Raw genomic sequence first — 191,943 nt, 5'->3', positions numbered from 1 at the left:
GGGAGAGTAGGACGCCGCCGAACAATCATTGCGAAAAGCCCCGCACCGGGTATCCGGTGCGGGGCTTTTCTGCGTTTACGGGTCTTTTCCGATTCTCGGATGCCGTGGCGATCGCCTCTGTGGTTGGATCCGGGGCATGAAGATCCAACATGTGATACGTCCGGTGCGGGCCGATGAGTGGGAGAAGGTCAAGGAACTGCGGCTTGCCGCGCTGGTCGATCCGGCGGCGCCGGTGGCCTTCCTGGAGACCTCGGCCCAGGCCGAGGCCAGGGCCGACGAGTTCTGGCAGGACCGGGCCCGGGGGGCTTCGCACGGGCGGCAGGCGCGACAGTTCGTGGCCGAGGCGCCCGGCGGGGAGTGGGACGGGTCCGTGACGGTGCTGGTCGAGGAAGGCGGGACCAGCGATTTCTTCGAGCAGGCCATCGAGCAGACCCAGGGGCATGTCGTGGGCGTCTTCGTACGCGCCGAGCAGCGGGGGACCGGGCTGATCGACCGGCTTTTCGCGGCGGCGCTGGATTGGGCCTGGTCGCTGGAGGAGCCGGCGCTGGAGCGCGTACGGCTTTTCGTGCACGAGGACAACGCGCGCGCCGGTGCGGTTTACCGGCGGTTCGGGTTCAAGCCGAGCGGGCAGGTCGTGGCGATGCCGGGGGATCCGGCTGCCAAGGACCTGGAGTACGTCTTTCCGCGGCCCTCTGATGGGACTCGGTGAATCTCCCCACCCGACGCTCGGGGGTGGGACGGACCTGCTCACCTAGATTCCCCACCCCCGGAACCGCTGAGCTCACCCGGCTGGGGGAGGGAGGTCGTTCCGGGGGCCGATGCCACGCCGCCGTGGTCGATGCGACGTTCAGAACATGACTAGTGATGAACGGACGATGAGTGCACTCTGGAGCGCCCGGTGGCAGCGATGGCCGCGCTGGGTGGCCAGGGCCACGGTGCTGTGGGCGGTGCTTTATGCCGGCTTCGGCCTGGCATGCGCGCTGAGCGGGACCACCTTGCTCTACCACGGCACTGACTCAGGGACCTCCAGGCTGGGTTGGGTGGTCATGGCGGTGGGTGTGCTGGCTGCATTGGCCAGTGGAGCGGTGGTGCGGTACGGGCTGCGGCCGGTGCTGCGGGGGCTGCTCTGGGTGGTCTGCGCCCTGGCCGGGGTCACCGCGTTCAGCCTCCTGATGGATGTGATCACGCTGATGCTCGGTCAGGGCGTGGACAGCCGGGCCTCCGCCGCAAACAAGGCCCTCGCGGCGGTCGGGGCGGTCCTGCTCGCGGCCACGGCCCAGTCCGACCGCCGGCCCGCCGGTACTGTCGCACGAGCGCCGTCCGCCGCACCGCGGCTCATCCAACGGGCTGCCTGGGCAGGGACGCTGGCCTTTGTCCCGTACGCGGCGATGAAGCTTGTCTGGGCATTCGGCGGGACGTTCGCGGGGATCACCGGCGAGGAGATGCTCGTGGCCTCGGAGCGCAACGGCGCCTCGGAAATCTTCCTCACCCTGGAGTCCTGGGGCCTGGACCCCACCGCGCTGCTGGCTGTGCTCGGCATCTTCCTGCTCTGGGGCCTGGTCCGCCCGTGGGGACAGGTCTTCCCGCGCTGGACGCTGTTCCCTTCGCGGCCGACGGGTGCCGCGCTGGCTCCCGCTCGCCCCGGCTCTGCTCGGCGCTGCGACACTCGCCCCGTACGGCGTCGTGGGGGTCGGATACCTGGTCTTGGCCACGTCCGGAGCAGTGACGATGCGGCGCGGCGACTTCCACTCCTCGGGCGACGCGGTGCTGGTCGGCTGGATCGGGATGGCCGCCTTCGCCGTTTACGGCATCGCCCTGATCATCGCGGCCCGCTCGTACTGGCTTCGGACGCGTCCCGCTTGCCAGATGGCTGTTGTCACAGAGTGACCGTCCGTGGCCAGTCAGAAACCGCTGACTGGCCACGGAAGATTGCGACTGGCCACTGACACCAGAGAGCAGCCCTGGGGAGATTTCGAGATCCGCATCACCCTCGCGGACCTAAGGGGCCAAGAGGGCCTCCGGCCAGCGGGCGCGTGCTTGTTCGCGGCTGCGGCAGAGGGCGAGGAGGGGGAGCGTCTCCTCGTGGAGGAGCTCGGGGAGTTGGGGGATCGGGGCCACGGCCGCGACGTCCTCAAGGATCAGCGTGAGTGGTGGGTCGAGCCGGCCGTGGGATGACCGTGCGGCCATGCGGCGGCCGTGCTCGACCACGCTGGAGGCGAGTGCGGTCAGCAACGGCATCGCACCCGGGTGGGCACGGGGATCTTCCAGGGGTTCGCCCACCACATAGAGCGTGCCCCCTTCGGTGACGAACGAAGCGAGGGTCAGCGCGTCTGTTCGGTTCGTGTTGCAGGACTCGCGGATGTGGATCGAGCTGAGGCAGGACAGGGCCCGGGCGGTGAGGTGCTGGGCCTGTTCGCGGCGTTCGGGGTGGGCGGTGAGGGCGCTTTCGAGCTCGCCGGCCGCGCCGGGGGCGGCTTGCGGGTGGGTGCGCAGGATGCGGACCGGGTCCTGGGCGCTGTTGCCCTGGGCCCAGCGGTGGAGTTGCTTGAAGGGGCGGTCGTCGAGGGCGGCGGCCTGGAGCCAGCTGCGCAGGAGCGTTTCCGCCGTGTCGGCGATGGCGGCGTCTATACGGGCCTGGGGGCGTACGGGGGCCAGTAGGGCGATCGCGCGGGCTGCGGCGGTGTCGCGGTCGGCGCAGCCGTTGGTGGGGTTCCAGTGCATGCGGGCCGGGGTGTCGCAGAGGTGGGACGGGTCGTAGAGGAGGACCGGGCCGAGTTTGGTGCGGGCGTCCTTGGTTTCGGCCCAGAGGGTGGGGGAGGAGGTGACGATGAGGGCTGCGCCGTCTGCGGATGCGATGTGGTGCGCGGCGGTGCGGTGGCGGGTGGCGGGTGGGGCGTACGCCATGCGGCGTGGGGCCGGGTCCGGGGCCGGAGCCGGGGGGTAGCCGAAGCCGTAGCGGTAGGCCTCGTCCGTGGGTGCGGCGCCGTTGTCGGGGGCGCTGCCCCCGGACCCCCGCGCCTCAAACGCCGGCGAGGCTGGAATTGGGTGCGGCGTTGGGATTGCCTGGGGCGCTGGGATTGGGTGTGGCGTCGGGATTGGCTGCGGCGTTGGGTTTGCGGGGGAGGGTGCGGCGCCGTTGCCGGGGGCGCTGCCCCCGGACCCCCGCGCCTCAAACGCCGGCGAGGCTGGAATTGGGTGCGGCGCTGGGATTGCCTGCGGCGCTGGGATTGCCTGCGGCGCCGGGAATGGCTGCGGCGCCGGGAATGGCTGCGGCGTTTGGGTGGGGGGTTTGGAGCGGGCTTTTGTGCGGGCGATGAGGCCCAGGGTGAAGATGGCCAGGACCACTAGGACGAGTAGCTGGCTGATGAAGAGGCCCCAGAAGAGGCCCCAGCCTGATAGGGACGTCGGGGCCGTGTCGGGCCAGGCGGCTGGGATGTCGTGTGGGTGCGCTATCAGTGCGCGGACCGCCTCCGGGGTGCGGGTGAAGGTGACCGTGTCCGGCCAGGTGCCCTTGGAGAGGAGGGCCGCTAGGCCGGTGGCGGACCAGACCAGGACCGCAAGGCCGAGGAGGAAGGCCAGGAGGCCGACCAGGACACCGTCGGGGACGCCGCCGCCGCGCGCGGGGGTCTGCGTAGGCGTATGTCTTGGGTCGGACATGTCAGGCCACCGTGGTCGCCGAGCCGGGGCCGTGGCCGCCGTTGCGGTGGCGTTCCATGAGTAGGGCTCTCTCTTCCGCTTCGAGTTCGGCGGCCAGCAGGTCGTCGGGGAGCTGGTGCTGGGCCGAGGATTCCGTCATCGCGCGGTCGGTGTAGACGAGTGGGCGTTCGGCCTCGGTGATGAGGTGTTTGACCACCTGGACGTTGCCGTTGACGTCCCAGACGGCGATGCCCGGGGTGAGGGTCGGGATGATTTCCACCGCCCAGCGGGGGAGGCCCAGGACCAGGCCGGTGGCGCGTGCTTCGTCCGCCTTCTGGGCGTAGATCGTACGGGTCGAGGCCATCTTGAGGATGGCCGCGGCCTCGCGCGCGGCCGCGCCGTCGACGACGTCCGAGAGGTGGTGGACGACGGCGACGAAGGACAGGCCGAGGCGGCGGCCGAACTTGAGGAGCCTTTGGAAGAGCTGGGCGACGAAGGGGCTGTTGATGATGTGCCAGGCCTCTTCGACCAGGAAGATGCGCTTCTTGCGGTCCGGGCGGATCCAGGTGTGTTCCAGCCACACGCCGACGATCGCCATGAGGATGGGCATGGCGATGGAGTTGCGGTCGATGTGGGAGAGGTCGAAGACGATCAGCGGGGCGTCGAGGTCGATGCCGACGGTCGTCGGGCCGTCGAACATGCCGCGCAGGTCGCCGTCGACGAGGCGGTCGAGGACGAGCGCGACGTCGAGGCCCCAGGCACGGACATCGTCTATGTCGACGTTCATGGCGAGAGCTGATTCGGGTTCCGGGTGGCGGAGTTGTTCCACGATGTCGGTGAGGACGGGCTGGCGGTCCCGGGTCGTGTCGACGACGTAGGCGTGCGCGACCTTGAGGGCGAAGCCGGCGCGCTCGTCCAGGCCGTGGCCCATGGCGACTTCGATGATGGTGCGGAGGAGGGCTAGCTGTCCGGTCGTCGTGATCGCAGGGTCTAGGGGGTTGAGGCGGATCCCGTCGTCGTTGGCGGCGATGGGATCCAGGCGGATGGGGGTTATCCCCAGCTGCTGGGCGATCAGGTTCCATTCGCCGACGCCGTCCTCGCCCTGGGCGTCGAGGACGACGACCTGGCGGTCGCGGAAGCGGAGCTGGCGTAGGACGTAGGTTTTTTCCAGGGCTGATTTTCCGTTGCCGGATTCGCCGAGGACCAGCCAGTGCGGGGCCGGGAGCTGCTGGCCGTACAGCTGGAAGGGGTCGTAGATGTAGCCCTTGCCGCTGTAGACCTCGCGGCCGATGATCACGCCGGAGTCGCCGAGTCCGGGCGCGGCGGTGGGCAGGTAGACGGCCTGGGCCTGGCCGGTGGAGGTGCGGACGGGCAGTCGGGTGGTCTCGACCTTGCCGAACAGGAAGCTGGTGAAGGCGTCCGTCAGAGCGGACATGGGATCTCGCATGGGCGGCACTTCCCTCCAGCTAGCGTCGGATGCCGGTGGCGAACGGCAAGGTGTTGACGAAGGCGCGGTGGTGCTCGCGGTCGCACCATTCGAGTTTGAGGTAGGACTTGCCGGCGGAGGCGCGGATGGTGCGCTTGTCGCGGGCGAGGGCTTCGGGTGATCGCGAGGACACCGTGATGTACCCGACCAGGTTGACTCCTGCCGCACCGCTGGCGAGATCTTCACCTCTTTGGTCGAGGCGGCCGTGGGCTGCGATGTCACGGGGGTCCACGGTCCGGTTCATCTTGGCGGCGCGGCTGGCGTCGGCCTCGTCGTTGGTCTTCTCCGTGAGCATGCGCTCGATGGCCACCTCGGTGGGCTCCAGATCCATGGTGACGGCGACGGTTCGGATCACGTCCGGGGTGTGGACGAGCAGCGGGGCGAGGAAGTTGACGCCGACGGGGGTCATCGGCCACTCCTTCACCCAGGCGGTGGCGTGGCACCAGGGGGCGCGGGTGGAGGACTCGCGGGTCTTGGCCTGGAGGTAGGTGGGCTCGACCGCGTCGAGTTCGGCCGGCCAGGCGTTGCGCTTGGTCATGGCCTGGATGTGGTCGATGGGGTGGTCCGGGTCGTACATGGAGTGCACGAGGGAGGCGAGGCGGCCCTGGCCGAGGGGCTGGCGGACGCGGATGTCGGCTTCGGCGAGGCGGGCGCAGATGTCGGTGAGCTCGCGGGCCATGACGATGGCGAGGCCGGCGTCGCGGTCGAGTTTGCGTCCCTTGGCGGGGGAGGAGGCGCGGGCGATGGTGTGGGCTTCGGCGGCGAGTTCGCGGCTGTAGTGCATGCAGGCGACGAGGTACGCGCGGTGCTGCTCGGAGGAGGTGGACACCATCGACTGGAGCTGGTCGTACGAGTCGCGCAGCCAGCCGGGGGCGTGGGTGTCGCCGCGCTGGGCGACGTCCTTGGCGTGGGCGTCGGGGTCGGCGGGGAGGGTACGGGCGAGCATCTGGAGGCGGGTGACGAAGCCGTCGCCGTTGGCCACGTGCTTGAGGAGGGTGCCGAAGCGGTCGACGAGGGCTTCTTGGTCCTCGCTGTCGCGCAGGCCGACGCCGGGGCCCTCGATCTCGATGGCGGCGGTGACGGTTCTGCGGTCGGCGTGGAGGAGGACGGCGATCTCGTCGGGGCCGAAGGGGGCGGCGAGCCAGTTGATGCGGCCGATGCCGGGGGGCGGGCCGACCTCGACCTCGCGGCCGTCGATGGCGCGGGTGCCGGCTTCGATGGCTGAGGAGCGGTAGGTGGTGCCGCGGCGCAGGGTGCGCTTGTAGCTGCGGTTGATCTCGTACCACTTGTAGAAGGTGCGGCCGCGGTAGGGGACGTACACGGCGGCGAGCGCGAGCATGGGGAAGCCGGCGAGGCTGACGATGCGCAGCGTGAGGTCGGGGACGAGCAGGCCGCTCATCATGCCGAGGAACGCGCCGGCGATGATCAGGGCGATCTCGCCGGTTTCGCGGTTCTTGCCGACGATCGCGTTCGGCCGGGCCCGGCCGATGAGGTACGTGCGGCGGGGCGCGACCGGGTGTAGCTGGTGGGACTGGGCCGTCAACGCCCGTCACCTCCTGTGTTCCTCGTACTCGAACCAGTGCGGGGCGGGGGTGCGGCGGAGGGGACAGATCCGCCGCCGGACCCGCCGCCGGAGGTGGGGCGGCTGCTGTGCGCGGCCACGCCTCCGGAGATGGGGTTGGCGGGGCGGGAGGCGCTGCTGTTGCCGCCCCCGCCGTCGCCGGCGCGGTGGGCGCCGCGGCTGCTGTGTGTCTTGATGCCCTGGGAGACGAGGGAGGCCGGGGAGCTGATGACGGCGGCTGCCTGGGAGCCGTCGGTGGCCTTGCTGCGGTTGGAGCGGGCGGAGGCGATCTCGTCGCCGAAGCCGGGGACGAAGCGGTAGATCATCGCGGAGGCGAAGATCGCCAGGAGGATGATGGCGAGGCCGGAGACGACGGCGGAGAAGGCGTTCGGGCCCTTGTCTCCGGTCAGGGCTCCTGCGAGGCCGAGGACGATGACGATGACCGGCTTCACGAGGATGACGGCGATCATGATGCCGGCCCAGCGGCGGACGTGGCCCCACATGTTGCGGTCGACGAGGCCGGCGTAGACGACGGTGCCGAGGAGGGCGCCGACGTAGAGGAGGGCGGCGCGGATGACGAGCTCCAGCCAGAGCACTCCGGCGGCGAGGACGGTGACGAGGGCGACGACGATCAGCATGATCGGGCCGCCGCCGATGTCGTCGCCCTTTTTGAGGGCCTCGGCGAAGGAGCCGAAGAAGACGTCGGTATTGCCGCCGGTGGCGGAGGCGATGACCTCGGTGACGCCGTCGGTGGCGGAGACGACGGTGTAGAGGACGAGGGGGGTGAAGGCGGAGGCGAGGACGGTGAGCCAGAGGAAGCCGATGGCTTCGGACATGGCGGTGGTGAGGGGGACGCCGCGGATGGCGCGCTTGGCGACGGCGAGGAGCCAGAGGATGAGCGTGAGGATGGTGCTCGCGGCGAAGATGACGGCGTATTGCTGGAGGAAGGCGGGGTTGGTGAAGTCGACGTTGGCGGTGTTGGTGACGGCCTCGCTGAGTTTGCCGACGATCCAGGCGGCGGCGTCGGCGCAGCCGCGGGCGAGGGAGGCGAGGGGGTTGAGGGCGTCCGTCGGCGAGTTGGAGGGCAGGCCGGTGCTGGGTGAGCCACCGGTGGCCGCGCCGTCTCCGAGTTCGCAGTACTGCTTGGATGCGCCGCTGAGTGCTGCGCAGGGGTCGGTGCTGCCCTGCGGTGAAGGCGTCCCCGACGGTGTCGGCGTGGGTGCCGCGTAGGCAGGGAACGCGAGAGCTACGACGGCCAGGTGGACGGAGGCGACGACGGCCGTCCGAAGCCGGAGGCTAGCGGGCATAGGTGAACCCTCCGAACTCCTTGACTGCCTTGCTGATGTCGTCGGACGAGGAGGCAGCCACGTCGCCGGGGACCGGGGCCGGACCGTCCTGCTGGGTTTCGGAGACGACCTTCCAGTCGCCGTCGGCCCAGGCCAGTTCGAAGGTCCACGTTTCCCAGGAGGTACGGACAGGGTCGGTGGACTTGGCGCCGGACATTCCGATCAGGCCCGTGTACCAGACCGCGATCTTCGCGCTGGTGGGGCTGTAGCTCTCGACCCGTGTTCCGACCGGGATGGCGCGGGTGACGAAGGTGTTGCCCTGAGGAGGGTTGCCGTTGGCGTCCAGGCCCATTCTGGCGAGGAAGGCGCTGGAGTACGCCTCGTCTTGCGCGCCCTTCAGTCGGGCGGCTGCCTCCGGTGTGTAGATGCCGTCCACGAGGGCATGTCGCCTGTCCTTTTTGAACATGCCGTCAGAGCCCAGGGCGACCGCGTAATTGGCGGCAGCCGACTGGGCTCCTTGCTCGTCGTGCGCGAAGCCCTTCGGGATGCCGGCGGAGTTGCCGGTGACCGGGGTGACGCCCGAGGCGGCGGTCGAGGAGGACGTCGGGGGTTTGTCCGACGGGCGGTTCGTCGAGGTGTCCGAGGACTGGTTGGCGAAGGCGATGGCGGCGATGAGGAGGACCACCACGCCGACGACCGTGATCAGGCCGCGGGAGGCGCGGGGGGTGCGGCGGGAGGGGTCGTGGGGGTCGGACGGGGGGTCCGGGAGGCGGGTGCGGGTCTGGCCCGTGCCGCCGACTTCGCCGTAGCCCGCGCCGCCGCCGTACTGGTCGTCGTTGCTCATTGCGTGTCCGCCCCCTCCGCGTCGTCCGACGGTAGCGCTGGTTCCCGCGCAGGCGCGGTGTGGTGAGTCCTCATCAGGTCCGGAAGCCGGTGGGCGGCCCGGCTAGACGGCCATTCCGTAGACGATGGTGAAGAGGGTGCCCAGGGAGCCGATGATGAAGACGCCCGTGAGGCCGGCCACGATGAGGCCCTTGCCCTGTTCCGCGCTGAACGTGTCGCGCAGGGCGGTCGCGCCGATGCGCTGCTTGGCCGCGCCCCAGATGGCGATGCCGAGGCAGAGGAGGATCGCGACGGCCATGACCACCTCGATCATGACCTTCGCTTCGTTGCCGAGACTGCCGAACGGCCCCCAGTTCGGGGCGATTCCGCCGATGATGGTGGTGATGTCGCCCTTTTCGGCTGCCAGGATCATGTAACTCACCGCCCCTGTATGGGTAGTTCCGGTTGCCCGTGCCCGACGGCATGGGGTACGTACTATCTTCGCTGATGAAATCGCCGTCGTATGTCGACTTGACGGCTCTCTTTGGCCGATCTCCCTACCCGCGTCCCGCCCTGTGCTCTGACCTGGGCGGGGGTGGTGTGTATGTGAAAGAAACGTATGGTCACTCTGTGTATCACGGGGGGTGACGCCGGGCAATGAATTGTCGTCCCGGCGTACGAGGGTCCGAGTGAGGGGCCGCCGTTCGGCGCAGTGGGGGCGCGTGCCGCCGGGGTGGTGCGCCGCCCCGTTGGGGGTGGGCGGAGTCGTACGGCTCACCGTATCGGGCTGAGCGCACACCATCGCGGGACCCGGGGGCGGGTGGATGCGCGAGGGGCGCACAGGTGTGCGGCCGGTGGTGGGCTCAGGTCCAGTGGGCGGGGCGGGCGAGGGACGCGGGGATTTTGGTGGTGGGGTCGCCCTGGGCGGCGTTGAGTTGGGGCTGGGTGAGGAAGAGGGCGTCGCGGAGGTCCGCGCCGCGCAGGTTGGCGTCGCGCAGGTCCGCGCCGATCACGTCGGCGGTGCGGAGGTCGGCGCGGCGGAGGTCGGCGGCGATCAGGTAGGCGCCGCGCAGGTTGGCGCCGCGCAGGTCCGCGCCGGAGAGGCGGGCGCCCATCAGGTCGGCGCCGCGGTGGTTCTTCTTGCGGGCCGGGGACGTGGCGCGGACGAGCTCGCTGGTCTTGAGGAGCAGCGTGTTGATCTCCTGGCGGAGGGCGCCGACGTCGAAGGGGGCCAGGGTGTCCGCGTCCGCCCGGGTCGCTTCCGCGGTCTTGGCCAGCGCCGCGCGGAGGTCGGCGTGGAGCGGGGCCGCCGCCGGGCGGGCGAGGGCCTCGGTGATGTAGAAGAGCAGCTCGTGCAGCTGCCGCATGACCGGGAAGACCTCGAACATCTGGCGGGAGGTCTCCGGATCGCCGCGCCAGTCCCGGCCGCCGAAGGTGACCTGGGAGACCTGCTGGCCCGCGCCGAAGCAGTCGAAGACGGTGCAGCCGGGGAAGCCCTTGTCGCGCAGCCGGGTGTGGATGCCGCAGCGGAAGTCTTGCTGGAGGTTCTTGCAGGGGGTTCCGGCGGCCTTGTTCACGGCGAAGTCGTGGGACTTGGCGAAGGGGAGGGCGACGCAGCACAGCGCGAAGCAGTTCGCGCAGTCTGCCTGTAGGGCGGGGGTGGTGGCGGAGGACACCTCCTCATTGTCCCTGGTGCGGGGAGACCAGGCGCATCTGGAGGGCGCTCCACCGGACGCCGTCGACCAGCTCGACGTCCCGGAGGACCTGCTCCGTGCGGAATCCGAGCTTCTCGTAGAGGCGGACGGCCGGGGTGTTGTGGGCGTAGACGCCGAGATCGATCTCGGGCAGGCCCAGCTCGCCGAAGCCGCGCTCGATCGCCAGGGTGAGCAGCTGCTCGCCGAGGCCCTGGCCGCGGGCCTCGGGGGCGATGAGGACCCGGCCGAGGCGGGCGCCCGGGGCGTCGGTGTGGCGGCGCAGGGAGATGTGGCCCACGGGGCGTTCCACGGCGGTCACGGCCGTCACAGCGGTTACGGCCGTGAAGGTGTGCCGGCCGGGTTCGGCGGCGTAGGCGGCGAGCTGGGCGTGGTCGAGCGGCCAGGTGAAGGAGGGCCCCGCCCAGGTGATGAGTTCGGTGGGGCCGGTGATCCAGTCGAGCAGGAGCGCGGCGTCGTCGGCGGGGCGGAAGGGGCGTAGGAGGGTGGGGAGGGGCATGCCGCAAGTATCCGAGTGCCCGGGCGTCCGCGCGTTCGGGTATCTGGTCTCCGGTGTCCGGGCGTCAAGTGCCCGTATTCCGAATGCGCTTGATCGGCGGCGGGGTGAGGGGCGAGCATCCGTGCATGACAGAAGTGATCGCAGTCGCCGTCATCACCCTCCTCGCCGTGATCAGCCCGGGCGCCGATTTCGCCATGGTGGTCCGCAACAGCTACCTGTACGGACGTCCTACGGGCCTGTTCGCGGCGGCGGGGGTCGCCGCCGGCGTGCTGGTGCACGTCTCGTACACGATGCTCGGGGTCGGTCTGCTGATCGCCTCCTCGACCGCGCTGTTCACGGCGATCAAGCTGGCGGGCGCCGCGTACCTGGTGTGGATCGGCATCCGCACGTTCCGGGCGCGGGCCGAACTGACCGTGGATCTGGAGTCGAAGCCGCGGCTGACCCGGCTGGGGGCGCTGCGGTCCGGGTTCCTCACCAACGTGCTCAACCCGAAGACCACGCTGTTCGTGGTGTCCACGTTCACCCAGGTGGTCAACGCCGAGACCCCGGTGTGGCAGCAGGCGGGCTACGGGCTGTTCATGGCGGCGGCGCATCTGGCCTGGTTCGGCGCGGTGGCGCTGTTCTTCTCGAACTCCCGGCTGCGCGACCGGATGCTGAAGGCGCAGAAGGCCCTGAACCGGGCCATCGGCTCGGTGCTGGTGGGGCTGGGGGTCGGGCTGGGCTTCGCCCGTTGAGGTTGCCGGAAGTCCTGGCGGCGCGGGTTACCTGTCGGTAGCGTGCCGGGCATGGGTGCTGCTGCCGCTGCCGGGAATGCCGGCGAGAGTGTTGCCGAGAGTCTTGCCGAGGGTGCCGTCGAGAGTGCCGCCGAGGGGTTCTTCGAGCGGGTCGGAGCGGGCCGGTTCCTGGCCACCGCCTACACCCGCGGGCCGTGGGACCCGGGCTCGCAGCATGCCGGGCCGCCGGCCGCGCTGCTCGGGCGGGCCGTCGAGGACCGGGACGGGGCCCGCGAGGACATGCGGATCGCCCGGATCACGTACGAGATCCTGCGCCCGGTGCCGATCGGGCCGCTGGAGGTCACCACCAGCGTGCTGCGGGCGGGCCGTAGTACGGAGGTGGTCGAGGCGGCCCTGGCGCCGCCCGGGGCCGCGCCGGTGATGCTCGCGCGCGCCCTGCGGATCCGGGTGGCGCCGGAGGCGGTGCCGGCCGCGGCCGCGGGGCCGCTGCTGCCGCCGCCCGGGGAGGTGGAGGTGACGCCGTTCTTCCCGGTGCCGTGGGAGACCGGCTACCACTCGGCCATGGAGACCCGCTTCACCGAGGGTGCGTTCGTGGAACTGGGCCCGGGCACCTGCTGGATGCGGATGAAGGTCCCGCTCATCGCGGGGGAGGACGTCAAGCCCCTGGACCGGGTGCTGATCGCGGCCGATTCGGGCAACGGCATCAGTTCGGTCATGGACTTCGGCCGGTTCGTCTTCATCAACTCGGACCTGACGGTGCATCTGCACCGCCATCCCGTCGGAGAATGGGCGTGCGTGGAGGCCCGTACGAGTGTGGACGCGGCCGGTATCGGCCTCGCCGACGCCCGGCTGCACGACGAGAAGGGCCCGATCGGACGGAGCGCGCAGAGTCTTTTCGTGGCCCGGAGATAGTCCCGGGACAGCGCCCGGATAGCGCCGGGCCGGCGCCGGGGTTGCGCCTGTTCACCCCCCGTGCGCCCGAGGGGGTCTGGACGGCGGTGTTCTCCGGCGCCGAGGATGGCTGCTGCGGGGGTGTGGACGAGGCGTACTGCCGACTGGCGTAGCGAAAGCGACGACACGGACATTTCGCAGCCGAAAGCTGCGGGCATGGGGGAGGGTTGACGGGTGCGCAGATTCTGGATGGCAGGCGGGATCGGAGTCGGGCTGTGCCTGAGCTTCCTCGTACTGCTCGTTGTCGGTACCTACTCGGCTGCGGCGGGACTGGTGGGAGCCAGGGCCGGCGGCCCGGCGGTCGGGCTCGTGAAGGGGGCCGTACCGGGGAAGTACCAGGCGCTGGTGCAGAAGTGGGGCGCCCTGTGCCCGGCGATCAGCCCGCCGCTGCTGGCCGCCCAGCTGTACTCGGAGAGCGGCTGGAACCCGACGGCCGTCAGCCCGGCGGACGCGCGCGGTATCGCGCAGTTCATCCCGGGCACCTGGGCGGGTCACGGCATCGACGGTGACGGCGACGGCGACCGGGACATCTGGGATCCCAACGACGCGATCCCCTCGGCGGCTTCGTACGACTGCGAACTGGCCAAGGACGTGGCCCGGGTGCCGGGCGACGCGACGAAGAACATGCTCGCGGCTTACAACGCGGGGGCGTACGCGGTCATCAAATATGGCGGGGTGCCGCCGTACAAGGAGACCCAGGGGTACGTGAAGACGATCACGACCCTGGCCCAGAGCTTCGCGCGGCCGGTCGGCCGGGTCGCGCCGTCCCAGCAGGCCGCCGGGGCCATCTACTTCGCGCAGAAGCAGCTCGGCACCCCGTACCTGTGGGGCGGCAACGGAACGGCCGACCAGGACGGCCGCTTCGACTGCTCGGGGCTCACGAAGGCCGCGTACGAGACGGTGGGCATCGAGTTGCCGCGCGTCGCCAACGACCAGTACAACGCGGGGGCTCACCCCTCGCGGGCCGAACTGCTCCCCGGTGATCTGGTGTTCTTCTCCTACGATCTGGCGAACTCGCGGGAGATCCATCACGTCGGCCTCTACGTGGGCGGCGGGTACATGATCAACGCCCCGTACACCGGCGCGGTGATCCGCTTCGACAAGATCGACACGCCTGACTACTTCGGTGCGACCCGGGTGACCAAGGACGGGGCGCAGGCCCTGCCGAGCCCGAAGGCGGCGGCCGGAAAGACCTCGTGACTCTCCGTTAGGCAGAGGCCTTGAGCTGCGACGATGAGTCACTCTTCGATAACGTTGCAGTGATCATTCCGTGGAGAGTGGAACCCTTCGTTCAGAACGGGCGTTCCATGGGCGCGGGGGTTGATCAACTGGGGGCGAAGGGGCGCACACCGGGGTGCGCTCGCAGGGGACCTAGGCAAGGGCAAGGGGCCGCAAGCCATGGCTGGACTCACGACCGGTGGGCCGAACGTGGACGTAAGCCTGCTGTACGAGATCAACGGGCTGGCCCGGCATGCCCCGAGCGGGCTCGACCGGGCCGTCGGCCTCATCGGTGAGTACGGGATCCTGCTCGCCCTGGTGCTGCTCGTGCTGTGGTGCTGGCGCGGCGCCCGCCGGCAGGACGAGGCCACGGCCGTCGAAACGTTCGCGGCGCTGGTCTGGGCCCCGCTCGCCGCCGGGATCGCCCTGCTCGTGAACATCCCGCTGCGGGAGCTCGTCGGGCGGCCGCGGCCGTTCCGGCAGCACGCCGGGCTGGAGGTCCTCGAACCCGGCCTCGGCAAGAGCGACTTCTCCTTCGTCAGCGACCACGCCACCCTCGCCATGGCGCTCGGCGTGGGCCTGTTCATCGCGAACCGGAAGCTTGGCTTCATCGGGATCGGGCTGGCGCTGCTGGAGGGCGCCTGCCGCGTGTACATGGGCGTGCACTACCCGACCGACGTCATCGGCGGTCTCGCGCTCGGCACCGCCGTCGTCCTGCTGCTGGCGCCGCTCGCGATGGCGCTGCTGACCCCGGTGGTACGGGCGGTGGCCCGCTCCCCGCGGGTCGGGCGGCTGGTGCGGGCGAAGGACCGCGTACTGGCCCGCCCGGTCGGGCTGGCGCAGACCCCGCCGCCGGGGCTCACGCGGGAGAGCGACCTGGCGGCCTGAGCCCTGAGCGCACGCCGCCGTTACGTGTGCGCGTAGGACTCCCATAGGGAGAGCAGTACGGCCGCCAGCAGGCACAGCCCCGCCGCCCCGAAGCAGAGGCGGATCGCCGCCGGTCGGGGGCGGGGGCTCACGGCTCGCCGCTCTCGGTGCCCGGGCCTCCGTCGGCCTCATCGCGTCTGTAGCGGGAGCGCAGCCACAGCCCGGTGGCGACGGACGCGGCGGTGGTGAGCCCGACGGCCAGGGCCACGTCGGCCGGGCCGTCCGCCGAGCCCACGGGCCGTGCCGTGGCCGCGGCCGCGGGGGTCAAGGCGATGAGCAGGGCCCAGAGGAGGGCGGCGAGGCGGGGCGCGGGTCCTGGCATGACTCAAGGGCATCCGCTCCCGGACGGGCCGGCCAGCCGGGCCGTCCGAACGGGCGACCTGATCGCGGGAGCCCGGGCCCGCGCTGAGCGCGTGGCCGGTTGAGCCCGGGTCCGGTTGCGCGTGCCCCTGCCGGGGAGGTGCTGGGGCCGGGCCAGGGGCGGTGCTGGGGTGCGGGTCTACTCCTGGTTCGGGGTGTGCCGGGTGGCGTCCTTGCGGGCGAGGTCGCGGGAGCGGCGGGCCGGGCCGGTCCAGCCGCAGCTGCAGACGGCCAGGCAGAACGACCCGCGCTCGGTGGTGCTCGTGCTGTGACCGGTGGGCGGCTGCGCCGGCTCCGCGGGGGTGCGCGGGAGGGGCAGCGAGCCAAGCGGAGGGCTGGGCGGCGCCTTCGATTGCGGATCCACGCCACCACGGTACCGGGGACCGGCCGCTCCCGGCGCGGCCGCGGCCCGTGACGGGAAACCCCGGACCTCGTTAACCGGAGCGGGTGGGGGCCTCGGGCAAACAGCGGTCATGCGTTGGGGGTTGGCAGGCGATGGTGGTGCACCAGCACAGGCGGCGGCGAGGGCGTGCGGGTGGGGCGGTGCTCGCGGTCGGCGTGGCCGTGGCCATGGCCGCGATCAGCGGGTGCGGCGGCGGCGCGGCCGCCGGCGCGAGCAGCGACGACCGGCCCCCACCGGACCCGGTGGCGGCGGTCCGCGGAGCCGCCGACACGCTGGAGCGGACCGGCAGCGCGCGGGCCCGTACCGCGATGGAGATGGCCACCGGAGGCACCCGCGTCACGATCCGCGGCGAGGGCGGCGTGGACTTCAAGAACCGGATGGGCCAGCTCCTGGTGATGCTCCCGGCCGACGCGGCGGGCAAGGACGAGCACCGGCCCATCACCGAGCTCCTGGTGCCCGGCGCCCTCTACATGAAGAACCGCGGCGCGGGCGTTCCCGACGACAAGTGGGTCCGCGTCGACACCACGACCCTCGGGGACGGAAACCTGGTGACGGGCGGGGCCACCGACCCCCTCGCCGCGGCCGAGCTGCTGCGCGGCGCGCAGGAGGTGACGTACGTGGGCGAGACCGAGGTGGCGGGTACCAAGGTGCGGCACTACCGGGGCACCACCGACATCGGGCGGGCCGCGCGCAGCGCCTCACCGGACGTCAGGGGGGCACTGGAGGCGGCGGCGAAAGGGTTCAGCAAGGACACCGTGCCGTTCGACGCGTACCTCGACGAGGAGGGCCGGCTGCGGAAGGTCCGGCACCGGTTCACCTACGAGAACAATGGCGTGATCGATGTCTCCTCGACGACGCTGCTCTACGAGTTCGGGGCTCCGGTGACCGTCGTATTGCCCCCAAGCGGGGACATTTACGCCGGGAAGATCGCCGAGTAGTCGCCGCGAAGGGTCTAGACCAGTGCGATCGGGTCATGGCCCGGTATCCGGAAATGGTCCATCCGTGTCATGCGCGCAGCGACCCGCCCTCCCTACGCTGAAGCCGAGCGCGCCGACGACCGAGGGCGGCAGAAAGAGGTGACACGCGTGACTCCCGCAGGCGGTACGACGGTGCAGGACTTCGTGGCCCTCGCCGAGATCGAGCTGTGCGGTGAGCTGATCATCGCGGCCTCCACGGCGGATGAGGAGCGGCTCAGTCAGGACCGCATCGACGAGGTGCTGATGGTTTTGCGGGGTTGAAAGGTGCGGCGCCGCCGCGCGAGCGGCCCCGGGCTGCGCCCGGGCTCCTGGGGCTCCGCCCCGGACCCCGCGCCTCAAACGCCGGCGAGGCTGGATCGCCTCAAGCGCCGGCGGGGCTGGAATCGGGGCTCCGCCCCGGACCCCGCGCCTCAAACGCCGGCGGGGCTGGATTGCCGGCCGGGCTGGGTTGGCTCAGGTGCGTAGCAGGCGGGCGATTGCCTTTGTGGCTTCCTCGACCTTGGCGTCGATCTCTCCGCCGCCCTTGACCGCCGCGTCGGCCACGCAGTGGCGCAGGTGCTCCTCCAGCAGCTGGAGCGCGAAGGACTGGAGCGCCTTCGTGCTCGCCGAGACCTGCGTGAGTATGTCGATGCAGTAGACGTCCTCGTCGACGAGCCGCTGCAGTCCGCGGATCTGGCCCTCGATCCGCCGCAGCCGCTTGAGGTGCTCGTCCTTCTGGTGGTGGTACCCGTGCACCGCCGCCCCCGAAGTCTCGGCTCCGGAGCCCCCCGCCTCGATGGTGGTCATGAGTGAGTCCTCCCGTGGTCCGGAATGAGGGATCTATACCCCTCATGGGTATGAGGATACTGGGCCCCCGTCGAACGGGCAGGGGGCCGTGCCGCCCACTGTGCCTGATGGAGGACACTGGGGAACCGCCGGTTAGCCCTCGCCGGGTGATGCGCCTAGCATCAGCCTGACCGAATCCAATGCACCCCGAGGACCTCACGTGCGATTTCGTCTGACCCCCAGGGAGACGAGCTTCTACGACATGTTCGCCGCATCCGCGGACAACATCGTCACGGGCTCCAAGCTCCTGATGGAACTGCTCGGGGCGGATTCCTCCGCCCGGGCCGAGATCGCGGAGCGGATGCGGGCGGCGGAGCACGCGGGAGACGACGCGACCCACGCGATCTTCCACCAGCTGAACTCCTCCTTCATCACGCCGTTCGACCGCGAGGACATCTACAAGCTCGCCTCGTCGCTCGACGACATCATGGACTTCATGGAGGAGGCGGTCGACCTGGTCGTCCTCTACAACGTGGAGGAGCTCCCCAAGGGCGTCGAGCAGCAGATCGAGGTGCTGGCGCGCGCGGCCGAGCTGACCGCCGAAGCCATGCCGCACCTGCGGACCATGGACAACCTGACCGAGTACTGGATCGAGGTCAACCGCCTTGAGAACCAGGCCGACCAGATCCACCGCAAGCTGCTCGCCCAGCTCTTCAACGGCAAGTACGACGCCATCGAGGTGCTGAAGCTCAAGCAGATCGTCGATGTGCTCGAAGAGGCCGCCGACGCGTTCGAGCACGTCGCGAACACGGTGGAGACCATCGCGGTCAAGGAGTCCTGAACCTCGTGGACACCTTCGCCCTGATCGTGACCATCGGTGTCGCGCTCGGCTTTACGTATACGAATGGTTTTCACGACTCCGCGAACGCGATCGCGACCTCCGTCTCGACGCGGGCGCTGACGCCGCGGGTCGCGCTCGCGATGGCCGCCGTGATGAACCTCGCCGGCGCCTTCCTGGGCAGCGGCGTGGCCAAGACGGTCAGCAAGGGGCTCATCGAGACGCCGTCCGGCGACCGGGGGATGTGGATCCTCTTCTCCGCGCTGGTCGGTGCGATCGTCTGGAACCTGATCACCTGGTACTTCGGTCTGCCCTCGTCCTCCTCGCACGCGCTCTTCGGGGGCATGGTGGGAGCGGCGCTGGCGGGCGGGATCGGCGTCATCTGGTCGGGGGTGCTCGACAAGGTCGTCATCCCGATGTTCGTCTCGCCCCTCGTCGGGCTGTTCGTGGGCTATCTGGTGATGGTCGCGATCATGTGGATCTTCCGCAGGTCCAACCCGCACAAGGCCAAGCGCGGCTTCCGGATGGCCCAGACCGTGTCCGCGGCCGCCATGGCCCTCGGCCACGGCCTCCAGGACGCCCAGAAGACCATGGGCATCGTGGTGATGGCCCTGGTCATCGCCGATGTCCAGAGCTCCGACGCGCCGATCCCGGTATGGGTCAAGATCGCGTGCGCGGTGATGCTCTCGCTGGGTACGTACGCGGGTGGCTGGCGCATCATGCGCACCCTCGGCCGCAAGATCATCGAGCTCGACCCGCCGCAGGGCTTCGCCGCCGAGACGACGGGCGCGTCGATCATGTACACCGCGTCCTACCTGTACCAGGCGCCGATCTCCACCACCCACGTCATCACCTCGGCGATCATGGGTGTGGGCGCGACGAAGCGGGTGAACGCGGTCCGCTGGGGCGTCGCCAAGAACATCATCCTGGGCTGGTTCATCACCATGCCGGCCGCGGCCCTGGTCGCCGCGCTCAGCTTCTGGATCGTGGACCTGGCCCTCGTCTAGTCGGACGTAGTCGGATAGTAGGACGTAGTCGGATGTAGTCGGACGAAGACCACCGGACGCGGGAAACGAAAGCGGGCCGGCTCCCCCCACCCAGGGGGAGCCGGCCCTTTCGCCGTGCGGTGGCACCGCCATGCAGCACCGCAGGACGTCTCAGTACATCCAGGGGTCCGGGTTTAGCCGAAGCGGCCCGAGATGTAGTCCTCGGTCGCCTGGACGGACGGGTTGGCGAAGATCCGCTCCGTGTCGTCGAGCTCGATGAGCTTGCCGGGCTGGCCGACGGCCGAGAGGTTGAAGAAGGCGGTGCGGTCCGAGACGCGGGCCGCCTGCTGCATGTTGTGCGTCACGATGACGATCGTGAAGCGCTCCTTGAGCTCGCCGATCAGGTCCTCGATGGCGAGGGTGGAGATCGGGTCCAGGGCCGAGCAGGGCTCGTCCATGAGCAGCACCTGCGGCTCGACCGCGATGGCGCGGGCGATGCACAGTCGCTGCTGCTGGCCGCCGGAGAGGCCGGAGCCGGGCTTGTTCAGGCGGTCCTTGACCTCGTTCCAGAGGTTGGCGCCCTTGAGGGACTTCTCGACGATGTCCCCGAGCTCGGACTTCTTGAAGTTGCCGTTCAGGCGCAGGCCCGCCGCCACGTTGTCGAAGATCGACATGGTGGGGAAGGGGTTCGGGCGCTGGAAGACCATGCCGACCGTGCGGCGGACCGCGACCGGGTCCACGCCGGGGCCGTACAGGTTCTCGTCGTCCAGCAGGACCTTGCCCTCGACGCGGCCGCCGGGGGTGACCTCGTGCATGCGGTTGAGGGTGCGCAGGAAGGTGGACTTGCCGCAGCCGGACGGGCCGATGAAGGCGGTCACGGAGCGGGGTTCCACGGTCATCGAGATGTCGTCGATGGCCTTGTGGGTGCCGTAGAAGGCCGAGAGTCCGCTGACGTCGATTCGCTTAGCCATGAGGGGTCACTTCGCTTTCATACACGTCGCGTCAGCGACCGGTCTTCGGGGCCTTCCAGCGGGCGATGCCGCGGGCCACCAGGTTGAGGATCATGACGAAGGCGATCAGGACGAGCGCTGCGGCCCATGCCCGGTCCATCGAGGCGTCGGTGCCTACGGAGTACTGCTCGTACACGTAGAGCGGGAGCGACGACTGGGCGCCTTCGAAGGGGTTCGGATTGATCAGCTTCGTACCGAAGACGAGCAGCAGCACCGGGGCGGTCTCACCCGTGATGCGGGCGACGGCGAGCATCACGCCGGTGGTGATGCCGCCGATGGCCGTGGGGATGACCACCTTCAGGATGGTGCGCCACTTCGGGACTCCGAGGGCGAGGGACGCCTCGCGGAGTTCGTTCGGGACGAGCTTGAGCATCTCCTCGGTGGAGCGGACGACGACGGGCATCATCAGGATCGCCAGGGCCATCGCACCCGCGAATCCGGAGGGCCCGAAGCCCAGCATCAGAGTCCAGGTGGCGAGGACGAACAGGCCCGCGACGATCGAGGGGATGCCGGTCATGACGTCGACGAAGAAGGTGACCGCCTTGGCGAGCTTCCCGCGGCCGTACTCGACCAGGTAGACCGCCGTGAACATGCCGATCGGCGCGGCGATCAGTGTCGCTATGCCCACCTGCTCCAGGGTGCCGAGCAGGGCGTGGTAGATACCGCCACCGGCTTCGACGTCGAGCAGGCCGCTCATCGAGTGGGTCAGGAAGTACGGGTCGAGGACCTTGACGCCCTTGCTGATCGTGATCCAGGCCAGCGACGCCAGCGGCACGATGGCCAGGGCGAAGCAGACCCAGACGACGCTGGTGGCGACGCGGTCCTTCGCCTGGCGGCGGCCTTCGACCTTGCTGGTGATCGCGTAGTTGGCGGTCACGAAGAGCAGCGCGGCGATCATGCCCCACTGGATCTTGCTGTGCCAGCCGGCGGCCAGGCCGAGGCCCGTGGCCACGGCGACCGAGCCGACGGCGATGGCGGCCGGTGCCCAGCGGGGCAGCCGGGCGTGGGCCAGGGAGGTCGGGTCGAGGGCGGGGGCGGGCCGCCGCTCCTGTACGAGCTGGCTCATGCGTTGGCCCCCGAGTACTCCTTGCGGCGCGCGATGATGAGGCGGGCGGCGCCGTTGACCAGCAGGGTGATGAGGAAGAGGACGAGGCCGGAGGCGATGAGCGCGTCACGGCCGAATTCGTCCGCCTCGTTGAACTTCGCGGCGATGTTCTGGGCGAACGTTCCGCCGCCCGGGTCCAGCAGGTGGCCGGAGATCAGGAAGCTCGGGGAGAGGACGACGGCGACGGCCATCGTCTCGCCCAGTGCGCGGCCGAGGCCGAGCATGGAGGCGCTGATGATTCCGGAGCGGCCGAAGGGCAGGACCGCGATGCGGATGACTTCCCAGCGCGTGGCGCCGAGGGCCAGAGCGGCCTCTTCGTGCGCCTTGGGCGCCTGGAGGAAGACCTCGCGCGTGACGTTCGTGATGATCGGCAGGACCATGATGGCCAGCAGGATGCCGACGGTGAAGATGTTGCGGGCCACGCCTTCGGAGGTCCGCTCGAAGATGTACGTCCAGCCCAGGAACTGGTCGAGCCACTTGTTCAGGCCGCCCAGGTACGGGACCAGGAAGACCGCGCCCCAGAGGCCGTAGATGATGCTCGGTACGGCGGCCAGCAGGTCCACGACGTAGCCGAGCGGCCCCGCGAGCTTGCGCGGGGCGTAGTGCGAGATGAACAGCGCGATGCCGATGGCGACCGGGACGGCGATGGCCATCGCGATGACCGAGCTGACGATCGTGCCGAAGGCGAGGACGGCGATGCCGAAGACCGGCGGGTTGCCGGCCGGGTTCCACTCGGAGGTGGTGAGGAAGTTCCCCTCGTTCTCGGAGAGCGCGAGCACCGTCCGATAGGTGAGGAAGGCCGCGATGGCGGCCATGATCACGAGCAGGGTGATGCCGGATCCCTTGGACAGGCCAAGGAAGATCCGGTCGCCTGCACGGCCTGTGCCGCGTCGCGCGCCGGAGGCGCGGGGTGTCGACGGTGGCAGGTTCGACTGTGCGGGTTGTGTAGCTATGTCAGCCATGTCCATGGGTTTCTCCGGTCTGCGGAGCTTGCGCTCCAGGCGGCGGTGCACCGGATGGCGGCCGGCCCTGCGGTTGCGGGGCCGGCCGCGGTGGGTCAGGAGAGGGTGGGGACGATCGCGCGGACCTTGGCCGTGATCTCGGCCGGGATGGGCGCGTAGTGGGCGTCGGTGAGGACCTTCTGGCCCGCGTCGCTGATGGCGTAGTTGAGGAAGGCCTTCAGGGTCGGCAGGGTCGCGGCCTTGTTGCCCTTGTCGCAGACGACCTCGTACGTCACCAGGACGAGCGGGTAGGCGCCCTCGGCCTTGGTCTTGTAGTCGAGGCTGAGCGCCAGGTCGTTGCCGGTGCCCTTGATCTTGGCGGCGGCGATCGCCTTGGAGGCGTTCTCGCTGGTGGCCGCGACCGGGGCGGCGGCGCCCGTGTTCAGGCTCACGGCCTTGATGTTGCCGGACTTCGCGTACGAGAGCTCGAAGTAGCCGATGGCGCCTTCGGTGCTCTTGACGTTGGAGGCGACGGAGGAGGAGCCGTTGGCGGCCTGGCCGCCGGCGGCGGGCCAGGACTTCGCCTTCGGGTCGTACGTCCACTCGGCCGGGGCGGCCTCGCTCAGGTACTTGCCCAGGTTCTGGGTGGTGCCGGACTCGTCCGAGCGGTGGAAGGCCTGGATGGCGGTGGCGGGAAGCGTGACGCCCGGGTTCAGCTTCTTGATGGCCTCGTCGTCCCACTTGGTGATCTTCGAGTCGAAGATCTTGGCCAGCGTGGGAGCGTCCAGGACCAGGTTGTCGACGCCGCTCAGGTTGTAGCCGATGGCGACGGGGCCGCCGACCATCGGGAGGTTGATGCCCTGGCCGCCGGTGCAGATCTTCTGCGAGTCGGCGACCTCGTTCTCCTTGAGCGCGGAGTCGGTGCCGGCGAAGGCGACCTGGCCCTGGTTGAACTTGGTGATACCGCCACCGGAGCCGATGGCCTGGTAGTTGATCTCCACGCCCGGGCAGGCGGCCTGGAAGCCCTTGACCCACAGGTCCATCGCGTTCTTCTGCGCCGTCGAGCCGGCGGCCAGCAGCTGGCCCTTGGCGTCGTCGCACTTGACGTCGCCCGCGGCGGGCGCCGAGGCCTTCGCCGTGCCGTTGGCACCGGTCTTGGTGTTGTCGTCCGAGCCGCACGCCGTGAGGACCAGGGCGCTGGACACGACGAGAGCACCGAGGGCGGAGGCGCGGAGCCGGTTCTTGCGCTGAAGCTTCACTGTTCGGGTGTTCCTTCCAGAAGCCGCCGGCCGCTTTCTGTATCGGGGCGGCGTGCGAAGAGGACTACGGGTTGTGGGGTGTGGGTCGCGGTGTTTCGGTCGCGGCTCGCACCGTGCACTGTCGAAATTAGGCCGAGCAGGTGAAGCCGTCGGCGGCGGTTGGTGAACGGACGGTGAACCGTGGCGGACCGCCTGGGGTGCGGCGCTGGCTGCGCTGGCGGCCCCGGGCTGCCCCCGGCTTCCTGGGGCTCCGCCCCAGACCCTCCCCCAGACTCCGTCCGGGGGGACCCCCACGCCTCAAACGCCGGCGAGGCTGGAATTGGGGTGCCAGAGGGTGTGGAAGGTTGTGCGGGAGGCTTCGACCTCGTGGCGTTGGTCGGCGTGCAGGACGCCGAGGGCGTAGGCCGTGGCCGGGGCGATGCGGGGGGTGCGGGCCGCCGTCGCCGAGGCGGCGGCCGCCTCGGCCGCGTCCCGGTGGTGGTCCAGGGCCTCGCCCGCCGCCGCGAGCCGGGTGACGTCCTCGCCCAGCGCCTCCCGGGCGTACCGGTGGACCCGCAGCAGCCGGCGTACCTCGTGCCAGGCCCCGTCCTCGTGCGGGGAGTACGGGGTGGTGCCCGCGGGGAGCGGCAGCGCGGAGACGGCCGCCGACAGGCGGGATTCGGCCACCGCCGCCAAGGGGATCAGTACCTCCCCCACCCGGCCCCGCGCGGCGACCGGGTCCAGCGGGACCTCCGAGGCCAGCACCGCCACCGCGTCCGCCACCGCGTGGAAGCGGGAGGAGCCCAGCGCCTGGAGGGTCGCCGAGTGCGCGCGGGTACGGGCCAGGGTCAGCTGGCGCTCCAGCAGCGCCCCCGCCCGCGCCGAGCCCACCGCCAGAGCCCCCGCCGTGCCGCGCGGAGCCGGTACCTCGGGCGAGCCCGAGAGCCGGTGCAGCGCGTCCATCAGGCGCTGCAGCCGGGCCGCGTACGCGTGCTCGTCGGCGAGCGTGGACGACAGCCACACCAGCTCGGTGCGCAGCGCGTCGGCCCACGCGGATTCGGTGACCACCCGGAAGGTGGCCAGTGAGCCCGAGATACGGCGCGCGGCCCCCCGCAGGCCGCGCGCCGCCTCGTTCTCCCCCGCCGTGTCGGCCCCGTTCGCCGCCCTCTCGTCGTGTAGGCGCATCGCGCGCAGGAACGCGGTGGCCTGGGCCCGCAGGTACGCGCCGAGCGCGTCACCCGCGGTACCGGCGGTACCCGCCATCAGGTCATGGTTTGGCTGAGCCACGCCGGCGCCTCCGGGCGTCTATGAGCATCTCCTGTACGTGCCGCAGCGGCTGGCCGTCGGCGTCCGTGCTGTGCCGGGTCCACTCGCCGTCCGGCCCGAGGTGCCAGGAGGTGGTGGCGTCGGACATGCCCGTCTCCAGCAGTCGGTCCAGTGCCGCGCGGTGGGCCGGGTCGGCGACCCTGACCAGTGCCTCGATGCGGCGGTCGAGGTTGCGGTGCATCATGTCGGCGCTGCCGATCCACACCTCGGGTTCGCCGCCGTTGCCGAAGGCGAAGACCCGGGAGTGCTCCAGGAAGCGGCCGAGGATCGAGCGGACCCTGATGTTCTCCGACAGCCCGGGGACGCCGGGGCGCACGGCACAGATGCCGCGGACCCAGATGTCGACCGGGACTCCCGCCTGGGAGGCGCGGTACAGGGAGTCGATGAGGGCCTCGTCGACGATCGAGTTCATCTTCAGGCGCACGGACGCGGGGCGGCCGGCCCGGTGGTGGTCGGCCTCCTTGTCGATCCGCGCGATCAGCCCGTCGCGCAGCGAGCGGGGTGCCACCATCAGCCGGCGGTAGGTCTCGCGGCGCGAATAGCCGGACAGCCGGTTGAAGAGGTCGGAGAGGTCCGCGCCGACCTGCGGATCGGCGGTGAGCAGGCCGAGGTCCTCGTAGAGCCGGGCGGTCTTGGGGTGGTAGTTGCCGGTGCCCACGTGCGCGTAGCGGCGCAGCTGGTCGCCCTCCTGGCGGACGACGAGCGACAGCTTGCAGTGGGTCTTCAGGCCGACCAGGCCGTAGACGACGTGGCAGCCGGACTCCTCCAGCTTGCGCGCCCACTTGATGTTGGCCTGCTCGTCGAAGCGGGCCTTGATCTCGACGAGTACGAGGACCTGCTTGCCGGACTCGGCGGCGTCGATCAGGGCGTCGACTATCGGGGAGTCGCCGGAGGTCCGGTACAGCGTCTGCTTGATCGCCAGGACGTCCGGGTCGGCGGCGGCCTGCTCCAGGAAGGCCTGCACCGAGGTGGAGAAGGAGTCGTACGGGTGGTGCAGCAGGACGTCGCGCTCGCGCAGGGCGGCGAAGATGTCGGGGGCGTGCGCCGACTCGACCTCGGCGAGGTCCCGGTGCGTGCCGGCGACGAACTTCGGGTACTTCAGCTCGGGCCGGTCCAGCGAGGCGATGCGGAAGAGGGCCGTCAGGTCCAGCGGCCCGGGCAGCGGGTACACCTCGGCGGCGGACACGTTCAGCTCCTGCACCAGCAGGTCCAGGACGCCGGGGTCGATGGACTCCTCGACCTCCAGGCGCACGGGCGGGCCGAAGCGGCGCCGCATGAGCTCCTTCTCCAGGGCCTGGAGCAGGTTCTCGGCGTCGTCCTCCTCGACCTCCAGGTCCTCGTTGCGCGTGACCCGGAACATGTGGTGCGCGAGCACCTCCATGCCGGGGAAGAGCTCCTCCAGGTGCGCGGCGATGACGTCCTCCAGCGGGACGTAGCGCTGCGGCGAGGCCTCCAGGAAGCGCGACAGGAGCGGCGGGACCTTGACCCGGGCGAAGTGGCGGTGGCCGCTCACGGGGTTGCGTACGACGACGGCCAGGTTCAGCGACAGCCCCGAGATGTACGGGAAGGGGTGCGCGGGGTCCACGGCCAGCGGGGTCAGCACCGGGAAGATCTGGTTCCGGAACAGCGTGAAGAGGCGGGCCTGCTCCTTCTCGGTGAGGTCGGGCCACCGGATGAGGTGGATGCCCTCCTCGGCGAGCTGCGGGGCGATGTCCTGCTGGTAGCAGGCGGCGTGCCGGGCCATGAGCTCGCGCGAACGCGTCCAGATCAGGTCCAGTACCTCGCGGGGCTGGAGGCCCGAGGCGGAGCGGGTGGCCACGCCGGTCGCGATGCGCCGCTTGAGGCCGGCCACGCGGACCATGAAGAACTCGTCGAGGTTGCTCGCGAAGATCGCCAGGAAGTTGGCGCGCTCCAGCAGCGGGGTCGCCGGGTCCTCGGCGAGTTCCAGCACCCGCTCGTTGAACGCGAGCCAGCTGCGCTCCCGGTCCAGGAACCGCCCGGGGGGCAGCTCGGCGCCCTCGCCGTCCTCGTAGGCGTCCGGATCGGAGTCGAGGTCGGGGGCGAGCTCGGCGTTGAAGCCGACCTGGGGCCGGTGCGCGGCGAGGGAGCCGATGCGCGCACCTGCGGAGGCCGGCGGCGCGGGCGTCGCGGCCGACGTGTGAGACGGGAGCTGGGCGGGGACCTCGGTGGGACCGGCGCTGGACTTGTGGCTCATGACTCCATTGTTCCGCGCGCGCGGAAGGACGGGCGCGTCGGAAGGGTCGGCTGTGAGCCGGAGCCGGGGGTACATGGACGGAGACTCGCAAGCGCGTCTTAATGCCCGGTTAATGGTGTGTGGCTTCCAGGGTCCGGGTGGTGCACGAAATGAGGGCGTGCGCGGGTTCCACGCTCCCGCATACGCCCGAAAGGGTCCCCCCGCGCCCCCGCCCCGCCCCGCCCCGCGCACGGCGGGTGGGTCAGGCGGGGCGGGGGACCGGGCCGCGATCAGCTCTCGGTGCGGTACATCAGGTCCACCTCGTGGGTGCTGAAGCCGAGCCCCTCGTAGACCGCGAGCGCCGCCGGGTTGTCGGCGTCCACGTACAGCATGGCCGTGGGCAGGCCCGCCGCGGCGAGGTGGCGCAGGCCGATCGCGGTGAGTGCCTTGCCGAGGCCGCCGCCCTGGGCGCCGGGGACCACGCCCAGCACGTAGACCTCGCCGAGCCGCTCCGCGGCGTGGATCTTCGTCCAGTGGAAGCCGACGAGCTTCCCGGCGCGCTCGGCGAGGAAGAAGCCCTTCGGGTCGAACCACGGCTGCGCGAGACGGTCGTCGAGGTCGCGCTGCGTCAGCGTGCCCTGCTCGGGGTGGTGGGCGAAGGCGGCCGCGTTGGCGGCGAGCCAGGCGGCGTCGTCGACGCCGGGCGAGAAGGTACGGACCGTCACCCCGGGCGGGAGCACCGCCTCGGGCAGCGGCGGCGCCTGCGGGCCGAGCGGGCGGCGCAGCTGGCGCAGCTCGCGGAAGAGGGTCAGGCCGAGGACCTGGGCGAGGTGGCGGGCGGCGGACTTGCCGCCGTGCGCCCACACCCGGATCCGCTTGCCGGAGGCATTCAACAGGGCCTGCCCGAGCGCCCGGCCGTGGCCGCGCCCGCGCAGCGCCGGGTGGACGACGAGCTCGGCGGCCGGGGCCTCCACCGGGTCGGTGTCCTCCAGTTGCCCGTATCCGGCGAGCCGGCCGCCGTCGGTGAGCAGGAAGTGCCGGATCCCCTGGCGCGGTCCGCCGCGCAGCTGGAGCCGGCCCTGTTCGGACACGGCGGTGGTGCCGTCCGTACGGGCCGCGTCCTCGATGAGGGCGAGGACGGAGTCGGCCTGTTCCTCCGTCAGTTCGTCGAGGGCCACGATCTGCCGTCCCGGCTCGGGGGGCGCTGCTGCGTCAGTCATGCCACGAGCCTACGACCGTGACGGGCGCGCGGTGGTGTTGTCCCCGGGCCCCGGGCGTTGTCCGGGCCGGTCGGCGCGGCCGGGTGTCCCTTTCGTGGCGTTGCGTCTTCTCCGTGTGACCAGCTCGATACCCGTACCCCCCTGTCGTGCTACGCGCGTTGACCATAGGCTGCGGCGGACCTCCCAACACGTTTTACCGCTGTCACATAAGGGGACCAAATGTCAGCGACGCCACAACGGCACCGCCGAAACCGCCGGTTGACCCTCACCGCCCTCGCCGTCACGGCCGGGGCCGGGGCGTTGGTCGCCGCCGCACTGCCGGCCGGGGCCGCGAGTGGTGGCGGTGCCGCCAAGAGCCGGACCGTCGATGTGCAATTGCTGTCGTTCAACGACTTCCACGGCACCCTGGAGCCCCCGCAGGGCTCCTCGGGCACCGTGACCGAACGGCAGGCGGACGGCACCACCAAGGCCATACCCGCGGGCGGCGTCGAGTACCTCGCGACCGGCCTGCGCGAGGCCCGCAAGGGCCACGAGTACTCCGTCACGGCCGCGGCCGGTGACATGATCGGCGGCAGCCCGATGCTGTCCGGCATCTTCCACGACGAGCCGACCGTCGAGGCGCTCAACAAGCTAAAGCTGGACGTCACCAGCGTCGGCAACCACGAGTTCGACGAGGGCAAGGCCGAGCTGCGCCGCATGGCGTACGGCGGCTGCCACCCGACCGAGGGCTGCTTCGAGGACGGCAAGGAGTTCACCGGCTCCGAGTTCAAGTACCTCGCGGCGAACGTCACGGACGAGAAGACCAAGCGTCCGATGATGAACCCCACCTTCATCTGGAAGAAGGGGGACGTGAAGATCGGCTTCATCGGCGTCACCCTGGAGGGCACTCCGGACGTCGTCACCGCCGAGGGCGTCAAGGGCCTGAAGTTCGGCGACGAGGTCGAGACGATCAACAAGTACGCCGCCGAGCTGAACAAGCAGGGCGTCAAGTCGATCGTCGCGCTGATCCACGAGGGCGGCCTGCCCGCGAACGGCGCCTACAACTACGACTGCGACGCCCCGGGCGCCGGCGCCGGCATCTCGGGCGCGATCGTGGACATCGCCAAGAACGTGGACCCGAAGGTCGACGCGCTGGTCACCGGCCACACGCACCAGGCGTACGCCTGCACCATCCCGGACCCGGCGGGCAACCCGCGCATGGTGACCTCGGCCGCCTCGTACGGCCGTCTGTTCACGGACACCACGCTGACGTACGACCGCAAGACCAAGGACATCGTCCGCACGGCGGCCGCCGCGCCGAAGCCGGTCAACAAGCTCGTCGGCCGGGACCTGCCCAAGGCCCCGGACATGACCGAGCTGATCACCCGCTGGAAGGCGCTGGCCGCCCCGGTCGCCAACCGTCCGATGGGCTACATCTCGGCGGACATCGCGGGCCGCGGCTCCGAGTCGCCCGAGAAGCCGCTCGGCGACCTGATCGCCGACGCACAGCTGGAGGCGACGGCCCCGGCCGACAAGGGCGGCGCGCAGCTGGCCGTCATGAACCCGGGCGGCATCCGCGCCGACCTGGCCTACAAGGCCGCGGCCGACGAGGGCGACGGCGTCGTCACGTACGGCGAGTCCTACACGGTCCAGCCGTTCAACAACCTGATGAACATCGTGGACCTCACCGGCGCGCAGCTGATCACCGCGCTCCAGCAGCAGGTCAGCGGCCCGGTCAACGGCGCCGCCCCGAAGATCTTGCAGGTTTCGAAGGGCTTCACGTACACCCTGGACATGACGAAGACGGGCGCGGACCGCATCGTGGTGGACTCGGTGAAGCTGAACGGCGCGGCGATCGACCCGGCCAAGACCTACCGGGTCGCGATGAACGAGTTCCTCGCGGGCGGCGGTGACGGCTTCACCGTCCTGAAGGACCACAAGAACAAGCTGGTCGGCATCCCCGACCTGGAGGCCTTCAACGCCTACCTGGCGAAGTCCTCGGCGGCGAACCCGATCGCCCCGCCGGCGGCGGACCGGATCACGGTCGTCAAGTAACACCCGCGTACAGCGCGCCCGAAGGGGCGGTGGGCCCTGCGGCCCGCCGCCCCTTCGGCGTTTCCCCGTGTCACAGGCCGGTCAGGAACTCCGCGACGGCCTTGTCGAACCCCTCGGGGTCGGTGAAGGGCACGAAGTGGTCCCCTTCGAGCGCGGTGTACGAGGTCCCGGGCCGCCGGGCCACCATCGCGTCGGCCACCTCCTGGGTGAGGGCCTTGCTCCGGGTGCCGTGGATCAGCAGCGCGGGGCAGTCGCTCGCGAGCCAGGCGTCCCAGTGGTCGCCGCGGCACGCGCTGATGGAGTCGAGCATGTCCTGCGGGTGGAACGGCAGCCGCCATCCCCCGCCGGGCAGCGGGCGCAGCGCCTGGGCGACGAACTGGGCGGCGACCGGGCCGACGTCGGCGATGAGCGCGTCGGGGGTCGCTCCGGTGTACGGGAGGCCGCGCAGGAAGCCGAACGCCGCGTCCGCGGGGGCGACCTCAACGGTGGCGTCCACGTCGATGAGCGCGGAGACCCGGTCGGGGTGGGCGGCGGCCAGGTGCACGGCGTTGAGCCCGCCGAGGGAGTACCCGAGGACGGCGACGGGGGCGACCAGGCCGAGGTGGTCCAGCAGGGCGACGGCGTCGGATACGTAGCCCTCGCGGCCGTAGTCGGCGGCCCGGTCGGAGTCGCCGTGGCCGCGCTGGTCGGGGGCGATGACCCGCCAGGCGTCGCCGAGGCGGGCGGCCAGGCCGGTGAAGGCGCCGCCCTCGGACATGCCGCCGTGCAGGGCGAGCAGCGGGCGGCCGGTGCCGCCGAAATCCAGGTAGGACAGCGTGCGGTCGTCGATCTTCAGCTCGTGGCGCATGGCGTTGCTTCTCCCCTGTGTGCTGGTCGGTTCCGTGCTGCTCGGGTCCGTGCTGCCCGGTTCCGTGCTGCTCGGTGGGCCCGGGCATCAGGCTGCCAGTTGTTGGGCAAGCGCGCAATACGTTTGTCTTGGGCGATCGCCCAAATCGGGGGCGCGGATACGATCCGCGCATGGGAAATCGCGAGGACCTGCTGGCCGGAGCGCGCCGCTGCCTGGAGGAGAAGGGGTACCTGCGCACGACCGTGCGCGATATCGCCTCGGCGTCGAACGTGAGCATGGCGGCGATCGGCTACCACTTCGGATCGCGCGAGGCCCTCCTCAACCAGGCGCTGTTCGCCGCCATGGACGAATGGGCCGCCGGATCCGGCCGGCTCACCGGGCAGGGCGACACCGCCGCGGAGCGGTACGCCGACACCTGGGACCGCAAGATCCGCGACTTCGGCGAGATGCGCTGGCTGTGGATCGCCAACGTCGAGGCCTTCGTCCACGCCCAGTCCTCGCCCGAGCTGCTCGCGATCCTGGCCGAGGGGCAACGCCGCTCCCGGCGCATGGTGGCCGCCCAGCTGCGCGGGGTCCCCGAGGGCGAGGTGGCCGAGGAGGACGTACGGGCCCTCGGGTCGCTGCACATCGCGCTGCTGAGCGGTGTGATGGTGCAGACCCTGACCGACCCGGAGCACGCACCGGACGGGCGCGAGATCCTCCAAGGGCTGCGCTCCATGGTGGAGTTGCTCGAAAGCTGACCGTTGGCAGTGGAGTGTGGGAGTACCCTGTGCCTCCGCTGTGACGGGCGGATGGACGCTGCTGGTTCCGGTGTAACCTCGGCGATCGGCATCGGAGTCGGGTGCTCAGCGTGGCGCTAGGTTAACCAAGTGTAGGGTGGTCGCCCCGCTTGAACCGGAGGGGCGGGCTGCGGCTATCCCCGGTTCCGCGGGGTGGGTCGGTTTGACTCGGTGGTGTTCCCCAAGGACGGCGACGGCTGCCGGTGGGACTCCACCCCGCACGACCCCGTCACCCGTGTCCGCCTGCAAGGTGTCGGGCACGTGAAGGTGCATCAGCACCGGCCGGTGGTCGGCAAGGTCAAGACGGTGTCGGTCAAGCGTGAGGGCAAGCGCTGGTACGTGGTGCTCACCGTTGAGCAGACCGCACGCGAGCCGCTGCCTGTCACCGGCAGCGTGGTGGGAATCGACCTGGGCATATCCAACTTCCTCGCCGACTCCCGAGGCGGGTTCGTCGAGAACCCCCGACATGGCCGCAAGGCGGCCGCGAAGCTGGCGTCCGCACAGCAGGCGCAGTCTCGGTGCAAGCGCGGCTCGAAGCGCCGCCGCAAGGCCGTCGAACGCGTCGCCACCCTGCATCGCAAGGTGCGCTGCCAGCGGCTCGACCACGCCCACAAGACCGCGCTCGGTCTCGTGCGCGGGCACGACCTGATCGCGCACGAAGACCTCAAGATCCGCAACATGAGCAGGGCCCCTGAGGCGAAGCCGGACCCTGACAGGCCGGGCCACTTCCTGCCCAACGGGGCCGCAGCGAAGGCCGGACTGAACAAGTCGATCAACGATGCCGGATGGGGGGTGTTCCTCACGATCCTGCGTGCCAAGGCTGAAAGCGCCGGACGGGAAGTGATCGCCGTGGACCCCCGCAACACCTCCCGCATGTGCCCCGAATGCGGGCACACCGCCAAGGAGAACCGGCCCACACAGGAAGAGTTCCACTGCCAGTCCTGCGGCCACAACGCGCACGCGGACACGGTGGGCGCCCTGAATGTCCTACGGGCCGGGCTGGTCCGTCGCAAAGCCCAACCGGCATAGCGAGGAGCCATTCCCTTTGCGGGATGGAGGAGTCACAATCCCGCCACCATTCGGTCGGCAAAGGGGCGGGCATGGCACTGGATCGGCGGGCGTTTCTGATCGGGGCGGCGGCGGTGGGCGCGGGCGCCGCCGCGGGATTAGGGGCGGCGGCACCGGCCACCGCCGCGACGCGGGGCACGGCACGGAGCGCGGTCGCAGGCACGGCGCGGGTACTCGGCACCCAGGACTGGATGGCCGGACTCGGCGACTCCACCGCCCTCCAGCGGATGACCGTCCCCGGCACCCACGACTCCGGCGCCCGGCAGGGCGGGCTGTACGTCGCCTGCCAGAACACCTCGATCGCCGAACAGCTCGACTCCGGGATCCGCTTCCTCGACGTCCGCTGCCGGGTGACCGGCGGCTCGTTCGCCATCCACCACGGCGCGTACTACCAGAACCTGATGTTCGGGGACGTCCTCGTGGCCTGCTGGAACTTCCTCGCCGCGCACCCCTCCGAGACCGTGCTGATGCGACTCAAACAGGAGTACTCCGGGGAGAGCGACGCCACCTTCCGGGCCGTCTTCGACGACTATCTGAACAACCGGGGCTGGCGGCCCCTGTTCCGGATCGCGGACACGCTGCCCACCCTCGGGCAGGCACGCGGCAAGGTGGTGCTCCTCGCGGACAACGGCGGGCTGCCCGGCCTGCGCTACGGGGACGGCAACGTCTTCGACATCCAGGACGACTGGAACGCCGAGCCCTTCGCCAAACGCGGCAAGATCGAGAACCACTTCCGCCGGGCCGTCCAGCAGCCGGGCAAGCTCTTCGTGAACTACACCAGCACCTCGGCGTACATGCCGCCGCGCTGGAACTCCGACCGCCTCAACCCGCAGGTCCACGCGTTCGTCGACGGCGGCGAGCTGGCCGGCCGGACCGGGCTCGGGATCGTCCCGATGGACTTCCCGGGCACCCGGTCGGGCCTGGTGGCCTCACTGATCCGGCACAACTGACGGCAGCGCGGGCCGGTCAGCCGGCGCGGGCCTCTCGGCCGGCGCGGGCCTCTCGGCCGGCGCGGGCCTCTCGGCCGGCGCGGGCCTCTCGGCCGGCGCGGACCTCTCGGCCGGCGGCGCTGCTGGCGGCGGGGCCGGTGGCGGGGCCGGTGGCGGGGCCGGCGGCGGGGTCGGCGGCGGGGTCGGCGCCCCCGGGATGCGGAGCACCGCCTCCGTACCCGCGCCGCCGTCCCGCGCCGCCCGCAGCTCGACGGTGCCGCCCGCGCGCCGCACCGTACGGTCCACGATCGACAGCCCCAGCCCACTGCCGGGCAGGGCGCGGGCGGAGGAGGAACGCCAGAACCGTTCGAACACGTGGGGCAGGTCCTCGGCCGGGATACCGGGCCCGTGGTCCCGTACGGTCAGCTCGCCGGCCCGCAGCGACACCTCGACCGTGCCGCCCGGCGGGCTGAACTTCACCGCGTTGTCCAGGACGTTGACCACTGCCCGCTCCAGCGCCGCCGCCTCGCCCCGTACGTACCAGGGCGCCACGTCGGAGGTGAAGTCCAGCTCGGGACCGCGCAGCCGGGCACGGGACAGCGCGCTCCGCGCGACCTCGTGCAGCGCGACCACCTGGAGCGGCCCGCTCGCCAGCGCGTCCGGGCGGGACAGCTCCTGGAGGTCCCCGATGAGCGCGGCCAGTTCCGTCATCTGCGCCTTGACCGAGGCCAGCAGCTCCCGGCGGTCCTCGGGCGGGATGGCCCGGCCGGTGCTCTCGCTGCGCGCGAGCAGCTCGATGTTGGTACGCAGGGAGGTCAGCGGGGTGCGCAGCTCGTGGCCGGCGTCGGCGATCAGCTGGGCCTGCCGCTCCTGGGAGGAGGCGAGCGCCGCCGTCATCGCGTTGAAGGAACGGGACAGGCGGGCGATCTCGTCCTCGCCGTCCACGGGGATCCGCACGGTGAGGTCCTCGGTGCGGGCGACGTGCTCGACGGCGTCGGTGAGTTCGTCGACCGGCCGCAGCCCGGTACGGGCCACCCACAGGCCGGCCGCGCCGGCGCCGACGACACCGATGCCGCTCACCAGGAGCAGGATCCAGGCCAGGGTGGACAGCGGCTTGTCGATGTCGGCGAGCGGCTTGGCGATGGAGATCGCGAACAGCTGGCCGTTCGCCTGCGCGGTCTGGGTGTAGACGCGCAGCGCGGTGCCGTCGGTGGTCGTCACGTCGTGCAGGGTGGGCTGGCGCTGCCCGGCGGCGATCTCCCGGTCCGTCTTGGTGACCGGCAGGGTGGACAGCCCGCCCACCCAGCAGTGGCCGCCGTCGGCGAAGACGATCTGGACGGTCGCGTTCAGGTTCCCGGCGATCTCCTGCGTCGGCCGGGCGGGCGTGGTCACGCAGCCGTCCCGCAGCACCCGTACCACCTGCGCGTTCGGGTTGGTCGCCACCAGGGAGCGGTCGAGCTGGTCGCCCAGCTGGGTCCGCACCATCACCCAGGAGACGGCGGCGACCGCCGCGACGGCCACCGCCACCGCGACCGTGACCAGCAGCGCGAGGCGGGAGCGCAGCGGCAGGGCGCGGAATCTCGCGGCGGGATTCAACGCGGAGGATCTCACTCGGGCCCGCTCTCGCCCGCGCGCAGTACGTAGCCCACCCCGCGCACGGTGTGGACGAGGCGGGACTCGCCGCCGGCCTCGGTCTTGCGGCGCAGGTACATCACGTACACGTCCAGGGAGTTGGAACTGGGCTCGAAGTCGAAGCCCCAGACGGTCTTGAGGATCTGCTCGCGGGTCAGGACCTGCCGGGGGTGCGCCAGGAACATCTCCAGCAGCGTGAACTCGGTACGGGTCAGCTCCACCGGGCGCCCGGCCCGGGTGACCTCGCGGGTGGCGAGGTCCATCCGCAGGTCGCCGAAGGCCAGCGTGTCCTCGGCGGTGGCGCCGTCGGCGGCCGCCCGGGCGGCGTACGAGCTGCGTCGCAGCAGGGCGCGGACGCGGGCGAACAGCTCGTCCAGCTCGAAGGGCTTCACGAGGTAGTCGTCGGCGCCCGCGTCGAGGCCGGTGACGCGGTCGCCGACGGTGTCGCGGGCGGTGAGCATCAGGATCGGGGTGACACTGCCGGCGGCGCGCAGCCGGCGGGCCGCCGTCAGACCGTCCATCCGGGGCATCTGGATGTCCAGGACGATCAGGTCCGGGGCGTACGAGGCCGCCTTGTCGAGGGCGTCGAGGCCGTCGACGGCGGTCTGCGCCCCGTACCCCTCGAAGGCGAGGCTGCGGCGCAGGGCCTCACGGACGGCCGGTTCGTCGTCGACGACGAGGATGCGCTGCGGGTCGCCTTCGGCGGTCATCTCGGTCCCCAGGGGTCGGTGGTGTCGGTGCTACCAGGCTCGCATGCGCCCCCTAGTAGGAGGTCCCGAAGCCGTTGCCGCCGTCGCTGCCGTTGCCGTTGCCGTTCCCGGTGCTGTTCCCGGGGCCGCCCTTGCGGAGGGAGTCCAGGTCGGCCTTGATGGTGTTCACCGGGATGGCGAAGCCGAGGCCCACGCTGCCGGCGGTGGAGCTGTCGCCGCCGGGGGAGTAGATCGCGGAGGGCATTCCGACGATCTCGCCGTTCATGTTGACGAGGGCGCCGCCGGAGTTGCCGGGGTTGAGGGAGGCGTCCGTCTGGATGGCCTTGTACGAGGTGGTGTTCGAGCCGGTGTTCCCGTTGAACTGGCGGCCGTCGTAGGAGAAGGGCCAGCCGCCGTCGGCGCCCTGCCGGTTCTGCGGGGAGCGCTGCTCGGACTTCGGTACGTTCACCTCGCGGTTCAGCGCGGAGACGATGCCGCTGGTCACCGTGCCGGTGAGGCGGTCGGGGGAGCCGATGGCCACGACCTGTTCGCCGACCTTGAGGCCGTCGGAGTTGCCGAGCTTGGCGGGCCTCAGGCCAGTGGCGCCCTGGAGCTTGATGAGCGCGAGGTCCTTGTCGGGGTCGGCGCCGACGAGCTTGGCGGCGTACTTCTTGCCGTCGCTCATCGTCACCTGGATCTGGCTCGCGCCGCTGACGACGTGGTTGTTGGTGACGATCTCGCCGTCGGCGGTGACGACGACACCGGAACCGGTGCCCTGGCCGGAGCCGGTGCGGGTGTCGATGCGGACCACGGAGGGGCTGACCTGCTCGGCCACGCCCGAGACGGTGCCGGTGCCGGTGCCGGTGTTGGACTGCGAGACGTTCGTACCGCTGACGCCGTTGCCGCCGGAGGCCTTGTCGCCGAGGAACTGCTCCACGGCGGCGGAGGTGCCGCCGCCGACGAGGGCGGCGGCGAGGGCCACGGCCACGAGCAGGCCGACGGGGCGCTTGGCGCGGGGGGCCGCCGGGGCGGTCTCGCCCTCGATCACCGGCGGCTGGTGTGCTTCGTGCCATCCGGGGGCCGGGGCGTACGCGGGCGGCGCGGGGTACGCGGCGTCCTGCCAGCCCTCGCCGAACGCGCGCTGAGCCGGGGAGTTCTCCTGCGGGTACTCGCCTTCGCGGCGGAAGCTCTCGGTCATGGACACGACTCTGTCCGCGCATCATGAGAGCTTCCTGAGTCTGACCTGAGAAGCCCGACAGAACCGCGTATGCCGGATATAAGGCCGCACGGCAAATCCAGCCCCGCCGGCGTTTGAGGCGTGGGGTCTGGGGCGGAGCCCCAGGAGGCCGGGCCGCGGGAAATGGCCAACGGCAGCCGGCGCAGGGGGCCGCGGGCCCGGATCGCCCGCCGACCGCCGACCGCCGACCAGCCGACCGCCGGAGGCTCACGTGGTTCCTTAGGGATCCGTGGTGATCGTGTGGTGTTCTCGCGGTGGTGTTCGTCCGGTGCGGGGTGCCGGATGTGGGTTCGTGGGTCGAATGGGTGACCTTTCGCGCGAGGTGTCGTTGATCGGATGACAGCACCGGTGGCAGGGGAGGTGGGGGTTGAGTCGGAAGGTGGCGCTCGCCGCGGGCCAGACCGCCCGGACCGCTTGTGCCCGTGGCCTGCTGCGGACGGGTGTGGATGAGCAGACCGGCGAGCTCATGTCCGGCTCCGTGCTGGCGGAGCGGGTCGGCTGGGCGGCCGGTCTGGTGGCCGCCATGGTCACCGAGCTGCTGGCCGACCACTGGAACGCCGCCGACGTGGAGTTGCTGGCCTCCGGGGTGGACGCGGGCGGGCGGAAGCTGCCGTCGAACGCGTGGATGGCTTTGCGGCGTCTGGGCTGGACCGCCGCGCCGCCCGAAGGTGTTCGGGTCAATGACCGGATCGTTCGCATGGCGCAGGAGCAGGCCGGACGTTTGCTGCGCTCGGCGCACTGGCGGGCCGACCTGACCGCCGGACTGCTCGCGGCCTGGCCCGCCGACCCCGGCAAGCGCACGCCGCAGGAGTGGGATGCGGTCCGCGCGGCGGTGTCGGACGGAGAGCATCTGCCGTCCAGCGTCATCACCTCCCGCACCCGGCAGATCGCCGCATTCGCCAAGAAGCACGGGCGGCTGCCGGTCGATGTGTTCGAGGTGGAGGGCGCGCCCAGGACGGCTCGGTTGCTGTTGCTGTCGGCGTGTGACGGGCAGCAGGCGACCAACGAACGTCACGAGACCGAGCCGGGTCGTGCGCTGTTGCGCTTGCAGCTGCCCACCCGCCCGGACCCGCAGTCCTATCGCGACTGGTCGTGGGTGGCCTGCCCGCTCACCCTGCCGCTGACGGTCCCGGCGGGCGCGGTGCTGCACCTGCCCACCTTGCGCCCGCACCAGGGCCGCGTCCGCGCCGACCTCGCCTACACGCACCCGGTGCCGAAGGCGGCCCGCACCGGGCACAGGGTCGCGTTGGGTGTGGACTGGGGCCTGAACACCCTGCTCAGCGCGGGCGCGGCCCGGCTGCACGACGACGGGCGGATCACCGCCCTCGGGGCCGGGGGCATGTTCCGGACGGCCGGAGTCCTCGCCAAGCAGCACCGGCTGCGCCGCCTGTCCGAGTTCTTGCATGCCAAGGCCGGCCACTACCAGCGGCTGACGGCCGGGGACGAACAGCACGCCCTGGCCGCCAAGCACACTGTTCTGAGCGATGAGATCGCGTACGTGTCCGCGCGCCGGTCGAACCTGAATGACGCCCTGGCGTGGGCCGCCGCGAGGTGGGCGCTGGATCAGGCCATCGCGGCCGGGGCGAGCGTCATCTACGTCGAGGACCTTCGCTCCATGGAAGCCCGTGGCATGGGCCGCACCATGAACACCCGTCTCTCCCAGCAGGTACGCGGGCAGATCGTCGAGCACATGCGGCACCTCGCCTCCGAGACCGGCATCGCCGTGGTCGCCGTCCCCGCCAGGAACACCTCCAGGCACTGCCCGGAATGCCTGACCCCGCTGCGGCACCGCAAGGCCCCCGACCGGCCCACCGTCCCCGGCTGGAAATGGGCCACCTGCCCGAATCCCGGCTGCGGCTGGCAGGGCGACCGCGACCAGGGTGCCTGGCAGCGCATCGCAGCGCGCGGACTCGCCCACCAGACCAAGACCGCCTGCGACCGCACCACCGGCGCGATGGCCATCCGCACCGTCGTGGACCGACTCGAAGCGGGCGCGGTCATCACACCCACCCCGCCGAAGATCAGCCGCGCCGACCGGTCCAAGACCGGTACGACGCGGCGGCAGACAGCACGCCCCGCGCCCAGGCGACGCAGGGCACCCTCCCCAGCACGGCCTTGCGGCCCTGCTGGCAAGCGTCCGGAGGGACACGCTCACACGGACCGGAAGCGGCTGCCCCGCGCAGCCCACCGGCACCAGGACGTGCCGACGATCAGCACACCCACCACCCGGCATCAGCCGCGAGGGGCGGCAGTGGGCGCGGGATTCCACCACCACGCCCACGCCACCCCACCACGGTGGGAACACGTCCCCGAACCAGACGCTCTGTCTGGCACAGGATCACTAAGCTGATCAGAGACGCTAACGGCAACCGCAGGAGCGGCGGATCACCAGGGCCGACGGGAACTGCTTCAGACGTTCCCGGCGGGAGCCGGCCACCCGCAGGCCGTCGTCCAGCACCAGATCCACCGCGGCCCGCGCCATCGCCGGGCGGTCCGAGGCGATGGTGGTCAGCGGCGGGTCCGTCAGCGCCGCCTCCTTGACGTCGTCGAAGCCCGCGACGGCCAGTTCCCCCGGCACGTCGATCCGCAGCTCCCGCGCCGCCCGCAGGACGCCGATGGCCTGGTCGTCCGTGGCGCAGAAGATCGCCGGGGGACGGTTCGGTCCGGACAGGACGTCCAGGGCCACCTGGTACGCGTCGTAGCGGTTGTACGGGGCCTCGAAGAGCCGGCCCTCCACCGAGCGGCCGGACTCCCGCATGGCCCGGCGCCAGCCCTCGACGTGGTCGGCCACCGGGTCGCCGACCGACGGGGTGTTCTCGACGCCGCCGATGCAGGCGACGTACTCGTGACCGTGTTCGAGCAGGTGCCGGGTCGCCAGCTGGGCGCCGCCGATGTCGTCCGTGATGACCGCGACGTCGTCGATGGCCTCCGGGCGCTCGTGCAGCAGCACCACCCGTGCGTCCCACGCCTCGATCTCGGACGCGGCGCGCTCGCTCATGCCCTGGCTGACCAGGATCAGCCCCGAGACCCGCATCCCCAGGAACGCCCGCAGGTAGTGGACCTCGCGCTCGTCCCGGTAGTCGGAGTTCCCGACCAGGACCATCTTTCCGCGCTCGGCGGCGGCCTGCTCGACCGCGTGCGCCATCTCCGCGAAGAACGGCTGGCGGGCGTCCGGGACGATCATGCCTATGAGGTCGGTGCGCCGCGACGCCATCGCCTGCGCGACCCGGTCCGGGCGGTAGCCCAGCTCCTTGATCGCGGCGAGGACACGCTCGCGCGTGGCCGGGGCAACCGGCCGGGGTCCGTTGTTGATGACGTAGCTCACGACGGCGGTAGAGGTACCCGCAAGTCGCGCCACGTCGTCCCGCGTCACCTTGGCCACGCGCGGAAGTCTACGCGGGGTGACCTACCTCTGGGCAGGGCGTCCTGCCGACTGGACGATCACGGGTGATTCGTCCGTCCGGGTGACGGCCGCCGCGGCCTGCGCGGCGACCTGCTGCTCTGCCTGCTGGGCCGCCTGCTGTGCCGCTTTCTGCGCCGCCTGGGCAGCCGCCTCCGCCGCGGCCCGCTCCACCTTCTCCGGCGTGACGAAGCGGTAGCCGACGTTACGGACCGTGCCGATCAGCGACTCGTGCTCGGGACCGAGCTTCGCCCGCAGCCGCCGTACGTGGACGTCCACGGTCCGGGTGCCGCCGAAGTAGTCGTAGCCCCAGACCTCCTGGAGCAGCTGGGCGCGGGTGAAGACCCGGCCGGGGTGCTGCGCGAGGTACTTGAGCAGCTCGAACTCCTTGAAGGTGAGGTCGAGGACCCGGCCCTTCAGCTTCGCCGAGTAGGTCGCCTCGTCGACCGACAGATCGCCGTTGCGGATCTCCATCGGGGAGTCGTCGGAGCCCAGCTGCTGGCGGCCGGTGGCCAGCCGCAGCCGCGCTTCGACCTCGGCCGGGCCGGCGGTGTCGAGGAGGACGTCGTCGATGCCCCAGTCGGCGGTGACGGCCGCCAGGCCGCCCTCGGTGACCACGAGGATCAGCGGACAGCCGGGCCCGGTGGAGCGCAGCAGCTGGCACAGCGACCGCACCTGCGGGAGGTCGCGGCGGCCGTCGACGAGGATCACGTCGGCGCCCGGGGTGTCCACCAGGGCCGGACCCTCGGCCGGGGCCACGCGTACGTTGTGCAGCAGCAGGCCGAGGGCGGGCAGCACCTCGGTCGACGGCTGCAGGGCGTTGGTCAGCAGCAGGAGAGAGCTCATGCCGGACCACCTGCCCCGGTGGAGAGGTTCTGCACGTCTCGCTGGTCCATCACGTCGGTTCCTCCTCGGTCCCGTCGAGGACTTTCGCGGCACTGCTTCGTACACGGCGCCCATCCGGCCCCGCGCCCTGAGGCCCGGATCGGCACCACTGTTCTCGTTTGTTCTCGTTCCGTTCAACGTGCTGAAAGCACAAAAGGACCCGGGGGCTACGTTGCCCGGATCCTCTACGCCGCCAGAATAGCCCACCGTCCCTTTCCGGGCCGAGGCTTCTCCCAATCTGTCTTCTGTGGTTCGCGACACCCTTAACCCCAACCCCAGGCTATGCCCCGTTTTCACCGGATCGGCGGCTTCGACGATGCTCCGGCCGGGGAGCCGGGGCGCATACGGGGCGCGTGGAGGCACACCGGGGTCGGTGGTCCGAGGGTTCATGATGGAGGCCGACGGTAGAGAGCCGACGATAGGAGCTGCAGTGGCAACCGGAACCATCCGCTACTGGGCGGCGGCCAAGGCCGCGGCCAAGACGGCGGAGGAGCCGTACTCGGCGCGGACACTGGCCGAGGCACTCGACGGCGTGCGGGAACGCCACCCCGGGGAGCTGACCCGGGTCCTGCTGCGCTGCTCCTTCCTCGTGAACGACGAGCCCGTGGGCAAGCGCCCGCACGATGCCGTCCTGCTGACCGAGGGGGGCACCGTCGAGGTGCTCCCGCCGTTCGCGGGCGGGTGAGCGGAACCCGATGAGTACTCCCGAAGAGCAGAACCAGCAGCAGCAGAACCATCAGCAGCACCCGCAGGACCCGTACGGGACCCAGACCTGGCAGTCGGAGACCTGGGACACCAGCTACCAGCCGGTGCACCCGCCGCTGGGCGGCGTGCCGGGGCAGCCGGTGGCCCCGGAGGGGTGGTTCCGCGACGAGGCCCCCCCGGTTCCGCAGCAGCCCGCACAGCCCGAGTGGCCCGAGGCCGCGCCGTGGCCGCAGGGCGCCGGTGCCGCTGCCGGTGCCGCTGAGCAGACGGCGTACCTGCCGCCGGTCCAGCAGCCGCAGCCGCAGCAGCAGCCGCAGCAGTCGGTGGCGCCGGACAGCTGGTTCCGCGAGGAGGCCCCGCAGGCTCCGCAGCAGCCGGTCGCGCCGTCGGAGTGGTCCCAGGCCGGGGCGTGGCCGCAGGGCGAGGCCGTCGCCGAGACGGCGTACCTCCCGCCGGTCCAGCAGCAGCCGCAGCAGCAGCCGCAGGCGGTGGCGCCGGACAGCTGGTTCCGCGAGGAGGCCGCGCAGCAGCCGGTCGCGCCGTCGGAGTGGTCGCAGGCCGGGGCGTGGCCGCAGGGCGAGGCCGTCGCCGAGACGGCGTACCTGCCCCCCGTGCGCGAGGCCGCCGCCGAGCAGACGGCGTACCTCCCGCCCCAGGCCGCCGCCCCGGTCGAGCCGGTGGCCCCGGCGGAGCCCCTGGCGCCCGGCGCCGAGCCCGAGTACTCCCCGCCCACCCTGGCGGGCAACACCCTGCGCGCCGTCGATCCCGCCCAGGCCCGCGCCGAGGGCAGGTCGCCGATCATCGACCCCGGTCCGCAGTCGGCCCTGCTGACCGCCGCGCTCGGGATCCTGCTTGCCGTGGCCGCCGCCCTGGGGCAGTACGCCCTGCTCCTGCCGCTGATCGCCCTGCAAGGCCTCACCGCGGCCGGCTGGTTCCGCCTCAACGGCATGTGGCCGGCCCGCCAGGGCATCGCCCTCGCCTTCCTCGGAGCCCTGGTCGCCGACGCGGCCGTGCTCGCGGTGGACCGTACGTACGGCCCCGGCGCGATCATCGGCACCCTCGGCGCCTGGGTGCTGCTCACGCTGGTGCTCCAGCTCCGCAGCCACGCGGACCCCGACGAGCGGATGTACGGGCTGATGGCCTCGGTGGCCGCCGCCGCCCTCGCCATCGTCTGCGCGGGCTACCTGGCCGCCGGGTCCGACGCCGTCACCATCGGCGGTGTCGCCGTCGCCGCTGCCGTCTTCGCTCGGGCGCTGCCGCTGCCCACCGCGCCCTCCGTCGGCGTCTCGCTGGCCTCGGCCGCGGGTGCGGGCATCGCCGTCGGCGGGCTGACCGTCGGGGCGGGCGGCGGTGCGCTGCTCGGCCTGGTCGCCGGGGTGTGCGCGCTGATCGGGCTGCGCGTGGCCGCGTACGACTATCCGTCCAAGTTCGTGCACATGACGGCCGGGGTCGCGCTGCCGCTGGCCGTCGCCGCTCCCGCCGTGTACCTGATCGGCCGGGTGGTGGGCTGACCGACCGACCGGCTGACCTTGACCGGTCGGCCGACCGGCCGGCGGGGCGCTCGGGCCGGGCCGCCGGGCGCCTCCTGTCCACCCCCAAGGTCACGGCATGGTCACGGCGTGGTCCACTAGAACGCACGTACCGATCTACAGGGGGAGGGACACGTGCGCGCTCTGCGTGTCGTTGTGATCATCGGAGTGATCCTGGGGGCGCTCCTCGCGGGCGCCGACCGCTGGGCGGTCGGCTACGCCGAGGACCGGCTGGCCGACCGCATCCAGGCCCGGCAGGGGCAGGTGGGAGGCGCGGAGGTGGAGATCCACGGGTTTCCCTTCCTCACCCAGGCGCTCAGCCGCGACCTCGACCAGGTCGATCTGAAGCTCAAGGACGTCGAGGCGACCGCCGACGGCCGCAAGACGCGGCTCTCGCGGCTCGACGCCAGCTTCCGCGGGGTGAAGCTCGACGGGAACTACAGCGGCGGCACCGCCGAGCGCGCGGAGGGGACCGCGCTCATCACGTACCCGGACCTGACCGAGGCCGAGGCCGCGCAGAGCGGTGTGACGCTGACCTACGGCGGCGCCCCGGGCAAGGTGAAGGTGACCGCGAAGGTGGACGTCCTCGGCAAGACGCTCACGCGCAGCGTGGTGTCGACCGTCACCCTCGTCGACGCCAAGGACGCGCGGGGCGGCAAGATCGTCCGGGTTCGCGCCGACCAGGTCCCGGGTGAGGGCATGCCCGGCATCGAGAACATGATCCGCAAGAAGACCGACTTCGACCGGCGGCTCGACGGCGGCCTCCCGGCCGGGCTCCAGCTGTCCGCGCTGACCTCGGACGAGAGCGGCGTCCACCTCACGCTGAGCGGTACGGACGTGGCGCTGGCCGGATCGTGAGACGGCGCGGTCCGATCCGCAGAAAGGCGGGCCGCACGGAGGGTCCCGGAGGCGTCGCGGCGGCCTCTCCGGCGCTCTCGTTCCCAGTATTCGGACGATCCTGTCTCGGAATATGACACACCGGTGACAGGGCGGCTGATTCGTCCCTACGATCCATGGCTATGAAGCATCAGCAGGCGGACCTCACGAAGCGACGGGCAGTAGACCTGTGTCGCGTCGCCGCCATGCTCTGTCGATCCATGTGACATGTGAGCGCGTCGCATTCGACATCCGACGCACTTCGCTCCATCAGCCGGACGACGGCCTTCCAGGCCCTTCCCCGCGTGACCACTCCCGCCTTCCGCCTCCCGCCCCCTGACGCCTCCCCGCGCAGGGTCTGAGAGCGACATCCGGAACGGCACGCACCAGCACCAGCACCGCCCCGCAGCAGCACCAGCACCGCCCCGCCGCACACTGCCCCGGAGGAGAACACCATGAGCCGCAGCGACGTCCTCGTAGACGCCGACTGGGTCGAGGCCCACCTGAACGACGCCGACGTCGTCATCGTCGAGGTGGACGAGGACACGTCCGCGTACGACAAGAACCACATCACCAACGCCGTCCGGATCGACTGGAAGCAGGACCTCCAGGACCCGGTCCGCCGCGACTTCGTGGACCAGGAGGGCTTCGAGAAGCTCCTCTCGGCCAAGGGCATCTCCAACGACGACACCGTCGTCCTCTACGGCGGCAACAACAACTGGTTCGCGTCCTACGCGTACTGGTACTTCAAGCTCTACGGCCACCAGGACGTCCGCCTGCTCGACGGCGGCCGCAAGAAGTGGGAGCTCGACTCCCGCGACCTGGTCGACGGCAAGGACGTCCCGAACCGCCCGGCCACCCAGTACAAGGCCAAGCCGCAGGACGCCTCGATCCGCGCCTTCCGCGACGACGTCGTGGCCGCGATCGGCTCCCTGAACCTGGTCGACGTCCGTTCGCCCGACGAGTTCTCCGGCAAGCTGCTCGCCCCGGCGCACCTCCCGCAGGAGCAGTCGCAGCGCCCCGGCCACGTGCCGAGCGCCCGCAACATCCCGTGGTCGAAGAACGCCAACGACGACGGCACCTTCAAGTCGGACGAAGAGCTGACCGCGCTCTACGAGGCCGAGCAGGTGGACCTGGCGAAGGACACCATCGCCTACTGCCGCATCGGTGAGCGCTCCGCGCTCACGTGGTTCGTGCTGCACGAGCTCCTGGGCCAGGAGAACGTCAAGAACTACGACGGCTCGTGGACCGAGTACGGCTCGCTCGTCGGCGTGCCGATCGAGCTCGGCGCCAACAAGTAATCCCGGGCACGCGACGCCCTCGTACGAACTCTCTAGGACAGGACAGAGAACATGTGTGGAGCACAGATCGGCGGGCCCGACCTCGCGACGATCAAGCCCGGTGAGACCGCGATCCAGGGCCAGGTGACCAAGAACGGCGAGCCCGTCAGCGGCTACGTCCGCCTGCTGGACTCGACCGGCGAATTCACCGCCGAGGTCCCCACCACGGCGACCGGCCAGTTCCGCTTCTACGCGGCCACCGGCACCTGGACGCTGCGGGCGCTCGTCCCGGGTGCCCAGGCGGACCGCGCCGTCGTGGTCGCCGAGGCCGGCGGAGTGACGGACGTCGCCATCGCGGTCTGATCCGCATGCGCTCGACGTGAACGACCGGCCGAAGGGCCGCACCCCAGGGGTTGGACGCCACTGGAACGGGGTGCGGCCCTTCGTGCCGTTCCGCGCCATTTCCGAGGGCGGCATCCGGTTCTACCCTGAAGGTATGTACGCCCGGCGTCGCCGCGTCTACTTGCTGCTCATGAGCGGATGTCTGTTCCTCTTCGTCTCCGCCTGGTCTTTCGTGCGCTTTCTGTCGGTGGAGGCCGCCGTCGCCCTGTGCGTCGTCGCCATGATCATCCCGCCGGTCGCCGCGGTGATCGCGAACCGGCGCGGCCCGGACGACCGCTGGTGGGACGACCCCTCCGGTGATCCGAAGTCCGACGAATGGTGGGACGAACTGGACGGAAAGCGGCGTCACGAGGACTGAAACCCGGTAGTTCAAATTGTAATAAGAATGCGTACAACTGCTTATCCCCCCAGCCTGTCTTGGGTGTGCGCGGGTAAACGAACCTGCGCCTCCAGTCCTGTGGGGGACATCCTTGGAACACGAACAGACCCTTCCCGAGCCGCTGAAAGCGGGCGAGAAGGGGCCGGACTCGGACATGGCGATGGCGACTGTGCCGCGCCGCCGACGCCGGGGCCGCACGACCCTTCTCATCGCCGCCGCCCTCGTCCTCGGCGGCCTCGCCGGCACGGCCACCGGCTACGCGATCCAGTACGACCGCGAGCCCACCCCGCTGCCCCCGCTGGCGCGGCAGTCGCTGGACACGCCGAAGGCGCTGGCCCCGGACGAGGCCACCACGCGCAAGACGATCAACGCCAACCGCTGGCACAAGACCGACGGCGACCTGTCCAAGCTGCTGGTCGAGGCACCGTCCGACGCGAAGGTCCTCGCGCGCCCCGGTTACGAATCCTTCGACCTCTTCGCGACGACCTTCGAGAGGCCGGACTCGGCCATCCGGTATTGGGCCACGAACGGCTTCCGGCGCGCCGCCACTACCGTGTGGTCGCAGAACGACCGTGTGATCATCGAGATCCGGCTGCTGCAGTTCGACGATTTCTCCAGCGCGGACGAATATCAGCACGAGCAGTCGGTCTACATGCCCGAGAAGAAGTACGCGGGCAATGACGGCGCGGCCATCCCCGGCGTCCCCGCCGACCTCGGCCACGTCTGGGTGGACTCCAAGGCCGAAGAGGAGCCCGGGTACGAACCGTTCCGCAGCGCCCGGGCGATCGTCCGCCGGGGCGACGTCGTCCTGGACATCCACTACGGCGACAACCGGGGCGGCAAGATCACCGAGGCCGATGTCATCGACCTGGCCAAGCGACAGCTGGAGCGACTGTGACCGAGCCGCAGAACGACACGAACCCGGCTCCGGCCGTCACGGACGCCACGGCCGCGACCGCCGTCACGGACGCCACGGCCGCGACCGCCGTCACGGACGCCACGGACGCGACTGCCGCGCCCACGGCCGGACGCGGGAAGGCCGGCCCCCTGGTGGTCGGCGGGCTGAGCCTGGCCGTCCTCGTGGGCACCGGGGTCTGGGCGTCCGGCACGATCGCCGACGCCGACCGCAGCGCGCCCACCGCCTACTGGGCCCCGGCCGGCGCGCAGCCGCCCAAGACGGAGAAGCCCGGGCCCGTGCCGGGCAACCCCCTTTCGGCCAAGCTGCTCCCGCTCCCGCGCACCTACACGCTCGGCCCCGACCTCGGCGCCGACGGCAACGACTTCTTCATCTCGGGCGAGCAGGCCGTCGAAGGCTTCAAGGAGGCCCGGAAGGGCCTGTCCAGCTCGGAGCGCAAGAAGCGCGACGACGTACTGGCCGACCTCGAACTCAAGGGCCAGGCCGGGCGCAGCTACGCCGAACTGGGCGGCGACATGGTCGTGGAGGTCCGCATCCTTCAGGCAGACCCGAAGGCCCTGGACAGCTTCTCCGAGATCTCGAAGAAGCTCCTCGACGTCATCGGCGACGACGACCGGGACGCGCCGAAGGTGGACGGCTTCCCCAACGCCAAGTGCTCGCTGCTCGCGGTCGGCGAGGAGGAGGAGAAGGAGAAGAAGGTCGACTCCCTCTACTGCGTCGCCGTCGAGGGCGACGTGATGGTCAATTTCCGTGCGTACGGGCCCAAGCCCGGCTTCTCGAAGTCCGACGCCGCCGGGTTCCTGAAGAACCAGCTGAGCCACCTGAAGTCCCCCGGGGAGTCCGCGTGACCGAGCAGAACACCGCCGGGGCCGACACCGCCCCGGCGGCGACCGTCCCGGCCGACGCCGCAGCGGCGGCCCCGGCCCCGGCCGAAGTCACGGTGCTGGACACGCCCCCGGCGGACTCCGTTCCGGCGGACGCCATCGCGGCCGACGCCGTCCCGGCCGACGCCGTCCCGGCCGACGCCGTCCCGGCCGACGCCGTTCCGGCCGAAGCCCCCGCGGCGGCCCCGGCACCGGCCGCCCCGCCCAAGGACCGCCGCAAGCTGTTCGCGTTCCTGCGCTGGAGCGCCGCCGTCCTCGTCTTCGGCGCCGCCGGCACCGCGGCCGCGTACGGCGTCGCCCAGCCCGAGCGCACCGACATCCCCGGCCTCTCCACCCGGAACGACGGCCGCTGGATCTACCCCGTCCTGGCCAAGCCCACCCCGCCCCCCGGTGCCCCGCTGCCCTTCGCCAAGGACAACGAGGACGGCATCCACTACGCCGGCCTGACCCAGCTGCTCCTGCCCGCTCCGAAGGGCTCCGCCCCGGACGCCGGGCTGAAGCTGGAGAAGGACTCGGTGGTCACCGTGGACACCTTCCTGGAGGAGTACGAGGGCACCGCCCGCGCGGAGATGAAGCAGGGGTTCACCGACAACGGGCTGCGCCAGATCGTGGGCCGCGGCTGGACCACCCCGGACGGCACCCGCACCCGCGTCTACCTGCTGCGCTTCCACGCGTCGGGGTTCGCGGACACCTTCGAGGGCTGTGGCCCCGACATGAACCTGGCCGGTGTCAACCGGATCGAGACGGACAGCGCCTGGGGCAAGGCCAAGGTGGCGCAGAGCCCCCCGGACACCAGCGGCGTCACGATCCTGGAGGAGTCCGCCCCGGTCGGCGACGAACAGACCAAGGCCGGATGCGTCCAGTCCGGGGACGTCCGGGCCGTGATCCTCCAGACCCGCAAGGGCCAGGTGGCGTCCGTCCCGCTCCACCAGACGGTGATCCTCCAGCACCAGCTGCTGGGCTGACGGCCGCCCCGCCGGCTGCCGTGCGGCCTACCTCACGGAGTGCGCCGGTCCCCGGGCCAGTAGGCTTGGGGCCGGCCCCGTAACGCCAACCCATCCGAGGAGCACCCCGTGCTTGAGGCAGTCTTCACCTCCCTGCTGGTCCTGGTCTGCGTCGGCGTTCTCGCCTTCACCGGTCTGGCCGTGAAGAAGCTGTACCAGGGCCAGCGCTGATCCCCCCGGATCAGCCGCCCGCCACGCCCCGGATCCCGGAACCCCTCCCCACAGATCGCCTGAGCAGCCAACCATGATCCAGATCCCGTCCGACCTGAACCCGGGCCTCGTCCCGCTCGCCTTCCTCCTCGGTGCCTGGGAAGGAGCGGGCGTCTTCGACTTCCCCGGCGAGGAGAAGTGCAACTTCGGCCAGGAAGTGGTCTTCCGCCACGACGGCCGGGACTTCCTGGAGTACACCTCCCGCACCTGGGCGCTCGACGTCGAGGGCAACAAGGTGCGGCCGCTCGAATCCGAGTCCGGGTACTGGCGCATCGACAAGGACCGCCAGGTGGAGATCGTCATGGTCCGCGACCAGGGCGTCGTCGAGGTCTGGTACGGCGAGCTCGCCGACCAGAAGCCGCAGATCGACGTGATCACCGACGCGGTGGCCCGCACCGCCGCCTCCGGCCCGTACAGCGGTGGCAAGCGGCTCTACGGCTACGTCAAGGGCGACCTGATGTGGGTCGGAGAGAAGTCCACCCCGAATGTCGAGCTGCGCCCGTACATGTCGGCCCAGCTGAAGAAGGTCGTCACGCCCGAGGAGGTCGCCGACATGGCGCGCAACCTCCCCGACATGCCGGACGACGGCATCGCCTTCTTCCGCTGAGCCGGGCGACCGGGCGACCGGCCGACCGGGCGACGACGAAGGGGACCGCGGGACGCGACCGCGGTCCCCTTCGCGCGCTCTACACTGGCCGGGTGGGGAGCACCGGATACACCGAAAGTACCGACAGCACCGACAGCACCGACTGGAAGACCGACCTGCGGCAGCGCGGATACCGGCTGACACCGCAGCGGCAGCTTGTCCTGGAAGCGGTCGACCGTCTGGAGCACGCCACCCCCGACGAGATCCTCGCCGAGGTGCGCAAGACCGCCTCCGGCGTCAACGTCTCCACCGTCTACCGCACGCTGGAGCTCCTGGAGGAGCTCAAGCTGGTCTCGCACGCCCACCTCGGGCACGGCGCGCCCACGTACCACCTCGCCGACCGGCACCACCACATCCACCTGGTCTGCCGCGACTGCACCGAGGTCATCGAGGCGGACCTGGACATCGCCGCCGACTTCACCGCGAAACTGCGCACGACGTTCGGGTTCGAGACGGACATGAAGCACTTCGCGATCTTCGGGCTGTGCCGCGAGTGCGCCGCCAAGCACCGCGCCGGACAGGCCGGGCAGGCCGGACAGGCCTAGCCGGACACGCCTGGGGGCGTTTCCCGGCAGGGCCGTACGCTTGGTGCCATGACCAGCAGCCCCTTGCTCCATCTCCCCGGCGCCGTACAGGCCGAAGGCCGTGACGAGGGCGTCGCCGCCCACTACGGCGAGCTGTACGGAGAACAGCGCGCCCTCGCCGACGGCCGCGGCTTCGTGGACCTCTCCCACCGAGGCGTCGTCACCGTCACCGGACCGGAACGGCTGAGCTGGCTGCACCTGCTGCTCACCCAGCACCTCACCGACCTCCCCGCCGGCCAGGCCACCGAGGCGCTGATCCTCTCCGCGCACGGCCACATCGAGCACGCCCTGTACCTCGTCGACGACGGCGAGACGGTCTGGGCGCACGTCGAGCCGGGCACCCAGGAGGCGCTGATCGCCTACCTGGAGTCGATGAAGTTCTTCTACCGCGTCGAAGTCGCCGACCGCACCGCCGAGTTCGCCGTCGTGCACCTGCCGGCCGGCTCCATCGCCGAGGTGGACAAGGAGTACGTCGTACGGGAGACCCCGTACGGCCGCGACGTCTTCCTGCCGCGCGCCGACCTGGAGGCCTTCGCCGCCGGCCACGGCCCGGCCGCCGGGCTCCTCGCCTACGAGGCCCTGCGCGTGGAGGCGCACCGGCCGCGGCTCGGCCTGGAAACCGACCACCGCACCATCCCGCACGAACTCGGCTGGATCGGCACCGCCGTCCACCTCCAGAAGGGCTGCTACCGCGGCCAGGAGACCGTGGCCCGCGTCCACAACCTGGGGAAGCCGCCGCGCCGCCTCGTCTTCCTGCACCTGGACGGCTCCGAGGTGCTGCTCCCGGCGCACGGCACGCCCGTCCGGCTCGCCGCCGACGGGGAGGAGGGCCGCCAGCTGGGCTTCGTGACCACCGCGGTACGCCACCACGAGCTCGGCCCGATCGCGCTCGCGCTGGTCAAGCGGAACGTGCCGGTGGACGCCCCGCTGCTGGTGGGGAAGACGGCCGCCGCGCAGGAGGTCGTCGTAGCGCCGTAGCGCGGTAGCCCCGTACGGCCCGGGGCCGCTCAGACGTCGATGACGATGGTGAACGGGCCGTGGTTGGTCAGCGAGACCCGCATGTCCGCGCCGAACCGGCCCGTCGCCACCGTCGCGCCCAGCGCCCGCAGCTGCGCGACGACCTCGTCCACCAGCGGCTCCGCCACCGGCCCGGGCGCCGCCGCGTTCCAGGTGGGGCGGCGGCCCTTGCGGGCGTCCCCGTAGAGCGTGAACTGGGAGATCACCAGCAGTGGCGCGTCCACGTCGCTACAGGACTTCTCCGCCTCCAGGATCCGTACGGACCACAGCTTGCGCGCCAGCACCGCCGCTTTCTCGGGGGTGTCGTCGTGGGTCACCCCCACCAGCACGCACAGCCCCTCGCCGACGATCTCGCCCACGGTCTCACCGGCCACCACGACGCTCGCGCCGTCCACCCTCTGCACCACTGCTCGCATACCACCTGTGTACCAGGCGTGCACCCGTCCGGGGCCGATCGGGTGGCGTGGGACTGCACCGGCGGCACGGAGAGTGGCACGATGCACGCAGGCGGTGCTTCCCACGGCCCTCAGGGCCCGGGGAGCCCCCATTCACCGGCCGAGGGGACGGACCCGAACGCATGAATACCTCTGGTACCTCCGCACCTGCACCCGCATCACCCGCTGAACCCGCTCCGGCCGGCACTGCCGCGGTACGACCGCCCGCGCAGCGCACCGGCGAGGCGCGCGAGCCGCTGACCCCGGCCGCCGCGCTCGGCCTTCCGGAGCTGCGCGCCCTGCGCCGCGACGCGCAGCGCGACGAGGCCGACCTGAGCTACATCCGCAGACTCCTGCAGGGCCGGATCGACATCCTGCGGGCCGAACTGGCCCGCCGCCGCGACCTTCTCCCGGCGGTGGCCGGGGACGGCCCGGACGCGGCCCCGGCGGACCCCGAGGCGTCGGTGATGGACCGGCTCTCGGAGATCCTCGCGGACGCCCCCTCCCGGCGCAGCGCCTCCGTCCGGCACCTCACGCTCGGCACCCCGCAGAGCGAGGAATTCCGGCTGCTGGCGGCGGAGATGCTGGCGGAGGTGGAGCTCTCCGACCTCGCCGCGCGCACGGACGCCGAACTGCACGACGCGATGGGCCGGCTGGTGCGGTACGAGGAGCAGGTCTCGCGGCGCCGGCAGCAACTCCAGCGCACGGCGGACGACTCCAGCGCCGAGATCACCCGGCGCTACCGCGAAGGCGAGGCACAGGTGGACGACCTGCTGGTCTGACCGCGCCTATCGGGGCTGGCTGGGTCCGGCCGCCGTGAAAATCAAGCGACTTGGGGCGGGGCGGCGGTTAGCGTGGCGGGTTATGAGCGCGGACGTCCGGCAGATCACCACCAGCGAACTCCCCGAGTGGATGCTGGCGCAGAACAGGGGATTCCTGCGCACGGAACCCCTGACGCCGGACGACGTCGCCCAGAGAGCCGCGCACAGCGACCTCGCCCGGACCCAGGGCGCCTTCGCGCGTGACACCGGCCGCTGCGTGGCCACCTTCCGTTCCTTCGCCCAGGAGTTGACCGTGCCGGGCGGCGCGGCCGTCACCTCCAGCGCCGTCACCAACGTCACCGTGCTGCCCACGCACCGCCGCCAGGGCCTGCTGACACGGATGATGGCCGCCGAGCTCGCCGCCGCCAAGGAGCGCGGCGATGTGCTCTCGACGCTGATCGCCGCCGAATACCCGATCTACGGGCGGTACGGATACGGGCCCGCCGCGTCCGTCTCGGAGTGGGAGATCGACGTACCGCGCACCGGACTCGACCCGCGCCGGCCGGCGCCCGCCGACGGCGGGCGCATCGAGCTGGTGGACGCGGCCGAGGCCCGCCGAGTCGGCCCGGCGCTGCACGAGCGGCTGCGGACGACCTCGTCGCGCGGCTGCTGCCCGATCCGCGGGCGGCCAGGATCGTGACCGCCGCGGACTTCCTGTGGGTGCGGGTGCTGGACGTGGTACGGGCGTGGTGCCCGGACGTCTCCTGATCCCGCCTCGTCCCTGTCACACGGGCGGGCCGCCGTCCGTCAGGGAGGTGGAGCGGATGAGCGTACGAGCGGGACCAGCGGGACGAGACGAGGGAACACGATCATGAGCACCGGTGCGAACGGCGCGGCGGACAGCGACTTCCTGGCGGAGCGCTTCGAGGAGAAGCGGGCCCACCTGCGTGCGGTGGCCTATCGGATGCTGGGCTCCCTGACCGAGGCGGAGGACGCCGTCCAGGAGGCCTGGATCCGGCTCGACCGCTCGGACACCAGCGAGGTGGAGAACCTGGGCGGCTGGTTGACCACCGTCGTCGCCCGGGTCTGCCTGGACCAGCTGCGCTCGCGCAAGGCGCGCCGCGAGGAGTCCCTGGAGACGCCGGTGGGCATCCCGGAGCCGCTGCTGAGCCCGCCGGACGGGCTGGACCCCGAGCAGGAGGTGCTGCTCGCGGACTCGGTCGGGCTGGCGCTGCTGGTCGTACTGGAGCAACTGGCGCCCGCCGAGCGGCTGTCGTTCGTCCTGCACGACATGTTCGGGGTGCCCTTCGACGAGATCGCGCCGATCGTGGAGCGCACCCCGGCGGCGACGCGGCAGCTGGCGAGCCGCGCCCGGCGGCGGGTGCGGGGCCAGGCCCCGGCCCCGGACGCGGACCGGGGCCGGCAGAAGGAGATCGTGGGCGCGTTCCTGACGGCCGCGCGGGGCGGCAGCTTCGACGGCCTGATCTCGGTCCTCGACCCCGACTGCGTGCTGCGGGTGGACCTGACCGAGATGGCGCTGGGCGCGGGCGCGGTGGCCCGGCAGGCGCTCACCTTCCAGCGGCTGGCGCCGTACGCGCGGCCCGCCCTGGTCAACGGGGCGCCGGGCGTCGTCACGATCCCGCCGGGCGGCAAGGCGGTCGCGGTCATGGGCTTCACCGTCGTGGGGGACCGTATCGTCGCCATCGACATCCTGGCGGATCCGGCACGGCTGGAGGACCTCGACGTCACGGTCCTGGACGGCTGAACGAGACCGGGCGTTGGGCAGCAAGAACCGAACAAGAACAAGAACGAGAACCGAGGACTGAGCTTTTTGACTTCATTGGTAGAACGCCTGCGCGCGGCCGGCTGCGTCTTCGCCGAGGAGGAGGCGGACCTGCTGGTCGCCGCCGCCGAGGACGACGGGCATCTGGCGGACCTGGCGGCCCGCAGGATCGAGGGCGAGCCGCTGGAAATGGTCGTGGGCTGGGCCGAGTTCTGCGGGCTGCGCATGCGGGTCGGCGAAGGGGTCTTCGTCCCGCGCCGGCGCAGCGAGTTCCTGGCGCACGAGGCGGCCGCGCTCACCCCCCGGGCGGGCGCGGTCGTCGTGGACCTGTGCTGCGGGGTGGGCGCGCTGGGCGCGGCGGTGGCGGCGGCGGTGGGCGCCGGGGTGGAACTCCACGCGGCGGACATCGACCCGTCGCCGCTGGCGTACGCGCGGCTGAACGTGGCGCCGTACGGGGGGCTCGTCCACGAGGGCGATCTCTACGCCGCCCTGCCGGCCGCCCTGCGGGGCCGGGTGGACGTCCTGGTGGTCAACGCCCCGTACGTGCCGACGGAGGAGGTGGGCCTGCTCCCGTCGGAGGCCCGCGACCACGAGCCGCTGGTCTCGCTGGACGGCGGCGCGGACGGCCTGGACATCCACCGCCGGGTGGCCGAGGGCGCCCGCGAGTGGCTGGCCCCGGGCGGCCACCTGCTGATCGAGACGAGCGAGCGCCAGTCCCCCTCCACGGCCGCGGCCTTCACGACGGCGGGCCTCGCCCAGGTCCGCACGACCACGTCGGACGAGCTGTACGCCACGGTGGTGATCGGAACGGCCTGACCATCCGACCCCGGGCCGGCCGGGCAACGCGTCAGCGCGGGGTGAGGACGCAGAACTCGTTGCCCTCCGGGTCGGCCAGGACCGTCCACGCCACGTCGCCCTGGCCGAGGTCGATGTCGGTGGCGCCGAGAGCCCGCAGCCGGGCCGTCTCCGCCGCTTGATCGTCTCCGGGGTACGGGCAGAGGTCGAGATGGATGCGGTTCTTCACGGTCTTCGCGTCGGGTGTGCGGAGGAACTCCAGATAGGGGCCGACACCCTTGGCGGAGCGCAGCACCGCGTGATCGTCGGTCACCTCGTGCAGGGTCCAGTCCATGGCCTCGCCCCAGAACCGGGCCATGGCCCGCGGATCCGCGCAGTCGACCACCACCGCGGCGATCGGCCCGGTGTCCCGGTAGATCGATCGGGGCTCCAGCACGCAGAACTCGTTGCCCTCCGGGTCGGCCAGGACCGTCCACGGCACGTCGCCCTGGCCCACGTCGGCGGGCGTCGCGCCGAGAACCTTCAGGCGCGCGACCAGCTCTGCCTGATGGGCAGCGGAGGTGGTGGCAAGGTCGATGTGCACACGGTTCTTCACCGTCTTGGGTTCCGGGACGCGAAGGACGTCGACGTAGACGGCGACGGGGTCGGGATAGACGAGGCCCACGGGCTCGATGTTGGTCACGCCGGGTCCTTCGCTGGCAAGGCCCCAGCCGAGCACCTCCGCCCAGAACCGGCCGATCGCGGAGTCATCCCGAGCATTCATCGCAATTTGAACAAGCCGTGTCGCCATGCCGCCGACCCTATGCAGACCTGCGCCGACAAACGCATTTCAGGTCAGGTGCGAGATGCTGCAAGCGCCTGCTTGCAATAGTTAGCGGGGTGCGGCAGGATCGGGGTATGGCATCGCTCAACGTCGGGAATCTCGGCGAGTACCTGCGGGAGCAGCGGCGGCAGGCTCAGCTGTCGCTGCGGCAGCTGGCCGAGGTCGCGGGGGTATCGAACCCGTACCTGAGCCAGATCGAGCGCGGGCTGCGCAAGCCGAGCGCGGACATCCTCCAGCAGCTGGCCAAGGCGCTGCGGATCTCCGCGGAGACGCTGTACGTGCAGGCCGGGATCCTGGACGAGCGGGACCCGGACGAGGTCGAGACGCGGGCTGTGATCCTCGCCGACCCGTCGATCAACGAGCGGCAGAAGCAGGTGCTGCTCCAGATCTACGAATCGTTCCGCAAAGAGAACGCGCACGACGAAGAGCGCGGCGAGCCGAGCGGTGAGCCGGGCGACGAGCCGGGCGACGACGCGATGCCCCACACGAACTGAACTTGATCCGGGAGGACCAGCACATGGCCATCGCCGATGACCTGAAGAAGACCCTCACCGACCCGACCCCCTTCTACTTCGCCGCGGGCACCGCCGACCTCGCCGTACAGCAGGCGAAGAAGGTGCCCGCGTTCATCGAGCAGCTGCGCGCCGAGGCTCCCGCGCGGATCGAGGCCGTGAAGAACACCGACCCCAAGGTCGTGCAGGAGAAGGCCAAGGAGGCGCAGGAGGTCGTCACCGCCAAGGTCGCCGAGGTGCTCGGCGCGATCGACGCGAAGAAGATCGGGGAGACCGCCCAGGACCTGGCGCTGCGCGGGGTCGGCGTGGCCGCCGAGTACGCCGTGCGCGCCAAGGAGACCTACGACAAGGTCGCCGAGCACGGTGAGCAGGCCGTGCGCGCCTGGCGCGGCGAGATCTCCGAGGAGATCGTCGACATCGCCGAGGTCGTCGTGCCCGAGCCCGCGTCGGAGCCGGAGGCCGCTCCCGCCGCGAGGAAGCCGACGGCGCGCAAGACCACCGCGAAGAAGGCCGTCGCCGCGCCGGGCGACGAGAGCTGATTTCGCGGCCGGAGATCGGGACGGCGGGCCGGGCACCAGTGGGGTGTCCGGTCCGTTGTTGTTTGCGGGAGCCGCTGTGCCGGTAGCGTGGAGGCAGGCGGCATCAGGTGCGAAGCGAAGCGTGAGAAGGCGGTCGAGCGATGTTGATGAACGGCTTCGACAACGGGGTCCTCCCGCTGCTCGGATTCGCCATGCTGGCGCTCGCCATCGTGGCCTTCGTGATGGCGGTGGTGGCGCGCGAGGACGCGTACCGCGCCGCAGGCAAGCAGACCAAGACCTTCTGGCTGGTCATCCTCGGGATCACGGTGCTCGTGGACTTCTTCCTCGGGATGCTGTTCCTGCAGATCGCCGGTCTCGTCGCGACCATCGTGTTCTTCGTGGACGTGCGCCCTGCCCTCAAGGAGGTCTCGGGCGGCGGCCGGCGCCGTGGCGGCAGCAGCAGTGACGGGCCGTACGGGCCCTACAACGGCGGACGGTAGCCCCTGGCCCCTGGCGGCCCCCTGGCCCCGCGCCGCTGGCTGCGGCCGGAAGGCGGCGGTCAGCCCTCGGCGCGCGAGAGCAGCACCACGGCGACGTCGTCGGTGAGCTCCCCGCCGTTGAGGCGGCGGGCCTCGGTGACGGAGGCTTCCAGCAGGTCCTCGCCGCGCAGCCCGCGGTCCAGGTGGCGGTTGATCATCTCGACCATGCCGTCCTGGCCGAGGCGCTCCTTGCCGGCGCCGATGCGGCCCTCGATGAGGCCGTCGGTGTAGAGCATCACGCTCCAGGTGCCGCCCAGCTCGACCTGGCGGCGCGGCCAGCGGGCCCGGGGCAGCAGGCCGAGTGCCGGGCCGCTGTTCTCGTAGGGGAGCAGCCGGGCGGGGCGGCCGGGCCGGGATATCAGCGGGGCCGGATGGCCGGCCAGGCACAGGCCCGCGCGGCGGCCGTCCGGGGCGATGTCCACGGTGCACAGCGTCGCGAAGATCTCGTCGCAGGGGCGCTCCACCTCCAGGACCTCCTGGAGGGTGGCGAGGAGCTCGTCACCGCACAGACCCGCGAGGGTGAGCGCGCGCCAGGCGATCCGGAGCTCGACGCCGAGGGCCGCCTCGTCGGGGCCGTGGCCGCAGACGTCCCCGATCATCGCGTGGACGGTGCCGTCGGGGGTGCGGACGGTGTCGTAGAAGTCCCCGCCGAGGAGGGCCCGGCTGCGGCCGGGGCGGTAGCGGGCGGCGAAACGGAGGTCGGAGCCTTCGAGGAGCGGGTTGGGGAGCAGACCGCGCTCCAGGCGGGCGTTCTCCTGGGCGCGCAGTTTCGATTCTGCGAGCTTGTACTGGGCGATGTCCGCCCGTTTTCTCTCCACCGCGTAGCGGATGGCGCGGCTGAGGAGCCGGCCGTCCAGCTCGTCGCGGAAGAGGAAGTCCTGGGCGCCGACGCGGACCGCCTCGGCGGCGCGCTCGGCGTCGGCCTCCGCGGTGAGGACGAGGACGGCGTGGCCGGGGGCGATACGGAGGACTTGGCGCAGGGTGGCGAGCTGGTCGACCGCCGTGTCGGTGGCGGCGGAGGAGCCGCGGGGGGTGGCGTCCGGGAGCGACAGGTCGAGCAGGACGCAGTGCACGTCGGGCGTGAGCAGCCGGGCGGCCTCGGTGAGGTTGCGGGCGGTGCGGAGCCGGATGCGGTGGCCGTCGGCGTCGAGGATCTCGGGGACGGTGAGACCGCCCGCGGGGTCGTCCTCGATGACGAGCAGCGTGAGCGCCTGGGGTGCGGCGGGGTCCGACGGCGGCCGGGCGGGGGTGATCGGCAGAACGGCCTGACCGTTCTCCGTGGCCGGGGTGTCCCTCTGCCGCGGTACGGGTACGGACATCGTTTCCGGTTCCTTCCCTCCCCCCGAGGGTGCGCTCGTTCGCCAGACCCTAGCGGTCGGTGTGGGGAGAACGGAATGGCGGCTTTGGAGAGGGCCTCCGTCATATGCCGTTATCGCGGGGGAAAATCGGGCTCATGGGATGAGCAAGGTCACGGTGGTGCGTGCGGGTGCCCGTCTGCCGAGACGTCGGCGGCACCCCCATGGTTGCCTCCGCCCACCCCCTTTCCCCGGCCGGCCCTCCGACCGCCACCGTCCCCGCCGGGTCCGTCTCCGGCCGCCGCGCCGCCCCCACCGGGCCTGCGGTGCCGGTTCCGCTGCCGCAGCCGCACCGAGCTCAGCCGCCGGTCCCGCCGGACCCCGTGCGGCAGCCCCCGCCGGGCTCGGCCGCCGGTCCTGCGGGATCCCGTGCGGCAGCCCCGGCCGGGCTCGGCTGCCGGGTCTCGCCGAACCCCATGCGGCCGCCCCGGCGGGTTCGGCCGTCGGTCCAGCTGAGCGTGTGCCTCGCCGGACCCCGTGCGGCCGCGCCGGCCCCACCGGCCTCTGCGGGTCCGGATCCCGTGCGGCAGCCCCGGCGAGCTCGGACGTCGGTCCCGCTGAGCGTGTGCCTCGCCGGATTCCGTGCGGCAGCCCGACGGGGCTTGGGCGGCTGGCTCTCCGGCCGCCACCCCCCCAGCCGCGCCGGGTCCGTCTCCGGCCGCCGCGCCGGCCCCACCGGCCCCTGCGGGTCCGGATCCGCTGCCGCAGCCCCCGCCGGGCTCGGCCGCCGGTGCCGTCGGACCCCGTGCGGCAGCCCCCGCCGGGTTCGGCCGCCGGTCCTGCCGGATCCCGTGCGGCAGTCCCGCCGGTTTCGGCGCTGGCCGCCGGACCCTGTGCGGCAGCCCCGCCGGGCTCGGTGCTGGCCGCCGGACCCTGTGCGGCAGCCTCGGCGAGCTCGGACGTCGGTCCCGCTGAGCGCGTGCCTCGCCGGATTCCGTGCGGCAGCCCGACGGGGCTTGGGCGGCGGGCGCCGCCGGCCGGTGCCGGGTCGGTGGGGTGTGCGCCCTGGGCCCAGGCGGGCTGACGGGCTCCCGAGGCCGGGGTCCTCGGGGCGCCGCCGGGCGTCGTGTCGGATTCCCCGTGCCACAGCCCCCGGGGCCCGGGGCTTGAGCCGTCGGTCCCGTTGGGCGGTCGGTGCCGCCGTTCCGCGTGGCGGGTGCCTCGAGAGCCGGGCGGGCCGCCGCGCTTCCCAGGGCCCGCGCACGGCGTGGTCTGCCGCGCCGGGTGGGGCCCGCCGGGGCGGCTGACCGCGTTCCGGCCGGGCCGCGCCGGCCGCCCCGGGGCCCGCGCACGGCGTGGTCCGCCGGGGGGCGGCTGACCGGGTTCCGGTCGGGCCGCGCCGGGCCGGGCGGTGGGGGTGGCTGAGGGAGTGGGGCAGGCCCCCGGTAGGGGTCAGGCGTCCGGGCGGACTACTGACTTGATCGGCATGGAGCCCGCGCCCGCGATCGTGACGTTGCGGCCCGGGCGGGGGGCGTGGATCATCGCGCCGTCGCCCACGTACATGCCGACGTGGCTGGCGTCGTCGAAGTAGATGATCAGATCGCCCGGACGCATGTCCTTCACCGCCACCTTCGGAAGCAGCCGCAGCTGCTCCTGCGAGGTGCGCGGGATGCGCCGGCCCGTCGAGAGCCAGGCCTGGGACGTCAGCCCCGAGCAGTCGAACGACCCCGGGCCCTCCGCGCCCCATACGTACGGCTTGCCTATCTGCGCCGTGGCGTACTGGACGGCCCGCTTCCCCGCGTCCGTCGCGGCGCCGTTGACGCCCTTCAGCGCGCCCGACGACAGCCACGCCGTCTGCGCCTTGTACTGGGCCTGCTGCTCCAGCTGGATCAGCCGGGCCTTCTCCTCGGCCTCCAGCTTGCTCTCCAGCTCCTCCGCGGCCTTGATCTTCTCCTCGACCCGCTTCTTCGAGTCCTCCTGCTTGATGCGGTTGGCTTCGAGCTTGCGCCACTGCTCGCTCGCCTCCTTCGCGTACCGCACCAGGTCGTCCTGGGTCCGGTTCAGGTCCGACAGCAGGTCCGTCGTCGCCTTCTCGCCCTGCCGCAGCCGGTCCGCCCCGTCGAGGAACTGGGTCGGGCTGCCGCTCAACGCCAGCTGCGCGCCCGGGGGGAGACCACCCGAGCGGTACTGGGCGCGGGCCGCCGCGCCCGCCCGGTTCTTCATCGAGGAGATCCGCTCCTGGCCGGCCACGATCTGCTTCGCGATCTCGACGATCCGGTCGGACTGCGCCGTGGCCTCGCCCTCCGCGAGGTTGTACGCGTCCGTGGCGGTGCCGGCCTCGCGGTATAGGTCCTCGATGTCCTCGCGGACCTGTTCGAGGGACTTGGCGCCCGGTTCCGGGGTCGGGGCGGCGTACGCCGTGCCCGTGACGAGGCCGGGAGCCGTCAGTATCGCCATCGCGCACAGCAGGGTGAGGGCGGATGCGCCGCCCCTCCACCGCGGACGTGCCTGCGATCGCGATCGCTTCTCGGTCCCCTCGGTCCCCATGGTCCCCCCATGCGCCCGTGTCAGACCCTGCATCAGATCTGACTATTCATCAGTAACTTGCTACTGCCTTCGGGATGGTGCCACGAGTCGGTGAATTCCAACACCCTTGTGGGGCTCTTCCCGATCATGTACGCCCATGCCACGCCCACCCCGACGACTCAACGGGCAGCTCACACCTCTGGTTCCCCGCCGTCATTCGTTCGGCGGTCGGAGGCCCACATTCCAGGCCCGACCACCCCCACCGCTCACTCCGCCGGGGCCACCGCTCACCCCGCCGGGCGCAACGCCTCCCAGCGCACCGTCAGTTCCCCCTGCCGCCAGCGCCCCGGACCGTCCGCCAGCGGCCAGTCGCCGGAGAGGGCCCGCGCCGTCCGGATCCAGCGCTGCCGCGCCCCGTACGAGGCGTACGGGGCCGCCGCCGCCCACGCCCGGTCGAAGTCCCGCAGGAACGCGTGCACCGGCTCACCCGGAACGTTCCGGTGGATCAGCGCCTTCGGCAGCCGCTCCGCCAGGTCCGAGGGGCGCTCCAGCGAGCCCAGCCGGGTGGCGAACGTCACCGTGCGCGCCCCCTCCGGGCCCAGCGCGACCCATACGTGCCGCCGCCCGATCTCGTCGCAGGTGCCCTCCACGAGCAGCCCCTCCGGAGCCAGGCGTGCGCACAGCCGCGCCCAGACCTCCTCGACCTGCCGCTCGTCGTACTGGCGCAGTACGTTCGCCGCGCGGATCAGCGAAGGGCGGACACCGCCGTCCAGCGGGACCTCGAAGCCGCCGTGCCGGAAGGCCAGGCCCTCCCGCTCGTACGGCTTCGCCCCCGCGACCCGCGCCGGCTCGATCTCGATGCCGACCACCCGTGCCCCGGGCGCCGCCTCCCGCAGCCGGGCCAGCAGCTCGACCGCCGTCCAGGGCGCGGCCCCGTACCCGAGGTCCACCGCGACCGGTGCCTGCGCCCGCCGCAGCGCGGCGCCGTGCGTGGCCGCGATCCAGCGGTCCATCCGGCGCAACCGGTTCGGGTTCGTGGTCCCGCGCGTCACCGTGCCCACGGGGCGGCCGGGGCGGCCGTGGCGGCTCGGGGGCGGTGTGGTGCGGGAGGACATGAGCCGAGGGTAAGCGGAGGGGCCGCACCGGATAAAAATCGGCAGTCCGAGCAGGAAATCCCGGTACCTCGGAATGCGGGGCACGGCCGTTCGGGTTGCACTCCTTGATGGGCGCCGAACGCGCTCTTCACCGTCATGCCGTCCGCGCGTCGTCCCAGCGCCACCCACGCGCCGTCCCCGCGCCGTCCGAGCGAGAGGAACTGCTCTCTTGAGCCAGTACGTGGCCCGCCTCGGCGGCAGCCTCAGCGGCAGGATCGCCGCCGCCCGCTCCACCCGCCACGACGCCCCGAGGCTCCGCCTCCCGGCCGTGGGCCACCACCGCAAGCCGCGCCGCGTCGCCATGCTCAGCGTGCACACCTCACCGCTGCACCAGCCCGGCACCGGCGACGCCGGCGGCATGAACGTGTACATCGTGGAGCTCGCCAAACGCCTCGCCGCGATCAACATCGAGGTCGAGATCTTCACTCGGGCCACCGAGGGCGGGCTCCGGCCCGTGGTCGAGCTGGCCCCGGGAGTCCTCGTACGGCACGTGGACGCCGGGCCGTACGAAGGGCTCGCCAAGGAGGAGCTCCCGGCGCAGCTCTGCGCCTTCACCCACGGCGTGATGCAGGCCTGGGCCGGGCACCGCCCCGGCTACTACGACCTCGTCCACTCCCACTACTGGCTCTCCGGCCATGTCGGCTGGCTCGCCGCCGAGCGCTGGGGCGTCCCCCTCGTGCACGCCATGCACACCATGGCCAAGGTCAAGAACGCGGCGCTGGCCGAGGGCGACACGCCCGAGCCCGCGGCCCGCGTCATCGGCGAGACCCAGATCGTGGCCGCCGCGGACCGGCTCATCGCGAACACCGCCGAGGAGGCGGAAGAGCTCGTACGGCACTACGAGGCCGATCCCGCGAAGGTGGCCGTCGTCCACCCCGGCGTCAACCTCGACCGCTTCACCGTCGGCGACGGGCGCGCCGCCGCCCGGGCGCGGCTGGGGCTGCCGCAGGACGCGGTCATTCCGCTGTTCGCGGGGCGGATCCAGCCGCTGAAAGCCCCCGACATCCTGCTGCGTGCGGTCGCCGAGCTGGTGGACCAGGACCCCGCGCTGCGGCAGCGGCTGTTCGTCCCGGTGGTCGGCGGCCCGAGCGGCAGCGGCCTCGCCAAGCCGGAGCAGCTCCAGAAGCTCGCCGCGACGCTGGGCATCGCCGACCTCGTCCACTTCCACCCGCCGGTCGCGCAGGACGGGCTGGCCGACTGGTTCCGGGCGGCGTCCGTGCTGGTCATGCCCTCGTACAGCGAGTCCTTCGGGCTCGTGGCGATCGAGGCGCAGGCGACCGGCACGCCGGTGCTCGCGGCCGAGGTCGGCGGGCTGCCGGTGGCGGTCAACGACGGGGTGACGGGGATCCTCGTACCCGGGCACGACCCGGTGGACTACGCGCGTGAGCTGCGGCGTTTCGTGGACGACCCGGGGCTCACGGACCGCATGGGCGGGGAGGCGGCACGGCACGCGCAGTTCTTCGGGTGGGACACGGCGGCGAGCGGCACGGCGGACGTGTACACCGCTGCGATGCATGATCATCGCCGTCGCGTACGCTCCCACCATGGCTGACGCTGACGCTGATACTGCCGCTACCGCCGCGATCGTCGAGAACACCCTGGCCGAGGCCGGACTCGCGTGGGAGAGCACGGAACCGGGCTCGTACGTGGTCCAGCTCCCCGGAACCCGGAAGCTGAGCACCACCTGCTCGCTGAAGGTCGGCCGGCATTCGCTGTCGGTCAACGCGTTCGTGATCCGGCACCCCGAGGAGAACGAGGCGGGGGTGCACCGCTGGCTGCTGGAGCGGAACCTCAAGCTGTTCGGGCTGAGCTACGCGGTGGACCGCCTCGGCGACGTCTACCTGACGGGGCGGCTGCCGCTGTCGGTAGTGAACGCGGAGGAGCTGGACCGGCTGCTGGGGACGGTGCTGGAGGCGGCGGACGGGGCGTTCAACACGCTGCTGGAGCTGGGGTTCGCGGGGGCGATCAAGCGCGAGTACGAATGGCGGGTCGCGCGGGGCGAGTCCACCCGCAACCTGGACGCCTTCCGCCACCTGACCCAACCGTCCGCCTGACCATTTCCAGCCCCACCGGGCATCCCCCGCCCCACCAGGCATCCCCCGCCCCGCCGGGATCCCCAGCTCCGCCGGGCATCCCCAGGCCCGCCGGGCACCCCCAGCCTCGCCGGCGTTTGAGGCGCGGGGTGTGGGGCGGAGCCCCACGAAGCCCGGGCGCAGCCCGGGACTACGCGTCCGCCGTCGCGGACTTCGGCCGCGGGAGTGCGCCCGCCGGGTCGGGCTCCGCCGCAGAGGCAGAGGGTGTCACCGACCCGACGGGAGCCGGGACGGAAGCCGCGACCGCGCCGGGGTCGGCAGGTTCCGGTTCACCCTCGGAGAGATTCCGCATCAGCAGCCAGTAGCCCAGCGCCGCCACCGTGCCCAAGACCCCCGTCGCGCCCCACAGCCACCCCGCCCCGAGGTGGTCGATCACGAACCCCGCCATCAGCGGGGCCACCAGCGAGGCCACCGCCCACGACAGGGTGTACACGCCCTGGTAGCGCCCGCGCCCGTCCGCCGGGGACAGCCGGACCACCAGGCTCATCTGCGTCGGCGAGTTCACGATCTCCGCCAGCGTCCACACGCACACCGTCAGCGCGTACGCCCACAGCGACCCGGCGAACGCCGTCAGCGCGAACCCGTACCCCGCCAGCAGCGCCGAGATGACCAGCAGCCGCTGCGGGTCGCGGTGCTCGATGAAGCGGCTGACCGGGATCTGCAGCACCACGATCAGCAGGCCGTTCGCCGCGATGACGAGGCCGTAGTCCCCCGGTGAGAACCCGGCCGCGCCCATCGCCACCGGCAGACCCACCGAACCCTGCGTGAACACCAGCGAGATCAGGAACGACAGCCCGACCACGCCCATGAACCGTCCGTCCCTCAGGACGGTCCCGAGCCGGGTCTCCGGTTCGGCGGCCGTGACCGCGGCCGCGCTCACGGCGGCCGCCACCGGCCGGGACTCCGGCAGCTTGAGGAACACCAGCACCGCGCACACCAGCGTGAGCGCCGCCTCGCCCAGGAACCCGGCCAGGTAGCTGTACTCCGCGATGACCCCCGCCGCCGTCGCGCTCACCGCGAAGCCGAGGTTGATGGCCCAGTAGTTCAGCGAGAAGGCCCGTACCCGGTCCTCCGGCCGGACGATGTCCGCCATCATCGCCTGCACCGCCGGGCGCGAGGCGTTCGAGGTCATGCCGACCAGCAGCGCCACCGCCGCGATCGCCGCCGGATGTTCCATGAAGCCGAGCAGCGCCACCGAGAACGCCGTAGAGACCTGCGCCGCCAGCAGCGTGGGCCGCCGTCCCAGCCGGTCGGTCATCACCCCCGCGACCAGCGAGGAGATCACACTGCCCAGCCCGTGCAGCGCCACCACGAGTCCCGCGAACGAGGCCGAATAGCCGCGGTCCAGCGTCAGGTACAAGGTCATGAAGGTGGCGACGAAGGCCCCGAGCCGGTTGATCAGCGTGCTCATCCAGAGCCACCAGAACGCGCGCGGCAGACCCGCCACACTTTCCCGGGCGACCCGTATCAAACCCCCAGCGAACATACGGAATCCCCCGCCTGATGTAAGTGCCTCGTGAGCTCTCCGCACCGTACGAGCGGCCACCCGCGGCCGCCACTCGATTGACGCGGGCCGTCAATCGGGGGCCACGTCGGGCGCCACGTCGGGCGCCGGGCCGGGGGCCCGGTCGGCGTCCGTTCGGGGGCCCCGAACGCCGCGCGCGAGCGCCCCGGCGCGTCCATTAGGCTCGTACGCATGGCCGACGCACCGTACAAGCTGATCCTCCTCCGCCACGGCGAGAGCGAGTGGAACGCGAAGAACCTGTTCACCGGCTGGGTGGACGTCAATCTCAACGAGAAGGGCGAGAAGGAGGCGGTCCGCGGCGGTGAGCTGCTCAAGGACGCCGGCCTGCTCCCCGATGTCGTGCACACCTCGCTCCAGAAGCGCGCGATCCGTACCGCGCAGCTGGCGCTCGAGGCCGCCGACCGCCACTGGATCCCCGTCCACCGCTCCTGGCGCCTGAACGAGCGCCACTACGGCGCCCTCCAGGGCAAGGACAAGGCCCAGACCCTCGCCGAGTTCGGCGAGGAGCAGTTCATGCTGTGGCGCCGCTCGTACGACACCCCGCCGCCGGCCCTCGAAGACGGTACGGAGTTCTCGCAGTCCGAGGACCCGCGCTACGCCTCGATCCCGCCGGAGCTGCGCCCGCGCACCGAGTGCCTCAAGGACGTCGTCGTCCGCATGCTGCCGTACTGGTACGACGCGATCGTCCCGGACCTGCTGGACGGCCACACGGTCCTGGTCGCCGCGCACGGCAACTCCCTGCGCGCGCTGGTCAAGCACCTGGACGGCATCTCCGACGCCGACATCGCGGGCCTCAACATCCCCACCGGCATCCCGCTCGCCTACGAGCTGGACGCCGACTTCAAGCCCCTCAACCCGGGCGGCACCTACCTCGACCCGACCGCCGCCGCGGCCGCCATCGAGGCCGTCAAGAACCAGGGCAAGAAGAAGTAACCCTGACGTACGACGTGGACGATGGCCCCCCTGCTCCCGCGGTTTCCCGCCGGGGTAGGGGGCTTGTCGTTGATCGCTCTGCGCGGGGCCCCGCGGGCTCTTACGGTGGAAGGGTAACCGCCGGCGCGTGAGGTGCTGCCGTGTTCAGCGGGTGGCGCGTGTCGGCTCCGCACGGCACCGGAAGGCGGCCCGGAGATGGACAAGACCTCGGACACTCCCGTTCTCGACACGCTCGCGGCCATGACGGTCGACTCGCTGGAACGCTGCGGCATGGACGCGAACACGCTGATCCTCACGCGCCTCGCCGCGCTCGCGGCCATGGACGCACCCGCGATCTCCTACCTCGCGCACATCGCCCCCGCCATGAAGGCCGAGCTGACGGCCGAACAACTGCAGGACGTCCTCGTCGCCATCGCCCCGGTCGTCGGCACGGCGCGCGTCATGTCCGCCGCGACGCACATCACCGAGGCACTCGGCATCAGCATCGCGGTGGCCGAGGCGGAAGCCCAGGAGATGGCCGAGGCCGAAGCCCGGACCCGCCGCATGTCCTGAGCCCGAGCGGGACCGCGCAGCGCGAAGGGCCCCGTCCGCCAGGAATCAGGAATCAGGAATACAGAATGCGGACGGGACCCTTCGCGTACGGGGTGCCGGGCGGGCGGGTCAGCCGCCGCACTGGCAGGGGGCGCCGGACTGGCAGCCGCAGCCGCAGCCCGAGCCGCAGCCGCAGGCCGCGAGCAGCGGGAGGCGGAGCGGTTCCGGGGTCGTCTGCTGCTGCTCGTGTTCCGGGGTGATGGGGACGGGGGAATCGGGCATGGATCCTCCTCGCGCAGGCGGCGTACGGGACCGCCGTACGACGGACCGCCTTCGCCTCATTCATGCCCAGCCACCCCGGCGCGTCAACGGCGCATTGGGGCTCGGGCTCAGACGCCCTCGACCACCGTCGGCGGCTGGAGCTCGTCCGCGTGCTCGCCCGTCACCAGGTAGACGACGCGCTTTGCCACCGACACCGCGTGGTCCGCGAACCGCTCGTAGTAGCGGCCCAGCAGCGTCACGTCCACGGCCGTCTCGATGCCGTGCTTCCAGCGGTCGTCCATCAGGTGCTGGAACAGCGTGCGGTGCAGCTGGTCCATCTCGTCGTCGTCCTGCTCCAGCTGGAGCGCCAGGTCCACGTCCTTCGTGATGATCACCTCGGCGGCCTTCGCCATCAGGCGCTGCGCCAGCTGACCCATCTCCAGGATGGTGGCGTGCAGGTCGCGCGGCACCGCCGTGTCCGGGAAGCGCAGCCGCGCCAGCTTCGCCACGTGCTGCGCCAGGTCGCCGGAGCGCTCCAGGTCGGCGCTCATCCGCAGCGAGGTCACGACGATGCGCAGGTCCGTGGCGACCGGCTGCTGGCGGGCCAGCAGCGCGATGGCACGCGCCTCCAGGTCGTGCTGGAGGTCGTCCACCTTCTGGTCGGCGGCGATGACGCTCTCGGCGAGCTTCAGGTCGGCGTCGAGCATGGACGTCGTGGCCCGCCCGATCGCCGAACCGACGAGCCGGGCCATCTCGACCAGGCCTTCTCCGATCGAGTCCAGTTCCTCGTGGTACGCGTCACGCATGGGTGTCCCTCTCTTGACCTGGCCTACTGCCTTACTGCCCGGGGGCCGGGCCGGGGCGGCCTCATGCCCCACGTTGACACGTTGAGCCGCGAACGCGTCCGACTCCGGCATCACAAGTGAATCAACCCCGTCGCCAGGGTGAACTCTGGGCGACGAGTGTTCGAGGTGCCACCCGAACGGCTGTGGAAGTGTCGTCGTGCCTGCTTAACCTGGATGCATGGACGTGAACGCGGCGGTCGCCGCAGCTGCAGCGATCGCCGGTCTTTGCACCGGTGTGATCGCCATGCTGGCGTTCCGCTGGAGCGAGCGCGACCAGGCCCGCCCCACCCGGAGCTCCATGCGCCCCGACATCAACGCGGTGCTCCCACCCGGGGTGGACACCGTCCTCTCCGTCCTCCGCTCCTCCGCCGTCGTGCTCGACGAGGGCGACGCGGTCGTCAAGGCCAGCTCGGCGGCGTACGCCCTCGGGCTGGTCCGCGGCGGCAAGCTCGCCGTGGAGCCCATGCTCCACATGGCCCGCGACACCCGCCGCGACGGGGAGATACGCCAGGTCGAGCTCGACCTGCCCCGGCGCGGCACCGGCCGCGGCGAGGCCCTCGCGGTCTCCGCCCGCGTGGCCCCGCTCGGCTCGCGGCTCGTGCTCCTGCTCGTCGAGGACCTCACGGAGGCCCGCCGCATCGAGGCGGTCCGCCGGGACTTCGTCGCGAACGTCTCGCACGAGCTGAAGACCCCCGTCGGAGCGATCTCGCTGCTCTCCGAGGCGGTCATGGACGCCTCCGACGACCCCGAGGCGGTCAGCCGCTTCGCCGGCCGCATGCAGATCGAGGCGACCCGCCTGATCAACCTCGTACAAGAGCTCATCGACCTCTCCCGGGTACAGAACGACGACCCGCTGGAGGACGCCGAGCCCGTACGAGTGGACACGCTCGTGGCGGAGGCCATCGACCGCTGCCGCCACACGGCGACCTCCAAGCAGATCACCATGGCCGCCGGAGGCACCGCCGACCTGCGCGTCTGGGGCAACCGGGGGCAGCTCGCGGCCGCCCTCGGGAACCTCGTGGAGAACGCCGTCAACTACAGTCCGGCCCGCACCCGCGTCGGCATCGCCGCACGCCGGGTCACCGCGCCGGGTGGAGACTTGATCGAGATAGCCGTGACCGACCAGGGCATCGGCATCCCGGAAAAGGACCGCGAGCGCATCTTCGAGCGCTTCTACCGCGTGGACCCGGCCCGCTCCCGCGCCACGGGCGGAACCGGACTCGGCCTCGCGATCGTGAAGCACGTCGCGGCGTCGCACGGCGGGGAGGTGTCGGTATGGAGCTCGGAGGGCCAGGGTTCCACTTTCACCCTGCGACTCCCCGAAGCAGCCGCCCAGACCCCCGCGACGGCCCCCGCACCCGCCCGACCCCAGCTCGACCCAGATCCAGTCATCCCTGCCCCGGAGGTCCTTCCGTGACCCGAGTGCTCGTCGTCGAGGATGAGGAATCCTTCAGCGACGCCCTGTCCTACATGCTCCGCAAGGAAGGCTTCGAGGTCGCGATCGCGGCGACCGGGCCCGACGGGCTGGACGAGTTCGAGCGCAACGGCGCCGACCTCGTCCTCCTCGACCTGATGCTCCCCGGCCTGCCCGGCACGGAGGTCTGCCGGCAGCTGCGCGGCCGCTCCAACGTGCCCGTGATCATGGTGACCGCCAAGGACAGCGAGATCGACAAGGTCGTCGGGCTGGAGATAGGAGCGGACGACTACGTCACCAAGCCCTTCTCCTCGCGGGAGCTGGTCGCCCGCATCCGCGCGGTCCTGCGCCGCCGCGGCGAGCCGGAGGAGGTCACCCCGGCGGCCCTGGAGGCCGGGCCCGTACGGATGGACGTGGACCGCCACGTCGTCACCGTCGGCGGCGGGAAGGTGGACCTGCCGCTGAAGGAGTTCGACCTGCTGGAGATGCTGCTGCGCAACGCGGGACGCGTGCTGACCCGTATGCAGCTCATCGACCGGGTCTGGGGAGCCGACTACGTCGGTGACACGAAGACCCTGGACGTCCACGTGAAGCGCCTGCGCGCCAAAATCGAGCCGGACCCGGGCGCGCCCCGCTACCTGGTCACGGTGCGCGGCCTCGGCTACAAGTTCGAGCCGTAAGCCGTAAGCCGCCTGTCTCAGCCGTAAGCCGCCGGTCTCGGCCTCGGCCTCGGCCTCGGCCGTATACGGGAAGGGCCCATCCGGAACCGGATGGGCCCTTCCCGTACGTCTGGCCGTGTCTCAGTGGCCCGCGCTGCGCGAGGGGGAGCCGGACGGCGAGCCCGAGGCCGCGCCCGCGGGGGCGGAGGCGCTGCTCGACGGCTTGCCGGCGGGGCTGCTCGAGGGGCTGCCCGACGGGGCGCCGGACGGGGAGCCCGACGCGGTGGCGCCGGCGGCGGGCGCGGCGGCGGGGGCATCGGTCGGGCCGTAGTTCGCGTACGGGCCGGTGCCCGGGACGACGAACGCGTCCAGGGCGACGTCGCCCGTCTTGCTCAGCTGGAAGACGAGGTTCTGCACGTTGCCGTCCTGGACGGCCTCGCGGCCGCCCTCGATCACGGCCGCGGGGTTGTCCTTGCCGCCCAGCACGACGGAGCCGCCGGCCGGCACGGTGATCTTGCCGTTGCCCGTCGCGCCCTTCAGTACGACCTTGCCCTTGCCACCCTTGAGGGTGATGGCGTCGAGCGTCTGCGGCGTGTCACCGGCGTTGAAGAGCGTCGCCGAGACGACGGCCGGGCCCTTCTTCTCCTTCGAGCCCTGGGTGATCACCAGCGCGTTCTGGACCTTGATGTCGCCCTTGGTGACGGCGGCGTTGTCCGGCTTGATCTGGAGAGTCTCCGCGTCGTTGCCCGCGCCGCACGCGGCGAGCGAGGCGATGGAGAACACGACGGCGGAAGCGGCGAGGGCGCCGCGTCGAAGGCTGCGGCTCACGGCGGCGGCAACTCCTAGGACGTACGGACGGGAGGGTGGGCTCCCCTGGGGCTGCTGAGGTAAAGCCGCCCTAAGGGTGTGTCAGCGCGCTTAGGTTACCGAGCCGCCGCCCCGCCCCCGCACCCGACCCTCCGCAGGACAGGGCCCGCCCTGGGCCCGTCCCACGATCTTGTATTCCGCCCGTCGTTCATGTGCCGCTCGCATATCGCGCGCCGCGTGTCCGGTGATCGAATTCCCGGATTCCTCCGAACGCCACTCCGTGATCAATTCCGGATTGGGCCGGAACCGTTCCGTACGGGTGGTCGCCAGTCGAACGGAGTAGTTCGGTTTCGCGTCCGTGAAACCGGCAAAACGGGACGTACGTCACACCGGGGGCGGGGTGCGGCAGGTGTAACGTGGCCGTTTCGGCTGGTCCGCGCAGCGCCTCCGACCTGCGAATACCCCCCTCCGGAAGCCCTCCGCAGCACGTTCGTATCGCAGTTGTCAAGCCCTGAGATGGGCCCTGACCTGCGAAAACGCCATTCATAACGGTCAGTTCTCGTGTTACCCTGGATAGCCACGGAAGGGGTACCTGTCACATGACGTTCAAGGTTGGCGACACCGTGGTCTATCCCCATCATGGGGCCGCGCTGATTGAGGCCATTGAGACTCGTCAGATCAAAGGCGTGGACAAGACCTACTTGGTGCTCAAGGTCGCCCAGGGTGACCTGACGGTTCGCGTGCCTGCGGACAATGCGGAGTTCGTCGGTGTTCGCGACGTAGTCGGCCAGGACGGGCTGGACCGGGTCTTCGAGGTGCTCCGCGCACCGTATGCAGAAGAGCCGACGAACTGGTCCCGGCGCTACAAGGCAAATCTGGAGAAGCTCGCTTCTGGCGATGTCATCAAGGTCGCCGAAGTGGTACGTGACCTGTGGCGTCGTGAGCGTGAGCGTGGACTCTCCGCGGGTGAGAAGCGCATGCTGGCGAAGGCGCGCCAGATTCTGGTGAGCGAGCTCGCGCTCGCCGAGAACACCAACGAGGACAAGGCTGAGGCCCTCCTCGACGAGGTTCTCGCGTCCTGACGGCCCAGCCGTACACAGCAGTCGTGCCGCGGTGCCCGATGACAAGGAGACTTGTTGCCGGGCGCTGCGGCATGTCTGCATCCTCACCCCAGGCCGTCTCACCCAAGGCCGTCTCCCTTTTGGCCGGCCATCTCCCGTTGGCCATCGCTTCTCCCGGCGTGCCGGTCTCCTGGCGTGCCGGGTCCGGGCAACCTGCTCGACCGGTCGTCACGGAAGGGGCGAGGGCGTCGCACCCGGCACCTTTGAGGCCATACCCATACCGGCCGAAGCCACAAACCTGGTCGCCGAACCGGAGTCACACTCCCGGAGCTCCTTGATGTCAGACGAATCGCGCCACCACCGCACCGCCGCGGTGATCCCGGCCGCCGGCCGCGGCCTACGCCTCGGCCCCGGTGCCCCCAAGGCCCTGCGGGCCCTCGGCGGCATCCCGATGCTGATCCACGCCGTCCGCGCCATGGCCCGCTCCCGCGCGGTCTCCGTCGTGGTCGTCGTCGCGCCGCCCGACGAGGCCGCCGAGGTGCGCCACCTCCTGGACGAGCACGCGCTGCCCGACCGCACCGAGATCCTGGTCGTCCCCGGCGGGGAGACCCGCCAGGAGTCCGTACGGGCGGGCCTGGACGCGCTCCCGGCGGACATCACCTCCGTACTCATCCACGACGCGGCCCGCCCGCTGGTCCCCGTGGACACGGTGGACTCGGTCATCGAGGCCGTCCGCGACGGAGCCCCCGCCGTGGTGCCGGCCCTGCCGCTGGCCGACACCGTCAAGGAGGTCGAGCCCGGCAGGCCCGGCGAGGCCGAGCCGGTCGTCGCCACGCCCGTACGGGCCCGGCTGCGCGCCGTACAGACCCCCCAGGGCTTCGACCTCGCCACGCTGAAGCGCGCGCACGAGGCCATGGCCGTCAGCGGCGAGGGCGCCACCGACGACGCCGGAATGGTGGAACAGCTGGGCGTCACCGTCGTGGTGATCCCCGGCCACGAAGAGGCCTTCAAGGTCACCCGCCCGCTCGACCTGGTCCTCGCCGAGGCCGTTCTCGCCCGCAGGAGGGCCACCGATGCGTACTAGCTCCGCGGGTTCGGCAGATTCGGCAGGTTCGGCGGCATCGGCGGGCTTCGGCGCGCCCGTGATTCCGCTCGTCGGCATCGGGACCGACGTGCACGCCTTCGAGGCCGGTCGCGAGCTGTGGTGCGCCGGACTGCTGTGGGAGGGCGAGGACGGCCTCGCCGGGCACTCCGACGGCGACGTGGCGGCCCACGCCGCCTGCGACGCCCTGTTCTCCGCCGCCGGCGTCGGCGACCTCGGGGCGCACTTCGGCACCTCCCGCCCCGAGTGGTCCGGCGCCGCCGGGGTCACCCTGCTGGCGGAGGCCGCCCGTATCGTCCGGGCCGAGGGCTTCGAGATCGGCAACATCGCCATCCAGGTGATCGGCGTACGCCCGAAGATCGGCAAGCGGCGCGAAGAGGCGCAGAAGGCGCTCGTCGCCGCCGCGGGCGCCCCCGTCTCCGTCTCCGGCACCACCACCGACGGACTCGGCCTCACCGGCCGCGCCGAAGGGCTCGCCGCCATCGCCACGGCGCTGGTGTACCGCAGGCCCTCCGGCGAAACGGCCTGAGGACCGTACGGGGGACGGGGGTGCGCCGGCACCCCCGCGCCACACCCCCCGTACGACACCGCTTCGGCAACAAAGCACCCCCGCGCCCCGAAAGGTTGCGGGGCACTGCTACAGGCCCACTACCCTGGATGCCGTGACTATTCGCCTGTACGACACCAGCGCCCGGCAGATCCGCGACTTCACCCCGCTCGTTCCGGGCTGCGTCTCGATCTACCTCTGTGGCGCGACCGTGCAGGCCGCCCCGCACATCGGGCACATCCGCTCGTACCTGAACTTCGACATCATGCGCCGCTGGTTCTCCCACCGCGGCTACGACGTGACCTTCATCCGCAACGTCACGGACATCGACGACAAGATCATCAAGAAGGGTGCCGAGCAGGGCCGCCCCTGGTGGTCGATCGGCTACGAGAACGAGCGCGCGTTCAACGACGGCTACGACGCGCTCGGCTGCCTGCCGCCCACGTACGAGCCGCGCGCCACCGGGCACGTGCCCGAGATGATCGAGATGATGCGCGTCCTCATCGAGCGCGGCCACGCGTACGAGGCGGACGGCAGCGTCTACTTCGACGTGCGCTCCTACCCCGGCTACCTGGCGCTGTCCAACCAGGACATCGACGACCTGCGCCAGCCCGCCGAGGAGGGCATCACCGGCAAGCGCGACCCCCGCGACTTCGCCATGTGGAAGGCCTCCAAGCCCGGCGAACCGGACTGGGAGACCCCGTGGGGCCGCGGCCGTCCCGGCTGGCACCTGGAGTGCTCCGCGATGGCGCACAAGTACCTGGGCAGCGCCTTCGACATCCACGGCGGCGGTCTCGACCTGATCTTCCCGCACCACGAGAACGAGATCGTGCAGGCCAAGGCCTTCGGCGACGAGTTCGCGAGGTACTGGGTGCACAACGCCTGGGTCACCATGTCGGGCGAGAAGATGTCCAAGTCGCTCGGCAACTCGGTGCTCGTCTCCGAGATGGTCAAGAACTGGCGCCCGATCGTCCTGCGCTACTACCTCGGCACCCCGCACTACCGGTCGATGATCGAGTACAGCGAGGAGGCCCTGCGCGAGGCCGAGTCCGCCTTCGCGCGCATTGAGGGCTTCTGCCAGCGCGTCGTCGAGAAGGCCGGCGGTCCCGTCGAGCCCGCCGCCGAGGTGCCGCTCGCGTTCGCCGAGGTCATGGACGACGACCTGGGCGTCCCGCAGGCCCTCGCGATCGTCCACACCGCCGTCCGCCAGGGCAACAGCGCCCTCGCCGCCGACGACAAGGACGCGGCCATCGCGCGCCTGTCCGAGGTCCGGGCCATGCTGGGCGTCCTCGGACTCGACCCGCTCGACCCGCACTGGGCCGAGGAGACCGACCGGGGCGAGGACCTGCACGGGGCCGTGGACACGCTCGTACGCCTGGTCCTGGAGCAGCGCGAGGGCGCCCGGGCCCGCAAGGACTGGGCGACCGCCGACGCCATCCGCGACCAGCTCCAGCAGTCCGGCCTGGTCATCGAGGACAGCCCCACGGGACCGCGCTGGACACTCGGCCCGCGCTGATCCGGACCCGCCGGACCAGCCATGTTGTGCCGCCCGGCACTCCGGGCGGCACACTCTTCATACGTACATATCGCAGCATCAACGAAAACAGGTAGAGGTCATGGCCGGGAACAGCCAGCGCAGGAACCGCCGCACGTCCAACAAGAAGGGCGCCACGGTCGGCAGCGGTGGCCAGCGGCGCAAGGGCCTGGAAGGCAAGGGCCCCACGCCCAAGGCCGAGGACCGCAAGAAGCACAAGGCGAACCGCATCGCCAATGCCATGGCCCGCCAGGCCGCCAAGCGCCGCCCGGCCCCCCGCCGCGGCGGCCCCAAGGGCACCAGCGAGATGGTCGTCGGCCGCAACCCGGTCTTCGAGGCGCTGCGCGACGGCGTGCCCGCCACCACCCTCTACGTGCAGCAGTTCATCGACAACGACGAGCGCGTCCGCGAGGCCCTCCAGCTCGCCGGCGCGCGCGGCAACATCAACCTGATGGAAGCCCCGCGCCCCGAGCTCGACCGGATGACCAACGGGCTCAACCACCAGGGCCTGGTCCTCCAGGTCCCGCCCTACGAGTACGCGCACCCGGAGGACCTCACCGCCGCCGCGTACGACAACGGCGAGGACCCGCTGATCGTCGCCCTCGACGGCGTCACCGACCCGCGCAACCTCGGCGCGATCGTCCGCTCCGTCTCCGCCTTCGGCGGCCACGGCGTGGTCATCCCCGAGCGCCGCGCCGCCGGCATGACCGCCGGCGCCTGGAAGAGCTCGGCCGGCACCGCCGCCCGCACCCCGGTCTCCCGCGTCACCAACCTGACGCGCGCGCTCCAGGAGTACAAGAAGGCCGGCATCTCCATCGTCGGCCTCGCCGCCGAGGGCGAGCACTCCGTCAACGACCTGCCCGCGCTCGCCGGCCCGGTCGTCATCGTCGTCGGCTCCGAGGGCAAGGGCCTCGGCCGCCTCGTCGGCGAGAACTGCGACTACCTCGTCCGCATCCCGATGCCGGGCGGCGCCGAGTCGCTCAACGCCGGTGTCGCCGCGGGCGTCGTGCTGTACGAGGCCGCGCGCCGGCGCGCCGAGGCCCCGCGGCTCTGAGGCCCCGCGGCTCTGAGGCCCCGCGGCTCTGAGGCCCCGCGGCTCTGAGGCCCCGCGGCTCTGAGCCCTGCTGGGCTTGTGCCAATTGGCTCAGGAAACGTGACCCGTGAGCGTGTCACCCCGCCCGTTTCGGGCGGGGTGGCTTGATCTTGACGGGTCTCGGACACATCCCTGCTGTCAAGGCAGTGTCCTAAACACCCATCACTCGGTTAGATGAGTGTGGACACCAGAACGTCAGGGTTCGACGACCAGCCCGCGCTGAGCATGGTCAAGGTGCCGTGCGACCCCGCACAGGTCATCGTCAACCACGCCAGCTTCCGCGTGCGGCTCGCACCGAGCCCGAGCGCGCGTTCCAAGCCCGCGAACGCCCCCGGCCGCGCGCCCGTCCTCGGCGGCGCCGTGGTCGCCGCCGCGGGCGCCACCCGCCGCAGAGCGCCCGTCGTCTGGAGCGGCAAGTCCGCCCCCGGTGACGCCGCCGCGGCCGCGGCAACCGGCGGACTCCTCCAGGCCGTACGCGAGGCCGGGCGCGACCGCGACGACTACGACGGCGGCGCCACCCAGGTCATCCCCCGGGTGGACCTGGCCCGCGACCTCGCCGCGGACACCCTCGCGAGGCCGACCGTCATCGGCCAGCGCACCTACGGAGACCTGGACGAGACCCGTCCGCTGGCCGCCGTACGGGACCTGCCGCGCGAGCCGGCGTACGACGCCTCGGACTTCGAGCCCCCGGCGGACCCCCGGCGGCCGGTCGGGGACGCGCGCGGGCAGTCCTCGTACTACCCGGGCCGCCGGATGAACCTCGGCGTCGTGCTGCTCCCGCTGCGCGTCTTCCTCGGCTTCATCTCCATCTACGCCGGCATGGGCAAGCTGTGCGACCCCGTCTACTTCGACGGCGGCGAGCGCGGCTCCATGGTCACCTGGCTCCAGACCCTGCACCCGTGGGCGCTGGCCGAGCCGCTGCGGGACTTCGCCCTGGCCCACCCCGTCGGCGCCGGGCTCAGCGTGGCCTTCCTCCAGGTCATCGTGGGCGTCCTGACCGTGTTCGGGCTGTGGCAGCGGTTCGCCGCCTGCGTCGGGGCGCTGCTGTCCGCGGCGCTGCTGATGACGGTGAGCTGGAAGACCGTCCCGGCGTACGACGCGCCCGACATCATCTACCTCGCCGCCTGGAGCCCGCTGATCATCGCGGGCGCCCCCGTCTACTCCCTGGACGGACGCCTCGCGGGCGAGGCCTGGCGCACCCTCGGGCCGCGCTCCGAGATCTGGCGGCTGCGCCGCCGGGTCCTGCGGCGCGGGGCCGTCATGGCCTCCGTCGTGTGCGGGCTCACCCTGCTGATCGGCTCGCTCCTCGGCGGGGCCGTCCGCTCCACCACCGTGGTCACCGTGCCCGGGCCGGGGCAGGCCCCGAGCAACTACCTGCCGGGCAGCCCGCTGCCGCGGGTGCCGGCCAAGCAGGCGCCCGCCAAGCAGCAGCCCTCGAAGGCCGCCGAGCCCTCAGCGAGCGCCTCCAAGCCCGCCTCCGCCAAGCCTGGCCGTACCACCTCGGGTTCCTCGACCGCCCGGGAGACCGCGGGGACCGGCTCCCAGTCGCCCACCGCGACGCGCGGCAGCACCGGCAGCCAGACCCCGCGCAGCAGCACCCCGCGCCAGTCCGCACCGCCGCCGTCCTCGCCCAGGGTCAGCGGCGGCGGCAGCACCGGCGGAGGAGGCGGGACGGCTCCGGCCAAGCCCGGCCTGGTCGGCGGACTGCTCGGCTGAGACCGGCCGTAGCTGAGACCGGCCGTACGAGAAAACCGGGGCCCGGTGCGCGAGAAGCGCGCCGGGCCCTTCGCCGTGCCTGCCGGCGGCGGGGGTGTGGGCGCGAGGCCTCAGGAGGGGCGCTGCGCGGCCAACTCCCGGGCCGCCTCGGTCAGGTCCTTGGCGGTGTCGATCGCCCGCCAGTAGGCCCCCTGGGGCAGCGGGAAGCCCGCCAGTCGCCGCTCACGGGCCAGCCGGGGGAAGGTGGTGCGCTCGTGGTCGCCCAAGTCCGGGAGCAGCGCGGTGAATTCGGGGCTGAACACATACACCCCGGCGTTGACCGGATAAGGCGACGGGGGAGCCTCGATGAAGTCCAGGATCTGCCCGAACTCGTTGGTCTCCACCACCCCCCACGGAATGCGCGGCCGGGCCAGCGCCAACGTCGCCACCGCCCCGCGCTCGGCATGGAACGCGGCCATCTCGCGCAACGAGAACCGCGTCCAGATGTCCCCGTTGGTCGCGTACCAGGGCCGGTCGCCGTGCGGGAGGTGCTGCGCGGCGTGCTTGAGGCCGCCGCCGCGCCCCAGCGGCTCCTCCTCGACGACGGTGGTCACGCGGAGCGGCAGCCGCGCCCCGGCCAGCCAGTCCTGGAGCACCTCCGCGAGATGCCCGCAGGACACCACGACGTCGGTGACCCCCTCCGAGGCCAGCCAGGCCAGTTGGTGGCCGATGATCGGCGTCCCGGTGCCGGGGATCTCGACCATCGGCTTCGGCCGGTCGTCCGTATACGGCCGCAGCCGCGAACCCTGGCCGCCCGCCAGGACGACCGCCTGGGTGGGGTAGGCCGGGAACGCGGCCGCGGAATCGGTGGATGAGGGGGAGGGGGCTGCGGGGACTGCCGGGGGAACGTCGGTCATGGCGGCCAGAGTAGGGAGGCCGGGGCTCCGGCGGCGGCCAACGCGACGTGCGTCAAGCGGTGTCGGCGGACGTCAGCCCATGGAGGCGACGCCGGACGCGTACGCGGTGTCGCACACGGGCCGGGCGAAGGACTGCGCCTTGGTGGGGCCGTACATGTCCACGGCGGCCCGTCCCAGTGCCCGCGCGATCCCCGCGCAGTGGTCGGCGAGCGACGACGGACGCCGGTCCACCTCCCGCTGGAGGTGCGTGAGGACGTCGCCCGGCGCCTCACCCCGCTGCAGCTCGCCCACCAGCTTGTCGCGCAGTACGTCCTGCGCGGCCGGGGGCTTCGCGGGGACGGAAACCCCCTCGGCGGAGGCGGTCAGGACCTGGGAGGGCGAATTGTCCGCCCAGGGGACCATGGTGACCGCGAGGGTCCCGGACAGGACCAGGACGACGGGCAGGACCAGGGCGAGGGAACGGCCGATACGGCGGGCAGTGTGGGTCACGAGGGCGAGAGTAGCGCTTGGTGAAGATTTGGCGACATTCAGTCACCCGGTCGGGGGATGGTTCGACGTGGCTTTTCGAATTACAGGTTGACGGATGGGGCCGAATGGGCCGGTCTGGCGGGATAACGCCGGTCCGCCGGCCGGGGTTACCGCCGGGGTCGCGGCCGGGCTGCGATCGGGCTGCGGCCGGGCCGGCGCGCGGCCGACGGCGGAACTCGGCACGAAGGGGCGCCCCTTGGCGGAGCGCCCCTTCATGTCACGCCGTGGCCCGGTCAGTCGGAGAGGCGCGCACCGGAGGACGTCGAGAACACGTGGATCTCGTCGGGGCGCGGAACCACGTGGAGGGACGCGCCCTTCTCCGGCACCTGGCGGCCGCCGACGCGCACGACGATGTCCTGCGAGCCCTTCTCCGCCGGGGTGGAGCCGTAGACGTACCCGTCGGCGCCGAGCTCCTCGACGACGTTGACGGTGATGGTCAGGCCGCCCGTGTCGCCGATGTCGAAGTGCTCGGGGCGCACGCCCACGGTGACGGTGCGGTCGCCGGCGTCGGCGGCAGCCGACAGGGCCTCACGCGAGACGGGGACGACGCTCTCGCCGAACTTCACACCGCCGTCGGTGATCGGGACCTCGACCAGGTTCATGGCGGGCGAGCCGATGAAACCGGCGACGAACAGGTTCGCCGGGCGGTCGTACATGTTGCGCGGGGTGTCGACCTGCTGGAGCAGACCGTCCTTGAGGACCGCCACCCGGTCGCCCATCGTCATGGCCTCGACCTGGTCGTGGGTGACGTAGACGGTGGTGATGCCGAGGTCGCGCTGGAGCGCCGCGATCTGGGTGCGGGTGGAGACGCGGAGCTTGGCGTCGAGGTTGGACAGCGGCTCGTCCATGAGGAACACCTGCGGCTTGCGCACGATGGCGCGGCCCATGGCGACGCGCTGGCGCTGGCCGCCGGAGAGCGCCTTCGGCTTGCGGTCGAGGTACTGGGTCAGGTCCAGCATCTTCGCCGCGTCCTCCACCTTCCTGCGGATGGTGGCCTTGTCCTCGCCGGCGATCTTGAGCGCGAAGCCCATGTTGTCGGCGACGGACATGTGCGGGTAGAGCGCGTAGTTCTGGAACACCATCGCGATGTCCCGGTCCTTGGGCGGCAGGTGCGTGACGTCGCGGTCGCCGATGCGGATGGCGCCGCCGTTGACGTCCTCCAGGCCGGCCAGCATGCGCAGCGAGGTGGACTTGCCGCAGCCGGAGGGGCCGACGAGGACGAGGAACTCGCCGTCCTCGATCTCCAGCTCCAGCTGGTCGACGGCGGGCTTGTCGCCGCCGGGGTAGAGCCGGGTCGCCTTGTCGAAGGTGACAGAAGCCATGGTGATGAATCCCTTCTACCGGCAGGAACGTGCCGGACGATCCGAGTGGAAGGAAGAATGGGTCTAGTCCAACAATCGGACTCCGCCCGACGCTACCTGCCAGGACGCCTCCTGTCAGCACCCCGGCTCCGGATTGTCGGTCCGGCCTGCTTCGATGCCCCATGAGCGTGCACGAGATTCTCCCGGCCCTTCCCGGCATCCGGACCCTGCGCGACCGCTGCCGGGCACTGGCCGTACTGATGAGCCCGTGGGCCGACGACGACCCGAAGCCCTGGCCGGGCCTGCTGGACGCGGTGCCCGCCGCCTTCCGCCCGTACGTGACGGAGCCGGCGTTCTGCGACGACGTCGCCGAGGGCCCGGACCGCGCGCGACGGTGGTCTTCTGGCGCGAGACGCCGGACACCCGATGGACCTGGACGCACTCGGCGGCACCCGGCCCGCCGGCAATCCGGCAGCCACCGTCCAGTACAGCCGCATCCCCTCGTCACGGAGGTTCACCGCCGCATTCGTGTCCCGGTCGTGGGTTGCCCCGCACTCCGCGCAGGTCCACTCGCGAATAGAGACGTCGAGCTTCGGCCCCTTCGCGTGGCACGCCGAGCAGCGCCGGGTCGAGGGGAAGAACCGGTCCACGATGACCAGCGTCCGGCCGTACCACGCGCACTTGTAGCGCAGCTGGCGCAGCAGCTCACCCCAACCGGCATCGAGTATCGACCGGTTCAGCGCGGCCTTGCGCCTTCGGTTCTCGCCCGTCGCCGCACCCAGGAGGTTGGCGATCGGCAGGTCTTCCACCACGAGCACTTGGTTCTCGCGCACGAGGTGGGTCGTGAACTGATCCAGCAGATCACGACGGACATCAGCGATCGAGGCATACAGCCGGGCGATCCGTTCCCGTACCTTCCCCCGGTTCTTCGACCCCTTCCGCTTCCTGTGCAGGCTGCGCTGCAAAGAGGCGAGTTGCTTCTCGTACTTCTTCAGCAGCCGTGGATGCGGCAGCTTCTCCCCGTCGTCCAGCGTCACGAGTGCCGCGAGCCCGAGGTCCAGCCCCACCGCCTTCGGCTCCCGCCCGCCCGGTAGGAACGCTTCGGGAAGTGGCGCGATCACTTCCTCCACCAGCACGGAAAGGAAGAAACGGCCCGCCCGGTCCCGCGTCACCGCCAGCTTCACCGGTGACTGCCCCGATGGCAGCGCCCGGGACCAGCGAACGTCCAGCGGGACCGACTGCTTGGCGAGCGTGACCGAGGCCGTGCCCGGGCGCTCCGGGTCCTCGACCCACCGGAATCCCGTGCGTACGTACGTCGCCGAGTCCCGGGACCGGTGTTTCGACTTCCGCTGCGGGTACTTCGACGACCCCTTGAAGAACCGGGAGAACGCCCCGTCGAGGTGCCGCAGCGACTGCTGGAGCACGGTCGACGAAGCCTCCCTGAGCCATGCGGTCGCCGGGACCCGCTTCCAGCCGGTCAGGGCCCGGCAGGTCTCGGCCAAGCCGAGCGATACCCGGTGTTCCTCCCAGGCCTTCACGCGGAGGGCGAGGCCCTCGTTGTAGACCCAGCGGCAGGCGCCGAAGGTCTGTGTGAGCTGGGCCGCCTGGCCGGGGGTCGGATAGAAGCGGAAACGGTAGACGCGCTGCTGTGTGCCTGGCTCTCTGACCAGGCCCTTCAGGGGTGTGGCTGCCCGAGTCCGGTGTTTGGCGCGGTCGCCCACGCCGAGGTGTTCGCGCTTGATGCGCCGGGCTTCCTCGCCCGATATGCGGTCCGCCATCGCCCCTCCCCCTCCCGGTCTGATCTTCGGAACGGCACGCCAGTCCGTTCAGCGAACGTATGCGTGAGTGGTTACGGGGCGGACATAGAACGTGATGGCTTGGGTAATCGGCCGCTGTGTAGAGTGATGGCGGCTCCGCTCGCAGTGTGTTTGCGGGTGGGTTCGTGCCGCCTTAGCTCAGTTGGCAGAGCGGTTGCCTTGTAAGCTCCAGGTCATCGGTTCGATTCCGATAGGCGGCTCCATACCAGGTCAGAGGCTTGTTGGCCAAGGGGATTCGTACAAAAGCGGAAGGCCCCGGGTGATCACCCGGGGCCTTCCGTCGTGTTGTCAGTGGCGGCCCGAGACTCGGTCGGCGAGGCGGGCCAGCGGGGCCGTGGACGGGGTGTGGGTGGCAGCTTCGTGGCGGTCCGCCTCGCGGTAGGCGGCGTACAGGGCCTGGACGCCGAGCCAGCGGAAGGGTTCCGGCTCCCAGCGGCGGACGCGGTGGTTGACCCACGGGAGCGTGGTCAGGTCCGTGGACTCGCCGAGGACCAGGTCGCGCAGGGTGCGGGCGGCGAGGTTGGAGGTGGCGACTCCGGAGCCGACGTAGCCGCCGGCCCAGCCGAGACCGGTGGCGCGGTCCAGGGTGACCGTGGCGCACCAGTCGCGGGGGACACCGAGGACGCCCGACCAGGCGTGGGTGATCTCCGTACCCGTGAGGGCGGGGAAGAAGGAGGTCAGGAGGGCGGTGAGGGACGCGATGGTGCGTTCCTGGGTGGTGCCGTCATGGTCCGTGCGGGAGCCGAAGCGGTACGGGACGCCGCGGCCGCCGATCGCGATGCGGTCGTCGGCGGTGCGCTGGGCGTACATGTAGGCGTGCGCCATGTCGCCCAGGGTGGCCGCGTCCGACCAGTTCAGCCGGTCCCACGTCGCCTCCGGGATCGGGGCCGTCACGATCATCGACGAGTTCATCGGGAGCCAGGCGCGCTTGTGGCCCTTGAGGGCCGCGGTGAAGCCCTCCGTGCAGCGCAGGACGTGGGGAGCGCGGACCGTGCCGTAGGGGGTGAGGGCCTTCCCGGCGGAGATCTCCGTGACCGGGGTGGATTCGTGGATGACGACCCCGAGGCGTTCGCAGGCGGCGGCCAGGCCCTTGACCAGCTTGAGGGGGTGGATGCGGGCGCCGTGCGGGGTCCAGCTGGAGCCGACGGCGTCGGCGACGTTGACGCGCTGGTACGTTTCCGCGGCGCCGAACAGTTCGCGGTCGGTCTCGCCGTAGGAGAGCTCGGTGGCGTGGAAGGCCTTGAGGCGGGTCAGCTGGGCGGGGGTGCGGGCGACTTCGAGGACACCGCCGCGGTGGATGTCGGCGTCGATGCCTTCCTTGGCGGCGACGTCGATGACCTCGGTGACGGTGTCGTTCATGGCGCGCTGGAGGCGGAGGGCGGCCTGGTGGCCGTGGAGCGCGGCGTAGCGGTCGCGGCCGGCGATGCCGTTGTAGAGCCAGCCGCCGTTGCGGCCGGAGGCGCCGTAGCCGCAGAACTTCTGCTCCAGGACGGTGACGCGCAGATCGGGCGCGGACCGCTTGAGGTAGTAGGCGGTCCACAGGCCGCTGTAGCCGCCGCCGACGATGACGACGTCGGCCGTGGCGTCACCGGTGAGGGGCGCGCGGGGTGGCTGGGCGGCGGTGGGGTCCGTCGCGTACCAGAAGGAGATGCCGCCGTTGATCGTCATGGGGGAGTTGCTACAGGGCGTTCCGCGGGGCTGTCCAGGTGCGGTGTGCCGGGTTTTGGGCGCCGATCGCAGGCCTGTTGGCTGATGCGGCGGCCGTCCGGCCGGCGGCGCTCCCTAGGCCGGGCGGGATGGGGTGGAGGCGTTCGGCGTCGGCGATGGCGTACTCGGCGTAGCCTCCGGGCGCGAAGCCGAGGTGGACGACGACGGCGCGGCCGAGCCAGGTGGGGTCGGTGCCGGGGCCGAGGGCGTCGACGGTGCCGGCGACCTCGCGGCCGGGGATCGTGGGCAGGTCGGGGAGCGGGGCCGGGGGGCCTTGGACGCCTTGGCGGAGGCTGGTGTCGAGGAGGTGGACCCCGGCGGCGGCGACGGCGATGCGGACCTGTCCGGCGGCGGGGGCGGGGATGGCGGTGCGCTCGTAGGAGAGGTTCTCGGCGGGGCCGAAGGCGTGGAGGCGGATGGCGTTCATGGTCGAGGCGGTCATGGCCTCAGGCTGCGACCTCAAGCGGAGTTGAGGTCAAGGGGCGGCGCCGTGCCCGGTCGTTGTCAGTGCGGTCGGTCACGATGGGGTGATGGTGCGAAAAGGGCGGGCGCAGACGGTGAAGGCGGCGCGGCGGCCGGAGGTGCGGCTGCCGGAGCTGGCGGCGTGGGAGGGCGGTGGGCTGGAACCGGACGGGGATTACGACGGGCTGGAGTTCGCGGACCTGGACCTGGCCGGGCAGGAGGGGGTGGGGGCCCGGTTCATGGACTGCGCGGTACGGCGGTGCGCGCTGGACGAGGCCGGTCTGGCGAAGGCGCGGTTCCTGGACTCGGTGCTGGAGGGGGTCCGGGGGGTGGGGACGGACCTGTCCGGGGCCTCGTTGCGGGACGTGGAGGTGGTGGAGGCCCGGCTGGGCGGGGTGCAGCTGCACGGGGCGGTGCTGGAGAGGGTGGTGGTGCGCGGGGGGAAGATCGACTACCTGAACCTGCGGATGGCGCGGCTGAAGGACGTGGTCTTCGACGGGTGCGTGCTGGTGGAGCCGGATTTCGGGGGTGCGGTGCTGGAGCGGGTGGAGTTCCGGGGGTGCGCGCTGCGGGGGGCCGATTTCTCGGGGGCGCGGATGGCGGACGTGGACCTGCGGGGGGCCGCGGAGCTGGACATCGCGCGCGGGGTGGACGCGCTGGCCGGGGCGGTGATCAGCCCGGGGCAGCTGTTCGACCTGGCGCCGGCGTTGGCGGCGCAGATGGGGGTGCGGGTGGTGGCGTAGCCGGCGGGGGGTGGGGCTGGGCGGGGCTGGCGGGGCCTGGGCTGGCGGGGCCTGGGCCGGCGGGTTACGCCGGGACGCGGGGGAAGCGGGCCTGGAGGGTCCAGATCACGGGGTTGTCGGCGAGGCCGTCGTGCATGTCGACGAGGTCCGCGATGAGGTCGTGCAGGAAATCGCGGGCCTCGCGGCGCAGGAGGCGGTGGCTGAAGGTGAGGGGCTCTTCCTCGGGCGGCATCCAGTCGGCCTCGATGTCGACCCAGCCGAAGCGGCGCTCGAAGAGCATGCGGTCGGTGGACTCGGTGAAGTCGAGCTCGGCGTACTGACGGTTGGCGGCGCGGCTGCCGCGGGGGTCCTGGTCGAGCTGCTCGACGATGTCGCAGAGCGCCCAGGCGAAGTCGAGTACGGGGACCCATCCCCAGGCTGTGGACAGTTCCCGGTCCGCGTGGGTGTCGGCGAGGTAGACGTCCCCGCAGAACAGGTCGTGGCGCAGGGTGTGGACGTCCGCCGAGCGGTAGTCGGTCTGCGGGGGGTCCGGGAAGCGCCGGGAGAGGGAGTAGCCGATGTCGAGCACGTAGTGATGGTGTCACGGGTACGGGGGCGGGTCCGCCCACGGTGGCGGTACGGGGCCGCCGCCTGGGCCGGGGTCGGGCGGGGCGGGGGCCGCCGCTGCGCGGTGCCTTCTCCCCGCCCCGCCCTTTCTCCGTTTCTCCCCCAGCTACCGCTGGGAGGTGCCCCCAGGGGCTCCGCCCCGGACCCCGCGCCTCAAACGCCGGCGGGGCTGGAGATGCCCGGGCCCCGCGCCTCAAACGCCGGCGGGGCTGGGGGGCGGCGGGGATGGAAGACGTGGGGAGGGGTTCCGGTTTCCCCGGCTAGGGGAGGAGGCGTTGTTCTTTGGCTACGGAGACCGCGCCCGCGCGGGTGTCTACGCCGAGTTTGTCGTAGATGCGGCCCAGGTGGGTTTTGACCGTGGCCTCGCTGATGAAGAGGGCCCGGGCGATGTCGCGGTTGCCCAGGCCCCGGGCCAGTTGGCCGAGGATGTCCAGCTCACGGTCCGTCAGGGTGGGCCGGGCTCCGCGCATGTGGGCCATCACGCGGCTGGCGACCGGCGGGGAGAGGGTCGTACGGCCCGCCGCCGCCGAGTGGATCGCGGCGAAGAGTTCCTCCGGGCGTTCCGCCTTGAGCAGGTAGCCCGTGGCGCCCGCGCCGATGGCCCGGGTGATGTCCGCGTCCGTGTCGTAGGTGGTGAGGACCAGGACGTGCGGGGGCCCCGGCAGGGCCGTGATGCGGCGGGTGGCCTCGACCCCGTCGATGCCCTCGCCCAGCTGGAGGTCCATCAGTACGACGTCGGGGTGGAGTTTGGCGGCCAGGGCGACCGCCTCCTCGCCGCTGCCGGCCTCCCCGAGCACCTCGATGTCCGGCTCGCTGCCCAGCAGGGCCAGCAGACCGGCGCGGACGACGACGTGGTCGTCGCAGAGCAGGATCGTGGTCGTCATCCGGTGGGCTCCAGGGGAATCGAGGCGGAGAGGACCGTGCCCTCGCCCGGGGTGGATTCGATCGTCAGGGTGCCGCCCAGCTGGCTGACGCGGGCGCGCATCGCCGGCAGGCCGTGGCCCCGCGCCTCGGCGGTGCCGCGCGTCTCGGTGAAGCCGTGGCCGTCGTCCGCGATGTCCAGGACGACCTGGTCCCCCAGGAAGCTCAGGGTGAGGGCGGCGGTGCGGGCGCCGGAGTGCTCGCGGACGTTGGCCAGGGCGCCCTGCGCTATGCGCAGCAGGGCGGACTGGACGCGGTCCGGCAGCGGGGCGGGCACGCCTTCGAGATGGAAGCGGACGTCGATGTCCGGGCCCGCGTCCAGGCCGCGCAGGGCCTCCGCGAGGCCCGCGCCGCCCGCCAGCTCCGGCGGGGCCAGGTCGTGGACGAGCCGGCGCGCCTCGGCCAGGCCGCGCGCGGTGATCTCGGTGGCGGTACGGACGTGTACGCGGGCGGTGGCCGGGTCGCTGTCCCAGGTGCGGTCGGCGGCCTGGAGCAGCATCTGCTGGCTGGACAGGTGCTGGGCCAGGGTGTCGTGGATCTCCATGGACAGCCGCTGCCGTTCGGCGAGGGTGCCCTCGCGGCGCTCGGTCGCGGCGAGTTCCCGGCGGGTCCGGATCAGGTCGTCGATCAGGACGCTCTGGGCCCGCGTCTGGCGCTCCATGTGGACGAAGACGGCGGTGGCGAGAGCCGCGATCGCCGGCGGGGCCAGCAGCAGGTTCGGGTCGAAGGCCGTGGCGAGCTGGAGCTGGGCGGTGACCACGAAGACGGTCAGCAGCGCGACCAGGACGATCGCGGCGCGCGGCGGGAGGGTGCGCAGGGCGGTGTAGAAGAGCGGGACCGCGCACCAGGCGAAGCTCGGGGCGAGGACGACGAGCACCACCCACGTGGCGACGACCAGGCCGAGCCAGAGCAGCCGCCGCAGGGTCGGCGCGGCGCCGAGGGCGGGGCCGAGGACGTACAGCAGGGCCAGGGTGATGCTGAGCGCGATGATCCACGGGGTGCGGGGTTCGCCGGGGTGGCGGAGCAGGAAGCGGGCCACGGAGGCACCGAGGAGCAGGAAGAACGCCGTGTGCATGACGGCGGCCAGCGCGCGGGTGTCGGACTTCGCGGCGGGCACTGCTGGCACGGCGGGCTCCCGGGGTGGTGGTGCTTGCTTCCTCCATCCTGCCTGGACGGGGACGACGGCGCTGACCAGCCAATCCGTACCGGCACCCGGTCCGCATCGACCGATCGGCTGACCCCGGGGTCAACCGGTGCGGTAGCCGTCGCGAGCCGGTACGGGGACGGGCGGAGGCGGCTCGCGGCCACAGGCTTGGAGCGGCAAGGGGAGCAGCGAGACGAGCCGCGCCGCGAGCCGCCCCACGAGCCGCCCCACGAGCAGACGTTCTCAGGAGCAGACATGAACACCCGCACCCGCGTTCTCACCGGTACCGCCCTCGCCGTCGCGCTCGGCGCCGGTGCCTTCGGTGCCGTCAGCGCCACCGCGAGCGCCACGCCCGTCGCGCAGGCCCAGTCCGCCCCCGCCGCCGTGGCGAAGAAGGACGACGCCGTGAACGGCAAGAACTTCACCACCACGACCCACCTCACCATCGACGCCGCGTCCCGCGCCGCCCAGGCCGCGCTCGACGCCGCCGAGAAGGAGGGCCAGAAGATCACGGTCGCGGTCGTGGACCGCAACGGCAACACCATCGTCACCCTGCGCGGCGACGGCGCGGGCCCGCAGTCCTACGAGTCGGCGCAGCGCAAGGCCTTCACCGCCGTGTCCTGGAACGCCCCGACCTCGGTCCTCGTGGGCCGCCTCGCCCAGGCCCCGAACCTGAAGGACATCCCCGGCACCCTGTTCCTCGGCGGTGGCACCCCGGTCCAGGTGAACGGCGCCCCGGTCGCCGGCATCGGCGTGGCCGGCGCCCCGAGCGGTGACCTGGACGAGAAGTTCGCGAAGGCCGGCGTCGAGGCCCTCGCCAACTAGGCACCGTGACTCCGGTTTCCGTGACCCCGGTTCCGTGAGAGCCGCCCCGCATAGGATCGAGCGCGTGGAACACCGCCCGCTCTCCCGACTCGCCGCCTCTGCCGTCGCCGCCCTGCTCGCCCTCACCACGGCGTGTACGGGCGGCGCCGTGCAGGGGCGGCCGGGTGCGTCGGGGCTGCGGGACCCCTTCTTCCCCAAGGCCGGCAACGGCGGCTACCAGGTGGAGCACTACGAGCTGGACCTCGACTACGACCCCGCCGACGGGCAGTTGAACGCGACGGCCGTCATCACCGCCCGCGCCGAGCAGGGGCTCAGCGCCTTCAACCTGGACCTCAGCGGGCTCAGCGTGGAGGGCGTGACCGTCCAGGGCGCCGGGGCCCGGTACAACCGCACCGGCAACGAGCTGACGGTGCGCCCGGCCGAGGACCTCAAGAAGGGCGAGGTGTTCCGTACGGAGGTCGACTACGGCGGCGAGCCGAAGGCCGTCGCGGATCCGGACGGCTCCCACGAGGGCTGGATCACGATGGAGGACGGCGCCGTCGGCGTCGGCGAGCCGGTCGGGTCGATGGCCTGGTTCCCCGGCAACCACCACCCGAGCGACAAGGCCGCCTACGACATCACGCTGACCGTCCCCAAGGGCTACGAGGCCGTGTCGAACGGCGAGTTGACCTCCCGTACCGACACCGGCGACGGGCGGACCGAGTTCGTGTGGCACAGCCCCGAGCCGATGGCGAGCTACCTGGCCACCGCCGCGATCGGGAAGTTCAAGGTGACGACGGGGCGGACCGCGTCCGGGGTCGCCGTGTACAACGCCGTGGAGCCGGGCGAGGAGGCGCGCAGCGCCGCCCGGCTGGCCCGGCTGCCGGAGATCGTGGAGTGGGGCGCCGCGAAGTTCGGCCCGTACCCCTTCTCCACCACCGGCGCGATCGTGCTGCCCGGCGAGACCCTCGCGTACGCGCTGGAGACGCAGACCAGACCCGTCTACTCCGGTGCGCCCGCCGAGGAGGAGCTGGTGGTGCACGAGCTCGCCCACCAGTGGTTCGGCAACTCGGTGTCGCCGAAGTCCTGGAAGGACATGTGGCTCAACGAGGGCTTCGCGACGTACGCCGAGTGGCTGTGGTCCGAGGACCACGGCGGGGCCGGTGCGCAGAAGCACTTCGAGGCCTTCCTCGCCGGTGACACCTCGGTCGACCGTGAGGCGGCCTCCGACTGGGACGCCTTCCCGCCGGCCGCCCCGCCCGGGCCCGAGGACCTCTCCGGCGCCCCGGTGTACCACCGGGGCGCGATGGTCCTGCACCGGATCCGTCAGGAGGTCGGCGACGAGAAGTTCTTCGGCCTGGTGCGCGGCTGGGCCGGCGACCACCGGCACGGCAACGCCAGTACGGCCGACTTCACCGCCTACGCGGAGCGGACGACGGGGCACGACCTGAAGAAGGTCTGGGACGTGTGGCTGTACGGGGAAGGGCGACCGAAGGGCTAGCCGGCTTCGGAGCGCCTGGCTTCGGAGCGCCCGGCTTCAGACCGTTTGGCGTCAGAGCGTCTTGCGCAGGACCGTGCAGGGGCGCCGGCGCTCGCGGTCCTCCGCGTGGCGCAGCGGGGTGTAGCCCCGGGCCCGCCAGAACGCGAGGCCCTTGGGGTTGTTGTCGAGTACGGCCAGCCGTACGCCGGTGCGGCCGGCGGTGCGGAAGTCGTCCTCGACGAGGGCGGCCAGGGCGGCGCCGTATCCCTCGCGGTGCGCGGTCGCGTCGATGAGCAGCAGGCCGATCCAAGGGTCCGGGTCGCCGGACGCGGGGTCCGGGTGCCGGGAGAGGGTGGCGGCCAGGCCGACCAGCCGGCCGGCGGAGCGGGCGAGGAGCACCTCGGCGCCGTCGTGCGCGAGCTCGTCGGCGAGGGCGGCGGCGACCTGCTCGACGGTGATCCGGCCGGGGTCGGGGAAATCACCGCTGAGCTCGAAGAACGCGTGGTTGGTCGCGTAGAGCGCGGCGATTTCGGTGAGGACCGGGCCCGGGAGGGCGCCGTCCACGGGGACCAGCGGCTGCAGGATCACCTGCCGAACGGTAGTGGAGCCCCCTGCCCGGCGGCGGGCCGGGAGGGGGCTTCACCAGCGGCTCAGACGTCAGCGGCTCAGACGTTGACGCCGAAGTCCTGCGCGATGCCCGTGAGGCCCGAGGCGTAGCCCTGGCCGACCGCGCGGAACTTCCACTCCGCGCCGCTGCGGTAGAGCTCGCCGAAGACCATGGCGGTCTCGGTCGCGGCGTCCTCGGAGAGGTCGTAGCGGGCGATCTCGGCGCCGCCGGCCTGGTTCACGACGCGGATGTACGCGTTGCGGACCTGGCCGAAGTTCTGGCTGCGGCTCTCGGCGTCGTAGATCGAGACCGGGAAGACGATCTTGTCCACGTCGGCCGGGAGCCCGGCCAGGTTGACGTTGATGGCCTCGTCGTCGCCGGCGCCCTCGCCGGTGCGGTTGTCACCGGTGTGGACGATGGTCTGGTCCGGGGTGGACCGGTTGTTGAAGAAGACGAAGTGGCCGTCGGAGACGACCTTGCCGGTCGGGTTGACCGCGATCGCCGACGCGTCCAGGTCGAAGTCGACGCCGGTCGTCGTACGGACGTCCCAGCCGAGGCCGACCGTGACGGCCGCGAGGCCGGGGGCCTCCTTCGAAAGCGAGACGTTGCCGCCCTTGGACAGGCTTACTGCCATTTTGACTGGTGTCCCTTCCTCGTCTCATGACCGCGAGATGTGGCCAAGGTACCGCTGCTTCTCATAACGCGGGGAGGGGGCGCGAGGTTCCAGGGGGGTGAAGGGAAATGCGCGTGACGGGGGCGGGGCGGGGGCCGATCATAGGGGCATGCCTGGTCCCTATGTCATCCGCGGTTCGGTCGTGCTCCCCGAGGGCGAGCTCGCCTGGCGCTTCTCGCGGTCCTCCGGGCCGGGTGGGCAGCACGTGAACACCTCGGACTCGCGGGTGGAGCTGCTGTTCGACGTCGCCGCGACGAAGGCGCTGCCGGAGGTGTGGAAGGAGCGGGCGCTGGAGCGGTTGGGGTCCCGCCTGGTGGACGGGGTGCTGACGGTTCGGGCGTCCGAGCACCGGTCCCAGTTCCGCAACCGGGAGATGGCGCTGGTACGGCTGGCGGCGGTGCTGGCGGAGGCGACGGCCCCGCCACCGAAGCCCCGGCGGGCGACCAGGATTCCGCGGGGGATCAATGAGCGCCGGCTCCGGGAGAAGAAGGCCCGGGGCGAGACCAAGCGGGGCCGGACCAGCCGCGACTGGTAACTCCGCCGGGTGCGGCGCCGCCGCGCGAGCGGCCCCGGGCTGCGCCCGGGCTCCTGGGGCTCCGCCCCAGACCCCGCGCCTCAAACGCCGGCGAGGCTGGAATCGGGGCTCCGCCCCAGACCCCGCGCCTCAAACGCCGGCGAGGCTGGAATCGGGGCTCCGCCCCCGGCCCCGCGCCTCAAACGCCGGCGGGGCTGGATTTGGGCTACGGCGCCAGGTGGCGGTAGCGGCCGCGGAAGTAGGCCAAGGGGGGTGCGTCCGGGGTGGGGAGGGTGGCGGAGAGGACGCGGGCGATGACGAGGGTGTGGTCGCCCGCCGGGACGCGGGACTCCGTACGGCACTCCAGGGTGGCCAGGGCTCCGGTCAGCAGGGGCGCGCCCGAGATCTCGCCGCGGACGTAGGGGAGGCCCTCGAAGAGCAGGCGGTCGCTGATCCGGCCCTTCATCGCGAAGCGGCCCGCGACCTGGAGCTGGGTGTCGGCCAGGACGGAGACCGCCCACAGGGGCTGCTCCTCCAGCAGGTCGTCCATCCGGGAGCCCTCGCGCAGGCTCACCAGGACCAGCGGCGGGTCCAGGGACACCGACATGAAGGCCGTCGCCGTCATCCCGACGTCCTCCCCGCCCGGGCCGTCGGCCGTCAGCGGGGGCTCGTGCGCGGTGATCAGACATACGCCGGCCGCCAGCCGGGACATGGCCGCCCGGAACTCGTCGTTGCTCACCCCCTCAGGATGGGGGGTCGGTACAGGGTTCGGTACAAGGGTCGTGTTCAGCACCCTCGGAACGCTAGTCTCGCCCCTCGCGCCGCACATCGGGCCCTGGTCCGAGCCGCCTCCCCGCCCCTTGGCCTAGGCCCGGGCGTAACGTTTGCTCCCGGGAAGAAGGGGGAGCGCTCCCAGTGCTGAATCTCCCCGGGGCGCACCGTTATTCATCTCATGTGACTTGAGTCACAGACGGCAAGATTTGTTGACCCTGTGTACCTGCCGCACAGCTCACTGTGATTCAGTGGACGGGACACCGCAACGAAACGCCGATGACAAACCTGGAGTTGCTGTCGAGGTCTCGGGGAGAGCGAGCAATGGAGACCGAGTCGGAGCCGTACGTCCGTCTTGCGACCCTGCGGCAGCTGCACCGGGTGGTGGCCGAACTCAATACGGCCCGGAGCCTGGCGGACACTCTGCAGACCGTCGTGGACGGCATCGTCGTGGGACTCGGCTACGAACTCGCCTGTGTCAACCTCGTTCGCCCCGACGGTGATCTCGTCGTCGCCGCCTTCGCCGGCGACCCCGCCGCCGAGTCCCTCATCACCGGCCGCGTCGGCTCCCGCAGCTCCTGGGAGCGCCGCCTGACGATGGGCGAGAACTGGGACGGGCTCCGCTTCATCCCGCACAGCGAGGGCTGGGTGCTGCTGGAGGACGACGTCCCCCAGTGGCACACCGACGGCCCCGACCCGCGATTCGAGGACGAGTGGCACCCCGAGGACCGGCTCTACGCCCCCATGTACGCGACCGGCGGGGAACTTCTGGGTGTCATTTCGGTGGACAGACCCCGCAACGGACGCCGCCCGGGCGCCTGGGGGCGCGAGGCGCTCCAGATGTACGCCTTCCAAGCGGCGATTGCGATCAGCAACGCACGGCTGCGCGCGAACATGCAGCGCGCCCTCGTCCGGCTGGAGCGCGAGCAGCAGGCGCTGCGCGCCAGCGAGGAGTCCTTCCGGCAGGCCTTCGAGTACGCGCCCAGCGGCATGGCCATCGCCGAGATGGGCGGCGACCAGCACGGGCGGCTGCTGCGGACCAACGACGCCCTGTGCCGGCTGCTGGGGCGGCCCGCGTCCGTGCTGCGCCGGTACTCGTTCTCCGACCTGGTGCACCCCGAGGACATCGGCACCCTGCTGCGGACCTCCGCCGAGGGCGGCCGCGCCGAACTGCGGCTCGGGCGGCGCGACGGTACGTACGTATGGGTCTCGCTGCGCAATTCCGTGGTCGCGGACGCCGCCGACGGGCCGCGTTTCCTGCTGACACACGTCGAGGACATCGAGGAGCGCAAGCGCCACGAGCTCCAGCTCGCGCACCGGGCCAGCCACGACTCGCTGACCGGCCTGCCCAACGGCGCCGAGCTGCGGTCCCGGCTCGGCGCCCGGCTGTGCCGCAGACCACAGTCCGTACGGGCGACGGCGGTCGAGGCGCTCGACGCCGCCTACGAGGGGCGCGACGGCGGGCACGAGGCGGGGGGTGGTGGCGGCGAGCACGGCTTTCCACCCGACGGACCCGACCGGTTCGCCGGGCAAGACCCTTTCGAATTCCCCGGGGGCCCCGCCGGGCTCGGCCCGCCGGGAGGCGTCCCCGCCGAGGGGGGCCCGTACGACCACCACGTGCACACGGTGGCGCCCGCGACGGACATCGACGACGGTACGAAGGGGCTCGCGGTCCTCTTCTGCGACCTCGACGGGTTCAAGTCGATCAACGACCGGTTCGGGCACCACACCGGTGACGCGGTCCTGATCGAGGTGGCCCGGAGGCTGACGACGGGCGTCAGGGACGGTGACACCGTCGCCCGGCTGGGTGGTGACGAGTTCGTCGTCCTCGCCGACGGTCTGGGCGCCGCGGACGCCGCCGATCTCGCCGTCCGGCTGCGCAACGCGATCATCCCGCCGATCCGGGTGGACGGCCGCGCGGTCCGTGTGGGAGCCAGTTTCGGCATCGGCTGGGCCAGCTGCGGGATGTCCGCGGACGAGGTGCTGCGCTCCGCCGACCAGCGCATGTACATCGAGAAGAGGTCGCGCTCCAAGGCCCACCGCAGGGCCGGCTGAGGCGATCGGACGCCCGTGGGCGCACCTGTTCGGGGTAGGCTCCCGGGGGTCGAAAGGAGTGACCTGCGATGACGACGCCCGCGAACAACGGCCCGCACGGTGGGGCGAACAACCCCGAGGACGATGACCCGTTCGGCTACCTCTACGCGGACGGCCAGGCCGCCGGTGCCATCCCGCCCACGTCAGGCGGATACGGCTACCCCGGCCAGACGGTCGGTGGGCAGCCCGGCGCGCAGCCCGGTGTCCCCCGTACCTCGTACAACCAGGTGCGTACGGTCGGCGACCGCGCGTACGGCGGCCAGCGCGGCCAGGTACCGCAGCAGCAGCAACAGCAGCAGCAGCCGCCGGCCTACCAGGCTCAGTACCAGGCCCCCGAGGCGCTCCAGGCGGGCGGCTACGGCGTCCCCGCGCAGCAGCCGGCTCAGCCGCCGCACGTGACGCAGGCGATCTCCGCCCCGAGCCGGCGCGGCGGCGGTGGCTCCAGCAGCCGCGGTCTGCTCATCGCGGCCGTCGCGGTGGTCGGCGCGGTCGCGATCGGCATCGGCGCCGCCCTGGCCTTCGGGGACAAGGACGGCGACAAGGACAAGAACCAGGCGAACGCCCAGAACCAGCAGCCGGCGCCCCCGAAGAAGTCCGAGGGCCCGAAGCCGAGCGGCTCACCGGAGCCCGCGAAGACCCCGCTGCCGAAGGCGGACTTCGCCGGTTCGGGCATGAGCCTCACGGGCGGCGCGTCCCTGCAGAACACGGTGCCGGGTGCGAAGAGCGCGGGCGGCCAGTACGTCGGCGGCCTCAACCAGCTCGGCGCGGCCGCGACGTGGACGCTGGACGTTCCCGAGGCGGCCCAGTACAAGCTGAAGATGACCTACGGGGTGCCGGGCAAGGACGCCTTCACCACGCTGACCATCAACGGCGAGGTGCAGTCCCGGCCGATCAACATGAAGAACTTCTCCAAGGCCGCCGAGGGCGACTGGGCCAAGGGCTGGACCAACACCTACTCGCTGGTGCAGCTCAAGAAGGGCACGAACACGATCAAGATCTCGTGTGAGCCCGGCAACCAGTGCGACGTCAACCTCGACCAGCTCTGGCTCGAAGCGGGCTGATTCCCAAGCCGCCGAGGCCGCTCAGTCCTCCTGGCCCGCCGTCACCGTGACCGACCCCCGCATCTCCTCGTAGGTGCGGGGGTCGAACTCTCCCGCCCCCGGGGCGTGCACGGTGGCCGCCGAGAGGGCGACCGCGCGGGCCAGGCGGGCCGGCCAGTCCAGGCCCTCCGTCAGCGCCGACAGCAGGCCGGCCACCGCGGAGTCACCGGCTCCGGTGGGGTTGCCGGACAGGGCGCGCGGCGGGGCCGCCCGCCAGGTGCCCTGCGGGGTGGCGGCGAGCAGGCCGTCCGCGCCGAGGGAGGCGATCACCGCGTGGGCGCCCCGGCGGCGGGCGTCGCGGGTGGCGGGCAGCGGCTCGCGGGACCCGGTCAGCTCCGCGAGCTCGGCGGCGTTCGGCTTGATCATCTCGGGGCGGGCGGCGATCCCGCGGCGCAGCGCCTCGCCGCTCGTGTCCAGCAGCACCGGGACCCCGGCCGCGCGGGCCGCCCGTACCAGCACCGCGTACGCGCCCACCGGGACGCCGGGCGGGAGGCTGCCGCACAGGGCCACGGCCCGGGCGTCGGCGACGAGGGCCTCGTAGCGGTCCAGGAACCGCGCCCATTCCGCGGAACTGATCAGCGGGCCGGGTTCGTTGAACTGCGTGGTGTCTCCGGAGGCCGCGTCGACGACGGCCACGGTGCGGCGGGTGGCCCCCGCGCAGGGGACCAGGGCGTCCACCACGCCCGGGGACCCGGCCAGCAACTCCCGTACGACCGTGCCCACCGGGCCGCCCGCGAAGCCGGTCGCGGTGACCTTGTGGCCCAGCGCGGCCAGCACGCGGGCCACGTTGAGGCCCTTGCCGCCGGGGCGTTCGGTGGCCTCGGTGACGCGGTGCGAGGTGTGCGGACGCAGGCGCGGTACGCGGTAGGTGACGTCGAGTGCGGTGTTGAGCGTCACGGTCAGGATCATGGCAGGCCTCGGTCTCGGTGTGTGCCGGGATCATGCCAAACCCAAGGCGGTCGGCCCAGTCCTCCGGGCCGACCGCCTTCGTACATACCAGCGTGGTACCACCGATCGGGCGCTCAGGAAGGCGGGCTGACGATCCATTCGCCGCGCCGCATGACGCCCTTGAGGTCGAATCCGGCGTCGAGGACGACGAGGTCCGCGTACTTGCCGGGCTCCAGCGAGCCGACCTGGTCGTACAGGCCGAGCAGCTTGGCGGGGTTGGCGGAGATCGCCTGGACCACGGACTCGACGGGCAGCTCGTCGATCGTGACCGACCGCTTGAAGGCGGTGTCCAGGGTCAGCGTGGAGCCGGCGATCGAGCCGCCTTCGACGAGGCGGGCGACGCCGTCCTTGACCTCGACCTCCAGCGGGCCGAGGTGGTACGTCCCGTCGCCGAAGCCGGCCGCGTCCATGGCGTCGGTGATCAGCGCGACGCGGTGCGCGCCCGCGTGGCGGAAGGCCAGCTCCAGCATGGCCGGGTGCAGGTGGACGCCGTCGTTGATCAGCTCGACGGTGACCCTCTCGTCCTCCAGCAGCGCGGCGATCGGGCCGGGGGCGCGGTGTTCCAGGCCCGGCATCGCGTTGTAGAGGTGGGTGGCCACGGTCGCGCCCGCGTCGATGGCCCGGCGCGTCTGCTCGTACGTGGAGTCCGTGTGCCCGATCGCGGCGATCACCCCGTGCTCGGCCAGCAGCCGTACGGAGTCCAGGCCGCCCGGCAGCTCGGTGGCGAGGGTGACCATGCGGGCGGCGCCGTGCGCGGCGTCGATGAGCTTGCGCACCTCGGCCGGGTCGGGGTCGCGGAGCAGCTCCTCCTTGTGCGCGCCCTTGCGGCAGGCGTTGATGAAGGGGCCCTCGAAGTGGACGCCCGCGATCTCGCCCTGCTGGGTCAGCTCGGCGAGGAGCGCGGCGCGCCGGGCCAGCACGTCGAGGTCGTCGGTGACGGTGGAGGCGACGAGCGTGGTGGTGCCGTGCTCGCGGTGGGTCCGTACGCCCCGGAGGACCTCCTCGGCGGTGCCGGAGGTGAAGGAGGCGCCGCCGCCGCCGTGGTTGTGGGTGTCCACGAAGCCGGGGACGATCCAGTGCCCGGTCAGATCGACGGTCCGGGCGGCCTCGTGGGCGCTGCCGGCGATGCGGTCGCCCTCGACGATGACCCGGCCGTTGCCCACGGTCCCGGTGGGCAACACCACCTTGGCGCCGGAGAGAACGGTGCCGGTGCTGTGCGCGCTTCCGGACATCAGGCAGGTACCTCCGTGGCGAGTAGGTCCCAGGCGAGCAGCCCTGCGCCCAGGCATCCGGCGGTGTCCCCGAGGGCCGCCGGAACGATCTCGGGCAGCCGCTGGAACGTCACGCGTTCCCCGACGGCGGCCCGAAGCGGTGTGAACAAGGTTTCCCCGGCCTCGGCCAGCCCGCCACCGATGATCAGCGTGCGGGGGTCCAGCAGGGTGATGGCGGTGACCAGGCCGTCGGCGAGCGCGTCGATGGCGGCGTGCCACACCCGCCGGGCGCGGTCGTCGCCGGATTCGACGGCCCGGGCGCAGTCCGCCGCGTCCGCCTCGGGGTCGCCGCAGGCGGCGGCCCAGGCGCGGCTGACGGCGCCGGCGGAGGCCAGGGTCTCCAGGCAGCCGTACTGGCCGCAGCCGCAGGCGGGGCCGCCGGGGCGTACCACGATGTGCCCGATCTCGCCCGCGTAGCCGTGCGCGCCGGCCTCGATGCGGCCGGTGATGCCGATGGCGCCGGCGATTCCCGTGCCGAGGGGGACGAACAGGAACCGGTCGGCCTCGCGCCCGGCGCCGATCCGGCCCTCGGCGAGGCCGCCCGTGCGGACGTCGTGGCCGAGGGCGACCGGGATGCCGCCGAGGCGCGCGCTGAGCAGCTCGCGCAGGGGGACGTCGCGCCAGCCGAGGTTCGCCGCGTAGACGGCGATCCCGTGGTCGGCGTCGACGATGCCGGGGACGGCGACCCCGGCCGCCGAGGCGGCGGCGCCGAAGCGCTCCCGGCCCAGGTCCAGGAGATCGGCGGCGAAGTCCAGGATCGTCGCGACGACGGCCTCGGCGCCCCGCTCGCGGCCGGTGGCGCGGCGCGCCTGGTGCAGCAGGGTGCCGTCCTCGGCGATGAGGGCGGCCTTCATCCCGGTGCCGCCCACATCCAGGGCGATGACGTGGGCGATGAGGTGTTTCACGGGTTTCACAGGGGACAGTCTCGCGTGCTCGGCGGGGAAAGGTCTAGTCCATTGGTGGGGATTGTTGAGCCGCCATACAAAATCGGACGGCCCGATGTGGCGCAGCCGCCAAAGTGGTGTAGACCTTACGTGGATCGTACGTACAACAAGGGGTGGATCGAGAACTGTGAAGGGCCGTTACCTGAGCCTGGCCGCGACCGGCGCCGCACTGTGCCTGACCGCCGTGACGCTGACCGGCTGCGGAAGCCTGTCGAGCCTCACCGGGGACAACGAGGTGACCCTGCGGGTCGTGGCGGCCGAGTACGGGGACAATCCGCAGAACACCTCGGCGACCTACTGGAAGGACCTCGCCGGCGCCTTCGAGAAGGACCACCCCGGGGTCCGCGTCGAGGTGAGCGTCTACTCCTGGTCCGAGGTCGATGCCAAGGTCGCCGCCATGGTCAAGGCCGGCAAGGCCCCCGACATCGCGCAGATCGGGGCCTACGCCGACTACGCGGCCGCCGGCAAGCTGTACACGGCGGAGGAACTGCTCTCCGTACAGACCGAGGCCGACTTCCTCGGCCCGCTCTCGGACGCGGGCAAGGTCAAGCGGGTCCAGTACGGCATGCCCTTCGTGGCCAGCACCCGGCTGCTCTTCTACAACGAGAAGCTGCTGACGGACGCGGGCGTGCTCGGCAAGGACGCCAAGGACGCCAAGGGCGGCTGGCAGCCGAAGAGCTGGGCGGACCTGGAGGCGGCGGCCAAGAAGCTCAAGGGCGCCGGCGTCCCGACCCCCTTCGCGCTGCCGCTGGGCCGCGAGGAGGCGCAGGCCGAGACGATGATGTGGCTGCTGTCCGGCGGTGGCGGCTACACCGACAACGAGGAGTCGTACGCCATCGACTCCGCCGAGAACACCAAGACCTTCGAGTTCCTGCGCGACAAGATGGTCGGGCAGGGGCTGACCGGGCCGACGGAGCCGGGCAAGCTGAACCGGCAGGACGCCTTCGACGCCTTCGCGCGGGGCGAGGTGGGCATGCTCAACGGGCACCCCACGCTGCTGAAGCAGGCGGCGCAGAAGGGCGTGAAGTTCGGCATGGTGCCCATGCCGACGGCCGACGGCTCCGAACACCCGACGATGGGCGTCGCCGACTGGGTCATGGCGTTCAAGAACGGGCACCGCAAGGAGTCCGGGAAGTTCCTCGACTACCTGTACGAGTCGAAGAACGTGACCACCTTCACGAACAAGTACGACCTGCTGCCGGCCACGACGAGCGGCTACCGGGCGATGGAGGCCGGCACGGGCGGCTCGGCGGCGCAGCTGAAGACGTTCCTGACGGCGCTGCCGAACGCGCGGCTGTACCCGGTCGGCAAGAAGTCCTGGGCGGGTGTGAGCGAGGACGTGAAGACGAACATCGGCAAGGCCGTACAGCCCGGCGGGCAGCCGGCGAAGGTCCTGGAGGACATCGCGGTGTCGGCGCGGGTGGCGGACGGGCAGCGCTGAGGCCCTGCCGGGCTGTCGGTTGGGCTTCCGGTCGGGCTGTCGGTCGGGCTGTCGGTGGGCGGCGTTAATCTGGCCGTATGACGGACGAGGGGCAGCTGACGGCCACGGAGGCCGCGGTGCTCGCGTACGAGGGACGCACCTGGCCCGGGCCCGGGGCCAAGGAGCGGGCCATACGGGAAGGGCTGGGCATGGCCCCGGTCCGGTACTACCAGCTGCTCAACGCGCTGATGGACGACCCCCGGGCCCTGGCGCACGCGCCGGGCACCGTGAACAGGCTGCGGCGGATCCGCGAGGCGCAGCGGGCGCGGCGGTAGGGGTGGTGTACGGGGGCTGGTGCGGGGCTCGTACGCGCCGTAGCCGTCGTCGGGCGGGGCCGTTAGGGTCGTCCGTATGGGGAGCCATCCGCACAACCTGCCGATGCCCGTTACCGCTGCCGGACGCGAGGGGCTCGACGCCCTGCTCCGAGAGCCCCGCCGGTCCGTGATCGCCCTCGACTTCGACGGGACCCTCGCCGAGATCGTGCCCGACCCGGACCAGGCGCGGGCGCACCCCGACGCCGTTCCGGCACTGGCCGCGCTGGCGCCCGAGGTGGCCTCGGTGGCGGTGATCACCGGCCGGCCGGCCGGGGTGGCGGTCCGCTACGGGGGTTTCGCGGGGGTGCCCGGGCTGGAGCACCTCGTGGTCCTGGGCCACTACGGGGCCGAGCGGTGGGACGCGGTCAGCGGGATCGTGCACGCGCCGGCCGTGCACCCCGGGGTGGCGGCGGTACGGGCCGAGCTGCCGGGGTTCCTGGACGAGATCGGCGCGTGGCGGGGCACCTGGATCGAGGAGAAGGGGCGGGCGCTGGCCGTGCACACGCGGCGGGCGGCGGACCCGGCGGCGGCCTTCGCCGCGCTGCGGGAGCCGCTGGCCGAACTGGCGGCGCGGCACGGGCTGATGGTGGAGCCGGGGCGGGCGGTCCTCGAACTCCGGCCGCCCGGCATGGACAAGGGCGTGGCCCTGACGGAGTACCTCGCGGAGACGGGGGCGGAGACCGTGCTGTACGCCGGGGACGACCTGGGGGACCTGGCGGCGTACTCGGCGGTCGAGAAGCGGCGCGCGGAGGGGCTGCCGGGGGTGCTGGTGTGCAGTGGCTCGGCGGAGGTGCCGGAGCTGGCGGCCCGGGCCGACCTGGTCCTGCCGGGACCGGCGGCCGTGACGGCGTTCCTCGCCGCCCTGGCCGAAGCCGTTCGGGGCTGACGGGCCTCCGCTGCGCGGAGCTTCCCGGGCTCTGCCCGGACCCGCGCCTCAAACGCCGGCGAGGCTGAAATTGCCCTGCGGGCAATCCAGCCCGCGCCGGGAACATCCAGCCCCGCCGGCGTTTGAGGTGCGGGGTCTGGGGCGGAGCCCCAGCAGCGGGCCCGCAGCGGCAGGTCCGGTCAGGGGCGCAGGGCGGCGAGTTGGGCCGCGAACCACTGGGCCGGGGGGAGGGCCGTGGCGGCCGTCGCCAGCCGCTTCGTGCGCTCCGCGCGCTCCCAGTCCGGCATGGCCAGCGCCGCGTGCAACGCCTCCGCCGTCTGCGTCACGTCGAACGGGTTCACCGTCAACGCGTCCTCGCGGAGTTCCCCGTACGCACCCGCCCCCGTGGACAGCACCAGCGCGCAGCCGGCCTCGGAGACGACGGGGATCTCCTTCGCCACCAGGTTCATCCCGTCCCGCACCGGGTTCACCAGCGCCACGTCCGCCATCCGGTACGCCGCCAGGGAGCGCGCGAAGTCGTCCTGCACCGTCACCAGCACCGGCTGCCAGTCCTCCGTGCCGAACTCCTCGTTGATCTCCGCCGCCAGCTCGGCCACCGACGCCGTGTACGCGCGGTACACCGCCAGGTCCTGCCGGGACGGGTACGCCGACGCCAGGTGCACCACCCGGCCCCGCCACTCCGGGTGTGCGGTCAGCAGCTCCCGGTACGCCAGCAGCCCCCGCAGGATGTTCTTCGACAGCTCCGTGCGGTCCACCCGGACGATCGTCCTGCGGTCCCGGACCTGCGCCCGCAGGGCCGCCAGCTTGTCGTCCACCTCCGGCCGGTGCGCCAGCGCGCGCAGCTCCTCCCCGTCCACGCCGAGCGCGTACACCGCCACCTTCGTCCGCCGGCGCGGCGCCGGGCCCTGGCCCGCCGTCAGGACCTGCAAGACGTAGGGCTCGCCCGTCTCCGAGGAGAGGGACGGCTCGGTGGCGCCCCGCTCGTCGGCCAGGTGGGCGCCGGCCATGAAGGCGTGCGCCCAGGCCCAGGTGTGGAAGCCCACCACGTCCGCCCCGAGCAGCCCCCACACCAGCTGGTGCCGGATGTCGTCGGGCAGCATGCCCAGGAACTCAGGAGAGGCCCACGGGGTGTGCGTGAAGTGGCTGATCCTCAGGTCAGGCCGCAGCGCGCGCAGCTCACCGGGAACCAGGGCCAGGTGGTAGTCCTGCACCAGCACCGCCGCGCCCTCGCCCGCCTCTTCCGCCAGCGCCAGCGCGAACGCGCGGTTGTACGCGACGTAGGACTCCCACCGGCGCCGGAACGCGGCGTCGAAGACGGGCTGCGTCGGGACGTCGTACAGGTGGTGGTGGGTGAACCACAGCACCGAGTTCGCGACGCCGTTGTACGCGTCGTCGTACACCGTGGGATCGATGTCCAGCATCCGGACTCCGATCTCGGAGACGCCCCGGCGGACCGCCTCCCGGTCCGGCTCCGACAGCGCCGCGCAGACCCACAGCGCGTCCGGATGCCGCGCCAGGGCCGCCGAGAGGCCGGAGACGAGACCGCCCCCGCCGCGCCGGGCACTGAGGGTGCCGTCGGCGGCGAGGGCGTAGGAGAGGGGGCCGCGGTTCGCCGCTACGAGTACCTGAGAAGCCATGCCGCGAACCTAGCCCGGCCCGCTCCCGCGCAAACTGAGTTCCCGGTCACGCCACCCGGCGCACGGCGTACTCCTCGATCTCCGCCATCGGTGGCCGCTCCTCCGTGTCCACCGGATACGTGTGCGGTACGAAGCCGTCCGGCCCGCGCTCGAACTGCGTCAGCTCCGGCCGTACCAGGTGCCCGCGCGACTGGCGCAGCAGGGCCGTCCGGTAGATCGCCGCGGCCATCCGGCCCAGCGCCTGGCCGTCCTGATGGCGGTGCAGCCGTACGCCCACGTCCACCTGGGCCAGCGCGTCCAGCCCGACCGTGTGCAGCGCGTCCACCAGCAGGCCCAGCTCCACCCCGTACCCGACGGGGAACGGCAGCCGCTCCAGCAGGGACCTCCGTACGGCGTACTCGCCGCCCAGCGGCTGGACGAAACCGGCCAGCTGCGGCCAGTGCAGGTTCAGCAGCGGGCGGGCGACCAGCTCGGTGACCCGCCCGCCCTGGCCGGGGGCGCCGCTGAGGGGGCGGTCGTACATCGCCTTGACGAACTCCACCCCCGGGTCGGTCAGCAGCGGGCCGACGATCCCGGAGACGAAGGAGGCCGAGAAGTCCCGCAGATCGGCGTCCACGAAGCAGACGATCTCGCCGCTGGTCGCCAGCAGCGAGCGCCACAGCACCTCGCCCTTGCCGGGCAGGGCGGGCAGGCGCGGCAGGATCGCGTCGCGGTGCACCACGCGGGCGCCGGCCTTGGCCGCCACCTCCGCCGTACGGTCGGTGGAACCCGAGTCGACCACCACCAGTTCGTCCACCAGGGGGACGGGCAGCCCGTCGATCAGATCGCGCCGGATCACCTCGACGATCTCGCCGACCGTGGCCTCCTCGTCGAGCGCGGGCAGCACCACGCTGACCGTGGTGCCAGCCGCCCGTTTCCGCTCAAGCAGCTGGTCGAGCGGTCGGTCGGCTGCGGACCAGGAGCGGTCGGCAAGCCATCGCTCCACCTCTTCCAGCACCTTCTGCACTCCCTGATTCATCCGTGGGTTCGACCGTGTTTTCGACCGAAAAGTGATCCATCTCGCGGTTCGGACGGCCGTCTCAACCACCCGCACCTTCGGTTACAGTCTTGAACAACGCGAGGGACCACCGCATGCCGGGGTCCCCGCGCACAAATGCCCGGGAGCGCCACAGAGCGCGCGGCCCGGTGCCATACCGCTCATCCAGAGGGGCAGAGGGACACGGCCCGTTGAAGCCCCGGCAACCCTCCAGTCGGTTCTCGCGATCGCGCACCAGCGTCGTCAGCGAGGTCCCCGGCTAGGGAAGGTGCCAATTCCGTCTCATGGCGAAGTGCGCCATGGGGAAGATGAGGAGAAAGGGCCTCGCCATCATGGCTGCACAGACTGTTGACACCCCTGTCGCCACCTCTGTTGATCTCGGTCCCGCCACCGGCCTTTCCTGCCGCGAGTGCGGAACCCGCTTCGAGCTCGGACCGATCTTCGCCTGCGCCGAGTGTTTCGGACCGCTGGAAGTGGCCTACGAGCTGCCGGCCGGCGGCCCTGATGCCCTGCGCGCCGCGATCGAGGCCGGCCCGAACAACATCTGGCGCTACGCGCCGCTGCTGCCCGTCCCGGCGGACGTGGCCTCCAAGCCGAGCCTGAACCCGGGCTTCACCAAGCTCGTGGACGCGGCGAACCTGGCCAAGGAGCTGGGTGTCACCGGCAAGCTCTACGTCAAGGACGACTCCGGCAACCCGACGCACTCCTTCAAGGACCGCGTCGTCGCCATCGCCGTCGAGGCCGCCCGCGCCTTCGGCTTCACCACCCTGTCCTGCTCCTCCACCGGCAACCTGGCCGGCGCCGTCGGCGCCGCGGCCGCCCGGGCCGGCTTCCGCTCCTGCGTGTTCATCCCGCACGACCTGGAGCAGGGCAAGGTCGTCATGGCCGGTGTCTACGGTGGCGAGCTGGTCGGCATCGAGGGCAACTACGACGACGTCAACCGCTTCTGCTCCGAGCTCATCGGCGACCCGCTGGGCGAGGGCTGGGGCTTCGTCAACGTCAACCTGCGCCCGTACTACGGCGAGGGCTCCAAGACCCTGGCGTACGAGATCTGCGAGCAGCTCGGGTGGCGGCTGCCCGACCAGATCGTGATCCCGATCGCGTCCGGCTCGCAGCTGACGAAGATCGACAAGGGTCTCCAGGAGCTCATCAAGCTCGGCCTGGTCGAGGACAAGCCGTACAAGATCTTCGGCGCCCAGGCCGAGGGCTGCTCCCCGGTCTCCACCGCCTTCAAGGCCGGTCACGACGTGGTCCGCCCGCAGAAGCCGAACACCATCGCCAAGTCGCTGGCCATCGGCAACCCGGCGGACGGCCCGTACGTCCTGGACATCGCCCGCCGCACGGGCGGCTTCGTCGAGGACGTCACCGACGAGCAGGTCGTCGAGGCCATCAAGATCCTCGCCCAGACCGAGGGCATCTTCGCCGAGACCGCGGGCGGCGTGACGGTCGGCGTGACGAAGAAGCTCATCGAGAACGGGCAGCTCGACCCGGCGCTGACCACCGTGATCCTGAACACCGGTGACGGCCTCAAGACCCTGGAGGCGGTGGCCGCGGACAGCGGGCAGACCGCCACCATCCGCCCGAGCCTGGACGCGTTCCGCGCCGCCGGCCTGGCCTGACCATCACCTCCCGCTCAACCGGAAAGGCAGTAGCGCCATGAGCGTCAACGTCCGCATCCCCACCATCCTGCGCACCTACACCGGCGGCGCCGCCGAGGTGAAGGCCGAGGGCGCGACCCTGGCCCAGGTCATCGCGTCCCTGGAGCAGAACCACCCGGGCATCGCCGCGCGCGTCCTGGACGACCAGGGCAAGCTGCGCCGCTTCGTGAACGTCTACGTCAACGACGACGACGTGCGCTTCGAGGGCGGGCTGGAGGCGGTGACGCCGGACGGCGCCGGCGTGTCGATCATCCCCGCCGTGGCCGGCGGCTGACGACAGCCCCTGGCGGCCGCTTGAAGCCTCTCCAGGTGGCACGCGTAAACGAAATTGCCCCCTCCGTTAATAAACGGAGGGGGCAATTCTGCTTGGTTGGGCGCGGTAGAGTTGGGGAAGTCCCCTCCGTTGTTCTTGCCCGCCGCATATGAGCGGGCCGCGTGAGGGTTGACATTGAGTCAATGTGCGGAAGCGGTATGGGGCTTTGGCGAGATATGCCGGGCCCGAGTTGCCCTGGGATATGCCAAATTTTCACTCTATTTCAATCTATCTCCGTGTCCGGATTTCTCGTCGGATTGACCTGTTGCAGACAGCAGCGGTGCGGATACATTCAGCCCCGGTCGAGGCGTTCCGGCGCAAGTTCTGACCCGGGTCCGCGAAGTGCGGTCCTGCGCAAGGGCCAGTAATAGGGGAGTTAGGCATGGCTCAGGGCACCGTCAAGTGGTTCAACGCGGAGAAGGGCTACGGCTTCATCGCGGTCGACGGTGGTGCGGATGTGTTCGTCCACTACAGCGCCATCCAGATGGACGGGTACCGCACCCTTGAAGAGGGTCAGCGGGTCGAGTTCGAGATCTCGCAGGGCCAGAAGGGTCCGCAGGCGGACATGGTCAAGCTCGCCGCCGGCTAGACGAGTAGTCCGAGCGCGATCGACCACCGACGCGACCGGTCTCGGTTGACACATACGAGGGGCCCACATCCCGGACACGGGATGTGGGCCCCTCGTGTCGTCCCGGTGGCCGTCTCGGTGGCCGGGCGTTGCCCGAAGCCGCTTGCACTCGGAGGGGTCGAGTGCTAATCATTGGCGTTAGCACTCTCCGGGTGAGAGTGCTACTAGACGAGGACCGGGTCGGTGAGGCCCTCAGGGTCCGGCGGGAAGGAACCGCCGGGCACGCAGGCCGTCCGTCGCGGGCGCGGGCGCGGTCCGGAGCAATCCAGCCTCCCCCTCACGCCTGGTGGCGTAGGGGGAACCCCAGTCCTGGAGGACCACTTCAGATGGCCAAGATCATTGCGTTCGACGAGGAGGCCCGGCGCGGTCTCGAGCGTGGGATGAACCAGCTCGCCGACGCCGTCAAGGTCACCCTTGGCCCCAAGGGTCGCAACGTCGTCCTTGAGAAGAAGTGGGGCGCCCCCACGATCACCAACGATGGTGTCTCCATCGCCAAGGAGATCGAGCTCGAGGACCCGTTCGAGAAGATCGGCGCCGAGCTGGTCAAGGAAGTCGCCAAGAAGACGGACGACGTCGCCGGCGACGGTACGACCACCGCCACCGTTCTCGCCCAGGCGCTCGTCCGCGAGGGCCTGCGCAACGTGGCGGCCGGCGCCAACCCGATGGCCCTCAAGCGTGGCATCGAGAAGGCCGTCGAGGCCGTCTCCGGCGCCCTGCTGGAGCAGGCGAAGGATGTCGAGACCAAGGAGCAGATCGCTTCCACGGCCTCCATCTCCGCCGCTGACACCCAGATCGGCGAGCTCATCGCCGAGGCCATGGACAAGGTCGGCAAGGAAGGCGTCATCACCGTCGAGGAGTCCCAGACCTTCGGTCTGGAGCTTGAGCTCACCGAGGGCATGCGCTTCGACAAGGGCTACATCTCGGCGTACTTCGCCACCGACATGGAGCGTATGGAGGCGTCGCTCGACGACCCGTACATCCTGATCGTCAACTCCAAGATCGGCTCGGTCAAGGACCTGCTGCCGCTCCTGGAGAAGGTCATGCAGTCCGGCAAGCCGCTGCTGATCATCGCCGAGGACGTCGAGGGCGAGGCCCTGTCGACCCTGGTCGTCAACAAGATCCGCGGCACCTTCAAGTCCGTCGCCGTCAAGGCCCCGGGCTTCGGCGACCGCCGCAAGGCCATGCTCGGCGACATCGCCATCCTCACGGGCGGCACGGTCGTCTCCGAGGAGGTCGGCCTCAAGCTGGAGAACGCGGGCCTCGACCTGCTCGGCCGCGCCCGCAAGGTCGTCATCACCAAGGACGAGACCACGATCGTCGACGGTGCCGGTGACAGCGACCAGGTTCAGGGTCGCGTCAACCAGATCCGCGCCGAGATCGAGAACTCCGACTCGGACTACGACCGCGAGAAGCTCCAGGAGCGCCTCGCGAAGCTGGCCGGCGGCGTGGCCGTCATCAAGGCCGGCGCCGCGACCGAGGTCGAGCTCAAGGAGCGCAAGCACCGCATCGAGGACGCCGTTCGCAACGCGAAGGCGGCCGTCGAGGAGGGCATCGTCGCCGGTGGTGGCGTGGCCCTGCTCCAGGCCTCCGCGGTCTTCGAGAAGCTCGACCTGTCGGGTGACGAGGCGACCGGCGCCAACGCCGTGAAGCTCGCCCTGGAGGCCCCGCTCAAGCAGATCGCCGTCAACGGTGGTCTCGAGGGTGGCGTCGTCGTGGAGAAGGTCCGCAACCTCCAGGTTGGCTGGGGCCTGAACGCCGCGACCGGCGAGTACGTGGACATGATCGCCGAGGGCATCATCGACCCGGCGAAGGTCACGCGCTCCGCGCTGCAGAACGCGGCGTCCATCGCGGCCCTCTTCCTCACCACCGAGGCCGTCATCGCCGACAAGCCCGAGAAGGCCGGCGCCGGCGCCCCGGGCGGCATGCCGGGCGGTGACATGGACTTCTGATCGACCTCTGGCTCCGGCCTCTGGTTGATCGGCTGTTCTCGAACGAGGGCGGCACCCCTGCGGGGGTGCCGCCCTCGGGCGTTTCCACGGAACCACTGGCGGCGTAAGACGTTTTGTCTTACGCTGTCTGTCATGGCTGACACCGTGACGATCCGCACCGACTCGGAGACCGAGCACGCCCTTACCGTCCTCACGCAGGACGGCAGCTCCCGTTCCGCGGCCATAAGAGCGGCCGTGCTGGAGGCGGCCCTGCGCAAGGAGCGCGCGGCAGCGCTGCGGCGCGCGGTGCTGCGCATGCCGTTGGGCGAACCTGACGGCATCGACATCGCGGCGGAGCTTTCCCGGAGCCGCGAGGAAGAGCGCTGATGATCTACCTCGACTCCGCCGCGGTCGTGAAACTGGTCCACGCCGAATCCGAGTCGCAGGCATTGCGCGACTGGCTCGACGAGAGGGCCGAGACCGGATGGGTCAGCTCGGTCCTGGTGGAGGTGGAGTCCTTCAGAGCGCTGGCCCGATACGCACCGCAGTCCGCCGTGCGTCTCCATCTCGTCCTGGACCTGATCGACCTGGTCGACCTCGACCCCAGCATCCGCATCCTCGCCGAGACCGTGCGGCCGGCCACCGTTCGCAGCCTCGATGCCATCCACCTGGCGACGGCGCTCAGCCTTGGCGCGCGGCTGACCTCGTTCGTCACCTACGACAAGCGGTTGGCGGACGCCGCCCGGGATGCGGGACTGGCCGTCGACGCTCCCGCGTGACCTGGTTGACCGGCCGCCGTCGGGCGTTCCTGGTGTTCCCGGCGTTCCTGGCGTTCCGTCAGAGCCGCTTGAGGAAGTAGACGTCCTCGTGGCCGGCCGGGAATCCCGGGACGCGGGCGGTCTCCTCGTAGCCGTGGCGGGCGTAGAAGGCCGGGGCCTGGAAGGTGAAGGAGGACACGAGGATCGAGCGGCAGCCCCGCCGGCGGGCCTCCTCCTCGGCCGCCGCCAGCAGCTTCCCGCCCCAGCCGCCGCGCCGGCTGTCCTCGCGGACCCAGGTCATCTCGATGCCCGCGCGGTCGCCCCAGCTCCAGCCGCTGAGTCCGGCGACCAGCGCGCCGTCCGCGTCCGTGATCCGTACGGTGAACTCGGACTGCTCGTGCCCGGCCGTCGCCGCCAGGTTGAACGCGTCGAGCTCCTTGCTCAGCCGCGCGTCGAGTTCGGTGTCCGGGCCGCCTGTGGTGATGTCCACCCCGTTGTCGTCCATGCGGCCATTCTGCGGCGGCGACCCGGTACGACCGAACCGGTTTCCGAAGGCCGGGGCCTCAGCCTCCGAACCCGGAGGTGTCGAGCGTGAAGTCGAACGGCTCGGGGATGGGCAGGGCCTCTCCGAAGGCCACCGTTTTGCGGGAGCGGTACCCGTGCGGGGAAGGATCGGAGAAGCAGGTGATCTCCGAATCCCGCATGTCCACCACCAGATAGACCGGGACGAGCCGGCCGTACACGTCGAGCTTCTCGTTCCAGTCCGCGTCCTTCGTGGAGACGGACGTGAACTCGCCCACCAGGGACAGTGCCTCGCCGTCCGCGTGACGGCCTTCCTCGTCGAAGGCGGACTCGTCCGCGACGTACAGGTCCGGTCCGTAGCCGCGCTCCGCCGCCGGGAACTGGAAGAGGAAGGGGGAGGTATCCGCGAAGTGTCCCGTGGGAACGTGGGCCTGCAGCTGCTCACGCAGTACACGCATGGGACGGGAGTAGCGCAGCTTGGACCACGGTGACACGACGATCTTCCCCCGGATGAGCTCGGCCTTGAAGCCGTCAGGCGTGTTCATCTCCTCGACGGTGCGCAGGAGGCTCTCGAATGTCGGCGGCGACAGGGGCGCCTCTATGGGTGTGGCCCGCTCGGTCATGATCGTCACCGTCGTCCTCCGGATGGCATGCTGTGCCCTGAATGTGTGCCTCGTCCCAGGCTAATGGCGGGTGGGCTCCCGTGCCTGACTGATGGGGCGTATCGCCGGGAATCGCTCCGGGTTTGGTTGACTGCTGGTATGACGGACGGGACGAGCGTGTTCATCAAGATCTGCGGGCTCAAGACGGCCCACGACGTCGACGTGGCCGTGGCGGCCGGGGCCGATGCCGTCGGGTTCGTCTTCGCGCCCGGCAGCCCGCGGACCATCGGGGCCGCCGAGGCGCGGGAGCTGGCCGCGAGGGTGCCGGCCGGGGTGCTGACCGTCGGGGTGTTCCGCGGGCAGTCCGTCGAGGAGGTCCGGCGACTGACCGAGGAGAGCGGCGTACGCGGGGTGCAGCTGCACGGCGAGGAGGGCCCCGAGGACTTCGCGGCGCTGCGCGCCGAGGGCCGGACGCTGCTGCGGGCCACCGCCGAGCACGCTGAGCGCTGCGGGGAGTACGGGGAGGACCTGCTGCTGATCGACGCCCCGGAGCCGGGCTCCGGCAAGCCGTGGAACTGGGGGTCCGCGGAGTTCACCGCGCCGGAGGGCCGCTGGCTGCTGGCGGGCGGGCTCACGCCGGGGAACGTGCGGGAGGCCGTCGGGACGACCGGGGCGTGGGGCGTGGACGTGTCCAGCGGGGTGGAGCGGGAACGCGGCGTGAAGTCGCCCGAGCTGATCCGCGCCTTCATCGAGGCCGCCAGGGGGTAGCCGGCAATTCAGGTGGCAGCCGCGGCATCGGCCGGGCCGTCGCCGAGCGGCTCGCGGCGGACGGCGTGACCGTCGTGCTGACCTACGCGAACGACGAGAAGGCCGCCCGCCGCACGGTGGAGCGGATCGGCGAGAACGGCGGCCGGGCCCACGCGCTCCGGGCGGAGCTCGGCCGGCACGGGGACGCCGCCGCGCTCTGGGAGACGTACGACGCGCTGGGGCTGGGCGGAGTCGACATCCTCGTCAACAACGCCGGGATCGGCCTGCCCGCCCCCCTCGGCTCGGTCTCCGAGGAGGGCTTCGACCGGGTCTTCGCCGTCAACGTCCGGGCCCCCTTCTTCCTGGTCCAGGAAGGCCTCGGCCTCGGCCGGCTGCGCGACGGCGGCCGGATCGTCAACGTCTCCAGCGGCGCCGCACGGATCGCCATGCCCGACGGGATCGCGTACGGGCCCACCAAGGCGGCCCTCGACATCCTGACCCTGAACCTCGCGAAGGTGCTCGGCCCGCGCGGCATCACCGTCAACTCGGTCGCGCCCGGAATCGTCGACACCGATGTCAACGCCGGCTGGCTGCGCGACAACGCCGAGGCGCAGGCGTACGCGGCCTCGCTGGCGGCGCTCGGCCGGGTGGGCAATCCCGAGGACGTCGCCGACGTCGCCGACGTCGCCGACATCGTCGGCTTCCTCGCCTCCGACGCGGCGCGCCGGGTCACGGGCCGCGTCGTGGACGCCACGGGCGGCGCGGGCCTCTGACACGCACGCGACGGCGCGGCCGTTACCCTGCGGCTGGGGGGATCATGGAACAGCCGACACCGCCGCGCGGGCGGATCACCGCGCACCTGTCGCTCGTGCTCGCCTCGGCCCTGGCCGGCGTGGTGGTGCTGTACGGAGTACTCACCGCGAAACTGGCGCTCGACGCCCATGCCCACGCCCACGGTTGGCCGCGGGGTCTGGGATGGCTGCTGATGGTCCTGCCGCTGCTCGCGATCGCCACGGTGGCGGCGGGCACCCGGTCGGCAGCGTCTGGGCCGCGCGTCACCCGCTTCGGCGGGCCGGCCAAGGCCGTCGCCGTTCTCGTCGCGCTGGCCGCCCTGTGGCCGGGCTGGCTGGGCTTCGAGTGGATGCGCGGCCCGCACGCGTACGCCTGGACCTGGTACGCGCCCGACCGGCCGGCCACCGCCCGCCCGCTCGACGCCTGGTCGCTCGGGCCGACGGGCATGGTCCGGGCCAGGTCGGACGCCCTGTTCCTCTTCAACGGCGAGGGCCGCTCCGGTGGCACCCTGCGCGCCCCGGAGGGCACTTCGGTCTGCGCGCTGAGCCGCACCACGCCCGCGTTCACGGGACTCGTCGCGTACGGGCGGGACGCGGCGGGCGCGTGCGGGGCCCGGGTCGAGGCCGTGGACCTGCGGTCCTCGGGCGGGCGTCTGTGGGGCCGGGACCTGTCCCCGGCCGGCGGAGTCCCGCCGGTCGCCGTGGACGGTACGGCGGTGGTGCTGGACGAAGCCGCCCTGCTCGGCCTCGACCTGACCTCGGGCACCGAACGCTGGCGCGCCCCACTCGGTACGGACTGCCGCGTCACGGCCCTCGACGGGGCCGACGGCCGGATCCTGGCGGTGGCGGACTGCGCGGGCCGCCCCCGCCTGCGGGCGCTCGACGCGGTGACGGGCCGCGCCCTCTGGGAGAGCCCGCTGGCCGGCACCGGCCGGGTGCTGTCCGTGCGCCCGGCCGCCGTTCAGGTCCCGGACGGCTCGGTACTGCTCTTCGACGACACCGGCCGGCCCCGCGGCTCGGTGGCGGGCCTGCCGACGCAGCCGACCCCGCTGGCCGTCGGCGGGCTGCTGATCGCGTCCGGGCAGGGCAAGAAGCCGGGCCTGTCGGCGTACTCGCTGACCGACGGCCGGCGCGTCTGGCACGCGGGGCTCGACGGCCACGACGTACGGGGGATCGCGCCGGGCCGGGCGGGCGGGGTCGATGTGGTGACCTCGGACCGCTGGTGGACGTACCTCTGGCACCTGAACGGCGACTCGGGCGCGCCCGGGCAGCGGCCGACCGTCCTGCGCGACGTGCCGCTGGGCCGCCGCTTCGAGGTATACGCGGACCAGCCCGCCGGCTACACGTTCGTCAACCTGGACGAGGGCGGCCGGCTGCCGGTCTACTTCTCGGTCAGGCCGGTCATAGGGTGGTGACGAACGCCGCCCAGGCGGGGCCGTTGAAGGTGAGGTGCGGGCCGTCCGGGACCTTGGAGTCGCGGACGGGGACGAGGTTGGGGTGGCCGTCGGCTACTTCGAGGCAGTCGCCGCCGCTGCCGCCGCTGTGGGTGGACTTCCGCCAGGTGGCCATCTCCAGGCAGTCGCCGCCAGTGCCATCGCTATAGCTGGACTTGTGCCATATGGCTTCCGACAGATCGCGCTCAGGCGTGCTGGTCATGTTCGTAATCCTCCGCCACCGATTCGATCAAGGCCAGGGACTTGCGCGGTGACAGCGCGTTGGCCGTGAGGAGATCGTAGGTCAGCGAGTGCCGAGCGACCGTGGCCGGATCGTCCAACAGCACTCCTATCGCGTTGCCTTGAACGTAGGCGAGCGGGGGAGCGTCCTCAAAGGTCAGCAGTTTCAGCGTGCCGCCCATTGATGAGTGGGCGCCTGCGCTGAACGGTAGTACCTGGACGACGATCCGGCAGGCGCGGATGAGAGTGACGATGTGCCGCAGGGCCTCCGCCATCACCATCCTTCCGCCCACAACCCGCCGAAGAACGCTCTCGTCCAACACGCACCACAGCATGGGCGTTGTTGGATGCGTGAGCAGGGCGGCTCGGTCCAGCCGGTTCCTCACCAGTTCGTCGATGACGTCTGCTGTCGCGGTCGGTTGGTACGCGCGAAAGACCTCTCGCGCATACGCCTCCGGCTGGAGCATCCCAGGTAGTGCCAGAGGCGAGTATTCCCGGATGGTCAGGGCTTCGGCCTCAGCCTCGGCCGCTGCGGCGAAGTGGTCGGGGTATTTGGACTTGGCCAGGGCTCCACAGTTGCGAGCGAAGAAGCCGTCCGTTTGGAGGATTTTGTCTAGCTGGCGTGCGATGTCGAGGTGCATGCGCCGCGTGCCTGCTTCGAACTGGCCGATGTAGGCGCCGCTCACGAAGAGCAACTCACCCAGCCGGGCCTGGGTGAGGCCGGCGCGTTCGCGCGCCACGCGTAGTTCTGCGCCGAGGAGGGCGCGGGGTGAGGAGGAGGGGTCGAGGTTCTTGGGTGCTGGCATGACAACTCCTGTTGCAACGGCACTTGTTGCTGTACCTGCCTGCTTGAAAGGCTAGCGACGATGTCGCCACGCTGTGTGTCGAACCTGAACACGCAGCGTAGAAAGGTGACATGTCATGGTGCTCACGCCACAGGAGCGGATGGAGGCGGCCGAGGGGGCCGTGCAGCAGTTGAAGGAAGCACTGACCGGGGTGGGGGTGGTCTTTCCGTCCCTGGGGGTGGACGGGGTGTCGGCCGCCGGTACGTACGGGCTGCCTCTCGTGGACCTCGGCCGCTGCAACCTGGACACGGCGCTCCGGCTGGCCGCCGTACTCCACGAGCGGGAGCGCGCGTGAGCGAGGCGGTCGCGGCGGCGGAGTTCGGGTTCGAACTCGGGTGGAAGCTGCGTGGTTTGGATACGGCCCTTGTCGGTGGCGGGTGGAAGCGTGGGGACATGGGACTTTCCGTGCGCGTGCAGCGCGATGAGGGCAGTGGGCTGTGGACCGCCGTCGGGGACGACGGTGAGCGACGCGAGACGAGGTCGGCCGACACGGCGGACGAGGCGACCGCGCTGGTGCACGAGGCCTTCGGGTTGAGGGCCTGGCGGCCGCAGCCGCCTCCGCCGCCGGGATGGCAGCGGTTCACGCTGATCCACTGCCCGGTGGAGGAGTATCCGCAGTTCGGTGATCCACGCTACGACGGGCTCAAGGCGGAGCCGCCGGAGGGCTGCGTGGTCGAGGACGTCGGCGGGTACTTCGGGCTGCGCTGCGAGCGGCCGGGTGCGCGGCTGCTGGATGCGGTCGCGGACCTGTGCGGCGAGATCCGGACCGAGCACGGGCTGCTCATGACCGATCTCGGCATCGAGAAGCTGTGGGAGTGGTCGTCGGACGGCACGGACGGCTGGGGCGCGGAGATCGTGGGCCAGCTGCTGCTGATGGCCGCCGAGCGCGGCCCGAAACTCGGCTACAGCGTGGACGACCTGGTCCGCTTCCTGCGGGCGGCTGCCGGAGCGTGAACCTCAGTGCCGCTTTCTCCCTCCTCGCAACGGCCGGGGCCGACCAGCGGGGTGAATGCTTCCGCTGGTGCCGGGGCGAACGGGTGAAACGGCCGCCGCACCCCGCGATGACGGCGTCCGCGGTGCGTTGCCCTACTTCCAGGAGTCCCGCGCGAACCACCCGACGGGAGAAGCCGATCATGTCCATGCATACGCTGAGGCGACGGATGTCCGCCCTCGGAGCCGTCCTCGGGCTGAGCATCGCCCTGCCGCTCACCACCGGGGCCACCCCGGCATATGCCCAGGCCCAAATGAGCGTGACGAAGTCCCACGAGGGGAACTTCGTCCGTGGAGGGCAGGGGACCTACCACTTCGAGTTCATCAACACCGGCGACGCCGCAACCACCGGCACAGTGCGCATCACGGACCAGTATCCGCAGGGACTCACGTTCGCTGCGGTCAACAACGTTGAGGCAAGCATTGGCACCAGTGTTGACTGCCCGGACATCACCAGTCAACAACACCGTCACCCTCAGTGGTGGGCCCGAGGACGGAATCCTGACCTCTGCGAATGACCCAACCCGCATCACCGGCGACACTTGCCCCAACGGGGTCAACGCGCCCTGACAGAGCAGCTGACTGCCCCTCAGGCCCGGCAGGCGTCCGTCGGACAACCGCCTCACCATCCCATCTGGCATGCGGGTGAGAACCGAACCCGTCCGGACCTGTCCGACGCGACACGTGGGCGGTCGGCCGGACAGGCTGGACTTCCGTCCGCGGGATGGGCGTGGATACGCGGTCCCGCCTCACCGATGGGAGCACCCATGCGCGGTCATCTCACGCGCGCCGTCACGAAGGCCTGCCTCGTTCTGGCCATGCTGGGCCTGGTCATCCCCACAACCACAACCACGGCCGCCGCCCAGCGCGCACAGGTCCTCCACCGACAGACCGTGGTGCTGCCCCTCAGCGGCACGTTCAGAACTTTCGGCTCGGAACCGATCGACGTCACCGGCAGTATCCGCGTCAGGGTCGTCACCGAGACCGAGCCGGGCGGCGGCGGCACCGCCCGCGTGACCAGCACCTTGCTCCGCACCACTGGCATCGGCCAGGTCAGCGGCGACACCTACCGCCTCGTCGGCAGCGACACCGACGTGGTCGCCTTCCCGCCGGGCCCGATCAGCCCGCTTACCTTCCGCCCGACCTTCTACAACATCTTTCCGCCGGACCCCATCATTCCGATCGTCCCGCCCCATCCCATCCAGCCCGTCATTGTCCGCGTCACGCTCGCACCGGACGGCGCCATCGACGGCATCGGCGCACAGATCGACCCGGGCACGGTCGATAACCCCTGACCTTACGGCGCCGAGGCGGTTGCCGCAGGGGGCGCGAGGTCCTCGGGGTCGGTGCGCAGGCGGGCGTGGAGGTGTTCGTCGTGCCAGCCGTCCGCGTGGAGGAGGGCGCCGCGCATGGTGCCTTCCAGTGGGAAGCCGGCCTTCGTCGCGATGGCGCAGGAGGCCGGGTTGGCCACGGAGTGGGTGATGCGCAGGCGGTGCAGGCCCACGTCCTCGAAGGCCCAGCGGCGGATCCGGTCCGTGGCCTTCACCGTGATCCCGCTGCCGCGCCCGGCGGGTAGCAACCAGTAGAGGAACTCGCCGCTGCCGTCCCGTAGATCGAGGTCGGCCAGGCCGATCAGGCCGACGGCCGGGCCTCCGGTGGCGGGGGCGACGGCCCAGATCCCGGCCTCCTCGGTCTGCCAGAGGCCGTGCCAGCGGGCGATCCGGTCTTCGGCCTCGGCCAGGGTGAGCCGGCCCGGGCGGTTCCAGTGCTGGATCTCCGGGTCGCGGCCGGCCTCGACCAGCGCGGGGGCGTCGTCCACGGTCCAGGGACGCAGGTGCATCCCGCCGGGGAGGGCGAACTCCGGCTGCGGGACAGCGCTCATCCGGCCGGCCGGGACCACCGGGGGTATCGCTTCGGTCATCGGTGGATCATGTCTGACAGGTGCGGAAACGGGCCAGGGGTTTTGGGGCGGTGACGGCTGCGGCGGGGAGCTTCATGCGTCCGGCCTCCCCGCCCGCCGGGGGTTACGCCAGGGGTTAGGCCAGGGCCGGTTCCTTGTCCGGGTCGGTCGTCGGTGTCGCCGAGGTCGGGACGGGGTCGGTGTTGAGGTCCGTCAGCATGGGGCCGGTGAAGCCGAAGAAGTAGGTCGCGGCGAAGCCCGCCAGGTATCCGACCGCCAGGCCGCCGGCGTAGATCGCGAGGGTGGGGCCCATTCCGGACTTGCCGTCCAGCAGCGGGAACAGGGCCCAGCCCGACGGGCCGATGGCCGTCGAGCCGAAGGCCACGCCCAGCTGGTTGAACAGGCCCACGAACGCCCCGCCCGCCGCGCCGCCGACGCAGGCGGTGACGAAGGGGCGGCCCAGCGGAAGCGAGACCCCGTAGATCAGGGGTTCGCCGACGCCCAGGAACCCGGCCGGGAGCGCCGACTTGATGGTCGTACGGAGGGAACGGTTGTGCGGGAGGCGGCAGTAGACGGCGATCGCGGCGCCGACCTGGCCCGCGCCCGCCATGGCGAGGATGGGGAGGAGGACGGTGTAGCCGTTCTGCTCGATCAGGGTGGTGTGGATGGGGATCAGGGCCTGGTGCAGGCCCAGCATGACGAGCGGGAGGAAGAGGCCGCCCAGGACCAGGCCCGCGAGGGCGCCGCCGTTGGCGAGGAGCCAGGTGGCGGAGCTGCCGATGGCGGCGGAGACCTCACCGGCGACGAACATCAGACCGAAGAGGGTGACCAGGCCGGAGACCAGGACGGTGACGGTGGGGGTGACCAGCGCGTCCACGGCCTCCGGGACCCACTTGCGGCACAGCCTCTCGACGCGGACCGCGAGGTACGCGGCCGCCAGCGCGCCCAGGACGCCGCCCTGGCCGGGGGAGAGGTGCTGGCCGAAGGCGTCGATCTTCGCGACGCCGGGGAAGACGATGACGGCGGCGACCGCGCCGCCGAGGATCGGCGTGCCGCCGAACTCCTTGGCGGTGTTGTAGCCGACGAAGACGGCGATGAGTGACATGAACCCCGAGGCCATGGCCGCGAGCGCGGGGACGACGGCCGGCAGCCAGCCCGTGTTGGCGAGGACGCCGCCGAGGCCGGCGATGATGCCGCAGCCGATCAGCGCCGGGATCAGCGGGACGAAGATGTTCGCGACGCGGCGCAGGAACAGCTTGACGGGGGTGGCGTTGCGGGCCTTCCGGGCCTCCTTCAACGCGGCGCCCCGGTCGGCGAGTTCCTCCGCCGTGACGGAGTGCGAGGGCGTGGGCGTGGGCGGGGGCGAGGTTGGGGGCGTCGGCGAGCGGTGCTCCGCCACCAGTGCCTCGAACTCGGGCGTGACGCGGGCGACGGTGCCCGGGCCCAGCACGATCTGGTAGGTCTCGTCGTCCACGACGCCCATGACCGCGGGGACGGCCTTGAGCGCCTCGTCCTGGACCAGCGAGCGGTCGCGCAGGCCGATGCGCAGGCGGGTCATGCAGTGCGCGATGGAGGTGATGTTGTCCGGGCCGCCGACCAGCGGAAGGATCGCGGCGGCGGTGGCGCGGTTCTTGTCAGGGGCCATGGTGGTCTCTCGCCTTGCGTGGGGGGTCAGGGGTCAGGGGCCAGGGGTCAGGTGGTGGTGGCGCTCTTGGCGGCGAGGGCGGCGCGCAGGTGGCCCTGTGAGGTGCTGAGCAGCTCGGCCGCGGTGGGGGCGTCCACGCCCGCGAGGATGACGAGGATGGCGTTCTTGACCTCGCCGCCGGTGGCGGTGAGCGCGGTCTCGATCTCGGCGTCGGGCGCGCCGGTCGCCAGTGCGACGATGCGGCGGGAGCGGGCGCGCAGCTTCTCGTTGGAGGCGCGCAGGTCGACCATCAGATTTCCGTACGTCTTGCCGAGGCGGATCATCGTGATGGTCGAGATCAGGTTGAGCACCAGCTTCTGCGCGGTACCGGCCTTCAGGCGGGTGGACCCGGTCAGCAGCTCGGGGCCGGTCACCACCTCGATGCCGTGCTCGGCGGCCGCGGCGAGCGCGGAGCCGGGGTTGCAGGAGAGGCCGACGGTGAGCGCGCCGCGCGTACGGGCGTACTCGACCGCGCCGATCGCGTACGGGGTGCGGCCGGAGGCGGAGATGCCGATGACGGTGTCGTCGGCGGTCAGCGCGAGCGCGGCGAGGTCCGCGGCGGCCAGCTCCTTGGAGTCCTCGGCGCCTTCGACGGCCTTGAGCATGGCGGAGGGGCCGCCCGCGATCAGGCCGATGACCTGGGCCGGGTCGGTGTTGAAGGTGGGCGGGCACTCGCTGGCGTCGAGTACGCCGATGCGCCCGGCCGTGCCGGCGCCCGCGTGGATCAGGCGGCCGCCGCGTGTCATGCGGGGGGCGATCGCGTCGATGGCGACGGCGATCTGCGGCAGCCGGGCGGCTACGGCGGCCGGGACGGTGGCGTCCTCGGCGTTCATGGTGCGGGCGATGTCGAGGGTGGACAGCCGGTCGATGTCGGCCAGTTCGGGCCGGTGGGCCTCGGTGGCCAGGGTGTCCAGCTGGGCGCGGAGTTCGGCGTACGCGGTCATGTGGGGCGGGCTCCTGGCGGCTGGTGCCGGGTGGCGGCGGCGGTGAGGGCGATGCGCAGCAGTTTCCGCGCGCGGTCGGGGCCGGTGGGGGAGGACGCGCCGACGCGGTGCGTGTCGGGGTACGGGGGCGCTGGCGCTGGCGATGACGGTTGGCGCCCGTCGTGGCGCCCAGCGCTCGTCGTGCCGCCCGCGCCCGCGCTCGTGCTTGCGGTGGCGGTGGCGGTGGCGTCCGTGCCCACGCCTGCTCTCGCGGTGGCGCCCGTGCCCGTGCTCCCGTTGCCCGTTGCCCGTGCCCGTGCCCGTGCTCGCGCTCGTGCCCGTGCTCGCGCTCGTGCCCGTGCTCGCGCTCGTGCCCGTGCTCGCGCTCGTGCCCGTGCTCTCGCGGTGGCGGTGGCGGTGGCGCTCGCGTCCGCGTCCGCGTCCTCGGTAGCGCTAGCGGTGGGCTCACGGTGGGCTGGCGCTCGCGGTTGCGGCGGTGGGGTGGGCGGGGCGCGGGGCGGGTCGTGTGGGGCGGGAAGAGGGTCTTCGCCACTTGGGCCCCGCGGGTTCACAATGTGGTCATGGACCACGCGACCCCCCTGGAACAGGCGCTGCATGCCGCCCGCGCCCTTGTCCTCGCCGATCTCGTCGCGGGCGAGGTCGCCGAGGCCGATGTCGTCTCCCTCGTCGAGGACTCGGTCACGCACCGCCGGTGGTGGGTGGAGCAGTGGCCGGAGGGGGTCGACTACCTCGCCGGACTCGTCGCCCAGGACGTACAGGACGCGCTGCTGGAGAAGTACGGCCGCTGGCCGCTGTGCCCGGTCTGCTCGCACGGCGACCCGCACGCGCTGGACGTGGAGCCGGAGCTGGGACCCGACCCGCACTGGGTGTGCGCCAAGGTCGGGGTCAAGGTCGCCGCGGTGGGCGGCCTCGGCCCGGTCCTCGGCCTCGGCAGGTGAGCCGCCGGTGACGCTCTACATCGACCCGCCGACCTGGCCGGGCCATGGCCGCATGTGGTCGCACCTGGTCAGCGACGTGTCGTACGAGGAGCTCCACGCGTTCGCGGCGGGCATCGGCTGCCCGCCCCGGGCGTTCGAACGGGACCACTACGACGTACCGGAGCAGCGCTACGCGGACGCGGTGGCGGCGGGGGCGGTGCAGATCGGCAGCAAGGAGCTGGTCCGCCGCATCACGGCAGCGGGCCTACGCCGCCCGAAGGGCCGCCCGGCGGCGTAGGGGCCTGGCCTGGGTCGGGCCGGGCCGGGTTGTCAGCGGCTGCCGCAGGGGCACTGCTTCGCGGTCGGACCGCCCCCCGGCCCCGGCCCCGTCCCCGGCCGCAGCTGTGCGGCGAGGGTTCGGGCACTCTGCCCGCGGTCGACCGGCGGCGGGGACCTCCGGCCCCGGCTGCGGCTATGCGGCGGGGGTTGCGGGGCGGGTCAGTGGGCCGCTCTGCCTCGCGGTCGGACCGGGGCCGGCGGAGACCTCCGGCCCCGGCCGGCCGCGCGGCGGGTCAGCGGGGCGCCGCACGGCGGCGTGTCTGTAAGCACTTCCGTGGGGACCACGGTTCCAAGGTGTTGTGGTACCACCCTCGAACCGGTAGCCGACGACTCACCCGAGGCTCCGACGGCCTCTTCTCGCAGGTCACGCCTGTGCATCAGCCCACCACAAACAGCGGCGGGATCCCCGGCCCCGGCCCCGGCCCTGGCCCCAGCTCCGGCCCGCGCAGCAGGTCAGCGGGGTGCCGAGGCCGGGGCGGGGGTGGGGAGCTGGTTCGGGACGGGTGTGGGCTGCGAGGACGTCACGACGCGGGTCGCGCGGGGCGGGGTGCGGCGGTCCAGGCGGAGGGCGATCACCGCGAGGGCGATCGCGGTGACGGTCATGGCCGCGCCCGCCCAGGCGGTGGCGGCGAAGCCGTACCCCGCGTCGATGACGGTGCCGCCGAGCCACGGCCCGCCCGTGTTGCCCAGGTTGAACGCGGCCGTCGTGGTGGCCCCGGCCAGGGTCGGGGCGGCGCCCGCCACGTTGAACATGCGGGCGTTGAGGGCGGGCGCCGTGAAGAACGCCGAGAACCCGATCAGGAACGAGAGGCCGATCGCCGCCGCGGCGGCCGACGCCAGCAGGGCCAGTGCCAGGAGGAACACCGTCGACGCGGTGATGCCCCACAGCATCACGCCGAACAGGTGCGCGTCGGCGACCCGGCCACCGACCGTGGTGCCGACCAGCGCGCCCACCCCGAACAGGCCCAGGATCCACGGCACCCAGCCGGAGTCCAGCCCGGCCACGTCCGTGAGCAGCGGCGACAGGTAGCTGAACGCGCAGAACACGCCACCCGCGGCCAGCGCGGTGATGCCGATGGCCAGCCAGACCTGCCGGTCGCGGTAGATCCGCAGCTCCCGGCCCAGGGACGGCTTCTCGGCGGGCAGCGGGATCTTCGGGATCAGCGTGAGGATGCCGACGAGGGCGACCGCCGAGGCCGCGCCGACCGACCAGAACGCCGAGCGCCAGCCGAGGTGCTCGCCGAGGAACGCGCCGGCGGGGACGCCGAGGACGTTGGCGATCGACAGGCCGCCGATCATGACGGCCATCGCGCGGGCCCGCGCGTCCACCGGGACCATGGCGATCGCGACGGCCGCGCCCACCGCCCAGAAGCCCGCGCAGGCGAGGGCCGAGACGATCCGGGAGGCGAAGAGGAGCTCGTAGGACGGGGCCAGCGCGCCCGCGATCTGCCCGAGGCCGAAGAGGCTGATGAGGGAGACGAGGGTGGTGCGGCGGGGGAGCCGCAGGGTGGCCACGGCCAGCAGCGGCGCGCCGACGACCATGCCGATGGCGAAGGCGGATATCAGCAGGCCCGCCTGCGGAATGGTGACGTTCATGTCCTCGGCGATGGGCGGCAGGAGCCCGGAGAGCATGAATTCGCTGGTTCCGAGGGCGAAGACCGAGAGGCCGAGAACGTAGACCGCGACGGGCATACGGGAGCGGGAGCGGGAGTGGGAGTCGGCGCGGGCGCGGGCAGCACGGGGACGTTCTTCGGCGGCTGAGGGCATGACTCTCACCAACCGCCGTGAACGTGATCGCATTCCCGGGCGAATGTGTCAGGCAAATCTGTCAGGTGAGTGAATCCTGCCCGGTGGGAGCCGCGAGCTCCTTGAGTTCGGTGGCGAGGTTGCGGCGAGCCGGGGCTTCCCAGTGCGCCGTGCCGTACGGCGTGCGGAACAGCCTGGGCAGGTCCAGCAGCTGGCGCAGCACGGCCGCGCGCCCGGCGCGGAAGGCGTCGTCGGGCACGAATCCGTACTCGGCGCGGACGGCGGCGGCGTACGCGGCGTACGCGTCCGGCTCGCCGGCCAGGACGGCGAGGTCGGCGTCGCAGAGGACCTCGCCGTTGGTGTCGCCGGGGGCGGGGTCGTGCGTGACGGTGAGCCGGACCAGCCGCGCTACCTCGGCGGTGCGGGCCGGGCCGATGCCGAGCTCGGGCAGGGCGCGCTCGGCGAGGGCGGCGCTGCGTTCCTCGTTCTCGGAGCGGTCGGGCCGGTAGACGGCGTCGTGGAACCAGGCGGCGAGCTCGACGGCGGCGGGGTCCTCGGCGTGGTCGGCCAGTACGTCTATCCGCGCGAGGACGTCGGCCAGGTGCGCGGTGGTGTGGTACCGGCGCTGGGGTTCCGCCCAGGCGGCGAGGAGCCGGTCGGCGTACGGGGCGGGGTCCCGGTCGGCGGCGGCGCCGGCGGCGGCGGTGGCGGTCGCGTGCCAGCGGGCGCGGAGCCGCGCGGTGTCGTGGAACGGCGTGGCGTCGGGGAACGGCGCGGTGTCGGGGAGCCGCGCGGCGTCGGGGCGGTGCGGGTCGGTGTCCATGAGCACATTGTGCGGGTGGCGTGATTGCGCTGGTGATGGGCGGGCGCGGGCCCGTACTCTGATATTGGACTAGACCTATTTTCCGTATGAGCAGCTTTCCGAAGGATGGGATCGAATGAGCAACCGTGCGCTCCTGGAGGTGATCGCCCTCGACGTGGAGGACGCGGTCGCGGCCCAGGCCGGCGGGGCGGACCGCCTTGAACTGGTCACCGACATGGCCGCCGACGGGCTCACCCCGCCGCGCGAGACCTTCGCGGCGATCAGGGCGGCCGTGGACATCCCGCTGCGCGTGATGCTCCGCAGGACGGACGGGTTCGCGGCGGGGCCCGTGGAGCTGCTGGTCGAGGAGGCGCGGGCGCTGCGCGCGGAGGGGGCGCGGGAGTTCGTCCTCGGGTTCCTGAACCCGGACGGTACGCCGGACCTGGCGGCGGTCGAGGCGATCGTCGCCGAGCTGGGGGGTTGCCCCTGGACCTTCCACCGGGCGATCGACCGGGCGGCGGACCGGGACGGCCTGCGCAAAGCGCTGGCGGACCTGCCGGGGCTCGACGCGTACCTGACGGCCGGGTCGGCGGACGGGGTGGACGCCGGGCTGCCGGTCCTGGTGGCGGAGGCGGCGCGGCGGGGCGAGCCGGGGTACGAGGCGCGGATCCTGGTCGGGGGCGGGCTGGCGCTGTCGCACCTGCCGGTGCTGCGCGGGGCCGGGATCGACGCGTTCCACATCGGCGGCGCGGCCCGTCCCTCCGGGTGGGGCGGGCCGGTCTCCCCCGCCGCGGTCGCGGACTGGCGGGCCGCGCTGGCCTGACCCTGCGGGCCGGCTGCCGGGGCTCCGCCCCGGACCCCGCGCCTCAAACGCCGGCGAGGCTGGAATTGCCCTGCGGGCAATCCAGCCTCGCCACGCGACGGCATCAGCCAAATCCAGCCCCGCCGGCGTTTGAGGCGCGGGGCCTGGGGCGGAGCCCCAGCAACGGCGCCGCAGGTCAGGCGGGCAGCGCCCCGGCAGCGGACCCGCAGGTCAGGTGGCCAGCGCCGACGGGAGTGGGGTCGCGTGGAGGGCTGTCAGGCCGGAGACGGCGCGGGTGAGGCAGACGTACAGGCGGCGCAGGCCGGTGCGTTCGTCGGGTTCGCCCGAGACGATGGCGGCGGGCTCGTCGAGCACCACGTAGTCGTACTCCAGACCCTTCGCCAGCGACGCCGGCACCAGCGTCAGCCGGGACTCCGCCGTCGTCTCCTCGCCCGGTGAGAGGTACGGCAGGCCCGCCGTGAGCAGGGCGTCCGCCAGCTCCGGGATGCGCGCGTCCGCCGCGATCAGGCCGATCGAGCCCTCGTGGCCGAGGGAGGTGCGGCAGGCCTCGACCACCGAGGCGGTGAGGTCGGCGGTCGGTGAGACGACCAGGGAGCCCGGGGTCTCGCGGACCGAGGAGACCGGGGCCAGGCCCGGGGAGATCGCCGGCAGCAGCCGCGAGGCGTACGCGATCACCTCGCGCGGCACGCGGAAGCCCGCCGTCAGCTCCTCCAGGACCGCCTCCGGCTTGCCCAGATGCCGCAGCGCCTCGTCCCAGCTGCGCGTGGCCCACGGTGTGGTCCCCTGCGCGAGGTCGCCGAGCACCGTCGCCGAGCCCGTGGTGCAGCGTCGGCCCACCGCCCGGTACTGCATCGGGGAGAGGTCCTGCGCCTCGTCGAGCACGACGTGGCCGAGCGAATGCGTGCGCTCCACCAGATCGGCGGCCTCGTCGATCAGCACCAGGTCCGCCGCCGACCACTGCGCCGCCTTCACGCTCCGGAACGGCTTCTGCCAGAGGAGGAGTTTCTGTTCGTCCTCCGACAGGACGTCCGCCGCGTGCTCGGCGAGGAAGGACGGGTCGGAGAGGAGGCGCAGGACCAGCTTCGCCGGTTCTACGGGCGGCCAGATCGCCTTCACCGCCGCCTTCACCGCCGCGTTGCGGGCCACCGCGTCCTGGACCCGGTCGTCGGGGGCCTCGCCCGCCTGCTCCATGCGGACCAGCACCGCGTGCGCGATCCGCTGCGGCAGCGCGTCGCGGGCCGCGCCGTAGCGGATCTCGCGGTTCTGGAGCTCCTCGACGATCTCCGCGAGCTCGTACGCCGGGATCCGCCACCGGCGCGAACCACGGACCACCATCAGCGGCTCGGTGGGCGGTGTGACGTGCGAGCGGACCGCGCGGCGCAGCACCCGCGCCATCCGTGCGTCGCCCTTGACGACGGCGGTTTCGGCCTGGTCGGTGCCGCGTACCTCCAGGCCCGCGCGGGCCACGAGGTCCTCGACGGTGGCCTGCTTGACCTCCAGCTCACCCAGGGCGGGCAGGACCTGCTCGATGTAGTGCAGGAAGGAACGGTTCGGTCCGATGACGAGCGTGCCCGTGCGGGCGAGGCGGTCGCGGTGGGCGTACAGCAGGTACGCGACCCGGTGCAGGCCGACCGCCGTCTTGCCGGTGCCGGGGCCGCCCTGGACGCAGACGGAGCCGGACAGGCCGGAGCGGACGATCTCGTCCTGCTCGGGCTGGATCGTCGCGACGATGTCCCGCATGGGACCGACGCGCGGGCGCTCGATCTCCTGCTGGAGCAGCTTGCTGACGGCGGCGCTCTCTGTCGGGTCGCTGAGGTGCTCGTCCTCGTACGCGGTGAGCTCGCCGCCGGTGTAGCCGAAGCGGCGGCGCAGCGCGATGTCCTGGGGGTCGGCCTTGGAGGCCCGGTAGAACGGCTGGGAGACGGGCGCCCGCCAGTCGATCACCATCGGGTCGCCGTCGGCGTCGTGGACATGACGACGGCCGATATAGAACTGCTCGCCCTCCGCGCCCTCGGCCAGCTCCGCGCCCGGGGCGTGCAGGTAGTTCAGGCGGCCGAAGAAGAGCGGGGTGTGGGACAGGTCGGCGAGTGCCTTGATGCGGTCGTCGATCTGGGCCTGGAGAACGATCGCGTTGACCCAGTTCGCGGTGACGTCGCGGATGTCGAGGGCCTCGACGTCCTCACGCATGGCGCGGAGCGCGGAGCGGGAGGCGGTGAGGTGCGAGCGCTCGCGGCCGAGCGGGTCGGCGGCGGAAGCGGTGTCTGCGGAAGCGGTGTCTGGATCGGGGGCGTGCGCGGGCACGGAACGGCCTCCAGCTGCTGGTCTGCGTGGCGGAAGCCCGCCGATTGCTGTCCGGCGGGCGGCTCTCCCCGAGGAGCGACGGGAGGCGGGCAAGAGCGGAGATTCTAGTCACCGGGGCGGGGCGGCGCGAGCGGATTTCCCTGCGGGGAACCGGGGCGGGGCGGGACCTCCGTACGGGTGTCTCGGTACCGCCGTACGGGTTACGCGCGCGCTGTCATACCTGAGGGTGTCAAACCTGGGGCAGGGGCCCTAGGGGGCGGCATGGGCCGGGAGGAGGACACGGGAGGCCCCGGAGTTCAGCCCCGGGAGGGATGTGAGATCCGGGGAGGAAACGCACCATGGGTACATGAGCACCGCAACCCTCAACCCGATCCGAGGCGGTCGCCCGGCTGGCGCCACCGCCACTTCCTCCGACTACCGTCCCCGCCACCGTGTGGGTGACCTGCTGCGCGCTGCGAAGGTCTTCGCGGGCGCCGCTCTGAGCGTCGTCGTCCTGGGCGAATACGCCGAGGACGCGGGCGTCATACGCCGCTGACCCGGCCCGTCCGGGTCCTCCCGCGGGCGTCGGCCGACTCACCCCTCCGGGAGGAGGATGTCCGCGTCGTCGAAGACCCGCAGGACCACGAGCAGAAGACGCCCGCGCGACACCATGTACTCGGCCACGATCTGTGAGGTGAGCCGGATTTCACGGTCCTGCTCGCCGGCTCCTATCGGCCGTGACAGCTCGGTGTACGGATCGCGGGCCAGGATGTCGAGCGCCTTGTCGAAGGAGGCGCGGCGCGCGGGTTCCAGCCGGTCACGCTCGCATCCAGCCGACTCCGTGAAGAGGACCTCGTAGATCTCCTGGTGCGGCATGCGGCCAGCGTAGTGCTCGGGCGCGGGGTCCGTCACTCGCCGGTCAGCAGCTGGTCGGCGTCCATGATCCGGTAGGCGTAGCCCTGTTCGGCCAGGAAGCGCTGGCGGTGGGCGGCGAAGTCCTGGTCGATCGTGTCGCGCGCGACGACCGAGTAGAACCGGGCCTCGTGGCCGTCCGCCTTCGGGCGCAGAACGCGGCCCAGGCGCTGGGCCTCCTCCTGGCGGGAGCCGAAGGTGCCGGACACCTGGATGGCGACGGTGGCCTCCGGCAGGTCGATCGAGAAGTTCGCGACCTTCGACACGACCAGCACGCTGATCTCGCCCTCGCGGAAGGCGTCGAAGAGCTTCTCCCGCTGCGCGTTGGAGGTCTCGCCCTTGATGACCGGCGCGTTCAGGTGCTCGCCGAGCTCGTCGAGCTGATCGATGTACTGCCCGATGACCAGGGTCTGCTCGCCCTTGTGCTTGCGTACGAGCGCCTCGGTGACCTTCCGCTTGGTGGCGGTGGTCGCGCAGTAGCGGTACTTCTCCTCGGTCTCGGCGGTCGCGTACGCCAGCCGCTCGCTCTCGGTGAGGTTCACGCGGACCTCGACACAGTCGGCGGGGGCGATGTAGCCCTGCGCCTCGATCTCCTTCCACGGCGCGTCGAACCGCTTCGGGCCGATGAGGGAGAACACGTCGGACTCGCGGCCGTCCTCACGGACCAGGGTCGCGGTCAGTCCGAGCCGGCGGCGGGCCTGGAGGTCGGCGGTGAACTTGAAGACCGGCGCCGGCAGCAGGTGCACCTCGTCGTAGAGGATCAGGCCCCAGTCGCGGGAGTCGAAGAGCTCCAGGTGCGGGTAGACACCCTTCCGCTTCGTCGTCAGGACCTGGTACGTGGCGATCGTGACGGGCCGGATCTCCTTGCGCGTGCCGGAGTACTCGCCGATCTCCTCCTCCGTCAGCGACGTCCGCTTGACCAGCTCGTGCTTCCACTGCCGGGCCGAGACGGTGTTCGTGACCAGGATCAGCGTCGTCGCCTTGGCCTTCGCCATGGCCCCGGCGCCGACCAGGGTCTTTCCGGCGCCGCAGGGCAGCACGACCACGCCGGAGCCGCCGTGCCAGAAGCCCTCGACGGCCTGCTGCTGGTACGGGCGCAGCGCCCAGCCGTCCTCGACGAGGTCGATCGCGTGCGCCTCGCCGTCCACGTACCCGGCGAGGTCCTCGGCCGGCCAGCCCAGCTTCAGCAGGGTCTGCTTGATCTGGCCGCGCTCGGAGGGGTGCACGGCGACGGTGTCGGGGTCGAGGCGGGCGCCGACCAGCGGGGCGATCCGCTTGGACCGCAGGATCTCCTCCAGGACCGGCCGGTCGGTGCTGGTCAGGACCAGTCCGTGGACGGGGTGCTTGGAGAGGGTGAGGCGGCCGTAGCGGGCCATGGTCTCGGCGACGTCGACGAGCAGCGCGTGCGGGACGGGATAACGGGAGTACTCGACGAGCGCGTCCACGACCTGCTCGGCGTCGTGCCCGGCGGCCCGGGCGTTCCACAGGCCCAGCGGGGTGATCCGGTAGGTGTGGATGTGCTCGGGCGCCCGCTCCAGCTCGGCGAAGGGCGCGATGGCCCGGCGCGCGGCTCCGGCGAGCTCGTGATCGACCTCCAGGAGGAGGGTTTTGTCGCTCTGGACGATCAGGCAGGACACACATACCTCCGGGGTTGGGATCGTCCTTTGACAGACAGCGCACCCGCCGTGGCCCGGGCCGTGCCCGACGCCCCGAAGGCGTCCCGGCCGACCACGTCAGACGTTTACGCGAAACAGAAGAGTCTACCGCGCCCGGGCTTCGGCGGACGGGCTGCGAGGCCGACAGGCCCGAGGGGCCCGGCGGGCGTCCCACGGCGGGCACGGCGGGCGTCCCGGCGCTGATGGGCTGACTCCGGCCCCGGGTGGCCCGTAGGGTCGGGGCATGAGTGATCAACACGCTTTCGTACCGGCCGATTTCGACGTTCCGCTCGGGCTGGAGGGGGACGGGTTCCGGCTGGAGCCGCTCGGAGAGGAGCACAACGCGCGGGATCTCGCCGCCTGGGGCGGGAGCATCGCGCACGTGCGGGCGACGCCCGGGTTCCAGGGCTGGGACTGGCCGCCGGCCGAGGGGATGTCGGCGCGGGACAACCTCCGCGATCTGGCCCGGCATGCGGCGGACTTCGCCGCGCGGCGCGGGTTCACCTACACCGTCCTGGGCGGCGAGGGCGGCGAGGGCAGCGACGAGGTCATCGGGTGCCTCTACATCTACCCCGCCAAGGAAGAGCCGGGGCGGGTCCGCGTCAGGTCGTGGGTACGGGCCGACCGGGCCGCGCTGGACGCGCCGCTGTACGAGGCGGTCAGCGGCTGGCTGCGCGAGGCGTGGCCCTTCGAGGGCGAGCGGATCGACTACGCGCCCAGGTAGGTCGTGGGCATGAGGCCGTAGGCCCGGCCCGAGGGTCTACGCGCCCAGGTGCGGCAGCGGGCCCGAGGGGTACGGGGTCTCCACCGGGAGCAGGGCGCGCGCCGCGTCCTGCTCCCCGGCCCGGAGCAGGCCGTGGATCTCCCGGGCCAGCGGGGTGACATCGCGGATGGACACCGTCCACTCGTCCGCGTAGGCCCGCGAGGCCGGCCCCGACAGGCCCAGCTGGAGCGAGCGGTACGGCAGCGGGTTCAGGTGCGGATCGCGCTCCGGGTCCCACTGCACCCGGGCGGGCGCCTCGCGCAGTGCCCGCTGCCAGGAGGCCCGGTCGGCGTGCGTACCGCGCTCGAAGTGCGACAGGCAGGCGTGGCGCAGCGCGTGGTCGAAGCCCTCGCGGGTGATCTCGATCGCCAGCACCGTCTCCTGGCCGTCCTTGGTCGCCCAGCCGCTGCGGTACATCATCCACAGGAACGACGGCTTGATCCACGTCATCCGCTCCCGCTTCCAGGCGGGCGGAAAGCGGCCGTCGCGCGCCGCCGGCACTCCCAGCCGGGGGGAGTAGGCCTGGTACACCGTGACGGTGGTGTCGGTGTGGGCCGCGCGGACACGGCGGTTCGGCTCGGTTGCCGAGTCGGTTGCCGGCTCGCTTGCCGGGTCGGTTGTCGGGTCGGATGACATGGGCCCAGCGTGCGGCCCCGGCACCCCCGACGGCCAGCGCTTTTTCTGGGTCGGTCGCGCCCCGGGCGCCTACACCTGGTCGTCCGCCAGCTCGGCGACGCCCGTGATGCGGTGCAGGGCGTACGTGCGGACCTCGTCCGCCGTGTGGTCGTACCCGGTGACGAAGCCGCCCTCCACGCGTACCGGGGCGATGACCCGCTGGCTCGCCGCGCCGTCCGCGTTGACGTACCCGATCCACACCGCCGACCCGGTCAGCGCGGCCGCCTGCACCGTCGCGAGGGTCTCCGCCGAGCTCGTGCGCGGGAGTTCGCCGGGAGCCGCGGCCGCGGCCGGAGCCTCGGCCGGGGCCGAGCCGCTCCCGGCCTCGGCCGAGGCGGGCACTTTGCGTACCGCCGTCGCCGCCCGGTCGCCCGCGCGGATCGCCCGTACGGCCGCGCCCAGCAAGGTCGCGTCCGGTACCGGCGGCCCCTCCGGCACCGGCTCGGGCGCCGAGCGCCTGGGAGTGCGGCGGCCGTCCGCCCGGGCCACCACGACATCGCCGGTGAGCGACTCGGCGGCCGGCGCGTACCCCATCGCCCGCAACCCGTCGAGCAGCGAGGTGGGTTCGGCCTGCGCGGCCAGCACCGTCGGGGCGAGGCGGCGCAGCCCCAGCCCCGCGGACCGCTTGTCGGCCATGATCTCGTTCAGCATGCCGTCGTCGTCGCAGCGCACGTACGAGGAGGCCGCCCCGACCCGCAGGTGGCCGTGCCGCCGGGCCACGTCGTCGATCAGGTACGCCAGCGGCTGCGGCACCGGGGTGCGACTGTGCTCGGCGAGGAAGGCGTGCAGGTCGGAGGCGGTGTGCCCGGCGTCCAGGGCCCGGCGTACCGACCCCGGCGTGAACCGGTACACCGTCGCCCCGCCCTTGGACTCGACGTCGGCCAGCGTGGCCAGCACCTCGGCGAGCGGCCGGCGCAGCGGCCCCGGGGCCACCGCCGTCAGGTCGGCCTGCAGCAGTATGTGGTCCACCGGTTCGGGGAGCAGCGGCGCCAGCAGCGGCGCCGGGTCGCGGCCTTCCAGCAGGGCCCGGCCGGGCGCGGCGAGCGCGCCCCGGCCGGTGACGCCGAGGACCTCGGCCTCGGTCAGCGTCCAGTGCGCGAGGCGGGCGCGCAGGTCGCTCGTACCGCGCACCGGGCGCTCCCAGGCGAGCCGTTGGAAGAGGGCGTCCGGGTCGGGGGAGCCGCCTTCGGGGAGCTCGGCGAGCAGGTCGAGGACGCGGCGGCGCACCTCGGGCGCGGCGGAGCGGTCCAGCTCCGGGCCCAGCGCCGACAACGTCCGGCCCTTCGCGTCCTGTTCGCCGACCAGGCCCGCCGTGCGGGTGGCCGGCAGCCAGGCCGCGGCGAGCGCCGACCACCGCTCGGCGGGCGGGAGTTCGCACCAGTCGTCGAAGGCGGGGGTGGGGGCGTAGCGCTCGTCCGCCTCCCCGTCGCTGGCCAACAGGCCCGCCGCGTAGGCGAGTTCGATCCAGAACGCCGCCATGCTCTCGCTGGTGTCCAGGGCGGCCGCGGCCCGCTTGAGGTCCCGTACGGAGAGCCCGCCCGCCCGCAGCACCGCCGGTCCCGCGTGCTCCCAGGACTTCACCAGCTCCTCGACGGTGGCCAGCGCGGCCAACGCCTGCCCGGCCGCGTTCGCGTCCACAAGCTGTGGACGGTGCACGCGGTGCGCCGGTACGGCCGGAGCCACCGGCTCCGTGACGCGGTGCGCGAGACCGCCGCGCAGGTACAGGGCCACCTCGCGCGGCAGTACGACGGTCCGCGCCGTCGCGGGCAGCAGCAGCCCCCGGTCGCGCAGCCAGCGCACCGGCGGGGTCGGCTGGGGGGTCACCTCCCCGTACGGCGGGCCCCACACGAGCCGCCCCAGCACCTGGTGCGCCTCCGCCGGGGCCTCGTCCAGCAGCGCCGCCATCCGCTCCGGGTCGGTGAACAGGCCGGTCAACGCGGTCACGGCGGACACCGGGTCATGGGTGGCGGGCAGCCCGTTGGCCGCCACGATCTCCTGGATCCGGGTCGGCGACATCCCGGCGGTGGCCTCGGCGACGGTCGGCCCGAGACCGGTGGGGGAGGGCCGCGTGGGGGACGGCGCGAGGAGTTCGCGGGCGGTGCGGACCAGCCGCAGCCGGTCCTCGTCGCCCCATGCGAGGGCCTGGTCGCGCAGCGTGCCGAGGGCGGCGGGGAGGGCGGCCTTGGCCCCGTTGTCCGCGCCGCCGGTGGTGCCGTGCTCGCCGGTCAGCAGGGACTCCAGCACCGGGTACGGGCAGGGGTCCGGGGCCACCGCGAGGGCCTCGGCGGTCTGCAGGGCGAACCGGTCGAGCCGGTCCAGGGCCCGCACCACCGACGCCCGGGTCCCGGCGCGGGTGGCCAGCTGGGTGACATCACCGGGCACCGGGTTCAGCAGATCCGGGCGCGCGTGCAGCAGCGCGGCGAGCGCATCGTCGTCACGGGCGCGCAGGGCCTCGGCGAGGGAGCGCGGGGCACTCCCGGCGGTGCTGGGCTCGGGCACGGTCGTCGCCTCCTGGTCGCGTCGGCCGGTCAGTCGGCCGGTCCCCATCCGACCAACGGTATCCGCTGTGCCCGGGGCGGCTCCACGTCCGCACGCGCTACCTTTCCGGCAGGGGGCACGGGAGGAGCCGGGGCATGGGGATCGAGAGCGACCAGCTGGTCTACGAATATCTGAGCCGCGTCGGGGACTTGGCGCAGCGGCGGCAGCTGCCTTCCGGTGACCGGATGCGGCTGGTGGCGGGGTTGCGGGACGAGATCGACCGTCGGCGCGCCAAGTACGAACCGGAGACGCCGGCGGCGGTACGGCGGATCCTGGAGCGCATCGGCACGCCGGAGGAAGTGCTGGGGGCGCTGGGCGCGCCGTCGGGGGCGGCGCGGGATCCGGGACCGGGCCTGGCGGTCCCGACCCAGCGGGGGCCCGGCACCCAGGAGAGGGTGAACGTGCCGCCGCATCTGGCGGGGCTCGACGAGCTCGGGCCCTCGGGTGGGGGCGAGCCCGACTGGTGGCGCGTCACGCCGGGGCCGTACGGGGCCGGTCCGCAGGTCGAGGGGTTCGCGGGGGGGATCGAGTTTCCGGAGCCGGAGCCGGAGGCGGAGGCGGAGGATGCGCCGGAGCCCGCGCCGGGCGCGCCGGAGCCGCGGGGACGGGCGCTCGTCCGGTTCGCGCGGCAGCGGCTGCGCGGCAAGCGGGCGGCCGCCCCCGCCCCTGCTACCACCCCTGCGGCGCGTCCGAAGCCGCACGCGTTCCTGTTGCTGGCCGCGGCGGTTCTGGCGGCGGGCGCGGTGAGCGGGTACTGGCTGCTGCTCGTGGTGGGCTGGCTGCTCGCGTATGCCTCGCGGGTGCTGGGGCCGACCGAGCGCAAGGTGGCCGTGTTCGGGTTGCCGGGGGCCGTGTTCGCGGGGGCGGTGGTGTGGCTGTGGGGCCGGCAGAACGGGCGGTGGGGGGAGCCGCTGGGGGAGCAGGGGCCGGCGGACGTCTTCCCCGGCATGTGGCCGTGGCTGGTCCGCGGGGCGGGCGTCGCCTCGGCGGTCTACTTGACCTGGCGCTCCCGTCGCCGACCGTGACCCCGCGCGGGTGCCGGCGCCGCTGAAACGGCCGGGTGCGGCGCCGTTGCCGGGGGCCAGCCCCCGGACCCCCGCGCCTCAAACGCCGGCGGGGCTGGAATGGCGGCGCTGGAATGGCGGGGCCGGGTCTGGTCCGTGCGGAGCCGTTGCCGGGGGCCAGCCCCCGGACCCCCGCGCCTCAAACGCCGGCGAGGCTGGAGGGTGCCGGCGAGGCTGGAATGGCGGGGCTGGAAGGGGTCGCCCCGGAACTTCACCCCGGGGTTTCCTGGCCGTTGGCGGGGGTCGGCAGAATGGGGGGCATGAGCTCCGAGATCTCCATGGCCCCGCTGACCGTCGGCTTCGACCTCGACATGACCCTCATCGACTCGCGCCCGGGCATCAAGGCCGCCTACGAGGCCCTGTCGGCCGAGACGGGTACGTTCATCGACGCCGAGCAGGCGATCACGCGGCTCGGCCCGCCGCTGGACGAGGAGCTCGCGTACTGGTTCCCGGAGGCGGAGATCCCCGCGATGGCGGACCGCTACCGGGAGATGTACCCGGCGTACGCCATCGAGCCCACCCCGGCGATGCCCGGCGCCCGCGAGGCCGTCGAGGCCGTCCAGGCGCTCGGCGGCCGGGCGATCGTGGTCACGGCCAAGCACGAGCCCAACGCCCGCCTCCACCTCGCGCACCTCGGCATCGAGCCGGACGCCGTCGTCGGCTGGCTCTGGGCCGAAGCCAAGGCGGGCGCGCTGCGCGAGTACGGGGCGCAGGTCTACGTGGGCGACCACGTGGGCGACGTACGCGGCGCCCGCGCGGCCGGCGCGGTGTCGGTGACGGTGCCGACGGGGCCGTGCCCGGAGCCGGAGCTGCGCGCCGCCGGCGCGGACGTGGTGCTGGCGGACCTGACGGCGCTGCCGGCGTGGCTCGCGGAGTACGCCCGTACGCGGCGGTAGGTCTGGCTAGGCGGGCTGGGACGCCCGCGCCGCCCGCCGCTGCGCCGCGGCCGACCGCAGCACGCCCGCCGCCGAGACGGCGAAGCCGACGCCCATGAGCATGCACACGGCCCACGCGTACGACGGGAACGGGTCGATGTCGAGGAACAGCGGAGCCATCGTCACCAGCGTGGCCACGGCGCCGACGATGAACACGACACCACCGGCCTTGACCAGTGCGTCGCCGGGCCGTGCTTCATCGGAATGAGGAGTAACAGTCACCTCACCAGGGTAGTTCCCTGGCCGAAGCAGTCGACCGTGAAGGACCGGGGAACGTCTTTGTCACCCGTCCCTGGACCATTAGCCTGGAGGTGGCGGGTCGGTGACCCGCTGTACTGCTATCCGGAGCCGTTCCAACGGCGCACCGGACCCAACGAGCACAAGGACAGAGGACGGACGTGCCTACCGGCAAGGTCAAGTGGTTCAACAGTGAGAAGGGCTTCGGCTTTCTCTCCCGCGACGACGGCGGCGACGTCTTCGTGCACTCGTCGGTGCTCCCTGCCGGGGTCGAAGCCCTCAAGCCCGGCCAGCGCGTGGAGTTCGGCGTCGTCGCCGGTCAGCGCGGTGACCAGGCGCTTTCGGTGACGGTGCTGGACCCGGCACCGTCGGTCGCGGCGGCGCAGCGCCGCAAGCCGGACGAGCTGGCCTCGATCGTGCAGGACCTGACGACGCTGCTGGAGAACATCACGCCGATGCTGGAGCGGGGCCGCTACCCCGACAAGACGCACGGTACGAAGATCGCCGGACTGCTGCGCGCGGTGGCCGACCAGCTCGACGTCTGAGCCGCCCGAGCCGCGTACCGAGCGCGGCGAGTGCACCGACGACCGTGCCCCGCCCCCCGAGAGAGGGGCGGGGCACGGTCGTTCGCGGGCCTACGGGAAGGCCAGCGCCTCCGGCGAGATGGCCGGAACCAGCCCCTCTGCCGCCGCGCGGGTCAGCAGCCCGCGTACGGCCGCGTACCCGGCGTCTCCGAGCCCGGCGGTGAACTCGTTGACGTAGAGCCCGATGTGCTGGTCGGCGACGGCCGGGTCCAGCTCCTGCGCGTGCTCGCGTACGTACGGCCGGGAGGCCTCGGGGTCGTCCCAGGCCATCCGGACGGACGTACGGGCCGCCTCGGCCAGCGCGTGCAGGGTCTCGGCGCCCAGCGAGCGCTTGGCGATGATGGCGCCGAGCGGGATCGGCAGCCCGGTGGTGGACTCCCAGTGCTCGCCCATGTCGGCCAGGCAGTGCAGCCCGTAGTCCTGGTAGGTGAACCGCGCCTCGTGGATGACGAGTCCGGCGTCCACGCGGCCGTCGCGCACGGCCGGCATGATCTCGTGGAAGGGCAGGACGACGACCTTGCCGACGCCCTCCGGCAGCACATCGGCTGCCCACAGCCGGAACAGCAGGTAGGCGGTGGAGCGCTCGCTCGGCACGGCTACGGTCTTGCCGGCCAGGTCGAGATCTTTCACCAGGCTGCGATCCTTCACCAGCACCAGCGGCCCGCAGCCGCGGCCGAGTGCCCCGCCGCAGGGGAGCAGCGCGTACTCCTCCAGCACCCAGGGCAGGACCGCGTAGGACACCTTCAGTACGTCGAACTCGCAGCGCTCGCCGCGCTCGGCCATGCCGTTGGTGATGTCGATGTCGGCGAAGGTGACGTCGAGGGCGGGCGCGCCGGGGATCCGGCCGTGGGCCCAGGCGTCGAAGACGAAGGTGTCGTTGGGACAGGGCGAATAGGCGATCCGCAGGGGATCGCGATCACCGGTGGTGGTGTTGCTGCTGCTCATGCTGTCCTCCCCAGTGGGCGAGTACGGGTCCCAGTACGCGGAACCCTTCGGCCAGCGCGGCCAGCGCGTCCCCGATCCGCCAGGCGGCGCGGTCGCGCGGGCCGACGGCGTTGGACACGGCGCGGATCTCCAGTACGGGCAGCCCGTGCGCGGCGGCGGCCTCCGCCACCCCGAAGCCCTCCATGGCCTCGGCCCCGGCGAGCGGGTGCCGGGCGGCGAGCTCGGCGGCGCGGGCGGCGGTGCCGGTGACGGTGGAGACGGTGAGTACGGGCGCCAGCAGGCCGCCGGTCGCCTCGGCGGCGCGGGCGGCGAGCTCGGCGGGCGGCAGGTGCACGCTGTGGCCGAAGCCGAGGGCGTCGACGGGGAGGAACCCGTCGGGTCCCTCGGCCCCCAGATCGGCGGCGACGATGGCGTCGGCGACTACGAGCGAGCCGGGCGGGGCGGCGGGCGCGAACCCGCCGCCGATGCCGGCGGAGATGACGAGGGAGTAGTCGGCCAGCGCGAGCGCGGTGGCCGTCCCGGCCGCGGCGGCGGCCGGTCCGACGCCGCCGATGAGCACGTCGGCGGCGAGACCGGGCAGGTCGCGGCGCGTGACGAGATAGCCGCCGGGCAGGCGGCGCGGCTCCGGGGTCACGGGTTCATGAGGGGTGAGACCAGCGGCGACAGAGTCTGCCTCCGCCGCCACCGCGGTCACGATGAGCGCGCGCACCGCCCGGGCCGCCCGGTTACTTGAGCTTGACGGTGAAGTTCCAGACGGCGAGCGGCTTGCCGTCCTCGGAGACCTCGACGAAGGCGAGCTTCTTCGAGGCCGGGGCCTCGCCCGCGCCGCCGGTGGCGAACAGGTCGGCGCCGGGGAAGCTGCGGTACGTGTTCGAGGACGGCTCGGTGATGGGCTGTCCGTCCAGGACCGCCTGCCACTTCTTGCCGTCCTCGACGACCTCGGGCTCGACACCGAGGCGGAGCGTGTCGCCACGGCCGTACTCGATGGTCTTGGCTTCCTTGTGGTCCGTGAAGCACTCCTGGACCTTCTCCATGGAGAGCTCCTTGGAGTCGCGGCAGGCGGCTTCGGCGGACACCGACGAGGTGCCGACCGTCACGGTCGCCAGCGGCGTCGGCTTGTCGCCACAGGCGGAGAGGAGGAGGAGGCCGGCGGACACGGCTCCGAGGGCCGCGACGCTGCGCCGGCCCCTACCCGAGAAAAGCTGTGCGGTCATGAGCCGAAGGCTATCGGGCCGGTGGGCCGCGCCGCTGCTTGGGGGGTCCTCGGCCGCGCCGCCGCCCCGGGCGCCCCCGGTGGGGCTGCGGGGCTGCGGGGGTCGCGCGGCCGCGCGGCCGCTACGCCACACGGGGACGGGGGGTGGACGGTGGCCGGTGGTGGTGGCGGGGGGAGGAGAGGAGGCCGCGCAGGGCCATCGTCGTACCCACGGCCACGATGACCGCCGCGACGGACATCCCGAGTACCCCGTTCAGCGGCAGCACGATGCCGATCGCGCCGCCCAGCACCCACGCCACCTGGAGCAGCGTCTCGGAGCGGGCGAAGGCCGAGGTGCGGACCGCCTCCGGGATGTCCCGCTGGATCATCGCGTCCAGCGAGAGTTTCGCCAGGGCCTGGCAGAAGCCCGCCGTCGCACCCAGCACCGCCATGAACAGTCCGCTGAAGAACACCGTCGCCAGCACCGCGACGCCCAGGGTCAGCGAGAGCACCGCCGCGATGATCGCCTCCGGCGCCCGCGCCCGCAGCCACGCCCCCACCGCCGTACCGCACGCGTTGCCGACGCCCGCCGAGACGCCCACGATGCCCAGCGACACCGCCGCGCTCTGCCCGGCCAGCGGGTGCTCCCGCAGAAGGAACGCGAGGAAGAAGATCAGAAACCCGGACAGCGCGCGCATCGACCCGTTCGCCAGCAGCCCGTACAGCACCGACGGGCTCACCGTCCGCAGCCCCGGCTTGCGCGAGTGCGGCTCGTGCGTGGACAGCCGGGCCCGCCTCTCGCCCTTCGCCTCGTCCACCGTGTGCGGCAGCGTGAACGCCGCGAACGTGCCCCAGATGAAGATGGCGCAGGCCCCGTACAGCGGCCACGGCGGCCCGATCATCTGCAGTCCGATCGCCACCGGCGCCGCCGCGCCCGTGGCCAGCAGCCCGGCCAGCGTGACGCGCGAGTTCGCCTTGACGAGTGAGAATTTCGGCGGGAGCAGGCGTGGCACCACCGCGCTGCGGACCACCCCGTACGCCTTGGACGCCACCAGGACGCCGAGCGCGGCCGGGTAGAGCTCCAGCCCGCCCGTGGCGACCGCGCCCGACATCATCAGCGCGAGCAGCGCCCGTGCCAGCATCGCGGCCGCCATCGCGGCCCGCCGCCCGTGCGGCAGCCGGTCCAGCATCGGCCCGATCACCGGGGCCAGCAGGGTGAAAGGGGCCATGGTGACGGCGAGGTACAGGGCCACCCGGCCGCGCGCCTCGTCCGTGGGAACCGAGAAGAACACCGTCGAGGCCAGCGCCACCGTGATCATCACGTCGCCGGCGCCGTTGATCGCGTGCAGTTCGATCAGCCTGCCGAGGCCCGATTCACCGGCCCCGTGCGCGTGCGTGGCCCGCCGGATTCCCCGGGCCGTACCGGTGATAGGGAAGTGCAGGGCACGCGCGACGGCCCGGCCGGCCCTCCTGGCCGGTCCCGAGCCGTCGTCGGACGACCGTACGGGTGCCACACTCGACATAGTGCCCCACTCGGGTCGCCCGGACGCTCCCCCACACTCCGTGCGGGGCCCCCATGGTGCGTTCGGGTGCCCGTCGGGTCGCGGGCTTGTCCGCGAATCGGACCTTGCATGTGGGCCGAAGGCGTTGGAGGAGGTAGCGTGCCTAGCGCGCCACCGGCGGTTGCTCTTGGCCGCGCGCCTCTTCGCGATCCCGCAGAATGGATCGTAGGAAGGTGCGCCCGAGGCCGATCGGGTGCGGACGTCGACGCGGCCCTCTGGTCCGCTCCGCCCGCGCATCGTACGGACAGGACCGACGGGTCGTTCAGGACGACAGTACGGACGGCGCACTCGTGAGACGGCGTAGGAGAGAACGAGACCTGTGAGTGCTGCGACGACGCGAAGCCGTACCCCCGACCGCCTGTGCGCCGAGGCGGTAGACCTCGCCCGCACGGCGGCCGAGGAAGCCGCTGCTCCCGGAGTGGTGGGCGAGCATGTCTCCGTCATCGCGGAGGGCGACCGGGTCGTCACGCACTTCTTCGAGTGCAAGGACCCCGCCTACCGGGGCTGGCGCTGGGCCGTCACCGTCACCCGCGCGTCCCGCGCGAAGCTCGTCACCCTCGACGAAACGGTGCTCCTTCCCGGCGACGACGCGCTGCTGGCACCCGAGTGGGTGCCGTGGAGCGAGCGGCTGCGGCCGGGGGACATGGGCCCCGGTGACCTGCTGCCGACCGACGCCGAGGACCTGCGGCTGGAGCCGGGCTGGTCGGGCGAGGACGTACCGCCGCCGAACTCGGTCGTGTCCACCGAGATGGCCGAACTGGTGGAGGCGGAGGACGCCGACGTCACGGACCGCACGGTGGTCCCGGTACGCGGCTCCATCACGGCCGTCGCCGAGGAACTCGGCATGCGCCGCGCCCGGGTCCTCTCCCGCTACGGGCTGCACAGCGCGGCCGACCGCTGGGACGAGGGGTTCGGCGCCAAGACCCCGATGGCGCAGGCGGCCCCCGCTTCGTGCGTCACCTGCGGCTTCCTCGTCGCGATCGGCGGCTCGCTGGGCCAGGCGTTCGGTGTCTGCGCCAACGAGTTCAGCCCGGCGGACGGCCACATGGTGTCGCTGTCCTACGGATGCGGCGGGCACTCGGAGGCCGCGGTCATGCCGAAGACGCCGCGCCCGGCGCCGCCCGTGCTCGACTCGATGGCCACGGACGAGTTCCCGCTGCGCCCGGCGCCCGCCGACACGGGCTCGGTGCCGGTCTCGGACCTTCCCGCCGCCGATCTGGGCCACTCCTAGGAGGACTGCGGGCGGGTGTCGGCCGCTACCCTCGGCCCATGGGGGACGAGGACATGGTCGGCATGACCGGGCGGGTGACCGGAGCGGTCGGCCCGGGGCTGGTGGGCGAGGTCATCGTACGGATCCGGGGCGGGGCCGAGCATTTCCTGGCCCACCCGGCGCCAGGTTCGGGGTTGGGGCCGGGGCCGGAGCGGCTGCCCGTCGGGACGATGGTGACGGTGGTGGAGTACCTGCCGCCGCGCACGGTGTACGTGATGGCCGTCTACGACCATTGACATCCTCCCCTTCGCGAACGAAGGGGATTCCTACCTCACGCTGCCTGGCGGACCGGCGGTCCGTCGGGTCTTCCACGATCAGCGGTAGCCGGGGTGAGACCAGCCCGGACGAGCATCACGCATGCGGAGTTCTTGTCTCGGGGTGAGACGGCTCCGCACGCCGTGCACGTGTACGTTCATGCTTGGTGGTGGAGATCGCGGCGTCGGCTGCCTTGCGAGCCATGGTCGACTTGGCTAGGAATTTCGGACGGAAGTCCTCCACCGCGAGCCGATCGAAGTCCGTCACGACGTTCTTGGCCCACTTGCGGGCGGTGTCCTGGCGCTGTCGGGCGATCTTCTTGTGCGCCTTCGCGGCCTGCCGCTTCGCCGTGCGGTACCCCTTGGAGGCGGCCTGTCCGCGCTTGGGTTTCCGGCGGGCCATCATGCGCTGATACCCGGCCAGCTTCCCGGCCGCCTTCCTCCCGTGTTCGGGGTGTGGGAGGTCGTGTGCGTCGCTGGTGGTGGTCGCGGTCTCCTTCACGCCCCAGTCGATACCGATCACCGCACCCGTCGCTGGAAGCGGCTGCACTTCGGTCTGGATGACGAACGACGCGTACCAGTGCCCGAGACTGTCACGGTAGACGCGCACGCTAGACGGATCATTGGGCAGTTTCCGCGACCACACCACCGTCAGCGATATCCCACCCGCCAGGTGCAGACGGCCGTCCTTCAGCCGGAAACCACGACGGGTGTAGTTGAGGGTCAGATCCGCCAGTGTCTTCCTTTTGAAGCGGGGCATTCCCGGTAGACGACACACGCAGCCGGAAGGTGTACCGGGCGCGCCCGCTCTCCCCGACCTCCGCTGATGCCGTCATGATGACAACCTAGAGCCGAAGACCGTGCCGCTCCCCGAAAAACCAACAGCCCACCCGAACGAGTGACCGACCACCCGGCCTGAATGTGCCGGGGCCGTCCTCCGGTCACCCAGTGACCCCCGCGTCACCTGTACGTATCAAGATGGCGATAAGACTCGGCCGACGTCTTCCCGCCATGGTCGAGCGGGCGCAGACTCGCCTTCGTCGGTGCCGAACGGCACCGCGCTAGGGGGGAGTTGCCGATGGACATCGGCGTCGTGGCGGGGATCGTCCTCGCCGGCATCATCGCTCTGATCGGGCTGTTCAAGCTCATGTGGCGGGTGGCCGAACCCAACGAGGCACTCGTCATCTCCGGTTCCACGCACAGGACCGAGGGCCTCGGCGAGGGCATGGGCTTCCGGATCGTCACCGGGCGCGGCACGCTCGTACTCCCCGGCGTGCAGGCGGTACGGAAGCTGTCGCTGGACCTCAACGAAACGCAGCTGAACGTGGACTGCGTGACGCACCAGGGCATCCCGCTGCGGGTCAAGGGCGTGGTCATCTTCAAGATCGGCGACGACCTCGTGTCCATCGCCAACGCGGCCCGCCGATTCCTGGACCAGCAGAAGATGATGCCGGAGCGGGTGCACATCGTCTTCGCCGGTCATCTGCGGTCGATCGTGGGCGGTTTGACGGTCGAGGACATGATCCGGGACCGCGAGAAGCTGACGGGGCAGACCCGGGCGGCCTGCGGTACGGAGATGGAGAAGCTCGGCCTGATCGTGGACTCGCTGCAGATCCACGAGATCGAGGACCCGACCGGCTACATCAAGAACCTGGCGATGCCGCACGCGGCCGCCGTACAGCGGGACGCGCGCATCGCGCAGGCCGAGGCGAACCGGCTGGCGACGGAGGCCGAGCAGACCGCGTTCGCGCGGATGGCGGAGGCCACCCGGGACAGCGAGATCCTCCAGGCCGGCTACCAGGCCGAGCGCGACAAGGCGGCGGCGACCACCCGGCAGGCGGGCCCGCTGTCGGAGGCGGCCGCCCGCCAGCAGGTCGTCGTCCAGGAGACGCGGGTCGCGGAGCTGGAGGCGCACCGGCGCGAGCAGCAGCTCCAGGCGGACGTACGCAAGCCCGCGGACGCGGCGGCGTACGAGACGAGGACGCGGGCCGAGGCGGACCGCGACGCGCGCATCTCGGCGGCGCAGGCGAAGGCGAAGGAGACGGAGCTGGCGGCCGCGGCGGAGGCGACGCGCGTCACGACGGCGGCGACGGCGGACGCGGCGGCGACGGAGGCGCGGGGTCTGGCGGCCGCGAAGGCCACCCGGGCGACCGGTGAGGCGGAGGCGGCGGCCACGCAGGCGAAGGGCCTCGCGGTGGCCGCGTCGGCGAAGGCGAAGGGCCTCGCGGAGGCGGACGCCATCAAGGCGCGGGCGGCGGCGCTGGCGGAGAACCAGGAGGCGGTGGTCGCGCAGCAGCTCGCGGAGAACTGGCCGGCGATCGTGCAGGCCGGCGCGGGGGCGTTCGGGAACGTGGAGCACATGGTGCTGCTGAACGGGGCCGAGGGGATGTCGGAGATGTTCGCGAAGGCCCTGTCCATGGGCGGCGCGGGCCTGGGCGTGGCCCGCCAGCTCCTGGCCACGATGTCCCAGCCGCCGACGCCGGTCGCCCCGGATGCCGGGAGCCCGGGTGCCCCCGATGCCGGGGCTTCCGCGGGCCCGGTGGTCAACGGCCGGATCCCGATCCGCGAGGAGTAGCCGCCGGGGGCGCGGGTGCGGCGCCGCTGCCGGGGGCCAGCCCCCGGACCCCCGCGCCTCAAACGCCGGCGGGGCTGAGTTTCGCCCGGCGAGGCTGGAGTTTCGCCCGGCGTGGGCTGGAGTTTCGCCCGGCACGGGCTGAGTTTCGCCCGGCGGGGCTGGATTGCCCGCAGGGCAATTCCAGCCTCGCCGGCGTTTGAGGCGCGGGGTCTGGGGCGGAGCCCCAGCAGCGAACCGTCAGGACTTCGGACGGCGGCGGCGGAAGAGGCGGTTCGCCGCGAAGAGCACGGCCAGGCCACCCGCCAGGACAAGGACTCCCTTGCCGAAGGGGCCCGGCTCCGGCGAGGGCCCCGCCTCCGCCGGGGAGCCCGGTTCCGGCGAAGCCGAGGTGGCGGACGACGGGGCCGAGGTCACCGGAACCGCCACCACCCGGCTCGACGCCCCCTCCGCCCCGAACATCAGCGCCGACCCGTCCGGCGTGTACGTCACCGACTCCGCCTGCCCCTGCCACGGCGCGGTCAGCCGTTCGCCCTCGCCCTCGGGCCGGCCGTCCTTCCACGGGTACGTCCGGGCCAGGAAGTACCCCCGCACCGTCAGCCGGGCGCCGTCCGGCGAGAACGCCCCGTCCGTCACCCACGGCAGTTCGGCGACCCGCCGGAACACGTTCGGGCCCGACGTGGACAGCTTGGCCGGCCCCTCGTACAGCCCGCCCTTGTCCTCGCTCTTGCTCGCGATGTACACCCGTCCCGTCACCGGATGCACCATCAGCGCCTCCGCGTTCCGCGCCCCGTCCGCGTACCGCACGGTGAACTGCTCGGCCTTGACCGTGACATCGCCCAGCCCCTTCGGCTCCTGGAACCGGTAGATCCACACGTGGTCCCAGGTGCCGTCCCGGTTGTCCCCGATGTCACCGACGTACAGCTGCCCGTCCGGCCCCAGCGAGATCGCCTCGACGTCGCGCGGCTTCCCGATCCCCGTCAGCGTCACCCGCGCCACCGTCTTCCCTGTCGCCGAGTCCACCGCGTACACGTACGGGCCGTCGTCGCTGTCGTTGTGCGTCCAGTACACGCCCGGGTGGATCCGGCTGGCCGCCAGCCCGCTCGACTCCTTGATCCGGGGGTCGGTGATGGTGAACCCGGACACGGCGGGGGCGCCGGGGGCCCCGGACGCGCCGGAGGCGGCGAACGCCGGGGCGCCCGGCATGAGGGCGAGGACGACGGCGGCGGTGAACGGCGGCAGCAGGCGCATGACTCCAAGCGTGCCAGCCCGCCCCGCGTGTCCGGCGTCACAGCGGCTCATGCCGCGCGATCCGCGATGATGACCGGATGCGTTTCATGTTCGTCGGCGACTCCATGACCATCGGACGCGCCGGCGACTACACCTGGCGCTACCGGATGTGGCAGCACCTCAACGCGGCCTTCGGCGGCCCGTACAAGATCGTCGGCCCGCGCTGCGAGGTGTACGACACCTTCGCCGACGCCCCCACCAGCCACGAGTACGCCGACCCCGGCTTCCCGGACCACGCCCGCCGCCACCTCGCCGGCTGGGGCGAGGGCTGGCAGCACATGGCCCCCCTCATCGGCCCCGCCGCCCGCGCCGGCAAGGCCGACGTCCTGCTCGTCTCCCTCGGGCTCATCGACCTCGGCTTCTACACCGACGCCGAGCAGACCGCCGCCAACGCCCGCCGGTTCATCGCGGAGGCCCGCGCCGCCCGCCCCGGCATCCGGATGATCCTGCTCCCCGTCATACCGAACGTCCGCGCCGAGTCCGACGCGCCCTTCGCGGCGCAGGTCGCGCGCTTCAACGAGCTCCTCGCGAAGGCGGTCGCCGACCTGACCACCGACGCCTCCCCGATCCTGCTGGGCGCGCGCCCGTCCTCGTACGACATCCACCACGACACCTACGACGGCACGCACCCCAACGCCTCCGGCGAGCACCGGCTGGCCGGGGAGTTCGCGGCGGTCCTGCACCAGGCGTGGGGCATCGGCGGCCCTTACCGGCCCGAGCGGCAGCACGCGTAACACCCCGTCAGGCCGACTCTCCACCGATCGGGTGAGGGTCCGGCCGCATCTGGTCCGGGCGCGGTACTGATGGTGATCAGTGCCTACCTAGTGGGTGGGCCCGCGCGGCGAGATGGTCGTCGAATTCGAAGAGCAGCTGAGAGGCGATACCCCCTGGGCCCTCAACGTTCGTGCCCAACACTGAGGAACGGTCAGTAGTCGAGGCTCGGGTACCAGTCGTCGCGGCCCTGCGGGGTCAGGTCGAGGAGGTGCCAGACGGGGGCCAGGAGGTCGATGCCGCGCTCGTCGATGTCGTCGGCCATGCGTGGGTGGGCGGAGTAGAAATGGCGGACCGTGCCGTCGCCGTCGCGGGTGAAGACGGAGATGGTGGAGTCCTGTTCGCCGTCCTTGTCCTCGCTGCCCAGGTCGTACTTGAACGTGCTTTCGGCGCAGCTCAGGAGCCGTAGCCGGTGCCAGCCGCGGTTGCGGGCGTGCTGCCGGAGGGCGGACACGTCGGCGGCCGCGGCGATGACGAAGTCGGCGTTGCGGGCGATGTGGTGTGCGATGCCGTTGAAGCCGTCGATCCAAAGGGTGCACATCGGGCAGGGGGCGGTCTGCAGCTTGCCGTACATGAAGTGGTAGACGATCAGCGGGCGGTCCGTGGCGGTGAACAACGCGCTCAAAGTGACCTCGCGGACCGGTGTGTCGCCGGCGTCGAGGTCGGCGGGGCCCTCGACGAAGACGTAGTCGTCGACGGGTGGCCCCTGAGGGAGCGCCCGTCGCTGGGCCGCGACCTTCTCGCGGTGGCGCATGAGGTCGATCTCGGCCAGGCGCAGCTCTTCGCGGGCGTCGAGGTAGTCCGCCGATTCGCCGGCCAGTCTGGTGTGCCGCAACATCGCATCCTCCTGAGGTTGCCATCCCCCCCAGTCCCCGCCCTTTGAGTCTATGGCGGCTCCACGGTCAGCCCCAGTTGAGCTGAAGTCGCTGGGGCCAGGGCTCAGGTAGTGCCGCCTGAGGTCGTTTCGGGTTTCGTGTGGAGGATCTCGCGGGCCTGCTCCGCGGCGCGGGTGATGCTCTCGGAGACGAAGTCGAGGAAGCGGGCGACGTTCTCCAGGCGGGCGGCGGCCGGGGTGTGGGGGCCGAGGACGCCGACGCCCTGCCGTGCTGTCTCGACGATCTGGGCAGTGGACCGGGCGCTGGCGATCATCGACTGGTACCAGATGTCGTCGTCGACGACGTAGCGCTCGCGGCGGCGTTCGTCGCGTTCCCGGCGGACGAAGCCCTGGCTCTCAAGGAACTTGACCGCTTTGGAGATGGACGCCGGGCTGACCTGGAGCCGCTGGACGAGTTCGGACGCGGTGAGGCTGCCGGTGTCGGTGAGGGTGAGGCAGGCCATCACCCGGGACATCATCGTGGGCATGCCCGAAGCCATGAGGACGGCGGTGAACGTCTCCTCGTACTCGCGCACGGCCTCGGCGTCCCGTCCGTGGGCCTGCGGGGCCGCCTGGGCCCCCTTGGATGCGGTCTGCCTGCGCCGGTGGGCACGGCGTTCGGTGGCGCGGTGGGCCAGGTCGGCGCGGTAGGCGGTGGGGCCGCCGTTGCGCATCACCTCCCGCGTGATCGTCGAGGTCGGACGATCGAGACGTCTGGCGATCTCCGCATAGGCGAGGCCGTCGGCCATCCCCAGCGCGATCTGCTGGCGTTCCTGCTGGGTGAGCCTGCCTCCCGGCATCGCGATCTCCCTTCACGCTTCTTCCTTGATGCTCCAGCATAGCGTTCACTCCCAATCCAACGCAACGAACAGGATTGCTGTCGTTGCGTTAAAACCAGGACTGTTGCAACGATAATGTGGCTTCTACCTGCGATGATGCTGATTCTGTGCAACGGAGATGTTGCCAAGAATCTCGAAGGCAACGTAGCGTTTGCGTTGTCAGAAACAACGAGCCGAAGGACAGAACGATGCAGAAGTTCGACACCCCCGCCCCGGTCTCCGCCGTCCTCGACATCCCCGCGGGACGCATCCGGTTCATCGCCGCCGACCGGGCCGACACCACGGTCGAGGTCCTGCCCGCGGACGCCTCGAAGGGCCGCGACGTGAAGGCGGCGGAGCAGACCACGGTCGCCTACGGCGACGGCGTCCTGCGGATCGAGGCACCGGCGGCGAACCGGATCCTCGGCGCTTCCGGATCCATCGAGGTGACCATCCAGCTGCCCGCCGGCTCCCGCATCGAGGCGAAGGCGGCCGGCGCCGAGCTCCGGGGCGTCGGACGGCTCGGCGACGTCGCCTTCGAGGGCGCGCAGGGCTCGGTCAAGCTCGACGAGGCCGCGAGCGCCCGACTCACCCTCCTCGCCGGCGACATCTCGGTCGGCCGCCTGGGCGGCCCCGCCGAGATCAGCACCCAGAAGGGCGACCTCCGCATCGCCGAGGCCGTGCGCGGCACGGTCACGCTGCGCACCGAGTACGGCGATATCTCGGTCGGCGCCGCCCGCGGAGTCTCCGCCTCCCTGGACGCCGGCACCTCCTACGGCCGGATCCACAACGCCCTCAAGAACACCGAAGGCGCCGCCGCCCTGAACATCCACGCGACCACCGCCCACGGCGACATCGCCGCCCGCAGCCTCTGAAAGGCAAACCATGACCGTCAAGCAGTCCGCCTGGACCGGCATGGTGTCGATCGATGACACCGCACTGGCCGTGACCGACACCGGCGGGCCCGGCCGTCCCGTGGTCTACCTCAATGGCTCGTACGCCGACCAGTCGCACTGGCGGCGCGTCATCACCGAACTCGGCGGCGACTACCGGCACATCACCTACGACGAGCGCGCCCGCGGCAAATCGAAGCGCGCCACGGACTACTCGTTCGAGGCGTGCCTCCGCGACCTCGACGCCGTCCTCACCGCCAGGGGCGTGGACCGGCCGATCCTGGTGGGCTGGTCCTACGGCGCCATGCTCGCCATGCACTGGGCCGCCCGGAATCCGGACCGCGTCCTGGGGGCGGTGTCGGTGGACGGCGCCCTGCCGCACGAGTGGCTCGACGAGGCCAACAAGGAACAGATCCGCAAGCTGTTCCGCCGGCTGAGCCCGCTGTTCCCGATCGCCCGCCCGCTCGGCCTGGCCGCGCGGATGAGCGCCGCGCAACACGCCGAGATCAACATCGAGGTCAACGAGCTCTGCGCGCCCGCCGCCCTCAACCCGGTCTTCGACCGTCTGACCGTACCGGCCCGGTACGTCCTCGCCACCGGCGGCAACCTGGGCGGCGACCCGAAGCTGATGGAACAGATACGCGCCAACCTCGACCCGGTGCTCGCCCGCAACCCGAACATCCGCGTCAGCGCGAAGGTCGCGAGCAACCACTCCAAGATCCTGCGCAAGGACTCCCGAGCCGTCGCCAACGCGGTACGCGAGCTCGCCGCGCGCGTTGTCGCATAAATCAGTGGGTTCGCGGGGTGCCCTTGCCTGGAGCGGACTCTAAGCAGTTGGCTTGGGGGTCATGAAGTACACGCAGCTCGGACGCACGGGACTCAAGGTCAGCCGACTCGTTCTCGGCACGATGAACTTCGGTCCTCAGACAGACGAATCCACCAGCCACGCGATCCTGGATGCCGCGCTCGACGCGGGTCTGAACTTCGTGGACACGGCCAACGTCTATGGGTGGGGTGAGAACAAGGGGCGTACCGAGGAGATCATCGGCAGCTGGTTCGGCCGGGGCGGCGGCCGGCGCGAGAAGACGGTCCTGGCCACGAAGGTCTACGGCTCCATGTCCCGCGAGGGCGAGACGTGGCCCAACGAGGACCGGCTCTCGGCGCTGAACATCCGCCGGGCCGTCGAGGCGAGCCTCACGCGGCTCCAGACCGACTACATCGACGTCTACCAGTTCCACCACGTCGACCGCCGGACCCCCTTCGAGGAGATCTGGCAGGCCGTGGACGTACTGATCCAGCAGGGGAAGATCCTGTACGTAGGATCCTCGAACTTCCCCGGCTACAAGATCGCCCAGGCCAACGAGGCGGCCGCCCGACGCGGGATGGTCGGCCTGGTCAGCGAGCAGTGCCTCTACAACCTCGCCGAGCGCCGCGCGGAGATGGAGGTCATCCCGGCGGCCCAGGACTACGGCCTCGGGGTCATCCCCTGGTCCCCGCTGCACGGCGGCCTGCTGGGCGGGGTCATCAAGAAGGAGGTCGAGGGCGGCCGCCGCGCCTCCGGACGGTCGGCGGACGCGCTGGCCAACTCCTCCGTACGGGCCCAGGTACAGGCGTACGAGGACCTGCTCGACAAGCACGGCCTGGAGCCCGGCGAGACGGCGCTGGCCTGGCTGCTCACCCGGCCGGGAGTGACGGGCCCCATCGTCGGCCCGCGCACCGCCGAGCAGCTGGACAGTGCCCTGCGCGCGCTGGAGCTGGAGCTGAGCGAGGAGGTGCTGGCCGGGCTGGACGAGATCTTCCCCGGGCCGGGGCCGTCCCCGGAGGCCTTCGCCTGGTGATCCGGCGGCGCCCGTCTACTGGCCCAGGGCGGCCGCCACGGCGACGACGGCGAACATCAGCACGAGCACACCGGCCATGACACGGTTTCTGGTCTTCGGATCCACCGTTCGAGGTTAACGCGGCAGCCCCCGCATTCCGGACGCGGGGGCTGTGCCGTGGCACGGGTCACGCCGCCGGGCCCCGGCGGCCTTCCGGTGCGGCGGCTGCGGCGGCCTACTGCCAGCTCATGTCGTCCGTCGTCGAGACGACCGGGGACTCCGAGGGCGACGGGAGGGTGGCGGCGCAGGCCACGGCCGGGGTGGCGAGGGCGAGGGCGAGGGCGGCGACCGCGGCGGCCTGGGCGATGCGGGTGATGCTCATGGTGTCCGGTTCCCTTCGGGCAAGCGGCTGTGGTGGTCCCGGCCGGTCCTGCGCCCCGCGGTGGCGCCGTCCCTTTCCGGTGAGACACAGCTAAGCCGGGCCCGCGCCACCGCAGAAGGGCCTGCGGCTGGCCCAAACCGTCCCTGGACGGATGCGGACACACACCGGCCGGCCGCCGCTCAGGTCAGGTCAGGTCAGGTCAGCTCAGGTCAGCCACACCGGCATCAGAGGTACGCCCACGCCCAGCAGCCGCGCCGGCGGCAGCACGCGCGCCCCCAGAAGGCGCAGGCAGATGGCTTCCGCCCGCTGCTCGGCCTCCTCCAGGGAGTCCGACAGCAGGTAGAAGCCGAGGGTGAAGTGGTGTGCGGACTGCGGGTGTACGGCCAGGTGCTCGACCCGGTCCCGCACCGCCAGCCCCGCACGGGCAGCCTCGCGCAGGTCGTCGGGGACCAAGGCCGGGGGAATCGTGCACAGCCGGGCGTGAACGAGGTACATGCCCTCTACGGTCGCCCGTGTCGGCCCTGCCCGACCGCCAACGGCGCTGGACGCTTCCGGACGTGGCCACATCTGTCCAGCTCGCGCACCCCTCTGAGATGATCAGCGCGACAGTCAGACACTGAGGTTGGGGGACCACATGTTGACCGAACTCGGGCTCGACGCCAGAGCCGAGGCCGTCTACCGCGCCATGCTCATGGCGCCCACGTCGGGGGTCGCGGCGCTCGCCGCCGCGGTGGGGTCCACGCAGGACGACGTGCGCGAGGCCCTGGACATGCTCAGCGAACTGGCCCTGGTCCAGCCGTCCGCCGAGGACAGCGGCCGGCTGCGCGCGGTCTCACCGGACATCGGCATGGAGATCCTCATGGCCCGCGGGCAGGCCGAACTCGCCGCCCGGCAGCAGCGGTTGGAAGCCTCGCGAGCGGCCGCCGCCCGGCTGATCTCCGAATACTCGGAACTGCGGCCCTCCGCCAGCCATCCCGGTGTGGAGCAGCTCATCGGCCTCGACGCGGTCCGCGACCGGCTGGTCACGCTGACCCGGGAGACGCGGGAGGAACTGCTCGCGTTCTCCCCGGACGCCACGCTCAGCGCGTCGGCCCTCGCCGCCTCCCGCCCGCTCAACCGGCAGTTGCTGGAGCGCGGGGTGCGGATGCGCACCGTCTACCTGGACAGCGTCCGTAACAACCGTCCGTCCGTCGAGCACGCCAACTGGCTTGCGGAGCTGGGCGGGCAGGTGCGTACGGCGCCGTCGCTGCCCACCCGGATGCTCATCGTGGATCGCCGGACGGCGCTGATCCCGGTGAGTGACGACTCCTCCGCCGGGGCGGTCGTCCTCACCGGGCACGGGACGCTCGTCGCCCTGTGCGCGCTCTTCGAGTCGACGTGGGCTTCGGCGCAGCCGCTGGCGGAGGTGGCGGTACTGGGCCCGCACGGGCTGACCGCGCAGCAGTCGGCGGCGGTCCGGCTGCTGGCGGAGGGGCACACGGACGATGCGATCGCCAAGCGTCTGGGGGTGTCCTCGCGTACGGCGCGGCGCATCGCCAACGAGCTGATGGACCGGCTGGGCGCCCGCAGCCGCTTCGAGGCCGGCGTCCGCGCGGTCCAGCAGGGCTGGCTGCCCGCGCACGCGTAGGCCTCGCCCCCAAGCCCCCCAAGCCCCCCAAGCACCCGAGCCGCCCGGCCGGATCACCACATGTGATCCCGCCGGGCGGCTTTCGTCTTGGCCTGCCGTTGGGCCTGCCGTTGGGCCTGCCGTTGGGCCTGCCGTGTGCCCTGGACTGGTCCGTCCATGGCCTGTTGGGGCCAGCCGGTTCCCCTTCCGCCCGGTTCGGACGGCGGCGAATCTAGTGCCTGTCACCGGGACGCGAGCCGCCCCGGCACAGGACACAGGGTCCGGACCGCTGCACCTGCAGGGCAGCTGTCCTCCCGTACCGCACCGCACCGCACCGCACCGTACGCCTCTGCCGCCGGTCGAGCAGCACGCTCTCTGCGACCCCACTAGCCAGAACCGGAGTACTGCCATGTCTCGATCCGCACGAAATGCCCTGAATACCCGGAATGTGCGCCGTACTGCCGTCGCCACCCTCCTGGCCGGCGCCGTCGCCGCCGGCATGGTCGGCACGATGGAGGCGGCAGCCGCCGCCCCCGCCGTCGTCGCCGCGACCACGACCGACAACCCGGACTACGGCAGCACGGGACAGGGCCCGGAGATGGGGTTCGACGGGAACTTCAGTGCTTCGGCGTCCTCCTCCACCACCGCGACGATCACCCGCAGCGAAGTGATCGACCGGGCCAGGACGTGGGTCAACATCGGCCTGGTCTACAACGGCTCGGCCACTTACGGCGGTTACCGCACCGACTGCTCCGGCTACGTCTCGATGGCCTGGGATCTCGGCACCTCGCCGACCACCGACACCTACGAGTCCCGCGGCCTCGTCGAGTCCATCGGCAAGGCGGACCTGAAGGCCGGTGACGCCCTCCTGGACAACGACTCGGGTGCGGGCGGCCACATCGTCCTCTTCGAGAAGTGGGCCAACGCCGAGCACAGCCAGTACTACGGCTTCGACTTCACTCCGAGCGGAGTGCACTACCGCCTCTACGACTACCCGTACTTCTCGGGCTACGGCCCCTTCTACCCGGTCCGGTACACGAACATCGTCGACGACGGGCCCACCACGCCTCCCGAGCCGGTCGATGTCGGTATGACTGATCTTGCGTCCGCCGACCTGAGCGGTGACGGTGTCATGGACGTCGTGGCGGTGGAGGTTTCGACCGGCAAGCTGTGGCTGTACAGGGGCACCAGCACGGGCACCATCGCGACCGGTGGTTCCCGTGTGGAGATCGGTTCGGGTGGCTGGAACGGGATGTCCAACCTGTCGGGCGGTGATTTCACCGGTGACGGCAAGGACGACATCGTGGCGGTGGAGGAGTCCACCGGAAAGCTGTGGCTGTACAAGGGTGCCAACAACTCGACTCTCACGGGTGGCGGTTCTCGTGTGGAGATCGGTTCGGGTGGCTGGAACGGCATGTCCGACCTGACCGGGCTCAACCTGAACCAGGACGGGTTCGCCGACCTCGTGGGGGTGGAGAAGTCCACCGGCAAGCTCTACCTGTACCCGGGCAACGGCACCGGCCTGAATGTGCGTCAGGAGATCGGTTCCGGGGGCTGGAACGGTATGTCCAACCTGACCGGGATGGACTTCGACAACGACGGCGCCGAGGACCTGGTCGGGGTGGAGGAGTCCACCGGCAAGCTGTTCGTGTATCCCGCCTCCACCCCCGGTTCCCTGGGTGTGCGTAAGGAGATCGGTTCGGGCGGCTGGAACGGCATGTCCGACCTGATCGGCGGCGCCCTGCTGAACGCGAACGCGGCGGACGACCTCGTAGCGGTCGAGGACGCGACCGGCAAGCTCTTCGTCTACCCGGGCACCGGCACCGCCCTGGGCGCCCGCCAGGAGATCGGCACCGGCGGCTGGTAAGCGCTGACCGAACCCGCCGACCGCCCCCCCCGACACCGCGCGAGGCGGCCCGCCCACAAGGGCGGGCCGCCTCGCGGTCGTACGCGGCTCAGTCTTGGCCTTCCAGCGGCCAGGCCCCGACGGTCTCGTAGCGGGGCTGCTCGCCGGGGATCCCGCTGACCGGCAGGTTGCTGCGCACGAGGCACAGAGTGTCGGCCTGCCAGGCGGTGCCCTCGAAGTCCGCGAGGGCGTCGAGGTAGGGCCGCAGCGGGATGCCTTCGCGGGACCGGCCCAGGGTGACGTGCGGGGTGTACCGGCGGTGCTGCTCCATGGGCACCCCGGCCCGGCGTGCGGCGGCGTCGGCCCGCTCCGCGAGCATGCGCATCGTGTCGAGGTCCCCGGCGGCGCCGACCCAGAGGGTGCGGTCGCCGAAGTGGCCGACGCCGTGCAGGCGGAGCGGGAACGGTGCGGTGCGGGCTGCGGCGCGGGCGAGGCGGGCGTGCAGGTCCGGGAGCACCTCGTCCTGTACCTCGCCCATGAAGGCGAGCGTGAAGTGCCAGGCCGCTTCCGTGGTCCGGCGCAGCCGGGGGTCCGCGGGCAGCGCCCGCACGGCCTCACGCAGCTCGGCCACGGCCTCCGGCGGGGGCACCACGGCGGCGAAGAGTCTCATCCTCCGACCCTAGCGGCCGGCACCTGATTCCACCCTCGCCGGAGCCCCTGGGGGAGAACCCGGCTCCGCCGGGCACCGGGCTCCGCCCGGACCCGCGCCTCAAACGCCGGCGGGGCTGGATTTGGCCGATGCCGTCGCCAAATTCCAGCCTCGCCGGCGTTTGAGGCGCGGGGTCTGGGGCGGAGCCCCAGCAGCGGCCCGCAGGGTCAGGCGGCCGTTACCAGGTCGCGGCGGGGGACCAGGGTCAGGCCGTTGTGGCGGGAGACGCGCAGGCGGAGGTTGCCGACGCGGGAGAGGATCAGCGCGATCGTCAGGGCCGCGGCCAGGGAGACCAGGCCGCCCGCCGCCATGCCCACGCGCGCGCCGTAGGTGTCCGTGATCCAGCCCACCAGCGGGGCGCCCACCGGGGTGCCCCCGGTGAACACCATCATGAACAGCGCCATGACCCGGCCCCGCATCTCGGGGTCGGTCGCCATCTGCACGCTGGAGTTGGCCGTCACGTTCACCGTCAGCCCGAACATCCCGATCGGCACCAGCAGCGCCGCGAACAGCCAGAAGCCCGGCGCGAAGGCCGTCACCAGCACCAGCGCGGAGAACAGCACCGCCGCCGCGACCAGCAGCCGCAGGCGGGAGTGGCCGCGCCGGGCGGCCAGCAGCGCGCCCGCCAACGAGCCCGCCGCGATCAGGGTGTTGAAGAGCCCGTACGTCCCCGCGTCCCCGTGGAAGACGTCGCTCACGAACGCCGACAGCCAGATCGGGAAGTTGAACCCGAACGTCCCGATGAAGCCGACCAGCACGATCGGCCAGATCAGCTCCGGGCGCCCGGCCACGTAGCGCAGCCCCTCGCGCAGCTGCCCCTTCGCGCGCGGCTGCGGTTCCACCGGGTGCAGATCACGCGTCCGCATCAGCAGCAGGCCCGCGACGGGCGCGGCGAACGACAGGCCGTTCAGCAGGAAGGCCCAGCCGGAGCCGACGGCGGTGATCAGGACACCGGCCAGCGCCGGGCCGACCAGCCGCGCGGACTGGAAGTTGGCGGAATTCAGGCTGACCGCGTTGGCCAGCTGCGCCGGGCCGACCATCTCGGAGACGAAGGTCTGCCGGGCCGGGTTGTCCACGACCGTGACGAGGCCGAGCAGGAAGGCGGCGAGGTAGACGTGCCAGACCTGGACGTGTCCGGCCAGGGTGAGCGCGGCGAGCGCGACACCGGTGAGGCCCATCGCGGTCTGTGTGCCGATCAACAGCGGCCGCTTGGCCAGCCGGTCGGCGAGTACGCCTCCGTAGAGGCCGAACAGCATCATCGGCAGGAACTGCAGGGCGATCGTGATGCCGACCGCGGAGGCGGAGCCGGTCAGGGAGAGCACCAGCCAGTCCTGGGCGATGCGCTGCATCCAGGTGCCGGTGTTCGAGACCGCTTGCCCCGTCGCGAAGAGCCGGTAGTTCCGGATCCTCAGCGAGCTGAACATCGAATGCTTGGAAGTGGATAGGTGGTCGGGTGCGGAGTCTGCTCCGGTTCCCGTACTCAAAAGGGTCGCCTCCTGGCGTCTCGGTTACAAGTGCGCGAGCTTCTCCAGGACGGGCGCGGCCGCGCGCAGCTTGGCCCATTCGTCCTCGGTCAGCCCGGCCGCGAGCCCGGCCAGGAAGGCATTGCGCTTGCGACGGCTCTCTTCGAGCATCGCCTCGGCCTCCTCCGTCTGGCGGACCACCTTCTGGCGGCGGTCGTCCGGGTGCGGCTCCAGCGTGACCAGCCCCTTGGCTTCGAGCAGCGCGACGATGCGCGTCATCGACGGCGGCTGCACGTGCTCCCGTCGGGCCAGCTCACCCGGGGTGGCATGGCCGCAGCGGGCAAGGGTGCCGAGCACCGACATCTCGGTCGGGCTCAGCGATTCGTCGACGCGCTGGTGCTTCAGGCGCCGGCCCAGCCGCATGACGGCGGAGCGGAGATCGTTCACGGCGGCAGCGTCGTCGCCATGGGAAAGGTCACGCATGTTCATTAGAGTAACTCATTACTCTCGCTAAGGAAAATTGGAATGCCGGGAGCCGGGGGAGACCCTCATCACTCGTAAGGGTGAGTCTGTTCGGGAAAGCGACACGCGTCCACGCCCTCTGCCCCGACCCTTTCGGCATGGGGACACATGTGCTGAGCATGCGCATAGACGGGGAGCTGCTGGAGCGGCTCCGGCACCATGCCGCGAAACGCGGAATGAGCGTCCAGGACTATGTCGTCCGGACGCTCATTCGCGATGACTTCGACGAGCGGTTCAAGGCCGCCGTCGACGAGACGGAGAAGTTCTACGGCCTTACGTAAGGGCCTACGTAAGGGCCCTACGTGAGGCCGAGTGCCGGCATCGCGTAGAAGAAGACGAACACCGCCGACACGACGTACATGGCCGCCGGAACCTCGCGGCCCCGGCCCGTCGCCAGGCGCAGCGCGCTGAAGCTCACGAAGCCGATGCCGATGCCGTTGGTGATCGAGTACGTGAAGGGCATCATCACCATCGCCAGGAAGGCCGGGACGGCGATGGTGAAGTCGCTCCAGTCGATGTCCTTGACCGAGCCGGCCAGGATCAGGAAGCCGACCGCCACGAGCGCGGGGGTGGCCGCCTGCGAGGGCACCATGGTGGCCAGCGGGGTGAGGAACAGCGCCACGGCGAAGAGGCCGCCCGTCACCACGTTCGCCAGGCCCGTACGGGCGCCTTCGCCGACGCCCGCCGTGGACTCCACGAAGCAGGTGGTGGCCGACGACGAGGTCGCGCCGCCCGAGGCGACGGCCAGGCCGTCGACGAGCAGGACCTTGTTGATGCCGGGGAAGTCGCCGTTCCGGTCGATCAGCTTGGCCTCGTCGCCGACGCCGAGGATGGTGCCCATCGCGTCGAAGAAGCAGGACAGCAGCACGGTGAAGACGAACAGGACGCCCGTCAGCATCCCGACCTTCTCGAAGCCGCCGAAGAGGCTGACCTGGCCGACGAGGCCGAAGTCGGGCGCGGCCACCGGGTTCCCCGGCCACTCGGGCACGGTCAGGCCCCAGCCCGAGTCGGGCAGCGGGGCGACCAGCTGGACGACGACGGCGACGGCGGTCATGACCACGATGGAGATCAGGATCGCGCCCGGGGTCTTACGGATCAGCAGCGCCAGGGTCAGCAGGACGCCGGCGGCGAAGATCAGGACCGGCCAGCCGAGCAGGTGGCCGCCCGTGCCGAGCTGGAGCGGGACCGTGGTGTGCGCGGCGTCCGGGATGCGGGTGACGAACCCGGAGTCGACCAGTCCGATCAGCATGATGAACAGGCCGATGCCGATCGCGATGCCCTTGCGCAGCCCCAGCGGGACGGCGTTCATGACGCGCTCGCGCAGGCCCGTGGCGACCAGCAGCATCACCACGAAGCCGGCGAGGACCACCATGCCCATGGCGTCCGGCCAGCTCATGCGCGGGGCGAGCTGGAGGGCGACGACCGTGTTGACGCCGAGGCCCGCCGCCAGCGCGATCGGGACGTTTCCGATGACGCCCATGAGGAGCGTGGTGAAGGCGGCCGTCAGGACGGTGGCGGTGACGAGCTGGCCGCCGTCGAGCTGGTGCCCGTACATGTCCTTCGCGCTGCCGAGGATGATCGGGTTCAGCACGATGATGTAGGCCATCGCGAAGAAGGTCGCCAGGCCGCCGCGGACCTCGCGGGCCACGGTGGAGCCGCGCTCGGAGATCTTGAAGTAGCGGTCCAGGCCGGACGTGCCCCGAGGGCCGCCGGGGATGGCGTCCGCGGGGGCGGCGTCTACGGGGGCGGGGGCCGACGTGGTCATACGGTCCTCAACGTCCTCATTGGGTGATTCATACGAAGAAAATGGGCCAAGCCGAAACCGTTTCAGTATGAACACATGAACGAAAGGCCGTCCATCTCCGCGCGTAGACCCCGGCCGCGCCCACCTAGACTTGAGGGCATGGCGAAATGGACACCGAAGCACGAGGCGCCCGAGCCCCTGGAGGGGCCGATCGTCGCGACCGTCACCGGCGGCACGATCATCTGGTTCGCCCTCTTCCTCGTCCAGCTCCCCTTCTACGGGTGGTTCGCCGACCGGGACATGCTGTGGTGGGTCTGGACCTGCGCGGCCGGCGGCTTCCTCGGCCTGATCGGCATCTGGTACGTCCGGGGCCGCGACACCGCCCTCAAGCGCCATGTTGCTGCGCAGGCTCAGCAGGCGGCACCGCCGGCCGGCGAGGCGTAGCCACCCGGGCGGGTGCGGGTCCGTGTCCTGGGGCTCCGCCCCAGACCCCGCGCCTCAAACGCCGGCGGGGCTGGAACACAAACGCCGGGGGCTGGAACTCAAACGCCGGCGGGGCTGGAACGCTCGGCGGGTGAAGCGTTCGAACCGCGCTTAACGTCGAAAACATGACGCAGCGGGCAGACACCGACCAGGACGGGCCGGAGCGGGCCGCCGCCGCCATCGACGCGGGGGCCGAGCTCGACCCGGTCCACCCCGTCCAGCCGCCCGCACCCCGGTGCAAGCCCGGCGGCCTGACCACCGCCGAGGTCGCCGAACGCGTAGCGCGCGGTGCCGTCAACGACGTCCCCGTCCGCAGCAGCCGCTCCACCACCGACATCGTGCGCGCGAACGTCTTCACCCGGTTCAACGCCATCATCGGCGTCCTCTGGGTGGTCATGCTGATCGTCGCGCCGATCCAGGACAGCCTCTTCGGCTTCGTGATCATCGCCAACACGGGCATCGGCATCATCCAGGAGATGCGCGCCAAGAAGACCCTGGACAGCCTGGCCGTCATCGGCGAGGTCAAGCCCAGCGTCCGCCGCGACGGCAGGACCGCCGAGATCTCCACCTCCGAGATCGTCCTCGGCGACGTCCTCGAACTCGGCCCCGGCGACAAGGTCGTCGTCGACGGAGCCGTCGGCGAGGCCGACGGCCTGGAGATCGACGAGTCCCTGCTCACCGGCGAGGCCGACCCGGTCCTGAAGAAGCCCGGCGACCCGGTCATGTCCGGCTCCTTCGTGGTCGCCGGCGGCGGCGCCTTCACCGCCACCAAGGTCGGCCGCGAGGCCTACGCCGCCCAGCTGGCGGAAGAGGCCTCCCGCTTCACGCTCGTCCACTCCGAACTGCGCTCCGGCATCTCCACCATCCTCAAGTACGTCACCTGGATGATGATCCCGACCTCGATCGGCCTGATCATCAGCCAGCTCGTCGTCAAGGACAGCAACCTCAAGGACTCCATCGCCCGCACCGTCGGCGGCATCGTCCCGATGATCCCCGAGGGCCTGGTCCTCCTCACCTCCGTCGCCTTCGCCATCGGCGTCATCCGCCTCGGCCGCAAGCAGTGCCTCGTCCAGGAGCTGCCCGCCATCGAGGGCCTCGCCCGCGTCGACGTGGTCTGCCTCGACAAGACCGGCACCCTCACCGAGGGCGGCATGGACGTCACCGAGCTGCGCCCCCTCGGCGGCGCGGAGGCGGCGTACGTCAAGAAGGTGCTCGGCGCGCTCGGCGAGTCCGACCCGCGCCCCAACGCCAGCCTCCAGGCCATCGTCGACGCCTACCCGGACAGCGCGGAGTGGCGCTGCACCGAGTCGCTGCCGTTCTCCTCCGCCCGCAAGTACAGCGGCGCCAGCTTCAGCGAGGGCGACGGCGAGAACTCCACCTGGCTGCTCGGCGCCCCCGACGTGCTCCTGCCGGCCGGGGACCCGGCGCTCGACGAGATCGACGGCCTCAACGAGCAGGGCCTGCGCGTCCTGCTGCTCGCCCGCTCCGGGCGCGAACTCGACGACGCGGCCGTGGCCACCGGGGTCCGGCCGACCGCGCTCGTCGTCCTGGAGCAGCGGCTGCGCCCCGACGCGGCCGAGACGCTGCGCTACTTCGAGGACCAGAACGTCAAGGCGAAGGTCATCTCCGGTGACAACGCGATCTCCGTCGGCGCGGTGGCCGGCAAGCTCGGCCTGCCGGGCGCGCAGAACACCGTGGACGCGCGCGAGCTGCCGGCGGAGCGCGACGGGATGGCCCAGGTCCTCGACGGCAACGCGGTCTTCGGACGGGTCACCCCGCAGCAGAAGCGGGACATGGTCGGGGCGCTCCAGTCCAGGGGCCACACCGTGGCGATGACGGGCGACGGCGTCAACGACGTACTGGCCCTCAAGGACGCCGACATCGGCGTGTCGATGGGCTCCGGCTCCGAGGCGACCCGGGCCGTGGCCCAGATCGTCCTCCTGAACAACAGCTTCTCCACCCTGCCCTCGGTGGTCGCCGAGGGGCGCCGGGTCATCGGCAACATCACCCGCGTGGCCACCCTCTTCCTCGTGAAGACGGTGTACTCGGTGCTGCTGGCGATCCTGGTGGTGTGCTCGCAGGTGGAGTACCCCTTCCTGCCGCGCCATCTGACGCTGCTGTCCACGCTGACCATCGGCGTCCCGGCGTTCTTCCTGGCCCTGGCCCCGAACAAGGAACGCGCGAGGCCGCACTTCGTGAAGCGGGTGATGCGGTACGCGATCCCCGGCGGCGTGATCGCGGCCGTGGCCACCTTCGTGACGTACCTGCTGGCCCGCCACCACTACACGGGCGAGGGCGCCCTCCAGGCCGAGACGAGCGCGGCGACGCTGACGCTGTTCCTGACCACGATGTGGGTCCTGGTGATCATCGCCCGCCCGTACACGTGGTGGCGGGTCGGGCTGGTCGGGGCGATGGGGCTGGCGTTCCTGATCGTGCTCGTGGTGCCGTGGCTGCAGAGGTTCTTCGAGCTGAAGCTGGTCGGTACGACCATGCCGTGGACGGCGGTCGCCGTCGCGGCGGCCGCCGCGTTCCTGATCGAGGTCACCTTCCGGTGGGTGGCCCGGAAGTTCCCCGCCTGAGGCCCGCCCGGGCCTCCCCGAGGCCCTACGCCGCGAGGTCGTGGGCCGTGCGGGCCGCCACCCGGCCGCGCAGCGCCAGGGTCGCCGCCGCCGTGGCGAGGCCGGCGCCCAGGGCGATCCACCACAGGGCCGCCGCACCGAGCCCGGTGTACAGGGTGACGCCCAGGGTGAGGGCGGCGAACCGGGCGACGCCCCAGGTCCAGCCGAAGGCGCCCTGGTAGCGGCCGCGCGCGGCGGCCGGGGCGAGGCTGGCGACCACCGAGGCCGCGATGCCGGCCACCACCACCTCGCCGAGCGACCAGACGACCACCGACGCCGCGTACCCGGCGACCGAGTCCGCGAGGCCCGTCAGCGCCACGCCGAGGGCGATCAGCGCGCTGCCCGCCGCCTGCACCGGCAGTTGCGGCAGCCGGGCGAGCCGGGCCGTCACCACGGGCTGGAGCGCCACCACCAGGACGGCGTTGACCGCCGCCATCGCCCCGTACACGGCGGGCGAGAGCCCGCTGTCGCGCACGGCCAGCGGCAGCGCGACCTCGGTCAGCGAGTACACGAACAGCTGGACGCCGAAGAGCGGCAGGAGCGCGAGCAGCAGCCGGTCCCGGAAGACGACCCCGTAGCCCAGACCGGCGGCGGCCTTGCCGTCGTCCCCCGCGGAGGCCCCCGCGCCGGGAGTGCGCAGCGGCTCGCGCAGCCGGGTCGCCACCACCGTCGCGTAGACCAGCAGGGTCCCGGCGTCGACCGCGAAGAGCAGCCAGTAGCCGTGCGCGGCGAGGAAGCCGCCGAGCACGCCGGCCACGGCCGTACCGATGTTGACGCCCCAGCCGAACAGGGCGTACGCGCGCTGCCGCCGCTCCGGGTCCACGGAGTCGGCCATCAGGGCGTACGCGGCGGGGCCGACCGTCGCCGAGGCGGCGCTGATCAGCAGCGCGGCCGCCGCCATCGTCCACAGCCCGGGCGCGAGGAACAGCGCGCCCTGCGCCGCCGCCGCGCCGAGGAGGCCGATCAGCATCGTCGGGCGGCGGCCGATCCGGTCGGCGAGCACCCCGCCGAGCGCCGGGCCGAGCAGATTGCCCGCCCCCAGCGCGCCGAGGACGTACGAGGTCTCGGCGCCGGTCACACCCCGGTCGGCCAGCAGGAACACCAGGAACGGGGTGACGAGATGGCCGAGCCGGTTGACGATCGTGCCGGCGAAGAGGGTCCATACGGTGGGCGGGAGTCCGCGGAAGGTGGAGGGCATGCGAGGAGCCTGCGCCCGCACACCCCCGACCCCGAATTGATTAAGCTCAGACCGAATCCAATGGATCGACGGGGTGGGGTACGGGCATGGAGCCGGGACTGAGTTTCTCCGCGGCGGATCTGGCGCAGACCAGGTTCGCCGTCTCCCCGATGTGGGAGGTCGTCACCAGCTTCCGGCTGCTGAGGGGCGCCACCGAGCCCCCGCTGCACCGCCGTTGGGCCGCGCAGGTACGGCCCCGGCTGCTGCGCGCGGGCCTGGAGCGGGGCTGGCTGGCCGCGCTGATCCCGGGCGACGGCTACCTCGCGGACTTCCTCAACCCGACCCCGGCCGGGCCCTTCCCCGCATTCTCCGCCGAGCTCGACGCCATCCGCCGCAGCAGCCCGCGGCAGGTCCGGGCGGACCTCGACACGCTGTGCCTCAAGTCCGGTCCCTCGCAACGGCGCCGACTGCTCCACGAGGACCCCGAGGCAGTGCTGGAGAAGGTGACCGCCGAGATCGAGACGTACTGGGAACTCGCGCTCGCACCCTACTGGCCCCGCATCCGGCAGCTGCTGGAGGCCGACGTGTTCCACCGCGCCCGGCAGGTCGCCGAGCACGGCTCCGCCCACGTACTGAACGAGCTCCACGACTCCGTCAGCTGGGACACGGGGACCCTGCGCCTGGTCCACAGGCAGTGCAAGCTGACCCGGGACCAGGCCGGCTCCGGGCTGCTGCTGGTGCCCTCGGCCTTCGCCTGGCCCCGCGTGCTGACCCGTGCGGTGGCGCCCGAACCGCCGCAACTGGCGTATCCGGCACGGGGGATCGGCACCCTGTGGGAGCCCCGGACGGCCGGTGGCGCCGCCGACGCGGTCGCCGCGGTCCTCGGCCGCTCGCGCGCCCAGCTGCTGGCCGAACTCGACGTCCCGGCCTCGACCACGCAGCTCGCCCGCGGCTGCGGACTGTCCGCCGCCGGCGTGTCCCAGCACCTCACGGCCCTGCGCAACGCCGGCCTGGTCACGGCGCACCGCAACGGCCGCTCGGTGCTCTACGCCCGAACGGCCGTCGCGGACGCGCTCCTCACCCCGGCCGCGGCTCCCTGAGCGGTCCCGAACCGGCGGGTCAGTCGAACCGGCGGGTCAGTCGAACCAGCGGTCGCGGGCCAGTTCCGCCGTGCGCGAGGGGTCCTCCAGGAGGGCGGCCACCTCGAAGCGGCGCGGCCACTGGCCCGCCGCCCAGGCCAGGCCCGCCGCCACGCCCTCCAGAGTGGCCGCGTGCAGGGTGCCGTCCGGGGTGCGGCGCCAGTCCAGCTCGACGCCGCCCGCGATCAGCTCCTCGTGTTCGAGGTACGTGGCCGGGGTCGCCGCACCGAGCAGGACCCGCACCGACTCCGGTACGTCGTGCTCCTCGCCCGGGGTCGTGACCTCCGCCGGGACCGTCTCCGAGAGCCGCCGCACCTGGAGCAGCTCCGCCAGATCGGCGGCCCGGGTCGGGGAGACCGGGAGCAGCGCGAGGCCCGCCGTCAGCGGCAGCAGGTCCGGGGCGTCCGCGATGACCGCGTCGGCCGCGTCCACCACGCGTACCTCGCCGTCCACCACCACCCGCAGCTCGTCCGGGAGGGTGACCTGCTCGGGGTCCAGGTACGACAGCGCCCCGTACAGGGCGTGCAGTTGGCGGTCGCCGACCTCGCGCTCCGGGTCGGCGAGGCGGCCCAGGAGCTCGGCCGCGCCGCCGGGTTCGTCGAGCAGGGCCGCCACGGAGGTGCGTACGCCCAGGGCCCGCAGGACCTGCTCGTCCTCGAAGCCGGTGGCGTCCGCCGAGGTGTAGAGGCCCTCCAGCAGCGGGTCACCGCCCGCCGAGCGCAGGCCGGCCGGGCGGCGGCCGTCGAGTACCGGGTGGTCGCGCAGCCACCAGGCGGTGTACGGGCGGACCGACTGGGTGGTGCCGTCCGGGAGCAGGATCCGCACGGGCTGGGTCAGCGCGTCGCGCAGCGGGGGCTGCGCGAGCATGGCCAGCGCCCGCGGCCAGCAGTCGTCGTCGACCAGGTCCAGATCGCGGACGGCGATCAGCTCCGTGGCCACCGGCGGGACGGGCGTCTCCGGGAGCTGGTCCAGCAGGTCCTCGCACCACACGTCCACCGCGTCCAGCAGACCCGCGTCGTCCGGCTCGGCGAAGTCCCCTTCGCGCGGCTCCAGTTCGTCCGGGTCGAGGACCAGGTCGGTGGCGCGGACCAGCTGGAACTCGGCCAGCACTCCGACGGCGGTGAGCGTGTCCGTGTCCCACCGGGAGGCGAGCTCGGCGTCGAGGTACGGGATCTCGTCCTCGCGGATCACCGAGGCCAACGGCGAGCCGGGCAGCAGGAGTTCACCCGCCGGGGTCAGCTCGCCGTCCTCGTCCGGGAGGGCCAGCGCGCCCAGCCAGGGCTCGTCGCCGGGGGCCAGGCCCGCGTCGCGGACCAGGGCCAGCACCAGCTCAGCGAGCTCGTCGGCGTCGAGGGCGTCCGCGTCCTCGTCCCAGATCTCCCCGGCGTCCAGCGAGGCGGCGACCGCGGCCCGCACCTGCGGGGTCGTCAGCACCGCGCGCGGCGTGGCCGGGAGGGCGCCGAGCTTCTCCAGCAGCGGGTGCGCCGCGTCCGCGTGGGCCACCTTCAGCCCCAGCCGGGCCAGGCGCGTACTCGAAGCCGCGGGCGTGTCCGCGCCGGGCAGCAGGATGTGCCGGGGCCCGATGGCGGTGCGCCCGTCGGCGAGCGGCACGGGCAGCCCGGACAGCCGGTCCGGGTCCACCCCGGCCAGGCTGTCGTAGAGCCGGTGCCACCACTCGGGGGTGCGTTCGATACCGGCGATCCGCTCGATGGCGTCACCCAGCGGGAGCCGGCCCACGCCCAGGGTGCGCAGCTCGGGCCGCCGCTCCAGACCGGCCGGGAGCAGGGTCGGCAGCACCTCCGCGAGGACCCGTACGGTGTCGGCGCCCGCGCCCTCCACCACCTCGGCCTCGAAGGGGCGCAGGGCGGCCCGCTCCTCGGCGTGCTCGGGCGGGGCGGCGGGCGCGAGGAAGGCCGTACGGGGGAGCCGCCGGAGCACGGCGCCGCGCAGGGCCCCGTCCAGCTCCCCCTTGCCGAGCGGGCCGGGTACGAGGTCCACGAGCGCGGTGCTCACCGGATCCCAGGCGGCCAGCAGTTCGGCGTAGGCGTCGGCCGCGCGCTCCACGAGGAAGTCGGTCAGCGGGCCCGGCGCGGGGTGCCGGCGGGCGGTGTCCAGCGGGAGGCTCGCGATGAGCAGCGCGGGGATGCCCAGCGGCTCGTCCGTCGGGGTCGGCGCGTGCACCACGGGCGCGGTGGCCGGATACAGGGGCGCGCCCTCGCCGTCGACCGGGACCGCCCAGGAGACCGTCCACGTCGGGCGCAGCCGCTCCTCGACCGGGCGGTCGGCGAGCAGGGCGCGCTCGATGGGGCCGCTGTGGCGGACGGTGCGCCAGCGGTGGGTGCCGGAGAGGGAGTCCTCGATGACGGTGTACGGGCCTTCGACGCGCCGGTGCAGGGTCCGCGTGCCGACTGCGGGGGTGTCCACGATGACCTCGCGCAGCCCGGGCAGGGTGAGGAGCAGCGCGTCGTCGATGCCGGCCAGCAGCCGCTCCACCAGGTCCTCGGCGGCGGCGTCGCGCAGCGGGAGGACCACGACCGTGTCGTAGCCCTCGGGCGCGGTGCCCTCGGCGGGCAGCGGGAGCCGCAGCAGCGGGACGTGGCCGTCCCGGCGGCGCAGCTCGTCGCCGAGGCCGGGGCTGCCGTTGGCGGCGTCCCGGGCGAGTTCGCGGGCCTCGGCGAGGGACCAGCGGACCCCGCCGTGGCGGCCCAGTACCGCCGGTTCGTCGGTCACGGCGAGGACGGCCGCGAACCCGACACCGAACCGCCCGACGGTCTCCCCGGCGCCGGCCGTTGCCCCGGCCCCGGCGTCGGCGCCCGAGCCAGCGCCCGAGTCCGCGCCTGCGCCGGCCGCCCGGCCCGGCCCGGTCGCGGGTTCCCGCTTGGCCGAGGCGCGCAGGGTGCTCAGCGACTCCACGCCCGTGGCGTCCAGCGGAGCACCGGTGTTGGCGACGGCCAGCACCGCGTGCCCGCCCTCGCCGGGGTGCAGGGTGAGCCGCATCCGCCCCGGTACCCCGGCGCGGGCGGCGGCGTCGGCGGCGTTCTGCGCCAGCTCGACCACGAGCCGGTCCCGGTAACCGCCGAGCGCCAGGTCCTCCTCGGCGTTGGCGTCCTCGCGGAAACGGGCCGGGCCCGCGCCCCAGGCGTCGAGCACCCCGCGCCGCAGCCTGGCCGTGCCGAAGGGGTCCACGCCGCCCTGTGCCGCCGTCACTCGCACGCTCACGCCGCTGCCTCCACATCGCCTGCCGGAGTCCTGACCCCGGAGCTATGAAGGTATCGCGTACGGGACTACGCCTTGCCCGTGAGGTGGGCGAACACGACGACGTTGGCATCCCAGTGCCGGTCCGGGGTCAGGTTGCCGCCGCAGGTGATCAGGTGGAGCTCCGCCTTGCTTTGGGTGTCCCCGTAGATCTTGTCGGTGGGGAAGGAGTCCTTTGCTACGCCCGTGTGGTGTGGCTGAAGCCGAGGGAGGTCAGTCCTTCGGACTGGCACAGCCTGTCGGAGGGGCCGCCGACCTCGGTCTGGAGGAGCTGGTAGGCGGCGCCGTGGGACTGGCCCCAGTGCATCGCGGCCCGCCACAGGACACGGCCCAGGCCCTGCCCTCGCGCCTCGGGCAGGACGGCGAAGTACTGGGGCATGAGCTGGGGGCATCCGATCGCGTCGGGGCGTACTTCCATGGGGCCGATCGCGCCCACGATGTAGTCCTCGACGGAGGCGGCGAGGACCGGGCCGCACCGGCCGGCCTGCATTTGGGTGTGGAGGAAGGCCAGGCCATCGCCCGCCATGGCCTCGGCGTACGGAGCGAAGGTCTCCTGCACGGCGGCCGGCCAGTCGGTGAGGGGGCGGACCGGGCCGCCGGGGTCGGGGCAGGGGCGGGTGGTGAAGTCCTGGAGCTGGATGCGGGTGCCGCGCGGGGAGTCGGTCTCGGGGCCGAGCGGGCGCACGACCCGGGCGTTGACCGCGTCGTGCACGGCGGCGAGCTTCGCGGCCAGTTCGGCTGCTTCATCCACGACGCTGTTGCGGTGCCCGTAGGCGAAGACCTTGACGGTGCCACGTCCGCGCCGGTTCAGGGTGGGGATGAGGGTGTGTTCGGGCTGGTGCACCACGTCGCCGCGGAGGACCGTCTCGTCCTTCTCGTTGCTCCAGCGCCGGTCCTTGTCGTAGTGGAGGAAAGACCGGTCAGTGACGGCCGCTCGCAGGGTGTCTTCGAAGAGGTCGACGGTGAGCGCGTGGGGGTGGACGGGGCCGAGAGTCGGCACGATCGGCGCGGTCAGTACGGGCCGGAGCCAGTCCCAGCGGAAGAACATGAGCGGCACCCTAACGGTCGGCCGGTCAAGGCTCAGGCCCCGACGCGAACGCGCCAGGGCCTGAACGGAACCGACCGGATCTGCCGGTCAGTGGGGGTTGTCGTCACCGGCGTCGCAGGAGCACTCCGCGCTCTCCACGACGTCGTCCAAGTCCAGGACGGCGGTCACCGAGAGGGCGGCCACGGGCGGCGCCGCACGGCGCGTCGAAGTCGGCGGGCCGGGAAGAAGGGTCACCGGTACGGGCGGGGTCATGATGCGTTCTCCTTGTCGCCGTGTTGGCAGTAGCTGTGCAGCGGCGCCTTGGCTTCCTGGTAGTGCTTGGCCAGGGGGCGGCAGACCCGGCAGGTGCCGGAAAGGGCGCAGCCTTCGCACCCTCCGGTGCGAAGCATGAGGCGGTCGGCGATGGCGCCGAGCCGGGTGAGGCCGTCGATGCCTTCGGCCATGAGGTCGATCTGGTCGTCCCGGCCGACCTTGCAGATCGACACCTTGGCGTGGGGGTCGGCGTGGAAGAAGGTGTGTCCCGCGTTGCAGCCGGCGAACGGCTTGCGCTGCCGCAGATGGGCGGCGGACTGAGCAAGCAGCGGCTCGCCGCCGCCGTAGATCGTGGGCGTCATGTTCGTGTAGGCGTGGTTCTCGACGTTCCACTCACCGGCGAGGGCGGCCATCTCGTCCGCCTCGGAGGAGTTGTCCTCCGTCACCACGACGTTGATGCGCAGAGGCAGGCCCGCCTCGCGTGCGGCGTCCATGCCGCGCCGAAACGCCTTCCACGCGCCACGGCGCTGGGTGAGCGTGTCGAAGGACTCCTCGCTCGCCCCGTACATGCTGACGACCAGCCGATAGGGCGGGCAGTCCCGGAAGAGCTTGAGGAGGTCCGGCCGCCAGAGCAGCGAGCCGTTGGTGGAGATGGTGAGCATCATCCCGGCCTGCCAGGCATACCGGTAGGCGCCCTGGAAGTCCGGGTCCATGGTGGGCTCGCCGCCGGTGATCTGGAGCCAGAGGACACCGGCCTCGCGCATGATGTCCAGCAGCCGCACCTTGTCCTCCCAGCCGAGCCCGGAGAAGGGGCGCTCGCCGAGGTAGCAGTGCTTGCAGCCGAAGTTGCAGCCGAGGTTGATCTCCCAGGAGGCGCGGCAGTAGCCGTACGGGGACGGCTCGCGCACCAGCACAGTGCCCTGCGCGGGTCGGCCACTCAGGTCGATGCCCCAGACATCGGCGGCGGTCCGCACCGCCCAGGTGGGCAGAGTCTCGCCGTCGGCGGCGGCCTGCCGCAGGCCGTCGTAGCGGTCGGCGGGGATGCGGGCACCGGCCCTCGCTCCGGGCTTGAGGAGCAGGTGCCCGTCGAGGAACGGGGAGGCGATCAGAGCGTGGGCCATCAGTGGCCTTCCTTCCAGGTCATAGAACGTGACGGCAGGCGTACGCCCTGACCGCCGGCGCGGCAGTAGATTTCGCCGAGCCCGTTGCAGGTGCCGCAGCTCTTGCCGGACGAGTCGGCGCCGCTGCCGCCACAGTCCCCGCAGCTCTCGTTGCGAGGAGGGCGAGGGTGTGGGCGCCGGGTCTGCATTCCGCCATGCGAGTCGGGGCGGGCGACGAGGAACGTGCGGTTGCGTGGGCTCATGATCAGCTGGTGCACGAGGCCTCCTCCAGGGCGTCTTCCCAGGTGTGCTGTTCGGCGTGGCCGGCGAACAGACAGCAGCCCTCACCGTCGGGCCCGGGGGCGACCACCGGGCAGTCCGCCCGCCCGACCAGCTCTGCCTCGGTTCTCCCATGCCAGCGGAGCCACAGCGCGGTCCCGTATTCCCCGAGGTCGTCGAGGAGGCCGTAGTGCTCACCGTCGTCGTGTGTGGACAACTGGCACTGCACAGCCCTGTCGACGCACTCCGCGGCCGACCTCTCCCGCGCTTCCCGCGCCAGGTCCAGGGGCACCCGGCGCCAGTGCGTGCACCGCATCACGACTCCGTCCGAGAGGAGGCTCCGGAGCGCGGGGAGTGGTCCGTGCAGCGCGGGCACGTGCAGGGCGGAAAGCCACCGGGATTGTCGAGGATCACCGGATTCTCGTCTTCCCGTACTTCTGTCAGCTGGCCCCAAGTCCGGCCGGAGTCACGGGAGACCCTGAGCGTCATGAGGATCCTCTGCTCAGCGCCCAGGCCCTGCATCCGCGCATTACCGTCCGGCTCGCGCGCCAGAGCCTCGTCTCTCGTCGTCATGACCGAACTCCTCTGTGAATCCCGCTGCTCGTCCGGGGCAACATCCAGGAAAGTGCCAGGAGTCGGAGGTCTCCACGGCATCCATGCGGCAGTCTTGACGCAGGTCCGTGCACGGGTACCGAAGGGGCCCAAACCGCGGGAAGGGGGTGCCATGGGACTGGCGGAACGACGCAGGGCCCTGGGCTACAGTCAGGAGAAGTTGGCCGAGTTACTCGGTGTGGACCGCACAACGGTCGGACGCTGGGAAAGCGGCAAAGTCGCTCCTCAGCCGCCCCAGCGACGGGGCTTGGCCGCCGCCCTCGAAGTCAGCCTCCAGGAGCTGGACGTCCTCCTGAAGCTGCCACGAGCCGCAGGCCAGGAGACTGCCGGGCACCAGTCCAGTGACCCCCCGAGCGCGGGAGACCCTGACGAAATGATCCGCCGCGAATTCCTCCGCATACTGACTGTCAGCGGGGCCTTGACCGCCCTGCCGGTCGAGGAGGCCGAGGCCCTGACCGAGGGCGTCCGTCGGGGAGTGCCTGCCGACTTCGCGCGCATGAACAGACACCTCTGGCAGGTCTACCAGCTCGCCCGTTCCAAGGGTTCTGTCTATCCCGTCGTCCGGGACCAGCTGACGACGCTGAACGGGACGCTGGCGAGCAACCGTGGCAGTGCGCGGCCCCTGCTGAGCGCGGCGGCCGACCTCTTTCAGCTGGCCGGAGAGGTGGCCTTCGACGGCAATCGGTACTCCGACGCGGCCGCCTCGTACTCGCTCGCTGCGTCGGTCAGTAAGGACGCCGAGGCGTACGACCTGTGGGCATGCGCGCTCGTCCGTCATGCCTACGTGGACATGTCCGAGCAGCGCTACTGTCAGGCCGCGCAGATGCTCGGCGCGGCCGAGCGACTGGCCGACCGAGGGGACAGCAGCCTCTCGACTCGACATTGGGTCGCTTCCGTCCAAGCCGAGGCATACGCCGGTCTCGGTGACCTGGACGCGTGCGAGCGTGCGATGGACCGGGCGGAGGCTGTTCGCGACCTCACCATGGACAGCGTCAACGGTGGATGGCTCCGTTTCGACGGCGCGCGTCTGGCCGAGGAGCGGGGATCGCGCTACGTACAACTCGGCCGTCTCGACCTGGCGGAGAACGCCTTGCGGGATGCCCTGGAGCAGACAGCCCTGGCGTTCGGGCAGTCGTACCGGCGACGCGGAGCAGTGCTCACCGACCTGGCCGCCATCGGTGCGAAGCGGCGGGACGCCGAACAGGTCGTGGAGTATGGCAGGGAAGCCATCGAACTGGCCCGATCCTCCGGGTCCGGGTACGTCGCCCGTAGACTCCGAGCCCTGTGCGACGAGTTCGGTCCCTTGAGCCGCGACCACCGCGTAGCGGAGCTGGGGGCGGAGATCGCCATGCTGAGCACGCCGTGACGAGAGGGGTAGGCATGTCGCAGACCGAAGGTGCACGACTGTTCCGGGAAACCTGGATCGCGGGAGTGCGGCAGCACTTCCCCGGTGAGCCGAAGGCCGGCTACGTGACCCCGTGGGAGGACACCCCGCAGTGGGAGCGCGAGGCCGCCGGTTCGGTCTACGACCAGGTTCGGCAGTTCATCGAGATCAGCGGCGGCCACACGTCGAGGCTGTCCCGCGAGCAGAAGAGCCGCTTCGTCGCGACGTGCTGGACGGCCCAGATGTTCAAGCACTTCGAGGACCCGAAGCCGGGCTACGTGGCCGACTGGCCCGACCTCCCGTCCTGGCAGCAGGAGACCGACGCCGACATCTTCGAGGCCATCGAGAAGGCAATGAGCTGATCCTCGGCGGTCCTATGCCCAGGTCAGCGATACGGCGCTTGCGCGGCGGCCGAATTGCCTGCCTACCGTCGACGAGACGTAGGAGTCGCTGCACGGTGAACCTTGCCGGTCACAGCACTAGGCCCCCGGCGACTTCGAGTCACCGGGGGCCTCGCGTATGAGTGCTAGAGCTTCTCGATCACGTAGTCGACGCACGCGGTCAGCGCCTGCACGTCCGCCGGGTCGATCGCCGGGAACATCGCGATACGGAGCTGGTTGCGGCCGAGCTTGCGGTACGGCTCGGTGTCCACGATGCCGTTGGCGCGCAGCACCTTGGCGACCGCGGCCGCGTCGACGTCGTCCGAGAAGTCGATCGTGCCGATGACGGCGGAGCGCTTGTCGGCGTCCACGACGAACGGGGTCGCGTACTTCGACGCCTCCGCCCAGCCGTACAGGGTGCGCGCGCTGGCAGCCGTACGGCCGGTCGTGAACTCCAGGCCGCCCTGGCTGTTCATCCACTCCAGCTGCTGGTTCAGCAGGAAGAGGGTGGACAGCGCCGGGGTGTTGTACGTCTGGTTCTTCAGCGAGTTGTCGATCGCCGTCGGCAGCGAGAAGAACTCCGGGATGTGCCGGCCCGACGCGTGCACGCGGGCGGCGCGCTCCAGGGCCGCCGGGGAGAACGCGGCCAGCCACAGGCCGCCCTCCGAGGCGAACGACTTCTGCGGGGCGAAGTAGTAGACGTCGGTCTCGGTGATGTCCACCGGCAGACCGCCCGCACCCGAGGTCGCGTCCACCAGGACGAGCGAACCCGCGTCGGCGCCCGCGACGCGCCGGATCGGCGCCGCGACACCCGTCGAGGTCTCGTTGTGGGTGTACGCGTACACGTCCACGCCCGCCTCGGCCACCGGCTCCGGGTGCGTACCCGGCTCAGAGGAGATCACGGAGGGCTCGTCCAGCCACGGCGCGAGCTTCGCGGCCTTGGCGAACTTGGAGGAGAACTCGCCGAACGTCAGGTGCTGGGACTTCCGCTCGATGAGCCCGGCGGTCGCGATGTCCCAGAAGGCGGTGGAGCCGCCGTTGCCCAGGATCACCTCGTAGCCCTCGGGCAGCGAGAAGAGGTCCCGGATGCCCTGGCGCACCGAGCCGACCAGGTTCTTGACCGGGGCCTGGCGGTGCGAGGTTCCGAGCAGGGAGGTACCGGTGGCGGCGAGGGCGTCCAGCGCCTCGGTCCGCACCTTGGAGGGGCCCGCGCCGAAGCGTCCGTCGGCGGGCTTGATGTCAGCGGGAATCTGGATCTCGGCCACGAGCGGAGCGTATCCGGTCCTGGTCCACGCCTCGGAGGCGCGTCCACCCGATGAGACGGGTTCAGCCGGTGGGAGGGTGGGGCGGTGACGTCACCCGGGGAACTCGAACGGACATTGCGGGCGAACCTGCGCGGGGAGGTGGACTTCGGCGCGGCCGCGCGGGCGCTGGCCACCATGGACGCCTCGAACTACCGCCGCGTCCCCGTCGGGGTCGTCGCCCCGCGCGACGCCGACGACGTGGCGACCGCGCTGCGGATCTGCGCCGGGGCCGGGGTCCCGGTCGTGCCGCGCGGCGGCGGCACCTCCATCGCCGGCCAGGCCACGGGCGTCGGCGTGGTGCTGGACCTCACCCGGCACATGAACGCCCTGGTGTCGGTGGATCCGGCGGCGCGTACGGCCGTGGTCCAGCCCGGGCTCGTCCTCGACCGGCTGCGGGACGCGGTGCGCCCGTACGGGCTGGCCTTCGGGCCGGACCCCTCGACGCACTCCCGCTGCACTCTCGGCGGGATGATCGGCAACAACGCGTGCGGGGCCCACTCGGTGGCCTGGGGGACCACCGCCGACAACGTGGCGGAGCTGGCGGTGACGGCGTACGGGGGCGCCTCGTACCGCCTCGGCACCGGCTGGGCGGGCGCGCCGGACGGGCTGCGGGAGCTGGTGGCGGGGAACCTGGCGGTCCTGCGGACCGGCATGGCCGGGGGCTTCTCCCGCCGGATCTCCGGCTACGGGGGCCTGGACGCGCTGCTGCCCGAGCGGGGCGTCGAACTCGCGCGGGCGTTCTGCGGGAGCGAGGGCACGCTCGGGGTGGTGACCGAGGCGGTGGTGCGCCTGGTGGAAGCGCCGCGCGCGCCGGCGCTCGCGGTCCTCGGGTACGCCACCGAGACCGCGGCGGCCGACGCGGCGGCGGGCCTGCTGCCGTACCTCCCGCTGACGGTGGAGGGCATGGCGCGGGACCTGGTCGGCGACGCGGCGGGCCTGCCGCGCGGGGCGGCCTGGCTGTTCGTGGAGACGCGGGACGAGGCCGCCGCCCGGTCGCTCGTACGGGGCGCCGACGCGCTCGACTCGGTGGTGGTCACGGACCCGGCGGGGCAGCGGGCCCTGTGGCGGATCCGCGAGGACGCGGCGGGAACGGCGACGCGGATCCACCCGTCGGCCGGAGGGGGCATGGCCTGGCCCGGGTGGGAGGACTGCGCGGTCCCGCCGGCCCGGCTCGGCGCGTACTTGCGGGACTTCCGGGCCCTGCTGGCGGCGCACGGGCTGCGCGGATCCCCGTACGGGCACTTCGGCGAGGGCTGCGTCCACGTACGGATCGACTTCGACCTGGCCTCGGAGGCGGGCGTGGCCCGGTTCCGGACCTTCTCGTCCGAGCTGGCCGACCTGGTCGTGGCGCACGGCGGCTCCCTGTCGGGGGAGCACGGGGACGGCCAGGCGCGGGCGGAGCTCCTGCCGAGGATGTACGGGCCGGACGTGCTCCGCCTCTTCGGCGCGTACAAGGACGTGTGGGATCCGGCGGGCGGAATGAACCCGGGGATCCTGGTCCGCCCGGCCCGCCTCGACGAGAACCTCCGCTTCACGGTGCTGCCGAAGACGGCCCTCGCCGGGGAGGTCGCCCGCTGCGTCGGCGTCGCCAAATGCCGCTCGACGGAGGTGGGCGGACCGGCGGTGATGTGCCCGTCCTACCGGGCCACCGGGGACGAACGGCACTCCACGCGCGGCCGGGCCCGGCTGCTGCACGAGATGCTGGCCGGGGAGATCGTGACGGACGGCTGGCGCGCGGCGGAGGTCGCCGAGGCGCTGGACCTGTGCCTGGGCTGCAAGGGCTGCCTCAGCGACTGCCCGGTGGGGGTGGACATGGCCTCGTACAAGGCGGAGTTCCTGCACCACCACTGGTCGGGCCGGATCCGCCCGCTCGCGCACTACACCCTGGGCGGCCTCCCGGCCTGGCTCCGCCTGATCGCGGCACTGCGGATGGCGCGGGTCGTCAACGCGGCCGGGCGTCTGGTTCCCGTCCCGGGGTTGGCCCGGGAGCGAACCCTCCCGGAGCTGGCACGGGTGCCGTTCACATCTTCAGCCTCGCCGGCGTTTGAGGCGCGGGGTCTGGGGCGGAGCCCCAGTTTCGGGAAGGGGCGGGGTGGGGATAGCCGCCCGCAGGGCCCCGCCCCTGACTCGGCGCCCACCGTCACACTCTGGCCGGACACCTTCACGGAGTACCTCTCCCCGCAGACCGGCCGTGCCGCAGTACGGGTCCTCCAGGCGGCCGGCGCCACGGTGACCGTCCCCACCGGCCCGGTGTGCTGCGGGCTGACGTACGTCTCCACCGGCCGCCTGGACCGCGCCCGCAAGGTCCTGCGCCGCACCCTGGACGCCGTAGGGGAGGTACGAGGGCCCGTCCTCGTCCTGGAGCCCAGCTGCGCGGCAGCCCTCCGCACCGACCTCCCCGCCCTGCTCCCGCAGGACCCCCGCGCGCCCCGCCTCGCCGCAGCCGTCCGCACCTTCGCGGAGACCCTGGAGCAATACGCCCCGCACTGGCAGCCACCCCGCCTCGACCGGCCGGTCGCCGGCCAGACCCACTGCCACCAGCACGCCGTCCTCGGCGACGCGGCGGACCGCCGGCTCCGCGAGCGGGCCGGCCTCACCGGTGAGCTCAGCGGCGGCTGCTGCGGCCTCGCCGGGAACTTCGGCTTCGAGCCGGGCCACCACGCCGTCTCGGTGGCGTGCGCGGAGGAACAGCTCCTCCCGTCCCTCCGCGACGCGGCGTCCGGGGCCGCGATCCTCGCGGACGGGTTCTCCTGCCGTACCCAGATCGCCCAGCTCTCCCCGCACCGGGCCCGCCACCTCGCGGAACTCCTGGCGGAGGCCCTGTAAGGCGGCGCACGCGGCCATGGCCCTTACACACCCCTTAGTCTGGATAAATGCCCGCACCCTCCTCATCCCCGACGAATGCCGCGACCCCCGCAGCCGCGACCGCCCCCACCCCAGGCACGGGCACGGGAACCGGCACCGGCACCGACACGGGCACCAGCACCGGCACCGACCGCCGCTCCCCCCTCGCCCCGGTCGCGCTGGTGATCGCGGCGGGGATCTCGGTGCAGTTCGGTGCCGCCCTCGCGGTCCTGATCATGCCGAGGGCGGGCGCGGCGGGCGTCGTCACGCTCCGCCTGGCCGCCGCGGCGATCGTCCTCCTGCTCCTCTGCCGTCCGAAGGTGCGCGGCTACTCCCGCTCGGACTGGAGCACCGTCGTCTGGTTCGGCGTGACCATGGCCGCCATGAACGGCCTCTTCTACCAGGCGATCGACCGCATCCCCCTCGGACCGGCCGTCACCCTGGAGGTCCTCGGGCCGCTCGCGCTGTCCGTGGTCGTCTCCCGGCGCCTGGTCAACGTGCTGTGGGCGGGCCTGGCCCTGGCCGGAGTCGTGCTGCTGTCCACCCACGGCGGGGGCGGCTTCGGCGGCCTCGACCTCCTCGGCGCCGGCTTCGCCCTCGGCGCGGGCGCGATGTGGGCGGCGTACATCGTCTTCAGCGCCCGTACCGGCCGCCGCTTCCCGCAGGCGGACGGCCTGGCCCTGGCGATGGCGGTGGCGGCGGTCCTGTCCCTCCCCCTGGGCGTGCTCGAAGCCGGCTCCGACCTCCTGGCCCCCCGTACCCTGGCCCTCGGCGTGGGCGTGGCGGTCCTTTCGTCCGTCCTCCCGTACACCCTGGAACTGCTCGCCCTGCGCCGCCTCCCGGCCTCCACGTTCGCGATCCTGATGAGCCTGGAACCGGCCATCGCCGCCTCGGCCGGCTTCCTGGTCCTGCGCCAGGCCATGTCGGCGCTGGACGCACTGGCCATCGCCCTGGTGATAGCGGCCAGCATGGGCGCCGTCCGCTCCCAGACCCGGAAGAAGGCCGCCTGATGGACGCCGTCACGTACCTGGCCGGGGCCCCGGAGGCCCGCCGCCCCGCCCTATCCCGCCTGCGCCAGCTGTGCCTGTCGGAACTGACGGGCTTCGAGGAGGTCATCGCGTACGGGATGCCGGTGTACGTGCGGCCCGGCGAGCCGGCCGGGGAGATCGCCTGGGCGAACCAGAAGCAGTACATCTCCTTCTATCTGATGCGCACGGACATCCGCGACGCGTTCGCGGACCGCCTGGCCGGCCACGACATGGGCAAGGCCTGCCTCCGCTTCCGCAACCCGGCCGAGATCGACTTCGACCTCCTCCGCGACCTCCTCCGCGCGACGGCGGCCGCCACCCCGGGCCCGGTCTGCACGTAGCGCACCGACGGGCACGCCGCAGGAGGGGCACGCCACGCGCCCCACTCCGTTGCGGCTCAGATCAGTCGGCGGCCGTCATGGCTCCGGACATGAGGACCCCTGCCGTCCAGCGCGTCCAGCAGCCGGACCGCATAGACGTCGGCCATCCGTTCCGAGATCTCTTCGGGAGCGAGCCAGTCCACCGCGGTGGACTCTTCCGACGCCCGTTCCCTCCCGCCGGACGGCTTGCAGCGGAAGACCAGGGCGACGATGCCCCGCGCCGTGTTCTTGTAGACCCCGGTGAGCCCGTCCACCTCGACTTCGATGCCGGTCTCCTCCAGCACCTCGCGCCGCACCCCGTCCTCGGGCGATTCGGTCAGCTCCAGTACGCCGCCCGGAAGTTCCCAGGTTCCGTTGTCCGCCCGCCGGATCGCCAGCAGCCGCCCGTCCTCGCGCACTACTGCTCCGGCCACGGAAACCGAGTGGAGCGGCGTTGACTGGACCGGCGGGGAACCCGTACTCATGTGCAGGAGCATAGGAGGAAGAGAAGGAGCATGGGAATCGGAAGCGACGGCAGGGCCGTACCCAAGTACTTGCAGCTGGCCAACGACATCATCCAGCAGATCCGTGCGGGTGTACTGAATGCCGGCGACATGGTGCCGAGCGAAGCGGACCTCATGGAGCGCTACGGGATCTCCGTCGGCACCGTCCGAAAGGCGATGGTGGAGGTCCGCGCCAGCGGCTTGGTGGAGACCCGCCACGGTAAGGGCTCGATCGTGAGGACCCGTCCGCCCGTGCGCCACCGGTCGTCGGACCGCTTCCGTCGCTCGCTCCGCCAGGAAGGCAAGGCCGCGTACCTCGCCGAGTCCACACAGTCCGGGGCTGAAGCGAAGGTCAGCGTGCTGTTCGTCGGCCCGATGGCCGCGCCGGATGAGATCGCCGAGCGGCTCGGAGTGGCGACCGGCGAGCAGGTGCTCGCGCGGCGACGCCTGTACTTCCGGAATGGAACGCCCGTCGAGACTGCGACCTCATACGTGCCGTGGGACGTCGCGAAGAACATCCCTGAGCTGTTCGCCGAGAACCCGGGTGCCGGCGGCATCTACGCCCGACTGGAGGAGAGCGGGCAGGTGTTCGGTGAGTTCGTCGAGACGCTTCAGGCCCGGCAGGCGACCAAGGCAGAAGTGTCGGAGCTGTCTCTCAGCGCGGGTGCTGCAGTGATCCAGTTGGTTCGGAACGCAGTCAACGCAGAGGGTCGCGTCGTGGAGGTCTGCGACACGCTCATGGCCGCTGACCAGTTCGTCTTTGAGTACCGCATCCCCGCGCAGGACTGACGTCCACTCAATTCACCACAGCCCGCTGCGAGTCTTCCTCCGTGGCGGGTTGACTCATGTATAGGAGTCGGGCAATCTCTTGCTCCGTCACTCATATACATGAGTGACGGAGTGAAGTTCGTGTAGAGGAGTGATCTGCTGTGCGTCAGATTCCCGTCGACACCTCCACCGCCGTTGACCTGACGGCCCTGGTTGCCAAGGCCCTCGTCCCGTACAACCTGAAGCCTTCCCAGCAGGAGATCGAGGTGCTCCTCGACGGACTGACCCGGTGCGGCGAGCAGCTGCTCGGGGATGTCGTCCGCCTGGGCAAGACGGACGTGGCCGCCGCAGCGTTGGAGGACTGGCACACCCTCACCTGCCGTGGCCCCGAGGACTCGCCCCTGGGCGCCTGGAACCACGCCCGCGCACTGGCCCGGGTCATCAAGGTCTTCCGTCGCGCCGTCGACCAGGCGAGCTGACCCGATGGCCGTCGGGAATGACCTGGGGCGGATGTGGCGGCAGGCCTTCGACCTTTCGCGACTGAGTCTTGAGGTTTCGCCGTCCTCCGCGCACCCGGGCGGGGTGTGTACGGCGGAACACGTGAGGTGCGTCGGCTGCGGGCTGCTTGCCCCGTTGGGGCCGGGATACTGCGGGCAGACGTGGGCCGACTGCCGGCTGTGCGGCTACGGGTGGGCGGTTTGCCACGACCCCGAGTGGTGTTGGCAGCGTGAGGACGGCCTCGGTCGGGTCCTGGAGTGGAGGCGTGGGACATGACGAATCCGCGCACCTATCCGACCGGCCGCTGGAAGGGCCCGCCGCCGAGGTGCCCCCGCTGCGGCGCACAGCCGCTGCCCATCGGCGGGCCCGAGGGCGGGGTGACAGTCCATGAGCCGGGCTGCCCCCGGGCGAGCCCGGTCGGCCGCGGGGGGACCGGCCGGGCGGACGCGCATCCCCTGTCCGAGCCCTAACCGAGCGGCAGTTCCACGTACGACGGTGTGGCCTCCGGGGAGGTGAACGACAGGGTCGCGCGGGGCAGGTTGGCGTCCCCGTAGAACGGGTCGCGGGCGTCGATCACCAGCAGCAGCCGGTGCCCGCGCGGGACGTCGTACGCCGTGGCCTGGAGCTCGAAGTCCGCGCCGACCAGGCTGTCGGGCTCCCGCCCGAGGTCCGTGTACGGGGCGTGCGTGACGATGTGCGCCGAACCGTCGGGCGCCTGGTCGAAGAGGTACGCGACGAAGCTGGAGCGCGGGTTCGCCGCCCGGTACGTGACGCGCAGCCGCGGGATGCCGCGCAGCCGGGTGAGTTCCTCCACCGGGGCCGTGGCCCACACGGCGGCGACGGTGCGGTCTATGTCACCGGCCGGGTAGGCCTTCGGGCGTCCGGCCAGCTCCGCGTACCCGGACCGCACGATCTCGTCGGCGACGGTCGCCGGGGTGTCCACCCCGCACAGCACGCGCGCGCTCCAGCCGGCCTCGGGCTTGTCGGCCAGCTCCCCGCCGCTGCCGAGGTACACCCGGCGGATCCCCTCGGTGAGGGAGTGCCAGGTGGGGCGCGGCTCCAGGGCCCGGCCCCACATGACCTCGCTGAGCACCTGCCCCTCGTCCGCGATGCCGTTGCCGATGCCCTTGAGGTGGTGGTCGAACCAGCGGTGGGCGTCGGTCCAGATCCGGTTGGGCAGGCCGAGCATGCCGGACATCTCGGGCCCCGAATGGTCGCCGATGGAGAAGTCGAGGCGCTTGGGGCCGGTGAGCTCGTTGAACATCTTCAGGGTCTGGTTGCCGGGGAAGAGCGTCTCGTGCCAGGCGTGCGAGAAGAACACCGGCACCTGGCGCCGGTTGAGCTCCTTGACGTGGGTGAAGGGCGAGCGCGGCTCCGCCCAGCGCAGGGTGCCCTCGATGTCCCGGTTGGCGAGCACGTTCTCGAACACGCTCTGCGTCTGCGGGCTCAGCCGCGCCCGCGCGGCCGCGCCGAGGAGGGCCTGCACGGCGGCGACGTGACGGGTGGAGTTCTCGTGGAACGCCTCCCCGAGGTCGCCCCAGGTGCTGAGCGCCACCACGGCGTCGACGCGGGTGTCGTGCGCGGCGACGAGCTGGCTGATGCCCGAGCCGTACGAGTCCCCGAGGAAGCCGACCTTCGTGACCGGCCCGGCGGTGCGCTCGATGAGGTGGTCCAGGGCGCGGCTGCCGTCGGCGACGTCGAGCGGGCCCGCGACCTCGACCTCGCCCTGTGAGCCGGCGAAACCGCGGGCGGTGTAGGCGAGGACGTTGTAGCCGCGTGCCGCGAAGAGGGTGGCCTGGACGGCGTACGCGAGCCAGCCCAGGTCCGTCCACGGCGAGGGCATCACGATCACGGGGCGCGGCTGGGGTCCGGTGTGCCGCCACATCGCGGCGTCGAGCAGGTCCCCGTCGGCGCCGGTGACCTTGCCGCGGCTGAAGACGGCGAGGGACCGGAACTCGTCGGTCTCGGCGGCCCGGGCAGGGGACAGGCCGCCGGGTTCGCCGGTCTCCAGCGCGGTGGCGTACGCGGTGAGCGCGGTCGCGTCGAGCTCGGGATACAGGGAGGTGAGAGGTCGGGAGAAGTCGGCTGAGGCCACGTCAGTTCATCCTCTGGGTCGAGTGACATGAACGTGTGCGCGCTCTGGGCCCGGAGCGGAGCATTCAGTATCGGCGCGACATCGGTGATGTTTCCCGGTTTTGCGGGCGTACGGCTGAAATGCGCCCCGCGGCCCGGACCGCGCCGTGTCCCGGACCGTGCCGTGTCCCGGACCGTGCCGTGTCCCGGACCGCCGCGCGGCCCGCGCCCCTCGGTGTCGGGCAACTCGCCTGCCAGTCAACGAGGTTGAAGGTTCCTTCCCTCCACCATCCCCTCCCCGAAAAAGAATGCAAGCGTGCTTGATTGTTTTGCGCGGGCCTGTCAGTGTTCCCCTCACGCCGAGAAGGGGAGCGCACCGTGCCCGATCCGTCCGCCGCCGCGTCCGCCGCCGCCGTCTTCGCCGATCTTCGCGAGGAGAGCCGGGAACTCGATGAACTAGTACGGGAGTTGGCCGCGCCCGGCTGGGCGAAGGCCACCCCCGCGCCCGGCTGGAGCATCGCCCACCAGATCGCCCACCTGCACTGGACCGACCGGGCCGCGCTGCTCTCCCTCACCGACGCCGCCCGCTTCGGGCGCATGGTCGAGGAGGCGCTGGCGGCCCCCGACTCCTTCGTCGACGAGGGGGCCGAGGAAGGGGCCGGGCTGCCGCCCGCCGAGCTGCTGGCCCGCTGGCGGGCCACCCGTACCGCCCTCGACGAGGCGCTCGCCGTCGCCTCGCCCGACACCCGGTTCCCCTGGTACGGGCCGCCCATGAAGGCCGCGTCGATGGCCAGCGCCCGGCTGATGGAGACCTGGGCGCACGGCCAGGACGTGGCCGACGCGCTGGGAGTGCGCCGTCCGCCCACCGCCCGGCTGCGGCACGTGGCGCGGATCGGCGTACGGGCCCGCGACTACGCCTACGCGGTACGGGGCCTGCCGGCGCCGTCCGGGGAGTTCCGGGTGGAGCTGGCCGCCCCCGACGGGACCGGGCTGTGGACGTACGGCCCGGTGGACGCGGCCGAGCGCGTCACCGGCCCCGCGCTCGACTTCTGTCTGCTGGTGACCCAGCGGGCGCACCGCGCCGACCTGGCCCTGCTGGCCACCGGCCCGGAAGCGGACCGCTGGCTGGACATCGCCCAGGCCTTCGCGGGCCCGGCGGGCCCCGGTCGCGCACCGGGGAGCTCGCGGTGACCCGGCGCCCCCTGCTGATCGGCAACGCCTCGGGGTTCTACGGCGACCGCTTCGGCGCGCTGCGCGAGATGCTGACCGGCGGCCCGCTGGACGTCCTGACCGGCGATTACCTGGCCGAGCTGACCATGCTGATCCTCGGCCGCGACCGGCTGAAGAACCCGGCGCTCGGCTATGCCAAGACCTTCCCGCGCCAGCTGGAGGAGTGCCTCGGGCTGGCGCACGAGCGGGGCGTACGGATCGTCACGAACGCGGGCGGCCTGAACCCGGCGGGCCTGGCGGACGCGGTCCGCGCGCTCGCGGCCGAGCTGGGCATCCCCGTCTCGGTCGCCCACGTCGAGGGCGACGATCTGATGCCGTTCGCGGGCGGGGCCCTGGCGTGCGGGGAGTTGACGGACGGGGCGTTGACGGACGGGGCCCTGACGGCGAACGCGTACCTCGGCGGGGCCGGGATCACGGCCTGCCTGCGGGCGGGCGCGGACATCGTGGTGACCGGCCGCGTCACGGACGCGGCGCTGGTCAGCGGCCCGGCGGCGTGGTGGTTCGACTGGGCTCCGGACGACTACGACCGGCTGGCGGGGGCGGTGGTCGCGGGCCACGTCCTGGAGTGCGGAACCCAGACGACCGGCGGCAACTACTCCTTCTTCACCCGGCACGACGTCCGCGCGCCCGGCTTCCCGCTGGCCGAGATCGCCGAGGACGGCTCGTCGGTCATCACCAAGCACCCGGGCACCGGCGGAGCGGTCTCGGTCGGCACCGTCACCGCCCAACTCCTCTACGAGACCCAGGGCGTGCGCTACCTCGGCCCGGACGTGACCGCCCGCCTGGACACGGTCCGCCTGACCGAGGACGGACCCGACCGCGTACGCGTCACGGGAGTCGAGGGCGAACCCCCGCCGTCCACCCTCAAGGTGGGCGTCACCCGCATCGGCGGCTGGCGCAACGAGGTGGTCTTCGTCCTGACCGGCCTGGACATCGAGGCGAAGGCGGCCCTGGTGCGCGCCCAGCTGTCCGATGCCCTGGAGGGCGTGGCCACCGCCGACTGGACCCTGTCCCGCACGGACCACGAGGACGCCCCGACGGAGGAAACGGCCAGCGCCCTCCTGCGCCTGGTGGTCCGCGACCCCTCCCCGGACCGCGTCGGCCGCGCCCTGACCGGCGAGGCGATCGAACTGGCCCTCGGCAGTTACCCGGGCTTCCACGTCACGGCGCCGCCCGGACCGGCGCAGCCGTACGGGGTCTTCACCTCGACCCTGGTCCCGGCGGACTCGGTCCCCCACACGGCGGCCCTCCCAGACGGCACCCGGCTGCCGATGTCCGCTCCGCGGGGCCAGTCCCCCACCCCGCCCCTTCCCGGCGAACCGGATATGCGGCTCCGCCGCGTGGGGGGCTCCGCCCCCAGCCCCCCGTCCCGGGGCTCCGCCCCGGACCCGGCAGGGGCTCCGCCCCCGAGCCCCCGCGCCTCAAACGCCGGCGAGGCTGAAATTGCGCTCCGCGCAATCCAGCCCGCCGGGCGGCATGATCCAGCCCCTCCGGCGTTTGAGGAGCGGGGTCTGGGGCGGAGCCCCAGTTTCGGCCCCGCAGGGCCCATCACTCGCGCCCCCCTCGGCGCGCTGGTCGGGGCCCGCAGCGGCGACAAGGGCGGCGACGCCAACGTCGGGGTATGGGTCGAGTCCGACGCCGCCTGGGCCTGGCTGCAAGCCACCCTGACGGTGGACCGGTTCAAGGCCCTGCTCCCCGAGGCCGCCGGCCTCCCCGTCACCCGCCACGAACTCCCGAACCTCCGCGCCCTGAACTTCACCATCACCGGCCTCCTCGGCGACGGCGTCGCCTCCGGCCACCGCTTCGACCCCCAGGCCAAGGCCCTCGGCGAATGGCTGCGCGCCCGCCACCTCGACATCCCGGCCCACCTGCTGCCCGCACCGGAAGTGAGCGGCTCATGACCCGTCTCGGCACCACCGTCGACCCGCATGCCCCCGAGCACGCGCAGGCCCGTACCGCCGCCCTCGACCGCCTCGCGGAACTCGCCGCCGCACACCAAAAGGCCCTCGCCGGCGGAGGCGAGAAGTACACCGCCCGCCACAAGACCCGTGGCAAGCTGCTGGCCCGCGAACGCGTCGAGCTGCTCCTCGACCCCGACACCCCCTTCCTGGAGCTGTCCCCCCTTGCCGCCTGGGGCAGCGACTACCCCGTCGGCGCGTCCATGGTCACCGGCATCGGCACGGTCGAGGGCGTCGAGTGCCTGATCACCGCCAACGACCCCACCGTCCGCGGCGGCGCCTCCAACCCCTGGACCCTCAAGAAGGCCCTGCGGGCCAACGAGATCGCCCGCCAGAACAGACTCCCCTGCATCAGCCTCGTCGAGTCGGGTGGCGCCGATCTCCCCTCCCAGAAGGAGATCTTCATCCCGGGCGGCGCGATCTTCCGCGACCTCACCCGGCTGTCGGCCGCCGGTATCCCCACCGTCGCCGTCGTCTTCGGCAACTCCACCGCCGGAGGCGCGTACATCCCCGGGATGTCCGACCACACCATCATGATCAAAGACCGTTCCAAGGTGTTCCTCGGCGGTCCGCCGCTCGTCAAGATGGCCACCGGCGAGGAGAGCGACGACGAGTCCCTCGGCGGGGCCGACATGCACGCCCGCACCTCCGGCCTCGCCGACTACTACGCCCTCGACGAGTACGACGCGATCCGCCAGGCCCGCCGCGTGGTCGCGCGCCTCAACCACCGCAAACCACAGGCGGACCCGCCCCGCGCCCACGAGCCGGCATACGACCCGGAGGAACTCCTCGGCATCGTCCCCGCCGACCTCAAGACCCCGTTCGACCCCCGCGAGGTCATCGCCCGCATCGTCGACGCCTCCGACTTCGACGAGTTCAAGCCCCTCTACGGCACCAGCCTCGTCACCGGCTGGGCCACCCTGCACGGCTATCCCGTCGGCATCCTCGCCAACGCGCAGGGCGTCCTCTTCAGCGCCGAGTCGCAGAAGGCCGCGCAGTTCATCCAGCTCGCCAACCAGCGCGACATCCCCCTGCTGTTCCTCCACAACACCACCGGCTACATGGTCGGCAAGGAGTACGAGCAGGGCGGCATCATCAAACACGGCTCGATGATGATCAACGCGGTCTCCAACTCCCGCGTCCCCCACCTCTCCGTCCTCATCGGCGCCTCCTACGGAGCCGGCCACTACGGCATGTGCGGCCGCGCCTACGAGCCCCGGTTCCTCTTCGCCTGGCCCAGCGCCAAGTCCGCCGTCATGGGCCCCCAGCAGCTCGCCGGAGTGCTCTCCATCGTGGCCCGGCAGTCCGCCGAGGCGAAGGGCATCCCCTACGACGAGGAACAGGACGCCGGGATGCGCGCCTTCGTCGAGGCGCAGATCGAGTCCGAGTCCCTGCCGATGTTCCTGTCCGGGCGGCTGTACGACGACGGGATCATCGACCCGCGCGACACCCGCACCGTCCTCGGCCTGTGCCTGTCGGCCGTCCACAATGCCCCCGTCGAGGGCGCCCGCGGCGGCTTCGGCGTCTTCCGGATGTGAGCCCGCCCATGACTCTCCACTCCCTCCTGGTGGCCAACCGCGGCGAGATCGCCGTACGGATCCTCCGCACCGCCCGCACCCTGGGCCTCGCCACCGTCGCCGTCCACTCCGACCCGGACGCCGAAGCCCTGCACGTCCGCGAGGCCGACGCGGCCGTGCGCCTGCCCGGCGCGGCCCCCGCCGACACCTACCTGCGGGGCGACCTGATCATCAAGGCCGCCCTCACGGCGGGCGCCGACGCCATCCACCCCGGCTACGGCTTCCTCTCCGAGAACGCCGACTTCGCCCGCGCCGTCGAGGACGCCGGCCTGACCTGGATCGGCCCGCCGCCCGAGGCCATCGAGGCCATGGCCTCCAAAACGCGCGCCAAGGAACTCATGCGCGCCGCCGGGGTCCCGCTCCTCGACCCCGTGGACCCGGCCACCGCCACGCCCGCCGACCTGCCGCTGCTCCTCAAGGCCGCCGCCGGCGGTGGCGGCCGCGGCATGCGCGTGGTCCGCGAACTCACCGACCTCGAAGCCGAGCTGGACGGCGCCCGCGCCGAAGCCCGCTCCGCGTTCGGCGACGGCGAGGTCTTCGCGGAGCCGTACGTGGAACGCGGCCGCCACGTCGAGGTGCAGATCCTCGCCGACTCCCACGGCACCGTCTGGGCGCTCGGCACCCGCGACTGCTCCCTCCAGCGGCGCCACCAGAAGGTCATCGAGGAGGCCCCCGCACCCGGCCTGCCGGAAAGCCTGCGCGAGCGCCTCCACCAGGCCGCCGTAGCCGCCGCCCGCGCCGTCTCCTACCGGGGCGCCGGCACCGTCGAATTCCTCGTCACCGCCGACGGCCACCCGTACTTCCTGGAGATGAACACCCGCCTCCAGGTGGAACACCCCGTCACCGAAGCCGTGTTCGGCCTCGACCTCGTCGCCCTCCAACTACGCGTCGCCGAGGGCGCGGCCCTGCCCCCGACACCCCCCGCGCCCACCGGCCACGCCGTCGAGGCCCGCCTCTACGCCGAGGACCCCGCCCAGGACTGGCGCCCGCAGACCGGGGTCCTGCACACCCTCGCCGTGCCCGGTGCGGTACGCGTGGACAGCGGCTTCGCCGACGGGGACACCGTCGGCATCCACTACGACCCCATGCTCGCCAAGGTCATCGCCCACGCCCCCACCCGCGCCGAGGCCGTCCGCGCCCTCGCCCACGCGCTCGCCGGAGCCCGCATCCACGGCCTGGCGACCAACCGCGAACTCCTCGTACGCTCCCTGCGCCACCCGGAGTTCACCGCCGGACAGCTCGACACCGGCTTCTACGACCGCCACCTCGCCACCCTCACCGAAGGCTGCCCGGACGCCACCCTCTCCGCACTGGCCGCCGCCCTCGCCGAAGCCGCCCCGGCACCGGACGCACCGCTCGCCGCCCGCCTCGGCGGCTGGCGCAACGTCCGCTCGCAGCCCCAGACCCGCCGCTACACGGTGGCCGGCGCCGAGTACGAGGTCCAGTACCACCCTGTGAACCACCCAGGGACCCGGATCCTGTCCACCGAGCGGAACCTGGTCACCCTCGAAGTCGAGGGAATCCGCCGCCAGTTCCACGTGAAACAAAAATCGAACAAGACCTACGTCGATTCGGCTCTCGGCTCCCACACCCTCACCCCCGTGCCCCGGTTCGCCGACCCCCAGGACCTCACCGAACCCGGCTCGCTGCTCGCCCCCATGCCCGGCACCGTCGTCCGCGTCGCCGAGGGCCTCGCCGTCGGCAGCCCCGTCACCGCAGGGCAGCCCCTGCTCTGGCTGGAGGCCATGAAGATGGAGCACCGCATCGTCTCGCCCGCCTCCGGCACGCTCACCGCGCTCCACGCCGCCACCGGCCACCAGGTCGAATTCGGCGCCCTGCTCGCCGTAGTCCAGGAGGAATCGCCCTCATGAGCACGATCGAATCCGAAGAGCACAAGGCCCTGCGCGCCGCCGTCGCGGCCCTTGGCCAGAAGTACGGCCGCGACTACCTCGCCCGCGTCGCCCGCGAGGGCGGCCACCCCGACGAGCTGTGGGCCGACGCCGCCACACTCGGCTACCTCGGGGTCAACCTCCCCGAGGAATACGGCGGCGGAGGCGGCGGCATCGCCGAACTCTCCATCGTCCTCGAAGAACTCGGCGCCGCGGGCTGCCCCCTCCTGATGATGGTCGTCTCGCCCGCCATCTGCGGCACGGTCATCTCCCGCTTCGGCACCGATACCCAGAAGCAGGCCTGGCTCCCCGGCCTCGCCGACGGCAGCCGCACCATGGCCTTCGGCATCACCGAACCCGACGCCGGCTCCAACTCCCACCGCATCACCACCACCGCCCGCCGCGAGGGCGACGACTGGATCCTCACCGGCCGCAAGGTCTTCATCTCCGGCGTGGACATCGCCGACGCCACCCTCATCGTCGGCCGCACCGAAGACGCCCGGTCGGGCCGCCTCAAGCCCTGCCTGTTCATCGTCCCCCGCGACGCCCCGGGCTTCAGCCGCTCCGTCATCGACATGGAACTCCAGGCGGCGGAAAAGCAGTTCGAGCTCACCCTCGACGAGGTACGTCTCCCCGCCGACGCCCTCGTGGGCGGCGACGAGGACGCCGGCCTCCTCCAGCTCTTCGCCGGACTCAACCCCGAGCGCATCATGACGGCCGCCTTCGCGATCGGCATGGGCCGCTACGCCCTCGCCAAGGCCGTGGACTACGCCAAGACCCGCCAGGTGTGGAAGGAGGCGATCGGCGCCCACCAGGCCATCGCCCACCCCCTCGCAGCCGCCCACATCGATCTCGAACTGGCCCGCCTGATGATGCGGAAGGCGGCCCACCTCTACGACTCCGGCGACGACATGGGCGCGGGCGAGGCCGCGAACATGGCCAAGTACGCCGCCGCCGAGGCCTGCGTGAAGGCCGTCGACCAGTCCGTCCACACCCTGGGCGGCAACGGCCTCACCCGCGAATACGGCCTGGCCTCCCTCATCACCGCCTCCCGCGTGGCCCGCATCGCCCCGGTCAGCCGCGAGATGATCCTCAACTTCATCTCGCACCAAACCCTGGGCCTGCCCAAGTCTTACTAGGACCTGGCCCGGGGACGGGGAACCCGTGGCCGGGGACGGGGGTGGGGTGGGGTGTCGTCCGGGACGTAAAACGTGATTTGTGGCGCGATCAGGCCCGCGCTCAATCTCCCGTCAAGGCGCCAAAAATCATGCAGTCCCGGACGACACCCCACCCCACCCCCCGCCCCCGGGCCCCCCCCCCCCCCCCCCCC

The 191,943-nt window shown here is 72.0% G+C and carries 186 protein-coding genes, 1 tRNA gene, 4 pseudogenes and 1 riboswitch; of the genes and pseudogenes, 103 read left to right on the top strand and 88 right to left on the bottom strand.

From position 1 onward, the window contains the following. The first annotated feature begins 142 nt into the window (after positions 1–142). Both MTF65_RS26010 and MTF65_RS26005 read left to right on the top strand, forming a co-directional pair. The gene (locus MTF65_RS26010) at positions 143–709 is read left to right on the top strand and encodes a GNAT family N-acetyltransferase (protein WP_243631393.1); all 567 of its coding nucleotides are present in this window, start codon (positions 143–145) and stop codon (positions 707–709) included. 145 nt (positions 710–854) lie between these two features. Continuing rightward, positions 855–1,946 (top strand): hypothetical protein, encoded by a 1,092-nt coding sequence (locus tag MTF65_RS26005; protein WP_243631377.1) that lies wholly within the window; start codon positions 855–857, stop codon positions 1,944–1,946. A 52-nt stretch (positions 1,947–1,998) separates the two neighbouring features. Here the strand turns inward: MTF65_RS26005 and MTF65_RS26000 are convergent, their stop codons facing one another. The 8 genes from MTF65_RS26000 to MTF65_RS25965 all read right to left on the bottom strand — a co-directional run bounded on the left by MTF65_RS26000 (position 1,999) and on the right by MTF65_RS25965 (position 11,002). Continuing rightward, positions 1,999–3,657, bottom strand: a complete 1,659-nt coding sequence (locus MTF65_RS26000) for a type VI secretion protein (RefSeq protein ID WP_243631376.1) — start codon at positions 3,655–3,657, stop codon at positions 1,999–2,001. A gap of 1 nt (position 3,658) precedes the next feature. Next, positions 3,659–5,083 carry an ATP-binding protein gene (locus tag MTF65_RS25995; RefSeq protein WP_243631375.1) on the bottom strand — a complete coding sequence of 475 codons (1,425 nt, stop codon included), beginning with the start codon at positions 5,081–5,083 and terminating at the stop codon, positions 3,659–3,661. A 19-nt stretch (positions 5,084–5,102) separates the two neighbouring features. Then, positions 5,103–6,665, bottom strand: a complete 1,563-nt coding sequence (locus MTF65_RS25990) for an SCO6880 family protein (RefSeq protein WP_243631374.1) — start codon at positions 6,663–6,665, stop codon at positions 5,103–5,105. Continuing rightward, positions 6,662–7,990 carry a hypothetical protein gene (locus MTF65_RS25985; protein WP_243631373.1) on the bottom strand — a complete coding sequence of 443 codons (1,329 nt, stop codon included), beginning with the start codon at positions 7,988–7,990 and terminating at the stop codon, positions 6,662–6,664. The genes MTF65_RS25990 and MTF65_RS25985 overlap by 4 nt, the downstream gene beginning before the upstream one ends. After that, positions 7,980–8,813, bottom strand: coding sequence for a hypothetical protein (locus MTF65_RS25980; protein WP_243631372.1), 834 nt, complete (start codon positions 8,811–8,813; stop codon positions 7,980–7,982). The genes MTF65_RS25985 and MTF65_RS25980 overlap by 11 nt, the downstream gene beginning before the upstream one ends. A gap of 102 nt (positions 8,814–8,915) precedes the next feature. Continuing rightward, positions 8,916–9,224, bottom strand: a complete 309-nt coding sequence (locus MTF65_RS25975; protein WP_008742356.1) for a hypothetical protein — start codon at positions 9,222–9,224, stop codon at positions 8,916–8,918. Positions 9,225–9,654: 430 nt separating this feature from the next. Beyond that, positions 9,655–10,467 carry a pentapeptide repeat-containing protein gene (locus MTF65_RS25970; protein ID WP_243631371.1) on the bottom strand — a complete coding sequence of 271 codons (813 nt, stop codon included), beginning with the start codon at positions 10,465–10,467 and terminating at the stop codon, positions 9,655–9,657. A gap of 4 nt (positions 10,468–10,471) precedes the next feature. Continuing rightward, a complete protein-coding gene (locus tag MTF65_RS25965) occupies positions 10,472–11,002 on the bottom strand; it encodes a GNAT family N-acetyltransferase (protein WP_243631370.1) in 531 nt (176 codons plus the stop codon). 125 nt (positions 11,003–11,127) lie between these two features. Here MTF65_RS25965 and MTF65_RS25960 point away from each other — a divergent pair, with 125 nt between their 5' ends. The 4 genes from MTF65_RS25960 (at position 11,128) to MTF65_RS25945 (ending at position 14,793) form a co-directional block, all read left to right on the top strand. Beyond that, a complete protein-coding gene (locus MTF65_RS25960; protein ID WP_243631369.1) occupies positions 11,128–11,736 on the top strand; it encodes a LysE family translocator in 609 nt (202 codons plus the stop codon). Positions 11,737–11,787: 51 nt separating this feature from the next. Then, positions 11,788–12,648, top strand: coding sequence for a thioesterase family protein (locus tag MTF65_RS25955; protein ID WP_243631368.1), 861 nt, complete (start codon positions 11,788–11,790; stop codon positions 12,646–12,648). Positions 12,649–12,876: 228 nt separating this feature from the next. After that, positions 12,877–13,887, top strand: coding sequence for a bifunctional lytic transglycosylase/C40 family peptidase (locus MTF65_RS25950; protein WP_243631392.1), 1,011 nt, complete (start codon positions 12,877–12,879; stop codon positions 13,885–13,887). Between the two features lie 198 nt (positions 13,888–14,085). Continuing rightward, entirely contained in the window at positions 14,086–14,793 is a 708-nt protein-coding gene (locus tag MTF65_RS25945) for a phosphatase PAP2 family protein (protein WP_243631366.1), read from the top strand. 127 nt (positions 14,794–14,920) lie between these two features. Here the strand turns inward: MTF65_RS25945 and MTF65_RS25940 are convergent, their stop codons facing one another. Together MTF65_RS25940 and MTF65_RS25935 are read right to left on the bottom strand one after the other, a co-directional pair. Continuing rightward, positions 14,921–15,154 (bottom strand): hypothetical protein, encoded by a 234-nt coding sequence (locus MTF65_RS25940; RefSeq protein WP_243631364.1) that lies wholly within the window; start codon positions 15,152–15,154, stop codon positions 14,921–14,923. Between the two features lie 177 nt (positions 15,155–15,331). Continuing rightward, positions 15,332–15,556, bottom strand: coding sequence for a hypothetical protein (locus MTF65_RS25935; RefSeq protein ID WP_374207299.1), 225 nt, complete (start codon positions 15,554–15,556; stop codon positions 15,332–15,334). A gap of 131 nt (positions 15,557–15,687) precedes the next feature. On the opposite strand from MTF65_RS25935, the gene MTF65_RS25930 reads away from it, so the two are divergent. Then, positions 15,688–16,533: a hypothetical protein gene (locus MTF65_RS25930; protein ID WP_243631362.1), complete on the top strand. Its 846-nt coding sequence runs from the start codon at positions 15,688–15,690 to the stop codon at positions 16,531–16,533. 147 nt (positions 16,534–16,680) lie between these two features. Beyond that, complete coding sequence (locus MTF65_RS25925; RefSeq protein ID WP_243631360.1) at positions 16,681–16,833, top strand: hypothetical protein; 153 nt, start codon at positions 16,681–16,683, stop codon at positions 16,831–16,833. Between the two features lie 192 nt (positions 16,834–17,025). On the opposite strand, the gene MTF65_RS25920 is transcribed toward MTF65_RS25925, so the two are convergent. Continuing rightward, a complete protein-coding gene (locus tag MTF65_RS25920; RefSeq protein ID WP_243631358.1) occupies positions 17,026–17,358 on the bottom strand; it encodes a metal-sensitive transcriptional regulator in 333 nt (110 codons plus the stop codon). Positions 17,359–17,557: 199 nt separating this feature from the next. On the opposite strand from MTF65_RS25920, the gene MTF65_RS25915 reads away from it, so the two are divergent. Both MTF65_RS25915 and MTF65_RS25910 read left to right on the top strand, forming a co-directional pair. Continuing rightward, the gene (locus tag MTF65_RS25915; RefSeq protein WP_243631357.1) at positions 17,558–18,178 is read left to right on the top strand and encodes a DUF47 domain-containing protein; all 621 of its coding nucleotides are present in this window, start codon (positions 17,558–17,560) and stop codon (positions 18,176–18,178) included. A 5-nt stretch (positions 18,179–18,183) separates the two neighbouring features. Continuing rightward, positions 18,184–19,182, top strand: coding sequence for an inorganic phosphate transporter (locus MTF65_RS25910; RefSeq protein WP_243631356.1), 999 nt, complete (start codon positions 18,184–18,186; stop codon positions 19,180–19,182). A 173-nt stretch (positions 19,183–19,355) separates the two neighbouring features. Here MTF65_RS25910 and pstB read toward each other — a convergent pair whose 3' ends face one another. The 7 genes from pstB to mshD form a co-directional block, all read right to left on the bottom strand. Then, complete coding sequence (gene pstB, locus MTF65_RS25905) at positions 19,356–20,132, bottom strand: phosphate ABC transporter ATP-binding protein PstB (protein ID WP_243631354.1); 777 nt, start codon at positions 20,130–20,132, stop codon at positions 19,356–19,358. A gap of 31 nt (positions 20,133–20,163) precedes the next feature. Continuing rightward, positions 20,164–21,237, bottom strand: coding sequence for a phosphate ABC transporter permease PstA (gene pstA, locus MTF65_RS25900; RefSeq protein ID WP_243631353.1), 1,074 nt, complete (start codon positions 21,235–21,237; stop codon positions 20,164–20,166). Continuing rightward, positions 21,234–22,238 carry a phosphate ABC transporter permease subunit PstC gene (gene pstC / locus MTF65_RS25895; protein WP_243631351.1) on the bottom strand — a complete coding sequence of 335 codons (1,005 nt, stop codon included), beginning with the start codon at positions 22,236–22,238 and terminating at the stop codon, positions 21,234–21,236. Before pstC ends, pstA begins: the two co-directional genes overlap by 4 nt. 95 nt (positions 22,239–22,333) lie before the next feature. After that, positions 22,334–23,476 carry a phosphate ABC transporter substrate-binding protein PstS gene (pstS, locus tag MTF65_RS25890; RefSeq protein ID WP_243631349.1) on the bottom strand — a complete coding sequence of 381 codons (1,143 nt, stop codon included), beginning with the start codon at positions 23,474–23,476 and terminating at the stop codon, positions 22,334–22,336. A gap of 297 nt (positions 23,477–23,773) precedes the next feature. Next, complete coding sequence (locus MTF65_RS25885) at positions 23,774–24,718, bottom strand: CHAD domain-containing protein (RefSeq protein ID WP_243631347.1); 945 nt, start codon at positions 24,716–24,718, stop codon at positions 23,774–23,776. Positions 24,719–24,722: 4 nt separating this feature from the next. Further along, on the bottom strand, positions 24,723–26,996 hold the full coding sequence (locus MTF65_RS25880) for an RNA degradosome polyphosphate kinase (protein WP_243631346.1): 2,274 nt from the start codon (positions 26,994–26,996) through the stop codon (positions 24,723–24,725). A gap of 269 nt (positions 26,997–27,265) precedes the next feature. After that, complete coding sequence (gene mshD / locus MTF65_RS25875; RefSeq protein WP_243631345.1) at positions 27,266–28,195, bottom strand: mycothiol synthase; 930 nt, start codon at positions 28,193–28,195, stop codon at positions 27,266–27,268. 219 nt (positions 28,196–28,414) lie between these two features. Between mshD and MTF65_RS25870 the strand changes: the two genes are divergently transcribed. After that, positions 28,415–30,229: a bifunctional UDP-sugar hydrolase/5'-nucleotidase gene (locus MTF65_RS25870; RefSeq protein ID WP_243631343.1), complete on the top strand. Its 1,815-nt coding sequence runs from the start codon at positions 28,415–28,417 to the stop codon at positions 30,227–30,229. A 70-nt stretch (positions 30,230–30,299) separates the two neighbouring features. Here the strand turns inward: MTF65_RS25870 and MTF65_RS25865 are convergent, their stop codons facing one another. After that, positions 30,300–31,076: an alpha/beta fold hydrolase gene (locus MTF65_RS25865; protein WP_243631342.1), complete on the bottom strand. Its 777-nt coding sequence runs from the start codon at positions 31,074–31,076 to the stop codon at positions 30,300–30,302. 170 nt (positions 31,077–31,246) lie between these two features. Between MTF65_RS25865 and MTF65_RS25860 the strand changes: the two genes are divergently transcribed. The 3 genes and pseudogenes from MTF65_RS25860 to MTF65_RS25850 all read left to right on the top strand — a co-directional run bounded on the left by MTF65_RS25860 (position 31,247) and on the right by MTF65_RS25850 (position 33,873). After that, the gene (locus MTF65_RS25860; protein WP_243631340.1) at positions 31,247–31,816 is read left to right on the top strand and encodes a TetR/AcrR family transcriptional regulator; all 570 of its coding nucleotides are present in this window, start codon (positions 31,247–31,249) and stop codon (positions 31,814–31,816) included. A 171-nt stretch (positions 31,817–31,987) separates the two neighbouring features. Beyond that, positions 31,988–32,884, top strand: a pseudogene (locus tag MTF65_RS25855) (RNA-guided endonuclease InsQ/TnpB family protein); the annotation flags it as partial. Positions 32,885–32,955: 71 nt separating this feature from the next. Next, positions 32,956–33,873, top strand: coding sequence for a phosphatidylinositol-specific phospholipase C (locus MTF65_RS25850; RefSeq protein ID WP_243631339.1), 918 nt, complete (start codon positions 32,956–32,958; stop codon positions 33,871–33,873). Here the strand turns inward: MTF65_RS25850 and MTF65_RS25845 are convergent. The 3 genes from MTF65_RS25845 to MTF65_RS25835 are packed head-to-tail and all read right to left on the bottom strand — an operon-like array spanning position 33,853 to position 37,371. Continuing rightward, positions 33,853–35,463 carry a cell wall metabolism sensor histidine kinase WalK gene (locus MTF65_RS25845; RefSeq protein ID WP_243631337.1) on the bottom strand — a complete coding sequence of 537 codons (1,611 nt, stop codon included), beginning with the start codon at positions 35,461–35,463 and terminating at the stop codon, positions 33,853–33,855. The two genes, MTF65_RS25850 and MTF65_RS25845, sit on opposite strands and share 21 nt — an antisense overlap. Next, positions 35,460–36,194 carry a response regulator transcription factor gene (locus MTF65_RS25840; RefSeq protein WP_243631336.1) on the bottom strand — a complete coding sequence of 245 codons (735 nt, stop codon included), beginning with the start codon at positions 36,192–36,194 and terminating at the stop codon, positions 35,460–35,462. The genes MTF65_RS25845 and MTF65_RS25840 overlap by 4 nt, the downstream gene beginning before the upstream one ends. 52 nt (positions 36,195–36,246) lie before the next feature. Further along, positions 36,247–37,371: a S1C family serine protease gene (locus MTF65_RS25835; RefSeq protein ID WP_243631335.1), complete on the bottom strand. Its 1,125-nt coding sequence runs from the start codon at positions 37,369–37,371 to the stop codon at positions 36,247–36,249. 406 nt (positions 37,372–37,777) lie between these two features. Between MTF65_RS25835 and MTF65_RS25830 the strand changes: the two genes are divergently transcribed. Then, positions 37,778–39,760: a transposase gene (locus MTF65_RS25830; protein WP_243631334.1), complete on the top strand. Its 1,983-nt coding sequence runs from the start codon at positions 37,778–37,780 to the stop codon at positions 39,758–39,760. A gap of 9 nt (positions 39,761–39,769) precedes the next feature. On the opposite strand, the gene MTF65_RS25825 is transcribed toward MTF65_RS25830, so the two are convergent. Both MTF65_RS25825 and MTF65_RS25820 read right to left on the bottom strand, forming a co-directional pair. Then, positions 39,770–40,792, bottom strand: coding sequence for a LacI family DNA-binding transcriptional regulator (locus MTF65_RS25825; protein ID WP_243631332.1), 1,023 nt, complete (start codon positions 40,790–40,792; stop codon positions 39,770–39,772). A 24-nt stretch (positions 40,793–40,816) separates the two neighbouring features. Then, positions 40,817–41,656: a response regulator transcription factor gene (locus MTF65_RS25820; protein WP_243631331.1), complete on the bottom strand. Its 840-nt coding sequence runs from the start codon at positions 41,654–41,656 to the stop codon at positions 40,817–40,819. A 469-nt stretch (positions 41,657–42,125) separates the two neighbouring features. Between MTF65_RS25820 and MTF65_RS25815 the strand changes: the two genes are divergently transcribed. The 13 genes from MTF65_RS25815 (at position 42,126) to MTF65_RS25760 (ending at position 52,088) form a co-directional block, all read left to right on the top strand. Further along, entirely contained in the window at positions 42,126–42,380 is a 255-nt protein-coding gene (locus tag MTF65_RS25815; RefSeq protein ID WP_243631330.1) for a MoaD/ThiS family protein, read from the top strand. 10 nt (positions 42,381–42,390) lie between these two features. Next, positions 42,391–43,911 (top strand): hypothetical protein, encoded by a 1,521-nt coding sequence (locus MTF65_RS30365; RefSeq protein ID WP_279399521.1) that lies wholly within the window; start codon positions 42,391–42,393, stop codon positions 43,909–43,911. A gap of 153 nt (positions 43,912–44,064) precedes the next feature. Next, on the top strand, positions 44,065–44,787 hold the full coding sequence (locus MTF65_RS25805) for a DUF2993 domain-containing protein (RefSeq protein WP_243631328.1): 723 nt from the start codon (positions 44,065–44,067) through the stop codon (positions 44,785–44,787). Between the two features lie 155 nt (positions 44,788–44,942). After that, the gene (locus MTF65_RS30755; RefSeq protein ID WP_350875872.1) at positions 44,943–45,032 is read left to right on the top strand and encodes an Ms5788A family Cys-rich leader peptide; all 90 of its coding nucleotides are present in this window, start codon (positions 44,943–44,945) and stop codon (positions 45,030–45,032) included. Between the two features lie 228 nt (positions 45,033–45,260). Then, positions 45,261–46,106, top strand: a complete 846-nt coding sequence (locus tag MTF65_RS25800) for a sulfurtransferase (RefSeq protein WP_243631326.1) — start codon at positions 45,261–45,263, stop codon at positions 46,104–46,106. 51 nt (positions 46,107–46,157) lie between these two features. Then, positions 46,158–46,448, top strand: coding sequence for a DUF1416 domain-containing protein (locus MTF65_RS25795; protein ID WP_243631325.1), 291 nt, complete (start codon positions 46,158–46,160; stop codon positions 46,446–46,448). Between the two features lie 133 nt (positions 46,449–46,581). Then, a complete protein-coding gene (locus MTF65_RS25790; RefSeq protein ID WP_243631324.1) occupies positions 46,582–46,845 on the top strand; it encodes a DUF3099 domain-containing protein in 264 nt (87 codons plus the stop codon). Positions 46,846–46,957: 112 nt separating this feature from the next. Further along, a complete protein-coding gene (locus MTF65_RS25785; protein WP_243631323.1) occupies positions 46,958–47,764 on the top strand; it encodes a hypothetical protein in 807 nt (268 codons plus the stop codon). Beyond that, complete coding sequence (locus MTF65_RS25780) at positions 47,761–48,630, top strand: hypothetical protein (protein WP_243631322.1); 870 nt, start codon at positions 47,761–47,763, stop codon at positions 48,628–48,630. Before MTF65_RS25785 ends, MTF65_RS25780 begins: the two co-directional genes overlap by 4 nt. Then, positions 48,627–49,631 carry a hypothetical protein gene (locus MTF65_RS25775; RefSeq protein ID WP_243631321.1) on the top strand — a complete coding sequence of 335 codons (1,005 nt, stop codon included), beginning with the start codon at positions 48,627–48,629 and terminating at the stop codon, positions 49,629–49,631. The genes MTF65_RS25780 and MTF65_RS25775 overlap by 4 nt, the downstream gene beginning before the upstream one ends. A 283-nt stretch (positions 49,632–49,914) precedes the next feature. Next, a complete protein-coding gene (locus MTF65_RS25770) occupies positions 49,915–50,487 on the top strand; it encodes an FABP family protein (protein ID WP_243631320.1) in 573 nt (190 codons plus the stop codon). 92 nt (positions 50,488–50,579) lie between these two features. Continuing rightward, a complete protein-coding gene (locus MTF65_RS25765; protein ID WP_243631319.1) occupies positions 50,580–51,071 on the top strand; it encodes a Fur family transcriptional regulator in 492 nt (163 codons plus the stop codon). A 48-nt stretch (positions 51,072–51,119) separates the two neighbouring features. Beyond that, the gene (locus MTF65_RS25760) at positions 51,120–52,088 is read left to right on the top strand and encodes a folate-binding protein YgfZ (protein ID WP_243631318.1); all 969 of its coding nucleotides are present in this window, start codon (positions 51,120–51,122) and stop codon (positions 52,086–52,088) included. Positions 52,089–52,117: 29 nt separating this feature from the next. Here the strand turns inward: MTF65_RS25760 and dtd are convergent, their stop codons facing one another. Then, entirely contained in the window at positions 52,118–52,543 is a 426-nt protein-coding gene (gene dtd / locus MTF65_RS25755) for a D-aminoacyl-tRNA deacylase (protein WP_042801357.1), read from the bottom strand. 161 nt (positions 52,544–52,704) lie between these two features. Here dtd and MTF65_RS25750 point away from each other — a divergent pair, with 161 nt between their 5' ends. The 4 genes and pseudogenes from MTF65_RS25750 to MTF65_RS25735 all read left to right on the top strand — a co-directional run bounded on the left by MTF65_RS25750 (position 52,705) and on the right by MTF65_RS25735 (position 55,921). Beyond that, positions 52,705–53,343 carry an AmfC protein gene (locus MTF65_RS25750; RefSeq protein ID WP_243631317.1) on the top strand — a complete coding sequence of 213 codons (639 nt, stop codon included), beginning with the start codon at positions 52,705–52,707 and terminating at the stop codon, positions 53,341–53,343. A gap of 82 nt (positions 53,344–53,425) precedes the next feature. Then, positions 53,426–53,971, top strand: a pseudogene (locus MTF65_RS25745) (GNAT family N-acetyltransferase); the annotation flags it as partial. A gap of 222 nt (positions 53,972–54,193) precedes the next feature. Continuing rightward, on the top strand, positions 54,194–55,087 hold the full coding sequence (locus MTF65_RS25740; protein WP_243631390.1) for a sigma-70 family RNA polymerase sigma factor: 894 nt from the start codon (positions 54,194–54,196) through the stop codon (positions 55,085–55,087). A 57-nt stretch (positions 55,088–55,144) separates the two neighbouring features. After that, positions 55,145–55,921 carry a putative protein N(5)-glutamine methyltransferase gene (locus tag MTF65_RS25735; protein WP_243631389.1) on the top strand — a complete coding sequence of 259 codons (777 nt, stop codon included), beginning with the start codon at positions 55,145–55,147 and terminating at the stop codon, positions 55,919–55,921. Between the two features lie 31 nt (positions 55,922–55,952). Here the strand turns inward: MTF65_RS25735 and MTF65_RS25730 are convergent, their stop codons facing one another. Further along, positions 55,953–56,690 (bottom strand): VOC family protein, encoded by a 738-nt coding sequence (locus MTF65_RS25730; protein ID WP_243631316.1) that lies wholly within the window; start codon positions 56,688–56,690, stop codon positions 55,953–55,955. 107 nt (positions 56,691–56,797) lie between these two features. Here MTF65_RS25730 and MTF65_RS25725 point away from each other — a divergent pair, with 107 nt between their 5' ends. The 3 genes from MTF65_RS25725 to MTF65_RS25715 all read left to right on the top strand — a co-directional run bounded on the left by MTF65_RS25725 (position 56,798) and on the right by MTF65_RS25715 (position 58,253). Continuing rightward, complete coding sequence (locus MTF65_RS25725) at positions 56,798–57,217, top strand: helix-turn-helix domain-containing protein (protein ID WP_243631315.1); 420 nt, start codon at positions 56,798–56,800, stop codon at positions 57,215–57,217. A 23-nt stretch (positions 57,218–57,240) separates the two neighbouring features. Beyond that, the gene (locus tag MTF65_RS25720) at positions 57,241–57,774 is read left to right on the top strand and encodes a hypothetical protein (protein ID WP_243631314.1); all 534 of its coding nucleotides are present in this window, start codon (positions 57,241–57,243) and stop codon (positions 57,772–57,774) included. A gap of 140 nt (positions 57,775–57,914) precedes the next feature. Then, a complete protein-coding gene (locus tag MTF65_RS25715) occupies positions 57,915–58,253 on the top strand; it encodes a DUF2516 family protein (RefSeq protein WP_243631313.1) in 339 nt (112 codons plus the stop codon). 59 nt (positions 58,254–58,312) lie between these two features. Here the strand turns inward: MTF65_RS25715 and MTF65_RS25710 are convergent, their stop codons facing one another. From MTF65_RS25710 to MTF65_RS25700, 3 genes are all read right to left on the bottom strand, one after another. Next, on the bottom strand, positions 58,313–59,611 hold the full coding sequence (locus tag MTF65_RS25710) for a PP2C family protein-serine/threonine phosphatase (RefSeq protein WP_243631312.1): 1,299 nt from the start codon (positions 59,609–59,611) through the stop codon (positions 58,313–58,315). A gap of 1,428 nt (positions 59,612–61,039) precedes the next feature. Continuing rightward, positions 61,040–62,044, bottom strand: coding sequence for a C40 family peptidase (locus MTF65_RS25705; RefSeq protein ID WP_243631311.1), 1,005 nt, complete (start codon positions 62,042–62,044; stop codon positions 61,040–61,042). A gap of 356 nt (positions 62,045–62,400) precedes the next feature. After that, positions 62,401–63,228 carry a class I SAM-dependent methyltransferase gene (locus MTF65_RS25700; RefSeq protein ID WP_243631310.1) on the bottom strand — a complete coding sequence of 276 codons (828 nt, stop codon included), beginning with the start codon at positions 63,226–63,228 and terminating at the stop codon, positions 62,401–62,403. 208 nt (positions 63,229–63,436) lie between these two features. On the opposite strand from MTF65_RS25700, the gene mshA reads away from it, so the two are divergent. Beyond that, positions 63,437–64,819: a D-inositol-3-phosphate glycosyltransferase gene (gene mshA / locus MTF65_RS25695; RefSeq protein WP_279399520.1), complete on the top strand. Its 1,383-nt coding sequence runs from the start codon at positions 63,437–63,439 to the stop codon at positions 64,817–64,819. Next, on the top strand, positions 64,812–65,321 hold the full coding sequence (locus tag MTF65_RS25690) for a YbjN domain-containing protein (RefSeq protein ID WP_243631309.1): 510 nt from the start codon (positions 64,812–64,814) through the stop codon (positions 65,319–65,321). The genes mshA and MTF65_RS25690 overlap by 8 nt, the downstream gene beginning before the upstream one ends. A 169-nt stretch (positions 65,322–65,490) precedes the next feature. Here MTF65_RS25690 and MTF65_RS25685 read toward each other — a convergent pair whose 3' ends face one another. Then, positions 65,491–66,846, bottom strand: coding sequence for an MFS transporter (locus tag MTF65_RS25685; RefSeq protein WP_243631308.1), 1,356 nt, complete (start codon positions 66,844–66,846; stop codon positions 65,491–65,493). A gap of 210 nt (positions 66,847–67,056) precedes the next feature. Between MTF65_RS25685 and MTF65_RS25680 the strand changes: the two genes are divergently transcribed. Together MTF65_RS25680 and MTF65_RS25675 are read left to right on the top strand one after the other, a co-directional pair. After that, positions 67,057–67,818 carry a phosphoglyceromutase gene (locus MTF65_RS25680; protein ID WP_243631307.1) on the top strand — a complete coding sequence of 254 codons (762 nt, stop codon included), beginning with the start codon at positions 67,057–67,059 and terminating at the stop codon, positions 67,816–67,818. A gap of 195 nt (positions 67,819–68,013) precedes the next feature. Then, entirely contained in the window at positions 68,014–68,370 is a 357-nt protein-coding gene (locus MTF65_RS25675; protein ID WP_243631306.1) for a carboxymuconolactone decarboxylase family protein, read from the top strand. Between the two features lie 108 nt (positions 68,371–68,478). Here the strand turns inward: MTF65_RS25675 and MTF65_RS25670 are convergent, their stop codons facing one another. Together MTF65_RS25670 and phoU are read right to left on the bottom strand one after the other, a co-directional pair. Further along, entirely contained in the window at positions 68,479–68,631 is a 153-nt protein-coding gene (locus tag MTF65_RS25670) for a hypothetical protein (RefSeq protein WP_243631305.1), read from the bottom strand. Positions 68,632–68,738: 107 nt separating this feature from the next. After that, positions 68,739–69,416, bottom strand: a complete 678-nt coding sequence (gene phoU, locus MTF65_RS25665) for a phosphate signaling complex protein PhoU (protein ID WP_008743932.1) — start codon at positions 69,414–69,416, stop codon at positions 68,739–68,741. A gap of 217 nt (positions 69,417–69,633) precedes the next feature. On the opposite strand from phoU, the gene MTF65_RS25660 reads away from it, so the two are divergent. Both MTF65_RS25660 and MTF65_RS25655 read left to right on the top strand, forming a co-directional pair. Beyond that, positions 69,634–70,872, top strand: a complete 1,239-nt coding sequence (locus MTF65_RS25660) for a cell wall metabolism sensor histidine kinase WalK (RefSeq protein WP_243631304.1) — start codon at positions 69,634–69,636, stop codon at positions 70,870–70,872. Then, complete coding sequence (locus MTF65_RS25655; protein ID WP_037795450.1) at positions 70,869–71,549, top strand: response regulator transcription factor; 681 nt, start codon at positions 70,869–70,871, stop codon at positions 71,547–71,549. Before MTF65_RS25660 ends, MTF65_RS25655 begins: the two co-directional genes overlap by 4 nt. Positions 71,550–71,669: 120 nt before the next feature. Here the strand turns inward: MTF65_RS25655 and MTF65_RS25650 are convergent, their stop codons facing one another. Beyond that, a complete protein-coding gene (locus MTF65_RS25650) occupies positions 71,670–72,356 on the bottom strand; it encodes a DUF461 domain-containing protein (protein WP_243631303.1) in 687 nt (228 codons plus the stop codon). A 578-nt stretch (positions 72,357–72,934) separates the two neighbouring features. On the opposite strand from MTF65_RS25650, the gene MTF65_RS25645 reads away from it, so the two are divergent. From MTF65_RS25645 to MTF65_RS25620, 6 genes are all read left to right on the top strand, one after another. Beyond that, positions 72,935–73,417, top strand: a complete 483-nt coding sequence (locus tag MTF65_RS25645; protein WP_003953493.1) for a CarD family transcriptional regulator — start codon at positions 72,935–72,937, stop codon at positions 73,415–73,417. 316 nt (positions 73,418–73,733) lie between these two features. After that, a complete protein-coding gene (gene ispD / locus MTF65_RS25640) occupies positions 73,734–74,480 on the top strand; it encodes a 2-C-methyl-D-erythritol 4-phosphate cytidylyltransferase (RefSeq protein WP_243631302.1) in 747 nt (248 codons plus the stop codon). Next, the gene (ispF, locus tag MTF65_RS25635; RefSeq protein ID WP_243631301.1) at positions 74,470–75,027 is read left to right on the top strand and encodes a 2-C-methyl-D-erythritol 2,4-cyclodiphosphate synthase; all 558 of its coding nucleotides are present in this window, start codon (positions 74,470–74,472) and stop codon (positions 75,025–75,027) included. The genes ispD and ispF overlap by 11 nt, the downstream gene beginning before the upstream one ends. A gap of 133 nt (positions 75,028–75,160) precedes the next feature. Continuing rightward, complete coding sequence (gene cysS / locus MTF65_RS25630) at positions 75,161–76,561, top strand: cysteine--tRNA ligase (RefSeq protein WP_243631300.1); 1,401 nt, start codon at positions 75,161–75,163, stop codon at positions 76,559–76,561. A 100-nt stretch (positions 76,562–76,661) separates the two neighbouring features. Next, complete coding sequence (gene rlmB, locus MTF65_RS25625; protein WP_243631299.1) at positions 76,662–77,633, top strand: 23S rRNA (guanosine(2251)-2'-O)-methyltransferase RlmB; 972 nt, start codon at positions 76,662–76,664, stop codon at positions 77,631–77,633. 213 nt (positions 77,634–77,846) lie between these two features. After that, positions 77,847–79,388 carry a DoxX family protein gene (locus tag MTF65_RS25620; protein WP_243631298.1) on the top strand — a complete coding sequence of 514 codons (1,542 nt, stop codon included), beginning with the start codon at positions 77,847–77,849 and terminating at the stop codon, positions 79,386–79,388. Between the two features lie 110 nt (positions 79,389–79,498). Here MTF65_RS25620 and MTF65_RS25615 read toward each other — a convergent pair whose 3' ends face one another. The 4 genes from MTF65_RS25615 to MTF65_RS25595 all read right to left on the bottom strand — a co-directional run bounded on the left by MTF65_RS25615 (position 79,499) and on the right by MTF65_RS25595 (position 83,891). After that, complete coding sequence (locus tag MTF65_RS25615) at positions 79,499–80,284, bottom strand: nucleotidyltransferase family protein (RefSeq protein WP_243631297.1); 786 nt, start codon at positions 80,282–80,284, stop codon at positions 79,499–79,501. Between the two features lie 72 nt (positions 80,285–80,356). After that, positions 80,357–80,773, bottom strand: a complete 417-nt coding sequence (locus tag MTF65_RS25610) for a hypothetical protein (RefSeq protein ID WP_243631296.1) — start codon at positions 80,771–80,773, stop codon at positions 80,357–80,359. Positions 80,774–81,045: 272 nt separating this feature from the next. Beyond that, positions 81,046–82,134 (bottom strand): ABC transporter ATP-binding protein, encoded by a 1,089-nt coding sequence (locus MTF65_RS25605; protein WP_243631295.1) that lies wholly within the window; start codon positions 82,132–82,134, stop codon positions 81,046–81,048. A gap of 92 nt (positions 82,135–82,226) precedes the next feature. Further along, complete coding sequence (locus MTF65_RS25595) at positions 82,227–83,891, bottom strand: RNA-guided endonuclease TnpB family protein (protein WP_308407228.1); 1,665 nt, start codon at positions 83,889–83,891, stop codon at positions 82,227–82,229. A gap of 166 nt (positions 83,892–84,057) precedes the next feature. On the opposite strand from MTF65_RS25595, the gene MTF65_RS25590 reads away from it, so the two are divergent. After that, positions 84,058–84,133, top strand: a tRNA-Thr gene (locus tag MTF65_RS25590). An 85-nt stretch (positions 84,134–84,218) separates the two neighbouring features. Here the strand turns inward: MTF65_RS25590 and MTF65_RS25585 are convergent. Together MTF65_RS25585 and MTF65_RS25580 are read right to left on the bottom strand one after the other, a co-directional pair. Continuing rightward, complete coding sequence (locus MTF65_RS25585) at positions 84,219–85,598, bottom strand: FAD-binding oxidoreductase (protein ID WP_243631294.1); 1,380 nt, start codon at positions 85,596–85,598, stop codon at positions 84,219–84,221. A 61-nt stretch (positions 85,599–85,659) separates the two neighbouring features. After that, positions 85,660–86,064 (bottom strand): annotated as a pseudogene (locus MTF65_RS25580) (alcohol dehydrogenase catalytic domain-containing protein); the annotation flags it as partial. 103 nt (positions 86,065–86,167) lie between these two features. Here MTF65_RS25580 and MTF65_RS25575 point away from each other — a divergent pair. Next, positions 86,168–86,842: a pentapeptide repeat-containing protein gene (locus tag MTF65_RS25575; protein ID WP_243631293.1), complete on the top strand. Its 675-nt coding sequence runs from the start codon at positions 86,168–86,170 to the stop codon at positions 86,840–86,842. Positions 86,843–86,906: 64 nt separating this feature from the next. On the opposite strand, the gene MTF65_RS25570 is transcribed toward MTF65_RS25575, so the two are convergent. From MTF65_RS25570 to MTF65_RS25560, 3 genes are all read right to left on the bottom strand, one after another. Next, positions 86,907–87,410, bottom strand: coding sequence for a hypothetical protein (locus MTF65_RS25570; protein ID WP_243631292.1), 504 nt, complete (start codon positions 87,408–87,410; stop codon positions 86,907–86,909). 298 nt (positions 87,411–87,708) lie between these two features. Beyond that, positions 87,709–88,332, bottom strand: coding sequence for a response regulator transcription factor (locus MTF65_RS25565; protein WP_243631291.1), 624 nt, complete (start codon positions 88,330–88,332; stop codon positions 87,709–87,711). Further along, positions 88,329–89,444 (bottom strand): sensor histidine kinase, encoded by a 1,116-nt coding sequence (locus MTF65_RS25560; protein ID WP_243631387.1) that lies wholly within the window; start codon positions 89,442–89,444, stop codon positions 88,329–88,331. Before MTF65_RS25560 ends, MTF65_RS25565 begins: the two co-directional genes overlap by 4 nt. 324 nt (positions 89,445–89,768) lie before the next feature. Here MTF65_RS25560 and MTF65_RS25555 point away from each other — a divergent pair, with 324 nt between their 5' ends. After that, positions 89,769–90,338 (top strand): heme-binding protein, encoded by a 570-nt coding sequence (locus MTF65_RS25555; RefSeq protein WP_243631290.1) that lies wholly within the window; start codon positions 89,769–89,771, stop codon positions 90,336–90,338. A gap of 64 nt (positions 90,339–90,402) precedes the next feature. Next, positions 90,403–91,818, top strand: coding sequence for a M1 family metallopeptidase (locus MTF65_RS25550; RefSeq protein ID WP_243631289.1), 1,416 nt, complete (start codon positions 90,403–90,405; stop codon positions 91,816–91,818). Between the two features lie 51 nt (positions 91,819–91,869). Here the strand turns inward: MTF65_RS25550 and MTF65_RS25545 are convergent, their stop codons facing one another. Together MTF65_RS25545 and MTF65_RS25540 are read right to left on the bottom strand one after the other, a co-directional pair. Beyond that, the gene (locus tag MTF65_RS25545) at positions 91,870–92,385 is read right to left on the bottom strand and encodes a GNAT family N-acetyltransferase (protein ID WP_243631288.1); all 516 of its coding nucleotides are present in this window, start codon (positions 92,383–92,385) and stop codon (positions 91,870–91,872) included. 77 nt (positions 92,386–92,462) lie between these two features. Further along, entirely contained in the window at positions 92,463–93,038 is a 576-nt protein-coding gene (locus tag MTF65_RS25540) for a TerD family protein (RefSeq protein WP_243631287.1), read from the bottom strand. A 148-nt stretch (positions 93,039–93,186) separates the two neighbouring features. On the opposite strand from MTF65_RS25540, the gene arfB reads away from it, so the two are divergent. Further along, the gene (gene arfB / locus MTF65_RS25535; protein ID WP_243631286.1) at positions 93,187–93,612 is read left to right on the top strand and encodes an alternative ribosome rescue aminoacyl-tRNA hydrolase ArfB; all 426 of its coding nucleotides are present in this window, start codon (positions 93,187–93,189) and stop codon (positions 93,610–93,612) included. A gap of 205 nt (positions 93,613–93,817) precedes the next feature. Here the strand turns inward: arfB and MTF65_RS25530 are convergent, their stop codons facing one another. Beyond that, positions 93,818–94,420, bottom strand: coding sequence for a flavin reductase family protein (locus tag MTF65_RS25530; RefSeq protein ID WP_374207298.1), 603 nt, complete (start codon positions 94,418–94,420; stop codon positions 93,818–93,820). A 266-nt stretch (positions 94,421–94,686) separates the two neighbouring features. On the opposite strand from MTF65_RS25530, the gene cdgB reads away from it, so the two are divergent. Together cdgB and MTF65_RS25520 are read left to right on the top strand one after the other, a co-directional pair. Then, positions 94,687–96,417, top strand: coding sequence for a diguanylate cyclase CdgB (gene cdgB, locus MTF65_RS25525; RefSeq protein ID WP_243631285.1), 1,731 nt, complete (start codon positions 94,687–94,689; stop codon positions 96,415–96,417). 68 nt (positions 96,418–96,485) lie between these two features. After that, positions 96,486–97,517 (top strand): CBM35 domain-containing protein, encoded by a 1,032-nt coding sequence (locus tag MTF65_RS25520; protein WP_243631284.1) that lies wholly within the window; start codon positions 96,486–96,488, stop codon positions 97,515–97,517. 21 nt (positions 97,518–97,538) lie between these two features. On the opposite strand, the gene MTF65_RS25515 is transcribed toward MTF65_RS25520, so the two are convergent. From MTF65_RS25515 to MTF65_RS25505, 3 genes are all read right to left on the bottom strand, one after another. Further along, the gene (locus tag MTF65_RS25515; RefSeq protein ID WP_243631283.1) at positions 97,539–98,465 is read right to left on the bottom strand and encodes a 1-phosphofructokinase family hexose kinase; all 927 of its coding nucleotides are present in this window, start codon (positions 98,463–98,465) and stop codon (positions 97,539–97,541) included. Between the two features lie 113 nt (positions 98,466–98,578). Continuing rightward, entirely contained in the window at positions 98,579–99,736 is a 1,158-nt protein-coding gene (gene nagA / locus MTF65_RS25510; RefSeq protein ID WP_243631282.1) for an N-acetylglucosamine-6-phosphate deacetylase, read from the bottom strand. Then, on the bottom strand, positions 99,736–100,629 hold the full coding sequence (locus MTF65_RS25505) for an ROK family protein (protein ID WP_243631385.1): 894 nt from the start codon (positions 100,627–100,629) through the stop codon (positions 99,736–99,738). The genes nagA and MTF65_RS25505 overlap by 1 nt, the downstream gene beginning before the upstream one ends. Positions 100,630–100,846: 217 nt before the next feature. On the opposite strand from MTF65_RS25505, the gene MTF65_RS25500 reads away from it, so the two are divergent. The 3 genes from MTF65_RS25500 to otsB all read left to right on the top strand — a co-directional run bounded on the left by MTF65_RS25500 (position 100,847) and on the right by otsB (position 103,399). Then, positions 100,847–102,160 carry an extracellular solute-binding protein gene (locus MTF65_RS25500; protein WP_243631281.1) on the top strand — a complete coding sequence of 438 codons (1,314 nt, stop codon included), beginning with the start codon at positions 100,847–100,849 and terminating at the stop codon, positions 102,158–102,160. A 77-nt stretch (positions 102,161–102,237) separates the two neighbouring features. Continuing rightward, positions 102,238–102,474: a DUF3263 domain-containing protein gene (locus tag MTF65_RS25495; protein WP_123079326.1), complete on the top strand. Its 237-nt coding sequence runs from the start codon at positions 102,238–102,240 to the stop codon at positions 102,472–102,474. 76 nt (positions 102,475–102,550) lie between these two features. Continuing rightward, positions 102,551–103,399, top strand: a complete 849-nt coding sequence (gene otsB, locus MTF65_RS25490; protein ID WP_243631280.1) for a trehalose-phosphatase — start codon at positions 102,551–102,553, stop codon at positions 103,397–103,399. Positions 103,400–103,578: 179 nt separating this feature from the next. On the opposite strand, the gene MTF65_RS25485 is transcribed toward otsB, so the two are convergent. Both MTF65_RS25485 and MTF65_RS25480 read right to left on the bottom strand, forming a co-directional pair. Then, complete coding sequence (locus tag MTF65_RS25485) at positions 103,579–105,036, bottom strand: trehalose-6-phosphate synthase (RefSeq protein WP_243631279.1); 1,458 nt, start codon at positions 105,034–105,036, stop codon at positions 103,579–103,581. A 46-nt stretch (positions 105,037–105,082) separates the two neighbouring features. Continuing rightward, complete coding sequence (locus MTF65_RS25480) at positions 105,083–106,033, bottom strand: glucosyl-3-phosphoglycerate synthase (RefSeq protein ID WP_243631384.1); 951 nt, start codon at positions 106,031–106,033, stop codon at positions 105,083–105,085. Positions 106,034–106,230: 197 nt separating this feature from the next. Then, positions 106,231–106,387: riboswitch (SAM riboswitch) on the top strand. Here MTF65_RS25480 and thrC point away from each other — a divergent pair. The 6 genes from thrC (at position 106,381) to MTF65_RS25450 (ending at position 111,378) form a co-directional block, all read left to right on the top strand. Then, positions 106,381–107,691 (top strand): threonine synthase, encoded by a 1,311-nt coding sequence (thrC, locus tag MTF65_RS25475; RefSeq protein WP_243631278.1) that lies wholly within the window; start codon positions 106,381–106,383, stop codon positions 107,689–107,691. (Overlaps the previous riboswitch by 7 nt.) Positions 107,692–107,728: 37 nt before the next feature. Beyond that, on the top strand, positions 107,729–108,004 hold the full coding sequence (locus MTF65_RS25470; RefSeq protein WP_243631277.1) for a MoaD/ThiS family protein: 276 nt from the start codon (positions 107,729–107,731) through the stop codon (positions 108,002–108,004). Between the two features lie 421 nt (positions 108,005–108,425). Continuing rightward, positions 108,426–108,632, top strand: coding sequence for a cold-shock protein (locus MTF65_RS25465; RefSeq protein ID WP_008743607.1), 207 nt, complete (start codon positions 108,426–108,428; stop codon positions 108,630–108,632). A 365-nt stretch (positions 108,633–108,997) separates the two neighbouring features. Continuing rightward, positions 108,998–110,620: a chaperonin GroEL gene (gene groL / locus MTF65_RS25460; protein ID WP_243631276.1), complete on the top strand. Its 1,623-nt coding sequence runs from the start codon at positions 108,998–109,000 to the stop codon at positions 110,618–110,620. A 132-nt stretch (positions 110,621–110,752) separates the two neighbouring features. Continuing rightward, entirely contained in the window at positions 110,753–110,986 is a 234-nt protein-coding gene (locus MTF65_RS25455; RefSeq protein ID WP_243631275.1) for a hypothetical protein, read from the top strand. After that, positions 110,986–111,378, top strand: a complete 393-nt coding sequence (locus MTF65_RS25450) for a type II toxin-antitoxin system VapC family toxin (RefSeq protein ID WP_243631274.1) — start codon at positions 110,986–110,988, stop codon at positions 111,376–111,378. Before MTF65_RS25455 ends, MTF65_RS25450 begins: the two co-directional genes overlap by 1 nt. Before the next feature lie 58 nt (positions 111,379–111,436). On the opposite strand, the gene MTF65_RS25445 is transcribed toward MTF65_RS25450, so the two are convergent. Continuing rightward, positions 111,437–111,862, bottom strand: coding sequence for an N-acetyltransferase (locus MTF65_RS25445; protein WP_243631273.1), 426 nt, complete (start codon positions 111,860–111,862; stop codon positions 111,437–111,439). A 58-nt stretch (positions 111,863–111,920) separates the two neighbouring features. After that, positions 111,921–112,502 (bottom strand): Uma2 family endonuclease, encoded by a 582-nt coding sequence (locus tag MTF65_RS25440; protein WP_243631383.1) that lies wholly within the window; start codon positions 112,500–112,502, stop codon positions 111,921–111,923. A 138-nt stretch (positions 112,503–112,640) separates the two neighbouring features. Here MTF65_RS25440 and MTF65_RS25435 point away from each other — a divergent pair, with 138 nt between their 5' ends. From MTF65_RS25435 to MTF65_RS25425, 3 genes are read left to right on the top strand one after another with little or no spacing between them, the layout of a single operon-like run. Continuing rightward, on the top strand, positions 112,641–113,249 hold the full coding sequence (locus tag MTF65_RS25435) for a phosphoribosylanthranilate isomerase (protein WP_243631272.1): 609 nt from the start codon (positions 112,641–112,643) through the stop codon (positions 113,247–113,249). Then, complete coding sequence (locus MTF65_RS25430; protein ID WP_374207297.1) at positions 113,156–114,001, top strand: SDR family NAD(P)-dependent oxidoreductase; 846 nt, start codon at positions 113,156–113,158, stop codon at positions 113,999–114,001. Before MTF65_RS25435 ends, MTF65_RS25430 begins: the two co-directional genes overlap by 94 nt. 44 nt (positions 114,002–114,045) lie before the next feature. Further along, a complete protein-coding gene (locus tag MTF65_RS25425) occupies positions 114,046–115,434 on the top strand; it encodes a PQQ-binding-like beta-propeller repeat protein (RefSeq protein WP_243631271.1) in 1,389 nt (462 codons plus the stop codon). On the opposite strand, the gene MTF65_RS25420 is transcribed toward MTF65_RS25425, so the two are convergent. Both MTF65_RS25420 and MTF65_RS25415 read right to left on the bottom strand, forming a co-directional pair. Continuing rightward, on the bottom strand, positions 115,421–115,675 hold the full coding sequence (locus tag MTF65_RS25420; protein ID WP_243631270.1) for a DUF397 domain-containing protein: 255 nt from the start codon (positions 115,673–115,675) through the stop codon (positions 115,421–115,423). The genes MTF65_RS25425 and MTF65_RS25420 overlap by 14 nt on opposite strands. Continuing rightward, positions 115,659–116,498 (bottom strand): helix-turn-helix transcriptional regulator, encoded by an 840-nt coding sequence (locus MTF65_RS25415; RefSeq protein WP_243631269.1) that lies wholly within the window; start codon positions 116,496–116,498, stop codon positions 115,659–115,661. The genes MTF65_RS25420 and MTF65_RS25415 overlap by 17 nt, the downstream gene beginning before the upstream one ends. 115 nt (positions 116,499–116,613) lie before the next feature. On the opposite strand from MTF65_RS25415, the gene MTF65_RS25410 reads away from it, so the two are divergent. The 4 genes from MTF65_RS25410 (at position 116,614) to MTF65_RS25395 (ending at position 118,822) form a co-directional block, all read left to right on the top strand. After that, entirely contained in the window at positions 116,614–116,832 is a 219-nt protein-coding gene (locus MTF65_RS25410) for a hypothetical protein (RefSeq protein ID WP_243631268.1), read from the top strand. A gap of 98 nt (positions 116,833–116,930) precedes the next feature. Further along, positions 116,931–117,491: a hypothetical protein gene (locus MTF65_RS25405; protein WP_243631267.1), complete on the top strand. Its 561-nt coding sequence runs from the start codon at positions 116,931–116,933 to the stop codon at positions 117,489–117,491. Positions 117,492–117,670: 179 nt separating this feature from the next. Continuing rightward, the gene (locus MTF65_RS25400) at positions 117,671–118,045 is read left to right on the top strand and encodes a hypothetical protein (protein ID WP_243631266.1); all 375 of its coding nucleotides are present in this window, start codon (positions 117,671–117,673) and stop codon (positions 118,043–118,045) included. 249 nt (positions 118,046–118,294) lie between these two features. Continuing rightward, positions 118,295–118,822 carry a hypothetical protein gene (locus MTF65_RS25395; protein ID WP_243631265.1) on the top strand — a complete coding sequence of 176 codons (528 nt, stop codon included), beginning with the start codon at positions 118,295–118,297 and terminating at the stop codon, positions 118,820–118,822. Positions 118,823–118,824: 2 nt separating this feature from the next. On the opposite strand, the gene MTF65_RS25390 is transcribed toward MTF65_RS25395, so the two are convergent. From MTF65_RS25390 to murQ, 3 genes are all read right to left on the bottom strand, one after another. Next, entirely contained in the window at positions 118,825–119,448 is a 624-nt protein-coding gene (locus tag MTF65_RS25390; protein ID WP_243631264.1) for a GNAT family N-acetyltransferase, read from the bottom strand. Between the two features lie 115 nt (positions 119,449–119,563). Continuing rightward, a complete protein-coding gene (locus MTF65_RS25385) occupies positions 119,564–121,072 on the bottom strand; it encodes a PTS transporter subunit EIIC (RefSeq protein ID WP_243631263.1) in 1,509 nt (502 codons plus the stop codon). A 47-nt stretch (positions 121,073–121,119) separates the two neighbouring features. Beyond that, positions 121,120–122,055, bottom strand: coding sequence for an N-acetylmuramic acid 6-phosphate etherase (murQ, locus tag MTF65_RS25380; RefSeq protein ID WP_243631262.1), 936 nt, complete (start codon positions 122,053–122,055; stop codon positions 121,120–121,122). A gap of 560 nt (positions 122,056–122,615) precedes the next feature. Here murQ and MTF65_RS25375 point away from each other — a divergent pair. Together MTF65_RS25375 and MTF65_RS25370 are read left to right on the top strand one after the other, a co-directional pair. Beyond that, complete coding sequence (locus MTF65_RS25375; protein WP_243631261.1) at positions 122,616–122,993, top strand: hypothetical protein; 378 nt, start codon at positions 122,616–122,618, stop codon at positions 122,991–122,993. 7 nt (positions 122,994–123,000) lie between these two features. Beyond that, positions 123,001–123,270, top strand: coding sequence for a DUF4031 domain-containing protein (locus MTF65_RS25370; RefSeq protein WP_243631260.1), 270 nt, complete (start codon positions 123,001–123,003; stop codon positions 123,268–123,270). Between the two features lie 494 nt (positions 123,271–123,764). On the opposite strand, the gene MTF65_RS25365 is transcribed toward MTF65_RS25370, so the two are convergent. Then, positions 123,765–125,003 (bottom strand): Cmx/CmrA family chloramphenicol efflux MFS transporter, encoded by a 1,239-nt coding sequence (locus tag MTF65_RS25365; protein WP_243631381.1) that lies wholly within the window; start codon positions 125,001–125,003, stop codon positions 123,765–123,767. 136 nt (positions 125,004–125,139) lie between these two features. Further along, a complete protein-coding gene (locus MTF65_RS25360) occupies positions 125,140–125,880 on the bottom strand; it encodes a hypothetical protein (RefSeq protein ID WP_243631259.1) in 741 nt (246 codons plus the stop codon). A 115-nt stretch (positions 125,881–125,995) separates the two neighbouring features. On the opposite strand from MTF65_RS25360, the gene MTF65_RS25355 reads away from it, so the two are divergent. Then, positions 125,996–126,682 (top strand): copper homeostasis protein CutC, encoded by a 687-nt coding sequence (locus MTF65_RS25355; RefSeq protein ID WP_243631258.1) that lies wholly within the window; start codon positions 125,996–125,998, stop codon positions 126,680–126,682. A 210-nt stretch (positions 126,683–126,892) separates the two neighbouring features. Here the strand turns inward: MTF65_RS25355 and MTF65_RS25350 are convergent, their stop codons facing one another. Further along, the gene (locus tag MTF65_RS25350; RefSeq protein WP_374207296.1) at positions 126,893–128,983 is read right to left on the bottom strand and encodes an AAA family ATPase; all 2,091 of its coding nucleotides are present in this window, start codon (positions 128,981–128,983) and stop codon (positions 126,893–126,895) included. 346 nt (positions 128,984–129,329) lie between these two features. Between MTF65_RS25350 and MTF65_RS25345 the strand changes: the two genes are divergently transcribed. Then, the gene (locus MTF65_RS25345; protein ID WP_243631257.1) at positions 129,330–129,518 is read left to right on the top strand and encodes a hypothetical protein; all 189 of its coding nucleotides are present in this window, start codon (positions 129,330–129,332) and stop codon (positions 129,516–129,518) included. Between the two features lie 38 nt (positions 129,519–129,556). Here MTF65_RS25345 and MTF65_RS25340 read toward each other — a convergent pair whose 3' ends face one another. Both MTF65_RS25340 and MTF65_RS25335 read right to left on the bottom strand, forming a co-directional pair. Continuing rightward, positions 129,557–129,838, bottom strand: coding sequence for a hypothetical protein (locus MTF65_RS25340; RefSeq protein ID WP_243631256.1), 282 nt, complete (start codon positions 129,836–129,838; stop codon positions 129,557–129,559). 32 nt (positions 129,839–129,870) lie between these two features. Beyond that, entirely contained in the window at positions 129,871–131,511 is a 1,641-nt protein-coding gene (locus MTF65_RS25335) for a DNA repair helicase XPB (RefSeq protein ID WP_243631255.1), read from the bottom strand. A 262-nt stretch (positions 131,512–131,773) separates the two neighbouring features. Between MTF65_RS25335 and MTF65_RS25330 the strand changes: the two genes are divergently transcribed. Next, entirely contained in the window at positions 131,774–132,253 is a 480-nt protein-coding gene (locus MTF65_RS25330) for an N-acetyltransferase (RefSeq protein WP_243631254.1), read from the top strand. Between the two features lie 36 nt (positions 132,254–132,289). Here the strand turns inward: MTF65_RS25330 and MTF65_RS25325 are convergent, their stop codons facing one another. Together MTF65_RS25325 and MTF65_RS25320 are read right to left on the bottom strand one after the other, a co-directional pair. Further along, a complete protein-coding gene (locus MTF65_RS25325; RefSeq protein ID WP_243631253.1) occupies positions 132,290–132,928 on the bottom strand; it encodes a DUF4291 domain-containing protein in 639 nt (212 codons plus the stop codon). Between the two features lie 69 nt (positions 132,929–132,997). Continuing rightward, complete coding sequence (locus MTF65_RS25320) at positions 132,998–135,514, bottom strand: helicase C-terminal domain-containing protein (protein WP_243631252.1); 2,517 nt, start codon at positions 135,512–135,514, stop codon at positions 132,998–133,000. A gap of 86 nt (positions 135,515–135,600) precedes the next feature. Between MTF65_RS25320 and MTF65_RS25315 the strand changes: the two genes are divergently transcribed. Both MTF65_RS25315 and MTF65_RS25310 read left to right on the top strand, forming a co-directional pair. After that, positions 135,601–136,530 (top strand): hypothetical protein, encoded by a 930-nt coding sequence (locus MTF65_RS25315; RefSeq protein ID WP_243631251.1) that lies wholly within the window; start codon positions 135,601–135,603, stop codon positions 136,528–136,530. A 290-nt stretch (positions 136,531–136,820) separates the two neighbouring features. Beyond that, entirely contained in the window at positions 136,821–137,465 is a 645-nt protein-coding gene (locus MTF65_RS25310) for an HAD family hydrolase (protein WP_374207295.1), read from the top strand. Between the two features lie 6 nt (positions 137,466–137,471). Here the strand turns inward: MTF65_RS25310 and MTF65_RS25305 are convergent, their stop codons facing one another. Further along, the gene (locus MTF65_RS25305) at positions 137,472–137,726 is read right to left on the bottom strand and encodes a hypothetical protein (RefSeq protein WP_243631249.1); all 255 of its coding nucleotides are present in this window, start codon (positions 137,724–137,726) and stop codon (positions 137,472–137,474) included. A 176-nt stretch (positions 137,727–137,902) separates the two neighbouring features. Here MTF65_RS25305 and MTF65_RS30360 point away from each other — a divergent pair, with 176 nt between their 5' ends. Beyond that, on the top strand, positions 137,903–138,286 hold the full coding sequence (locus tag MTF65_RS30360) for a cold-shock protein (RefSeq protein WP_308407227.1): 384 nt from the start codon (positions 137,903–137,905) through the stop codon (positions 138,284–138,286). A 90-nt stretch (positions 138,287–138,376) separates the two neighbouring features. Here the strand turns inward: MTF65_RS30360 and MTF65_RS25295 are convergent, their stop codons facing one another. The 4 genes from MTF65_RS25295 to MTF65_RS25280 form a co-directional block, all read right to left on the bottom strand. After that, the gene (locus MTF65_RS25295) at positions 138,377–139,270 is read right to left on the bottom strand and encodes a 1,4-dihydroxy-6-naphthoate synthase (RefSeq protein ID WP_243631248.1); all 894 of its coding nucleotides are present in this window, start codon (positions 139,268–139,270) and stop codon (positions 138,377–138,379) included. Further along, positions 139,242–139,979, bottom strand: a complete 738-nt coding sequence (locus MTF65_RS25290; protein WP_243631247.1) for a futalosine hydrolase — start codon at positions 139,977–139,979, stop codon at positions 139,242–139,244. Before MTF65_RS25290 ends, MTF65_RS25295 begins: the two co-directional genes overlap by 29 nt. Before the next feature lie 16 nt (positions 139,980–139,995). Next, complete coding sequence (locus tag MTF65_RS25285) at positions 139,996–140,484, bottom strand: DUF2771 domain-containing protein (RefSeq protein ID WP_243631246.1); 489 nt, start codon at positions 140,482–140,484, stop codon at positions 139,996–139,998. A 121-nt stretch (positions 140,485–140,605) separates the two neighbouring features. Continuing rightward, positions 140,606–141,985, bottom strand: coding sequence for an MFS transporter (locus tag MTF65_RS25280; protein ID WP_243631245.1), 1,380 nt, complete (start codon positions 141,983–141,985; stop codon positions 140,606–140,608). A 358-nt stretch (positions 141,986–142,343) separates the two neighbouring features. Between MTF65_RS25280 and MTF65_RS25275 the strand changes: the two genes are divergently transcribed. Continuing rightward, a complete protein-coding gene (locus tag MTF65_RS25275; RefSeq protein ID WP_243631244.1) occupies positions 142,344–143,255 on the top strand; it encodes a DUF3027 domain-containing protein in 912 nt (303 codons plus the stop codon). A gap of 38 nt (positions 143,256–143,293) precedes the next feature. Beyond that, positions 143,294–143,530, top strand: coding sequence for a hypothetical protein (locus tag MTF65_RS25270; protein WP_243631243.1), 237 nt, complete (start codon positions 143,294–143,296; stop codon positions 143,528–143,530). 35 nt (positions 143,531–143,565) lie between these two features. Here MTF65_RS25270 and MTF65_RS25265 read toward each other — a convergent pair. Beyond that, positions 143,566–144,326 (bottom strand): annotated as a pseudogene (locus MTF65_RS25265) (RNA-guided endonuclease InsQ/TnpB family protein); the annotation flags it as partial. Positions 144,327–144,626: 300 nt separating this feature from the next. Here MTF65_RS25265 and MTF65_RS25260 point away from each other — a divergent pair. Further along, on the top strand, positions 144,627–146,123 hold the full coding sequence (locus tag MTF65_RS25260; protein ID WP_243631242.1) for a flotillin family protein: 1,497 nt from the start codon (positions 144,627–144,629) through the stop codon (positions 146,121–146,123). Between the two features lie 237 nt (positions 146,124–146,360). On the opposite strand, the gene MTF65_RS25255 is transcribed toward MTF65_RS25260, so the two are convergent. Further along, entirely contained in the window at positions 146,361–147,371 is a 1,011-nt protein-coding gene (locus MTF65_RS25255; protein WP_243631241.1) for a WD40 repeat domain-containing protein, read from the bottom strand. Positions 147,372–147,448: 77 nt separating this feature from the next. On the opposite strand from MTF65_RS25255, the gene MTF65_RS25250 reads away from it, so the two are divergent. Further along, complete coding sequence (locus MTF65_RS25250; RefSeq protein ID WP_243631240.1) at positions 147,449–148,144, top strand: GDSL-type esterase/lipase family protein; 696 nt, start codon at positions 147,449–147,451, stop codon at positions 148,142–148,144. A 191-nt stretch (positions 148,145–148,335) separates the two neighbouring features. Here MTF65_RS25250 and MTF65_RS25245 read toward each other — a convergent pair whose 3' ends face one another. Continuing rightward, positions 148,336–149,019 carry a DUF899 family protein gene (locus MTF65_RS25245; protein ID WP_243631239.1) on the bottom strand — a complete coding sequence of 228 codons (684 nt, stop codon included), beginning with the start codon at positions 149,017–149,019 and terminating at the stop codon, positions 148,336–148,338. A gap of 101 nt (positions 149,020–149,120) precedes the next feature. Continuing rightward, positions 149,121–149,855: a helix-turn-helix domain-containing protein gene (locus tag MTF65_RS25240; RefSeq protein ID WP_243631238.1), complete on the bottom strand. Its 735-nt coding sequence runs from the start codon at positions 149,853–149,855 to the stop codon at positions 149,121–149,123. Positions 149,856–150,082: 227 nt separating this feature from the next. Here MTF65_RS25240 and MTF65_RS25235 point away from each other — a divergent pair, with 227 nt between their 5' ends. The 3 genes from MTF65_RS25235 to MTF65_RS25225 all read left to right on the top strand — a co-directional run bounded on the left by MTF65_RS25235 (position 150,083) and on the right by MTF65_RS25225 (position 152,604). Continuing rightward, positions 150,083–150,748 (top strand): DUF4097 family beta strand repeat-containing protein, encoded by a 666-nt coding sequence (locus MTF65_RS25235; RefSeq protein ID WP_243631237.1) that lies wholly within the window; start codon positions 150,083–150,085, stop codon positions 150,746–150,748. Between the two features lie 10 nt (positions 150,749–150,758). After that, on the top strand, positions 150,759–151,553 hold the full coding sequence (locus MTF65_RS25230) for an alpha/beta fold hydrolase (protein ID WP_243631236.1): 795 nt from the start codon (positions 150,759–150,761) through the stop codon (positions 151,551–151,553). A gap of 61 nt (positions 151,554–151,614) precedes the next feature. Beyond that, on the top strand, positions 151,615–152,604 hold the full coding sequence (locus MTF65_RS25225) for an aldo/keto reductase (protein WP_243631235.1): 990 nt from the start codon (positions 151,615–151,617) through the stop codon (positions 152,602–152,604). A 214-nt stretch (positions 152,605–152,818) separates the two neighbouring features. On the opposite strand, the gene MTF65_RS25220 is transcribed toward MTF65_RS25225, so the two are convergent. Then, positions 152,819–152,965 carry a hypothetical protein gene (locus MTF65_RS25220; RefSeq protein ID WP_243631234.1) on the bottom strand — a complete coding sequence of 49 codons (147 nt, stop codon included), beginning with the start codon at positions 152,963–152,965 and terminating at the stop codon, positions 152,819–152,821. Between the two features lie 204 nt (positions 152,966–153,169). Then, entirely contained in the window at positions 153,170–153,460 is a 291-nt protein-coding gene (locus MTF65_RS25215) for a hypothetical protein (RefSeq protein ID WP_243631233.1), read from the bottom strand. Between the two features lie 139 nt (positions 153,461–153,599). Here MTF65_RS25215 and MTF65_RS25210 point away from each other — a divergent pair, with 139 nt between their 5' ends. Next, entirely contained in the window at positions 153,600–154,592 is a 993-nt protein-coding gene (locus MTF65_RS25210; RefSeq protein WP_243631232.1) for a LuxR family transcriptional regulator, read from the top strand. Between the two features lie 427 nt (positions 154,593–155,019). After that, positions 155,020–156,438, top strand: coding sequence for a VCBS repeat-containing protein (locus tag MTF65_RS30555; RefSeq protein ID WP_243631231.1), 1,419 nt, complete (start codon positions 155,020–155,022; stop codon positions 156,436–156,438). 88 nt (positions 156,439–156,526) lie between these two features. Here the strand turns inward: MTF65_RS30555 and thpR are convergent, their stop codons facing one another. From thpR to MTF65_RS25190, 3 genes are all read right to left on the bottom strand, one after another. Continuing rightward, positions 156,527–157,087: an RNA 2',3'-cyclic phosphodiesterase gene (gene thpR / locus MTF65_RS25200; RefSeq protein WP_243631230.1), complete on the bottom strand. Its 561-nt coding sequence runs from the start codon at positions 157,085–157,087 to the stop codon at positions 156,527–156,529. A gap of 206 nt (positions 157,088–157,293) precedes the next feature. Further along, positions 157,294–158,610, bottom strand: a complete 1,317-nt coding sequence (locus tag MTF65_RS25195) for an MFS transporter (RefSeq protein ID WP_308407226.1) — start codon at positions 158,608–158,610, stop codon at positions 157,294–157,296. Positions 158,611–158,634: 24 nt separating this feature from the next. Beyond that, positions 158,635–159,072, bottom strand: a complete 438-nt coding sequence (locus tag MTF65_RS25190; protein ID WP_243631228.1) for a MarR family winged helix-turn-helix transcriptional regulator — start codon at positions 159,070–159,072, stop codon at positions 158,635–158,637. A gap of 137 nt (positions 159,073–159,209) precedes the next feature. Here MTF65_RS25190 and MTF65_RS25185 point away from each other — a divergent pair, with 137 nt between their 5' ends. Further along, entirely contained in the window at positions 159,210–159,392 is a 183-nt protein-coding gene (locus tag MTF65_RS25185) for a hypothetical protein (RefSeq protein ID WP_007265601.1), read from the top strand. A gap of 17 nt (positions 159,393–159,409) precedes the next feature. On the opposite strand, the gene MTF65_RS25180 is transcribed toward MTF65_RS25185, so the two are convergent. After that, positions 159,410–160,876, bottom strand: a complete 1,467-nt coding sequence (locus MTF65_RS25180; protein WP_243631227.1) for an NCS2 family permease — start codon at positions 160,874–160,876, stop codon at positions 159,410–159,412. 138 nt (positions 160,877–161,014) lie between these two features. Here MTF65_RS25180 and MTF65_RS25175 point away from each other — a divergent pair, with 138 nt between their 5' ends. Further along, positions 161,015–161,299: a DUF2530 domain-containing protein gene (locus tag MTF65_RS25175; RefSeq protein ID WP_243631226.1), complete on the top strand. Its 285-nt coding sequence runs from the start codon at positions 161,015–161,017 to the stop codon at positions 161,297–161,299. A 164-nt stretch (positions 161,300–161,463) separates the two neighbouring features. Beyond that, a complete protein-coding gene (locus MTF65_RS25170; protein WP_243631225.1) occupies positions 161,464–163,917 on the top strand; it encodes an HAD-IC family P-type ATPase in 2,454 nt (817 codons plus the stop codon). A 25-nt stretch (positions 163,918–163,942) separates the two neighbouring features. Here the strand turns inward: MTF65_RS25170 and MTF65_RS25165 are convergent, their stop codons facing one another. Next, the gene (locus tag MTF65_RS25165; RefSeq protein WP_243631224.1) at positions 163,943–165,154 is read right to left on the bottom strand and encodes an MFS transporter; all 1,212 of its coding nucleotides are present in this window, start codon (positions 165,152–165,154) and stop codon (positions 163,943–163,945) included. 86 nt (positions 165,155–165,240) lie between these two features. Here MTF65_RS25165 and MTF65_RS25160 point away from each other — a divergent pair, with 86 nt between their 5' ends. Next, positions 165,241–166,233 (top strand): DUF5937 family protein, encoded by a 993-nt coding sequence (locus MTF65_RS25160; RefSeq protein WP_243631223.1) that lies wholly within the window; start codon positions 165,241–165,243, stop codon positions 166,231–166,233. Positions 166,234–166,269: 36 nt separating this feature from the next. Here the strand turns inward: MTF65_RS25160 and MTF65_RS25155 are convergent, their stop codons facing one another. The 5 genes from MTF65_RS25155 to MTF65_RS25135 all read right to left on the bottom strand — a co-directional run bounded on the left by MTF65_RS25155 (position 166,270) and on the right by MTF65_RS25135 (position 172,522). Beyond that, positions 166,270–169,491 carry a molecular chaperone Hsp90 gene (locus MTF65_RS25155; RefSeq protein ID WP_243631222.1) on the bottom strand — a complete coding sequence of 1,074 codons (3,222 nt, stop codon included), beginning with the start codon at positions 169,489–169,491 and terminating at the stop codon, positions 166,270–166,272. Positions 169,492–169,705: 214 nt separating this feature from the next. Beyond that, on the bottom strand, positions 169,706–170,575 hold the full coding sequence (locus MTF65_RS25150; protein ID WP_243631221.1) for a GNAT family N-acetyltransferase: 870 nt from the start codon (positions 170,573–170,575) through the stop codon (positions 169,706–169,708). 87 nt (positions 170,576–170,662) lie between these two features. Further along, positions 170,663–170,827: a hypothetical protein gene (locus tag MTF65_RS25145; protein ID WP_243631220.1), complete on the bottom strand. Its 165-nt coding sequence runs from the start codon at positions 170,825–170,827 to the stop codon at positions 170,663–170,665. Continuing rightward, positions 170,824–171,948 carry a radical SAM protein gene (locus MTF65_RS25140; protein ID WP_243631219.1) on the bottom strand — a complete coding sequence of 375 codons (1,125 nt, stop codon included), beginning with the start codon at positions 171,946–171,948 and terminating at the stop codon, positions 170,824–170,826. Before MTF65_RS25140 ends, MTF65_RS25145 begins: the two co-directional genes overlap by 4 nt. 244 nt (positions 171,949–172,192) lie before the next feature. Continuing rightward, positions 172,193–172,522, bottom strand: coding sequence for a hypothetical protein (locus MTF65_RS25135; RefSeq protein ID WP_243631218.1), 330 nt, complete (start codon positions 172,520–172,522; stop codon positions 172,193–172,195). 408 nt (positions 172,523–172,930) lie between these two features. Between MTF65_RS25135 and MTF65_RS25130 the strand changes: the two genes are divergently transcribed. Together MTF65_RS25130 and MTF65_RS25125 are read left to right on the top strand one after the other, a co-directional pair. Further along, the gene (locus tag MTF65_RS25130) at positions 172,931–174,184 is read left to right on the top strand and encodes a helix-turn-helix transcriptional regulator (RefSeq protein ID WP_243631217.1); all 1,254 of its coding nucleotides are present in this window, start codon (positions 172,931–172,933) and stop codon (positions 174,182–174,184) included. Positions 174,185–174,198: 14 nt separating this feature from the next. Beyond that, complete coding sequence (locus MTF65_RS25125) at positions 174,199–174,564, top strand: hypothetical protein (protein WP_243631216.1); 366 nt, start codon at positions 174,199–174,201, stop codon at positions 174,562–174,564. Between the two features lie 164 nt (positions 174,565–174,728). On the opposite strand, the gene serC is transcribed toward MTF65_RS25125, so the two are convergent. Beyond that, entirely contained in the window at positions 174,729–175,847 is a 1,119-nt protein-coding gene (serC, locus tag MTF65_RS25120; protein ID WP_243631215.1) for a phosphoserine transaminase, read from the bottom strand. 174 nt (positions 175,848–176,021) lie between these two features. On the opposite strand from serC, the gene MTF65_RS25115 reads away from it, so the two are divergent. Genes MTF65_RS25115 through MTF65_RS25105 form a run of 3 tightly spaced genes read left to right on the top strand, consistent with a single transcriptional unit; the run spans position 176,022 to position 180,099 of the window. After that, positions 176,022–178,712 carry an FAD-binding and (Fe-S)-binding domain-containing protein gene (locus tag MTF65_RS25115; RefSeq protein ID WP_243631379.1) on the top strand — a complete coding sequence of 897 codons (2,691 nt, stop codon included), beginning with the start codon at positions 176,022–176,024 and terminating at the stop codon, positions 178,710–178,712. Positions 178,713–178,759: 47 nt separating this feature from the next. Then, positions 178,760–179,740, top strand: coding sequence for a DMT family transporter (locus MTF65_RS25110; protein ID WP_243631214.1), 981 nt, complete (start codon positions 178,760–178,762; stop codon positions 179,738–179,740). After that, a complete protein-coding gene (locus MTF65_RS25105) occupies positions 179,740–180,099 on the top strand; it encodes a DUF1801 domain-containing protein (protein WP_243631213.1) in 360 nt (119 codons plus the stop codon). The genes MTF65_RS25110 and MTF65_RS25105 overlap by 1 nt, the downstream gene beginning before the upstream one ends. Before the next feature lie 56 nt (positions 180,100–180,155). Here MTF65_RS25105 and MTF65_RS25100 read toward each other — a convergent pair whose 3' ends face one another. Continuing rightward, a complete protein-coding gene (locus MTF65_RS25100) occupies positions 180,156–180,614 on the bottom strand; it encodes an NUDIX hydrolase (protein ID WP_243631212.1) in 459 nt (152 codons plus the stop codon). 18 nt (positions 180,615–180,632) lie between these two features. Between MTF65_RS25100 and MTF65_RS25095 the strand changes: the two genes are divergently transcribed. Next, complete coding sequence (locus MTF65_RS25095; protein WP_243631211.1) at positions 180,633–181,409, top strand: GntR family transcriptional regulator; 777 nt, start codon at positions 180,633–180,635, stop codon at positions 181,407–181,409. 140 nt (positions 181,410–181,549) lie between these two features. Further along, a complete protein-coding gene (locus MTF65_RS25090; RefSeq protein WP_243631210.1) occupies positions 181,550–181,867 on the top strand; it encodes a DUF6415 family natural product biosynthesis protein in 318 nt (105 codons plus the stop codon). 485 nt (positions 181,868–182,352) lie between these two features. On the opposite strand, the gene MTF65_RS25085 is transcribed toward MTF65_RS25090, so the two are convergent. Further along, complete coding sequence (locus tag MTF65_RS25085) at positions 182,353–183,981, bottom strand: alpha/beta fold hydrolase (RefSeq protein WP_243631209.1); 1,629 nt, start codon at positions 183,979–183,981, stop codon at positions 182,353–182,355. Positions 183,982–184,337: 356 nt separating this feature from the next. On the opposite strand from MTF65_RS25085, the gene MTF65_RS25080 reads away from it, so the two are divergent. From MTF65_RS25080 to MTF65_RS25060, 5 genes are read left to right on the top strand one after another with little or no spacing between them, the layout of a single operon-like run. After that, the gene (locus MTF65_RS25080) at positions 184,338–185,150 is read left to right on the top strand and encodes a TIGR03084 family metal-binding protein (protein ID WP_243631208.1); all 813 of its coding nucleotides are present in this window, start codon (positions 184,338–184,340) and stop codon (positions 185,148–185,150) included. Continuing rightward, positions 185,147–187,090 (top strand): acyclic terpene utilization AtuA family protein, encoded by a 1,944-nt coding sequence (locus MTF65_RS25075; protein ID WP_308407224.1) that lies wholly within the window; start codon positions 185,147–185,149, stop codon positions 187,088–187,090. The genes MTF65_RS25080 and MTF65_RS25075 overlap by 4 nt, the downstream gene beginning before the upstream one ends. Continuing rightward, a complete protein-coding gene (locus MTF65_RS25070; RefSeq protein WP_243631207.1) occupies positions 187,087–188,685 on the top strand; it encodes an acyl-CoA carboxylase subunit beta in 1,599 nt (532 codons plus the stop codon). Before MTF65_RS25075 ends, MTF65_RS25070 begins: the two co-directional genes overlap by 4 nt. Positions 188,686–188,693: 8 nt before the next feature. Beyond that, complete coding sequence (locus tag MTF65_RS25065) at positions 188,694–190,595, top strand: biotin carboxylase N-terminal domain-containing protein (protein WP_243631206.1); 1,902 nt, start codon at positions 188,694–188,696, stop codon at positions 190,593–190,595. After that, positions 190,592–191,752 carry an acyl-CoA dehydrogenase family protein gene (locus MTF65_RS25060; RefSeq protein WP_243631205.1) on the top strand — a complete coding sequence of 387 codons (1,161 nt, stop codon included), beginning with the start codon at positions 190,592–190,594 and terminating at the stop codon, positions 191,750–191,752. Before MTF65_RS25065 ends, MTF65_RS25060 begins: the two co-directional genes overlap by 4 nt. Positions 191,753–191,943: the final 191 nt, after the last annotated feature.

This window comes from Streptomyces sp. APSN-46.1 (assembly GCF_022815725.1).
Taxonomy (GTDB): Bacteria; Actinomycetota; Actinomycetes; order Streptomycetales; family Streptomycetaceae; genus Streptomyces.
The sequence above is the reverse complement of the archived record's forward strand: the minus strand, read 5'-3'. Positions and strand labels throughout refer to the sequence as shown.

What these genes read in the sequence shown, in the direction of transcription:
- MTF65_RS26005 (WP_243631377.1), top strand. Translation starts at nt 855, where the DNA reads ATGACTAGTGATGAACGGACGATGAGTGCACTCTGGAGCGCCCGGTGG.
- MTF65_RS26000 (WP_243631376.1), bottom strand. Translation starts at nt 3,657, where the DNA reads ATGTCCGACCCAAGACATACGCCTACGCAGACCCCCGCGCGCGGCGGC.
- MTF65_RS25995 (WP_243631375.1), bottom strand. Translation starts at nt 5,083, where the DNA reads ATGCGAGATCCCATGTCCGCTCTGACGGACGCCTTCACCAGCTTCCTG.
- MTF65_RS25985 (WP_243631373.1), bottom strand. Translation starts at nt 7,990, where the DNA reads ATGCCCGCTAGCCTCCGGCTTCGGACGGCCGTCGTCGCCTCCGTCCAC.
- MTF65_RS25980 (WP_243631372.1), bottom strand. Translation starts at nt 8,813, where the DNA reads ATGAGCAACGACGACCAGTACGGCGGCGGCGCGGGCTACGGCGAAGTC.
- MTF65_RS25975 (WP_008742356.1), bottom strand. Translation starts at nt 9,224, where the DNA reads ATGATCCTGGCAGCCGAAAAGGGCGACATCACCACCATCATCGGCGGA.
- MTF65_RS25965 (WP_243631370.1), bottom strand. Translation starts at nt 11,002, where the DNA reads ATGCCCCTCCCCACCCTCCTACGCCCCTTCCGCCCCGCCGACGACGCC.
- MTF65_RS25960 (WP_243631369.1), top strand. Translation starts at nt 11,128, where the DNA reads ATGACAGAAGTGATCGCAGTCGCCGTCATCACCCTCCTCGCCGTGATC.
- MTF65_RS25955 (WP_243631368.1), top strand. Translation starts at nt 11,788, where the DNA reads ATGGGTGCTGCTGCCGCTGCCGGGAATGCCGGCGAGAGTGTTGCCGAG.
- MTF65_RS25950 (WP_243631392.1), top strand. Translation starts at nt 12,877, where the DNA reads ATGGCAGGCGGGATCGGAGTCGGGCTGTGCCTGAGCTTCCTCGTACTG.
- MTF65_RS25945 (WP_243631366.1), top strand. Translation starts at nt 14,086, where the DNA reads ATGGCTGGACTCACGACCGGTGGGCCGAACGTGGACGTAAGCCTGCTG.
- MTF65_RS25940 (WP_243631364.1), bottom strand. Translation starts at nt 15,154, where the DNA reads ATGCCAGGACCCGCGCCCCGCCTCGCCGCCCTCCTCTGGGCCCTGCTC.
- MTF65_RS25930 (WP_243631362.1), top strand. Translation starts at nt 15,688, where the DNA reads ATGGTGGTGCACCAGCACAGGCGGCGGCGAGGGCGTGCGGGTGGGGCG.
- MTF65_RS25920 (WP_243631358.1), bottom strand. Translation starts at nt 17,358, where the DNA reads ATGACCACCATCGAGGCGGGGGGCTCCGGAGCCGAGACTTCGGGGGCG.
- pstB (WP_243631354.1), bottom strand. Translation starts at nt 20,132, where the DNA reads ATGGCTAAGCGAATCGACGTCAGCGGACTCTCGGCCTTCTACGGCACC.
- pstA (WP_243631353.1), bottom strand. Translation starts at nt 21,237, where the DNA reads ATGAGCCAGCTCGTACAGGAGCGGCGGCCCGCCCCCGCCCTCGACCCG.
- pstC (WP_243631351.1), bottom strand. Translation starts at nt 22,238, where the DNA reads ATGGCTGACATAGCTACACAACCCGCACAGTCGAACCTGCCACCGTCG.
- MTF65_RS25885 (WP_243631347.1), bottom strand. Translation starts at nt 24,718, where the DNA reads ATGGCGGGTACCGCCGGTACCGCGGGTGACGCGCTCGGCGCGTACCTG.
- MTF65_RS25880 (WP_243631346.1), bottom strand. Translation starts at nt 26,996, where the DNA reads ATGAGCCACAAGTCCAGCGCCGGTCCCACCGAGGTCCCCGCCCAGCTC.
- mshD (WP_243631345.1), bottom strand. Translation starts at nt 28,195, where the DNA reads ATGACTGACGCAGCAGCGCCCCCCGAGCCGGGACGGCAGATCGTGGCC.
- MTF65_RS25870 (WP_243631343.1), top strand. Translation starts at nt 28,415, where the DNA reads ATGTCAGCGACGCCACAACGGCACCGCCGAAACCGCCGGTTGACCCTC.
- MTF65_RS25865 (WP_243631342.1), bottom strand. Translation starts at nt 31,076, where the DNA reads ATGCGCCACGAGCTGAAGATCGACGACCGCACGCTGTCCTACCTGGAT.
- MTF65_RS25860 (WP_243631340.1), top strand. Translation starts at nt 31,247, where the DNA reads ATGGGAAATCGCGAGGACCTGCTGGCCGGAGCGCGCCGCTGCCTGGAG.
- MTF65_RS25850 (WP_243631339.1), top strand. Translation starts at nt 32,956, where the DNA reads ATGGCACTGGATCGGCGGGCGTTTCTGATCGGGGCGGCGGCGGTGGGC.
- MTF65_RS25840 (WP_243631336.1), bottom strand. Translation starts at nt 36,194, where the DNA reads ATGACCGCCGAAGGCGACCCGCAGCGCATCCTCGTCGTCGACGACGAA.
- MTF65_RS25835 (WP_243631335.1), bottom strand. Translation starts at nt 37,371, where the DNA reads ATGACCGAGAGCTTCCGCCGCGAAGGCGAGTACCCGCAGGAGAACTCC.
- MTF65_RS25820 (WP_243631331.1), bottom strand. Translation starts at nt 41,656, where the DNA reads ATGAGCTCTCTCCTGCTGCTGACCAACGCCCTGCAGCCGTCGACCGAG.
- MTF65_RS30365 (WP_279399521.1), top strand. Translation starts at nt 42,391, where the DNA reads ATGAGTACTCCCGAAGAGCAGAACCAGCAGCAGCAGAACCATCAGCAG.
- MTF65_RS30755 (WP_350875872.1), top strand. Translation starts at nt 44,943, where the DNA reads ATGGCTATGAAGCATCAGCAGGCGGACCTCACGAAGCGACGGGCAGTA.
- MTF65_RS25800 (WP_243631326.1), top strand. Translation starts at nt 45,261, where the DNA reads ATGAGCCGCAGCGACGTCCTCGTAGACGCCGACTGGGTCGAGGCCCAC.
- MTF65_RS25795 (WP_243631325.1), top strand. Translation starts at nt 46,158, where the DNA reads ATGTGTGGAGCACAGATCGGCGGGCCCGACCTCGCGACGATCAAGCCC.
- MTF65_RS25790 (WP_243631324.1), top strand. Translation starts at nt 46,582, where the DNA reads ATGTACGCCCGGCGTCGCCGCGTCTACTTGCTGCTCATGAGCGGATGT.
- MTF65_RS25770 (WP_243631320.1), top strand. Translation starts at nt 49,915, where the DNA reads ATGATCCAGATCCCGTCCGACCTGAACCCGGGCCTCGTCCCGCTCGCC.
- MTF65_RS25760 (WP_243631318.1), top strand. Translation starts at nt 51,120, where the DNA reads ATGACCAGCAGCCCCTTGCTCCATCTCCCCGGCGCCGTACAGGCCGAA.
- dtd (WP_042801357.1), bottom strand. Translation starts at nt 52,543, where the DNA reads ATGCGAGCAGTGGTGCAGAGGGTGGACGGCGCGAGCGTCGTGGTGGCC.
- MTF65_RS25750 (WP_243631317.1), top strand. Translation starts at nt 52,705, where the DNA reads ATGAATACCTCTGGTACCTCCGCACCTGCACCCGCATCACCCGCTGAA.
- MTF65_RS25740 (WP_243631390.1), top strand. Translation starts at nt 54,194, where the DNA reads ATGAGCACCGGTGCGAACGGCGCGGCGGACAGCGACTTCCTGGCGGAG.
- MTF65_RS25730 (WP_243631316.1), bottom strand. Translation starts at nt 56,690, where the DNA reads ATGGCGACACGGCTTGTTCAAATTGCGATGAATGCTCGGGATGACTCC.
- MTF65_RS25725 (WP_243631315.1), top strand. Translation starts at nt 56,798, where the DNA reads ATGGCATCGCTCAACGTCGGGAATCTCGGCGAGTACCTGCGGGAGCAG.
- MTF65_RS25720 (WP_243631314.1), top strand. Translation starts at nt 57,241, where the DNA reads ATGGCCATCGCCGATGACCTGAAGAAGACCCTCACCGACCCGACCCCC.
- MTF65_RS25715 (WP_243631313.1), top strand. Translation starts at nt 57,915, where the DNA reads ATGTTGATGAACGGCTTCGACAACGGGGTCCTCCCGCTGCTCGGATTC.
- MTF65_RS25710 (WP_243631312.1), bottom strand. Translation starts at nt 59,611, where the DNA reads ATGTCCGTACCCGTACCGCGGCAGAGGGACACCCCGGCCACGGAGAAC.
- MTF65_RS25705 (WP_243631311.1), bottom strand. Translation starts at nt 62,044, where the DNA reads ATGGCGATACTGACGGCTCCCGGCCTCGTCACGGGCACGGCGTACGCC.
- MTF65_RS25700 (WP_243631310.1), bottom strand. Translation starts at nt 63,228, where the DNA reads ATGTCCTCCCGCACCACACCGCCCCCGAGCCGCCACGGCCGCCCCGGC.
- MTF65_RS25690 (WP_243631309.1), top strand. Translation starts at nt 64,812, where the DNA reads ATGGCTGACGCTGACGCTGATACTGCCGCTACCGCCGCGATCGTCGAG.
- MTF65_RS25685 (WP_243631308.1), bottom strand. Translation starts at nt 66,846, where the DNA reads ATGTTCGCTGGGGGTTTGATACGGGTCGCCCGGGAAAGTGTGGCGGGT.
- MTF65_RS25680 (WP_243631307.1), top strand. Translation starts at nt 67,057, where the DNA reads ATGGCCGACGCACCGTACAAGCTGATCCTCCTCCGCCACGGCGAGAGC.
- MTF65_RS25675 (WP_243631306.1), top strand. Translation starts at nt 68,014, where the DNA reads ATGGACAAGACCTCGGACACTCCCGTTCTCGACACGCTCGCGGCCATG.
- MTF65_RS25670 (WP_243631305.1), bottom strand. Translation starts at nt 68,631, where the DNA reads ATGCCCGATTCCCCCGTCCCCATCACCCCGGAACACGAGCAGCAGCAG.
- phoU (WP_008743932.1), bottom strand. Translation starts at nt 69,416, where the DNA reads ATGCGTGACGCGTACCACGAGGAACTGGACTCGATCGGAGAAGGCCTG.
- MTF65_RS25660 (WP_243631304.1), top strand. Translation starts at nt 69,634, where the DNA reads ATGGACGTGAACGCGGCGGTCGCCGCAGCTGCAGCGATCGCCGGTCTT.
- MTF65_RS25645 (WP_003953493.1), top strand. Translation starts at nt 72,935, where the DNA reads ATGACGTTCAAGGTTGGCGACACCGTGGTCTATCCCCATCATGGGGCC.
- ispD (WP_243631302.1), top strand. Translation starts at nt 73,734, where the DNA reads ATGTCAGACGAATCGCGCCACCACCGCACCGCCGCGGTGATCCCGGCC.
- ispF (WP_243631301.1), top strand. Translation starts at nt 74,470, where the DNA reads ATGCGTACTAGCTCCGCGGGTTCGGCAGATTCGGCAGGTTCGGCGGCA.
- rlmB (WP_243631299.1), top strand. Translation starts at nt 76,662, where the DNA reads ATGGCCGGGAACAGCCAGCGCAGGAACCGCCGCACGTCCAACAAGAAG.
- MTF65_RS25620 (WP_243631298.1), top strand. Translation starts at nt 77,847, where the DNA reads ATGAGTGTGGACACCAGAACGTCAGGGTTCGACGACCAGCCCGCGCTG.
- MTF65_RS25615 (WP_243631297.1), bottom strand. Translation starts at nt 80,284, where the DNA reads ATGACCGACGTTCCCCCGGCAGTCCCCGCAGCCCCCTCCCCCTCATCC.
- MTF65_RS25605 (WP_243631295.1), bottom strand. Translation starts at nt 82,134, where the DNA reads ATGGCTTCTGTCACCTTCGACAAGGCGACCCGGCTCTACCCCGGCGGC.
- MTF65_RS25595 (WP_308407228.1), bottom strand. Translation starts at nt 83,891, where the DNA reads ATGGCGGACCGCATATCGGGCGAGGAAGCCCGGCGCATCAAGCGCGAA.
- MTF65_RS25585 (WP_243631294.1), bottom strand. Translation starts at nt 85,598, where the DNA reads ATGACGATCAACGGCGGCATCTCCTTCTGGTACGCGACGGACCCCACC.
- MTF65_RS25575 (WP_243631293.1), top strand. Translation starts at nt 86,168, where the DNA reads ATGGTGCGAAAAGGGCGGGCGCAGACGGTGAAGGCGGCGCGGCGGCCG.
- MTF65_RS25565 (WP_243631291.1), bottom strand. Translation starts at nt 88,332, where the DNA reads ATGACGACCACGATCCTGCTCTGCGACGACCACGTCGTCGTCCGCGCC.
- MTF65_RS25560 (WP_243631387.1), bottom strand. Translation starts at nt 89,444, where the DNA reads ATGCACACGGCGTTCTTCCTGCTCCTCGGTGCCTCCGTGGCCCGCTTC.
- MTF65_RS25555 (WP_243631290.1), top strand. Translation starts at nt 89,769, where the DNA reads ATGAACACCCGCACCCGCGTTCTCACCGGTACCGCCCTCGCCGTCGCG.
- MTF65_RS25540 (WP_243631287.1), bottom strand. Translation starts at nt 93,038, where the DNA reads ATGGCAGTAAGCCTGTCCAAGGGCGGCAACGTCTCGCTTTCGAAGGAG.
- arfB (WP_243631286.1), top strand. Translation starts at nt 93,187, where the DNA reads ATGCCTGGTCCCTATGTCATCCGCGGTTCGGTCGTGCTCCCCGAGGGC.
- MTF65_RS25530 (WP_374207298.1), bottom strand. Translation starts at nt 94,420, where the DNA reads ATGTGCGGCGCGAGGGGCGAGACTAGCGTTCCGAGGGTGCTGAACACG.
- cdgB (WP_243631285.1), top strand. Translation starts at nt 94,687, where the DNA reads ATGGAGACCGAGTCGGAGCCGTACGTCCGTCTTGCGACCCTGCGGCAG.
- MTF65_RS25520 (WP_243631284.1), top strand. Translation starts at nt 96,486, where the DNA reads ATGACGACGCCCGCGAACAACGGCCCGCACGGTGGGGCGAACAACCCC.
- MTF65_RS25515 (WP_243631283.1), bottom strand. Translation starts at nt 98,465, where the DNA reads ATGATCCTGACCGTGACGCTCAACACCGCACTCGACGTCACCTACCGC.
- nagA (WP_243631282.1), bottom strand. Translation starts at nt 99,736, where the DNA reads ATGTCCGGAAGCGCGCACAGCACCGGCACCGTTCTCTCCGGCGCCAAG.
- MTF65_RS25505 (WP_243631385.1), bottom strand. Translation starts at nt 100,629, where the DNA reads ATGAAGGCCGCCCTCATCGCCGAGGACGGCACCCTGCTGCACCAGGCG.
- MTF65_RS25495 (WP_123079326.1), top strand. Translation starts at nt 102,238, where the DNA reads ATGACGGACGAGGGGCAGCTGACGGCCACGGAGGCCGCGGTGCTCGCG.
- otsB (WP_243631280.1), top strand. Translation starts at nt 102,551, where the DNA reads ATGGGGAGCCATCCGCACAACCTGCCGATGCCCGTTACCGCTGCCGGA.
- MTF65_RS25485 (WP_243631279.1), bottom strand. Translation starts at nt 105,036, where the DNA reads ATGGCTTCTCAGGTACTCGTAGCGGCGAACCGCGGCCCCCTCTCCTAC.
- thrC (WP_243631278.1), top strand. Translation starts at nt 106,381, where the DNA reads ATGAGGAGAAAGGGCCTCGCCATCATGGCTGCACAGACTGTTGACACC.
- MTF65_RS25470 (WP_243631277.1), top strand. Translation starts at nt 107,729, where the DNA reads ATGAGCGTCAACGTCCGCATCCCCACCATCCTGCGCACCTACACCGGC.
- MTF65_RS25465 (WP_008743607.1), top strand. Translation starts at nt 108,426, where the DNA reads ATGGCTCAGGGCACCGTCAAGTGGTTCAACGCGGAGAAGGGCTACGGC.
- groL (WP_243631276.1), top strand. Translation starts at nt 108,998, where the DNA reads ATGGCCAAGATCATTGCGTTCGACGAGGAGGCCCGGCGCGGTCTCGAG.
- MTF65_RS25455 (WP_243631275.1), top strand. Translation starts at nt 110,753, where the DNA reads ATGGCTGACACCGTGACGATCCGCACCGACTCGGAGACCGAGCACGCC.
- MTF65_RS25450 (WP_243631274.1), top strand. Translation starts at nt 110,986, where the DNA reads ATGATCTACCTCGACTCCGCCGCGGTCGTGAAACTGGTCCACGCCGAA.
- MTF65_RS25445 (WP_243631273.1), bottom strand. Translation starts at nt 111,862, where the DNA reads ATGGACGACAACGGGGTGGACATCACCACAGGCGGCCCGGACACCGAA.
- MTF65_RS25440 (WP_243631383.1), bottom strand. Translation starts at nt 112,502, where the DNA reads ATGACCGAGCGGGCCACACCCATAGAGGCGCCCCTGTCGCCGCCGACA.
- MTF65_RS25435 (WP_243631272.1), top strand. Translation starts at nt 112,641, where the DNA reads ATGACGGACGGGACGAGCGTGTTCATCAAGATCTGCGGGCTCAAGACG.
- MTF65_RS25425 (WP_243631271.1), top strand. Translation starts at nt 114,046, where the DNA reads ATGGAACAGCCGACACCGCCGCGCGGGCGGATCACCGCGCACCTGTCG.
- MTF65_RS25420 (WP_243631270.1), bottom strand. Translation starts at nt 115,675, where the DNA reads ATGACCAGCACGCCTGAGCGCGATCTGTCGGAAGCCATATGGCACAAG.
- MTF65_RS25415 (WP_243631269.1), bottom strand. Translation starts at nt 116,498, where the DNA reads ATGCCAGCACCCAAGAACCTCGACCCCTCCTCCTCACCCCGCGCCCTC.
- MTF65_RS25410 (WP_243631268.1), top strand. Translation starts at nt 116,614, where the DNA reads ATGGTGCTCACGCCACAGGAGCGGATGGAGGCGGCCGAGGGGGCCGTG.
- MTF65_RS25405 (WP_243631267.1), top strand. Translation starts at nt 116,931, where the DNA reads ATGGGACTTTCCGTGCGCGTGCAGCGCGATGAGGGCAGTGGGCTGTGG.
- MTF65_RS25400 (WP_243631266.1), top strand. Translation starts at nt 117,671, where the DNA reads ATGTCCATGCATACGCTGAGGCGACGGATGTCCGCCCTCGGAGCCGTC.
- MTF65_RS25395 (WP_243631265.1), top strand. Translation starts at nt 118,295, where the DNA reads ATGCGCGGTCATCTCACGCGCGCCGTCACGAAGGCCTGCCTCGTTCTG.
- MTF65_RS25390 (WP_243631264.1), bottom strand. Translation starts at nt 119,448, where the DNA reads ATGACCGAAGCGATACCCCCGGTGGTCCCGGCCGGCCGGATGAGCGCT.
- MTF65_RS25385 (WP_243631263.1), bottom strand. Translation starts at nt 121,072, where the DNA reads ATGGCCCCTGACAAGAACCGCGCCACCGCCGCCGCGATCCTTCCGCTG.
- murQ (WP_243631262.1), bottom strand. Translation starts at nt 122,055, where the DNA reads ATGACCGCGTACGCCGAACTCCGCGCCCAGCTGGACACCCTGGCCACC.
- MTF65_RS25375 (WP_243631261.1), top strand. Translation starts at nt 122,616, where the DNA reads ATGGACCACGCGACCCCCCTGGAACAGGCGCTGCATGCCGCCCGCGCC.
- MTF65_RS25365 (WP_243631381.1), bottom strand. Translation starts at nt 125,003, where the DNA reads ATGCCCGTCGCGGTCTACGTTCTCGGCCTCTCGGTCTTCGCCCTCGGA.
- MTF65_RS25360 (WP_243631259.1), bottom strand. Translation starts at nt 125,880, where the DNA reads ATGGACACCGACCCGCACCGCCCCGACGCCGCGCGGCTCCCCGACACC.
- MTF65_RS25355 (WP_243631258.1), top strand. Translation starts at nt 125,996, where the DNA reads ATGAGCAACCGTGCGCTCCTGGAGGTGATCGCCCTCGACGTGGAGGAC.
- MTF65_RS25345 (WP_243631257.1), top strand. Translation starts at nt 129,330, where the DNA reads ATGAGCACCGCAACCCTCAACCCGATCCGAGGCGGTCGCCCGGCTGGC.
- MTF65_RS25340 (WP_243631256.1), bottom strand. Translation starts at nt 129,838, where the DNA reads ATGCCGCACCAGGAGATCTACGAGGTCCTCTTCACGGAGTCGGCTGGA.
- MTF65_RS25330 (WP_243631254.1), top strand. Translation starts at nt 131,774, where the DNA reads ATGAGTGATCAACACGCTTTCGTACCGGCCGATTTCGACGTTCCGCTC.
- MTF65_RS25325 (WP_243631253.1), bottom strand. Translation starts at nt 132,928, where the DNA reads ATGTCATCCGACCCGACAACCGACCCGGCAAGCGAGCCGGCAACCGAC.
- MTF65_RS25320 (WP_243631252.1), bottom strand. Translation starts at nt 135,514, where the DNA reads ATGGGGACCGGCCGACTGACCGGCCGACGCGACCAGGAGGCGACGACC.
- MTF65_RS25315 (WP_243631251.1), top strand. Translation starts at nt 135,601, where the DNA reads ATGGGGATCGAGAGCGACCAGCTGGTCTACGAATATCTGAGCCGCGTC.
- MTF65_RS25310 (WP_374207295.1), top strand. Translation starts at nt 136,821, where the DNA reads ATGGGGGGCATGAGCTCCGAGATCTCCATGGCCCCGCTGACCGTCGGC.
- MTF65_RS25295 (WP_243631248.1), bottom strand. Translation starts at nt 139,270, where the DNA reads ATGAGCAGCAGCAACACCACCACCGGTGATCGCGATCCCCTGCGGATC.
- MTF65_RS25285 (WP_243631246.1), bottom strand. Translation starts at nt 140,484, where the DNA reads ATGACCGCACAGCTTTTCTCGGGTAGGGGCCGGCGCAGCGTCGCGGCC.
- MTF65_RS25280 (WP_243631245.1), bottom strand. Translation starts at nt 141,985, where the DNA reads ATGTCGAGTGTGGCACCCGTACGGTCGTCCGACGACGGCTCGGGACCG.
- MTF65_RS25270 (WP_243631243.1), top strand. Translation starts at nt 143,294, where the DNA reads ATGGGGGACGAGGACATGGTCGGCATGACCGGGCGGGTGACCGGAGCG.
- MTF65_RS25260 (WP_243631242.1), top strand. Translation starts at nt 144,627, where the DNA reads ATGGACATCGGCGTCGTGGCGGGGATCGTCCTCGCCGGCATCATCGCT.
- MTF65_RS25255 (WP_243631241.1), bottom strand. Translation starts at nt 147,371, where the DNA reads ATGCGCCTGCTGCCGCCGTTCACCGCCGCCGTCGTCCTCGCCCTCATG.
- MTF65_RS25250 (WP_243631240.1), top strand. Translation starts at nt 147,449, where the DNA reads ATGCGTTTCATGTTCGTCGGCGACTCCATGACCATCGGACGCGCCGGC.
- MTF65_RS25245 (WP_243631239.1), bottom strand. Translation starts at nt 149,019, where the DNA reads ATGTTGCGGCACACCAGACTGGCCGGCGAATCGGCGGACTACCTCGAC.
- MTF65_RS25240 (WP_243631238.1), bottom strand. Translation starts at nt 149,855, where the DNA reads ATGCCGGGAGGCAGGCTCACCCAGCAGGAACGCCAGCAGATCGCGCTG.
- MTF65_RS25235 (WP_243631237.1), top strand. Translation starts at nt 150,083, where the DNA reads ATGCAGAAGTTCGACACCCCCGCCCCGGTCTCCGCCGTCCTCGACATC.
- MTF65_RS25230 (WP_243631236.1), top strand. Translation starts at nt 150,759, where the DNA reads ATGACCGTCAAGCAGTCCGCCTGGACCGGCATGGTGTCGATCGATGAC.
- MTF65_RS25225 (WP_243631235.1), top strand. Translation starts at nt 151,615, where the DNA reads ATGAAGTACACGCAGCTCGGACGCACGGGACTCAAGGTCAGCCGACTC.
- MTF65_RS25220 (WP_243631234.1), bottom strand. Translation starts at nt 152,965, where the DNA reads ATGAGCATCACCCGCATCGCCCAGGCCGCCGCGGTCGCCGCCCTCGCC.
- MTF65_RS25215 (WP_243631233.1), bottom strand. Translation starts at nt 153,460, where the DNA reads ATGTACCTCGTTCACGCCCGGCTGTGCACGATTCCCCCGGCCTTGGTC.
- MTF65_RS25210 (WP_243631232.1), top strand. Translation starts at nt 153,600, where the DNA reads ATGTTGACCGAACTCGGGCTCGACGCCAGAGCCGAGGCCGTCTACCGC.
- thpR (WP_243631230.1), bottom strand. Translation starts at nt 157,087, where the DNA reads ATGAGACTCTTCGCCGCCGTGGTGCCCCCGCCGGAGGCCGTGGCCGAG.
- MTF65_RS25190 (WP_243631228.1), bottom strand. Translation starts at nt 159,072, where the DNA reads ATGCGTGACCTTTCCCATGGCGACGACGCTGCCGCCGTGAACGATCTC.
- MTF65_RS25185 (WP_007265601.1), top strand. Translation starts at nt 159,210, where the DNA reads ATGGGGACACATGTGCTGAGCATGCGCATAGACGGGGAGCTGCTGGAG.
- MTF65_RS25180 (WP_243631227.1), bottom strand. Translation starts at nt 160,876, where the DNA reads ATGACCACGTCGGCCCCCGCCCCCGTAGACGCCGCCCCCGCGGACGCC.
- MTF65_RS25175 (WP_243631226.1), top strand. Translation starts at nt 161,015, where the DNA reads ATGGCGAAATGGACACCGAAGCACGAGGCGCCCGAGCCCCTGGAGGGG.
- MTF65_RS25170 (WP_243631225.1), top strand. Translation starts at nt 161,464, where the DNA reads ATGACGCAGCGGGCAGACACCGACCAGGACGGGCCGGAGCGGGCCGCC.
- MTF65_RS25165 (WP_243631224.1), bottom strand. Translation starts at nt 165,154, where the DNA reads ATGCCCTCCACCTTCCGCGGACTCCCGCCCACCGTATGGACCCTCTTC.
- MTF65_RS25160 (WP_243631223.1), top strand. Translation starts at nt 165,241, where the DNA reads ATGGAGCCGGGACTGAGTTTCTCCGCGGCGGATCTGGCGCAGACCAGG.
- MTF65_RS25150 (WP_243631221.1), bottom strand. Translation starts at nt 170,575, where the DNA reads ATGTTCTTCCGCTGGGACTGGCTCCGGCCCGTACTGACCGCGCCGATC.
- MTF65_RS25145 (WP_243631220.1), bottom strand. Translation starts at nt 170,827, where the DNA reads ATGACCCCGCCCGTACCGGTGACCCTTCTTCCCGGCCCGCCGACTTCG.
- MTF65_RS25140 (WP_243631219.1), bottom strand. Translation starts at nt 171,948, where the DNA reads ATGGCCCACGCTCTGATCGCCTCCCCGTTCCTCGACGGGCACCTGCTC.
- MTF65_RS25135 (WP_243631218.1), bottom strand. Translation starts at nt 172,522, where the DNA reads ATGCGGTGCACGCACTGGCGCCGGGTGCCCCTGGACCTGGCGCGGGAA.
- MTF65_RS25130 (WP_243631217.1), top strand. Translation starts at nt 172,931, where the DNA reads ATGGGACTGGCGGAACGACGCAGGGCCCTGGGCTACAGTCAGGAGAAG.
- MTF65_RS25125 (WP_243631216.1), top strand. Translation starts at nt 174,199, where the DNA reads ATGTCGCAGACCGAAGGTGCACGACTGTTCCGGGAAACCTGGATCGCG.
- MTF65_RS25115 (WP_243631379.1), top strand. Translation starts at nt 176,022, where the DNA reads ATGGACGCCTCGAACTACCGCCGCGTCCCCGTCGGGGTCGTCGCCCCG.
- MTF65_RS25110 (WP_243631214.1), top strand. Translation starts at nt 178,760, where the DNA reads ATGCCCGCACCCTCCTCATCCCCGACGAATGCCGCGACCCCCGCAGCC.
- MTF65_RS25105 (WP_243631213.1), top strand. Translation starts at nt 179,740, where the DNA reads ATGGACGCCGTCACGTACCTGGCCGGGGCCCCGGAGGCCCGCCGCCCC.
- MTF65_RS25100 (WP_243631212.1), bottom strand. Translation starts at nt 180,614, where the DNA reads ATGCTCCTGCACATGAGTACGGGTTCCCCGCCGGTCCAGTCAACGCCG.
- MTF65_RS25095 (WP_243631211.1), top strand. Translation starts at nt 180,633, where the DNA reads ATGGGAATCGGAAGCGACGGCAGGGCCGTACCCAAGTACTTGCAGCTG.
- MTF65_RS25070 (WP_243631207.1), top strand. Translation starts at nt 187,087, where the DNA reads ATGACCCGTCTCGGCACCACCGTCGACCCGCATGCCCCCGAGCACGCG.
- MTF65_RS25065 (WP_243631206.1), top strand. Translation starts at nt 188,694, where the DNA reads ATGACTCTCCACTCCCTCCTGGTGGCCAACCGCGGCGAGATCGCCGTA.
- MTF65_RS25060 (WP_243631205.1), top strand. Translation starts at nt 190,592, where the DNA reads ATGAGCACGATCGAATCCGAAGAGCACAAGGCCCTGCGCGCCGCCGTC.